The sequence below is a fragment of the Nocardia vulneris genome (assembly GCF_001613425.1).
In the GTDB taxonomy this organism is placed as follows: Bacteria; Actinomycetota; Actinomycetes; order Mycobacteriales; family Mycobacteriaceae; genus Nocardia; species Nocardia vulneris.
In genome coordinates this window covers 1-226,799 of record NZ_BDCI01000035.1, presented here as the reverse complement: position 1 = coordinate 226,799, position 226,799 = coordinate 1, and the positions used below count along the sequence as shown (strand labels likewise).

Sequence of the window (226,799 nt, the reverse complement as noted above, 5' to 3'; positions counted from 1 at the left end):
GCTGATGCTCGATCAGGTCGAGCTGCGCGGCCGGTGCGAGCGCACTCCGCTCGCATCCGGTGTCGTCCGGGAATCGCTGCACCGCACCGGTTTCCGGGTGGTCGACGATATCGTCCACCACCCTGGCGAAGGCGTAGAGCGCGTGGATCGCCGGCCGGCGTTCGGCCGAGAGCAGCCGGGTCGCCAGGAAATAGGTGCGCCCGTACCGCGCCGCGATCTGCCGGCACGCGCGATACGCGAGAGCGAGTTCGGCGGCGGTGTCGCGCCGGGCGCGCTCGAGTGCGGGCGGCGCGAGACCGGTCATGTCCGGGCGGGTGTGGCCGGTTCGGTGCTCGGTGTCGCGGCCCGCAGCCGCAGCGGGTCGACCTTGCGCAGCGACATGGCCGCCACCACGGCGGCGAACGTCGCGGCCGCGACGTGCCCGAACGAGTAGAGCCCGATCGAGCCGTCGGGTTGGAACACCAGCATCAGCCAGGTACACAAGCCGACGAGCACCATCAAGGTCGTGGTGGACAGCGCGAACCCGGCGGCCAGCGCGAGCGGCCACGAGTAGTACCAGGGCAGTGCGGCGGGGGAGAGGATGACGATCGCGACGAAGGCGATCAGGATGCCGAACACCGCCTCGCGCTCGCTGTGCCGGAACCGCCACCAGGTCCAGGCGAGCAGCGCGACGAGCGCGAGCATGCACAGCAGCCGGGTCACGTTGAGCACCTTGCCGCTGTCCAGCGTGGTCACCCAGCCCACCATGTGCATCATGATGGTCGGCAGCGAGAGCCAGTTGATGATCTTCTTCGAGCCCGACAGCGCGGTCAGCCAGCCGATGCCGACGCCCGCGATGGCCGAGGCCGCGACGAACACCGCCGCGAACACGCTCAGGCCGAGTCCAGCGATCTTGGCGAACATCAGCGCCGGGTGCGGCATGTCCTCGGTCGGTTCCGCGGCATCGTGCGGCCGTTCGCTCTCCGGTAACTGGTCCGGGTCGCGGCGGGTGCGCTGGGCGGCGCGCTTCTCGCGTTCGTGCAGCATCCAGATCCACACCAGGAACGGCAGCGCGACACCGGCGGTCGCCTTGATCGCCACGCCGATCGCCAGCACCACGATGCCCGCGACGTGGTGGCGCTCCAGTACCAGCGCGATGGCCGCGCACATCAGGCCGACCATCAGCATCTCGTTGTGCACGCCGCCGAAGAGGTGGATCAGCACCAGCGGGTTGAGCACCGCGAGCCACAGCGCGACCGTCGGCTTGCCGCCGAGGTGCTTGGTCAGATACGGCACCGCCCACATCATCAGCGCGAGACCGGGCAGCATCACCAGCCGCATCGCGATGGTGCCCGCGACGACGTTCTCCCCGGTGATGCTGGTGATACCGCGACCGAGCAGCAGGAATATCGGCCCGTAGGGCGCGGTGGTGTTCTTCCAGACGGGACTCACGTTGTCGAGCAGCACGCCGGGGTTCTTCACCGGGCCGTCGACATACGGGTCGAAACCGTCACGCAGCAGTGCGCCCTGCGCCAGGTAGGAGTAGACGTCCTGGCTGAACATCGGCACCGCGAAAAGCAGTGGGGTGATCCAGATTCCGACGATGGCCCGCAACTCGTTCAACGTCACGGGTACATCAGGTCTGTCGCCCTTGCCGATCGTGGCGCGGCCCAGCCGGACCCACGCGGTGATCATCAGCAGCACGCCGATCCAGATCACGATCGTGCAGAGCGCGTACCCGTGGCCGTAACGTAGCCAGGACAGGTGTAGCGCCTCGAGCAGCGGGTCGCGCTTGCGGGTGCTGCCCGCGCCGAACCCGCCGAGGGTGATCATGATCGCGCCGTAGAACCCGAGCAGCGCCGCGTGTCCCTCGGGGGTGCGCAGGAAGACGGCACTGGTACGCATCCAGGACCGCACACCCGACGGGTCGGTGGCGGCCGATTCGCGCTGCGCTGCGGTTTTCGGTGCGTGGCCGTCGATATCTGTCACTGTGGCCTTTGCGGCGCGCGTTTCGGGGGATGCCATCTGGTGTCGGTCCCCCCGAATGGTCAGCGGTCGCAACCGCGAGTGAATAGGTCGGCGCCTAGTTTACGGCGTCGCATCGAACCCTATCCCGCTGGTCCTCGGGGTTTCATCTCGAGCTGGGCCTTATTCACCGGTTATCCGGGTTGCCGCCAGTTTTCCGGACAGCAGTGTCGTCGGCACGCCGACCCCCGGCGTGGTGCCGCAACCTGCGATAACCACGTTGTCGCTGCCCTGCGGAAGATTGCGCGGGCGAAATGGCCCGGTCTGCCGGAACAGGTGTGCCGCGGAGAAGGGAGTTCCGGCGAGCATCCCTTGCTCGTGCCAGGTGCGCGGGGTGTCCACATGGTCGACCGTGAAGTGCTCGGCAATGCCGTGGTAACCGCGCGCTTCCAGTACCCCGAGCAACTCGCGCAGATACGCGGGCCCGATGCGGCGCCAATCCAGCGCGGCCGAGTCCAGATTCGGGCACGGGGCGAGCACGGACAGCGGTTCGTACTCGCCGTCGGCGCGGGTGATGTGCAGTCCGGGGTCGGTGAGCGCGGGCCGGGTCAGCAGCAGCGACGGATCGCTCATCAGCCGCCCGCGGCCGCGCCGTCCGGTGATCTCGGCGAAGGTCTGCCGCCACGCCTGCCCGAACTCGATGATGTGGTGGGCCTGCACCGGCCAGGTCCGCGCGAGCGCCGCGGGCACCGTCCCGTGTGCGACCACGGCCGACGGCGCGGCGCGCAGGCCGCGGCGGCGGCGCACGCCGAACCGGTCGATGCTGCCGAGATCGGCGGTGAGCACGAGGGCGTCGCAGTCGAAGCCGCGGCCGTCCGCGGTGCGGACCCGGGTGGCGCGCCGCCGCGTGTAGTCCACGCCGGTGACCTCGGTGCCGAGTTCGAGCGTGCCGCCCGCCGCGGTGAACGCCTCGGCCATGGCCGCCGCGATCGCGCGCATGCCGCCTTCCGGGAAGTAGACGCCGAGCGAGGTGTCCATGTGCGGGATCGCGCCGTATACCGAGAGCGCCGCGGTGGGCGGCAGGCCCGCGTACAGCGCCTGGAAGGTGAACAGCCGGGCCAGTCGTGGATCGCGCAGGAAGCGCCCGACCCGCGGCCCGAGCCTGCCGAACCCGCCGAGCCGCACCAAAGTGGCCAGGGCGCGGCGCTTTTCGGGCAGCCGCACCAGGTCCAGCGGCGAATCGAAGTTGGTGTCCATGAATTCGGCGTACTCGGCGGCGTAGATCCGGGCCAGCCAGTCCCGTAGCCGCCGATACCGGCGGGCTTCGGCGGGGCCGCAGACCGCCGCGACCTCCGCCGCCATCGCGTCGGCGTCGGCGAACACCCGCAGTTCGGTGCGGTCGGCGAAGCGGGCGTGGTAGCTCGGCGCGAGCTGGTGGATGCGCAGCGCGGGCTTGCAGGTCTCGGGTGTGCGGCCGACCGCGGCGAGCGCATCGGCGACCAGCTCGGGCAGCGTCAAAATGGTGGCGCCGGAGTCGATCTCGTAATCCGCCCCCTGGTAGCGCCCGACCCGGCCGCCCGGGTGATCGGCCCGTTCGAGCAGGGTGACCTGCCGTCCCGCGCCGGTCAGATACAGCGCCGCGGAAAGTCCGGACAGTCCCGCCCCGACGACGACCACGCGATCCGTCGGTCCGGCAACGGTTTTCACGTCAGGCATGTAATTCTCCTCGGTGCCGGGCAGCGATCTGTGCCGACCAGGTGTACCCGATCGGCCGGTGCCGCAGCTACTTTCACGCGGTGCGCTTGGTCGCGGCCAAGGCCATGGCGCGCAATTGTTCCTTCGCGGCGGGCGTCGCGGTGCTGGTCTCGATGGCCGCCAGGCCCGCGTCGGTCAGCTCGGTGATCCGGCGCTCCACCTCGTCGGCGGCGCCGAGCTCGGTGAGCACCGTGCGCAGGTGGGCCACCTCATCCGCGTCGAGATCGGTGCCGACGCTGGTGCGCAAGAGTTTCGCGGCCGCCGGGTCGGACTCGTCGGCGCGGCGCAGGGCCTCCGCCAGCAGCACCGTGTGCTTGCCCTCGCGCAGATCGTCGCCGGAGGGTTTGCCGGTGATCGCGGGGTCGCCGAAGACGCCGAGCAGATCGTCGCGCAGCTGGAACGCGATGCCGATATCGGTGCCGAAGGTGCGGTAGGCCGCGACCAGATCGGCGTCGGCGTCGGCGATGGTCGCGCCGAGGTGCAGCGGGCGCTCGACGGTATAGGCGGCGGTCTTGTACCGGTTGATGCGCAGCGCCGCCTCGACCGACTCGTCGCCGCCCGCCTCGCCGTTGATGTCGAGCAGCTGGCCGCCGAGCACCTCGGTGCGCATGCCTGCCCACACCGGGGCGAACCGGGCGATGGCCGTCGGCTCCAGACCGGAGGCGTGCACCATGTCGTCGGCCCAGGCCAGGGCCAGGTCGCCGACCAGGATGGCCACGCTGGCGCCGAAGTGCGCGGAATCACCCGCCCAGCCGCGGTCGCGGTGCCGGGTTTCGAAGTCGACGTGCACCGTCGGGAAGCGGCGGCGGGTGCGCGAGGAATCGATGATGTCGTCGTGGATCAGCGCGCACGCCTGGACCAGTTCCAGGGCCGCGCACGCGGTCAGCACGGCGGCGGCGTCCGGCCCCGCGGCGTCGCCGCCCGCGCCGAGCCAGCCGGTCCACGCGAACGCGGGCCTGGTGCGTTTGCCGCCGCGCAGCACGAACAGTTCCAGCGCGTCCGCGGCCTCGACGAAGATCGGGCCCAGCTCCTCGACCGTCCCGCGACGGTCGGCGAAGAACCTGGTCAACGCGCCTTCCACGGCCGCGACGAAGGCCGGCGTGCCCGGGATCGGCGCGATCAGCTCGGCCGCCGAGGTACGGTGCGGCGTCTGGGTACCGGTTCCGGCGGACAGCGTGGCCTCCAAGGTCGGGTTGCCGGGCGCTCGCTCACACCCTCTTCGCAGCGAGAATACGCGGCGGTCGGCGGCCGACCCGTCGGGGCTACCGCAGGTCACCTCTACACTGGATCAGTGACTTTCGACAATGCGCGGGGCAGCTCGACCCCTGGCGGTCCGCCCCGGACGCAGCCGAACGTCTCTGCGACACCCTCGGTGGTACAGAGTTTGCGGACGCACTCCGGTACCGCTGTGCCGTTCTCCGTCGAGTTCAATCCGCCCCGTGATGCGCCCGCCGAGGCGCGGCTGTGGCGCGCGGTGCGCCAGTTCGAGCGGATGCATCCGGCGTTCGTGTCGATGACCTACGGCGCGGGCGGGTCCACCCGCGACCGCACCGTACGGGTCACCGGTGCGCTGGCGCAGGAGACCACGCTGCTGCCGGTGGCGCACCTGACCGCCGTCGAGCACAGCGTGGCCGAGTTGCGTTCGCTGGTCGGTTCCTACGCCGATTCCGGGATCCGCAACATCCTGGTGCTGCGCGGCGATCCGCCGGGCGATCCGCTCGGCGCCTGGCAGCGCCATCCCGATGGTGTCGAGTACGCCGAGGAATTGGTGCGCATCGTGCGCGACCTCGGCGACTTCCACGTCGGCGTCGCCTCGTTCCCGCAGGGCCATCACCGCTCGCCCGACCTCGACTCCGACACCGCCTTTCTGGCCGCGAAACTGCGTGCGGGCGCGGAGTATTCGATCACGCAGATGTTCTTCGACGTCGAGCACTACCTGCGGCTGCGCGATCGCGTGCAGAAGTTCGACCCGATCGAGGGCGCCAAGCCGATCATCCCCGAGCTGATGCCGATCACCTCGCTGCGCACGGTCGCCAGGGCCGAGGAACTCTGCGGTCGCACGCTGCCGCCCGCGGTGCTGGCGCGCTTGCACAAGGCCGCGGGCGATGCCCCCGACGGCAACCCGGCCGCGGTCCGCGAGGCCGGCATCGAGATCGCCACCGAGATGGCCCAGCGGCTCATCGACGAGGGCGCGCCCTGCCTGCACTTCATCACCTTGAATTTCGCCAAGGCGACCACCGAGGTGCTCACCAACCTCGGCTACGGCGTCACCGCCGCGCCGATCAGCGCCTGACCCGCCGCGCGCCGGTGGGTGCGCGGCGGGAGTGCGGTCACCAGCCGGTGGTGCCGCTCAGCGGGACGTTCACATAGCTCGGTTCCGCCGGATCCAGTTGCAGGTGTTGCGGTTTGAGGCCGGTGCCGTCGAGCATCGGCCGGATCGGCAGCCCCTTCGGGTAGTTGCCCGCGAAGATGTCGAGCCGGAGCCGGTGTCCCGGTTGGAGGATCGCGTCGGTGGGCGCGAGTCCGAGGTCGAGTTGCGTAGCCTGGCCGGGCACGACGTCCTGCCGGGCGGCCAGCGACATGACCGGGAACGGATCGGTGTAGGCGCCGTCGGCGGACCGGCGGCTCCTGGCGTCGTCGACGGCGCGCATCGACGCCATCAGCTGGCCGGTGCTGAGGGTCACCGAACGTCCGTCCGGCGCAACGTCGTTCAGCGTCGCGGTCCAGTAGCCGTCGGTGGCGTCGTGCACGGTGTTCAGATGCACCGCGATCGGGCCGGACAGCGTCGTCGGCGCGGTCACCGGGGGACTGGTGAAGGTCAGCCCGGAAATCTCCTGGATCCGGGCGTCCTTGCCGCAGCCGGTGAAGACGAGAATGCCCGCGGTGCCCTGGGTTCCGTCGGCCGAGCACAAGCTCGCCAGGCCGGGCGCGACGGTCAGGCGGGCGGTGTCCGCGGTCGCCGCGGTCACGAGCGAGCCGTCGTGCGCGCTGAGCGCCGAGGTGCCGCTCGGCGCCGCGGACAGATACATCCGCCGGTGCTCGGCTTCCGGGCGCGGGAACTGCTCGGCCGTGGTCCAGCCGCCGCCCTGCTGCCACATCGTCACCGGGCCCCACCGATCGATCCCGTTGTCGATGCCCTTGAGCCACTTGTCGAACCAGGCGCGCTGCAGCACGTCGATGCGGGGCGGCTCGCCCGGCTTGCCGCGCATGTCGAAGCCGGTGCTCACGTGATAGCCGTTGCCCATCACCAACTGCTTCTGCCCGGGCGGCAACGGAATGTCTTGGTAGATGCGGGGTTCGCCGTTGACGAAGTTGTCGTGCCAGCCGCCGATCACCATGGTCGGCACCTGGATCCGCTCGGGATGGCCGAGCCAGGCCTGCCGGATCGGACTGTCCGGGTCGAGCACGTTGCTCAGTTGCGGCGGAATGCTGTCGAAGGAATCGGCGGTCAGCGTCTGCAGCCCGACGTCGAGGAAGGACAGGGGGTCGGCGAGGCGATCGGCCAGCCATTGCGTGTCGAATCTGCCCTGTAGCAACGACATCAGGTCCGGCATGAGTTTGGCCGCGTTCACGACCAGCAGGTAGGGCAGCAGGATGCCGATGGCCGCGCCACCCGGCGCGATCATGTCGCGGACCAGATCGTTGCCCGGCACCACCGGGACGATGGCTTTCAGTGCGGGCGGCTGCTTTTCGGCTGCCTGCACCTGGTTGATGCCCGAGTAGGACACGCCGTTCATCCCGATATTGCCGTCCGACCACGGTTGGGCCGCGGCCCAGGCGATGACCTCCGGGGTGTCCGACTGGTCTTTCGGGCCCCAGGGTTCCCAGTTGCCTTGCGAGAAGCCGGTACCGCGCACGTCCACCACGATCTGGGTGTAGCCGCTGCGAATCAGGTTGGGGTCCACCGAGAACACCCGGCCGAACCCGCCGCCCGCGACCCGGGTCGCGTCGGTGAGGCCCTCCAGCGGCGTCCCCGGCAATTCGAAGTCGCGCAGCAATCCGACCACCGCGTCGGACAGAACCGGCACCGACAGCGCGGTCTGCAGGACCATCGACCCGAGTTTCGTGTACGGCGTCATGTTCACGATGGTCGGGAACGGCGTATCGATCGGGCCGTGCGCGTCGGCGGGCCGGTACACGTTCGCCTTCAGGACGGTCCCGTCGCTCATCGTGATGGGCACGTCCCAGTCGATATGGATGGACGGAAACCGTTGTGGCCCATCGTGCAGCGCCGTCCACGCCGCGGCCCCTTCCGGCCTCGCGGCACCGGGCGCGGCCACGACCACCTGCGAAACCGTCAGCAGCGCAACCGCTCCGACGAACCATCGGGCCCAGCGGCGGCCAAGAGCAATCCTCATCGATACCCTCCTCCATCAACCGGCAGAAATATACATGCACGCTTGTATGTTTCAAGAGGGTTTCCGCTTGCGCTCCCATTTACCGTCGGGCGCACCGATTCGGTGCACGGTTCTTGTGCAGCGCGACGGAACTGCGGGCACGGCGGCACCTACTCGGTAGCGCCGCCGTGCCCGCGATGCGCGTCGGTTCAGGCGGCGCGGGCGGTGCGCAGGCCCCAGGCGTCGGCGAGGAGGCGGTGCGACTCCAGCCGGTCCGCGTGGTGATGGGTGACGCTGGTGACGAGCAGTTCGTCGGCGCCGGTGTGCTGCTGCAGTGCCGCCAGGCGGCCCGTGACGGTGCTCGGCGAGCCGACGAACTGGGTGGCCAGGCGATCGTCCACCAGCCGGTGCTGTTCCGGGGTCAGCGGCGCCGTGGTGTCCGGATCCAGGTAGTCGGCCGCGCCCGCGCCGCTGCGGATGCTGTGCACCCAGTGGCCGTAGGTGGCGGCATGGTGCTGGGCGGTGGCGTCGTCCGCGGCCACCACGACGTCGGCCGAGACCACCACATACGGCTCGGCCAGCTGCGCGGACGGGCGGAACGCGTCCCGATAGGCCGCGACCGCGTCCAGCGCGGTGCCCGGCGAGACGTGATACGCCGCCGCGAACGGCAGCCCGAGCCGCCCGGCCAGCTCGGCGCTCTCCCCGGCCGAGCTGCCGAAGACCCACACCTGCACCTGTGCGCCCTCGCCCGGAACGGCGTGCAGGGCAACACCTTCGGGGCTGACGAAGCTGCCGTCCAGCAGCGCCCGCACCTCGTCGACCTGCTCGTCGAACGGCGGCGCCTGCGCGCCGCGCTGTTGCAGCGCACCGATCGAGGCGAGGAATTTCGAGCGGTCGGTGATCCGGCCGGGGTCGAACGGAGGCGGCACCACGACACCGTCCTTGATCTCGGTCCGGCCGGTCGCGGTGTCGACGCGGGGATGACCGCCCTTGGGATGCGCGGGCTCCGAACCGTATTGGCTGCGGCGGTGGCCGGAGCGGCCGAGCCCGAGATCGAGCCGACCCGGGTAGAGCGCATCGATCGTGCCGAACGCCTCGACGATCGAGGCCGAGGTGTGGTGGCCGACCTGCACCGCCGCCGAGCCCACTCGAATCCGCGAGGTGACCGCCGCGACCAAGCCGATCAGGGTGATCGAGGAGGAACTGGCCACCGCGACGAAATGATGTTCGGCCAGCCAATACCGGTGGTAGCCCCACTGTTCCGCGCGCTGCGCGAGATCGACGGTGTTGCGCAGCGCCTGCTGCGCGGTGGACCCGGCGCTGATCGGCGCCAGGTCGAGGATCGACAGCGGGACCGTCATGCCGTCCTCCGCTGCGATAGCTCGCCGTGCTGCAACCCCGGGTGCTGTTCGCCCGCCTCGATGGCCACCCGCAGCCGATTCTGCTCGGGCGCCAGCGGGCAGGTCGCGAAATCGGTGAAGGCGCAGGGCAGATTCGCCGCCCGGTTGAAGTCGAGGCGCACCGTGCCGTCCGCGTCCGGCGCGCCGACCGCCAGCGAGCGCGCCGCCGGGTAGGTGGTGACGCCGCTGGTGGCGTCGGTGAACAGCAGTCGCAGATCGGTCGGGTCACCGAACGCGAGCACCCGCTCGGTGGCCTCGCCGAGCGTGAATTCGATGGTGCCGGAAGCCGTGTGGTGGTGTTCGAGCCCGTCCACCACGGCGCCCGTGGTCACCGTCTGCGGCTCGTCGAACGGCGTGAACTTGCCGCTCAGCACCCAGCGCGGGTCCGGCGCGTAGCTCGGGATGCCGGTGAAGCTCAGCAGCGTGGGCGCGGCCGGGTCGTGCACGCGCACCGCGTACCGACCGGTGCGGCGGATCACCTCGAGCACCCGATCCTCGTGCCGCACAATGAGTCCCGTCGCGCCCTCGGCGGGCGTGATGATCTGCACGCCGGCGATCCGCTCGCCGTCGTAGTCCAGCCGGTCGGCCGGTTGCGCGGTGATGAACACCTTGTCGTCGGTGACCCACCAGGTGCCCGGCACGTCCGGCAGCCGCTCGGGCTGATCGGTGAGCCAGTGCAGCGCGGTCAGGCTCAGGAAGCCGAGCGGGTCGCGCAGCTGGTCCTCACGCGCGTGCTGCCAGTGTGCCCACTCGGTTTCGAAAACGGTGCTGATGCTGGTCGTCATGACGCTCGTGCTCCTTCGTGGGCGGTGGTGCGGTGGTGGGGATGACGCAGACCGAGGTGGTCGCGCAGGGTGGTGCCGGTGTATTCGGTGCGGAAACTGCCGCGCTCCTGCAGTTCCGGGACGACCTTGTCGACGAACTCGTCCAGTCCGCCCGGGGTGAGATGCGGGACGAGGATGAAACCGTCGCTGGCGTCGGCCTGCACGTAGGTGTCGATCTGCTCGGCGACCGCGGCGGGCGTGCCGACGAACTGCTGGCGCGCGGTCACCTCGATGATCAGCTCACGGATGCTGAGGTTTTCGGCCGCGGCCCGGGCCCGCCACGCCTCGGCGACCGCGCGCGGATCCTTCGCGTGGCGCACCCGGCCGCGGGTGATGTCCGCGTTGTCGGCCGGGTCCACGTCGGGCAGTGGACCGTCCGGGTCGTAGCCGGAAAGGTCACGGCCCCATACCTGTTCGAGGAAGGCGAGCGCCGTCTGCGGTCCGACCTGTTGCTGCCGGATGTGGCGGGCGCGCTCCTCGGCGTCCTGTGCGGAATCGCCGAGCACGAACGTCGCGGCGGGCAGGATCTTCAGTTCGTCCGGTGTCCGGCCGTATTTCGCGAGACGGTTCTTGACATCGGTATAGAAGCGCTGCCCGGCCTCCAATGTGCCGTGCACGGTGAAGATCGCGTCCGCGGCCGCCGCGCCGAACTCGCGGCCGTCGTCGGAATCGCCCGCCTGCAACAGCACCGGGTGCCCCTGCGGGCTCGGCGGCAGCACGAAGCGGCCCGCGATATCGAATTGCGAACCGCGATGGCGAGTTTCGGGGACTTCCCGGGCGAAGACGCCGGCCGCCCGGTCGACGACGAGCGTGTCCGCGGCCCAGCTGTCCCACAGTTTGCGGGCGACCTCGACCACCTCGGCCGCGCGCTGATAGCGCTTGCTGTGCTCCAGATAGCCGCCGCGACGGAAGTTCTCGCCGGTGAACGCGTCGGAGGAGGTGACGACGTTCCAGGCGGCGCGCCCGCCGGAGAGGTGGTCCAGCGAAGCGAATTGCTTGGCCAGCTCGAAGGGTTCGTTGTAGGTGCTGTTGATCGTGCCCGCGAGGCCGAGCTTGTCGGTCACCCCGGCCAGCGCGTCGAGCACCGTGAAGGTGTCCGGCCTGCCCACCACGTCCAGGTCGTGGATGCGCCCGAGATGTTCGCGCAGGCGCAGCCCCTCGGCCAGGAAGAAGAAGTCGAACAGCCCGCGCTCGGCGGTCTGGGCCAGGTGCACGAACGAGGCGAAGTCGACCTGGCTCTTCGACGCCGGATCGGCCCACACCGTGGTGTTGTTGACGCCGGGGAAGTGCGCCGCCAGGTGGATGGGCTTGCGCGGTTTGCCGGTCACGACGCCATCCCCTCGTGCGACTCCGTGACGCGCGCGGCTGATCGCCGTACCCGCGGGCACGGGTGCGGTGATCGGGCCGCGGATCCAGTAGAGCTCATGCGGAAGCCCCTTCCTTCTCGGTGTAACGGCTGACGGGACGGGACAGTCCGAGGCGGGTTCGTAATGTGGTGGAGGACACAGCGGTACGGCCCAGCGCGGGCAGGTGCCGCAGGGTGGCGGGGGCCGCCAGCGGACGCAGCACCACGCCGTCGGCCGCCGCCGAGCGGTGCACGGTGGCGAGCAGCTCGCGCAGCGTGGCCGCGGTGCCGAGATGGCGGACGCCGATCTCGGCGGGCGGGGCGGCCCACCCATCCAGTTCGGCCACCTCCGCGCGTGCCGCGTCGGTCGACTCGGCCAGGTGCACGTCGAGGTCGAGCAGCACCCGCACCGCGTCGGGGTCGCGATCGGCCGCCCGCAGCGCCGTGCGCAGCGCGGTGCGGTGGCTGCGCGCGGCGTCCAGATCGGCCGCGGCGATGCGGATCAGATCGGCCCGCCGCACGGCGACACCCGTGCTCGGGTCGTCGTGTGCGCGCACCGCGACGATCGACTGCCCCTGCGGCGAGCGCGGCGTGATCGAGGGCCCCTTCACCGCAAAGTTGTCGCCATCGAAGTCGATGTAGTGCAGCTTGTTCCGGTCGATGAAGCGGCCGGTGGGCACATCGCGGATCTCCGCGTCGTCCTCCCAGCTGTCCCACAGCCGGGTGACCACCTCGATCGCCTCGTCCGCCTCGTGCCACAGCGACGCCGCGTCCTGAGCCTGCTTGCGGCCGAAAGCCTTGGCCTGCTCCTCTCCTTCGGAGACGGTGACCTCCCAGCCCGCCCGGCCGAGCGTGGCGAAATCCAGGCTCTGGATGGCCTTGGCCAGATGGAACGGCTCGGTGTGCGTCACGGGGGCCTGCGGGAGCAGGCCGACGCGCCGGGTGCGTGCGGCGACCCGCGCCGCGATCGCCACAGCATCGAGTCTGCCCCGGGTGACGCCGGGGCCACCCGGCTGCAAGCCGAACGAGTCGGGCAGGAAAACCGCGTCGGCGCCGGCCTTTTCGACCGCTGCCACCGCGTCGACCCAGTATCCGCCGGTGAACAGCTCCTCGGCCCGCGAGTCCGGCCGGCGCCAGGACGCCGGGTGCGCGCCGGTGCCCGCGAGTTCCACCGCGAGAAAGAAGTCGGATTCGGCCATCAGCAGGGTGCCTTCCAGTCGATGCACTGCCGCGCCGCGGGATGGGTTCCGGCGCAGCCGATGTCGGGGGCGAAGAGGTACGCGTGCTGCCACAGGGCGGTGGCGCGTTCCGGAGCCCGGAACCGCGTGCGCCACCAGCGTTTCACCGGTCCGGGCGGCGGCTGGGTGGGCTCCGGTTGGCTGCGGCAGTGCGGCCGGTGCCCGGTGCGGACGAGTATCCGGCTGTGGCGGTAGGTCGGACCTGGCATCAGGCTTGTCCTTTCGCTGGCGCGGGGGTGGGAATGGCGGACAGCAGTTCCCGGGTGTATTCGTGTTGCGGGTCGTCGAAAATCGCCGCGGTGGGGCCGGATTCGACGATGCGCCCGTGCCGCATCACCGCGACGTGGTCGCTGATCCGGCGGACCACCGCCAGATCGTGCGAGATGAACAGGTAGCTCAGCGCCAGCTCGGCCTGCAGCCGGTCCAGCAGGTCCAAGATCTGCGCCTGTACCGAGGCGTCCAGGGCGGAGACGGGCTCGTCGAGCACCAGCAGGTCCGGCTGCAGTGCGAGCGCGCGGGCGATCGCGACGCGCTGGCGTTGGCCGCCGGACAGTTCCGCGGGGCGGCGCTGGGCGAAACTGTCCGGCAGCGCCACCTGCCCGAGCAACTCGGTGACCCGCGCCTGCCGGGCTGCCCGGTCGCCGACGCCGTAGGCGCGCAACGGTTCCTCGATGATCGTGCCGACCCGCCAGCGCGGATCCAACGACGAGTACGGGTTCTGGTACACCACCTGGAAGCGCTTGCGCAGGGTGCGCAGCCGGGTGCCGCGCACCCGGGTGAGCTCGTGGCCGTCGAAGGTGACCCGGCCGCTGTCGGGATCGGTGAGGCGCAGCGCGATTCGCGCCGTGGTCGACTTGCCCGAGCCGGATTCGCCCACAAGCGCCAGGGTTTCGCCGCGGCCCAGCTCGAACCCCACCCCGGCCACCGCGGTCACCGAGCCGCCGGCCTGCGCGCGAAAACGCTTGTGCACCTCGCGCAATGCGAGCAGCGGAGCGCCCTCGCGCGGCTTGGGCGGCCGGTACGCGCGCGGCGGAGCCAGGCTCGGTGCCGCGGCGAGCAGCCGTTTCGTGTACGGATGCCGGGGTGCGGCGAGCACCGTCGCGGTCGGGCCGCTCTCCACGATCTCGCCACCGCTCAGCACCACGAGCCGATCCGCGCGTTCCGCGGCGACGGCGAGGTCGTGCGTGATCAGCAGCACCGCGGTGCCCCGGGCGCTGATCTGCGCGGCCAGCTGATCGAGCACCCGGCGCGCCACGGTGGCGTCCAGCGCACTGGTCGGCTCGTCCGCGATCACCAGTTCCGGTGCGCAGGCGAGCGCGGACGCGATGAGCACCCGCTGGCGCTGCCCGCCGGACAGCTCGTGCGGATACTGCACCTCGCGCAGCTCCGGGCGGTCCAATCCGGCATCGGCCAGCAGTTCGACCGCGCGGACCCGGGCCGAACGCCGGTCGGCCAGCCGGTGCACCACGAGCGCCTCGGCCACCTGATCGCCGACCCGGCGCACCGGGTTCAGTGACAAACCGGGATCCTGTGGCACGAAACCGATCCGCGCGCCGCGCAGGCGGCGCAGCGCCTGCTCCGATCCGAGATCGACGACCTCGCCGCCGAAGGTCACCGTGCCGCCGCTGATCTCGGCATTGCCTCCGAGCAACCCGATCACCGCCTGCGCGAGAGTGGACTTGCCCGAACCGGATTCACCGACCAGGGCCACCACCTCGCCGCGCGCCACACTCAGCGAGACGCCGGCCAGCGCGGTCACCGGGCCGGTGTCCGTGCGGTACCGGACCCGGAGATTGCGCACCTGCAACAGCGGATCTGCTTCCCGCCCCGCGGGTTCGGCACACGAGGCAGCGCCCGGCCGGTCCTCGACGGTTGCGGTGCGGGGCGAAGAAGCGGTGGTCATGAGTTATTCGTTCCTTCCTGCCGCGCGTCCCAGGCGCTGCGCGGCGAGCACGACCGCGATGATGACCAGGCCGGGCAGCGTGGTCATCCACCACGCGGTGGCGAGATAGTTGCGGCCCTCCGAGATCAGCGAGCCCCATTCGGGGGTGGGCGGTTTCGCGCCGTAGCCGAGGAAGCTCAGCGCCGAGACCGCGAGCACCGCCATGCCGAACTCGACCGCGGCCAGCGCGAGCACCGGCTGGTAGGAGTTCGGCAGCACGTGCCGCAGCAGCACCGTGTGCCAGCGGACCCCGCCCGCCCGCGCGGCCTCGACGAACGCCGCCTGCCGCACCCGCAGCACCTCCGAGCGCAGCACCCTGGCGAAGTTGGCGACCAGCGAAACACCCACCGCGATCGCCACGTTGCGGGTACCGAAGCCGAGCGCGGTGACCAGCGCCAGCGACAGCAGCAGCGCCGGAATCGACAGCAGCACATCGACGACGCGCATGACGACGGTGTCGACGAGGCCACCGGCCGCGCCGGCCAGCAGGCCGAGCAGTGACCCGGCGACCAGCGCGATACCCACCGCGGCCAGCGTCGCGGTGAGCGAGAGTCCGGCGCCGTGCACCATTCGCGTGTACAGGTCGCGACCGAGATTGTCGGTGCCGAACCAGTGCTGGGCGCTGGGGCTCTGGAATTTCTGCGCGGGCACGCCGGTCAGCGGATCGCCGCTCGCGAACAACGAAGGGAACAACGCCCAGCCGACCGCGAGCAGCGCGACCACGCCGGACAGCAGCAGTACCGCGTTGTCGCGTAACCATTTCCAGCGCAGCGCCGGTCGGCGCAGCCGGGGGAGGGCGGCGCGGCGGCCCTCCTCGAGGACATCAACCATGGTTCGCGACCACCTCCGCGGTCTCGGTGCTGCGGCGCGGTGTCTCGTCCGTGGCGGCCGCACGCCGGGAACGGGCGGCAATCCGCGGGTCGAGCAGCGGATACAGCAGGTCCACCGCGAGATTCACGGTGACGAACACCGTCGAGGTGAGCAGCACGATGCCCTGCACCACCGGGATGTCCTGTGCCAGTACGGCGGTCTGGGTGAGTCGTCCCACGCCCTGCCGGGCGAACACGGTCTCCACCACCACCGAGCCCGCGAGCATGTTGCCGACCAGCACGCCCGCGATGGTGAAGGTGGGCACGCTGGCGGGGCGCAGCACGTGTTTGCGCTGTACCCACCAGCGCGAGCCGCCTTTGGCCAGTGCCACGTCGACGAACGGCTGCCGCCAGGTCGATTCGAGCCCGGCGGTGAGCACCTGGGCGATCACCGCGCCGATCGGCAGGCCGAGGGTGAGGGCGGGCAGGATGGTGCCCGCGATCCCGTGGCTGCCGAACGCCGGAACCCAGCGCAGCTGGAACGAGAACAGTTGCAACAGCAGCAATCCGGTCCAGAAGGTGGGTACCGACACACCGAGCGACGGCAGCGCGTCGAGCGTGCTGCGCAGCCACGGCCGCCGGGTGTAGCCGGCCACCAGCGCCAGTGCCACCCCGCCGACCGTCGCGAACAGCAAGGCGAGCCCGGCCAATTCGAGCGTCGCGGGCAAGGCGTCACCGATCGCGCCGGTGACCGGCTGGCCGGTCACGATGGAATGGCCCAGATCGCCACGCACCGCATGCCCGAGCGCGGTCCAATACTGTTCCCACAGCGGACGATCCAGCCCGTAGCGGGCCTGCAGCTCGGCGATGGCGGCCTTGTCCACCGGGGTGCCCGCACCGGCGCCGTCGGCCGCGATCGAGATCGGGTCGGCGGGCAGCAGATACAGCACCACGAACGAGATGGTGAACGCCGCCCACAGCACCCAGATCGCCTGCAGGACCCGCGAAGCCAGATAGCGCGCCATCGCTACCGCCCGCTCAGCCAGGTGTCGAAGAACTGTAGCCGGGCCGAGGCCTCGAACTTCAGATCCTGCGTGGTGCTGCTCGCACCGATCGCCTGGGACAGCTCCACCGTCGGAATCAGCAGGCCGGCGTCGAGCACCTGCTGCTGGGCGGTGCCGATGAGGGTGTGGCGAGTAGCGGTGTCGGCGGTGCTCAGCTGCCCGTTCAACGCGTCGTCGAGCGCCGGAACGGCCTCGCGCGCATTGAGGTTGCGGCCGTCCAGGCCGAACGAGGTGCGCAGGATGTCACCGTCGGCGCGGGTGGTGTTGCCATAGCTGGTGTCGAAGTCCTTGGTGCCCTGGCGCGCCGTGGTCTCGGCGATCGACACCAGGTCCAGCTTCAGCTCCACCCCGATCTGCCGCAGCTGCTGCTGCACCAGTTCGATGATCGCCTGATTGCCCGCGAACACCTGACTGAACAGCACCGAGAAGGACAGGCGCACACCGTCCTTGACGCGGATACCGTCGCCGCCGGGCACCCAGCCCGCTTGATCGAGAATGCTCTTGGCCTTGGTCGGGTCGTAGGCCAGTCGTGCCGAGAAATCCCGGTAGCCGGGTGTGCTGCTGGCCAGCACACTGGTCGCGGGCTTGAACTGCGGCCCGAGCACGGTGTCCACCAACTGCTGCCGGTCGATCGCGGGCAGCAGGGCTTGGCGCACCGCGGGGTCACGCAGCGGACCGCGCGTCACGTTGGTCTGGAAGCCGAACGGCACACCGGGATTCGCGGTGCTCAGGATGCGGCCACCCGTCGCCTCGAGCTGCGGTGCGTCCTGCGGCAGCGCATCGCTGATCGCGTCCAGCTGTCCCGAGGCGAGACTGCCGGTGCGCACGCCGGATTCGGGCACCACCGTGAACTCGATCTTGTCCAGATAGGCCTCGCCGCGATGCGCGAAGACGGCCGAGCCCCACTGGTAGCCGATGCGCTTCGCCAGTGTCGCGGAGGCGTCCTGCCGGTAGTTGGCGTAGGTGAACGGCCCGCTGCCGATGTTGTCGCCGAGGCAGCGCTGTTCGGCCGGCTTCGCCGTGGTGGCCGCGGCGAGGATGCCCAGCTGGGTGGTCGAGGACGCCTGCAGGAACTGCGCGTTCGGCTTGCTGAACTCGATCCGCGCGGTCAGTTTGTCCACGGCCGTGGTGCCCACGTAGTTGGTGAGATAACTGCCCGCCAGCGGCGCCTTGGCAGACCCGAGCCGGAGCACCGAATCGAAGGTCTGCTTGACCGAATCCGCGGTGAGCGGGGTGCCGTCACTGAAGGTGACGCCGTCGGTCAGACGGAAGGTGAACACCTTCGCGTCCGGGCTCACCTCCCAGCTCTGTGCCAGCCACGGCTTCAGCTCGCCGGTCTTCGGGTCCTGATCGGTCAGTGAATCGACGATCTGCCTTGTCACGTACAGGGTTTGGTTGGTGCCCGCCTGCGCGGGGTCCGAGCAGGTCGGCGCCTGGGACAGGCCGTAGCGCAGGGTGCCGCCCGGCTGCGGCGGACCGGCGTCGCCGCCGGGTGCGGCCGCATCGGCGCCGCAGGCGGCCAGCGTGGACGCCGCGGCCAATGCGCCTGCCAGCGCGACGATGCGGGGGCGGGATCGGATCACGGGGTAACTCCAGAGGTATCGGCGCGGACGAGCACGTCCCGCGGGTCGAAATCGGCGGTGTCGGCGCCGGTGGCCAAGGGGCGGCTGGGAATTCGACGGCGCAGTTCCGGCGCCACCTCGGTCTGGAACAGGGCGAGGCCGTCCAGATAGTCGATCTCGGGGCGGCCGTCGCGTTCGGCGGACAGGTGGATCACCTCGTGCCCGAACTGCTCGTGCTGCCGGCCCACCTTGTCGATCACCTGCTCCGGACTGCCGACGAGAGCCGAACTGCGGGTGACGAAGTCGTCGAGCGTCTCGAACACGATCGGCAGGCCGTGCTTGCGCGCCAACGCCAGTCGCGCCTCGAAGACCGGCCGGTAGCCGTCCCTGGCCTGCTGCGAGGTGCGCGCCACATGGAAGCCTGCGGTGCCCGCACCGACCAGCGCCGCGGCCGGCTCGTGCCCGTGGAACGCCCAGCGCTCCCGGTAATACCGGACCAGTTCGGCGTACGGTTCGATCGAATAGGTGACGTTGGCCGAGAACAGCGGATCGCCGTTGCGCGCGGCTAGTTCCACCGAATCCCGGCTCGTCGCGCTGCCGTGCCAGATCCGGACCCGCGGCTGCCAGGGTCGTGGTAAAGCCTTGGCGTCCTTCAGTTCCGGCCGGAACCGGCCCGACCAGGTGACGTTGTCGCTGTCCCACAGCGCCCGGAACAGTTCGTAGCCTTCGCGATTGCGGTCCCACTGGTCGTCGGTGGTGACGTGGAACAGCTCGGCTTGTGCGGCCCCGTTGCCCTTGCCGATGATCAACTCCAGTCGCCCGCCGGACAGGTTGTCCAGCGTCGAGTAGTCCTCGAACGCGCGCACCGGATCGAGCAGGCTCAACGTGGTGACCGCGGTGAACAGCGTGATGCGTGAGGTGACCGCGGCGAGGTGGCTGAGGATCACCGGCGGTGCGGCCGAGAGGAACGGATCCTCGTGCCGCTCACCGACGGCGAACCCGTCGTAGCCGAGATCCTCGGCCAGCTTTGCCTGTTCGACGACATTCAACAGGCGTTCCCTGGTGCCGGGCAGCCGTCCGGTCGTCGGGTCGGGGACGCGAGTGACCAGGGTGAACAAGAGGAACTTCATGCGATCACCGCTGTTTCGGCAGGCCGGGCGGATTGATCCGGGACTCGGTGACCTGCTCGGACTTCAGGCCCCACCGATCGATCACCTGCTGATAGGTGCCGTGCTCGATGGCGTAGTTCAGCGCGTGCTGGATCGCGGTGACCAGCCCGGTGTTCTTCTTGGTGAGCACCGCGATCTCGCCCTGCAGCGCCTCACCCGCCCCGGAGAAGGTGGCCAGGATCTTGGTCTGGTTCGCCGTGCTGGAGTGATAGATCGCCGTCGGATTCGGTCCGATGTAGCCGTCCAGCCGTTGCGAGGCGAGCGCCAGATAGTAGTCGCTGACCTGCTGGAAATACGCGATGTCGATGGGCGCCAGGCCGTCCGCGCGGTTCTGCTCGTTCCACTTCACCAGCAGCTGTTCCTGATTGGTGCCGGTGCCGACACCGATCCGTTTGCCCGCCAAGCTCTTACGGTCCTGGTAGTCGAGCGTGCTCTGCTTGGGCACCTCCAGCGCGACCGTGTCGTTGCGGTAGGTGGCGAAGTCGTACTTCTCCTTGCGCTCCTCGGTCACCGTGACGTTGGAGATGAACGCGTCCACCTCGCCGGAATCGATGCGGACGAAGTTCTGCGACCAATCCGCCACCTGCGCATCGAGTTTCAGCCCGAGGATATCGGCGATCAAGGAGGCGAAATCGACCTCCGAGCCGACGACGGTCTTGTCGTCGTCGGCGTAGAAACGCAGCGGCGGCGCGGTGCCGGACGCACCGGTCACCACCAGCGTGCCGCGGTCCCGGATCGCCTGCGGCACTTCGGCCGCGATGCTGTCCACCTTTTGTGCGCGGACGCGGCCGGTCTGGGCGGCCGAAAGATCGAACGAGATCGCACCGGCGGGCTGGGTCTGCGACTCGGCCTCGGGATCGGTGCAGCCGGTGGCCAGCAGCACGACGGCGGTCGCGGCGGCGGTGGCCAGGGCGGAAAGCTTCATCGGATACCTGTTCATCAGCGGACTCTGGAGAGGAACGCGCGGGTGCGCGGATGTTCGGGATGGTCGAGCACGGCCGCGGGCGGGCCCTGCTCCACGACGGCGCCCGCGTCGAGAAACACGACGGTGTCGGCGATCTCGCGCGCGAAGCCGATCTCGTGGGTGACGATCACCAGCGCGGTGCCGCCCTGCGCGAGATCGCGGATCACGTCGAGCACCTCGCCGACCAGCTCCGGGTCCAGCGCGGAGGTCGGCTCGTCGAACAGGATCACGCGGGGCCGCAACGCGAGTGCGCGCGCGATCGCCACCCGCTGCTGCTGACCGCCCGACAACGTGCGCGGGTAGGCGTCGGCCAGCGCGCCGATGCCGACCCGGTCCAGCAGCACCCGCGCCTCGGCCTCGACCTCCTTGCGGTCGCGGCGCTGCGCGGAAAGCGGTGCGAGCGTGACGTTGTCGAGCACCGTCAGATGCGGGAACAGATTGAACTGCTGGAAGACGAAACCGATGCGGGAGCGCTGCTTTCGCACTTCCCGATCGGGCAGCGCGTGCAAGGTGTTGCGGCGCAGGCGATAGCCGATCAGCTCGCCGTCGATGTGCACGGTGCCCGCGTCCAGCGACTCCAGGTGATTGATCACCCGCAGCAGCGTCGACTTGCCCGAACCGGACGGGCCGATCACGGTCACCACCTCGCCGGAGCGGACGGTCAGATCGATACCGCGCAGCACCTCGTGCGCGCCGAAAGACTTGTGGACGCCGCGGACCTCGACGGCGGTGGCGGCGGTCATCGAGTCGCTCCTCGTGGTGCGGCGGAACCGGATTCGGCGATCTCGCGCAGCTTGAGCCGGACGCGCTGCAGCGGAGAAGGCGGCGGCGTGCGCTGCGCGCCCTTGGCGTAGTGCCGTTCGATGTAGAACTGCGCCACCGACAGCACGGTGGTCAGCACGATGTACCAGGCGGTGGCGACCATGAGCAGCGGCACCACCCGGCCGTTGCGGCCGTAGATCACCTGCACCTGATAGAACAGTTCGGCGATCGCCATCACCGACACGATCGAAGTGCCCTTGAACAGGCTGATCACCTCGTTGGTCGCGTTCGGCAGGATGGACCGCATCGCCTGCGGGACCACGATCGTGCGGAACTGCCGCACCCGCGGAATACCCAGCGCCGCAGCGGCTTCCAGTTGACCCGCGTCCACCGAGATGATGCCCGCCCGGATGATCTCGGCCGAATACGCGGCCTGATGCAGCGCGAGCCCGATCACCGCCGCGGTGAAGCCGCTGATCACGCCGTTCACCTCGAACGTGAAAAACGCGGGGCCGAACGGGATCCCGACCGACAGCGTGTTGTAGAGGTAAGCGATGTTGAACCAGAACAGCAGCTGCACGATCAACGGGATCGAGCGGAACGCCCAGATGTAGCACCACGAGATCACCCGCAGCACCGGATTGTTCGACAGGCGCGCGATGGCCAGCGCGGTGCCGAGCAGGAAGCCGAGCGCGGTACCCCACGCGGTGAGCTCCAACGTCACCCGCAGCGCCGACAGCACCGACTTCGCGGTGATGTACTTCGCGAACGTCGGCCAATCCCAGCCGGGGTTGGTCACCAGGCCGTGCACGAACTGGGCGAGCAGGATCAACGCGATCGCGCTGATCACCCACCGCCAGGGGTGCCAGGGCTTGGCCACGGTCGGGGCCGTTGTGTGCGACGGGGTTTCGTGTTCGGCACGGGGTGCTTTCGCGTCCGTGACGGTGTCGCCGGCCAGGGCATCGGGGGCGGTGGACGCACTCATGACGCCACCCCGCCGAGGTCCGGCGGCGGCTCGACGGCCATGGCAGCTGGTCGCTCGCTGCGCTCACTCATGGTCGGGGTCCTTCGGAAGAACGAACGTGACCGCGCCGCGTCGGGCGCCGGTCGCATCACCCGGCCAGCGACGGGTGCACACTCTGGCTGCGGGTCAGCCTCGACAGCTCTGGGCGGTCACCTTGCACTGGTCGATATGTCGGCGACCCCACCGGGTACTGCGGACAGCAGAGCTGATCACTTCGGTTCCTCCATCGGTCCCGGCGGAAGCACCCGCACCCGGTGAACCGGGGGGTTGCTGCGACGTCGACGAGCCAGGTCTCTCGGTCGCTCTGGATGGTTGACCCCGATCCGGACATCGGGCGATGCCAGGGTCGAGCCGAATTATCATGCCCAGCACGCAAACCCCGGCACAAGGAAACCGATCACCGTGAGCGTAGACCTTGCCGCCCCTCCCACCCCCCGCTATAACCAATAGCCGAACATGCGCTGAGTGTTCGCAGCGCAGCTGCCCCACCATCCCACTACCGCGAGAACAACCCGCCGCGGCGCCACTACACCGCGCCGCCGCCTTCCACGACTGGTACACCCGCCGCGCACTTGTCGCCGCGCCGCGCCACCGCGCACTGCCGCGTCGCCGCACCGGCCTCACCGCCGATGATCGCCTTTCTGCGCGACGTGGGGAAGCCAACACAGGGGGAGTGCAGGTGGAATGCGCTGGGGCAGGCACTGGGTGGGGAAGTGTGGGCGACACGCCCGAAGGTAGCGATGTCGGATTTCTCGTGGTGCCGACGTTTGCCGGAGTACCGTTCACTTCCCGGTCGTGTCGACGATGAGAAGAGGTCCCCGTGGCCGCAGCACTCCGCCTGACCATGCTCACGACAGCCGCGGCCTGCGCCCTCACCCTCGCGGCCACCGCCCCCGCAGCCGCCACCCCGGGATCCGACACGGTCACGGCTCAGCCCGCCGCCACGGCGACTGCGCCCGGTGGCCGTGTCGGTCGATCCGGGGCGACGGCGCCGGATTTGTTCGGGACTTATCAGGCGGCGGTGGATGGGTTGCGGGCGTTCGGGATGCAGCCGTTTCTTTATCCGACGGCGGCGGCGTTCTGCCTGGAGGGGACGACGTTGGGGCTGGCTCCGGCGGTGGCGGGTGCCGTGCCGGGCCCGTGGCCGAAGACGGCGATCACGTTGCCCGGGATCGATATGTCCGCCGTCAAGGCGGGGCAGACGATGTTCACGTTCATGCCGTACGGGCTCGGTCGCGACAGCGTGGACACCAGCGGGATGCGGGTCGCCTGGATGAACGTGACCACCGGGCGCGCAGGCATGGCGTCGATGGGTTCGCTCTCCGACGTCTTCCGCGCGATGGTGCCCCCTGAGGTTCCGCCCGCCCTACGCCCGCTCGCCGAACGCGCCGTCCAGGACTTCTTCGCCGCCGCCCTGCCCGTCGGCGGCATCCGCGCCGTCCCGGTCGACACCGGATCCGGCACCGTCCTCGCCGCCGTCTTCGGCACCGTCGAAAACGGCACCAACACCTGCCTCTTCCTCCCCACCGTAGGCATCACCGAGGTCCCCTGAACTCCCGCACCCCTTCCGTGTTCCCGCACCCACTCCGCCATGGCACAGCGGGTGCGGGAACGCGGAAAGGGTGCGGCGGATCAGAAAACGCTCCGTGGCCACCGTGGCGAGTCGAGTTCGAAGGCATCGCTGCGCATCGGAAGCTGCGCGCCCATGGCCGGGCGCAGCTCGTCCACCCACGGCTCGGTCCTGTAGGGCTCATCGCGGTGCGCTGAGTTCCCGCGCTCCTTCCTTGGTCTGCCGATCAGGAGGAAATGGTGGCGGCATCGGCCAAGAGCCCTCCGCCACCAATTCCTCCTGATCGACTGACCAGACGTGTCGACTCGCCGGAAGGCGGCGGCGGTTCGAGGCCCTGGATTTCCGGGCGTGAGTTACGGCCTGCCACAACCGTTTCGACCTGGCTCACCCGGCTCTGGCTTGCTGCACTGCTTCCGGCTCGCACCTGCGCTGTCATGGCATAGCGGTTGCGGGGACCCCACGCGGAGGGTGGGGACCAGACGGAGGGGGTGATCAGGCGGTGTGCGGAGTCGAGTCGGAGTGTGGAGATCAGATGGGGTGCGGGATCAGGTGGGGAGGGGGCGGCCTTTCCACTCGAGGCGGCCGCGGCGGTGGGTGTGGTGGGAGCGAACCCAGAGGCGGAGGTAGGTGGCGATGGCGAGGGGGTGGCTTGCGGCGGTGGCGAGGTCGGCGGGGGTGGGGGGTGCGCCGCGTTCGAGGGAGCGGGCGAGGAGTCGGGCGGTTACGGCGGCGGTGGAGCCGAGGAGGCCGGCGCGGCGGGTGCGGCCGCGGGCGCAGAGGGCGGCCAACGGTGGGATCCAAAAAGCTAGGGCGGCAAGGGTTCCGATGAGAGAGCCGCCGGTTACTGTGCCGCCGTAAGCGGACCACAGCCAGCGGGTGTACCCGGCTTCCAGTTCGCTTGCGTCCCGGTACATTCGGGTGGTGGCCAGCGGGCCCGCCGCGACGAGGGCGGTGGGGTGGCCGGCGCGGCGCAGGGTGCGGGCGAGGTCGAGATCCTCGGTGGGGCTGGCGGCTACTGCGCCGTGTCCGCCGATGGCGCGGTAAGCGGCGGTGTCGAAGACGAGGAACTGTCCGCAGGCCACCGCGGTGGACGGGCGCAAACTCCGGTTCGCCACGGTGATCGGCAGCGACGCGGCCCACGACCAGCACAGCAGCGGCTGCACCAGCGCTTCGGCGAAGGATTCGGCCCGCTGGAACGGCCACGGCGAGAGCAGTGCGACGCGGCGGCGGCGCAGTTCGGTGACCGCGGCTGCGATGGCGTCGGGCGCGAGCCGCACATCCGCGTCGAGGAACACCAGCACCGGCGTCTGCACATCCTGGGCCAGCCGCGCGCACGCCGCCGCCTTGCCGGTCCACCCGTCCGCTGGCTCGGTGTCATTGCGCAGCACAGTGATCCGCGGATCGCCCGCTGCCGCCTCGAGCGCCACGCCATAGGTGTCGTCGGCCGACGCGTCGTCGAGCACCAGCACCCGCAGCCGCGCGACCCCACGCTGCGCTCGCAGGTCCGCGAGCAACCCCGCTAGCCGCGTCGCCTCGTCGCGCGCCGGAACACACACGGTCACCGGCTCGATCACACTGTCCGCCTGAGCAGTCAACCGCCGCACAGTAACCCAGTTGTACGCCGCGATCCCGGCACCAAACAACGCCACCCCACTCCCCACCGAAGTCAGCAACGCCCCCACGTCGGCCGCGCGTACCGTCAACCGCCGCAAGGCAACCCAGCTTTCCGCAGCACCGCCGTGCCGACTGCTTCTGCAGGGTCTCCGCTGGTAGCAGCGATACCGGCATGCCAGGCGTGCGTGTTGTCAACCGGCGCATGGTGAGCCAGCGGTCTCCAGCACAGTCGCACTCCTGTGCGGACGGGCACTTCCAGGCCTACCAGCGGTTCTGTTTGACGGTGCGCCACCAGCGGCTCCAGGAGAATCCGGTCGGGGCGCCGGGGGCCGCGGGGTTGCGGTCCATGTAGGCCATGGCGGCGATGATCGCGGCTACCGCGAGGGTGATGCCGCCGACGATGCCTGCCCAGCCCGCGAAAGAGCGGGTGTTGGGGTCGGCGTAGCTGACTTCGGCGCGCAGGGTGGAGACGTCGCCGGGCGGCAGTTTCCAGGACACGATGTTGTCGCCCTCGCGGTTGCCGTTGGTCTTGGCGACCCGGGCCGGGAACGCGACGGTGAACTGGACGTCGGAGCCGTGCGGCGGCACGGATTTCAGGTCGACCCGGCCGCTGAGGCTGACCAGGTCGCCGGTGCGCTGGAACTGCAACTGGAACATGCCCTGGGTCTGTTCGGACAGCTGGCCCAGTTGGGCGACTTCACCGAAGGACATGTCTTCGAAGAACACCTGACTGCCCAGATAGCCGTCCTGGCTGTAGGGCTCCACGCGCACCTTCGCGGCGAGCGAATCGGGGGCCTTCAACTGCGGGCCCTTGTCCTTGGGGTCGGTCGGCACGACCGCGGCGACGATCCGTCCGGAGACCCGATCGTTGGACGAGACACCCATCGACACCTGCACGCGCAGGCAGCCCGCGAGGACCGGAACCAGCAATGCCGTGAGCAAGACGGCCGCGGCGATACGCCTGGCGAGGCGGGGCGTCCGCGGCGACGGTAGGACCGGGGCATCGGGGATCGTGGTGACGGGACTCGGCTGCACGCAGACATCGTGCCAGGCCGTTCGTCCAGATGCCCACGCGACGGGCGGAACGAGGTTCATCGGGCTGTGCGGGCAGCGCGTAGGCCTCGGTTTTCGTGCCGTCGGCGGTACCGCAGGAGCAGCGGAACACCGAGCAGACCGAGCCCGATGCCGCCGTAGCAGGCGGAGTAGGGCAGTCCGAGGAACACCGCGTGCGCGAGCACGGACCCGAGCCATGTCCACAGAAACACCGCGACGGGCACCAGCACGTCGATTTCGGAGTCCGATCCGGGTGCTGTCCTGTCGAGCCCTGCTGACAAAGTGTCGAGCCCCGCAGACGCCGCCGTGTAGCGGGCCCAGACGGTGAGCAGCGCGCCCATCATCAGCGCCACGCCGAACCAGCCGAGGTAGTTGGTGTACGGGATGTGCGCCAGTCCGGGCAGTCCGGCGTCGGTGGCGCACCAGGTCCACTGTTCGTCGGCGACCATCTGCGGATCGAGGAAAAGATCCCAGCCGACCGCGCCGATCGCGGTGAGCGCGATCCGCCGCGCCGGGCCGCGCGCCAGCAGCCCGGCCACCACCCACACCGGGTAGAGCCCACCGGTCCAGGCCAGCGCGACCACCAGCGGCACCCCGCTCAGCGCGGGCCCGAGCCGGTCCGCCGCGTACGCATAACACCCGAATGGCAAACCCGTTGCCGTGCCGACGATCTCGGCGAGCAACCCGAGCCCCGACACGATCACCGCGAACCCGAGCGCGAACCGGAGCCCCCGGGTCGCCGTCGCATGCGCCAACGCCGTTCCCGCCGAAAGCAGGACGACAATCACGGTGACCCGATCGCGGCCGGTACCCGAGGTCAGCGGATAACCGATCTGCGCGAGCACCAGCAGCACAGCGCACGCGGCGGGCACGAGGAACCGTGCCGTGCGCCGGACCTCGGTGCCGAGTGCCTCGGTCTGTGCTGCCGATGGCGCGCCGGGATCCGGTGGCACGGCGGCGAGTGGGGCAACCGGAACCTGTGTCGGCTGCCCCGTCGTCGCCTCGGCCGGCCCGTTCATCGCCTGCGCGGCAACGCGAATCGGCTGCGCCGCTGATCGCGCAGCAGCAAAGCGGCCGCACTGCGACCGCTCGCGCCCGAGACCCCGCCGCCCGGGTGGGTGGACGCGCCGGTGAGATACAGGCCGGGCGCACCGGGCACCCGCTGTCCGGACAGCTCCGGCAGCGGCCGCCACAGCATCATCTGATCCAGCGACATCTCCACGTGCATCACATTGCCGCCGAGCAGACCCATCTCCCGCTCCAGATCGACCGGCGTCTGCACGTGGCGGCGCAGCACCGAGCCGGTGAAACCCGGTGCGTAGGAGTCGACTTCGGCGATGATCCGATCCGCTTCGCGTTCCGCGTGCGCGGCCCAGGCGCTGCCGTCGGCCAGCCGGTAGGGATGCCATTGCGCCCACAGCGAGAGCTGATGTTCGCCGGGCGGCGCGATACTCGGGTCCAGCGCGCTGAAGCTCATCGCCAGCACCACCGGGCGCGGCGGCAGGTCACCGGCGGTGGCCGCGCCGTGCGCGAGCCGCAGCTGCCTGCGATCGGAGACGAGAAATTGCAGGCCCCTGGCTGATTCGTCGGGGGAGCTGCCGGGGTAGTGCGGCAACCCGCTGGTGGCCGCCCGCACCACCATGCCGATGCCGGGGCCGACCCGGATACGCCGCCGCCAATCCTCGAGCACCGCCGCGTCGAATCCGCCGTCACGCAACAGGTCCAGCGTGGTCAGCACATGGGTGCCCGCGATCACCTTGTCGGCGTGCAGGTCTCGGCCCGCGGCGGTGCGCACCCGCCAGCCGTCGCCTGCGCGGCGCAGGCTGGTCACCGCGTCGCCGGCCGTCACCACGCCGCCGTCCGAGCGCAGCCGCGCGATCAGCGCCGCGGCCAGTGCGCCACTGCCGCCGACCGCACGCCCGGGCGGCAGGGTGTGCATCAGCGCGGCGAATCCGACCATCGGCGCGGTGCCGGGTTCCGACATCGGCGGCCCGGACTGCGCGCCGAACCAGGCCAGCGACGCCTTGAGTCGTTCGTCTTCGAAGTAGCTGTCCAGCAGGGCATCACCGGACTGCAGGAATTCGCGGGAGAGCGCGCTGCCGCCGTTCTTCGCGTCCAGCCCCCAGAACGAGCGCACCAGCCGGCCCGGTGTCGGTCCGCCGCGGAACGCGCGCATCACCCGGGCGCTGCGCGGACCCCACACCTCGACGAAGCGCCGGTATGCCGCGGCCGCACGGTCGTCGCAGGCCGCGGCGATGGACGCGCAGGTGGCGTCGAGATCGCGGTGGAAGACCAGGGGCGGGCGATCGCCGACCGCCGGGGTGAAACCCCATGGGTCACAGTCGATGTAGCGCAGCCCGAAGTCGGCCAGTTCGAGTTCTTCGATGATCCCGGTGTGCCGGATCATGATGTGGGCGGAGGACCCCCGGTCGACCAGATGGCCGGGAAACCGCTCGACCGTCGACACCGCGCCGCCGAGCACGTCGTCGCGTTCGAGCACTTCGACCGCGTGCCCGGCGCGTGCCAGGTAGCATGCGGCGACCAGCGCGTTGTGGCCGGAACCTACGACGATGACCGTCACGTGACCCTCACGGCTGCTCGGTCGTCCCGTAGAGCGGCAACCGCCGGCCGAGGATGGCGAAGGGCCGGTTGTCGCCCGCGAACACGAAATTCCGCACCACGTCGCCGAATCCCTGGCGCCGGTACAGCCGCCAGGCCCGGTTGTCCTCCCGGTCCACCTCGGGTGTGGACAGCAGCACCGCCTGTTCGGTGCGGTCGCGCAGCAGCCGTTCGAGCAGCGTGGCGCCGATGCCGCGACCCTGCGCGGTGGGGTGCACGTGCAGTTCGGTCAGCTCGAAGTAGTCCGAAAGGAGCTCGCGCGCAGAGTGTTCCGGCCAGCCGGAGCGCCGCATGCCGCTGTGCACCTGCTGGTGCCACCACTGGTGCGCGGCGCCCCGGTAGCCGTAGGCGATCGCCACGATGGGCGCCGTGCGTAGGTCGACCGCGCCCGAATCCTCGGGGACCACCGCGGCGACCGCCTGCCACCCGGCGCGGGTGGTGTGCTCGGTCCACATGGGCGCGCGATGGTGTTCGGTACCGCGCGGATAGTCCATCGCCGCGACGTACACCGCCAGCGCATCGTGCAGCCGGGAGCGCAGGGTCGCGACGGAGAGGTCGACGACGACGGGTGCGGGAGTGTGATTGGGCTTGACGGCGGTCATAACTCTCGTCGGTCCACAGCGCAGGCGCGGAAGTTTGTCGGTGGGCGTCTCTATATTCAATCTCAATTCAAACGTTCGAATACCTGTTCGGTCACACCAAGGTTGTGTTGGCTCCAGGTGCTCAGGTCGTGAAGGGACTCCGGAGATGTCTGGTCGGATCGAACATCCGGGGCAGCCCGGTCGTGCGGGCAAGCTCCTGAAGCGAGCGGATGGCCTGCTCATGCAGGCCGCGGGGGAGCGAGACCCGCGGGAACGATTCCGCACCGCCTATCTCGCCGCGCTACGGGGCGCGGGCGCGGTGATCGCGCTCACCGGAGCGGACAACGCGCCGCGGGCGCGTTCGCGCAACGCGTGGGTGCTCATGCAGGGCGCCGCGCCCGAGTTCACGATGTGGGCCGATTACTTCAGCTCGCGCTCGGAGTTGCGCGCCGCGCTGGAGGCCGGACTCGATCGTGCGGTCGACGACGACGAGGCCGACGAGTTCTCTTCGCGGGTAGGCGCATTCCTGCACGACGTGGAAGATCTGCTGTCCGCATCAGCCCGTTTGCGACCCGCGCCGGGCTGGACGGGCGGCTTGACCGGATAGTGACAGGCGGCACGACCGCATAGTTATGGTCGACTAGGTGGTACGCCCCTGATCGAACTCGTATCATTGGTGGGAGATAGCCGCCAAGGTCGGCTATCTGTCGCCTACCCGGAGGCGACAGCCACGCCTAGTGCCGGGGGAGGTACCGTGCCACTCTCCGAGCACGAGCAGCGCATGCTCGAACAGATCGAGAGCGCGCTCTATGCTGAGGATCCGAAGTTCGCGTCGTCCGTCCGCGGCGGACGCCTTCGCTCGACCTCGAGTCGTCGCAGACTCCAGGCCGCGGCCCTGTTCGTCCTTGGTCTGTTTCTACTCGTCGCCGGCATCGCTGCTCCAGTGAAGCCGGGCGGCTTTCCGATCATCAGTCTGGTCGGATTCATCGTGATGTTCGCCGCGGGCGTGCTCCTGCTGCTCGGCGGATCCAAGGGCATCACCAAGGGCGATCGGTCCGGCGGCGATGCCGCTCCCGGTGGTCCAGGCAGCGGACCGAGTGGGCGTAGCCGCCAACGAAAGTCGGGCGGCTTCTCCGAGCGCATGGAAGATCGCTTCCGGCGCCGGTTCGAGCAGGAGTAGCGCTCGCCGGCGGGTTCGGTGCGGGTCCGGCGATTCGCACCCACCGCGACGAACGGCTTGCTCGTAGCCTGACAACTTCAGCACAGACGGCGACGCCGCACCGACGAGGTGCGGCGTCGCCGTCTCGCGTCCGTGGTGGGTCCACCAAGATCTCCCACCTCGCCCCACCAAGATTCCCCACACCGCCCCACGCGGTTCCCCCACATCGCCCCATCATCGGCCGAGCCGGACGGTACCTGGGGTGTTTGCTGGGTGTTTCCGGGCGTTTGTCCAGGCGTACCGTGCGTGTCGGCAGAACACGCAAAAAGTTCTCCACCTGGGTGATAGCTGGGATGACCTGCGGAATCATCTGAGCGGGGAGCCAGATCACCGGCGGTTTCGATTGAAAGTGGGGGAAAGTGGGGTAATGTGGAGCGCGCACCACAGGAAAGGCCGACCATCGAGGTGATCGACTAGGGAGGTATCGAGTTGTTTCTCGGTACCTACACACCTCGCTTGGACGACAAGGGGCGACTCACGTTGCCTGCGAAATTTCGAGACGATCTGGCGGGAGGGTTGATGGTCACGAAGGGTCAGGACCACAGCCTTGCCGTGTACCCCAGAGAAGAGTTCACCGCGCTCGCCCGGCGAGCCGCGGCGGCGTCTCGGAGTAACCCGCAGGCCCGCGCGTTCGTCCGGGCACTCGCGGCCGGTACGGACGAACAGCGTCCGGACGCGCAGGGCCGGATCGTGTTGTCGGCCGAACATCGTCGCTACGCGAACCTGCAACGGGATTGCGTGGTGATCGGCTCGGTCGATTTCCTCGAAATATGGGACAAGCAGGCGTGGGACTCCTACCTCGCCGAGCACGAGGAGGACTTCTCGCAAGCGAGAGACGAGTCGCTGGGCGGAATCTTCTAGCCCCGAGCGAACGAGTGCCGCGCGGCCTCTGCCCGGACGCGGACCCTGACGTACTTCCCCGACGCCAGGTGCCGCGGCTCGGTCAGAGACCACGGGGCATTCGTCTCCGGCAACGGTTTCTTATGCAAAAGCATTGCGGAACAAGGCGACCCGTGCGCGGTGCGCGACGAAGCGAGGCAGATCCCGGGAGGTCGAGGTGAACCATGGACAGCACCTGGACGACCCGCGTGAGCCCCGCCATATTCCGGTGTTGCTCGGCCGCGCCGACGCGCTGCTCGGCCCCGCACTCACCGAGCCGGGTGCGGTCTACCTCGATGCGACCCTCGGATTAGGCGGGCACGCCGAACATTTCCTGCGCACCTACCCGGGCCTGCGGTTGGTGGGCCTGGATCGCGACACCACGGCGCTGAAACTGGCCGGTGACCGGCTCGCGCCGTTCGCCGACCGAATCACGTTGGTGCACACCCGATATGACGGCATCGCCGATGCGCTGAGCGAGGCGGGGCTGAGCGCCGCCGGCTCGGTATCCGGCATCCTGATGGACCTCGGTGTGTCGTCCATGCAGCTCGACGAGGCCGACCGCGGTTTCGCGTATTCGATCGACGCGCCGCTGGATATGCGGATGGACCCGACCACCGGCCCGACCGCCGCCGATGTGCTCAACACCTACAGCCACGGCGACCTGGCCCGGGTGCTGAAAACCTATGGGGAGGAACGCTTCGCGGGCAAGATCGCCTTCGAGGTGCTGCGCCGTCGCCAGCAGAAGCCGTTCACCACCAGCGCCGAGCTGGTCGAACTGCTTTACGCGACGATCCCCGCGGCGACCCGGCGGACCGGCGGGCATCCGGCCAAACGCACCTTTCAGGCGTTGCGGGTGGAGGTGAACAGCGAACTCGATTCGCTGCGCGCCGCCCTGCCCGCCGCCCTGGACGCGCTGCGGGTGGGCGGCCGGATCGTCGTCATGTCGTATCAGTCACTGGAAGACAAGGTGGTCAAGCAGGAGTTCGCGCCGCGCGCGGCCTCCCGGACCCCGGTGGATCTGCCCGTCGAATTGCCGGGCATGGGACCGGAATTCCGGATGCTGACCCGTGGCGCCGAGAAGGCGACCGAGGCGGAGATCGAGGAAAATCCGCGCGCCGCTCCGGTTCGGATGCGCGCCGCAGAGCGAATCCAGGAGCGGGGATGAGACCCGTACCCGTGGCGCTCGCCCTCGTGGCCGAGCGCGGATGGCCCACATGGACACGTGGCCGATCGAGACACGCCCAGGCGTGCGCTCCTTCGGCTGAGCCGATGCGGGTCCGTCCCGCATCGATCGCAGGAGGCCGGGAGAGACACGCAGCCGCTGTCGTCTTCCGGCGGACCGGGTGCGGGGCCTGGACAAGGGAGGCCGGACGTCCCGCACAGACTCTCGAGGGGACAGAAACATGAGAGAACGAAGTGAGCGAATCATGTGCCGGCGTGCCATGCACATGATGGAGCCGAGCGCCGGCGAGGCGCAGTCATGAGCATTCGGACGCGGACCGTTCAGACGCCCGGGCGCATCGCGCGCCGGGCGCACGAGTCCGAGCGGGTGAAGTCGGGCGCCGCGCAGCGGGCCTACGCACGGCGCCGGACGCGCGCCGAAAGCCGTTCGGACACACCTGATCTGCCACTGCGGCAGGCTTCGGTCATGGCCACGCGGATTCCGTTCGTGGTGGCGATCATCGCGCTGCTGGGCTGCGGCCTGGCCTTGACGCTGCTGCTGACCACCCGGGCCGCCGAGGACAGCTACCAGCTCGGCGACATCCGGGCCACCAACAAGCGCCTGGCCGACGAGCGCGCGGCCCTGCAGCGCGAGGTGGAGGGCGCGGATTCCGCGCCCGAGCTGGCCGCCCGCGCCCGCGAGCTGGGCATGATCCCGGCCAAGGATCCGGCCCGCATCGTGGTCGCTCCGGACGGCACCGTGACCGTGATCGGCAAGCCGACGCCGGCGGAGGGGCCACCGGTGCCGCCGTTGAACGTGTCGCCGTCCGCGCCGGTACCGCCGCCCGCGAACAACGCCCAGGCGCGCGGTGAGCGCGTGATGCCGGTCACGACCACGCCGACCCCCGCCCCACTTCCGGCTCCGGGCACCAACATTCAGGCCAACGCGGTGCCGGTGAGCCCCGTGCCCGCCAGCCCGGTGCCGCCGTCGCCGGTACCGGCCGCGCCGCAGGCCGAGGCCGCGCCGCAGGCCGAAACCCCGCACCAGCCTGTCGATCCGGCTCAGGCGCTGCTGGAAACCCCGCAGCCGCAAACACTTCCGGGTGACGGAGGCCAACGGTGACGCAGACCAGGCCCGCACCGCGTCAGCGTCGCGGGCCTGGTCCGGCTCGGACCGCACGGTCCCGCCGTGCCCGGCCCGGCAAGGGCGGGCCGCTGCGCCGGCGCCTCGGCGCGGGTCGGATCGCGATGTTGCTCGCGCTCGGTGTGGTCGCGTTGCAGTTGTTGCAGATCCAAACCATCAAGGCGCCAGGCCTTTCCGCGCAGGCCTCGAATCAGCGCGTCATGCACGAACTCGATTACGCGGTGCGCGGCCCGATCACCGATCGCAACGGCAAATCGCTCGCCTTCACCGTCGCGGCGAAACAGCTGAGCTTCCGGCCGGTTCCGGTGCGCAAGCAGCTGGCGGACGCGAAAGCCAAGAGCGACAAGGCTCCTGACCCGGACGAGCGCTTGAAGGCGATCGCCAAGACGGTGCACGAGAAGCTCGGCAAGGCCGGTCCGTCGGAGGCGGACCTGCTGGCCAAGCTGCGCAGTGACGAGAATTTCGTCTACCTGGCGCGCGGGGTGGACCCGCGGATCGCCGCGGATATCCGGACCCAGTTCCCGGAGGTCGGCGCGGACGCGCAGTATCCGCGCGAGTACCCCGGTGGGTCGTTGGCGGCCAACGTGATCGGCGCCACCGGCTGGGACGGGCACGGGCAGATCGGTCTCGAATCGTCGCTGGACTCGGTGCTCGCGGGCACCGACGGTTCGCACACCTACGACCGCGGTTCCGACGGCGCGGTCATTCCGGGCAGCTGGCGTGACGAGCAGAATGCCGTGAACGGCAACGGCGTCGAGCTGACCATCGACTCGGATCTGCAGTACTACGTGCAGCAGCAGGTGCAGCAGGCCAGGGACATGTCCGGCGCGCAGGGCGCCTCCGCGGTGGTGCTCGACGCCAAGACGGGTCAGGTGCTGGCCATGGCCAACGACAACACCTTCAATCCGCAACTGCCGGCCTCCACCTGGGATTCGGCCGGGATGAGCAATCCCTCGGTCACCGCGCCGTTCGAGCCCGGCTCGGTGAACAAGATCGTCACCGCGTCCGCCGCGATCGAGTACGGATTGACCACTCCTGATGAGGTGCACCAGGTTCCGGGCAGCATCCGGATGGCCGGTGTCACCGTCAACGACGCGTGGGAGCACGGGGTCGCGCCGTACACCACCACCGGCATCTTCGGCCGCTCGTCCAACGTGGGCACGCTGATGCTGGCCCAGCGGGTCGGCGAGGACCGGTACGCGGACATGCTCAGCCGCTTCGGCCTCGGCCAGCGCACCGGTGTCGGCCTGCCCGGCGAGAGCAGCGGGCGGGTGCCCGCCCGGGATCAGTGGTCCGGCGGCACCTTCGCGAACCTGCCCATCGGGCAGGGACTTTCGATGACCACGCTGCAGATGACCGGCATGTACCAGACCATCGCGAACGACGGCGTGCGGATTCCGCCGCGCATCGTCAAGGCCAAGATCGGGCCGGACGGCAAGCGCAGCGACGAGCCGCAGCCCGACGGCATCCGGGTAGTGAGCCCGCAGACCGCGGCGACGCTGCGCACCATGTTCCAGGCCGTGACCCAGCGTGACCCGATGAACGCCAACCAGAACGGCACCGGCGCGTCGGCGGCGGTCGAGGGCTACCAGATCGCGGGCAAGACCGGCACGGCGCAGAAGACCGACCCGCGCTGCCACTGCTATTCCAGCGACAGCTACTACATCACCTTCGCGGGCATCGCCCCGGCGGACAATCCGCGCTACGTCGTCGGCCTCATGCTCGACGACCCGGTGCGCAGTTCGGACGGCAGCGGCGGGCAGTCGGCGGCGCCGCTGTTCCACAGCATCGCCTCCTGGGCGTTGCAGCGCGACCGCATTCCGCCGTCGCCGGAACCGTCCAAGAAGTTTGTCCTGCAAGCCGGGTAATGCCTCCGGTAAAGACCGTGCTTGTCGCGCTGTGATCGGTCGCCGGTAACCTGACACGTCGATCGTCGCCGCCGAGAGGAGCCTGATTTCTGTGCAGTCCGGTGAACCGCGTACGTTGCGGCCCGCCCAGCCCCCTGTGACGCCGCTGGCCACGTTGGCATCCGCCGCCGGGGCACAGCCGAGCGGCGCGCGGCCGGTGGACGCGGTGTCTGTGACCGGCATCGAACAGCGCTCGGGGGCGGTCCTGCCCGGTGACCTGTTCGTCGCGTTACCGGGAGCACGGGCGCACGGCGCCCGGTTCGCCCGCGACGCGGTCGAGCGGGGCGCGGTGGCGGTGTTCACCGACGCGGCGGGCGCCGAGCTGGCCGGGGCGCTGGAGGTGCCCGTGCTGGTGCGGGAGAACCCGCGCGCAGTGCTCGGCGAGCTGTCCGCGGCCGTCTACGGCAATCCGTGCGAGCGGCTGCGCATCGTCGGCATCACCGGCACCTCGGGCAAGACGACCACCTCGTATCTGGTGGAGGCGGGCCTGGCCGCCGCGGGCTGGTCCACCGCGCTGATCGGCACCATCGAGACCCGGATCGGCGGCCGACGGGTGCCGAGCGCGTTGACCACGCCCGAGGCGCCGCAGCTGCACGCGATGTTCGCGCTGATGGTGGAGCAGGGCGTGGACGCGGTGGTGATGGAGGTGTCCAGCCACGCGCTCGCGCTGGGCCGGGTGGACGGCGTGCGGTTTGCCGTGGGCGCGTTCACCAATCTGTCCCAGGATCATCTGGACTTCCACGCCGATTTCGAGGACTACTTCGCGGCCAAGCGCAGGCTGTTCGAGCCGAGTTCGCCGATCGCCGCGCGCACCGCGGTGGTCTGCGTCGACGACCAGTGGGGGCGGCGGCTCGCGGACGGACTCGACGCGCCGATCACGGTGTCCACCATCGAGCAGCGCGCGTCCGGTCCGGACGCGCCCGCCGAGCCGGAGCACGTCGCGGCCAGCGATTGGTCGCTCGACGGTGCGATCAGCGCGCACGGCGGCGAGCAGGAGTTCACCGCGGCCGGGCCGGACGGCACCGTCGATGTGCGGCTGCGTCTGCCCGGCCGCTACAACGTGGCCAACGGCCTGCTCGCGGTGGCGATCTGCGCGGCGGCCGGCGTCGACGCCGCGGTGGCCGCGCCCGCGCTGGCGACCGTCGATGTGCCGGGCCGGATGCAGCGGGTGGAGCGCGGGCAGGACTTCCTCGCGATCGTCGACTACGCGCACAAGCCCGCCGCGCTGGAATCGGTGATCGCCACGCTGCGTGGCTATCTCGCGGACGACGCACCCGACGCGCCGGGGCGGCTCGCCGTGGTGGTCGGCGCCGGCGGCGACCGCGACGCGGGCAAGCGCGCGATGATGGGCGCGGTGGGCGCACACGCCGACCTGCTGATCATCACCGACGACAACCCGCGCAGCGAAGACCCGGCGAGCATCCGCGCGGCGCTGCGGGCGGGTGCGCTGGAACTGCCCGAAGCCGCGCGCGGTACCGTGCTCGAGCTCGGTGATCGCGCCGAAGCCATTGCGGCGGCAGTGAATTGGGCACAGCCCGGCGACGTGGTGCTGGTCGCGGGCAAGGGCCACGAGACAGGGCAGGAGATCCAGGGCGTGAAGTACCCCTTCGACGATCGCGACGTGCTCGCGGCCGCACTGGACAGGCGAAGTCCGCAGCGCGCGGACGCGGAGGACTTGACGGTTTCATGATCGAGATGACACTGCGGGAGATCGCGGACGTCGTGGGCGGCACGCTGCACGACGTACCCGACCCGGAGGTGCGGGTGACCGGTTCGGTCGAATTCGATTCGCGCCGAATCGGTTCCGGCGATCTGTTCCTGGCCCTGCCGGGGGAGCACGTGGACGGCCACGACTACGCGGACGCGGCGATCGCCGCGGGCGCGACCGCCGTGCTCGCCGCGCGCCCGGTGGGGGTGCCCGCCATCGTGGTCGCGCCGAACCCCGGCTCGGTGCCGTCGAGTTCGGTTGCGCTGAGCGGTGATTCGGACGGATCGGGCGCCGCGGTGCTGGCCGCGCTGGCCGACCTGGCGCGCGCGAGCGTGCAACGTCTCACCGCGGCAGGCAGTCTCACGGTGATCGGGGTGACCGGCTCGTCCGGCAAGACCTCCACCAAGGATCTGCTCGCAGCGGTGCTCGCGCCGCTCGGCCCCGTGGTCGCCCCGCCCGGTTCGTTCAACAACGAGCTGGGTCATCCGTGGACGGCGTTGCGCGCCAATGCCGAGACTCGGTTCCTGGTGCTCGAGCTGTCGGCCCGCGGCCCGGGGCATATCGCCGCGCTCGCCGAGGTCGCGCCGCCGGCGATCGGCGTCGTGCTCAACGTCGGCACCGCGCATCTCGGGGAATTCGGCAGCCGTGAGGCCATCGCCAAGACCAAAGGCGAACTGGTGCAGGCGCTTCCGCCGACCGGCCTGGCCGTGCTCAACGCCGACGACCCGCAGGTCGCCGCCATGGCTGCGCGTACCACCGCGCGCGTGGTGACCGTCGGTCTCTCCGAAGGCGCCGATATCCGGGCTACCGACGTTCGCCTCGACGACGAAGCGCGCGCCGGTTTCACCCTGCACACCGCCGCGGGCAGCGCGGCGGTGCGGCTGGCGGTGCACGGCGAACATCAGGTCGGCAACGCGCTTTCCGCGACCGCGGTCGCGCTGGAATGCGGTGCCGAGCTGGACGCGATCGCCGCCGCCCTGTCCGGCGCGCACGCCGCGTCGGCCCGGCGCATGGACGTGCGCACCACCACCGACGGGGTCACCGTCGTCAACGACTCCTACAACGCCAACCCCGACTCGGTGCGTGCCGCGCTCAAGGCGCTGGTCACCATGTCGCGGTCCGGCGAGACCCCGCGGCGCAGCTGGGCGGTGCTCGGCGAAATGGGTGAGCTGGGCGAGGAATCCGTGCTCGAGCACGACCGGATCGGGCGGCTCGCGGTGCGCCTGGATGTGGACCGGCTCGTCGTCGTCGGGTCCGGAAGGCCGTCCCGCGCGATGCACCAGGGAGCGGTGATGGAAGGCTCATGGGGTGAGGAGTCGATCCTGGTGCCCGACATCGGTGCCGCCATCGCGTTGCTCGACGACGAAATCGAGTCCGGCGACGTGGTGCTCGTGAAAGCGTCGAAGTCGGTGGGCCTCTGGGAGGTCGCCGAACACCTGATCAACACCGAGCGCGACCACACTAAGGCGGAGGCGTTGGAGTGAGACAGATTCTGTTCGCGGCGGCGATCGCGCTCGCCGTCTCGATTCTGCTGACCCCACTGCTGATCAAGATGTTCGCCAAGCAGGGTTTCGGCCAGGAGATCCGGGTCGACGGCCCGGCCAGCCATCAGGCGAAGCGGGGCACGCCCACGATGGGCGGTGTCGCGATCATCATCGGCATGTGGGCCGGTTACCTGGGCTCGCACCTGATCGGTATCGGCTACAACGCCGACGGCCCGTCGGCGTCCGGTCTGCTGGTGCTCGGCCTGGCTACCGCGCTGGGCGGCGTCGGCTTCGTCGACGATTTCATCAAGATCCGTAAGCAGCGCAATCTCGGTCTCACCGCCGCGGGCAAGTACCTCGGTCAGTTGACCTCGGCCGTCGTCTTCGGCGTGCTCGCGTTGCAGTTCCGCGGGGCGAGCGGGCTCACCCCGGCCAGCAGGCACCTGTCCTATGTGCGCGACATCAGCACGGTGACCATGGGTGTCGTCGTGTTCCTGGTGTTCGTCTGCCTGGTCGTGGTCGCCTGGTCCAACGCGGTGAACCTCACCGACGGACTGGACGGGCTCGCGGCCGGCTCGATGAGCCTGGTGCTCGGCGGCTACGTGGTGATCACGTTCTGGCAGTACTACCACGCGTGCGAGACCAAGCCCGAGACCGGTTGCTACAACGTGCGCGACCCGCTCGACCTGGCGCTGGTGTGTGCCGCGGGCGCCGCGGCCTGCGTCGGCTTCCTGTGGTGGAATGCCGCGCCCGCGAAGATCTTCATGGGCGACACCGGTTCGCTGGCGCTCGGCGGTCTGCTGGCCGGCCTGTCCATCACCACCCGCACCGAACTGCTGATGATCGTGATCGGCGCGCTGTTCGTAGCCGAGACGTTGTCGGTGGTGCTGCAGGTGGCGGTGTACCGCACCACACGCAACCGGTTGTTCAAGATGGCGCCGTTCCATCATCACTTCGAACTCAGTAAATGGGCCGAGACTACGGTGATCATCAGGTTCTGGCTATTGGCCGCGATAGCTTCCGCGGTCGGACTCGGTTTGTTCTACAGCGAATATCTCTCTGCGGTCGGGTGAACTAGCGATGGTCGAACATTCTCCTCGGGCCCTGCGTACACCAGGGCCCATGCTCGAATTCCTGCGCGGCCGTGACGTTCTCGTCGCGGGCTGGGGTGTGTCGGGGCGCTCGCTGGTCGAGCCGCTGCGCGATATCGGGGCGCGCCCGGTGGTCACCGACGGCGGCGCCGCGGCGCTGGCCGAGGCGGCCGGGCTCGGCCTGGACATCGCCACCTGCGTCGAACTCGAATCCACCGACTGGAGCCGGTTCGCGCTGGTGATCACCAGTCCGGGCTGGCGGCCCGATTCGCCGGTGCTGGCCGCGGCGGTTGCCGAGGGCACACCGGTCTGGGGTGACGTCGAATTCGCCTGGTGGGTGGATCAAGCCAGGATCTACGGGCCGGTGCGCAAGTGGCTGGTGATCACCGGGACCAACGGCAAGACCACCACCACGCAGATGACGCACGCCATCCTGCGCGCCGCGGGTATCCCCAGCGTCGCGTGCGGCAATATCGGCCTGCCGATCCTGGATGCCTTGCGGCGCAACCCCGGTCCGCAGGTGCTCTCCGTCGAGCTGTCCTCGTTCCAGCTGCACTGGGCGCCCTCGGTGCGCCCGGAGGCGGGCGTGGTGCTCAATGTGGCCGAGGATCATCTGGATTGGCACGGCGGCCTCGACGCCTACGCCGCGGCCAAGGCGCGCGCGCTGTTCGGCCGGGTCGGCGTGGTCGGGCTCGACGATCCGGTGGCGGCCTCGCTGGCGCGGCGCAGCAAGGCGCGCCGGACCGTCGGCTTCCGCATCGGCGTCCCCGCCGACGGTGAGCTCGGCGTGGTCGACGGCAAGCTGCTGGACCGCGCGTTCACCAAGGCCGCGATCCTGGCCGAGGTCGGCGACATCAGCCCGCCGGGACCGGCGGGCGTCGCGGACGCGCTCGCTGCCGCCGCGCTCACCCGCGCCATCGATGTTGCCCCGCAGTTCATCCGGGAAGGCCTGATCGAGCACAAGGTCGGTCCGCACCGTTCGGCGTTCGTCGCCGAGGTGGGCGGCGTCGATTTCATCGATGACTCCAAGGCCACCAACCCGCATGCGGCGCGCACCGCGATCCTGGCGCACCCGCAGGTGGTCTGGCTCGCGGGCGGGCAGCTCAAGGGCGCTCAGATCGAGGATCTCGTGGAAGAGGTCGCCGATCGGCTGGTCGCCGTGGTGCTGATCGGGGCCGACGCGCCGGTTTTCGCCGCCGCATTGGCGCGACACGCGCCCGAGGTCCCGGTCGTCGAGCTGATCGCGGGAGACGATGCAGGGATGGGTGCGGACGCGTCGAGAACCGATAAGGCCGACGCCGTGATGGCGCGGGCGGTACGGGCCGCGGCCGGGTATGCCCGTCGCGGGGACACCGTGCTGCTGGCCCCCGCCGCGGCGTCGTTGGACATGTTCACCGACTACACGCATCGGGGCCGCAGTTTCGCGGCGTCGGTGCACGCACTGGAAGACGGTGACGTCGGGCGGCAACTATGACCTCGCGCCGTGCGCTCCGGCCCCGGAGACGGCAGGGCGGCGAAACCGTGGAGGGCTCGTGAGCGGCGCAGATCAGACGCACACCGCACGGCGGGTGGACCCGCGGGCCGGTGCCCGGTTCGTGGCCTGGCTCGCGCGGCCGCTCGCGTCCTTCCATCTGGTGGTCACCATCGCCACGCTGCTCACGGTGCTGGGCCTGGTGATGGTGCTCTCGGCGTCGAGCGTCGAGGCGTATGTCGATGGGGGCTCGGCGTATTCGCTGTTCATCCAGCAGGCGATGTTCGCGGCGATCGGTGCCGTGCTGTTCTATCTGGCGCTGCGGATTCCGTTGCGCAGGCTGCGCCAGTGGTCGTTCCCGCTGTTCGTGGTGTCGGTGCTCGGGCTGGTGCTGGTCCTGGTGCCCGGCATCGGTTCCAAGGTGCAGGGCGCCCGGCGCTGGATCGACCTCGGCTTCTTCTCGGTGCAGCCGTCGGAGATCGTGAAGGTCACGCTGGTCGTCTGGGGTGCGCACCTGCTGGCGTCGCGGCGTTCGGAGCACGCGTCGCTCAAGGACATCCTGATGCCGCTGGTGCCCGCGGGCCTGCTGGTGTGCCTGCTCGTGGTGGTGGAACCGAACCTGTCCACCACGATCGCGCTCGGCATCGTGCTGGCGGCGCTGCTCTGGTTCGGCGGGTTGCCGCTGCGCCTGTTCGTCACGATCGCGGTGTCCGGCATGATCGCCGCCGCGGTGCTCGCGCTCTCGGCCGGCTACCGCTCCGATCGGATGCGCGCGTTCTTCAACCCCGGTGACGACCCGCAGGGCATCAATTACCAAGCGCGCCAAGCGCTGTACTCGCTGGCCGACGGCGGTATCTGGGGTCGCGGCCTCGGGCAGAGCCGGGCCAAGTGGAGCTATCTGCCCAACTCGCACAACGACTTCATCTTCGCCATCATCGGCGAGGAACTCGGCTTCTTCGGCTGCGCCCTGGTGCTCGGGCTCTTCGCGCTGTTCGTCTATACCGGGCTGCGCATCGCGAGCCGCTCGGTGGATCCGTTCCTGCGGCTGCTCACCGCGACCGCGACGACCTGGATCACCGGCCAGGCCCTGATCAACATCGGCTATGTGGTCGGGCTGCTGCCGGTGACCGGTCTGCAGCTGCCGCTGGTGTCGGCGGGCGGTTCGTCGCTGGCGATCACCCTGTTCATGTTCGGCATCATCGCCAACGCCGCCCGGCACGAGCCCGAGGCGGTTTCGGCGTTGCACGCCGGGCAGGACGGTAGATTCAGCAGGCTGCTACGCCTGCCCAAACCCGAGGTGTACTCGCCGGCCCGGGCCAGTGCCGCCAGAGCGAAGTCCGCACAGCGGGGCAAGGCGCCGCGGTCGGGCCGACAGGCGGCGTTGCCGCCCGGCCGTCGCGGCCAGAGCGAACCGGGCAGGCGCCGCTCGCCGGAGAGCCGCGGCACCAGCTCGCTGCGGGCCACCAGGGCATGGGAACCCAGCTATCCGGTCAACCACGCAAGAGAACGGGGAAGATCTAGGTGATCTCGGTAATCGTCGCCGGCGGCGGCACGGCGGGCCACATCGAGCCGGCGCTGGCGGTGGCGGACGCGCTGCGACGGCTCGACGATTCGATCCGGGTGACGGCGCTCGGTACCGAACGCGGCCTGGAAACCCGCCTGATCCCCGAACGCGGTTATCCGCTCGAGCTGATCCCGCCGGTTCCGTTGCCCCGCAAGCCCACCGCCGATCTGCTGCGGTTGCCCGGCCGGGTGCGCGCCTCGGTGGCACAGGCCCGCGCGGTGATCGATCGGGTCGAGGCGGATGTGATCGTCGGGTTCGGCGGCTACGTCGCGTTGCCGGCGTACCTGGCCGCCGGGCCGGGACTGCTGCGCCGCCGGCGCGCGGTGCCGGTGGTGGTGCACGAGGCCAACGCCAAGGCCGGTATCGCGAACAAGGTCGGCGCCCGGCGCGCGCGCCGTGTGCTCGCGGCCGTGCCGGATTCCGGGCTGGCCGGGGCGCAGGTCGTCGGCATTCCGGTGCGCGCGGCCATCACCACGCTGGATCGTGCCGCGTTGCGCGCCGAGGCCCGGGCGCATTTCGGGCTGCCCGCCGAGGGGCCGGTGCTGCTGGTGTTCGGCGGCTCGCAGGGCGCGGTGAGCCTGAACGACGCGGTGTCCGGCGCGGCGACGCAACTGGCCGCGGCCGGCATCTCGGTGCTGCACGCGCACGGCCCCAAGAACACCCTCGAGGTCGCGGTCGGCGACGGTGCGGCGCGCTATGTCGCGGTGCCGTATCTTTCCCGGATGGACCTCGCCTACGCCGCCGCCGACGCGGTGGTCTGCCGGTCGGGCGCGATGACCGTCGCCGAGGTGTCGGCGGTCGGGCTGCCCGCGTTCTACGTGCCACTGCCGCACGGCAACGGTGAGCAGGAGCTCAATGCCGGACCGGTGGTCCGGCAGGGCGGTGGCAGCATTGTCCCCGATTCGGAGCTGACGCCGAAATACGTGATCGACGAGGTGATTCCGCTGCTCATGGACTCCGCACGGCTGATCGAGATGGGCCGCGCCGCCGCCGGTGCCGGGCACCGTGACGCCGCCGACGCGGTGGCGCGCATCGTGCTGGAGGTCGCCGGATGACCGACGAGGACCTTTCGGCTTTGCCGCCCGCGCTCGAACGGGTGCACATGGTCGGCATCGGCGGTGCCGGAATGTCCGGTATCGCGCGGATCCTGTTGTCCCGCGGCGGCGCCGTGTCCGGGTCGGACGCGAAGGAGAGCCGCGGGGTGCTCGCGCTGCGGGCGCGCGGCGCGCAGGTGCGCATCGGGCACGACGCCAGCGCGCTGGACCTGCTGCCCGGCGGCCCGACCGTGGTGGTCACCACCTACGCGGCCATCCCGAAGACCAATCCCGAACTGGTGGAAGCGAATCGGCGCGAGATCCCGGTGCTGCTGCGCCCGGCCGTGCTCGCCTCGCTGATGCAGGGCCATCGCACGCTGCTGGTGTCGGGTACCCACGGCAAGACCTCCACCACCTCGATGCTCATCGTGTCGCTGCAGCACTGCGGTCTCGATCCGTCCTTCGCGGTGGGCGGGGAGTTGAACGAGGCGGGCACCAACGCCCACCACGGCACCGGGGACATCTTCGTCGCCGAGGCCGACGAGAGCGACGGGTCGCTGCTGCAATACGAGCCGGACGTCGCGGTGGTCACCAACATCGAATCCGATCACCTGGATTTCTTCGGCACCGACGAGGCCTACGTGCAGGTCTTCGACGATTTCGCCGACCGGCTGAGCGCGGGTGGGCTGCTGGTCGTCTGCCTGGACGATCCCGGTTCGCTCGCGCTGGCCGAGCGGGTCGGCGCGCGCCTGGCCGAGAAGAACGTGCAGGTACTCGGTTACGGCTCCGGCGAACTCGCCGACGCGCCGGTGCCGGTCGGGGTGCGGCTGCACAGCTGGGAGCCGCGCGATGTCGGCGGTATCGCCCAGTTCCAGCTCGCCGACGAGGCTACGCCGCGCACTCTGCGGTTGTCGGTGCCGGGCAGGCACATGGCCTTGAACGCGCTCGCCGCGCTGCTCGCGGCCCGCGCCGCCGGAGCCGACGTGGACGAGATCGTGCAGGGCCTGGAGGGTTTCGGCGGTGTGCACCGGCGTTTCCAGTTCGCGGGCCGGGAGAACGGCGTGCGCGTCTTCGACGATTACGCCCATCACCCGACCGAGGTGCGCGCGGTGCTCGGCGCCGCCGCGGAACTGGTGCAGCAGGAGGCCCGCGACGGCGCCCGCTCCCGGCAGGGGCGCGTCATCGTGGTGTTCCAGCCGCATCTGTACAGCCGCACCGCGACGTTCGCCGCGGAGTTCGGCACCGCGCTCAGCCTCGCCGACGAGGTGGTCGTGCTCGATGTGTACGGCGCGCGCGAGAAACCGCTGCCCGGGGTGAACGGCGCACTGGTGGCCCAGTCGGTCACCAAACCCGTGCACTACCAACCCGATATGTCGCGGGTGGGCAGGCAGGTCGCCCGGCTCGCGCTGCCCGGCGATGTGGTGATCACCATGGGCGCGGGCGATGTGACGATGCTCGGCAGCCAGATCCTGGACGGTTTACGGGCGCGGCCCCAGTACGGGCGATGAGCGCCGAGACGAAGCGGCCGCGCACGCACCGGCGGCCCGGCGGAGCGGAGTCGTGATGGCGAGGCGGGGCAGCAGGCGCGACGTCGAGGGGCGCCGCGGATTCGCCGCGGCGCGTGCGGCCGGTGCGCTGTTCGGCGCGGACGGGATCCGGCGCTTCTGGTGGTGGGGATTGCTGGGCGTGTGCGTCCTTGCGATCGTCGCGGCCGTCGCGTGGTTCTCGCCGGTGCTCTCGGTGCGCACCGTCAAGATCGACGGCGCGGTCGCGGTGCCCGAACAACAGGTGCGCGAACTGCTCGAAATTCCGTCGGGGCGCTCGATGTTGCGCATCGATACCACCGAGATCGCGCGGCGGGTGGCCAGTATTCCCAAGGTGCGCACGGCCCGGGTGCAGCGGGTTTTTCCGTCGACGGTGAAAGTGACCGTCGTCGAGCGGGTTCCGGTGTTGTTTTTCGAGAGTCCGCAGGGCGCGCACCTGTTGGACGCGGAGAGCGTGGAATTCGCGATCGAACCGGCGCCGATCGGGGTGCCGAAGTTGATCACCGATCATCCCGCGAGCGACGCCCCGGTCACCAAGGCCGCGGTCGCGGTGCTCACCGTGCTGCCGCCTGCGCTGGGCATTCAGGTGGACGAGGTTGTGGCACGGTCCATTTCAGATATTTCCCTGAATCTGAAGGATGGGCGCACGGTACTCTGGGGCGGGATGAACGACGCCGAGCGCAAGTCGGCGGTCGTACTGCCGCTGCTGACCCGCCCCGGAACGGTGTTCGATGTTTCGAGTCCTAATCTGGTCACGGTAAAGTGATCGATACCCATTGCGCCCGCGTCGAATTGCCGTATTCGACGGGCGGCGCTCGCGGTCCCCTCGTGGATCTGCGAGCCGCTGCCTCCGGGCCGGGCGCTCTCGCCGCCGCGCTTGTACAGGCCGGCGGGCGGGGCGCCGGGGGGCAACCGTTCACCATACTTCGTGTGGGTCGGCGAAACGAGAGGGATCACACAAGATTCTGTGTCTCGTTTCGGCGCGCCTGCGCGCGGTTTGCGGCGGCGGCGAATAGCGTTCCGCAGCAGTCGGATACTTGACATAACGCTAACCCTATGGTTCAGCTTTAGGGTTTGCCCGAGCGGCGGTTCGCTGAGTACAGCCGCTCAGGCGAAACCGGCGGAGTGTCTCGAATCCGAAAACGACAGGCTTTAGATCGAAGGAAGGCGAGAGCCCATGACGCCCCCGCACAACTACCTTGCCGTGATCAAGGTCGTCGGTATCGGCGGCGGCGGTGTGAATGCCGTCAACCGGATGATCGAACAGGGTCTCAAAGGTGTCGAGTTCATCGCGGTCAATACCGACGCGCAGGCTCTGCTGATGAGTGATGCCGACGTCAAGCTCGACGTCGGCCGGGAACTCACCCGTGGTCTCGGGGCGGGCGCCGACCCCGAGGTCGGCCGCAAAGCGGCCGAGGACCACAAGGACGAGATCGAAGAGGTGCTCAAGGGCGCCGACATGGTCTTCGTGACGGCGGGTGAGGGCGGCGGCACCGGCACCGGTGGTGCGCCGGTCGTCGCCCAGATCGCCCGCAAGCTCGGCGCGCTGACCATCGGCGTGGTCACCCGCCCGTTCTCGTTCGAGGGCAAGCGGCGCGGCAACCAGGCCGAGGTCGGCATCAACCAGCTGCGCGAATCCTGCGACACGCTCATCGTGATCCCGAACGACCGGCTGCTCCAGCTCGGCGACGCCGCGGTCAGCCTGATGGACGCGTTCCGCTCGGCCGACGAGGTGCTGCTCAACGGTGTGCAGGGCATCACCGACCTGATCACCACGCCGGGTCTGATCAACGTCGACTTCGCCGACGTCAAGAGCGTGATGTCGGGTGCGGGCAGCGCTCTGATGGGCATCGGCTCCGCCCGCGGTGAGGGCCGTTCGGTGAAAGCGGCCGAGTCCGCGATCAATTCGCCGCTGCTCGAGGCGTCGATGGACGGCGCGCACGGCGTGCTGCTGTCGATCGCGGGCGGCTCGGACCTCGGCCTGTTCGAGATCAACGAGGCGGCTTCGCTGGTGCAGGAGGCTGCGCACATCGAGGCCAACATCATCTTCGGCACGGTGATCGACGATTCGCTCGGCGACGAGGTGCGCGTCACCGTGATCGCCGCGGGCTTCGACGGCGGCGGGCCGGCCCGGCGGACCTTCGACACCACCGGACGCAGCACCATCGGCTCGGCCCGCTCCGGCGAGATCGGCCAGAGCCGCAGCGCCGAGGTCGCCGCCCGCAGTACCGATACCGCGGCCGCCGGCGCGAGCGCCTCGACCCGCGGCGCCGTGCCGAGCTACCGCGACTCCGAACGCGCCCGGCTGGCCGAACCCACGGTCGCCAACAACCCGCGCGCACATATCGAACCGCCGGACGATGACGACGACGATGTCGACGTCCCGTCCTTCATGCGCCGCTAGCCCAACCCTCACGCCACCGCGCGGCACAGAGCGTCCGCACGTCGCACAACAGAGACCCTGTGCGATGTGCGGACGCTCTGTGGTTCGCGCGACCGCAGCCTGATGGGGCGCGCGCCTTTCGCGGGATGCGCGCGTGTTCGCGCGATGCGCGCCTTTTCGCGGGCCGCGCGCCTTTTCGCGGGCCGCGCACCTTTTCGCGCGCCGCGCGCGTGTTCGTCGGCGATTTCGCGCGCGGCGCGACGATCCGCGCGCGGCGTGACGATCCGCGCGCGGCGTGCGGGTTCGGGTGTGGCAGTGGGTTGCTCCCTTAGAAAGCGTTCGGGAGTCGTTAAGGGGTGACGACTAGGCTCGAGTGCATGACTTCTGCGCCGACACTGACTGTTCGACGGGTGACCACGACTCGGGCCGGTGGCTTTTCCGCGCCGCCGTACGAGTCGTTCAATCTCGGCGACCACGTCGGGGACGATCCGGCGACGGTGCGGCGGAACCGGGACCGGCTGGCCGCGGGCATCGGGCTCACGCCGGATCGGCTGGTCTGGATGGAACAGATCCACAGCCGCAATGTCGAAATCATCGATGGCCCACGGGCCGAGCCGGTGCCCGCGACCGACGCCCTCGTGACGAACGTGCCCGGGCTCGCGCTGGTGGTGCTCACCGCCGACTGCGTGCCCATCCTGCTGTCCGACGACGAGGCCGGTGTGCTCGCGGCCGTGCACGCAGGCCGGATCGGCGCGCGGATCGGCATTGTGCCGCGGGTGCTCGACGCGATGCTGTCGCTGGGTGCGCAGGTGGAACGGATCGGCGCGTTCCTGGGGCCGGCGGCCTCGGGGCGGCAGTACGAGGTGCCCGCCGCGATGCGCGCCGATGTCGAGGCGCATCTGCCCGGCAGCGCCACCACCACGGTGCGCGGCACGCCGGCGCTCGACCTGCGCGCCGGAATCCGCAGGCAGCTCACCGAGGCCGGGGTCGGCGCGGTCGCGGTCGACCCGCGCTGCACCATCGAGGACCACACTCTGTTCAGTCACCGCCGCGGCGCCCCCACCGGGCGGCTGGGCAGCGTGATCTGGTCGGAGGTGCGCTGATGTCCGCGGAATCCGTTGCGGCGCAAGTGGACGAGCGCACCGCGGAACTGGCGACGAATCTGGCCGGGCTGCTCCAGCGCATCGACGCCGCCTGTCTCGCGACGGGGCGCGCGCCGGATTCGGTGCGTCTACTCCCCGTGACGAAATTCTTTCCCGTCGCCGATGTCGCGATCCTGCACCGGCTCGGCCGCCGCGAGTTCGGCGAGTCGCGCGAACAGGAGGCCACCGCCAAGGTTTCGGCACTCCGCGAGCACATAGGTGACGAAGACCTCTCGGATGTGCAGTGGCACATGATAGGACGCCTGCAACGCAATAAGGCGCGGGTCGTGGCGCGGTGGGCGCACACTGTGCACTCGGTGGACAGCGAACGCCTGGCAACCGCTCTGGACACCGGCGCGCAGGCCGCGCTGGACGCGGGGGAGCGCAGTGCGCCGGTGCGGGTCCTACTGCAGGTGAGCCTGGATGCGGACCCGTCGCGCGGTGGTGTCGCGCCGGCGGAATTGACCCGCCTGGCCGCACACATCGCGACCTCGCCCGGATTACGACTGTCCGGTCTGATGGCCATTCCGCCATTGGGGGCTGAGTCTGATGCGGCATTTGCACGCCTTGCGACTTTGCACACCCTGCTACTCGCCGAGCATCCCGGCGCGACAGAACTTTCCGCCGGAATGTCCGGCGATCTGGAATCCGCCATCGAACACGGCTCGACGGTTGTGCGTGTCGGTACCGCCTTGATGGGCGCTCGACCGATAACCTCGGCGTAGCAAAGAAACCTCATCAGTCACATTCGACACATATGCTGGGACAGACGAGGGCTGAGCAAGACTTCAACACCCGGCCGCCACCGGGGCCGAAGGAAGGTCGACCAAAATGAGCGAGCGCAGCGAGCGAGTAATCGACGCAGCCATCGTGGTCATGACGCCGCCGCGCGTGCGCGGGGACGTCCTGCGGGAGCGCAGCGAGCGCTCGATGACCGCAGCCACGAGCGTGCTCGTGACCGAGCCGAGCGTCAGCGAGGCGCAGTCATGAGCACGCTGCACAAGTTCAAGGCTTACTTCGGCATGGTTCCACTCGAGGATTACGAAGACGACTATGTCGACGATCGTGCTCCCCGGGTCGCCGACGACCGCGGTGCGCGCAGGCCTCGGCCCCGTGACTACGCCGACCGCGGCGCCTACGGCGCTGATCGCTATGCCGAAGACCGTTACGGCGCAGAGCATTACGGTGCCGACGGATTCGATCGGGACGAGCCCGGCTATCCGGAGCCCGCCTACAAGTCGCCGTACAAGGCCGGATACCCGGTATCCCGGCGCGACGACTACGCCGACGAGCCCTACGGCGAGGACCGTTACGAGGCGCCACGGCGTCCCACCCGGATCGAGACCGCGCCGTCGTCCGGCCGGTTCCGCGCGGGCGGCAGCGCGCCGTCGCTGCGTGGCGCCACCCGTGGTGCGCTCGCCGTCGATCCCGAGGCCGAAGAGCGGCGGCTGGAGGAGCGCGTGCGCCCCGAGCCGGCTCCCGCGCGCAGGCCGGGGATCTTCGAGGACGGAGGTCCCTTGTCCAAGATCACGACGCTGCGCCCGCGCGACTACAGCGAGGCCCGCATCATCGGTGAGCGCTTCCGCGAGGGCAACCCGGTGATCATGGACCTGGTGGACCTGAGCAACGCCGACGCCAAGCGGCTGGTGGACTTCGCCGCCGGACTCGCGTTCGCGCTGCGTGGCTCATTCGACAAGGTCGCGACCAAGGTGTTCCTCCTCTCACCGGCGGACGTGGACGTATCAGCCGAAGAACGCCGTCGCATCGCCGAAACCGGCTTCTACAACCAGAAATAAGGTCGTGATCTGGGGGGTGATGCAGACCGGTCGCATGCGGTGCGGCGCGGTCATTTTGCGCAAAGCGGATTTTGCGGCAGAGTGAAGTCGTGGCCTTGTTCGCGGTGCTGTACTTCGTACTGTTCATCTTCTGGCTGTTGCTGATCAGCCGGGTGATCGTGGAGTTCATCCGTAGCTTCGCTCGGGACTGGCGTCCGACCGGTGTCGTGGTCATCATCCTCGAGGTGATCTTCACGATCACCGACCCTCCGGTGAAACTCCTGAGGCGGTTGATACCACCGGTGTCACTGGGAGGAATTCGCCTGGATCTGTCGATTATGGTCCTGCTTTTCATCGTCTTCATCTTGATGTCGATCGTGGGCAGGCTCGGGCAACCGGTAGCCCCGGTGTGACAGAATGGGCCGTGAAGTAGCTTGCTAGATCTGCTAGATCTCCAAAAGACGCGTGAAGGGATCCTTCCATGCCGCTGACTCCAGCCGATGTGCACAACGTCGCGTTCAGCAAACCGCCGATCGGGAAGCGCGGCTACAACGAGGATGAGGTCGACGCCTTCCTGGATCTCGTCGAGCAGGAACTCTCGCGTCTGATCGAGGAGAACGCCGATCTGCGCCAGCGGGTCGCCGAACTCGACGCAGAACTGGCTGATGCCAAGAAGAATCGCGGTCCCGCGGTTCCGGCCAACGTGAAAGCGCCTGTGCAGCAGGCTCCGCCGCCGCCGCCCGAGCCGATCAAGCCGCCGGTGCAGGTGGCTCCGCCCGCGCCGATGCCCGCGCCCGCCCCGCCGAAGGACGCGCCCGGTGCGGACGCGAACCTGCAGGCCGCCAAGGTGCTCAGCCTCGCGCAGGAAATGGCCGACCGGCTCACCAGCGACGCCAAGGTGGAGGCGGAGAACCTCCTGTCGAACGCCCGGGCAAACTCCGAGCGTCTCGTCGGTGACGCCCGCACCCGCTCCGAGGGCATGATCGCGGATGCCCGCCAGAAGGCCGACGCGATGCTGTCGGACGCGCAGTCGCGCTCGGACAACCAGCTGCGCCAGGCCAAGGAGAAGGCCGACGCCCTGCAGGCCGACGCCGAGCGTAAGCACACCGAGATCATGGCGACCATCACCCAGCAGCGCAGCGTGCTGGAGAGCCGGATCGAGCAGCTCAAGACCTTCGAGCGGGAGTACCGGGTGCGGCTGAAGTCCTACCTGGAATCGCAGCTCGAGGAGCTGGAGAACCGCGGTTCGGCGGTGCCGGTCGACGGTGGTGAGGCGTTCGCGGACGCCAACACCGCCAACAACCTGCAGCCGGCCACGTTTGCCAAGGGTGGCAAGTAAGCCGCTCATACTGAGCACGCGCCACCCGGCATGCCTTGGGGGTCACCATGCTCGTCTTGACGCTTGTCCTTGCCGCTGTCGGATTCGCACTACTGGTCACCGCGCTGACCACCGGATCGGTGATCTGGGCGTGGGGCTGCATCCTGGTGTGCGTACTCGGTGCGGTGCTGCTGCTGGTCAGTGCCCTGTCTATGCGGCGGCCGGACGGAGATTCGCCTCCGCCTCCCGGGCGCCACGCCAAACGGTGAGGGAGCGCCGTCCAAGGGTTTGACCGTACTGGCTAGAATCAAACATGAATATGGTGTGGATCCGGTCATCACCGGGGAGCCTTCGGAAGAACAGCGCACGCCGCCGCGGCAGCCGCGCTCAGTAGAACCGAACGGGTGAGCCCGTCACAGCTCACAACGAGAGGTCCGGCAGTTCGGCGCCGGGCAAGCGGGGTGGTACCGCGGTATCGACGCACCTGGCGTCGGCATCGTCCCCGTGCCAACGACAAGGCACGAGGAGACGTATCCGCGATGGCGGACCAAACTTCCAGCAACAGTGCGTACCCCCGCGTCGACCTCGGCGTCGCCGGGTCTTCGTTCCCGGAGATGGAACGCCGCGTGCTAGACGCATGGGCGGCCGCCGACACCTTCCGTGCGAGCATCGAAAACCGTTCCGGGGCAGCAGTTTCGGGTTCCGCGCCGGCCGCGGAGTTCGTCTTCTACGACGGCCCGCCCTTTGCCAACGGTCTGCCGCATTACGGGCATTTGCTCACCGGATACGTCAAAGACTTGATCCCGCGTTTCCAGACGATGCGCGGCAAGCGCGTCGATCGCCGTTTCGGCTGGGACTGTCACGGATTGCCCGCGGAAATCGAGGCGGAAAAGCAGCTCGGTATCACGGACAAATCACAGATCGACGCAATGGGTCTGGCCGAATTCAACGCCGCCTGCAAATCGTCGGTGCTGCGCTACACCGGTGAATGGCGCGACTACGTCACCCGCCAGGCGCGCTGGGTCGACTTCGACAACGACTACAAGACCCTCGATCTCGACTTCATGGAGTCGGTCATGTGGGCGTTCCGGTCGTTGCACGAGAAGGGCCTGATCTACCAGGGCTTCCGGGTGTTGCCCTACAGCTGGTACGAGCAGACGCCGCTGTCGAATCAGGAGACCCGCCTCGACGACGCGTACAAGATGCGCCAGGATCCGGCGGTCACCGTCGACATGGTGCTGCGCGTGCCCGCCGACCACCCGCTGCACGCGCTCGACGGTGTGAACGCGTTGATCTGGACCACGACGCCGTGGACGCTGCCGTCGAACCTCGCGATCGCGGTGCACCCCGACGTCCGCTATGTGCACTTGAGTGCCGCCGACGGCAAGCGCTATCTGCTGGCGGCCGAACGCGTGTCGCACTACAGCCGCGAATTCGGCGAGGCGCCCGAGGTACTCGGCGAGTACGACGGCGCCGCGCTGGTCGGCCTGTCCTACGCACCGCCGTTCGACTTCTTCCTCGGCCACCCGCACGCGCACCGGGTACTCAGCGCGGACTACGTGACCACCGACTCCGGCACCGGAATTGTGCACCTCGCACCGGCTTTCGGTGAGGAGGACATGGATGTCGCCACCGCCAACGGCATCGAGATCGTGCAACCGCTCGATCCGGGCGGCAAGTTCACCTCGATGGTGCCGCCGTACGAGGGCCTGATGGTGTTCGACGCCAACCCGGTGATCATCAAGGACCTCAAGGCCGCCGGAAAGCTGTTGCGGCACGAGACGATCGAGCACTCCTACCCGCACAGCTGGCGCTCCGGGCAGCCGCTGATCTATATGGCGGTGCCGTCGTGGTTCGTCGCCGTCACCAAGTTCCGTGACCGGATGGTCGAGCTGAACAAGCAGATCACCTGGGTGCCCGAGCACATCAGGGACGGCCAGTTCGGTAAGTGGCTCGAGGGCGCGCGGGACTGGAACATCAGCCGCAATCGCTACTGGGGCAGCCCGATTCCGGTCTGGATGTCCGACGACCCGGCCTACCCGCGGATGGACGTCTACGGCTCGCTGGACGAGCTGGAGCGCGACTTCGGTGTGCGCCCGGCCGACCTGCACCGGCCGATGATCGATGAGCTCACCCGGCCCAATCCCGATGACCCGACCGGCAAGTCGACCATGCGCCGGGTGCCGGAGGTGCTCGACTGCTGGTTCGAGTCGGGCTCGATGCCGTTCGCCCAGGTGCACTATCCGTTCGAGAACAAGGAGTGGTTCGACAGCCACTTCCCGGGTGACTTCATCGTCGAGTACAACGGGCAGACCCGCGGCTGGTTCTACACGCTGCACGTGCTCGCCACCGCGCTCTTCGACAGCCACGCCTTCAAAACCGTTGCCGCGCACGGCATCGTGCTCGGTGACGACGGCTTGAAGATGAGCAAGTCGAAGGGCAACTACCCGAACGTCAACGAGGTGTTCGACCGCGACGGCTCGGACGCGATGCGCTGGTTCCTGATGAGCTCGCCGATCCTGCGCGGCGGCAACCTCATCGTCACCGAACGCGGCATCCGCGAGGGCGTCAGCCATGCGCTGCGGCCGCTGTGGAACGCGTGGACCTTCCTGCAGCTCTACGCCTCGAAGCCGGGCACATGGCGCACCGATTCCCCGCATGTGCTGGATCGCTACATCCTGGCGAAGCTGGCACAGACCCGCGACGTGATGACCGAGGCGCTCGAGGCCTACGACATCGCGGGCGCCTGCGAGGAGTTGCGCGGCTTTGCCGACGCGCTCACCAATTGGTATGTGCGCCGGTCGCGTTCGCGGTTCTGGAGCGAGGACGCGGATGCGGTGGACACCCTGCACACGGTGCTGGAGGTGGTCACCCGGCTGGCCGCGCCGCTGCTGCCGCTGATCAGCGAGGTGATCTGGCGTGGGCTCACCGGCGGCGAGTCGGTGCACCTGGCGGACTGGCCGAAGGAAGGCGAGCTGGCGAGCGACCCCGAGCTGGTCGCCGCGATGGACGAGGTGCGGGTGGTGTGCTCCACCGTGCTGAGTCTGCGCAAGGCGCAGAACCTGCGGGTGCGGCTGCCGCTGGCCGAGGTGACCATCGCGGCCGCCGACGCCGAGCGGCTGACGCCGTACGCGGACATCATCGCCGACGAGGTCAACGTGAAGAAGGTGGACCTGACCACCGACGTCGCCGTGCACGGTCGCTTCGAACTGGTCGTGAACGCCCGGGCCGCGGGCCCGCGGCTGGGCAAGGACGTGCAGACGGTGATCAAGGCGGTGAAGGCGGGCGAATGGTCCGAGTCCGCCGACGGTGTCGTCACCGCCGCCGGAATCGCGCTGCTCCCGGAGGAATACACGCAACGACTGGTCGCCGCCGAGCCCGAGTCCACCGCCGCGCTGCCCGGCAACGCGGGCCTGGTGGTGCTGAACTCGGTGGTCACCGAGGAGCTGGAGGCCGAGGGCTGGGCCCGCGACCTCATCCGCGACCTGCAGGAGACCAGGAAGTCGGCCGGCCTGGACGTGTCCGACCGGATCACGGTGGTGCTCGAGGTCCCGGCCGAGCGCAAGGCCTGGGCGCAAACCCATCGCGACCTGATCGCCGGTGAAATCCTTGCCACCACACTGGCTTTCGGTGACGCGGGCGCCACGGCCGCCGACCTCGTCGGCGGCGTACGCGCTCAGGTCGCCAAGGCCTGAGCCGGTCATCGCGGCAGGACAGGACCGGCACCGTCCTGTCCTGCCGTGCCGTCAGCTCGTCCGGTGCTGTCCGGCGCGGCCCTTCGCGCCGCGGCCCGGGCGGCGCAGTGGCACGGGGGCGTGGTTGTCCAGCGGGGAGACCGGGAAGGTCTGCTCGTCGTGGCGCTCGTCGCGACGTTCGTAGTGGGTCGTGACCGCCTTGTACGCGCCCATCAGGCGGGCGCCATCAACTGCTGCATGATCGCGGCCGTGTCCAGCCAGACGTTCTCCCGGCTGATCTTGTCGCCGCGGATCTCGCAGACGTGCAGGATCCGGAAATCGATGGCCCGGTTGCCGCCGGGGATGCCCATGAACTCACCGGTGGCCCTGCCGTACCAATGGGATTCGTCGACGAAGAAGTCCTCGCCGTAGTAGCGGTGGACGCTTTCCATCTTGTCTTCCTTGATCGCGGCGAACAGCGCCCGGTAGCGCTCGGCGATCGCCGCCGGTTCGCGCAGGATGCCCTGCGGATCGCCGACCGCGTCGTGCTCGACGTCCGCGGCGAGCGTGTCCATGATCGCGTCGACGTCGTTGGCGGCCTCGGCCGCGCAATGCCGCTCGAACAGCTCATCCATCTCTTCACGTGTCATGCCCGTGCCCTCCAGAAAGTGAGAATCTGCTATCGTGGTGAGATGACTTTCTCACGGCGAGATGAGATTCTCAAGAGTGACCGCGCGAAGAATCAGAAGATGCGCACCCGCGAGGCGCTGCTCGAGGCCGCGCTGGAACTCGCGCGCAACGGCCACTCGCCCTCCATCGCCGAGGTCGCCGAGGCGGCGAAGGTATCGACCGCGACCGCGTATCGGTACTTTCCGAACCCGCAGTCGCTGTGGTCGGACATGGCCACCCGGCAGGCCGGCTTCCTCGGGCGCTACCCGGACTTCTTCGAGGAGCTGCCCGAGGATGCCGAGGCTCGCATCGAGCGGGTGGTGCGCGAGGTCAGCGGGTTCCAGTTCGAGAACGAGGTGGTGTGGCGCGGGGTGCTGCGCGCGACCCTGGATCGCTGGTTCAATCAGGTGGATGTGCCTGAGGCGGAACGGGTTCCGGTCCGCGGCGTGACCCGGCTGGAGATGGCGCGCACGGCGTTGGCCCCGCTGTCGGACCGGCTCTCACCCGAGCGGCTGGAGCGGCTGGTGCACGCGGTGACGCTGGTGTTCGGTGTCGAGGCGCTCGTCTCCACTCGCGACACCTGTGGCCTGGATCCGGCAGCGGCCACCGAGACGATGTGCTGGGCGGCGAAGGGGTTGGTGCGGGCCGCCCTGGCCGAGTCGCAAGACCGGTGAGGGCGTGTCGCTCTCGCGTGATGTAGATCACATGCTGTAGATTTGCTGAACTGTCATCGCAGGTCCAGGCCTCGCGGCAGAATCGATGATGGTGCTGCTGTTGCGGAGGGGTACTTCTGGGACGGCAGTGAGTTCGTGGATTGTCCTACCTGAAACGCGCTGCGCCGGAGGTCCGGTGCGGCGGCTGCGGCTCCTGCTGGATGGCGCTGCTCGACCTGGCGTCGACCGGGACCGCCGGATGGTGGCCCGCCCGCCGGGTCGCCGGAAGGGACGAGCACGTGAACAGAAAACCCTTGCGCCGCATCGCTGTCGGATTTCTCCTGGCGACCGCCGCGACCCTGATCCTGGCCGGTCCCGGCTGGTCGGACACCGGTAGTGCCACCGGTAGCGCCGAATCCCTCTCGGCTTCCGGCTCCGCGGCGATCCCGCTGCCCAGCTCGCACGGGGTAGGTGCGCTGGCCGCCGCGGTCTCGCAGACCGGGAAGCCCTATGAATGGGGCGGCACCGGCCCGTTCACCTGGGACTGCTCCGGCCTCGTGCAATGGGCGTTCCGCCAGGTCGGCGTCACCATTCCCCGGACCACCTGGGAGCAGGCCCGAGCCGGCGCACCCGTCCCGTTCTTCGCCCTCTCCCCGGGCGACGTGGTCGTCCTCAACACCGACGGCTCCCACGTCGGCATCTACGCCGGCTTCGGTCAGATCTTCAACGCCTATGACTGGGGCGTGCCCGTAGGCCTCAGCCCGCTGCGCCAATTCGACATCTACGCCATCCGCCGCTTCTGACCCGGCTCGGCGCTGCCGGTGCGCGCATCCGCGAACCGCGGATGCGCACGGCTGTGTGTGAGGGGACTAGCTCGCGGTGTCCTCGGCGAGGGTGCGCAGTAGGGGTCCGTACTGGGGGTTGGCCAGTGCGGAGGCGAACTGGGCGACGAGGTAGTCGGCCGGGTTGCCGGTGTCGTACCAGCGGCCGCGGATGACCTGGCCGTAGACGGGGTTGTCGGCCGCGTGCACGTTGATCGCGTCGGTGAGATAGACCTCGCCGGTGCGGTGTTCGTACCAGGCGCGGGTCTGGGTGCGCAGTTCCTCGATGACGCCGGGGGTCACCACGTAGCCGCCGATCGCGGCGTAGTTGGAGGGCGCGTCCTCGGGCTTGGGCTTCTCGCGCAGGCCGGTGATGCGCAGCAACCCGTGACCCTGATCGTCGGCGACCACCGGGACGCCGTAGCGCTGCGATTCGGTCGGGTCCATCGGCATCAGGGCGAGCACCGGCGCGCCGGTCTGCTCGTAGGCGTTGATCAGCTGCTGGGCGCGCGGCACATCGGCGACGAACACGTCGTCCGGCCACAGCACCAGCATCGGCTCGTCGCCCAGATTGCGCGCCGCGTTGAGCACCGGGGTGCCGTTGCCGTATGGACCGTGCTGATCCAGGTAGGTGATATGGCCGAGCCGGGACAGCTCGCCGACCTCTTCGACCGCGTCCGCGTAGGCGGTCTTGCCGTCCGCGCGTAACTGCGCCACCAGGGCCGGGTTCGGCCGGAAGTGGTCCTGGATCAGCGACTTTCCGCTGCTGACCACGATGGTGATGTCGGTGATGCCGGAGGAGACCAACTCGCGGACCGTGTGCTCGATGACCGGCTTGTCGCCGACCGGCAGCATCTCCTTCGGGATGGCCTTGGTCAGCGGGAGGAGCCGGGAACCGATACCGGCGGCCGGGATGACGGCCTTGCGGATCTTCATGGGTCCGATCATCACACATCACGCGGTGCGGCAACGGCGGTCCCCGCGCTTCGCCGAATGTTCACCGAGACCGTGTAGTACCCCGGATTCGGCGGCATATACGCAGGTCACGGCCTTGTAGACCGGTTGCCGCGCGTACGGGTGCGGTCCGGGTCCGGGCGCGGATCTCTACAGGAAACCAATGGCTAGCGCACAGTGACCTGACAGCGTCGGCGCCTGCCCGGAGTTGTCGGTGGGCGGGCGTAGATTTCGAGCCGTGAGTACGGACAAGGCGACGGCCACGCAGATTCCCGGGCAACTCGAGCCGCTGGCCCTGCGCGCCAGGGCGATGTGCGCGGCGGTGCTGGCCGCCGGGATACCCGAGGCGAGGAAACCTTCGGCGAAACCCCGGTGAGCGCACAGCATCCGGCCGAGCGCGCCGATGCGCTCAGTACCGCTCGGCGGTGGGTGCTGCACATCGATATGGACGCGTTCTTCGCGTCGGTCGAGCAGCTGACCCGTCCCACGTTGCGCGGCAGGCCGGTGCTCGTCGGCGGCACGGGCGGGCGCGGCGTGGTCGCGGGCGCCAGCTACGAGGCACGGGTCTACGGCGCGCGGTCCGCGATGCCGATGCATCAGGCGCGCAGGCTGGTCGGCGTCACCGCGGTGGTGGTGCCGCCGCGCGGCGCGGTGTACGGCGTGCTGAGCGGGCAGGTGTTCGACACCCTGCGCAGTCGCATCCCGGTGCTGGAGACGCTGTCGTTCGACGAGGCCTTCGGCGAGCCCGCCGAACTGGCCGGCGCCACGGTGGCGCAGGTGCACGAGTTCTGCGAGCAGTTGCGCGCGGCGGTGCGCGAACGCACCGGGCTCACCGCGTCGGTGGGTGCGGGCACCGGCAAACAGCTCGCCAAGATCGCCTCCGGTCTCGCCAAACCCGATGGGATCCGGGTGGTGTCGCCGGACGAACAGCAGCAGATGCTGGCCGCGCTGCCGGTCCGCAAACTGTGGGGGATCGGCCCGGTCGCCGAGCACAAGCTGCGCTCACTCGGTATCGAGACGGTCGGCGCGTTCGCCGCGCTGCCGGAATCGGAGGCGGTGTCGATTCTCGGCGGCAGCGTCGGTGCGGCGCTGCACCGGCTGGCCCGCGGGGTCGACGATCGCCCGGTCGCGGAGCGGGCCGAGGCCAAACAGATCAGTGCCGAGACCACCTACGAGACCGATATCGTCACGCTTGCGCAGTTGCGTCCCGCGATCGAGGCGATGGCGGCGGCCGCGCACCGCAGGCTGGGCAAAGACGGTCGAGCGGCCCGCACCGTGGTGCTCAAGCTGAAGAAGTCCGATATGAGCATCGTGACCCGCTCGTTCACCCTGCCGTATGCCACCGAGGACCTCACCACGCTGTCCACCGCGGCGCAGCGCTCGGCGATCGATCCGGCCGAACTCGGCCCGATCCGGCTGGTCGGGGTGGGCTACGGCGGGCTGTCCACGGTGCGGCAGGAATCGTTGTTCCCCGAACTGGACCAGGCGCCCATCGCCGAGCACAGCACGGCCGCCGAGGACGAGGGCTGGACCGCGGACGGGTCGGCGCCCGCGGCGACCGGACTCGTCCCGGCGCAGCTGCTGCCCGATATCGCGACCGCCGAGCCCACGCCGTCGGTCCCGATCTGGCATCGCGGCATGGACGTCGAGCATCCCGAGTACGGCCACGGCTGGGTGCAGGGCGGCGGCTACGGCGTGGTGACCGTGCGATTCGAGACCCGCTCCACCGGTCCCGGCCCGGCCCGCACCTTCGCCGCGGATGACGCGGATCTGACCAGAGCCGATCCGTTGCGCAGTCTGCAGTGAGATCGGTGGTGAACGGCTCGACATCGCCGAGCGCGACGCGTACGTTCGCTGCCGACGACATCAGTCCGTCCCGTGTGGATCCACGCGGTGCTCCGCTGTGCCGGTAGCCTGGGAGCTCGTGCAGCGCCGCCGGTTCGGGTGGAGGCTGCCATCGGTGGAACATGACACGGACCTACTCGAACGCAAAGGACGAGCAGTTGAAGCTTCGTAAGACTGGACGCATCGCGATCGCCGGTTTGGCTGTCGTCGCGGCGCTCGGCATGACCGCGTGCAGCGACGACAAGGACAGCAAGCCGGCCGCCAAGACCTCGACCAGCGCCAAGGCGTCGGCGACGGCGAGCGCGAACCTGCCGCCGGTCCCGACTCCGGTCGAGTTGAACGCCCAGTTGCAGCGGGCGCTCGACCCGTCGGTGCCGAACGCGGAGAAGCTGGACGGCGTGCAGGGTGCGGAGGCCGACCCGGAACTGCCGAACCGTCTCGCCGAGGCGGCCAAGGGCGCCAATGTCAATGTCGAGGTAACCGATGTGACAGCCTTCGGCGACAGCGTCAACGCCAAGGCCAAAGTCGTCCTCAATGGCCAGGAGAATATTGTCGACGTGCCATTTGTCGCGGAGAACGGCAAGTGGAAGATCCAGAAGGCGTGGGCCTGCGCCATGCTGACCAACCTCGGTCAGCAGTCCGTGGCCTGCAGCTAGTACCGCGGCCGTCGCGGTCGGCTCCGCATGGCCGGCCGCGGCGCGGTGGGATGCCAACCACCGCGTGCGCGATTCGGACGCATGTACCTGGCACTCTGTGTCGTCCGATGTTTTCGCGCTAGCATGCACCGTCGTGACTGTCTCTGACGCTGTGCGCGAATCTCCTCGACCCTCGGCACAGCATGGAGACCAGCAAGAACCGCGCGGCACGAATGGCGCCCGGCGCCTGCGATTGCTCGCGATCGTCAGCGGTCTCATCGCGGTGCTCGCCGCGGTGTCGCTGCCTTTCCTTCCGGTGCAACAGGATCAGGCGAGTGTGTCGTGGCCGCAGGCCGCGGCGGTGACCTCGGTGACCGCGCCGCTGATCACCTACGCGCCGATGGACCTGTCCGCCGAGATCCCGTGCGCCGCGTTCGACGCGCTCGCCGACACGGGTGGCGTTGTGCTGTCGACGATTCCGCGGCAGTCCCCGGATCTGGAACGCTACGGCTTCGTCGTCAAGGTCGTGGCCGACACCGCGGACCGGCCGGGCCGGGTGGACGTGGTCTCGCGCAACACGCTGCTGTGGTCGTCGTCGCTGAGCGCGGTCCGCACCGGGTCCTGTGCGCTCGCGATCGAGATGAACACGCAGCGGACCACCGTGTCGGTGCAGGGCCTCGCCGATCCGGGCAAGGAGTTCGGCGGCGATATCCGCCCGCAGGTGGTGGGCGTGTTCAGCGAGCTGACCGGTGCGGCGCCCGCCGGCCTGCACGTGAATGTCCAAGTGGATTCCCGGTTTTCGTCCTCGCCGACGGTCCTGAAGCGCATCGCGATCGGGCTGGCGGCGTTGGCCACGGTGGTGGCCCTGGTCGCGCTGTATCGCTTGGACAGCACCGACGGCCGCGCGTCGCGACGCTTCCTGCCCACCCGGTGGTGGCGGCTGCGGCCGCCGGACTACCTGGTGTTCGCCACGCTGCTGGTGTGGCACTTCATCGGCGCCAACACCTCTGACGACGGTTACATCCTCGGGATGGCCCGCGCCTCGCAGAGTTCGGGCTTCATGTCGAACTATTACCGCTGGTTCAGCGTCGACGAGGGGCCGTTCTACACGCCCTACACCGACATGATCTCGCTGCTCGCCCGGGTGTCGTCGGTGAGTCCCTGGGTTCGACTGCCCACCTTGCTCGTCGGCGTCCTCACCTGGTGGGTGATCAGCCGCGAGATCCTGCCGCGCCTGGGCGTCGCGCTGCGCGCCGACCGGATCGTGGTCTGGACCAGCGCGCTGGTGTTCCTCGCGTTCTGGATGCCCTACAACAACGGCCTGCGCGCGGAACCCTTTGTGGCGCTTGGCGTGATCCTCACCTGGGCCTCGGTCGAGCGGGCCGTCGCGACCCGCAGGCTGCTGCCGTACGCCCTGGCGATCATCGTCGCGGCGTTCACCCTGACCGCCGCGCCGTCCGGATTGATCTGCCTCGGCGCGCTCGCGGCCGGCGCGCGCACGATGACCGCGGTGCTCGTGCAGCGGGCGAAGAAGTCCGGTTATCTCGCGCTGCTGCTGCCCGGGCTGGCGGCCGGCGCGGTGGTGCTGACGGTCGTCTTCGCGGACCGGACGCTGGCCGGTGCCCGCGAGATGTTCTACGTGCACGGCCGGATCGGCCCCGGCGAATCCTGGTTCTTCGAGTTCCTGCGCTACCAGTACCTGCTGCAGATCAATGCCGACGGCTGGCTGACCAGGCGGTTCGGCATGTTCGTGCTGCTGCTCGGTTTGGTGGCGTGTGTCGTCACGATGCTGCGCCGGGGCGGGCACATCCCGGGCACCGCGGTCGGTCCGTCGCGCAGGCTCATCGGCATCACCTTCGCGGCGATGGTGTTCCTGATGTTCTCGCCGACCAAGTGGACCCACCAGTTCGGCGTCTTCGCCGGCCTGGCCGCCTGTGTCGCGGCGCTCACCGCGGTCGCGATCAGCCCGCGGGTCATGCGTCCGCTGCGGAACCGGGCGCTGTTCGCCGCCGCGATCTTCTTCGCGCTGGCGCTGACTTTCGTTGGTGCGAACGGCTATTGGTATGTGTCGGCATGGGGCATTCCGTGGTGGGACAAGCCGCCGACCTTCGCGGGCTTCGGCCTGTCGAGCTTTGCCGCGGGGCTTTCGGTGCTCGCCCTGGTGCTCGCGGCGTGGTTCCACATTCGCCCGGAAACCGGGCCGCGGCCGGACTCGTTGCCCGGCCGGATCGCGCGCGTGCCCGTACTCGCCGTGGTCGCGGCGGCCATGGTGCTGTTCGAGGTGCTGTCGTTCGCGAAAGCGGCTGTGGCGCAATATCCGTCGTATTCGCTCGCGCAGTCGAACCTGTCCTCGGCGGTTTCCGGCGGCTGCGGCCTGGCCGATCAGGTGCTGATCGAGACCGATCCGAACGCGTCGGTGCTCAGCCCGCTGACCGGTTCGGCCGCGACGGCGCTGGCCGGCCCGGCGACCACCGGTTTCACCCCGAACGGGGTGGCGACCGACCTCACCTCCGACGAGGTCGAATCCACCACGGGCAAAGCGAATTCCGTCACCAGCGCCGATTCCGGCGATACCGCCGATCCGAAGGCGGGGGCGAAATCGCCGGGCTCGGAGACCGGCACCTCGGGCGCCGGGATCAACGGCAGCAATGTCCCGCTGCCGTTCGGTCTGGATCCGGCGGCCATTCCGGTGCTGGGCAGCTACCGCGACGGCGCGCAGGTGCCCGCCGAGCTGACCAGCGGCTGGTATCGACTTCCGCGGGACAGCAACGGAAGTCGCGGCCCGATCATCGCGCTCTCGGTGGCGGGCCGGATCCGGCATGTGGACAGCGACGGCATCGTGCACCCCGGCCAGGAGCTGCGCGTCGAGTACGGGCGGTCTGCGGCCGACGGCACGGCGGTCACCCTGGGCAGTGTCGATCCGATCGATATCGGGCCGTCGCCGTCGTGGCGCAATGTGCGGGTGCCGTTCGACCGGCTGCCCGCGGACGCCGACGTCGTCCGGATCGTCGCCAGTGACAAGGATCTCGGCAAGGACCAGTGGCTGGCGGTGACCCCGCCGCGGGTGCCGCAGCTGAAAACCATGACGGCCGTGGTGGGTTCGCAGACGCCGGTCCTGCTGGACTGGGAGGTCGGCATGAACTTCCCCTGTCAGAACCTGGCGCCCACCTATGCGGGCGTCGCCGAGCTCCCGGTCTATCGCATCCTGCCGGACCGCAACGGCGCCACCATCACCAACCTCTGGCAGGCGCACGACGGTGGCGGCCCGCTCGGCTGGACCCAACTCCTCTTCACCGCCCGCGCGCTGCCCACCTACCTGAACAACGACTGGGATCGCGACTGGGGCTCGATCGAGCAGTACCTCCCCTTGGACGCCAACGCCCAGCCCGCGAAGGTGACGATCGATGAGACCCGGCGCTGGGGCACCTGGACCCCAGGCCACATCAACACCGCCTGGTAACCGGCGATCAGGACGTCTTCGTCACCCACCGGGACGTGGATTCACGCCTCAGGCTTCGGAGTCGGCCTTGCTGCTGGGGGCAGGGTCGTCTCGGCGGGCGGCGTGCCGGGTGCGGCGGGCGCGCAGGAGGGCGTGCGTGGTGAAGACGGCCAGTGCGGTCCAGATGAGGGCGAAACCGGCCCAGCGGGAGGCGGGCATCGGCTCGTGCGCGACGGCGACGCCCCAGGCCATCTGCAGGGCGGGCGTGAGGTATTGGAGCAGGCCCATGGTGGACAGCGGAACACGCTGCGCGGCAACCGAAAACAGCAGTAGCGGCACCAGGGTGACCGGTCCGGTGGCCAGCATGAGTGCGGTATGCCCGGGGCCGGAGGCGAATTCGCTGCGGCCGAGCACCGCGAGCACGATCACGAAGGCCAGCGCGAACGGCGCGGCCACCACCCCCTCGGCGGCGATCCCACGCAGCGCGTCCAACGGGATCACCTTCTTGACCAGACCGTACGTCGCGAACGAACAGGCCAGGATGAGCGCGATCACCGGCGGCCTGCCGTAGTCGACGGTCAGCACGGCCACCGCCGTGGCCCCGAGCCCGAGCGCGACCCACTGCGCGGGCGCGAGCCGCTCGCGGAAGATCACCACGCCGAACGCGACGGTGACCAGGGGGTTGATGAAGTACCCCAGCGCGCACTCCACGACATGCCCGGAGATCACCCCGTAGACGTACACGCCCCAGTTGACCGCGATCGCCGCCGAGGCCAGCGCAGCCAGCCGCCAGGTCCGCCCGTCGATCCCGCGCAGCTGCCCCAGCCGCCCGGTCGCCGCCAGCACCGCCAGCACTACCACCAGCGTCCACAGAATGCGCTGCGCGACCACCTCCGCGGCACCGGCGAACGCCAGCAACCCGAAGAACGCGGGGAACAGACCCCAGAGGAAGAAGGCGCTCGTACCGAACGCAACACCAGGGATAGACCGGTTCCGCTGCACGCTTGCGACGCTACTTCTCACGTAGCCTTGCGGTCATGTCGACTACCGTGCAGGCATCGCGTGCCACCGGACTGACCGCGGCGGAGGTCGAGCAACGTCGCCGCGACGGGCTCACCAACGACGTGCCCGATCGGGCCAGTCGTTCGGTGCGCGACATCATCCGGGCCAATGTCTTCACCCGGATCAACGCCATCCTCGGCGTGCTGTTCATTCTGGTGCTGTCCACCGGCTCGATCATCGACGGCATGTTCGGCCTGCTGATCGTCGCGAACAGCGCGGTCGGCATCATCCAGGAGGTCCGCGCCAAACGCACCCTGGACCAGTTGGCCATCGTCAGCCAGGCCAAGCCGACCGTGCGCCGCGACGGCAAGGCGGTCGAGGTGGCTCCGCGCGAGGTGGTGCTCGACGATCTGATCGAGCTGGGTCCCGGCGACCAGATCGTGGTGGACGGCGAGGTGGCCGAGACCTCGCTGCTGGAGGTCGACGAATCGCTGCTCACCGGTGAGGCGGACCCGATCGACAAGCAGATCGGCGACCAGGTGATGTCCGGCAGCTACGTGGTGTCCGGCTCCGGCTGCTACCGCGCAACGAAGGTCGGCAAGGACGCCTACGCGGCGAAGCTGGCCGACGAGGCCAGCAAGTTCACCCTGGTGAAGTCGGAGCTGCGCAGCGGTATCGACACGATCCTCAAGGTGATCACCTACCTGCTGATCCCGGCGGGCGCGCTCAGCATCTACAACCAGCTGGTCTCCAGCGAGGAACCGTGGCGGCCCGCGGTGACCGGCATGGTCGCGGCACTGGTGCCGATGGTGCCCGAGGGTCTGGTGCTGATGACCTCGGTCGCGTTCGCGGTGGGCGTGGTGCGGCTGGGCCGGCGCAAGTGCCTGGTGCAGGAGCTGCCCGCGATCGAGGGCCTGGCCCGGGTGGACGTGGTGTGTGCGGACAAGACCGGCACGCTGACCGAGAACGGCATGCGCCTGTCGGAGATCAAAACGCTGGACTCGTTCGCGGACAACGACGTTCGGCAGGCGCTGGCCGCGCTGGCGGCCGACGATCCGCGCCCGAACGCGAGCGTGCAGGCCATCGCGGAGGCACTGCCGGACGGGCCGGGTTGGCAGCGCACCGCCGTCGCCCCGTTCTCCTCGGCCAAGAAGTGGAGCGGCTGCTCCTACGGTGAACACGGGGACTGGCTGCTCGGCGCGCCCGACGTGCTGCTCGACCCGGCCTCCGAAGACGCCAGGGTGGCAGAGCAACTCGGGTCCTCGGGGTTGCGCATCCTGCTGCTCGCGCGCAGCGACCGTCCGGTGGACGCCCCGGACGCGCCGGGCACCGTGCGACCCGCGGCGCTGGTCGTGCTGGAGCAGCGGGTCCGGCCCGACGCCAAGGAAACGCTCGAGTATTTCGCCGACCAGAACGTGTCGATCAAGGTGATCTCCGGCGACAACGCCGTGTCGGTCGGCGCGGTCGCCTCCTCGCTCGATCTGCCCGGCGGCGATCACGCCGTGGACGCACGCGAATTGCCCGAGGACCGTGACCAACTCGCCGACGTGCTGGAGCATAAGACCACCTTCGGCCGGGTCCGCCCGGACCAGAAGCGCGCCATGGTGGCCGCGTTGCAGTCGCGCGGGCACACCGTCGCGATGACCGGTGACGGCGTGAACGACGTGCTCGCGCTGAAGGATTCCGATATCGGCGTGGCGATGGGCGCGGGCAGTCCGGCCACCCGCGCGGTGGCGCAGATCGTCCTGCTGGACAACAAGTTCGCGACCCTGCCGTACGTGGTGGGCGAGGGCCGCCGGGTGATCGGCAATATCGAGCGGGTCTCGAACCTGTTCCTCACCAAGACCGTCTACTCGGTGCTGCTCGCGTTCCTGATCGGCGTCGCGGGCGTCGGCTCGCAGATCTTCGGCTACGACCCGATCGACTATCCGTTCCTGCCGCGCCACGTCACGATCGCGGCCTGGTTCACCATCGGCATCCCGGCCTTCATCCTCTCGCTGGCGCCGAACAACGAGCGCGCCCGCAGCGGATTCGTCCGGCGCGTCATGCGATTGGCCATCCCGTCGGGCGTGGTGATCGGTGTGGCCACCTTCGTGGCCTACCTGATCGCCTACGCGGGCCGGGCGGCCACCGAACAGCAGAAGGAGCAGGCCGGTACCACCGCGCTGATCACGCTGATCATGATCGCGGTGTGGGTGCTGGCCATCGTGGCCCGGCCGTACGTGTGGTGGAAGGTGGTGCTGATCGGCGCCTCGATCGCGGCGTATGTGTTCTTGTTCACGGTGCCGTTCACCCGGGAGTTCTTCAAGCTCGACCCGTCGAACGTCGCGCTCACCACGGCCGCATTCATTTGTGGCGCTGTCGGAATCGTGCTCGTCGAGGTCGCGTGGTGGGTGAGTGCGGCGATGCTCGGCGACAAACGGGAACTGTTTCCGACCGCAAATAGTGCAGGAGCCTGACAAACTGGACACCTGACCCGGCGCGCCGCGAGAAGCCTTGTGCGAGGCGCGTATTCAGTGTTGGAGTACCTTCTCCCATTATGGAGGTACTGCTGCACCAGATCGACGCGTTCGCGGACGCACCGTTCTCGGGCAACCCAGCCGCGGTGATGCCGCTCCCGTCGTGGCTCCCGGACACGTTGCTGCAACACCTGGCCGAGGAGAACAACCTCGCCGAAACCGCCTTCTACACCGCGGAATTACCGCCCGACGCGGGCGGCCCGCCGGGGGAGTGGCCCGCGTTCCACCTGCGCTGGTTCACCCCGGCGGTGGAGGTGGACATGTGCGGGCACGCCACGGTGGCCAGTGCCGCACAGATTTTGGAGGATATGCATCCGGGCGCCGATCGGGTGAGCTTCTTCACCCGCAGCGGCTGGCTGCACGTCGACCGCACCGACGACGACGAATTCGTGCTCGATCTGCCCGCCGTGCCCGCGGCCGAGGTGCAACCCGACGTCGTGCTCGTCGCCGCGCTCGGCGTGCGCCCGGTGCGCGCGTTCACCGGCGCCGACGAGGTGATCGTGGTGGCCACCGAGCAGGAAGTCCGCGACGCCGAACCGATTTTCACCGCGTTCCCGAAGTTGGCGCGCGGCGCGATCGTCACCGCGCGCGGTGACGAAACCGACTTCGTCTCGCGTTTCTTCGCGCCCGGCGTCGGCGTGCCCGAGGACCCGGTCACCGGATCGGCGCACGCGCAACTGGTTCCGCTGTGGGCGGCCGAACTCGGCCGGACCGAGCTCACCGCCCGCCAGCTGTCCCGGCGCGGCGGTAGCCTGCGCTGCGAGCTCGTCGGCGACCGCGTGCTGCTGACCGGCCGCTGCCGCCGCTACCTGGACGGCGTTGTGCGCCTACCGGACTGACCGAACCCGCGCGATTCCGGCCCGCGCCGGAGTCGCACCGAGCCACCGCGGTGCCCCATGGCCGCACCGCGGTGAAATCAGGCCTCTGCCGGGATGACACGGGGTTGACTCATCCCGGCAGAGGCCTGCCCGAGTACCGGTGGTACGCGCCGATCGGGTCACTCCCGCGGCGGCTCCTCGACGGGGAAGAGGATGGGGCTCAAGAGATATCGCGCACGCTGCGGGGCGGGCTCGTTGCCCAGGACCGGCACGATGGCGGCGCGCAGCGCACCGATGAGGTCTCGGACCTCCTTGTCGCTCAACCAGATCGCGTGCTGGCGGTAGCCGACGAGGTCGGCGGCGGGATCGGCGTCGTCGCGGTCGAGATAGGCGTTGAACTCGGCGAGCAGGGTGGTCATGGCGATCGCGAAGACCCGGCGGTGGTCCGCGGTGGACAGCGCCGCGGCGGCGTCTTCGTCGATCACCGCACGATCACCGCGCAACCGGTAGTGCCGCTCGAGCACGCCCCGAATCCGTTGCGTCTCGGCGACTTCCAGGATTCCGCCACCGGCGAGTAGATCGACGTGCCGGTACACCGTCGCCTTGGAGACATCGGGCAGTCGCTCGCACAACTGTGCGGTCGTCAATATCCGCGCGCCGCGCAGGGCGTGCACGATACGCAGACGGACGGGGTGGGCCAGTAGTTCGGCGGAATCCATGGACTCAATGTTCTCACATCTGATAACGTTCTCAAACATGAGAACGGAAGAGGAAGTCGTCTGGTCCGCACCCGAATACGCCGACCCCGGCCTGTTCGATGAGCACGACCTCACGGTCGGCGCGGGTGCGTACGCGGTGCCCGGCACGATGACCGTGCCCTCGGGTCCAGGACCGTGCGCCGCGGTCGTGCTGCTCGGCGGTGGTGGTCCGTTCGATCGTGACTGCACCTTCGGGCCGAACAAGCCGCTCAAGGATCTCGCCTGGGGGTTGGCGAGCCGCGGCGTCGCGGTGGCGCGGTTCGACAAGGTCACCCACACCCACCCGGAGGTGACCGCGGACCCCGGTTTCACCGCGACCGACGAGTACGTGCCACACGCCGTGGCCGCGGTGGATCTGTTGCGTGCGACGGCGAAGGTCGACCCCGCTCGGGTTTTCGTGGTCGGGCACAGCATGGGCGGCAAGCTCGCACCGCGCGTCGCGGTCGCCGCGCCCGCCGTCGCGGGTCTGGTGCTACTCGCGGCCGATGCCGAGCCGATGCATCGTGCGTCGGTTCGAGTGGTTCGCTATCTGGCCGCCACAGCGCCGAGTGCGGAGGCCGATGCGCTGGTCGAAACCTTCACGCGCGCTGCCGCAGTGGTGGACGGACCCGATCTGTCCCCGCAGACACCTGCCGCCACACTTCCGTTCGGCATGGGCGGGGCCTACTGGCTGGATATGCGAGAGTACGACCAGGTCGGCGCGGCGGCCGCGGTGCCGCAGCCGATGCTCCTCTTGCAGGGGGAACGCGACTACCAGGTCACGATCGAGGACGATCTGGCCCGCTGGCGAGCAGGTCTCGGTTCGCGTGCCGACGTCACGATTCGTACCTATCCCGCCGACAATCACATGTTCTTCCCCGGTGCCGGACCTTCGACGGCCGCCGACTACGAACCGCCCCAGCATGTCGACCCCGCCGTCATCGCGGATATCGCCGACTGGCTCTCCCGGCACTGAGCGCAGTCCGACTAGCGATCCGGCACCGCGCCGTCGTCGGGCCCGGGGAGGGCGGTGTCGAGTTGGTCGGGGAGCAGGGGGACGACGGCGAAGCGGCCGGCCACGGCGTCGGCGGGAAGGGCCTGCACGGCACGGACGCCGTTCTGGGCGGCCAGGTTTCGCAGGCCGTCGAGCGGGCCGCGGAGTACCAGGCCCACCGTGCAGGGGCAGCCGGCGCGGAGGCGGGCGGCCGAGAGGGCGATGATCCGGGTGGATCGTTCGTCGGGTCCGGGGCGCGGGAGCAGCCAGGCGGCGGCTTCGGCGGAGGCGACCGCGGCCGCGTCGCCCGCGGGCACCGGGACGGCCACGAGCGGGGTCTGCACGCGTGGGATCTGCACCTGGTACAGCACCTGGGCGACGCGCAGACCGCCGCTGTGCGACGGGATCTGCGCGGGGGCAATGGCTTCGGTGAACGACAGCAGGGCCCAATGTTCGCTCTCGTCCGTGCCGTGCAGCGAATCCTGCGCCCGGGCAAGGTAATCGGCGACCTGTTCGCCACGTTCCGGCCCGAGCCGATCGGTGAAGACACCCGCCTTGCGTGGCGGGTTCAGCACACCCAGCAGCACGACGAGACCGACTACGAGCACGACCACGGCACCGAAGAGCAGACCCCGGCGCAGCGAGCCGGGCCGCATTCCGGCTTGCGCTGCTGGAGCGGAATCGGCTTGCGCCGCAGGGGAGTCCGACGGCTGTGAGTCCGGCGACCGCCGGTCAGGCATTGCGCAGGACGTCCACGGCGTTCTTCAGATCGTCGGGGTACTCGCTGGTGATCTCCAGCCAGCGGCCGTCGGCCGGATGGTGGAAGCCGAGCGAACGGGCATGCAGCCATTGCCGTTCCAGGCCGAGCCGTTCGGCCAGGCGCGGGTCCGCCCCGTAGGTGAGGTCACCGCAGCAGGGGTGCCGGATCGCCGAGAAATGCACCCGGATCTGATGGGTGCGACCGGTTTCCAGATGGATGTCGAGCAGGCTGGCGGCCTGGAAGGCCTCGATGGTGTCGTAGTGCGTGATGCTGGGGCGGCCGTCGGCGGTGACCGCGAACTTCCAGTCGTTGCCCCGGGCCCGGCCGATCGGCGCGTCGATGGTGCCGCTGCTCGGGTCCGGATGCCCTTGCACCAGTGCGTGATACCGCTTCTCGATGGTGCGCTGCTTGAACGCCCGCTTGAGCACCGTGTACGCGTGCTCGGACTGCGCGACCACCATCACCCCGGAGGTGCCGACGTCGAGCCGGTGCACGATGCCCTGCCGCTCGTGCGCGCCGGAGGTGGAGATGCGATAGCCCGCCGCGGCGAGCCCGCCGATCACGGTCGGCCCGGTCCAGCCGACGCCGGTGTGCGCCGCGACGCCGACCGGCTTGTCCACCGCGACGATATCGTCGTCCGCGTAGAGGATGCGCATGCCCTCGACCGGTGCGGCCTCGATCTTCAGTTCCCGCTTGGGTTCCGGGAACACCACCTCGAGCCAGGCGCCCGCGGCGAGCCGATCGGATTTGCCCGCCGCGATGCCGTCGAGCTGCACGCTGCCTTCTTCGGCGAGCGCGGCGACCGCGGTGCGGGACAGGCCGAGCAGCCGGGACAGTCCCGCGTCGACCCGCATGCCGTCGAGCCCGTCGGGCACGGGCATGGTGCGTGTCTCCCTCATGCCGTGTTCCCTTCGGTGCCGGTCTTGTTCGGCGCGACGGCACTGTCCGCGGTGGTGTCGCGTCCGGTCCGCGTGCCGTTCGGCTCGAACCCGAACACGGTCAGCACCACCAGCAGGATCGCGCCGCACACGATCGAGGAGTCCGCCACATTGAACACCGGCCACCAGCCGATCGCGATGAAGTCGACCACGTGGCCCTGCAACGGCCCGGGCGCGCGGAACAGCCGGTCCACCAGGTTGCCGAGCGCGCCGCCCAGCACCATGCCGAGACCGATGGCCCACCACAGCGAGCGCAGCGTGCGCCCGATCCGGATCACGCCGATCACCACGGCCGTCGCGACCAGGGTGAGCAGCCAGGTCATGCCGGTCGCCATGGAGAACGCCGCGCCGGGATTGCGGACCAGGCTGAACCTGGCGAAATCGCCGATGATCGAGACCGGCTCGCCCGGCTTCAGGTTCGCCACCACGATGCTCTTGGTGAGCAGGTCGAGGGCGAGCAGTACCGCGGCGATGATCAGCAGGGTGCGTAACCGCTGCGGTGGGCGCGCCGGCGTGTCCGGTGGTGTGCCGCCCGGGCCCGGGGGCGTCGCCGACGGTGCGGATGGCGTGGCAGCCGCCGCTCCCTCAGCGGTCGGTGCGGGGTTCTCCTCGGGCGGCCGGTCATCACTCACACCCACCATCATCGCTCGAGCGACGCGACACCTTGTGCGGTGGTCACCCGCAAGTCCCAGCTGACACTCAGGAACCGGTCGTACCCTGATGCTCGTGACGGTGTTGTCTTCCCCCCACATTCCCCGGCGTGCGCGCTCGGGTGTGCTGCTCATAGTGCTCGCGGTCGGCCTGACCACGTTCGGAACCGGCTGCAGCGACGGGGCTCAGTCGCGCTCGGAGGCCGACAGCACCGAGCCGCTCGGTTACGGAAAAGAAGTGACCGTGCCCATTCCGGCCGCGATCACCACCGTCGTGTCGCCCGGCGAGGAGCCGCGCTCGCTGCTGCGCCCCGACTATCCGGCCGGCACCGTGCAGCAGGTGACGCTGCATACCTCGCACCGGATCGAGCAGCAGATCAACGATCAGGACGCGCGGGACTTCTCCACGCCCGCGCTGTCGATCCCGATGACCGCGAAAACCGACGCGGACGGCATCGATCTCACGCTCGGCGCCGTCACCACCCCCGATCCGACGCTGGCCAAGGCGTTGACGAAGACCGACGGTTCGCATGCCGGTTTCGATCTGAGCGATCTGGGCGCGATCACCGCGCTGCGGCTCGAGCCCGCGCCGGAAACCTCGAACCCGGCCAGGGCCGCGCTGGAACAGGCCTTCTATCAAGCGGTCTACCGCTCGATCGCGTTCCCCGATCAGCCGGTCGGCGAGGGCGCGGTGTGGACGGTGCGCCAGGAGGTGACCGGCGGGGTCATCCTCGAACAGATCACCACGGCGACGCTGACCAAACGCGAAGGCGACCGGCTGACCATCGAATTGGATGTCACCCAGCAGCCGAAGTCGAAGGTGTGGAACCTGCCCAACGACGCGGGCAAGCTCGACATCCAGGATTACGTCATGCAGGGCACCGGCACCATCACCGTCGATCTCGGCCTGCCGCTGCCGGTGGCCGGGTCGATCACGGTCGGCGGGCATCAGGCCTATCACGATCCGCGCAGCGAAAGCGTGCTGCAACAGACGATCGACACGCAGGTGTCGTGGACGGAATGACCCGTGGCCGCGGCCTGATGCTGGCCGCGGCAACCACCGCGTTCGTCTCCGCGTGCGGTTCGTCGTCCCCGTCCGCGCCGCCCGCGGGACCGGATCTGCCGCCGCTCGGCCCGGCCGCAACCGCCGCGCCGGTGCAGAGTCCACCGGCCACCGACGCCGATCGGCTCTATCGGCAACTGCTCACCGGCACCGATCTGCCCCGCGATTTCACCGCGTTGCCCCCGCGGGCCGACACGCCGACCGGCGCGCAGACCACCCCGACCGATCCGGCCGACTGCGCGAAAGTGCTCACACCCTTGGGAGAGCAGCGTCCGGGCGCGTTGGCGCAGGCCGCGATCCAGTACGCCGGGCCGAATTTCTCCAGCATCGATATCGACGCGGCCAGCTATCGGAACGACGCGGTCGCACCCGCGTTCGCGCAGGTGCAGGCGACGCTGCGACAGTGCGTCCACTACTCCGGCGCCGACGCCACCGATATCCCGATCGACTACCGCGTCGGCGGTCTCACCCCGCCGCGCGCCGGCGACGCCGCCACCGCCTTCCAGGTGCGGACCAGCAGCGAAGGGCTCACCTTGCATTCCGCGGTGGCGATCGTGCAGGTCGGTGCCACGTTGGCGCAGATCGCGGTGACCGCGCCGGAAGCGGTGGACGAACGGGTGCTCAGCGAACTCACCGCGGCGCAGGTGCGCAAACTCCACGGTGTCCCCGGCCCTTGATTCGACGGGATCGGCCCTGCTCGCGCGGTATCCGGGCATAGGCTCGGGGGATCAGCCAGTTCGCCTCAGCCGGAGGTTTCCATGTCCGAGGTCAAACCCGTTCCCGAGGGGTACCCGGTGGTCTCGCCGGGGCTCGCGATCGACGGCGCGGCCGCCGCGATCGATTTCTACAAGCACGTTTTCGGCGCATCGGAGCGGATGCGCATGCCGGGGCCGGACGGCAAGGTCGCACACTGCGAGCTGATGTTCGGCAATTCGCTGGTGATGGTCGGTGACCCGGCCGAGGACCTCGACTTCCTGGATCCGAAACGGGTCGGCGGCACGCCCGTGAACCTCTACGTCTATGTCGAGGACGCGGACGCCGCCTTCGCCGCGGCCATCGGTGCGGGCGCGCGCGAGCTGACGCCGATGACCACGCAGTTCTACGGCGACCGCAGCGGGGCCTTCGAGGACCCGTGGGGTCACCGGTGGACGGTGGCCACGCATGTCGAGGACGTTTCACCGGAGGAGATGGACCGCCGGATGGCCGAGCAGTTCGGCTAGCCCGGCACCACCGAATCACCCACCACCCGAATAGTTTTCGCGGCCAACGGTCGCGGGGCCGGGCCGCCGGCCACCGTGCCGTCCAGCGCGTACCTGCTGCCGTGGCAAGCGCAATTGATGGTGCCGCCGGAGACGGTCGCGACCTTGCAGCCCGCGTGCGTGCACACCGCGGACAGGCCGACGAACGATCCCGCGCTCGGCTGGGTGATCACGGTGTCGCCGACGATCACCCCGCCGCCGACCGGGATGTCGGCCGTCTTGGCGATCGCCTCGACGGCCGCGTTGCCGGGCGGCTCGGCCTGCACCGGTTTCGGCGCGGGCGCCGCGTCTTCCTTGCCGTAGGTGGTGCACGCGGTGAGTGCCGCGGCGGCGACCACGGTGCTCGCCGCGACCACGGTGCGGCGGGTGAGCAGCGGTTCGTCGTGCGTCATGGGGTCGATCTCCGATCAGAAGGTGAGGCCGTTGTGCTGGAAGAACCACAGCGACGAGGTGAGCCAGAGTCCGGTGAGCCCGGTCAGCACCAGCCCACCCGCCACCGGAACCACCCAGCCGGGCAACCCCTTTCGGGTGAGCAGCAGCATCTTGGCGACGAACGCGCCGTAGAAGAAACAGCCTAGCAGCGAATGCCAGAGCACCCGGGCGTCGTAGTGCTGAAAACCCAAGGCGTACAGACAGTGCACCGCGACCGGCACACTCACCAGCACGGCCAGCCTGCCCGACCACACGTGCACGGTCCCGACCCACGACGGCGTGCGCCCACGCACCTTGCCGTACATCGCCAGCGCCGAAACGAACTGACCGAGTGCGAGCACGAAAGCGAAAGTGGCCAGCCAAGTCTTCACCGCCTGCGGACCGGAGAAGCCGGCGACATTGACCGAGAAAGCCGCCGGTTCATGCGTTTTCCCGTACACGCCGAGCAACACCGCCACCGCGGCGCCGATCAGCAGTGCGACGGCGAGGGCCGCCGTACCGGATTGCGACCGTCCGAGGGGTGCGGTCTCGCGCTCAGCCGACACGGTCACCACCGCTCACCTTGTTCGCAATGATCTTCTTGCCGTTGACGATCGCGGTCGCGTCCGGAGCCAGGGCCGGCGCGGGCGCGGTGCTGCCATCGGCGGCCCGCTGGACGCCGGTGACCGCGCCGTTGCCGTCGACGATCCAGCTCTGCCGCACGCCGCCCTCGGTGTAGACGTAGAGTCCGGCGGGCGATTGCACTGCCGCAGTGCTGAATTCCCACTTCTTCGCGCCGAGCGCGAGCGTGCCGGTGACGTTCTTGCCGTCATAACGCCCGTCCAGCCTGGCCTCGTTCTTGCCGGTCAGCTTCAGCGTTCCGTCCACGGCACTGCCCTGTAGCCAGGACTCGACCGCAGCCCCGTCACAGGCATAGGCGATCGCCGCACCCCCTTCGACGGTGATCGACAACGTGATCGGCGCACCCGGTGCAACGCTGCCCACATAGTCCGCTTTCGCCGGAAACTGCACCGGCACAGTCGCATCGGCCGGCGGCGCTACCGGGGCAACCGTGCTTGTCGCCCCCACCGCCGTATTCTTTTCCGCCGCAGCGGGTTCGCTTTCTTTCGACATATTCACGACAACCAGCGCGATGCCGAGCACCGCCACCGCCGCCAAGGTGAGCCAAGGCCCGAGACGTCTCATAAGATCTCCTCGAAACACGGCCGCCACATCCCGCGCACCGCTCCCCCTATCTACGGCCCACCCACCCCACCGGTTCAACCGCGCATACCTGCCGCCGTTGGACAGATGATCACCAGGTAATGGTGGCGGCAGCTACTCGAACGATGCCGCCACCATTACCTGGTGATCGTCTGTCCAGCACTGCATCTGGATGGTGTGGGGGTCAGGGGATGAAGGGGGTGGTGGTGCGGGCGGTGCGGAGGGCGGCGGCCCACCAGAGGAGTTGGTCGACGGCGGCGGTGGTGGCGGCTTCGAGGTCGGGGTCGCGGCGGGGCCAGGAACCGTTGGGGGCGAAGCGTTGCCAGGCCTTGGTGATGGTGAGGGTGCGGCGGATAGGGACGGCGTTGAGTTCGCCGAAGATCTGGCGGAGCTGGGTGGCGGCGTGCCCGCCGTCGCAGTCGGTGCCGTAGCCGACGACGGTGACCGGTTTGGCCGCCCATTCGGTGTCGAACCAGTCGATCGCGTTTTTCAGGGCGGCGGGGAAGCTGCGGTTGTATTCGGGGGTGACCACGACGAACGCGTCGGCGGCGGCCAGCCGATCGCCGAACTGCCGCACCGCGATCGGTGCCGGTTCGTCGTGGCCGGCCAGCTGGTCGGGCAGCCCGGCGGTCGCGAGGTCGAGCCGATCCACCTGCAGGTCGCGGCGGCGCAGCTGCCGGGCGAACCAGTCGGCCACGGTCGGCCCGAACCGCCCGGTGCGGGTGCTGCTCTGGATCAGCACCACCCGCAACCGGTCCGGCTCGCCCGCCACCCGGCTCGCGGTGCGCGCCGGGTCGCTCCCGCGCTGCTGTGTCACAGCGTGTCCTTGACAGGGGCGTCGAGGAAGGCCGGGATCATCGGCAGCAGCAGGTCGGGCCGGTGCACCAGCGTGACGTGCGTGGTGCCGGGCAGGATGGCCAGCTGTGCGTTCGGCAGCCCGGCCGGGGTGTCGCCCATGATGCCGCCGCCGAAGAGCCGGAACATCTCGACCGCGTGCTCGGGCCGGACGATGTCGGAGTCGCCGATCACGGTCAGCGTCGGCGCCTTGATCTTGCGGGCGTCGTCGGGCGCGACCTCCGGGATGCCGTTCATGTCCTGCTCGCGCACCCGCTCGACCAGTTTCGGGAAGTCCTCCGGGCGCGGCGCGTTCTTCAGGTAGTCCTCGTGGAACGGTGACCCGTGCAGCATCTCGGGCTTCAGCTCGGCGAGCCCTTCGAGCAGCCCGGGATGCATGCCGCCCGCGCCCAGCGAGCCCGCCGCCAAGATCTGCTTGCGCACCAACTCCGGATTCTTCAGCGTGATCTCCAGTGCCACACCGGCACCCATGCTGTAGCCGAGGATGTCGGCCCGCTGCACGCCGATCTGCTTCAGTAACGCCACGGTGTCGGCCGCCATCTGCGGGGTCCGCAGCAGTCGATCGACGTCGGCGGTGCGGCCGTGCGCCTGCTGTTCCACCGCGATGACCTGGCGGGTCTTGGACAGCTCGGGGATCAGCTGGCCGAAGTCGGTGTCGATGCCGGACAGCGCGCCGTGCAGCAGCACCAGCGGCGGCTGATCGGTCGGGGCGCCGTGCACCTCGTAGTACATGTGCAGGCCGTTGACGTCGGCGTAGGCGCCGGGCGTGGACTTCGCGGGCTGGTCCGCGGTCGCGCAACCGGTCAGCAGCGCGGTGGCGGCGAGGGCAGCGGCGGCGAAGACGGTGGTGAGTTTCATCGGAGGCTCTTTTCTGTGGGGAGTTCGTCCTGCGTTGTCACCAACTCTGCGCGGCCCACCTTCCGGTTTGTTTACGGTGTGATTCCGCCGCTCGAGGGCATGGTTAAGCTGCCCGTATGCGGTTTGGTGTGCTCGGTCCGTTGACGGTCTGGACGGACGGCGGCACAGTCGTGCCGATTCCCGGGACAAAGGTGCGGGCGTTGCTGGCCGACCTGCTGGTGCAGCCGGGGCAACCGGTATCGAGTGATCGCCTGATCGACGACATCTGGGCCGACGATCCGCCCGGCAATCCGGCGGGCACCCTCGCCGCGAAGGCCTCGCAATTGCGGCGGGCGCTGGAGGACGCCGAGTCCGGCGCCCGTGAGCTGGTGGTCTCGCCGCCGCCCGGCTACCGGCTCGCCACGACCGCGGTGGACGCGTTGCGGTTTCGTGAGTTGGTGGCGACCGCGCGGGCGTCCACCGAGCTGCGCGAGCGGGCGCGCACCCTCACCGAGGCGCTCGCGCTGTGGCGCGGTCCAGCGTTCGCCGACTTCCGAGACGCCACGTTCGCCCAGCCCGCCATCGCGCAGTTGACCGAACAGCGCCTGGTCGCGGTGGAGGAACTGGCCGAGGCGCGCCTGGCTCTCGGCGAATACCGGGACGTCGCAGGGGAACTCGCCGCGATCGTCGCCGAATACCCACTGCGGGAACGTCTTCGCGCCGCCCAGCTGAAGGCACTCTACGGTGCGGGCCGGCAGGCCGAGGCGCTGGACAGCTACGCGGATCTACGCAGGCAGCTCGCCGACGAATTGGGTCTGGACCCCAGCCCGGAGCTGGTCGCGCTGCACGGCTCGATCCTGGGCCAGGATCTGGTGCTCACCGCCGCGCCGTCGGCGCCGGTGCTGCGGCGGCGCACCTCGAACATCCCCGCCCAGCGCACCGAACTCATCGGGCGGGCACACGATCTCGCCGAGGTGCGGCGCGCGGTGGACGAGGCCAGGCTGGTCACGCTGACCGGGCCGGGCGGCGTCGGCAAGACCCGGCTGGCCCTGGCCGCGGCCGCCGCGTCGACCGACCGTTTCGCGCAGGGCACCTGGCTGGTCGAATTGGCGCCGCTGCAACCCACCGCCGCCGACGGGCCCTGCTTCCTCGTCGATGCGGTCGCGCAGGTGCTCGACATCCGTACCGACGACGGCGGCGATCCCGTCGAACTGGTCCGCGCCGCACTGGCCGAGCAGGAACTGCTGCTCGTTCTCGACAACTGTGAACATGTCGTGGACTACGCCGCCGATCTGGCGGAACTGCTGCTCGGCGCCGCGCCGAACCTGCACATCCTGGCGACCAGTCAAGAGCAGCTGCGCCTGCCCGGCGAAGAGGTCGTCACGGTCGAACCGCTCGCCGTGCCGAGTTCCGATACCGATCTGACTGCCCTCGAAAATGCCGGTGCGGTCCAGCTTTTCGTGACCCGTGCGCGGGCGAGCGATCGTACTTTCGTGCTGGACGCGGACACCGCGGCCGCGGTCGCCACCCTCTGCCGCCGACTCGACGGCATCCCGCTCGCCCTGGAACTGGCGGCGACCCGGGTCCGCGCGCTCGGCGTGCACGAGATGGTCGCCCGGCTCGACGACCGCTTCCGGTTGCTGGCCACCGGTCACCGTGGCGCGCCGCCCCGCCAGCAGACGCTGACCGCGATGATCGACTGGAGCTGGGGGCTGCTGGACGAGACGGAACAGACGGTGCTGCGCCGCCTGGCCGTGCACGCGGGCGGCTGCACCCTGGAGGCGGCCGAGATCGTTTGCGCCACAAGGGGATCGCTCGGCGACCCGCCCGCCGGACCGATATCCGGCAACAGTGCGACCGCGCCCGGCCCCGGTATCGCGCTCGATCCGTCGACGGTCGCCGATGTGGTCGGGCGACTGGTGGATCGATCGCTGGTGCAGGCCGTCGGTCGGCGGTACCGACTGCTCGAGTCGGTGGCCGCGTTCAGCATGGATCGCCTGGCCGAAGCGGGGGAGTTCGAGACGGCCTTCGAGGCGCACCACCGGTACTACCTGGAACTGGCCGAGCGGGCGGCCCCCGAGTTGACCGGCGCCGACCAACGCCGGTGGCTGCTGCGGTTGGACGCCGAGGTCGCGAATCTGCGAGTGGCACTGGATGGTTATCTGCGCGCCGGTGCGGCCGAGCACGCGCTGCGGCTGGTGAACGCGCTCGCCTGGTACTGGTTCCTGCGCGGTCGGCTGGCCGAGGCGCGGCGCTGGTTCGAGGCCGCCCTGGCGCTGGGCGGCGCACCCGAACAGCGCGCGCCCGCACTGGCCTGGCGGGCCGGATTCGCCTTTCAGCAGGCGGAATTCACCGGCGGCGCGGCCAAGCGGGCCGAGGTGTTCGCGGTATTCGACACCATCGACGACCCGGCGGGGCGGGCCAGGGCCGAATTGTTCCTCGCCGTCTCCGCCCTCGATTCGGGCGACCTGCCCGAGCTGGAAGGCCTGGTGCACCGGGCACTTCCGGTCTGCGAGCGGCTCGGCGACCGCTGGGGCGTGGCCACCGGCCATGTGGCGCTGGCGCAGGCCGCGCACAGCCGGGCGGATCTGACGGCGCTGGCGCACCACGCGCGCTCGGCCGCACGCCTGTTCGCCGAGATCGACGATCGCTGGGGCAGGCTCCAGGCCGCCGAATGGCTGGGCGGTCTGGCCGAATTGACCGGCGACCTGGCCGGAGCCGCCGACATCCACACCGAGGCTTTGGGATTGGCGCAGGAGCTGGAGCTGTGGGGCCAGGTGTGCACCCATCTGTGCTGGCTCGGCTGGATCGCCATGCAGCACACCGAATTCGAGCGCGCTCGCGGCATGGGGGAGCAGGCATTGCGGCTGGCCGCCGAGCACGGTTACGGCCCGAGCCGGGTGTTCGCCTCGATCGTGCTGGCGTTCACCGCGCGCCGGGTCGGGGAATCCGAAGCGGCCGAACGCATGCTGCGCGAGCTGCTGGCCATGACGCCGACGGAGGGCGACGAGACGCCACTGTTCCTGCCCATGTTGCAGGTCGAACTCGGCTATCTGCACGAGGAACGCGGCGAGTTCGCCGCGGCCCTCGCCATGCACCTAGAGGCCCTCGACGGCGCCCAGCGCATCGAAGCGCCGCGCGACACCGCCTTCGCGCTGGCCGGTCTCGCGGCCGCCGCCGGGGCGCTCGGCGCATTCGATACCGCGGCGCAGCTTTTCGGGGCCGCCGAAACCGTCCGCGAGGCGAACGGCATGCCACTGCTCCCGGCCGAACGCCCGGACATCGAGCGGCCCGCCGCGACCGTGCGCGCGGCCCTCGGCGAGTCCGCGTTCACCGAGGCGCACACGGCGGGCGCGAAACTGACCGTGGCAGAGGCCCGGCAGCTGGCCGCGGCGTGCACACCAGGGCCGGCAACCCCGAGCTGAGCGGCACACGCAGGGGCGGACCCGGTCCCCCTCATCGATGGGTAACCGGGTCCGCCGTCAGCGGGTTACCCCGCAGCGATCCGGTCGAAAACCTCGGCTGCCGGTCGCGAGGGACCCGGCCCGCCCCTCGTCAGTCGGCCGGGTCCGTCGCGGTGCGGGTTCACCCGCGGGCGATGGCCTCGAAGACCTTGGGGTCGACCAGGGTCGAGGTGTCGCCGAGTTCGCGGCCTTCGGCCACGTCACGCAGCAGCCGGCGCATGATCTTGCCGCTGCGGGTCTTCGGGAGTTCCGGCACGAGGTGGATCTCGCGGGGCCGGGCGATCGGGCTGATGTCGTGCGAGACCGCCGCTTTCAGCTCTGTGACGAGGGTCTCGCCGGTGTTCGCCGCGCCCGCGGCGAGGATGACGAAGGCGACGATGGCCTGTCCGGTGGTCTCGTCGCTGGCCCCGACCACGGCGGCCTCGGCGACGCCGGAGTGCCCGACCAGCGCCGATTCCACTTCCGCGGTGGAGATCCGGTGCCCGGACACGTTCATCACGTCGTCCACCCGGCCGAGCACCCAGAGATCGCCGTCGTCGTCGAGCTTCGCGCCGTCACCGGCGAAATACCAACCGGCGGTGGCGAATCGGGCCCAGTAGGTGTCACGGAACCGGTCCATGTCGCCCCAGATGCCGCGCAGCATCGACGGCCAGGGCTGGTCCAGCACGAGCAATCCGGCTGCGCCGCGGCCGAGTTCGACACCGTCGTCGTCGACGACCTTGGCCGAGATGCCCGGCAGCGGTGTCATTGCCGCGCCGGGCTTGGCGGCGGTCACGCCGGGCAGCGGCGAGATCATGATCGAACCGGTCTCGGTCTGCCACCAGGTGTCCACGATCGGCGTGCGATTGCCGCCGATCACCTCGCGATACCAGCGCCACGCCTCCGGGTTGATCGGCTCACCGACGCTGCCGAGCAGCCGCAGCGAGGACAGGTCGTGCGCGTCGGGGATCTCACGACCCCATTTCATGAACGTGCGCACCAGCGTCGGCGCCGTGTAATAGATGCTGACGCCGTACTTTTCGATGATCCGGAAATGCCGGTGCTCGTCGGGCGAGTTCGGGGTGCCCTCGTAGACCACTTGGGTGGCGCGGTTGGACAGTGGTCCGTAGACGATGTAGCTGTGGCCGGTGACCCAGCCGATGTCGGCGGTGCACCAGTAGACGTCTTGTCCGGCTTTGTGATCGAAGACGTTGTGGTGGGTGTAGGCGGTCTGGGTGAGGTAGCCGCCGCTGGTGTGCAGGATGCCCTTGGGTTTTCCGGTGGTGCCGGAGGTGTAGAGGATGAACAGCGGGTGCTCGGCGTCGAAGGCCTGCGCCTCGTGTTCGGGCGAGGCATCGGTGACGGTGTCGTGCCACCACAGGTCACGGCCTTCGGTCCACGGCGTCTCGATTCCGGTGCGCCGCACCACCAATACGTGCTCCACGGTGGACGGCGCCCCGCCGAGCGCCTCGTCGACCGCCGCCTTCAGCGGCGCCGCCGTCCCACGCCGCCACTGCCCGTCGGTGGTGACGACCAATCTGGCCTCGGCGTCGTCGACGCGCTGGCGCAGCGCGGTGGGGGAGAAACCCGCGAACACCACCGAGTGGGTGAGGCCGAGCCGGGCGCAGGCCAGCATCGAGACGATGGCCTCGGGCACCATCGGCATATAGATGGCGACCCGATCACCCGCCCGCAGCCCCAGCTCGGTGAAATAGTTTGCGGCCCTGCACACTTCGTCGCGCAGTTCCCCGTAGGTGATATCGCGGGAGTCGCCGGGCTCGCCCTCCCAGTGGATGGCGACCTGGTCGCCGTACCCGGCGAGCACGTGCCGGTCGACACAGTTGTGGGCGACGTTCAGCTTGCCGCCGACGAACCACTTGGCGACCGGCGCGTCACTCCAGTCCAGCACCTGCGACCACGGTTGCGCCCAGTCGAGCTTGCGCGCCTGCTCGGCCCAGAACGCCTGCCGATCCTCGGCGGCCCAGCTGTACAGGGACGCATCGGCATTCGCCAGGGCGGCGAACTCGGTGCCGGGCGGGTAGCCGGTGGTGTCGCGGGAATCAGTGGTGGCGCTGGACAACGCGATATCTCCTAACGGGAAAGCACGGGGGACAACGAGGATCGAGCAGCGATCAGTGCGCGACCGCCTTCTCCGCGCCGACCCCGGTCAGCGAGCGGACCTCCATCTCCGCCGCCTTGGCCGGGTCCTCGTCGGGCTTGCCGATCAGGGTGCCGACGATGCCGAGCACGAAAGCCAAGGGGATGGAGACGATTCCGGGATTGGACAGCGGGAACCAGTCGAAATCGGACCCGGGCAGCATCGCGGTCTTGTTGCCGGATACGGCGGGGGAGAAGACGATCAGCACGATGGTCGAGATCAGACCGCCGTACATGCTGAACAGCGCGCCGGTGGTGTTGAACCGCCTCCAGAACAGCGAGTACAGGATGGTCGGCAGGTTCGCCGCGGCCGCCACCGCGAACGCCAGCGCCACCAGGAAGGCGATGTTCTGCCCGTTCGCCAGGATGCCGAGACCGATCGCGATCACGCCGATCACCACCGCGGTGATCCGGGATACCTTGACCTGCTTGGCATCGTCGACCTTGCCGCGCTTGACGACGCCGGCGTAGATATCGTGCGCGAACGAGGTGGCCGCCGTGATGGTGAGGCCCGCGACCACCGCGAGGATGGTGGCGAACGCGACCGCGGAGATGATGCCGAGCAGGATCACGCCGCCGAGTTCGAACGCGAGCAGCGGGGCCGCCGAGTTCTGTCCGCCCGCGGCGGCCAGGATCCGGTCCGGGCCGACGATGGCGGCGGCGCCGTAGCCGAGCACCAGGGTGAACAGGTAGAACGCGCCGATCAGCCCGATCGCCCACACGACTGATCGGCGCGCCTCCTTCGCGGTCGGCACGGTGTAGAAGCGCATCAGCACATGCGGCAGACCCGCGGTGCCGAGCACCAGCGCCAAACCGAGAGACAGGAAGTTCAGTTTCGAGGTGGCGCTGCCGCCGTACTGCGCGCCGGGCGCGAGCACGTCCCGGGCGGCCACGGCCTTGTTCGTCGAATCGGAGACGTGCTCCTGTGCCGAGCCGAGGATGTCGGACAGGTTGAAGCCGAACTTGGCGAACACCATGATCGTCATCAGCGCCGCGCCGGTGATCAGCAGCACGGCCTTGATGATCTGCACCCATGTGGTGCCCTTCATGCCGCCGACCAGCACGTACACGATCATCAGCACGCCGACCACGGCGATCACGACCGATTGCCCGGTCTTGTCGGAGATGTCGAGCAGCAGCGCGACCAGACCGCCGGCGCCGGCCATCTGGGCCAGCAGATAGAACAGCGAGACCGCCAGCGTGGTCAACGCCGCGGCGGTGCGCACGGGGCCCTGCTTCAACCGGAAGCTGAGCACATCGGCCATGGTGAATTTGCCGGTGTTCCGCAGCATTTCGGCGACCAGCAGCAGCGCGACCAACCAGGCGACCAGGAAGCCGATGGAGTACAGGAAGCCGTCGTAGCCGTACACCGCGATGGCGCCGGCGATGCCGAGAAAGCTTGCGGCGGAAAGATAGTCACCGGCGATGGCGATGCCGTTCTGCGGGCCGGAGAAGCCGCGGCCACCGGTGAAGAAGTCGGCGGCGGTGGCATTGCTACGGCTGGCACGGATCACCACGACCATGGTGATCGCGACGAACACGCCGAAGATGGCGATGTTCGCCACGGGCTCGCCGACGGTGGCCGCGGCGGCGTAGGTGCTGAGGTGGTTCACGCCCGGTCCCCTTCGAGGTGGTTACGGATGGCCTCGGCGCGCGGATCCAGTTCCCGGTTGGCGAACCGGACGTACAGCGCGGTGATGACGAAGGTGGACACGAACTGCCCGAGCCCGAGCAGCAATCCGACATTGATGTTGCCGAAGAGCTTGTGCGCCATGAAGTCGTGCGCGTACGCGCCGAGCAACACGTAGCTGAGGTACCACAGCAGAAACAGTGCGGTCATCGGAAACACGAAGCGGCGTAAGCGCATTCGTAGCTCTTGGAACTGCGGGCTGGCCTGCACTGCGATGAACTCGGCTGCACTCGGGGTGCGCCGGGCGGCGTCGCCGTCGAGTTCGGTACTGGTCATGATGGTCCTAGCGTGTGACATGGCTTACTTGCTCTGCACCGTAGCCAGGCCCGCGTGAAGAATTGGTGATGTGGTGTGGGTCACTCCGGGAAGGCGGCCGATTGTGCGGTGAGCGGTCGCTGTGCCGCGACGAGCGGTCGGCGGTTCAGTCCGAGCGCAGGCTGCGTTCGCGGTCGGCGCCCATGCCCAATCGTTCGGGCGCGTGCATGCGCACGAAGATCCGCCCCACCCGGCGCGTGCCCGGTCCCCGAGTCACCTTGCTGACCAACATCATCGTCGCGAACGCCAGCGGGACGCTGATCGCCGCGGGATAGCCGAGCAGGGCCGCGGGCCAGCCGTTGCCGAAGTCGTCGGACAGCCCGCCGGTCACCGAAACCACGGTCGCGCCACCGGATACCAGCCCGCCCGCGATCAGCCCGGCCGCGGCGCCGCGCGCGGTCAGCCGCCGCCACCAGATGCCGAGCACCAGCAGCGGGCACAGCGTCGAGGCGGCCACCGAGAAGGCCAGCCCGACCGTGCGAGACAGGTCCAGCGACGCCACGGTCAGCGAAAGGGCAAGCGGGACAACGCCGGCCACCAGCGCGGCGGCGCGGAAGTCGCGGATCCGGCCGCGCAGCATATCGGTGCTGAGCACGCCCGCGATGCTGACCAGCAGTCCGGAGGAGGTGGACAGGAACGCCGCGATGGCACCGGCGGCCACCAGCGCGGCGAGCAATTGGCCGGGCAGCCCGGCGACCACCGAACTCGGCATCAGCACCACCGCGGCATCGGAGGTGCCGGTGATCAGCAGTTGCGGCACATACAGTCGCGCGAAAACCCCGAGCAGGATCGGGAACAGGTAGAACAGGCCGACCAGGCCGATCACCGCGAGCGCCGTGGCACGCGCGGCCCGGCCGTCCGGGTTGGTGTAGAACCGCACCAGTACGTGCGGTAACCCCATGGTGCCGAGGAAGGTCGCGATGATCAGCGAATAGACCTGGTAGGTCGGGTGTTTGCCGCCGAAGCCGCCGCCGGGTTCCAGCCAGGCCGCGCCGTCGGCGGGTGCACCGGCCACCACGGGCACCTCGGTGCCCGCGGCCAGCACGAGTTCGGTGCCCGCCGCCAGTTCGTGGGTGCCCGGCGCGAGCGCCACCTCGCCGTCCACCGTCCGGTCGTCGAGCCGTCCGGTGATCGAAACCTGTTGTGTCGCATCGACCTGTACCACCACGTCGGTGCGCACGTCGACCACGGTCCGCTCGGTCACCACCGGAGGAGCGGGCGCGCCGAGCGGCCGATCCTCGCCGAGGAAATGGCCGAGCAGCACCAGGGCCGGGATCGCCACCGCGGTCAGCTTGAGCCAGTACTGGAAGGCCTGCACCAGGGTGATCGACCGCATGCCGCCGCCCGCCACATTGGCGATCACGATGGCGCCCACCGCGGCCGCGCCCACCCAGTCGGGCAGGCCGAGCAGCGTGTGCAGGGTCAACCCGGCGCCCTGGAACTGCGGGATCAGATACACCCCGCACACCAGCACCACGACCAGCGCGGCCAGCCTGCGCAATCGCAGGGAACCCAACCGGAATTCGGCGAAATCCGGCACCGTGTACGCGCCCGAGCGGCGCAGCGGCGCGGCGACGAACAGCAACAGGGCCAGATATCCGGCGGTGAAACCCACGGGGTACCACAGCGCGTCGGCGCCGTACTTCGCGATGAGCCCGGCCACGCCGAGAAACGAAGCGGCCGAGAGATACTCACCGGAGATCGCGGCGGCGTTCCAGCCGGATCGCACGCTGCGGGACGCGACCAGGAAGTCGGAGGTGGTGCGCGCCAGGCGAACTCCGTAGGCGCCGATCGCGACCGTCGCCAGCGCCGCGAACAGCAGCGCGAGCACGGTGAGCACCGGCACCGAGCCCGCGTTCACGGGCGGACTCCGATCCCCGCACCCTTCTCGCGCTCCCGCACCCGCTGTGGCAGTCCGCAGCGGGTGCGCGAGGTCGGAAGGGGTGCGGCGGGGTGCATCAGTCCTCGGCCAGGTCCAGGAAGTCCTGCTCGTTGTGTTCGGCGAGGCGGACGTACAGGCGGCCGATCAGATACAGCAGCGGGTAGACCGCGACGCCGAGCAGCAACCAGGGCAACCGGATCCCCAGCACCACCACCGAACCCACCTGGCCGATCCCGAAAAGCACCGGCAGCGCGCACAATACGACGACGGTGACCAGTCCGAGCCGCAACGCCAGGCCGAGCTGGGCGCGGATCAGCCCGCCGATCAGCGCCTCGCCGATCTCGGTCTGCTCGGCCACTTCCACCCGGGTGCGCACCCGGCGTGCGCCGCGCCGTTCCGACAGCACGACGCGCTGCCGGACCGGGCGCTGCGGCCCGGTCACTGGCCGGTCCATTGCTGCCGGGGCCGGCGCACCAGACGTTGTTTCAGCTCGCGGACCTGCCTGCGGCTGACCGGTAGTTCCACCGCCCCGGCGCTGCCGTCGGCGCGTAGGCACACCACGGTGCCGGTGCCGACCGTGCGCAGGCCGGTGACCAGACGCAAGGCCACCAGGTAGGAGCGGTGCACCCGCAGGAATCCGGCGTCCTGCCAGCGGGATTCCAATGCGGACAACGGGATTCGCACCAGGTGGGAGCCTCCGCTGGTGTGCAGCCTGGCGTAGTCGCCGTCCGCCTCCACCCAGCTCACGCTGGACCGCGGCACCAGCGTGGTCACGCCGCCGAGCTCGACCGGGATCACCTCGCTCGGGTCGGCCCGCGGCGCGTCGGCGATCGGCGCCGCGCTCGCGCGGGCGCTGACGATCCGGCGCACCGCCTCGGCGAGCCGCTCCTCCCGCAGTGGTTTCAGCAGATAGTCCACCGCCCCCAGATCGAACGCGGCCACCGCGCGATCGTCGTGTGCGGTCACGAAGACCACCGCGGGCGGGTTCGCGAACTCCGAGAGGATGCCCGCCAGCTCCATCCCGTCCAGCCCGGGCATATTGATATCGAGGAACACGGCGTCCACCGGATGCGCCCGCAACACGCGCAACGCGGTGGTCGCGTCGGCGGCGGCGTGGATCTCGCCGACGCCCGGCTGGGCGCGCAGCAAATAGACCAGCTCGTCGAGAGCCGGTTTCTCGTCGTCGACGGCGAGTACGCGGACTACGCCGCCGCTCCCCTCAGCGCTCCTGGCCACAATCGCTCCATCGTAAAGGCAGTGCCGGGTCGCACCGCGCGGAACGCTGCAGCAGCACCGAGGTGCTCGGCTCGTAGCCGGTCTTCCACAGGTCGACCAGGACGAGCAGCAGCCGGACCAGCCGGGCGTGGTCGAGCGTGCCCGCGTGCTTGCGGACCAGATACTGGACCAGTTCGTCGCGCATGCCGTTGCTGTGCCGGAACGACATCGAGTCCGCGTGGCGCCGATAGAGCTGGCCGACGATCGGCAGTACATCGGAGTCGTAGCCGGCCAGCGCCAGGCGCAACTGGAGTTCCCAGTCCTCGAAGGCGGGCAGCTGTTCGTCGTAGCCGCCGACCCGGTCCACCGCGGTCTTGCGATAGAGGACCATCGACTTCAAGTGGGTGTGCAGCACGAGATTGAGGTCGGTGGGCATGCCCGCGGGGACGTACACCAGCTCGAGCAGTTCGAAGTAGCGCACATAGCCGCCGACGAACCCCAGGGTGTCGTCGCGGCGCATGGCCGCGACGGCGGCGGGCAGGAAGCCCGGCCGGAGGCGATCGTCGGCGTCCAGGACCAGGACCAGCTCGCCCTCGGCGTGCCGCAGGCCCGCGTTGCGCGCGGCCGAGAGGCCGCGGTGGGGCTGCCGGACGAGCGTGACGTCGGTCAACGTGTCCAGGAGGGCGACGGTCCCGGGATCGGTCGAGCCGTCGTCCACGATCACGATATCCAGGTCGGGAAGTCCGCAGCGACGCACGGAGTCCAGTGCGCCGGGCAGGAACCGACCGTAGTCGTGCACCGGGATCACGATCGAAACCAGTTCTGCCGCCCGAGGTTCGGTGGGCGGCGGCGACGGCACCGATGCGTAGACGGCCGCGAGTCTCGCGGCCACCTGCTCGGGCGTATGGCCGACCGCGGTGGGCAGCCGCGACTTGCCGTTCGGCGCAGTGAGACCGGCGACCAGTGCGGCCGCCATCGCCGCCGCACCGGGCGCGACGGTGCCGCCGTCGCCGACGATGTCGGCTCCGACGCTGCCCGCAGGCGCGAGCACCAGGCACCCGGAGGCGATGGCCCACAACGTTTCCGTGGGTGTGCCCGCGGTGCCCGCGGCCACCACACACAGGGCCCCAGGGGGCGGACCGTCGGTGTCGAGCGGCCCCTCGTAGGTCACCAGCTCGCGCAGTTCTTCGGAAAGCCCTTGGCGGACATACTGCCAATACGATCGGCCGACCGGGTCGGTCGCGGTGTCCTCGCCGCGGACGACCACTCGGATCGCCGGTTGTGCCGCGTGGGCGAGTTCGACGGCGCGCAGCACGGTGTCGAGTCCTGCTGCGGGACAGAGGGTACCCAGCCACCACACGGTCTTCGGCAGTATTCCGCCGGGCGGTACCGGGTCCGGCCGATGCAGCCCGGGAAGGTAACGGCGCGTGGGGAACTCGACTGTGCGCGCCACGGCGTCGCCGCAGGCCAGCACGGCGTCCGCATGGCGTCGCGCGTACTGCTCGGCGAAGGCGGTGAGTTCGTGGGCGAAGGTGGCGGGCCGATCCCGCTGCGGTCCTTCGGTCGCGGTCGCCCAGGGATGCAGCGACACCACCAGGCGGGTATCGGCGAAATCGCCGAGCAGCCGCCGGGCGCGCAGCAGAGTCAGGGCGGCCCCGCCCGCGTCCACCAGATCTATGACGTCGAGCTGTGCCCGTGCGTGCACGAGGCGCAATGTGTCGTACACCCGGTCGGCGTAGCACTGCTCGTCGGTGAAATAGCGATGCCGGGGCCGCGCGGGCAGGGTCGGCTGCCAGCGCAGCCGATCGGTCGCGGACACCGCGTGCCGCGCTGGGGCCGAAAGTTTTTCGCTGATCAGGTGGATCTCGTGGCCGTGTGCCGCCAACGCCGTCGCGGCGGCCAGTACCAGTGCGCCGCTCCCGGTTGTCGAGTCCGTTCCCAGATCGCGGCACACGTAGGCAATGCGCACTTCAGGCCCCCTTCGCGACCGCCTCGTCCAGGATCGGACGCAACCAGGCCGGATAGAAGCCCGGCCCGGCTCGGTCGATCAACTGCTCGGCGCGGGACCGGACCTCCGGCCAGCCGCCCGGCCGATCCGGCCGCAAGGTGACCAACCAGCGCCGCGTGCACAACAACCAGGGCTGATCATCGAGTTCGGCGAAAAGCTCGTCGGCCGTGGTGAATCCGGTCAGGGCGGTCGCCGGGTCGCCGGAGCGCAGGTGGGTCAGTGCGGTGCCGTAGTGCAGTTTGGCCTTCATCCGGTCCTCGCCGGTCGCGTCGTACACCGCTGCGGCGCGGGCATATTCGCGCAGCGCGCCGGGATAGTCGCCGAGCGCGCGGCGGGCCGCGCCGAACGTGCGCCACACCTGCGCGCGGCCCAGATCGTCGTCGCTGTCGTCGAAATTCCGTTCGCACGCGGGCAATGCGGCGAGCAGCTCGGCCCAGCGGCCGTACCGGCCGAGCAGGCGTGCGCGGAACAGATCGACGATCCCGGTCCAGCGCGCGTCGCCCGCCTGCACGCACAGCGGCCGGGCGGTGGCGAGGTCGGCGTCGGCGTCGGCGAAGCGACCGAGGTAGAGGTGCAGCACCGCGCGGCTGTGCAAGCCGCGTCCGCAGGCCGAATTGTCCCCGTGCGCAAGGAAAACCGGCAGGCAGCGGTCGAGATCGGCCGCGGCCTCGGCCAGATAGCCTTGGTCGCGTCGCACCACGGCGTAGTTCTGGCGGGTGGAGGCGAGGATCAGTTCATCCTCGCCCGCGCTGAACAACTGGATGCACTGTTCGAGCAGCGGACCGGAGACGGCGAGCCGCCCGCGGTCGCGCTCGACCACGGCCAGGCTCAGCATGGTGCGTGCCCAGCGGTCGGCCATACCCAGTGCGCGATAACGCTCGATCACCTCGTGCAGCCCCGCGACCGCCTCGGCGTAGGCACCCTTGCCCATGAAATATCCGGTGTAGGAATACAACACGCCCGCCTCGGCCACCGGATCGGCGGCGGTACGACTCGCCGCGAGTGCGAGATCCTTGAGCTCGCGGGACTCCGCGCCGTGCCGCTGCGCGACGAACAGCCCGTTCAACACGTCGACGATGCCCCATACGTAAGGCCACAGGCCGTCGTCGTAGGCCTGCCGCGCGGCGGCCACCAAACCGGGCCGATCGTCCGCGAACCACTGGGCCGTCCCGGCTGCCCTTGCGGCGGCGACGATTTCGGCGGGCGGCTGCCATCCGATCGGCACCGACTCGGCGAGGAACAGATCCTTGCCCGGCCCGAGCGCCGCCATCGCGTCGAGCAACAGCACGAGGTAGCCGCTGAAGAGGCGGCCGCGCCCCTGCGCTCGCTCGGTGTTCGAAAAGCGTTCGGCCGCTTTCTCCGCCGCGTACACGCGCAGCAGGTCGTGGCAGCGAAACCGGTGACCGCCGGTGATGTCCCGGCGGGCGAAGGCGACCAGCTGGGCGTCGACCAGCGCGTCGAGCAGGTCTTCGGCCTCGTACAGCGGAATGTCCAGCAGGGCGGCCAGGGTCCAGGCCGGAAAGTCCGGACCGCGCAGCGCGCCGAGCGCCGCGAAGGCGGTGGCCAGTTCCGGCGCGAGCGCGAGATAGCTGCTGTCGAAGCTGGTGCGCACCGCGAGATCGTCCACCGTGAGCACCGAGAGTCTGCGGCGTTCGTCGGACAGCCGCCCGGCCAGGTGCGCCATCGTCCAGTGCGGGCGAGAACGTAACTGGGCGGCCGCGATTCGAATGGCCAGCGGTAGATAGCCGCACAACCGGGCGACCGCGGCGAGCGCGTCCCGGTCGGTGGCCCGTGCGTCGTCGTCGAGCACCGCCGTGAGCAGGGCCGCCGATTCGTCCGCGGTGAGCGCGTCCAGCGCGACGGTGAGCGCGTGGTCGAGCGCGGCCATCGGGCGGCGTGCGGTCACCAGCACGGCGCACCCCGGCGCGTCCGGCAGCAGGTCCCGGACCTGCGCGGCCGAACTCGCGTTGTCGAGCACGATCAGGGCGCGCAGCCCGGCGAGCAACCGCCGGTACTGAGCGGACCGTTCCTCGGGGGTCGCGGCCAGTGCGTCGGCGGGCAGACCGAGCGCGATCAGCAGGCGTTCCAGTGCGTCCGCGACCGAGACGGGGCGCTGGTCCGCGCCGCGCAGATCGATGTGCAGGCGCGCGTCGGGGAAGGCGGCGCTCACCCGATGCGCGACGTGCACGGCGAGCGCGGACTTGCCGACGCCGGGTTGTCCGTGAATGGCCACGATCGGGCGGCTGCCCGCGGAAGTCAATGCGGCGACGAGCTTTTCGGTCGCCTCCGCGCGTCCGGTGAACTCGGCGCGATCGGGCGGCAGCGTCGCCTGACCGCCCGCGGCCGTCGCGCCCACCGCGAGGCCGGGCACCGCGACCTGGCTGGTGTCCATGGTCGGCAGCACCCCGACCCGGTCCAGCAGGGCGGTGATCGCGGCGGCGGGGCAGGCGAAGACGATGCCGCCGATGCCACGATCCGGCGCGTCGGGATCGGGCGGGTTGTAGCGGATCAGCCCGACGACTCCCGGTGCGCTGCCGGCGAATACCGGCGCGCCGGAGAAACCGCCGAGCGCCAGCCCGCCCACCGCCTGCTCGGCGTAGAGCTGCACCGCGGGCACGCCGCGCAATTGGCCGTCCACCGCGGTGATCGTCCCGGAGATCGACATCCGTCCCAGCTCGGCCAGGCTGGCCGGAAACCCGGTGGCCCGCCAGAACCGCGCGGTGATCCGGGTGGCGAGCGGAAGTGGGCTCAGCACATCGGGTCTGGGCTCGTCCAGGCGCAGCACGGCGCAGTCGGCGACCGGATCGCCTGCGGCATAACGCACCCGCACCTGGGTGCCCGCGAAATCGACGGCCGCCTCGGGGAATCGGACCGCGCCGGTGTGCCGATCGCCGACACAGTGGAACGCCGTCACCACGGTCGCGCCGTCCACCGCGAAGGCGGTGCCGAGCAGCCGGGCGCGGACACCCGCGGTGATCAGCCGTCCGATCGACGCGTCGGTCATGTCGTGAGCCCCGCGAGTGCCCGGAAGTGTTGCGCGGGATCGAATCTGGCCAGCCCTACCGCCTGTACCGCCGCGGCGTCCAGCGTGGCGGCGGCCTCGATCGCGGTGGCCAGTGCCGCCGCGGCGCACGCGTCGGACGCGTCCGGTTCGACCCGGGCGATCCGGCCGGACGCGGCGCACAGGGCCGCTTCGGCGCAGGTGCCCGCACGCCAGGCCAGCGCGGCGACCGGCGTGCCCGCCCGCAGTGCCTCACCGAACACCGCGGCGCCCGCTTCGACGTAGTCCCTGGCACAGGTGTAGACGAAGACTTCGCCCTCGTGGAAGGCCGCGGTCTTCGCGGGACCGCCGAGTTCACCGGCGAACCGAACGTGGTCCGCGCCGAACAGATCTCGGTGCGCGCGCAGATAGGCGTCGTCGAATACCGGGCCCACCAAGGTGATTCGGCGACCCAGCAGCCGGGCCGCCAGCACCGCGAGATGGGGCGCCTTGTCGGCGACGATGCGGCCCACCCACACCAGGCCGGTGCCGTCGACGGCGGGCGGCTCGTCCTCGCCGAGGCCCAGATGCACCGCAAGTTCCGCGCGCGGCCGGTGTGCGGTGTAGCGCGTCATCATTTCCGTCGAGTAGCAGTACAACCGGGAGCGCTCGCCGTCGAAGATGCCCGCGGGCTGCATCCGGTTCGTGCCGTGCTGGAAACTGGCCACCGCGCAGTCCAGGGCCTGCCAGGCCTGCCGCCACGCGGGCCGCGCGGGATATTCGTGCCACGCCACGAGCAAGTCGTAGCGGGCAGCGCGGAATTCGGCCAGCTCCGTTGCGGTCAGCGTTTCCAGCCGCTGCGGCCGCACGGTCCACTCGCCGGCCAGCTCGCCGCGCCACTGGGGTCCGAGCAGATGCACGCGGGCCCCCGCGCGGCGCGCGCCGACGGCCACCGCCCACAGCCAGCGCTCGATCCCCGCGTAACCGGTCGGTGGGAAGGCGTATCTGCCCGGAAAGTCGCAGACGCCGACCAGCATGGCTCAACAGTAGGGCAGCGCGCCGGGTAGCCGCCTGGTTTCCCTCATCACGCCTGGATGCCCGCGCGGAACTTCGGCACGCGCAGCGAGACCTTGGTGCCCGCGCCGGGCGCGGTCTCGACGGTCAGGCCGTAGTCGTTGCCGAAGGCGGCGCGCAGCCGGTCGTCCACATTGGCCAGGCCGACATGCGCGGACTCACCGGAACCGGCCGGGCCCTTACCGGTTTCGACGGCGTCGAGCGCGCCCGAGCGGAGCAGTTCCGGATCCATGCCGACGCCGTCGTCCTCGACACTGATCAGGCAATCGGTGCCCGCGTCGGCCGCGGTGATGTGCACCGTGCCGCCGCGCGCCGCGCCCGCCAGGCCGTGCCGGACCGCGTTCTCCACCAGTGGCTGCAGCGCGAGGAAGGGCAGCACCACGCCGAGCACCTCCGGCGCGATCTGCAACCGGACGTCGAGCGCGTCGCCGAAGCGGGCGCGTTCGAGCGCGAGATAGCGCTCGATATTGCGCAGTTCGTCGGCCAGCACGGTGAATTCGCCCGCGGCGCGGAACGAATAGCGGGTGAAGTCGGCGAATTCCAGGATCAGTTCGCGGGCCCGATCCGGGTCGGTGCGCACGAACGAGGCGATCGTGTTCAGCGCGTTGTAGATGAAATGCGGGCTGATCTGGGCGCGCAGCGCGCGCACCTCGGCGCGATCGAGCCGGGCCCGGGAGGCGTCCAGCTCGGCCAATTCCAGTTGGCCGCAAGCGTATCGAGCGACCTCGGCCACCGCGCCGAGCCAGCCCGGCCCGGGGCGGCCGGTGGTGACGACGCCGATCGCCCCCGCCACCCCGGTGCTCTCGATCAGCAGCGGCTGCGCGAGCAGCGTGCGACCGGCGTGCTCGCTGCTACCCGGCCCGGCGACGAGCACCGGCCGTTCGCCGGTGACCGCCCGCTTGGCCGCCTCGGTGAAATGCTCGGCGAGTTCGGCGTGCGGTCCGTCCCAGGCGAGCAGCGTGCCGTCCGGGTCGGCGATGCCGAGCGCCTCGGCGCCGGTGAGCACCCGCAGGTGCGGCGCGGATTCGCGTGCCGACTGCTCGGTGAGCCCGCGGCGCAGCGGAATCGCCGCCAGCGACGCGGTGTGCAGCGCGGTGTGCACCGCGCGCTCGGCCGGCGTGGTGACCACCCGGCGGGTGCGCGGCCAGATCACCAGCGCCCCCGCGATCATGGCGGCCGAGACCACGAGGGCGACGATGGTCGCCGTCACCGCGCGGCCGATAGCGCCGGAACTTCGTTCATCCGCCGATTATCGCGCCCGGGCACCGCTCGTATACCGGTGCCGCGCATGTGCTGTCCTCGTACCCGGGCGTGCGGACGCGACTTTGTGCGCCGCGTCAGCCCTGGTACTTGTCGACCCGGAACTCGACCTCGCCGGGTTCCGGGATATGCGCGGCCCCGACCGTCAACGTCGCGGTGAACTTGCCCAGGCCCGGATGGAACAGCGCCGAACGGCCGCTGTTGCTCCAATATCCGGGGCCCTGCGCGGTCACCGTGAACGTGCCGGTCTCGCCGGTGTCCACGTTGCGCCAGTTGAGCGTGAGCGGCAGAGTGCAGCCGCCTACGCCGTACATCGTGGTCGCCACGTAGAACCCGGCGTGTTCCGGATAGGCGTTGCCGGTGACGCCGGAACTGACCGACGCGACGCACAACCCCTGGCTGAACGAGTAGACGGTCGCGAACGAGTCGTGCAGCTGGGCGGCGGCCGGGGCGGCGGTCGCGACCAGGGTCGCGACGGCGACGGCGGGAACGGCGAACAGTGCTTTGAGCGAAATCATCAATACCTCGGCAGGATTGGGAACACCCGTGTCTGTCTGTAGTGACTATGCCCCCGATGCCGCGGTGTCATCCCCGATTTGCTGCCCTCGATTCCGGGGGCAGCACCGTGTGGTCCGGCGGTGACCGACGCGGCCGTTCGCGTCGAGTAGGGTCGGGCGGTCCGCGCTGGACGTCGCTCGCGGAAATCGGACTCTCTGCGGGGGTCTTGCCGGACGCGCCGGTGATCTTCGACACCGACACGCCGGGGGCTCCTGGGATGTCTCGATGCGCCGCGCGCGCCTCGAAAAAAATGTCGTACCGACGTGCCTAGAATCGCTAGGCCAACCCCCGTCGAGACCTTGGGAGGAAGGACCGTCTTGGCCGCCTCGTCCGGATCGTTCGTTCACCTGCACAACCACACCGAGTACTCCATGCTCGATGGTGCGGCAAAGATTTCGCCCCTGTTCGCGGAGGCGAAACGGCTGGGAATGAACGCGGTCGGGATGACCGACCACGGCAACATGTACGGCGCCTCCGAGTTCTACAACTCGGCGAAGAAAGCCGACATCAAGCCGATCATCGGCATCGAGGCCTACATCGCGCCCGCCTCCCGCTTCGACACCAAACGCGTGCAGTGGGGCGATCCGAGCCAGAAGGGCGACGACGTCTCGGGCTCCGGCGCCTACACCCACATGACCATGGTCGCCGAGACCGCGACCGGTCTGCGCAACCTGTTCAAGCTCTCGTCGCTGGCCTCGCTCGAGGGCCAGCTCGGCAAGTGGGCGCGGATGGACGAGGAGATCATCGCCCAGTACGCCGAGGGCATCATCGCGACCACCGGCTGCCCCTCGGGTGAGGTGCAGACCAGGCTGCGCCTGGGCCACGACCGGGAGGCCCTGGAGGCCGCGGCCAAGTGGCAGGAGATCTTCGGTAAGGACAATTTCTTCCTCGAGATCATGGACCACGGGCTGTCCATCGAACGCCGGGTCCGCGAGGGTCTGCTCGAGGTCGGCCGCAAGCTCGGCATCCCGCCGCTGGCCACCAACGACTGCCACTACGTCACCAAGGACCAGTCCACCAACCACGAAGCGCTGCTGTGCATTCAGACCGGCAAGACGCTCTCCGACCCGACCAGGTTCAAATTCGACGGTGACGGCTACTTCCTGAAGTCCGCCGAGGAGATGCGCGCGCTGTGGGACGCGGAGGTGCCCGGCGCCTGCGACAACACCGTGCTCATCGGTGAGCGGGTGCAGTCCTACGACGACGTGTGGGCCTTCAAGGACCGGATGCCGGTGTTCCCGGTGCCCGAGGGGGAGGACCAGGATTCGTGGCTGCGCAAAGAGGTCGACCGCGGCCTCGAGCGCCGGTTCCCCGGCGGTGTGCCCGAGGAGTACTACAGCCGCGCCTACTTCGAGCTCGACGTCATCAAGCAGAAGGGCTTCCCGGCCTACTTCCTCGTCGTCGGTGACCTCGTCTCGCACGCGAAAGAGGTCGGCATCCGGGTCGGTCCCGGCCGTGGTTCGGCGGCCGGGTCGCTGGTCGCCTACGCGCTGGGCATCACCAATATCGACCCGATCCCGCACGGCCTGCTGTTCGAGCGGTTCCTGAACCCGGAACGCCCGTCCGCGCCCGATATCGATATCGACTTCGACGATCGCCGCCGCGGTGAGATGGTCCGCTACGCCACCGAGAAGTGGGGCAGCGACCGGGTCGCCCAGGTGATCACCTTCGGCACCATCAAGACCAAGGCCGCGATCAAGGACTCCGCGCGAGTCCTGTTCGGCCAGCCCGGTTTCGCCATCGCCGACCAGATCTCCAAGGCGCTGCCGCCGCCGATCATGGCCAAGGACATCTCGGTGGCCGGCATCACCGATCCCGATCACGAGCGGTACAAGGAAGCCGCCGAGGTCCGCGAGCTGATCAGCACCAACCCCGATGTCGCGAAGATCTACGAGACCGCTCGCGGCCTCGAGGGCCTGATCCGCAACGCCGGCGTGCACGCCTGCGCGGTCATCATGTCCTCCGAGCCGCTGACCGACGCGATCCCGGTGTGGAAGCGGGCCCAGGACGGCGCCATCATCACCGGCTGGGACTACCCGTCCTGCGAGGCCATCGGCCTGCTGAAGATGGACTTCCTCGGCCTGCGCAACCTCACCGTCATCGGTGACGCGCTGGACAACATCAAGGCCAACCGCGGCGTCGACCTCGACATGGACAACCTGCCGCTGGACGATCCCGCGACCTACGAATTGCTGTCCCGCGGTGACACGCTCGGCGTCTTCCAGCTCGACGGTGGCCCGATGCGCGACCTGCTGCGGCGCATGCAGCCGACCGGCTTCAACGACATCGTCGCGGTGCTCGCGCTGTACCGCCCCGGCCCGATGGGCATGAACGCGCACAACGACTACGCCGACCGCAAGAACGGGCGGCAGGAGATCAAACCGATCCATCCGGAGCTCGAAGAGCCGCTGAAGGACATTCTCGCCGAGACCTACGGCCTGATCGTCTACCAAGAGCAGATCATGTTCATCGCCCAGAAGGTCGCCAGCTACACCATGGGCAAGGCCGACGCACTGCGTAAGGCCATGGGCAAGAAGAAGCTCGAGGTGCTCGAAGCCGAGTACAAGGGCTTCCACGAGGGCATGACGAACAACGGGTTCTCCGAGGCCGCGGTGAAGGCCCTGTGGGACACCATCCTTCCGTTCGCCGGCTACGCGTTCAACAAGTCGCACGCCGCGGGCTACGGCCTGGTCTCCTTCTGGACCGCCTACCTCAAGGCCAACTACCCGGCCGAATACATGGCCGGGCTGCTCACCTCCGTCGGTGACGACAAGGACAAGGCCGCGGTCTACCTGTCGGACTGCCGCCGCCTGGGCATCACCGTGCTGCCGCCGGACGTCAACGAGTCCGAGCTGAACTTCGCCTCGGTCGGCAAGGACATCCGGTTCGGCCTCGGCGCGGTGCGCAACGTCGGCGCCAACGTGGTGTCCTCGATCATCGCCGCGCGTAAGGAGAAGTCGAAGTTCACCGACTTCTCCGACTACCTGAACAAGATCGACGCGATCGCCTGTACCAAGAAGGTCACCGAATCCCTCATCAAGGCAGGCGGATTCGACTCGCTCGGGCACCCGCGCAAGGGTCTGCTGCTGGTGCACTCCGATGCCATCGACGCGGTGATGTCCACCAAGAAGGCCGAGGCGATCGGGCAGTTCGACCTGTTCGGCGGCGTCGACGCGGACGAGTCGGTGGCCTCGGTGTTCAACGTGAAGGTGCCCGACGACGAGTGGGAGTCCAAGCACAAGCTGGCCCTCGAGCGCGAGATGCTCGGCCTGTACGTGTCCGGGCATCCGCTCAACGGCGTCGAGCATGTGCTCGCGGCGCAGGCGGATACGCAGATCCCCGCCATCCTCGAAGGCGATATCAAGGACGGCGCGCAGGTGACCCTCGGCGGCATCCTCGCCTCGGTCAACCGGCGCATCAACAAGAACGGTCTCGCCTGGGCGTCCGCGCAGCTCGAAGACCTCTCCGGTGGTATCGAGGTGCTGTTCTTCCCGCAGGCCTACTCGGTCTACGGCATGGACGTGGTCGAGGACGCGGTGGTGCTGGTGAAGGCGCGGGTCTCGGTCCGCGACGATCGCATCTCGCTCATCGCCAACGACCTCGCCGTCCCCGACCTGTCCTCCATCGGCGTGGCCAAACCGCTCGCCGTCACCCTCTCCACCCGCCTGTGCACCCCCGACAAGATCGGCGAACTCAAGCGCGTCCTGTCCCGCCACCCCGGCACCGCCGACGTGCACATCCGCCACGTAGGCGCCCGCGACAAAACCACCCTCCTGAAACTCGACGACAGCCTGCGCGTCTCCCCCTCCTCGGCATTGATGGGCGATTTGAAAGCGCTGCTCGGCCCGGGCTGCCTGGCAGTCTGAGCCCAACCCTCCGCCCTCCGCCGGGAGGGGTGTGCCCCGAACCGCCGCACCAGTTTTGACGTACCGCACGGGTTTTGACGCCTCGCACCCGCTGTGGCAGGCCACAGCGGGTGCGGGAGGACAGAAAGGGTGCGGGTAGGTCACTGTGTGGCGACCGATGGCCCACGGGCCCGTTGCCTCCGTTCCGCGGTAGCTCGGATGGGGCTAGCGGTCAGCGTGTCGCGCGGTGTGTCGAGTTGGGCGGTTGATCAGGAGGAAATGGTGGCGGCATCGGCCGAGAGGGTTCCGCCACCAGGTCCTGGTGATCGTCTGACCAGGTGTGCCAACTCGCCAAGTGCGGGATCGCTGCGTGAACTTACCCGGCTGTGGCAGGCCACAGCGGGTGCGACACGTCAGAAGGGGTGCGGGTGGGGGCTCGCTGCCGCCCGCATCTCTTCCGGGTCAGTGGGTGAGGGCAGGGGTCGGGTGGTCGGTGACGGTGGAGGCCTCGATCGGCTTGGGGAGTAGCTGTTCGCAGGTGATGGTGGCCAGTGCGGCCAGGCCTATGGCGGCGCCGATCCAGGCGACGCTGGCGTAGCCGAGTCCGGCGCCGATGGCGAGTCCGCCGAGCCAGGGGCCGACGGTGATGCCGATGTTGAAGGATGAGACGTTGAAGGCGGGGGCCAGGGTGGGGCCGTCGGCGGCGAGGTTGAAGACGCGGCTGTTGAGGGTGGGGTTGGTGCCGAAACCGAAGGCGCCCAACAGGAATGCGAGCACCACGACGGGCGCCGGGTATTCGGCGGCGAGGGCCAGCAGAACCGAGGTGATGATCAGGCCGGTGACGCCGATGTAGAGGGTGCGCACGGGATGCGCGTCGGCGGTGCGCCCACCGATGACGATGCCGAGGAAGCTGCCGACGCCGTACACGGCGAGCACGATCGGGATCCAGAACCCGTGCAGGCCGGTGGTTTCGGCGAGCAGCGCGCCGAGGTAGGCGAAGCTGGCCAGGAGGGCGGCGGTGGCGAGGGCGGTGGTGGCGTAGGCGAGCCAGAGCCGTGGATTCACCATGCTGCGCAGTTCTTTGCGCAGATCCGGTGTGGTCTCGGCGCGTCCGGCGGGGATCTTGGTGAGCACGCCGAGCATCGCCAGGGCGGACATGATCGCGACGGTCCAGAACGCGGCGCGCCAGCCGAGGTGCTGGCCGATCACGGTGCCCGCGGGCAGTCCGACGACGGTGGCGATGGTGAGCCCGCCCGCGACGACGCTCATTGCTTTCCCGCGGGCGTCGGCGGGCACCAATCCGATGGCGGTGGTCGCCGCGACCGACCAGAAGCCGGCGTAGACGAAGGCGCCGACGGCCCTGGTCGCGAACAGGATCCAGTAGTCCGAGGTCAGTGCCGCGACCACATGGGTGGCGACGAAGACGGCGAGAAAAGCGAGCAGCGCGGTGCGGCGCGGCAGGCGCAGCGTCGCCACCGCCAGCACCGGCGCGCCGACCAGCATGCCGAGCGCGAAGGCCGAAATGAGCAGTCCCGCTTGCGGAATGGTCACTCCGAGGTCGGCGGAGAGCTCGGTGAGTAGTCCCGAGAGCATCAGCTCCGAGGTGCCCTGGGCGAAAATGGACAGCCCGAGGATGTAGACGGCTAGGGGCATCGGAGACCTCTCCTGTTTTAGATCGTTCGGTTCAAAATTGGGGCAGAGAGTAAGGGGCCGACCGGTTTCGGTCGATCAGAAGGCGTCGAGTGCGGTGCCGGCGATGGCCGCCAAGGCGTCGCGGCTCGCCCCGCCGCGGGCGGCGACGCGCATGCCCGCGATGGTCGCGTTCATGAAGTGCGCGAGTTCGTCGGCGCTCTTGCTGTTGTCGATTTCGCCTGCGCGCCTGCCGCTTTCGAGCGCGTCACGGAGCGCGGCGAGGCGTCGGCGCTGGTCCTCGCGCAGCGTGGCCGCCACCTCGGGGTCGTGCGGTGCGAGTTCGACCATCGAGTTGACGACGAGGCAGCCGAGCGGATCGGCCTCCGGTGCGTCGACCACCTGCCACAGCAGCGCGCGCATCTTCGCCTTCGCGTCCAGGTCGCCGTCCAGGAGGTCGAAGGTGGTGGCGTTCTTGGCGGTCATGTACCGCCGCAGGGCCCGTTCGAACAGGTCGTGCTTGCTGGTGAAGGTGTTGTAGATGCTGCTGCGGCCCAGGCCGGTCGCCTCGCACAGCGCCTGTGTCGAGGTGGCTTCGTAGCCCGCGATCCAGAACGCCCGCATCGCGGCATCCACCGCGCGCTCCTCGTCGAACTGTCTCGGTCGTGCCATGCGGGTCACGCTAGCACATTTTGAACCGATCATTTCAAAATGGGAGTCGAGTGGCCGTTGAACTGCGCTTTCGATAAGCGGCTAGGCGGCGACCGCCACGCCGAGCGACTGCGCGGCGAGAAACCGAGGGGCGTCTTCGCCGTAGAACACATCGATATCGCGGATCTCGAACCCGGCGTCGGTGAGCAGGCCGCGGATATCGCGGTTCAGGTTGCACCCGCCGGCGAAGGTCTTCTGGATCGGATTGAGCCGGTGCTGCCACACCTGCACGCGCTGGTCCGGCGCGAGGCCGTGCTCGACGAAGTGCAGGGTGCCGCCCGGCGCGAGCACCCGGCGCACCTCCGCCAGCGCGGTCGCGACATCGGGGATGGTGCACAACGTCCAAGTGGACAGGGCGCTGTCGAAACTGTTGTCGCCGAACGGCAGCGACTGCCCGTCCAGCCCGGACCGCTCGATCGGCACCCGCGCCGCCGCGACCCGCTCGCTCGCGAGCCGCCAGCCGAGGTCGGCGGGCTCGACCGCACTGACCAGCTCGACGGTCTCCGGATAGAACGGCACGTTCAGCCCCGACCCGAACCCGATCTCCACCACTCGGCCGCTGAGGCCCGCGCACACCCGCTCGCGCAGCGGTTCGTTGAACCGCATCCCGCAGGCCGCGTCCACGATCCGCGGCACCACTCGATCTCGATAGAAACCCACACGCCCACTCTTCCAGCACCCGGGCGATACCGCCACGTCTGTTTCTGAGACGGCGGCTACCGGCCTGCAATCGCGGCGTGGTTCGAACCCGCTGGTCCGTGACTTTTCGGGCGCCGCCGCGGACCTCGACAAGCGTCGCCAACGGGCTGTCCAGCGCCTGCGGGCCGCAGCCGCACACCCGTTCGCGCGCCACTTGCAGGAAGGTCACGAATGGCAACTGTCCGAGACAGACCCATTGCCCGGTGTGACCGTCGCCATTACCGTGGAAAGATGAGCAACGATGCTGCGGGGGGTCTAGCGCCGATCCCCGATGGGACGAGTGGCCGCGCCACCGCCGAATTCGCCCCCCTGGTGCGCGCTTTCGCCAGGACCTTCGGACGCCGTCGCGGGGCGGGCGGCGCGCTGTCGGTGCACCTGCACGGCGAACCCCTGCTCGACATCTGGACCGGCTCCGCGGGCGGCACGTCCCCCTGGACTCAGGACACCGGGTCGATCATCTTCTCCGCCACCAAAGGTGTCACCGCCACCGTCATCCACCGGCTCGCCGACCGCGGACTGATCGATTACGCCGCACCGGTCGCCGAGTACTGGCCGGAGTTCGGCGCGAACGGCAAGGACAAGATCACGGTGCGGCAGACGATGACGCACAGTGCGGGTCTGTCCGCGCTCGCGCCGATCGCCACCGGCCTGGCCGACGTGCTCGATCACGAACTGATGGAGCAGCGTCTCGCGGCCGCGAAACCCGATCGGCTGCTGGGTGTTCCGGCTTATCACGCGCTCACCTACGGCTGGCTGATGGCCGGTCTCGCCCGCGCGGTCACCGGCCGCAGTATGGGCGAGCTGTTCCGCTCCGAGGTGGCCGAGCCGCTCGGCCTCGAGGGCATTCACCTCGGCCTGCCGCCCGAACACGCGCAAACCACGTACGCGCCGCTGGCGGGAACGCACCTGAAGGCGATCGGAAACCCGCTCGGCGCACTGGTATTGGGCCGCAGCCACCGGATCCCCGGCGCGCTCGGGGCAGCGACGCGCTGTCTGTTCCTGCCGGGACTCGAATCCATCCTGGAGGGTGACGCGCCGCCGATCCTGCGCACCGAACTCGGCGCGGGCAACGGCGTGTGCACCGCGTCCGCCCTCGCCGGGATGTACGGCGTGCTGGCCAATGACGGTGTCGCGGACGGGAAGCAGTACCTCGGTGCGCGAACCATCAAGGCGATCCGGCGAATTCAGACCTACCGGCTCGACAACGCGCTGTTCTACGCCCCGATGCTCTGGCGGCTCGGCTACCATTCGCTGCCGATGCCGGGCGCGCGGGCCGGGTTCGGGCACATCGGGCTCGGTGGATCGTTCGGCTGGGCCGAACCGCGCCTGGGACTTTCGGTCGGCTTCGTGCACAACCGGTTGTCGGCGGCGCAGCTGTCCTACGATCAGTCCGCGGCCTTCTGGCTGCTGCCGCTCGTGCTCAACTGCCTGCGGGCCACCCGTCGTATTCCGGTCGAGGTGCCGCAGGAGAAGGCCGCTTGAGCACTACGGCCGCCCCGCGGAAAGCGGTGCGGCCGTAGTCTTTTCGGTCAGGTCAGGTCAGGTCAGGTAGCGGTACGCGGGCGAGCCGGGTTCCAGTCGTTCGCACTGGATCGGCGACTCGTCCATGCGTTCCAGCAGCGGTCCCAGCCCTTCCGGCGTGCCGAGCTCGATGCCGACCAGCGCCGAGCCCGTCTCGCGGTTGTTCCGCTTGACGTACTCGAACGTGGTGATGTCGTCGTCGGGCCCGAGCACCTCGTCGAGGAAGCGCCGCAACGCGCCCGGTTCCTGTGGAAAGTCCACCAGGAAATAGTGTTTCAGGCCGCGGTGCACCAGCGAACGCTCGATGATCTCGCCGTAGCGCGACACGTCGTTGTTGCCGCCGGAGACCAGGCACACCACCGTCGACCCCGGCTGCATGGTCAGCTCGGCCAGCGCGGAAACCGCCAGTGCCCCTGCGGGTTCGGCGATGATGCCCTCGTTCTGATAGAGGTCGAGCATGGCGGTGCAGATCGCGCCCTCGTCGACCTGCATCATCCGGAACGAACTGGTCCCGGTGGGGGATTCGGTGGTGGTCAGTAACGGCAGCGAGGCATGCGAGACCACCCGCCCGCCGAAGCCGGAGACGGCCGCGAACGGCACCGCGCCGATCCGGCGTACCGCCGCACCGTCCACGAACGGGTCGATCTCCGGCAGCGTCACCGGGCCGCCCGCGACCAGTGCCGCGGTCATCGAGGCCGCACCGGCGGGCTCGACGCCGAGGATCGCGGTGCTCGGCGCGCGGTCGCGCAGGTAGGTGCCGATGCCGGCCAGGCAGCCACCGCCGCCCACCGGCACCACGACCAGGTCCGGTGCGGTGCCGAGTTGCTCCAGGATCTCCGGCGCGATGGTGCCCTGCCCGGCGGCGGTGCGGGGGTCGTCGAACGGCGGCACCATGGTCGCGCCGGTGCGGGCCACGTCGTCGGCGGCGGCCGCGGCGGCCGCGTCGTAGGTCTCGCCGATGGCGATCAGCTCCACGAATTCGCCGCCGTGCACGCGGATGCGGTCGCGTTTCTGCTTGGGCGTGGTGGTCGGCACGTAGATGCGGCCCCTGATGCCCATCGAGTGGCAGGCGAACGCCACGCCCTGGGCGTGATTACCCGCGCTCGCGGCGACCACGCCGGCCGCGCGCTCGGTCTCGGTGAGCTGCATGACCAGGTTGTACGCACCGCGCAGCTTGTAGGAGCGGACCGCGGAGAGGTCTTCGCGCTTGAGGTAGACGTTGGCGCCGGTGAGACGGGAAAGCCGCTCGCTGCGTTGCAGCGGAGTCGGCTCGATGATCTCGGCAATGCGCTTGGCGGCAGCGTCGATCTCGTCCGCGCTCAGCGCGGGACGAGAACTGGACAGTGCATCGATGACATCAAGCGGATTGGACACCCGAAATATGCTGCCACCCGCCGCGACAGGCGGGTGCGGCGGGTGGCAGTGCCGTGGCCGATTGCCGCGGGTTCGCGACTACCGCGGGGTCAGCACGAAGACCGGAATCACGCGGTCGGTCTTCTTCGTGTACTCGATGTAGTCCGGCCATACTTCGGTGGCCCGGTCCCACCACAGCTGCCGCTCTTCGCCGAACACCTCGCGGGCGGTGTAGTCCTTGTTCACCTCGCCGTCGCGCAGTTCGACGTGCGGCTCGGCCTTGATGTTGTAGTACCAGACGGGGTTCTTCGGCGCGCCGCCCAGCGAGGCCACGACCGCGTATTCGCCGTCGTGCTCGACCCGCATCAGCGGTGTCTTGCGCAGCTTTCCGGTCTTCGCGCCTTTGGTGGTGAGCAGGATGACCGGCCGGCCTTGCAGGGTGGTGGCTGTGGTGCCGCCGGAGTTCTCGTACTTCTCGGCCTGCTCGCGGGCCCAATCTGAGGTACTCGGTGCGTAATCTCCAGTCAGAGGCATATCGGGGACAACACGGGGCGGGCCGGCGGTGTTCCCCGAGCCTGCTCGCTGTGTCCCCGGCAACATGAAGTTCGGTGGACCGAACTTCGCTGTGCGTATATCCTTACTGGATGGCAGTTGTTCACCCCTCGGCCCGCTCCGCGACGGTTGACATCGCGGGCAGCGCGTGGCCTGTCTACAAGCTCGAGGCGCTCGCCCTCGGGCTGGTGACCTGCTTGATCCTGGCCCTGATCACCGGTTCGCCGCAGGTGGCCGTGCTGGTCGCGGCCGCGGTCGGCGCGGCCCGCTGGATCGCCGGACAGGTCGTGACTCGGCGCGCGGCCGAGCGGGAGCTAGGCCGCGTCGAGCGGTAACTGCGCGAGTTCGCCGCGCGACAGCACGCCCAATTTCGGGTACGCCTTGTAGAGGTGATGCCCGACCGTGCGCGGGCTGAGAAACAACTGCGCCGCGATGTCCCGATTCGACATGCCCTGCGCGGCCAGCCGCACGATCTGTAGTTCTTGCGGAGTCAGCCGCCCGAGCACCCCGCCCGCGGGCTTCGCGGCCGTGCCGACGCCGAGCGCGCCGAGTTCGGTCCGCGCCCGCTCCGCCCACGGTCCGGCGGCCAGCCGCTCGAATGTCTCCAGCGCGGGTTGCAACTGGACCCGCGCGTCGGCTTTGCGGCGTTGGCGGCGCAGCCATTCGCCGTACAGCAGTCGGGTTCGGGCCCGCTCGAACGGGCGCCCGCCCAGCTCGAGCGCGGCGCGATAGTGCTGCTCGGCGTGCGCGTCGTCGACCAGCGCCCGGCAGCGGTGGGCGAGGGCCTCGACCCAATCCTGTTGTGCGCGTGCGGCCCAGGTCTCCAGCCGGACGAGGGCGTCACCGGCCCGTGCCGGCGCGCCGAGCCGCACGGCCGATTCGATCAGATCCGGTATGGCGCGCAGCCCGATGACGTGGTGCCGGCCAGGATCGCGATTCAGCGGTTCCAGCCTGGAAAGCGCGCTGTCGACCTGGCCGAGACCGAGTTCGAGCAGTCCGAGCGCCCAGTACGTCCACTGTGTGCCCGCCGCCGCGGACCCGCCGAATTCCTCCGATCGGGCCCGCTCGACCAGGTCCCGGCAGTCCTGCGCGCGCCCCTCGAGCGCGGCGAGGCAGGCGAGGAAGCTCGACAGCTGGCTGATCCATTGGCCCTGCCCGATGTCCTCGGCGATCCGCAGCCCTTCGGTCGCCGCCACCCGGGCCTCCTGTGGCCTGCCGAGGAACAGCTCGGCTTCGGACCGGAAGAACAGCAGGGTGGGCAGCGCTGCGATGCGGCCCTGATCACGGCATTCGGCGATGAGCAGCTGCGCCAGTTCGGTGACCTGCTCGTCCTGACCGACCACGAGGCCGATGCCGCACATCTGAACCAGGTCGCGCGGGGAGTCGGCGCCCTGGGCGCGGGCCGTCGCCGCGGCCGCGCGCAGGTCGACGGTGAATCGGCCGTGGATGCCCGCGACCGCGTACTCGATGATCGGCGCCAGCGGCTCCGCGGGCGGCAGCGCGAGCGCGGTCAACGTGTCGGCGACCTGCGTGAGTTCCGCGGTCCCGAGGTACCAGGCGGTGTGGATCGCCTGACCGAGGATGCGCGCCGCCCGTACCGGCTCGCTCGCCCGGACCAGGTCCGCGGCGGCCAGCAGCAGTTCGTGGGCGGTGCGAGGTGTGCCCGCGCCGAACTCCGCGGTGGCCAGCACCAGGCGCAGCCGGGCGGTGTAGCCGGGGTCGGAAGTCTGGCCCGTCGCCCGCTCTGCCAGTGCCCGAGCGCGCTCCAATTGTCCTGCCTCGCCCGCGGTTTCGGCGGCGAGGACGAGGCGCCGGAGCCGAGCGGCGGTGTCCACGCTCAACCCGGCGGCCCGCTCGTACGCGGCGACCGCACCGGAATAACCGGAGCGGCCCCGGGCGCGGTCGGCGGTGTCCTCGAGCGCCGCGGCGGTGGCTTCGTCGGGCCCGGTCGCGGCCGAGGCCAGGTGCCACGCGCGCAGGTCGGCGTGTTCGGGTGCGGTCGACACCTCCGCGAGGGCGCGATGCGCGGCCAGCCGCTGGGTCAGCGGCGCGCCCTGGTACACCGCCGAGCGCAGCAGCGGATGCCGGAAGGTGAAGGTCTGTCCGTCGCTGTGCAGCAGTCCCGCGTCCTCGGCGGGTTGCAGGTCGGCCAGCTGTGCGCCCAGTACCCCGGCGGCCGCCAGGACCGGTTCGAGTGCGGTGCTGCCCGCCGCGGCCGCGACGAGCAGCAGGGTCCTGGTCGGCAGCGGGAGCCTGTGCACCCGGCCGTGGAAGGCGACCTGCAGGCGCTGCGTCAGCGGCAACGGATTGAACCCCGCGCCGGGCGCCTCGGCTGCCAGCACCTCCGGAAGTTCCAGCAGCGCAAGCGGATTGCCTGCCGCCTCGGCGAGCAGGCGGTAGCGCACCGCCGGGCTCAGCGCGGTGCCGAGACCGTCCACCAGTGCCGCCGCCGCATCCTGTGCGAGACCGGACACCCGCAGGTCGGGTAGCCCCGGCGCGAGGAATTCGGCGTCCCCGGTGCGCGCGGCGAAGATCATCACGACGCCCTCGGCATCGAGGCGGCGGGCCGCGAACAGCAGCGTCTCCGCGGTCGCCTGATCGAGCCAGTGCGCGTCATCGATCAGGCAGAGCAGCGGGGCGTCGGCGGCCTCCTCGGCCAGCAGCGACAGCACCGCCAAGCCGATGAGCATCCGGTCGGCCGGATCCTGGGCGGCCAGCCCGAACGCGCCGCGCAGCGCGTCGCGCTGCCGGTCGGGCAGCGTGTCCACCAGCGCCATACCCGGACGGACCAGCAGATGCAGTCCGGCGAAAGGCAATTCGGCCTCGGACTCGATGCCCGCGCTGCGCACGGTCGGGAGTCCCTGGGCGGCGGCGTAGTCCAGCAACGCCGTCTTGCCGATGCCGGGCTCGCCGCGGATCACCAGGGCGCCGCTGCGGCCGTCCCGGGCCGCCGCGAGCAACTGATCGATCCGTGCTTGTTCGGCCTGGCGTCCCCGGAGCATGCGCACACCGTATCCGTCTGCTGGACGCTCGATCAGTCATCATCTGACCTCGGGAATTCGCGCGCGGTTCGGTCGTGTCATACGCATGGGAAATAGCGAACGGCTACTACAGTGCGGGACTATGGCGTCGAACGTGAAAAGTGCTGTCCGGGCCGTGGCCGGAACGGTCATGGCCTGTGCGTCCGTGGCGACCTTCGCGCCATCGGCGGGCGCCGAAGTGTTGAGCATGCCGCCGCACGAGAAGACCTACGTCGCGCCCGGTGATTCGGCGATGAAGTTCACCGTGGGCAGCAGGGAAGAGAAGATCCACCGGATTCCGCCGCTGAACTTCATGGGCACCACCCGTGAGGCGCTGGTGAGCACCATCGCCTACGGCAAGCTCGACGGCGCGACCGCCGGCAAACTCCGGATGGGCTACCACGTGGGCTGCGCGGTGACCATCGGCGCGGGCACGCTCGGCGCGACGCCGGACGTGATCATCGCCCAGAACCCCGCGTTCAACCCGAACCCCGTCGCCACGCTGAACATCAGCCCGGGAGAGGTCGGCGAGATCGCGATCGCGGAAAAGGAGATGATCCCCGGCAAGCTGATCCAGCTCAGCGTCCGGGACTTCCACATCAAGGTGAACTCCTGCACCGGGCCGGTCACTCTGCGCCAGTACGCCTACGTGGATTCCAAGTCGCCCGAGGTCGATGATTCCGGGGCCGTCTTCGGCGATCCCACCTGGCTCTGACCGGGCAGTTCCGCCGGACGGCGTTGGAAACACGCGTCTTTCATTAACATCCCCGCAGTGTCACTCGATGATTCGAGTAGTCGAGTACGCAGGTTTCCAATGGATCCCAGCGGGAGGATGAGTCCATGAAACGCCTGGTCGTATGTTGTGACGGCACCTGGAAAGCCGAATCGAGCAGCACGGTATCGAACATCATCAAGATCGCGCAGACGATCCGGTTCGACGCGCCCGGCCCGACGGGGGAGAAGATCCAGCAGTGGGTCACCTATGTGTCCGGGCCCGGTGCCCGGGGCTTCCTCGCCGACCGGCTGATGGGGGGCGCGTTCGGTCTCGGTCTCGAGGCGAACCTGTCGTCCGCGTACTGGCACCTGGCCCTGAACTGGGAGCCGGGCGATGAGATCTACATCTTCGGTTTCAGCCGCGGCGCGTTCACCGCGCGCAGTCTGTCCGGATTGATCGATCGGATCGGCATCCTCACGCCCGAGGCGATGATCAGCGGCAAATATCCGAAGGCGCTCGAGATCCACCAGCAGGTGCCGCCCAAGGACGGCAGCATTCCGGCGGCGTGGACGAAATTCCGCAAGGACAATTGCCATGTCGAACAGCCCAAGGTGAACTTCCTCGGCGTCTTCGACACCGTCGGCGCGCTCGGGGTGCCCGGGCTCACCTCGCTGCGGTATCGGTTCCACAACGTCAAACTCGCGCCGAGCGTGCACTGCGCGCGGCAGGCGCTGGCCATCGATGAGCGCCGGCGCAACTTCGAGCCGTGCCTCTGGGAGGTGCCGGTCGAGCCGAATATCAAGTACCGCAGGGGTTTCCAGCGGGTGAAGCAGGTGTGGTTCGAGGGCGCGCACAGTGATGTCGGGGGCGGCCACAAGGAATGCGGGCTGTCCGATATCACGCTGCGCTGGATGGTGCGCGAGGCCGAATCCGTTGGGCTCGCTTTCGATCACGATCGGCTGGCGGCGCTGTCCAGAGGATGCCTGGCCTCGGGTGGAAACCACATGAAGTTGCATCCCTCGCTCGGCGTCGGCTACCGCGTGCTGAATGTGCTGCGCACGCTCCGGCATCCGCGCAGCCCGCGCTTCTACCTGGATTCCTGGCGTCGCCTCGCCAACGGCCACGAGCAGGGCATCCGGCTGGCCTCACTGGTCAACGAGGCCGACGACTACCTGCCGCCCAACCTGCGCCGCTGGCGCGCCCGCTTCGGCGGCATGTTCCCCGAAGAACTGCTGGAAAAGGTCACCCCGGTCTCGGTGCACCTGCTCGACGAAACCGCCGAGCCGGACCCGGCTCTGGCTCCCGTCTAGCCCGCAATATGGTTGCGCCGCAACCAGACCGCGGTATCGGGCGGTAGTTCGAAAGTCGGGCCGGTCGTACCGACCGGCCCGCTGGCGACCAGCACGGTGTAGTCCGTGGGTGCGATGGCGCTGACCACGGAGTGTGCGCTGACGTTCAGCACGCAGCGAAAGCCGTTATCGCGCGCGAACATCAGGAGGCCGTCGCGGTCGGGTACCCAATGCAGTTCTCCGCGTAAATTTTTGCGGTGCCGCAGCGCCGCAAGGTAACACCGCAGAGTCGAGTTCGGCTGCTGTGCTTGCCTTTCCACGGTGTAATCGGCCCAGTACGCGGGCTGTGGCAGCCACGGGGTGCTGCCCTCGGGGCCGAACCCATAGGGCGGGGCCGACCCGGCCCAGCCGATCGGCACCCGGCAGCCGTCGCGGCCTTCCTTGCGTTGCCCGCGGGCGCGGGCGCGCAGGAAGATCGGGTCCGCGCGGACCTCGTCGGGCAGCTCGACCTCGGGTAGCCCGAGTTCCTGCCCCTGGTACAGATAGACGGCACCGGGTAAGGCGAGTAGCAGCAGCGCGGCGGTCTCGGCCCGGCGCTTACCGAGTGACCCACCACCGAGCCGGGTGACGAGGCGGGGTACGTCGTGGTTCTCCAGCACCCAAGTGGCGGTAGCGTTTTCCTTGGCGGTCGCGGCCAGCCAGTCGTCGACGGCGCGGCGCAATCCCGCCGTATCCGGCCACTGCTCGGCCGTGAAGCGGTGCAGGAATCCGTCGAAGTTGAATACCTGGTGTAGGCGCCGGTCGTGTATGTAGGCGGACAATGCGGTGACGTTCGGGGCCCACGCTTCGCCGATCAGCAGCCGATCGGGATAGCGATCGGCCACCCGCCGCCAGCTCGCCCACAGGTCGAAGACCTCGGGCCGCCCCCAGTAGGGGGAGTCCTCGGTGGCCTCGAGCATCCCGGCCGCCGCGGATTCCGGGTCCACGTCCGGCAGCATCGGATCCTTGAAAAGCCCATGGGCGACATCGATCCGGAATCCGTCGATACCTCGGTCGAACCAGAAGACCAGGACGTCTTCGAATTCCGCGCGCACCGCCGGGTCGGTCCAATTCAGGTCCGGCTGTTCCGGCGCGAACATGTGCAGATACCACTGTCCGGTGCCGGTGCCCGAGTCGTCGCGGATCTGGGTCCACGCCGAACCGCCGAACAGTGACCGCCAATTGTTCGGCGGCGCTTGGCCGTCGGCGCGACCGGCCCTGACGATGTATCGCCCCGGCTCCGGTGCCCCCGCCTGGATTGCCGCCAGGGTCGCACGGAACCAAGGATGACGGTCGGAGGTGTGGTTGGGCACGATATCGAGCAGAACTTTGATCCCGAGAGCGTGCGCGTCCTCGATCAGGGCCGCCATATCCGCCATGTCGCCGCAGTCCGGTCGGATGCCGCGGTAGTCCGACACGTCATAGCCGCCGTCGGCCATCGGGGACGGATAGCACGGCGAGAGCCATATCGCGGACACGCCCAGCTCGCACAAATAGGGCAGTTTCGCGCGGACGCCGGCCAAGTCGCCGCGGCCATCGCCGTCGGTGTCCAGAAAGCTCGGTAGATACACCTGATAGCAGACGACATTCGCATGCCATGACCCGATCTCGGTCGCCTCGGGTTTTCGCGCGGACCGCCGCTGCATCCGGCCAGTCTAGGTGCGTTCCCGGCGCGTCGCAGGCGGCTTCGCCGCCGATCGACCCTGTGCTGACCGGCAATTCACTAAACTGGTGCGTCATCCGATCAGGTACGCGATCGTCGTGCCTGCGGGACAGAGGTGCACAGATCGATGCAGTGGGGCGACTTTCCGACCTGGATCAGTTCGATCGCGACAAGTCTCGCGCTGGTCGGTGCCGCAGTCGCTGCCCGCGTCGCGTACAAGGTGCACGGAATCGAATCCAACCGGGACAAGAATCACGAAGAATTCACGCGGCGCGCTCAGGCTGCCGTGATCTCTGCCTGGTGGGGGCGCGACCCCACCGGGACGCCAGACCGTTGGGGCATTTTCGTGCGCAACGCCTCGAATGCGCCGGTCTACCAAGCACATCTGGAGGTACACGGCGGCGGTGCCCGGCTCAGCTGTCCTACGCTCGGGCTGCCTGTGGTGCCGCCGGGGGAGACCGAGGTCTTTCATGCGATCGACACGGTGCTGCCGAATCCGGCGGATCGCTATGCGCGCCATGCCCTGGCGGACTGTCAGGTGGCGCTGACTTTCACCGATGCGGTGGGCACTCGGTGGCAGCGGGACCGGTACGGCAGGCTCGCGCTGGAGCCGCGGCGCGAGCTGCGAATCTGGGGACCACCGGAAGCAGGGGACATTCTCGACGGTTTCGCGGCGGATTCGCTGGCCCGCTACAACGTCCAGATCGACTGCGATACCGGCACCATCGGCGCCGAGTTGCAGAGCAAGTTCCTGCGGGCCGCGCCGCCGCCGGATATCTTGATCGCGCCGCACGATTGGCTCGGTGAGCTGGTCGAGCGCCGCTGCCTCGACCCGGTGACGCTGCCTGACGTCTATCGAGACGTCTTCGCCCCGGCGACGATCGAGGCGATCACCTATGCGGGGCGCCCGTATTCGCTGCCTGCGTCGCTCGATACTGTCGCGCTGGTCCGCAATACGCGGTTGGTCCGCACTGCGCCCGAAACAATGGACGAACTGCTCGAAATCGGCGACCTGTTGCGGCGGCGGCGTACCGGCGTGGACGAGATACTCGCGGTCCCGGTGGGTGCGGCAGGCGACCCGTTTCATATCTGGCCGTTGCTCAGTAGCGCGGGCGCCTGGCTGTTCGGGTACGCGGACGACCGCTGGGATCCACGCGTCAACGGCATCGGCACGCCGGAGACGACGGCCGCGTTCGAACGGCTGCGCGGACTCGGTCTCGACGGCGTGATCCGGCCCGATATCGAGCACGGGAAGGCGTTCGAATTGTTCGTCTCCGGGCGGACGGCGTTCCTGCTGACCACCTTCGGCCCGGTGGCCAAGGCGATGCGACTGGGCATCGATCTGGCCGTCAGCGCGGTGCCACGTTTCCGCGATGGCGCGGACGCGCTGCCCTTCGTGGCCGTCAACGGCTTCCAGATCGCCGGCGGCGGGACGAACAGAAGCGTTGCGACCGAGTTCGTTTCGGACTATTTCACGCGGGCGGCGGTGGTGCGGGCGATGGATTCGCTCGGCACGCTGCTGCCGCCCGGTGCCGAGGGGGTCGCCGAAACTCAGCGCATCTTCCTGGAGCTGTGCAAACAAGGACGGCCCATGCCGTCTTTCCCGCGGATGCGGCAGGTCTGGCGCGAGCTGGCCAAGGCCGAGCTCGACCTGCTGAGCGGCGCGGACGCGGCGACCGTCGCGCGGATCACCGCGCGCGAAATCGACCGCTACCTGGACTGATCCCGGTCAACGGACGAGCAGGGCGACTGGGAGGCGGGCGAAGAGGCGCTCGATGCGGATGCGGCCCTGGAAGGTGTGGCCGGTGAGGCGATCGATCCAGGTGCCCTCGGGGAGTTCGAGAGCGGTGTCGCCCCAGCCGGTTTCGGCGAGGCCGACGCTGTGCCGGGTGGCCGCGACGATGATCTCGGGCGCTTCGGCGGGCCGGCCGCGGGTGTAGGCGATCAACCGCTGGGCCTCGCCGCCGGTGCCGAAGAGCGGAGCGTAGGTGCCGCCGACGAAACAGTCGGGGCGTTCCCGCCGCAGCCACAGCGCGTAGGCCACGATCCACATCTTGACCGCGCCGGTGACATCGAGTTCCGGTGTGCCGGTGAGCGATTGCAGCATGCCCGCGCGCAGGGCGAAATCGACCGGTCGCCGGTTGTCCGGGTCGACCAGCGAGTCCTCCCAGAGTTCGCAGCCCTGATACAGATCGGGGATGCCCGGGCCGCACAGCTGCAACAGCTTCTGCGCCAGCGCGTCCGACCACGCGTGCGGTGCGAGCCGATGCACGAGATCGCCGAGTTCGGTGCCCACCGGCCCGTCGATCACCGCGTCCACCCAGGTGTGCACCTCGTCCTCGAAGGCAGCGTCCGGTTCCTCCCAGGAGGTCTTGGTGCCCGCCTCGCGAATCGCCTTCTCCGCGAACTGGTGCAGACGCTCCCGGAAGCCGGGGATCGCCGCCGCGGGCCTGCCGTCCGGCGGCCACACGCCGAACATGTTCTGCAGCAGGAACAAGGTGGTGGCGCCGTCGGGACCGGGCGCGGTCTCCTGCCACGCGGTGACGCTGCGCGCCCAGTCCTTCGCCGCCTGGGAGAGCACGCCGATCCGCGCGCGCACGTCCTCGCCGCGCTTGGTGTCGTGGGTGGACAACGTGGTCATGGTGGCGGGCCAGCGTTGCGCGCGTTCGATATTGGCGAGATGGAACTCGATCAGCGAGCGCCCGAAGCGGGCCGGGTTACCGCCCATCTCCTGTAGCGACACCAGCCGGGCCGCCTGATAGAACATGGTGTCCTCGACCGCCTTGGCCAGGATCGCGCCGCCGACCTGATGGAAGCGGGTCACCGCCTCACCGCCGATGGCCAGCGCCGCCGTCAGCACCGCGAGCGGGTTGGTCAGCTCGCTGTTGCGCCGTTCCACCTCGGTGATCACGGCGGCGGTCATCCCGGCCAGCGGCGCGTAATCGGTGCGGTAGACCGGCATGAACGCCAGTACCTCGATGGTCGCGTTGGTCAGCGCCATCGTGTCCACCGACTCGGCGCGTGCGTCGCGTTTGATCGCCGCGACCAAACGCCGGACATCGGCGGTGAGCACGGTTTCGGCGACGGCCCGCTTGATCCGGTGCTCGGTTTCGGAGATCCAGGCGCGGTCGCTGCCGTGTCCGGCGAAGCGACAGGACAATTCGGTGAGCGCGGGCTCGCCCTCCGGATCGATCAGCACCCCGCCCACGTCGGCGAGCGCGTCGTAACCGGTGGTGCCGTCGATCGGCAGGGTCGCGTCCAGCGGCTCCCGATTGGACAGCACCTTCTCCACGAGCAACAGCCGGTTCGGCCCGATGATCTGGCGCAGGCGGATGAGATACGCACCGGGATCGGCCAATCCGTCCGGGTGATCGATCCGCACGCCGTCGATGATGTCGTGCGCGCACCACGCCGCGAGCTCGCGATGGGTGATCTCGAAGACCTCCGGGTCCTCCTGCCGGATGGCGGCGAGCCCGCCGACGGTGAAGTACCGGCGGTAGGTGCACACCCCGGCTTTCCAGCTGACCAGGCGATAGTGCTGCTTGTCGTGGATGCGCAGGGCGTTGTCGCCGTCGGTGCCCGGCGCGATCGGGAAACGCAGATCATGCAGTGCCAGCATGGGTTCGGCACCCGAACGGTCGACAGTGAGTGCGGCAGGGTCGTTCTCGCTCTGCAGCACGGGCAGGGCGAGGCGCCCGCCTGCGCCGTTGCCCGCGCTCCAATCGATGTCGAAATAGTGCGCGAAGGGTGACTCGCGGCCGTTGCGCAGCACATCCCACCACCACGGGTTCTGCCGCGGGTCGGCCACCCCGACGTGGTTGGGCACCAGGTCGACGAGCAAACCCATACCGCGACTGCGTACTTCGTCCGAGAGCGCCTTCAGTCCGGCGGGGCCGCCGAGCGCCGCGGACACCGTGGTCGGGTCGGTGACGTCGTAGCCGTGCGTCGAACCCTTCGTCGCGGTGAGGATCGGCGACAGGTACAGGTGCGAGATGCCCAGCTGCTGTAGGTATTCCGCGATCGCGCGAGCGTCGGCGAAAGTCAGTGCGTCAGGGCGTAGTTGCAGCCGGTAGGTGCTGCGGATCGTGGTCGGGCGGGCCTGGGTCCGGCGCAGCGAAAGTGGGTCGGTCACGTGGGTCTCTGTCGCATCCGAGGGGGTCATGGGCGGTGGGGTCATCCCGCGTGCCGCAGCACGAGCAGACAGCGGGATTCGACGGCGACCGTGGCCGCCGCCGGGTAGTGCGCGTCGGCGATACCGGTCGGCGTCGCGCAGTCCAGCGCGACCGTCCAGGACATGCCGTAGTCGGAGTTCGGCAAGGTGAAATCCATCGCTTCGTCGTGGGCGTTGAAGCACAGCAGGAACGAGTCGTCGGTGATGCGTTCCCCGCGCGGATCCGGTTCGTGGATGCCCATGCCGTTGAGGAACACGGTCAGCGATTTGCCGAAACCGCTGTCCCAGTCCGCGGTGGTCATCTCCGAACCCTCCGGGGTGAACCAGGCGACGTCGCGCGCGTGATCGCGCGAACGCACCGGCCTGCCGTCGAGGAAGCGGCGCCGCCGGAAGATGGGGTGCTCGGTGCGCAACGCGATCACGTTGCGGGTGAAATCGAGCAGGTCCGAATTCTGCTGCAGCAGTGACCAATCCATCCAGGCGAGCGGGGAGTCCTGGCAGTACACGTTGTTGTTGCCGTGCTGGGTGCGGCCCATCTCGTCACCGTGCGCGAGCATCGGCACGCCCTGGCTGAGTACCAGTGTGGCCAGCAGATTGCGGCTCTGCCTGGCGCGCAACGCGAGGATGTCCGGGTCGTCGGTGGGGCCTTCGACACCGCAGTTCCAGGACCGGTTCCAGCTCTCGCCGTCGCGGTTGTCCTCGCCGTTCGCCTCGTTGTGTTTCTCGTTGTAGGACACCAGGTCTCGCAGCGTGAAACCGTCGTGCGCGGTGACGAAGTTGATGCTCGCGCTGGGCCTGCGCCCGGTGGCCTCGTACAGGTCGGAGGAGCCGGTGAGCCGGGAAGCGAACTCGCCCAACGTGGCCGGCTCGCCGCGCCAGTAGTCGCGCACCGTGTCGCGGTACTTGCCGTTCCATTCGGTCCACAGCCCGGGAAAATTGCCGACCTGGTATCCGCCCTCGCCGACGTCCCACGGTTCGGCGATCAGTTTCACCTGGCTCACCACCGGATCCTGTTGCACCAGATCGAAGAACGTGGACAGCCGGTCGACATCGTGCAGTTCGCGCGCCAGGGTGGCGGCCAGGTCGAAGCGGAAGCCGTCGACGTGCATATCCAGGATCCAGTAGCGCAGCGAGTCCATGATCAGCTGCAAGGTGTGCGGGTGGCGCACGTTCAGGCTGTTGCCGGTGCCGGTGTAATCCATGTAGAGCGCGGGGTCGTCGTCGACGAGCCGGTAGTACGCCGCGTTGTCGATGCCGCGGAAGCCGATGGTCGGGCCGAGGTGGTTGCCCTCGGCGGTGTGGTTGTAGACCACGTCGAGGATCACCTCGATGCCCTCGGCGTGCAGCGCGCGCACCATCGCCTTGAACTCGGTCACCGCCGAGTCGGCACGTTTGATCGCGGCGTACTCGTTGTGCGGGGCCAGGTAGCCGAAACTGTTGTAGCCCCAGTAGTTTCGCAGGCCCTGGTGCAGCAGCACCCGGTCCTGCAGGAACTGGTGCACCGGCATCAGCTCGATCGCGGTGACGCCCAAGCCTTTCAGGTGCTCGATGATCGCCGGGTGCGCGATGCCGGAGTAGGTGCCGCGCAACTCTTCCGGGACGTCGGGGTGCGTCGCGGTCATGCCCTTGACGTGTGCCTCGTAGATCACCGTCTCGTGGTACGGCCGGTTCGGCGCGCGGTCGGTGCCCCAGTCGAAGTACGGGTTGATCACCACGCCCGCCATGGTGTGGCCGAGCGAATCCAGCCCGTGCGTGTACAGCGACGGGTGGTCGTCGAACGCGCCGTCGAACGCCTTGCCGTACGGGTCGAGCAGCAGTTTGCTCGGATCGCAGCGCAGGCCGTTCTCCGGGTCGTAGGGGCCGTGCACCCGGAATCCGTAGCGCTGACCCGGCCCGACGGCCGGCAGGTAGGCGTGCCACACATAGCCGTCGACCTCGTCGAGCGGTACCCGCGACTCGGTGCCGTCGCGGGCGATCAAGCTCAACTCGACGGCGTCGGCAACCTCCGAGAACACCGAGAAGTTGGTGCCCGCGCCGTCATAGGTCGCGCCCAGTGGGTAGGCGGTGCCGGGCCACACACCGAGTGGTGTCGCGTCACCGGACGCTGCGTCGGGCTGAGCCATAGGAACGACACTAGCGGCAGCGGTGATTCGGGTGCTGCGGGTGGTTGGGACCTGGCGCTCAGCGGGCGTCGGCGGGGGTGGGCAGCCAGCGCCGCCGATAGCCGAATCGAACCGCCAGTCGAGCCAGTCCGCCCAGCACCGCGCGTTGCGCCCACGCGGGGAGACCGGCCAGGTAGCCGTCTTGGTAATCCCACAGCAATGCCAGCGCGAGCGGGTCACGCGGCACCCGGCCGCCGGTTGTTCTGCCCGCGATGTCCAGGTTGTGCCAGAGCTGGAACATCTCCCAGTGCCGCAGGGGCGGCCGGATCTCGTGGTCGAACACGGTGTCGGCGGTCTCGCTCCAGAACTCGTGCACGGTGCCGGCTGGTGCTGTCACCGTGTCGCCGGGATTGGCGATCACCTCGACCCCGTCGATGCGGTACCGGTTGCGGCCTTGCCGGATGGTCCACTGCTCGGTGAGGACCGGGTGCCAATGCGGACCGGCCTGGCGCCCGGCCTGCGGCAGTGTGTGGCGCAGCCGCAGGTAGGGACCCTGTTCGTCGGTTCCCTCCGCGACAAACGTGACGCGGTGCCCGTTGCGGACGCCACCCTGCTGAAACTGCTGAGTCAAGCCACCACCGCCTACGAGCGCGCACTCAATCGGGAGCTGCGTGCGCGCCTCGACGACCGGCTCCGGCCCGCGCACTATGTGGTGTTCCGCCACCTCGACCCGGCGGGGTCCCGGATCACGACCCTGGCCGAGGCGGCCGGGATGACGCAGCAGTCGATGGGGGAGTTGGTGATTCATCTCGAGCGCTGCGGGCTGGTCGAGCGGCGGGTCGATCCGGTTGATCGGCGCGCCCGGCTCGTGGTGCTCACCGCGGCCGGCGAGACGGCGCTCGGCATTGCGGCACAGCAGATTCGGCGGATCGAACACGCGCTTGCCGACCGGCTCGGCGCGCGCCGGTCGGCGGAGTTGCGTCGGGCGCTGGCTGCGGCGCGGGATGCGCTGGACGCCGAATTCGCCTATCCTGCCGAATGATTCGTGCGGGGCTTCAGCGTGCGGGACCGAGTGATCGGCGCCAGGTTTGGCCGATCAAGTCGGCGCCCCAGCTGTGATGCGGGCTCTCCTCGGCGAGTTCGAAACCCGCGCGCTGATAGATGTGCCGGGCCGCGGTGAGCACGTCGTTGGTCCACAGCACGATCTCGCGGTAGCCGGCCGCGGTCGCGAAGCGCAGGCATTCCTCGACCAGTGCCGAACCGACGCCGAGGCCGCGGGCGGTGGGCTCGACGAGCAGCAGGCGCAAGCGCGCGGTGGTCTCGTTCTCGGCGACACAGAAGATGCTGCCCACCGGCGCGCCACCGGATTCGGCGATCCAGGCGCGCTCGCGCTGCTCGTCGTGTGCGTGCAGGTAGTCGGCGACGATGCGGACGATCAGCTCCTCATACGTTCCGTCCCAACCGTATTCGTCGGTGTAGAGCCGGGCGTGCCGCTCGATGACCCAGCCGAAATCGCCCGGCGCGGGCGGGCGGAGAGTGAACGGGGGTGCGGCGGCGGCGTTGGCCGGATGATCGAGGATCTGCTGGATGGTCCGCATCGCGGTGACCAGCCGGGCGCGGGTGGCGGGCGGTTTGGCGTTGAGCAGATAGCCGATCTCGTCGCTGGAGCGTTGATCGAGCACGGCGAAGATCTCCTTGCCCTTGGCGGTCAGCCGCACCTCCTGGCGGCGGCCGTCGCTGTCGGAGCGGTTGCGCAGCACCAGGCCCTCGCGTTCGAACCGGGTCAGGATGCGGCTGAGGTATCCGGCGTCGAGATCCAGTGTCTGCCGCAGGGTTACCACCTCGGTGATCCCGGAGTTGGCCAGCTCGAACAGGATTCGCACCTCGGTCAGCGAATATTCGCTGTCCAGCAGCCCTTCCCGGAGCACGCCGATGACTCGGGTGTAGCGGCGGTTGAACTCCCGGACTGCGGCGATATCGGTGGCGGCGACGGTGGTCACGACGGCTCCGTTCCTCGGTGACGTCAAAGTAGATCGTTGACTGAGTCAAAGAATACGCCGCGCGGGCTGGTGGCGTCGGAAAATGCCGCCGTCGCCATTCCGGCGCAGCTCGGGTGGTAACTTGAACGCTGTTCAAGCCCGTGCGTGCGGCCGGGCAGTCGCGACCGCGAGGATTCCTGTGGCACTGACACCTGACGAGATCACCGCCATCGACGCCAAACATGTCTGGCACCCCTACGGCGGATTTCCGGCCACCACCGAACCGCTGGTGGTGGCCGAAGCGGCCGGCGCCCGGCTGACGCTGGCCGACGGCCGGGTACTGGTCGACGGGATGAGTTCGTGGTGGGCCGTCATCCACGGCTACCGGCACCCCGTGCTCGACGCCGCGCTCGTCGCCCAGTCGCAGCGGATGAGTCACGTCATGTTCGGCGGGCTCACCCACGAACCGGCCGCGCGCCTGGCCGAACTGCTCGTCGAGATCACCCCCGCCGGACTGGACAAGGTGTTCCTCTGCGATTCCGGCTCGGTGTCGGTCGAGGTCGCGGTCAAGATGTGCCTGCAATATTGGCGCAGTCAAGATATGCCCGCGAAGCGGCGGCTGCTGACCTGGCGCGGCGGGTACCACGGGGACACCTTCACCCCGATGAGCGTGTGCGACCCGGCGGGCGGCATGCACGCGCTGTGGACCGACGTGCTGGTCGATCAGCTCTTCGCGCCGCTGCCGCCCCGCGACTACGAACCCGGCTACGTGGCGGAGTTGGCGCGGATGATCAGCGAGCACGCCGACGAACTCGCCGCGGTCATCGTGGAACCGATCGTGCAGGGCGCGGGCGGTATGCGCTGGCATCATCCGCGCTATCTGACCGAGCTGCGCAGGCTGTGCGACGAACACGGGGTGCTGCTCGTCTTCGACGAGATCGCGACCGGATTCGGCCGTACCGGAACGCTTTTCGCGGCCGATCAGGTCGGCGTGCGCCCGGATGTGCTGTGCGTCGGCAAATCGCTGACCGGTGGGTACCTCACGCTCGCCGCCGCGCTGTGCACCTCGCAGATCGCCGAGACGATCAGTGCCGGGCACGGCGGACTGATGCACGGCCCCACCTTCATGGGTAATCCGCTGGCGTGCGCCGTCGCGGTCGCCTCGATCGAACTACTGCGCGCGCGGGACTGGCGCGGGGAGGTGGCGCGGATCGCGGCCGAACTCGAAACCGGTCTCGCCCCGGTACGCGCACTGCCCGGTGTCGTGGACGTGCGCGTGCTCGGTGCGATCGGCGTGATCGAACTCGACCGTCCCGTGGACATGCGCACCGCGACCGACGCCGCGGTCGCGGCCGGCGCCTGGCTGCGGCCCTTCCGCAACCTGATCTACACGATGCCGCCGTTCGTCAGCACGACCGAAGAGGTCGCGACGATCACCGCGGGAATGCGGGCCGCGGTCGAGGCGCAGGGAAGCTGAAGGTGCTACTTGAACGGTGTTCAAGTATGCTGCGGAGCTGTGACTATCGATCCGTTGAGCTGGTTGGACGAGCGTGCTGCGGCCCGGGTGGCCGCGGGGTTGCGCCGGGAGTTGCGGCCGCGGGCGGCGCAGACGCCGTCGATCGACCTCGCCTCGAACGACTACCTGGGGTTGGTGCGCCATCCCGAGGTGATCGAGGGGGCGATCGATGCGGTGCGGCGCTGGGGTGCCGGGGCCACCGGCTCCCGGCTCGTCACCGGTACCACCGCCGCGCACGCGGAACTGGAAGCCGACTTGGCCGAATTCGTCGGCGCCGAAGCGGGACTCGTGTTCGCCTCCGGGTACGCCGCCAACCTCGGTGTGGTCACCGCGCTGGCAGGCCGTGGGGCCCTCGTGGTTTCGGACGCGGGCAGCCACGCTTCCCTGGTGGACGCGTGCCGGTTGTCGCGGGCACGAGTGGCGGTCGCCGAACACCGCGATGTCGAAGCCGTCGACCGGCTGCTGGCCGAGCGCACCGAGGAGCGGGCGCTGGTGCTCACCGACTCGGTGTTCAGCGCCGACGGTGACCTCGCGCCGCTGGTCGAGTTGCACCGGGTCACCCGGGCGCGTGGTGCGGTGCTGGTCGTGGACGAGGCGCACGGGCTCGGGGTGCGCGGCGCCGGTGGGCGCGGTCTGGTGCACGAACTGGGGCTGGCCGGTCAGCCGGATCTGGTGATCACCGCGACCCTGTCGAAAGCCCTTGCCGCGCAAGGCGGTGTCGTCCTCGCCGCGGAACGGGTCCGCGCCCATCTCGTCGACGCGGCCCGCACCTTCATCTTCGACACCGGGCTCGCCCCCGCCGCCGTCGGCGCGGCCCACGCCGCCCTCCGCGTGCTGCGCCGCGACCCGGACCTGGCGGCCCGCGTGCTCGACCGCGCCGCGGACATCGCCCGCATCGCGGGGGTGCCCACCCCCGAATCGGCGGTCGTGTCAGTGGTACTCGGCAAGGCACAAGTCGCCTTCGACGCGGCCCAGCAATGCCGAGCCCGCGGCCTCGACGTCGGCTGCTTCCGCCCGCCCTCGGTCCCGGAGGGCACCTCCCGCCTCCGCCTCACCGCCCGCGCCAACCTCACCCCCGCCGAGATCACCACCATCGCAACAATTCTCGGCCCGGTCCTCACCGAAGCCCGCGCCCCGGAAATGGTGCACACCTGAACCCGGGCAGTGCCCGAAAGCCCCTGGCGTGCGGCAGGCACAATTCCCGCACCCCTTCCGTCTTCCTGCACCCCCTCTGCCCCACGAAAGCGAGTGCGGGAGAACAGAAGGAGTGCGCGAGCGGCGGCGAGTCCTCGGGGCGGACAGCATGCGGGGCGCGAGCAAGCTTGGGGCGGAACGGGTTGCGGGCGAGCTCGCTCGTGTACCGGAGGTGTGCCGGGTGTGGTGCATTTTCCGCACCCCTTCTGTGTTGCCGCACTCGCTTTGGCATGTGGGAACGGGTGCGCGAACACGGAAGGGGTGCGGGGAGTCGGGGAGGGCGTGGGGGGAGCAGGATCGTCTATTCGAGAGTGAGGTGTGGGTGTGGGTGTTTTGTTGATCACCGGGACGTCTACGGATGTGGGTAAGACGGTGGCGACGGCGGCGGTTGCGGCGGTGGCGCTGGCACAAGCAAAGTCGGTGGCGGTGTGTAAGCCGGGGCAGACCGGGGTGGCGCCGGGCGAACCCGGCGATCTCGCTGCGGTCGAGCGGCTCACCGGGGTCACGCGGACTGTGGAGTTCGCGCGATACCCCGATCCGCTGGCGCCGGATACCGCGGCCCGGCGGGCCGGACTGCCGGAGCTGACGCTGGCCGAAACCGTCGCGGGCATAGCCGAACTCGGTGACGCGGACCTGGTGCTGGTGGAGGGTGCGGGTGGGCTGCTGGTGCGGCTCGGTGATTTCACCCTGCTCGACCTGGCCGAAAAGCTCGCCGCCCCGGTACTGGTGGTGTCCGCGGCCGGGCTCGGCACCCTCAACCACACCGAATTGACCACCCGCGCACTGCAAGCCGCGGGCGTGCGCTGCGCGGGCGTCGTGGTCGGCTCCTGGCCCACCGAACCCGACCTCGCCATGCAGTGCAACCGGGTCGACCTGCCGCGGCTCACCGGTGTGGGCCTGGTCGGCTCGATCCCCGCGGGCGCAGGCTCCTGGCCGCGCGTGAGCTTCACCAGCGCGGCCCCATCCTGGTTCGACCCGGCCTGGTCGCCGTTCGCCTGAACTCGCGCACCCCTTCTGCGCTCACGCACCCGCTGTGCCGTGCCACAGCGGGTGCGAAGACCCAGAACGGGTGCGATGACTCGGCAGGGGTGCGGGAGCAAGGTGCTCAGCGGAGGGCGTCGTCGGCGCGGGGTTCGATGGTGGAGGCGGGGACGAGGTTCCAGCGTTCGAGTTGTTTGCGGATCTGTTCGGCGGCGTCGATGTTGAGCGGCCCGCTGGTCCACATGGCGTAGGGGAGGTTGAGGAAGCGGCCCTCGGTGACGGCGCGGAGCTGATTGATCCCGGGCTTGCTGCGCAACGCGTCCAGTTTCTGCGCGAAGGTCTGCGGCGGATAGTCGACGAACATGATGGCGTCGGGGTCGGCGGCGGCGAGCCGTTCCCAGGACACCCGCGTCCAGGTGTCGGGCACGTCGCTGAGCGCGTTGCGTCCGCCCGCGGCGTCCAGGATCGCTTGGGGCGCACCGAAACTGCCGCTCGACATGAGCGAGTCGGTGGCGCTGTCGAACAGGAAGATGGTCGGTTTGCGTTCCGCCTGCGGCGCGGCATGCAACGCGGCGAGGCGCTGGTCCAAGTCCGCGGTGACCTCGGCGGCGCGCTCGGTGCGTCCGGTGATCGCACCGAGGTTGGTGAGATCGGTGCGCAGCGCCGTCCACGGCTCGACGATGCCGCGCGGCTTCTCGCCGTTGCGCTGGCGGCAGCTCTCGGTGAGCGTGTAGGCCGCGATACCGGCCTTCTGCAACGAATCCGGGGTGAGGTTCTTCGCCTCGTCGTACCCGTAGCTCCAGCCGGCCACCATCACGTCGGGGCCCTGCGCCAGCACCGTTTCCCGGGACGGATACTCCGGCGCAACGGATTTCAGCTGATCGACAACAGGGCCGTAGTGCCTGCGCAGCGTATCGGCATCGCGCTGCACACTCGACACCGCGACGGTCTGGTCTTGCGCGCCCAGCGCCAGCACCATCGAGATCAGGTTGCCGTCGTTGACGAACAACCGCTGGGCCGGCGTCGGAAAGCGCACGTCCACATCGCAATTCCGCACGGTCAGATCCCCACCCGCCGATTTCTCGGCACTACATCCGGCTACCGCCGCGGCCAAGGCCACCGCCATCAGCACCCGCAACCCGTGTCTCATCCCTCTACCTCTCGTCGATATTTCGAAAGCACTGCCGAACCGCCTGATCTCGCGCGATCAGACCTGATGCGTTGCAGGCGGGCTGGATAGGCCGTCTCCGCACTGCTCGACCACCGATCGGAGCCGCGTACTCCACTCATGGCAGGCGCGGGGTGATGAGCAGGTGCGGGTGACCGGTCGTCGGGTGCGGCACCCGCAGGGCTTGCACCGCGAAGACGGCCTCGACGATGTCGGGGGCCAGCGCGGTCGCCGGTGGCGCGAGCGGATGCGCGGTGCCGTTGTGCAGCACCAGGATCCGGTCGCAGTAGCGATCGGCCAGCGTGAGGTCGTGCAGCGCCATGACGACGGTGCGGTGCAGGGTGCGAGCCAGCGCCAAGAGCTCCAGCCGGTGGGTGATGTCGAGGTGGTTGGTGGGTTCGTCCAGCAGCAGCACCGGGGTGTCCTGCACCAGTGCCCGCGCCAGTAGCACCCGCTGGCGTTCGCCGCCGGAGAGGTGATGCACCGGACGGTCGGCGAACCCGGCCAGATCGACGGTGGCCAAAGCCTGTTCGATCGCCTGCTGTTCGCGCGGTGATCCGGCGCCCCACGGCGGCAGATACGGGGTGCGGCCGAGCGCGACCACCTCACCGGCGCGCAGGTCGGCGGGCGGCCGCTCGTCCTGCGCCACCGACGCCACGGTCCGCGCGCGCCGCCGGGCCGACAACTCGTGCAGCGCCAGGCCGTCCACGAGCACCCGTCCACGCACGGGCTTGCGTACTCCCGCGAGCACTTGCAGCAGGGTCGTCTTCCCGGTCCCGTTCGGCCCGACGATCCCGATCGTCTCCCCGGCCCGCACCGTGAAGCTCACGTCGGACACCACCGTCCGCCGCCCCGCCGCACAAGCCAAGCCTTCGGCCACCAGGACGCCGCCTTGTTCGCGCTCGGCTCGTTGCGCGAAGCCGCCTGTGTGCGCGCCGATATCGTCGCGACGGACCGAGTCGGCCGCTCTGCTACGCCGGTTCATATCCTGCGGCCGTTCGCGCCGAGGCCACCGCAGCGCAGCAGATCGGCCGCACCGTCGCAGTGGACCGACAGCTCCGCTCGGCTCGTGCGCTCCGCGTCGGCCGTGGTCGCTCGCATGACCCTCGTGATGCGGGCGCCGCGGCGCGGAGACCAACCCGTACCGGTGAATCCGTTGCGCCGGTTCATATCCCGCTGTCGTTCGCGGCGGATCAGATCGCCCAGCGCCGGCCCGGCACCGTCGTGGCGCGGCGCGGGCGAGTGCGCGGTGTTCGGCAGTTCGGCGGCACCGGCGGGCCGAAGCGAATCCCCTTCGGCGGGGCTGTTGCGCCGGTTCATGATTCACCGAAGCGGTAGCGGCGGCGGCCCATGAGGATGAGGAAGGCGGGGGCGCCGATCAGTCCGGTGAGGACGCCGACGGGGATCTCGGTGGGGCGCACGACGATGCGGGTGAAAGCGTCGGCGACAACGAGGAACAGGGCGCCGCAGAGGGCGCACGCGGGCAGCAGGCTGCGGTGGCGCGGACCGACCAGCAGGCGGGTGGCGTGCGGCACGACCAGGCCGACGAAGCCGATGCCGCCGGAGACCGCGACGAGCACGCCGACGAGCACCGCGAGCAACACGAACAATCCGATGCGAAGTTCCTTCACCGGAACACCCAGTGACGCGGCGGTATCGGCGCCGACGGTCAGCGCGTCCAGCCAGCCGCCGGTGGCCAGCAGCACGACGCCCGCCAGGGCGACCACACTGAGCGGCAGCGCGATTCGCGTCCAGTCGGCTCCGGCGAGACTGCCGAGCAACCAGAACAGCACGGATTGGGCGGCGGCCGGATCGGGCCGCCGGAAGATCAGGTAGCTGCTCAGCGCGGCGAAGGCGGAGCCGAGGACGGTGCCGGTGAGCACCAGGCGCAGCGGCGTGAGCCCGCCCTGCGCCACGGCGATCAGGAACACCAGCGCCGCTGCGATGAACGCGCCGACCAGCGCACCGCCGGAGAGCGCCCACACGCCCGCGCCGGCGAACAGCCCCGAGGTGATGACCGCGGCCGCGCCGACTCCCGCTCCCGAGGACACGCCGAGCAGGTACGGGTCGGCGAGCGGATTGCGCACCAGCGTCTGCATCGCGGTCCCGGCCAGCGCGAGCCCGGCCCCGACGATCGCGGCGAGCACGGTGCGCGGCACGCGCAGTTGCCACACGATGGTGTCCAACCCGAAATCGGTGGGCGGCTGCCCGGTGAGCCGGTGTCGCAGCACCTCGACCACCGCGGAAACCGGCAGGTTCTCCGCCCCGAAACCGGTGGCGACGAGCATGGCGCAGCCGAGTAGCGCCCCGAGTACGGGCAGCACGATCGCCGTGCGGGCACGGATCATCGGCGTTGCTCCACAGGCAAGTCGCGGCCTCTCCAGAGTTGCGCGGCAGGGGAGGTCTGACTCTCGCCGTGGTGGCGATCACAGTGGCGCGACCGTACCGGATTCGCACCGGTTTCCCGCACCTGCCAGGTAGGACGGGGGAACTCTACCGGTCGGTCGGGTTAACACTCGCGCGGGGCCGCGTGGGACATGGCGACGGCCCGGTTCCGTTACCTACAGTGGGGAAGATGTCGCCGTTCGAAGATCGGCACCCGTCCACTGTCGCGGACTGGGACGACGCGCGACGCAGAGCCCGGCTACGGGAAACGAACCTGTGGCACGAGTGGAAGTCGTTGCGCCGGACCAAGTCGGCCATGGTGCGGGTGCTCGTACTGCTCGTCGCCGTACTCATCTGCTACGCGCAATATCTGACCTTCGATGTGCAGCCGGAAGCGGCGCGCCTGGCGCGCACCGACCCGGCGATCCTGCCCGTCGCGGCACCGGCCGACCCACGCGACTGGGACACCGTGGTGGTGGACATGGTCGGTCTGGGCAACGTGGACGCCAGCGCGACCGCCGCGGCCCTGCCCTCGCTGCGCCGGATGGGCATGGTGTGGGCGATCCGCTACGACAACGAAGGTATCGACACCAAGGTCATCGCCGAGCTGATCGTGCGCGCCGCCGAGCTGTCCGGGTTGAAGAACGTCGTACTGGTCGGGCACAGCATGGGCGGGGTGATCGCGCTGGAGGTGGCCAAGCACATCCATCTCGACAGCGATCGCAGTCTGGTGGGGGTGATCCTGGACTGCACGCCGGTAGACCTGAACGCGGTCCGCCCGGAGAGCCGCGGTCGCGGCGAGGACATGGTGCGCTGGATGCGCTGGCTGCCCGGCGCGCGGGAGAGCAGGCTGCTGCGCCTGGCGGTGGAAACCTATGCGCGGCGGGACCGTTTCGTCTCGCACGGCGGGGGCGGCACGCCGCCCGGCATCCGCTTCGCTCAGTTGCGTGACGTGCTGGACGAGGTGCTGCGGGAGAAGATCTTCTCCCGCAACGCGGCGAGCAACGGTTTGATCGAGTCGCAGTTCACCGCGATCGTCGCGGGCGGCGCGACGAACGATCTGCGCGCTCTGGCCACGCCGGTGGACGGAAAGGCCCGTCCCGCTGTCGTTTTCATCCGGCCCCGGGACGCGAGCCGGGACCGGGTGGTCGATGTCGAGTACTCGCACCGGGTGCTGATCGAACAGGCCGGCGGAGTCGACGGCACCCTCTCGGTGGTGCAGGCGCGAAACACCGGGCACGCCAACCCGATGCAGCGTCCGGTGGAGTACAACACGGTGATCGAGCAGCAGATCGTGCCCTTCATCCAGCGCTACCAGCAGCAGGTCCGCACGACGATCAGCTCGGCCGCACCGCGCTGAGGCAGTTCGAACCAGCCTGAGACAAACGGTGTTCGGGCCGGTTTTGTCTTGTTTGAATCCGAGTATGTACCGACCACGCACGTCCCTGTTCGGCCGCCATGGCCGCACCACCGCCGCATTGCTCGCCGTGGCAACCGTTGCGACCCTCGGACTCACCGGCTGCGCGAACAACGACAAGCCGGTCGGTCCCGTCGCCGATACGCCGCTACCCGTAGAGGTTCCGGCCGGAACCAAAATCGTTGTCGCCGACCAGCAGGAGCGATTGCAGACCGCGCTGCGGGTGTCCGGCGAGCTGGACAAGTTGCCGTTCGAGGTGGAGTTCGCCAACTTCATCGGCGGCCCCGCGATTTTGGAGGCTTTCCGCGCCGAAGCGGCAGATATCGCGCCGGTCGGCGACGTCCCGCCGATCCACGCGTTGGCCGCAGGCCAGGACGTGCCGATCGTGGCCGCCTACCAAACCAGCAGTACCGCACTGAAACTCGCGGTGGCACCGGGCAAGCAGATCAGCAAGCTGGCCGATCTCGAAGGCAAGAAGATCGCCTACGCCGAAGGCACCGCCCAGCAGGCCGCGGTGCTGCGGGCACTGGACAAGGCCGGGTTGAAACCCGCTGACGTGCAACTGGTCCGGCTGCAATTGGCCGAGTTCCTCGACGCGGTGCGGACCGGTCAGGTGGACGTCGCCCCGTTGATCGAGCCCAATGTCACTCGGCTGCTGCGCACTCCGGGTGCGAGCCTCATCCCGGACAGCGAGACCGAAGGCATCTACGGCGGCCTCGCCTACCTCTACGCGCGCCGCGCGGTGGTGCAGGATCCGGCGAAGGCGGCCGCGACGCGTGCCCTGGTGGGCGCCTACATCCGCGCCTACCAGTGGACCAACACGCACCAGGACGAATGGGCGCGCAAGTACTACATCGACAACCAGAAGGTGAGCGCGGACGACGCGAAGCGCATCGTCGATTCGCTCGGCATTCTCACCTTCCCGCACCTGAACCAGCAGCTCGTGGACCGGCAGCAGGCCACCATCGACGCCATCGACAAGGCGGGCGAGCTGCCGAAGAAGGTGCAGGCGGCCAAGAGCTTCGACCTGCGCTTCGACGCCGCGATCACCGAGGCGGTCAACGCCAGCGGCGCCGCCCACGCACCGAAGGAACGCTGATGGCGACACTGGACGCAGGAGTACTCGGCAGGCTCGGGCGCGGCCGTGCACGGGCCACGGCCCTGGCCGAACGTAAACCGGCCCGGCGCAGGCTCGGTCCGGGACGGCCGATTCCGTTCGGCGTCGCTCTCGGCCCTGCGCTGCTGATCGTGGCCTGGGTGCTCGGATCCGCCTCCGGCGCACTGGATCCGGAGACGTTGCCCGCGCCGTGGGTGGTCGCCCAGACCGCGGGCGACCTGGCCGCGGACGGTCGCCTGCAATCGAATCTGCTGACCTCGGTACAGCGTGCCGGGATCGGCCTGGTCATCGGCGTGCTCGCCGGCCTGATCCTGGCCTTGATCGCCGGGCTGAGCCGGATCGGGGAAGCCGTGGTGGACGGCCCCATTCAGATCAAGCGGGCGATCCCGACCTTGGCGCTGATTCCGCTGTTCATCGTCTGGTTCGGTATCGGCGAGGAGATGAAGCTGGTCGTCATCACGACCAGCGTGGCCATCCCGATCTACCTCAACACCCACGCCTACCTGCGCAGCGTCGACGCCAGATACGTGGAACTCGCGCAGACCGTGGGACTTTCGCGCTGGGGGTTCATCCGCCGCGTCGCGTTGCCCGGATCGCTGCCCGGCTTCTTCATCGGGCTGCGGCTCGCGGTCACCATCGCGTGGCTGGCCCTGGTGGTGGTGGAACAGGTCAACGCGACCAGTGGCATCGGCTACCTGATGACCCAGGCCCGCACCTACGGGCAGATCGACGTGATCGTGGTCGGTCTCGTGATCTACGGCCTGCTCGGACTTTTCGGCGATCTCGCCGTCCGCGCGGTGGAAAGGAAGGCGCTGTCATGGCGATCGACACTGGGCGACTGAGCGTGGTGCGCACCCGGGAGTTGCGCCGCGGCTTCGGCGATCGCGTCGTGCTGCGCGACCTCGACATCGATATCGCGCGTGGCGAATTCGTCGCCCTGCTCGGGCGCAGCGGTTCCGGCAAGAGCACTCTGCTGCGGGCGCTCGCCGAATTGGACTACGACGTGCCGGGCTCGGGCGGGCTGATCGTGCCCGCCGAACGGGCTGTGGTGTTCCAGGATTCGCGGCTGCTGCCGTGGGCGCGGGTGCTCGACAACGTGATTCTCGGCTTGACCGGCGGCGACGCGGCCGAACGCGGTCGTGCGGCACTCGCCGAGGTCGGCCTGGCCGGTCGCGAAAAGGCCTGGCCCCGGGAGCTTTCCGGGGGCGAGCAGCAGCGCGTCGCGTTGGCCCGGTCGCTGGTCCGGGAACCGGAGTTGCTGCTCGCCGACGAACCGTTCGGCGCGCTCGACGCGCTCACCCGGATCAAGATGCACGCGCTGCTGCAGGACCTGTGCGCCCGGCACAAGCCCGCCGTGCTGCTGGTCACCCACGATGTCGACGAGGCCGTGCTGCTCGCGGACCGGGTGCTGGTGCTCGACGACGGCAGTATCGCGGTGGACCAGCGCATCGACCTGGAACGTCCCCGCCACCACAGTGATCCGGCCTTCAACCACTACCGGTCCCTGCTGCTGGCCAGCCTGGGCGTCGGTCCCGCCGGTCAACCGGCCCTTCGTGCGGAAGAGAAACAAGCCTCATGAGTACTCCCCGTCAGCTCAGCCTGAACGCGTTCATCTACCCGTCCGGCCATCATGAGGCGGCGTGGCGGCATCCCGACAGTCAGCCGCACCGGATCTACGACGCCGCCTACTACCAGGAGATCGGCCGCACAGCCGAGGCCGCGAAGCTGGACGCGGTGTTCTTCGCCGACGGCCCGGCGCTGCGCACCAACGTCGAGCACAATGCGGGCTCCGGCCTGGAGCCGATCACGCTGCTCACCGCGATCGCCACGGCGACAACACATCTCGGGTTGATCGCGACCGCCTCGACGACCTACTACGAGCCGTACAACCTGGCCAGGCTGTTCTCCACGCTCGACCACCTCTCCGGTGGCCGCGCGGGCTGGAACATCGTCACCACCGGGACCGATCTCGCCGCCGCCAACTTCGGTTTGGCCAAACACCCCGACCATGCCGAACGTTACGCGCGGGCAAGGGAATTCGTGGACGCGGTGGTCGCGCTGTGGGACAGCTGGGAAGACGACGCCATCGTGCTGGACCAGGCCGGCGGGCGGTACGCCGATCCCGCCAAGATCCACCCGATCGACTTCGCCGGCGAATACCTGCGGGTGCGTGGGCCGTTCAACGCACCGCGCACGCCGCAGGGTTACCCGGTACTCGTCCAGGCCGGGGCCTCCAACGAAGGGCGTTCGTTCGCGGGCAAATACGCGGAGGCGATCTTCACCGCCCATCAGCGGCTCGAGGACGCGCAAGCCTTCTACGCCGATATCAAGGCCCAGGCGGCAGGTTTCGGACGTGCTCCGGAACACGTCAAGATCCTGCCCGGGATCAGTCCGTTCATCGGCGACACCGAGGCGGCGGCCAAGCGGCTCGAACGCGAGTTCAATGAGCTGACCGTGCCGGAATACGGTCTGACCCAGCTGGAGAACATCGTCGGCAAGAGCCTGCGGCACCTGCCGCTGGACGGCGATATTCCGGTCGACCTGTTCGACGACGCGGGCGATGTCACCGACAACGGCCGCAGCAGGCTGCAGGTCGTCGCGGGCATCGTGCAGCGCGAGCGGCCGACCGTGCGCGGTCTGCTGCACCGGCTTGCCGGTGCGCGCGGGCACCGGGTGTTCGCGGGCACACCGGAACAGGTCGCCGACACCATCGAGGAGTGGTTCCGCAGCGGTGCCGCAGACGGTTTCAACGTGATGCCGCCGTACTACCCGGGTGGCCTCGAGGTGTTCGCCGCGACCGTCGTCCCGATCCTGCAGGAACGCGGCCTCTTCCGCACCGAGTACAGCGGCACCACGCTGCGCGACCATTTCGGCCTGCCCCGCCCCGAAAGCCGTTTCGCCCGCCGTCCCGCGCTCGCCCAGTGAACGCGCCGGTCCGACGCGTGCCCGAACCGGCAGTCGTGCAGCGGGATTCCGCGGGATCTCGAGTAGGGGTACAGCGGCGCAGGGAGTTTCGGCCGCGGTCCCTCGGCCGCGCCCAGCCGGCGCGGTCGTGATGAGCGCGGTCGCGCACCGAAGAGCGGAGTGCGCGGCAACCGGGATGTACGGTGTATCAGCTTCGGGCACCGGGCATCCGGCGCGGACGCGGTGAGCGCCGCGGTCGCCACCGAGCCGGTTCGCCTGCGTGCGCTCACCTGGACGGTCTTCGTGCCGATGGTGCTCTACGGCACCGGAGCCGGTGCGGCCTCGCCGATGTACGCGTTGCGCGCCCTGGACCTGGGGGCCTCGATCGGGCTGGCGGGGGTGCTGGTCGCGTTGAGCGGGCTGGGCATGGTGCTGGCCGATCTGCCCGCAGGGCGGATCGTCGCGCGGATCGGGGAGCGGGGCGCGATCGGGGTGGGCTCCTCCCTCGGTGTCCTCGGAGTACTGCTGGCGATCGGCGCGCCGAATCTGGCGGTGCTCGCGGTCGGCCTGCTGCTCAACGGCGCGGCCGGGGCGGTGTGGGGCCTGGCGCGCCAGACCTACATCGTGGCCGTGGTACCCGCTGCGGACCGGGGCCGGGCGATGTCCACCTTGGCCGGATCGCACCGGCTCGGCTTCTTCTGCGGGCCGTTCCTGGGTGCGGTGCTGGTACATGCGATGGGCCCGAGCGGAGCGCTGTGGCTGCAACTCGCCACCATGGTGGCCTCGGGTGCGGCCATGGTCGCGATCCCGTCGCCTGACGGTGCGGACAGTGGTACCGAGACGCACACGTTGCGCTCGGTGGTCGTCGAGAACATCGGCGTACTCGGCACTTTGGGGTCGGCGGCGCTGCTGATGGGGGCGGTGCGGGCGGCCAGGATCGCGGTGCTCCCGCTGTGGGCGGCGCATATCGGACTGAGCGCCTCGGCGACCAGCGTCGTGTCCGGCCTCGCGGGCGCGGTGGACGTGCTGATGTCCTACCCGGCGGGCATCTGGCTCGACCGGCGCGGTAGCCGCGCCGTCGGCGTTCCGGCAATGGTGTTGTTCGCCTTGGGTTTCGGCGTGTTGCCGTACACCTCGTCGCTCATCGGACTAGGCGTGGTCGCCGTGCTGCTCGGGCTCGCCAACGGGGTCAGCAACGGCGTGATCATGACCGTCGGCGCCGACGCGGCACCCGACGGCAGGCGGGCCGAATTCCTCGGCGCCTGGCGGCTGACCCATGACGTCGGCATGTTCGCCGGTCCGCTCGTCGCGGGCGCGATCAGTGCCGTGACGCTGCTGAGTGTGTCGGCGTTCGCGCTGGCGGGCGCCGCCGTGCTCGGCGCGGCCGCGATGTACCGCTGGTTTCCCGGCCGCAACGTTGTTCGCGCGCAACCACTTCCGGTCGATCCCTGACCCGTCGTGCTGCGGTGCTCAGGCTCAGCGCACGCGGGTGCCGAGCAGGTGCCGTACGCCCGCGACGAACAGTTGCAGGCCGAAGTCGAAACGCGCCGTGGGATCCGGGATCTCGTCGAGCGGGGTGTCGTCCTCGGGGAGTGCGCCCGCGGAATCCATCTGCATCCTGGACTGTTCGTCGACGGTCTGGCCGAGCACGTAGTACAGCAGCGTGAAGGAGCTGAGCTCGGCCTCGGAGCGGGGCATGCCCGCCCGAATGGCGGCGCTCACCATGCGTTCGCGGCCTTTGCTCGTGGTGAGCCGGGAAGCGTAAGTGGCCGAGACCAATTCGGCGCCGTCCCGGTAGGCGAGCAGGCAGTCGCGCAGCCGGTGCGCCAATTCGATGACCTGGCCGGACCATTCGGTCGCGACGATCGGATCGTCCATCGGCGCGAGGATCTTGTCCGCGACCGCGCCGAGCAGCGCCTGCTTGTTCGGGAAGTGCCAGTACAGCGCGCCCGGCTGTACCTGGAGCGAGCCGGCCAGCCTGCGCATGGTCAGATCGGCGAGGCCGTACTGGTCGAGAATCGCGATGGCGCCGTCGACCACGTCCGCTCTGTGCAGCTGCACCCGATTTCCTCCGTCTATCCATGGCAGTACCTGTCTGTGCACGCACGCTACCGCCTCGGGACGCTCGCTTGTGCCGCCGCGTCCGAGTCACGCCTCGGGTGCCGCAGTGTTTTGACTCACTGCCCCCGCTACCCTAACCTGAACGCCGTTCAAGTTGCACGGCCACCTCGGCCGGACGAAGGGATTCGTGCAGTGACCCAGGCCCCCGTTGATACCTATTCGCCCACCCCGCCGGCTGCCGCCGCGATCCTGTCCGTCGCCCGAGCGCAGGTACTCGAGCGCGGTGTCGGGCTCACTCAGGAGCAGACCCTCGAGGTGCTGCGCCTCGGCGACGATCAGCTCGAGGAGCTGCTCGCCCTGGCCCACGACGTGCGGATGAAGTGGTGCGGCCCGGAGGTCGAGGTCGAGGGCATCATCAGCCTCAAGACCGGCGGCTGCCCCGAGGACTGCCACTTCTGCTCCCAGTCCGGCCTGTTCCAGTCGCCGGTGCGGGCCGCCTGGCTCGACATCCCGAGCCTGGTCGAGGCCGCCAAGCAGACCGCCAAGACCGGCGCCACCGAATTCTGCATCGTGGCCGCGGTGCGCGGCCCGGACGCGCGCCTGATGGCGCAGGTCGCCGCGGGCGTCGAAGCGATCCGCAACGAGGTCGACATCCAGGTCGCCTGCTCGCTGGGCATGCTCACCCAGGAACAGGTCGACCAGCTCGCCGCGATGGGCGTGCACCGCTACAACCACAACCTGGAGACCTCACGCTCCTACTTCCCGAACGTGGTCACCACGCACACCTGGGAAGAACGCTGGGACACCCTGCGCATGGTGCGCGCGGCGGGCATGGAGGTGTGCTGCGGCGGCATCCTCGGCATGGGCGAAACCCTGGAGCAGCGTGCGGAATTCGCGGCGAACCTGGCCGAGCTGGAACCGGACGAGGTCCCGCTGAACTTCCTCAACCCGCGCCCCGGCACCCCGTTCGGCGATCTCGAGGTGCTGCCCGCCGCGGACGCGCTGCGCGCGGTCGCCGCGTTCCGGCTCGCCTTGCCGCGCACCATCCTTCGTTTCGCGGGCGGTCGCGAGATCACCCTCGGCGACCTCGGCGCGAAGCAGGGCATCCTCGGCGGCATCAACGCCGTCATCGTCGGCAACTACCTGACCACGCTCGGCAGGCCCGCCGAGGCGGATCTGGATCTGCTGGGTGAGTTGAAGATGCCGATCAAGGCGCTCAACGAAACCCTCTGACCCGGCCCATGAGTAGTGTCATGCCCATGGACGAGCGCTACAACCCGTTCACCGGCAAACGGATCGTGCCCGGTCTCGACGACGCCGTACCCGCGGCCGCCGCACTGGGTCTGGAACCGCCACGATTCTGCGAGCAGTGCGGTCGCCGGATGATCGTGCAGGTGAGTCCGGACGGCTGGTGGGCAAAATGCTCCCGGCACGGTGTGATCGACGCCGCCAGTCTGGAACTGCGCTAGTGCCGGGGACGCCGACCGCCGCGCCGCACGAGGTGCGCGGCGCCGCCGTGCTCACGCTGCTCGTGGTGCTGGCCAGTGCGCTCGTCGGGGTGCTGTGGGGCGTGGTCGCGCCGACCGAGCAGCTGTTCGTGGTGGAGCAGGGCCGCGGCGCCGTGCTGACCGGGGAGAGCGCGCATCAGTTCGACGCGGTCGCGATGTTCGTGTGCTTCGGCGCGGTCACCGGTCTGCTCACCGCGATCGCGGCGTGGCGCCGGCGGGCGCTGCGCGGGCCGCTGCTGCAGCTCGGCTTGCTGGTCGGCTCGCTCATCGGGGCCGTCGTGATGGCGCAGCTCGGCGAGCAGGTCGCCGCATGGGCGCATCCGCGGCCGCATGATCCGCCGATCGGGCAGATCGTCGAGCTGCCCAGCGAAATGGGCAGCTGGCTGGCGCTGATCGTGCAGCCGCTGGTCGCCTCGCTCATCGTGCTGTTCTGTGCGGCACTGAGTCCGTCGGAAGATCTGGGCACCGGTACCGGTCCCGTCCAGCCGATAGCGCCGTTCGGGTCGCTCGGCGCCCCGGCCTATCCCGCGGGCGACGCGTCGTACCCCGCGGGTGGACCGGCCGTGCCCTACGGTGGTTACGAGCCCGCCGGGGAGACCGGCTCCGGATCGCCGCCGCAGACCCGGCCCAGCCACTGACGGCGTTGTCCGAACCGTTGCCCGGCCGACAGCTCAGCTGTACCGCAGGCCCCTAGAATTGGGGGACACGCTGTGCGTTCGGAGAGGAACGGATTGTGGCGTTCGTCGGTAGCGGGCTGGTCGTCGAGGAGCTCGACGCGAAGTTCTGGCGGGTGGTCGAACCGCTCGTATATCAAGGTGATTCCCAGGAATTCGTGATTCCGGCCGGGTTCCGCACCGACTTCGCATCGGTGCCGCGCGCGCTGGTGTGGCTGGTGCCGCGCTACGGCGCCTACACCCGCGCCGCCATCCTGCACGACTTCCTGCGCAGTACCGGGGCAGTGAGCGTCGCCGACGCGGACGGTCTGTTCCGTCGCTGCCTGCGTGAGATGAATGTGGCGGTGCCGCGCCGCTGGATGATGTGGGCGGCAGTGCGTTTGGCCAGCGGCCTGCGCGGCGCGAGTCTCGGCGCCGTCGCGATCTGGGTGCTGATCGCCGTCCCGTCCGTGCTGTTCCTGGCGGTTCCGGTCATTGTCGTGCAGCTTTTTCTAGTGCTGTTCTGGTTCGTGGAGTTGTTCTGCTGGGCCGTCTCCCGCCTCTTCACCCGTACCGCCGCGCCACCGCCCGAACCGCAGATGAAGACGGCTTGACCGCGCGCATGAGCCTGCCCACACTGGTGGTGGTCAGTGGAGCGCCGGGCGTCGGCAAGACCACCCTCGCGCACGGTCTGGCGCGGCGGCTCGGCTGCCCCGCCGTGTGCCGCGACGAGATCAAAGAGGGGATGGTGCATGCCACCCCGGGATTCGTTGCCGGGGTGGACAATTCACTCGACCTGCGGACGTTGTCGGTGTTCTTCGAGACGCTGGAGCTGTTCCTGCGCGCGGGGGTCACGACGGTGGCGGAGGCGGCGTTCCAAGACCGGCTGTGGCGGCCGGGCTTGACCCCGCTGCTGGGGCTGGCGCAGCTGCGCGTCGTGCACTGTGTGGCCGCGCCCGAGGTCGCAGCCGAGCGAATCCGGCAGCGCCGCAACGAGAATCGGCTCCGTCGCGCGCATTCCGCACCCGGGTCCGCGGTGCCGGTCGGCAGGCCGTTCGAGCGGGTCGCCCTGGACGTGCCCAGCCTCGAAGTCGACACCGCCGCCGGCTACAACCCGTCGCTCGACGAGGTGCTCGCCTTCGTCAACCGGTAGTGCCGGTCGGCGGAAACGGGTGGACGCACGATGCGTCGCGCGCGGAAAATAGGTGGAGGGGTGTCGTGGGCGCGCGTAGGGTCGCGGAGCGGAAAGGAGGTCCGGTGATGAATGGAAAGAGTGGGGCGGTGGCGGAACCGGCCTCTGCGCCGAGCCGCGAGCGAGCGGACCTGGTGGCCTGGCGGCGTCGGGATGCGTTGCGGCGCAGTAGCGCCGCGCAGCCGTTGCCGAACAAGCGGCGGTACCGGCGGGGCGTCAAGCATCGCAAGGTAGTAGCCGACTAGGCCCGCTCGACGGGAGAAGAGGTCGCGCCGATCGATAAGCGCGCCATCATGTCTCGTCGATCAACGCCGCGGCGGCGGGTAACCGGGCAGACCCACCGGGACCTGCCCGCCGACCCGCTCGAGCACGGCTGCCGCCCAGTCCGGCCCGATGCCGCCGTACAGTTCGATCAGGTGTAAGCCCTCCGGTTCCGCTGCCAGTGCCGCGGCGATATCGGCCGCCTCCGCAGCGGAGCGGGCGGCCGCGAACACGGTGGTCAGCATCCCGTCGCGGCGCGTGACGCGATCGGTTGCCGGATCTGCCTCGGGGGATAGATAGATGAAAGCGCCACGCAAAGTCAGGCCGTGCTCATAGCGTTGCTTGAACTCGTTGGCGGCAGTAAGCGATTCGATTCCGTACAGTACGGCGGACACCGGCGTACCGGCACCGACGGCGGCCAGCGCCGCGGCATGCCCCGGCAGCCCGAACCCGCCGCACAGCTCGATCAGCCCGACCCCGTCCTTCGCCAGCGACACCGCCAACTCGATCCCGACCTCCGGGCCGGGCACCGCGAGGAACATGATCTCCCCGCCCGCCCACCGGGTCACCACGCGGTCGGTGGCCTCCGCGGCCTCGTAGATGACCGCCGTCGTCTTACCGCTCATCGTTGCCCCCGAGATCATTCCGTCCGGCTGTGTCCCCACTGAATCACCACCGCCCGACCACCTCAAGCCCCCAATGCGATCGTCAGGAGCGGGGGCGCAGAGCGGCGAACTCGTCGGTGACGCGGATGCCGGAGTCGGTGTAGCGGTAGACGGCGGCGGGACGGCCGCCGGCCCGGCCGGGCGCCCTGGTCTGCCCGGTGGGGGTGATCACCTTGCGGCGGGCGAGGACCCGTTGCAGGTTCGTCGTGTCGACCTCGTAACCTAGTGCGGCGCAGTAGATTTCGCGGAGCGTGGACATGGTGAAATCGGCGGGGGCGAGGGCGAACGCGATATTGGTGTAGGAGAGTTTGGCGGCCAGCCGGGTACGCGCGTGATCGACGACCGTGCCGTGGTCGAAGGACATCGGCGGCAGCGCGGAGACGGGGTGCCACGCCGTGTCCGAGGGCAGCTGGGGGTCGGCGGTGAGCGGGACCAGTCCCAGATAGGCCGACGCGATCCGGCGCGGCGCGGGCACCCGGTCGGGCGCGCTGAACACCGACAGCTGCTCGAGGTGGGCCAGCTCGCGCACGTCGACCTTCTCGGCGAGCTGCCTGCCCGCCGAGGTGTCGAGGTCCTCGTCGTCGCGTAGCCGCCCGCCGGGCAGCGACCAGGTGCCCTTCTGCGGGTCGAGCGCGCGCTCCCAGAGCAACACGGCCAATTCGGTCCGCTGTCCAGGTGGGCAGCGCCCGATGATCCCCTTTCCGGCTTCTGCAGGGCCGGGACCTGCGGCGATGTTGGCGGGGAAGCGGCGAACCTGGAACACCGCGGTGAGCGTTTCGTGGATGGTGCTACTATGGGCCACGTTTTCGATTATAAGTCGAAAACCTGGTTAGGTGCGAATCGGTGGTGTAACTGGTCGCACGACGAAGGGAGCCATCATGGCGACGATGGGTGCGAAACTGGCGCCTCCGCTGATGGAGCAGGTGTTCGACGGGCCGTCGGGCTTCACCGGTGTCGAGGCGACGCCGCAGTGGGCCCAGGAAGTCAAGCGGCTGGCCCGCGAGCGAAACGCGACGATTCTCGCGCACAACTATCAGCTGCCGGAGATCCAGGACGTGGCCGATCACGTCGGTGATTCGCTGGCCCTGTCGCGGATCGCCGCGGAAGCGCCCGAGGACACGATCGTGTTCTGCGGAGTGCACTTCATGGCGGAGACCGCGAAGATCCTGTCTCCGGAGAAAACCGTCCTGATCCCGGATCAGCGGGCGGGCTGTTCGCTGGCCGACTCCATCACCGCGGACGAATTGCGGGCCTGGAAGGCCGAATTCCCGGACGCGCTGGTGGTGTCGTATGTGAACACCACCGCGGAGGTGAAGGCGCTCACCGATATCTGCTGCACCTCGTCGAACGCGGTCGACGTGGTCGCCTCGATCGACCCGGACCGGGAAGTGCTGTTCCTGCCGGACCAGTTCCTCGGCGCGCACGTCAAGCGGGTCACCGGCCGGGCGAACATGCACATCTGGGCGGGTGAATGCCACGTGCACGCGGGCATCAACGGCGACGAGCTGACCGAGCAGGCGCGCACCCACCCCGAGGCGGAGCTGTTCGTGCATCCCGAATGTGGTTGCGCCACTTCGGCGTTGTACCTGGCGGGCGAGGGGGCGTTCCCGTCCGAGCGGGTGCACATCCTGTCCACCGGCGGCATGATCGACGCCGCCCGCGAGGTGCGTGAGCGGCGCGGGTCCGCCGGTCAGCCGACGCAGGTGCTGGTCGCCACCGAGGTCGGCATGCTGCATCAGCTGCGAAAGGCCGCGCCCGGCATCGACTTCCAGGCCGTGAACGACCGGGCCTCGTGCAAGTACATGAAGATGATCACCCCCGCCGCGCTGCTGCGCTGCCTGGTGGAGAACCGCGACGAGGTGCACGTCGACCTGGAAACCGCGGCCCGCGGCCGTAGTTCGGTGCAGCGGATGATCGAGATCGGCAATCCGGGCGGTGGTGAATGACGCCGACCCCTGCCCGCGCGGCAGTGGTCGGGCAGTCGTTCGAGTGGGAGGCCGAGGCCGACCTCGTGGTGATCGGCGGCGGCGTCGCCGGCCTGACGGCGGCGCGCACCGCGTCGCTGCGCGGGCTGCGGGTGCTCACGCTCAGCAAGGGCGGAGCGACGGACACGTCCACGCAATACGCCCAGGGCGGCATCGCTGTCGTTGCGCCGGAAGGTGATTCGGTCGAATCCCACGTGCAGGACACGGTGGAGGCCGGTGCCGGGCTGTGCCGGGTCGAGGCGGTGCGTTCGATCGTCGAGGGCGGTCAGGACGCGGTCGCGGCACTGACCGACCTCGGCGCGGTGTTCGATCTCGGCCGGGACGGGCAGATCTCGCGTACCCGGGAGGGTGGGCACAGCACGCGGCGCATCATCCACGCCGGCGGGGACGCGACCGGGGCGGAGGTGCAGCGGGCGCTGAACGCGGCCGGACTGCCGGTGCTGTTCGGCGCGGCCGCCGGGGACATCGTCACCGGGCCGAACGGCGTGCAGGGCGTGGTCGTGGTGTCGGACAAGGGTTTCGGTGTCGTGCACACCCCCGCGGTGCTGCTCGCCACCGGCGGACTGGGGCAGCTCTATGCGCTGAGCACCAACCCGCCGGGTGCGACCGCTGACGGCGTCGCGCTGGCGCTGTGGGCCGGTGCGGCCGTCGCCGACCTCGAGTTCGTGCAGTTCCATCCGACCGTGCTCTACACCCCGGGCGGGCTCGGCCGTCGCCCGCTGATCAGCGAGGCGGTGCGCGGCGAGGGCGGGATTCTGGTGGATTCCGCGGGTGATTCGGTGACCGCCGGGCTACATCCGCGCGGCGACCTGGCACCGCGTGATGTGGTCTCGCGCGCGATCGCGGCCCGGATGCGCGCGCTCGGCACCGATCACGTCTACCTCGACGCCCGCGCCATCGAGGGCTTCGCGCAACGGTTTCCGACGATCACCGCCTCCTGTCACGCCGCGGGTCTCGATCCCGCGAGCGACCTGATCCCGGTCGCTCCGGCCGCGCACTACCAGTGCGGCGGCGTGGTCACCGACCCGCACGGGCGCACCGCGGTGCCCGGTCTCTACGCCGCGGGGGAGGTCGCGCGCACCGGGCTGCACGGCGCGAATCGCTTGGCCTCCAACAGCTTGCTGGAAGGTCTCGTGGTCGGCGAACGGGTCGGTGTGGCCGCCGCCGAACGCCGCGGCGTGCCCGCCACCGTGGCAGAGATCCCGGTCCGGTTCGCCGAGACGGCCGATCGCCGGGTGCTCCAGCAGCTGATGACCGAGCACGCCTCGGTGGTCCGCGACCGGGCCGGGCTGGACGAGGCGATCAAACGGATGGAAGACGCTGTGACACAGCGCCGCACGCTCAGCGCCGACGGCACGTTCGACGAACGGGTCGCCGGTCTCGAGGACGCGGCGCTGACCCTGGCGGCGCGCACGCTGCTGCTCACCGCCGCGACCCGCACCGAAAGCCGGGGCTGTCACACCCGATCCGATCATCCGCACCCCGACGACCGGTTGCGCCTGAGCTTCTCGGTCCGACTCGACGGCGCCGGCCGGCCGCAACTGGGCCCACCCGCCTGACCCGAACGTCGTGCGGCACATCCGGCACCTCGGCCGTGGTGTGCCACACGGCGAAACACCGACAACTGGAGGAGTGCGTCGATGGCTCTGGATACCGCGTTGGACCGCGATGAGGTGCTCGCCCTCATCCGGACCGCGCTCGATGAGGACCTGCGCTACGGACCCGATATCACCACCGCCGCAACGGTTCCGGCCGACGCGGTGGTGAAAGCGTCGGTGGTGCCGCGGCAACCCGGCACGGTCGCCGGACTCGACGTCGGGCTGCTGGTGCTCGACGAGGTGCTCGGCGCGGGCAGCTACGAGATCACCGGCCGCGTCGCCGACGGCACCCGGGTGACCCCGGGACAATCCGTGCTCACCGTCGTCGCGCCGACCCGCGGGCTGCTCACCGCCGAACGCACCATGCTCAACCTGGTGTGCCACCTGTCCGGCATCGCGACCGCGACCGCCGCCTGGGCCGACGCCGTCGCGGGCACCGACTGCAAGATCCGCGACAGCCGCAAGACCCTGCCCGGCCTGCGCGCCTTACAGAAATACGCGGTCCGCGTCGGCGGCGGGGTGAATCACCGGATGGGACTCGGCGACGCCGCGCTCATCAAGGACAACCACGTGGTCGCCGCGGGCTCGGTGGTCGAAGCACTGCGCGCCGTGCGCGCCCTCGCTCCCGATATCGCCTGCGAGGTCGAGGTCGACAGTCTCGAACAGCTCGACGCGGTGCTCGCCGAGAACGTGGCACTGGTGCTGCTCGACAACTTCCCGCTCTGGCAGACCCAAGCCGCCGTGCAGCGCCGCAACGCCACCGCACCGGGCACGAAGCTGGAGTCCTCCGGCGGGCTCGCCCTCGAAGTGGCCGCGGACTATGCCCGGACCGGCGTCGACTACCTGGCCGTCGGCGCGCTCACCCATTCGGTCCGGGTGCTCGACCTCGGGCTCGATATGTAGCGGAACGATCTCGTTCGCCGATCTAAGGACGTGTTGTCTCGACCCGATCGGTACCTTGATTCACCGCGCGCCTGCTCGCCCCTGTGTCACCCTCCGAGTATGAAGCCGACGACGGCGCTGCTGCTCTCGGTCGTCTGCGCGCTGGCCGCGCTGTGGTTCGGTGTTCCGGCCGCGGCCGCGGCACCGGACTGCGCCCCGGACAACGTTGCGCGACAACCGATCACGATCGCGGTCGACGGGGAGGAGGCGAGTGGCTGGGCCTACGAGCCCTACGCCTGTAGTCCCGGTGACCTGCCCGCGCGTCAGTTGATCGTGGCGGTACACGGCTTCAACGAGAAGTCGGCCGATTACCCCGACGTGATGTCGGGGCTCGCGCAGCGCAGTGGCGCGACACTGCTGACGCTCGATCAGCGCGGCGGGAACAGCCGGTGGAAGACGGGGGAGTGGAACCCGTGGGCGGGCTGGCACGATGTGGTCGCCGCCGCCCAGTGGTACAAGGACGAGCATCCGTCGGTCAGCAGGACCGTGCTGTGGGGGTGGAGCCAGGGCGGCATGACCAGCGGGCTGGCGCTGGCGCACGGCCCCGCCGGGTTGTTCGACTACTGGGTGAACACCGCCGGGCCGTCGAACGCGGTCGACTACTGGAACCTGGGCAACAGCCTCGGACTACCGCAGCTGACTCAGATCGAGCGGGACGCGGGGGACTGTTCACCCGTGGAGTGTCCGCAGGCGTACCGGGACCGTTCCACCGCGGCGCTCGCCGCACAGTTGCACGCGCGGCGGAGCTTCCTGGTGCACGGCACCGCCGATCCGATTGTCCCGTATCAGCATTCGCTCGACCTGAAGGCGGGACTCGCGGCGGCGGGCCGGCCCTATTCGATGTACACGATCGTCACCGGCCGGGGTCCCGACGGGGCCGTCCTGCCTGGAACACACTGGATCGGACCGGTCTGGTTCCAGGGGGCGTGCGTGGTCGAGCGGATCCTCACCGATCGGGAGCCGATGGACCGGACCGCGCTCGAATACACCACCGACGTGCTCGCCGGCGTCGACACCGCGCCGCCGTCGCCGCCCGGAGCGACCTGCGCGGGGTGAGCCGCGCTAGGCGGTCAGTTCCCGCTCCAGCGGGGTCCTGAAGCGGGGGATCGCGCGAACCTCGCCGAACCACCCGCCGGTGCGCTCGGCCTCGGCCTCGATCATGGCTTCGGCCTCCGCGCCGACGTCTTCCAATAGACGCCAGACGATTTCGCCGTCCTTGCGCTGGGCCCAGCCGCCGACGATGCGGCCGTCCCACCAGATCGTCGGGCCGATATTGCCGTTGCGGTCGAACAGCGCCGGAGCGTGCGGGCCCAGATACCACTGCCTGGACTGCCAGCCCATCGGCGTCGGATCGAGCGCGGGCAGCAGCGCGGCCCAAGGTGCCGGTGCCGCAACGGGTTCCACATCGTCGGCGAGCAACAGGCCGGTGCCGCCGTCGAGTTCGACCTCGACGGTATCGAGAGCGGTGAGCGCCTTGCGGACTTCGCCGACACCCCAGCCGGTCCACCACTTGAGATCGGTGAGCGGCGCGGGACCGAACGCCCGCAACCACTGCCGGAGCAACTCGGTGCGTGCGTGCTCGGCGGAGCGAGCCGGAATGCCTTCGGGGAGCCAGGATTCGATCGGCGACCAGGTGTACTGACTGCTGGTCCAGCTGCCGTTCGGGCGGCCGCGGACGATGCGGCCCTCGCAGCCGAGGGTCACCAGCACCCAGGTGGTGATGTTGGTCGGCTTCGAATACGCCTTCTCCGGTGCGGTGTTCACCTGGGTGCGCAGCCGGGGCACGTCCTTGCTGAGCTGTGCGCCGGTGGCCGCGCCGCGGGCCAGCAGGGCCGCGTGCGTTTCGGCTTCGACCTCGGCGAGCCACGGGGACACTGCGCCGTCGACGACCCCGGCGACCTCGAGATACTTGCCGTAGGTACGACGCTGCTTGTGCGCCAGCGCATCCGCGCACGAGGACTGCAACACCGGCAGCAACTCGACCGGAACGACGAACATGGTGCGGCGCATCGCGAGCATGCGCAGCAGCGTCCGGTCATCGTAGAGCGCCTTTTCGACGTGGGCGGGGGTGAGTGTGTTGCTGCGCGCCCCGACGGACAGATACACCGTCGCCGGGTCGGTCGCGTGCAAGGCGACCAGCGAGCGCGCTATCTCGGTGACCTGATCGGACCGGTTCGCCGTCGCGAGCCGGTGCCGTACCGCCAGCCGAGCGCGTCGCTCGGCCACATCAATCGAACGCATAGGCGAAAGCCTAGCGTTCGCCGGTGACCGATCAGAGTCCGAAGTCGCGCGGGTTCAACTGCAGCGTCTGACAGGCGTCGCGGACGGCGGCGAGCTCGGCCTGATCGAAGCTGCCGTCGGCGTTGCCGACCATGATGCCGATCTGGATCACGGCGCTCGCCTCGGCCGGTTTACCCGCCGCCTTGCCGATCTGCTGCAGCACGTACGCGCGACCGAACGCGGGATCGCTGGTCAGGCGGTTGCAGTTGTCCTCGAACCGGGCGCGCAGGTCGTCGATGGGGAAGTTCTTCAGCACCTGATCGGCGGCGATGAAGTCGGCCACCTTCCGCCGCTCGGTCTGGTCGATGGTGCCGTCGGCGGCGGCCACCAGTGCGCAGATGCCCATGCTCGCGTCGCGGAAGGAGCCGCCGCGCAGGTCGTTCTTCTTGGCCAGCAACTGCGCCTGCCATCGCGGCGCATTGTCCATCAGCTTGCTGATCAAGGTCGCATTCGACACGAGGCGATTCAAGAAGGACACTGCCGACTCCCCGGAACAGGTTCGGGCAGGTCGACGCATACGGCGCCCGAACTCGGAACGAATACCCGGACGGTAGCAGACCGCGGCCGAACAGTCGCTGGGGCAAGGGGTTCGGTCAGTCCACGGGTGTCCAGGCGCGGACCAGATCGAGCAGGCCGGGAAAGCGGGCGTCGAGATCCGCGATGCGTACCTTGCTGCGCCGTTCCAGGCCGTACCGCTGTCGCTGGGTCCGTCCCTGCTCGCCGACCTGCTCGGTGCGGCGAGCGGAGTGGTCGCGGGCGGACTGGCCTTCGCGATGTTCCTGGGCGCCACCGGTATTCAGCTCGCCGCCCGGCGATTGCGGGTACGCACGATGCTGCTCGGCGGCGCACTGGCCACCACCGCGAGCATGCTGTGCCTGGTTCTCGCGGTAGTGCTGTCGTCGCTGCCGTTGTTCGCCGCAGCGGCGGTGCTGGCCGGATCAGGTCAGGGGCTCGGACAATTCGGCGGCCTTACCGCAATCAGCGCCTGCGTCCCCGCGGGTCGTCTCGCCGAAGCGAACGCCGCCCAGAACGTCGGCGGCTATCTCCCGGCGGCCGTTCTCCCCCTCATCACCGGATACCTCAGTGACGCAATTGGTTTGACTGCCGGAACAACTGCCTTCGCGATCGTCGTGAGCGGCGCGGCGATCACGGGCGGAGTGTTCGTCGCTCTACGCGCGGGGGAGGTCGCGACGGTGTGAGGAGCGTGCCGGGCTTCGTCGGGCAAAGCCGGTGTCCACCTTCGAATGTTGTTGCGAGCGCGCCGATCTAGCGGCGGATGGTGGCGACCGCATCCTCGAAGAGGTGTTCGGGGTCGTCGGCCCCGCCGGAGCGGTACCACGCGTCGACGGCGGCATCGAGGCAGGCCAGCGCGGCGGCGACGAACGCGAGTGCCCGAGGGTCGGGGGCCGGGGAGGCAGGCAGGCCGAGGCGGCGCTGCACCTCGGGGGCGAGCAGTTCCTGCCAGCGCAGCTGCTTCTCCAGGTGCCGGGCGCGCAAGGAGGGCGCCTCGTGGTGGATGCGGGCGAGGGTGAGCTGCTCCTCCTGGGTGCCCTCCGACTGCTGGAGCACCAGGAAGGCTTTTCGGATGGCGGTCCAGGCCGACTCGTCGCCCGGGCGGGCTGCCAGCGCCGCCCGCACCGACTCTCCCAGCGCGTCGGTGTCGCCCAGGACGACGTCCTCCTTGCTGCCGAAGTAGTGGAAGAAGGACCGGCGGGAGATGCCGACCGCGGTGGTGATCTGGTCGATCGTCGTCGCCTCGAAGCCGTTCTCCGCGAAGAGCCGTACTGCTGTGGCGGTGATTTCGGCTCGAGCCGCGCGGCGCGCGCGTTCGCGGAGCGTAGGGGAGTCGGCCATGCACCCAGTCTACTTATCTTCGTCGAGTGCAGTGTATTGCACTGAGTGCAAATAATGCATATGGTGCAGCTATGACTCCGATCAACTTTTCCGGCCAGACCACGGTCGTCACCGGCGCCAGTTCCGGCATCGGTGCTGCTTTCGCCCGCGAACTCGCCCGCCGCGGCTCCGACGTCGTCCTCGTCGCGCGGCGGCAGGACCGTCTGGAGGTACTCGCCGCAGAACTGCGGACGCAGCGCGGCGTGCGCGCCACTGCGGTCGCCCTCGACCTGAGCGAGCCGGGCGCGGGCCGGCGGCTGGCCGCTGACCTGGCCCGACGGAACATCGCCGTCGACGGCCTGGTGAACAGCGCCGGTTTCGGTACCGACGGCGCCTTCCACGAAGAGGACCCGGACCGCCTCACGGACGAAATCAACGTCGACGTCGCCAACCTCGTCGACCTCACCCGCGCGTTCATCGAACCGCTCCGCGCCTCCGGCCGGGGTGTTCTCGTGAACGTCGCGAGCATGACGGCCTACACGCCGATGCCCGCGATGGCGGTCTACGCCGCCTGCAAAGCCTTCGTCCTCAGCTTCACCGAGGCGCTGTGGTACGAGTCGCGCGGCACCGGCCTGCGGGTGCTGTCACTCGCCCCGGGCCTGACCCGCACCGAGTTCTTCGATGACCTGCGCAGCGGAGAACACCGGGGCACCTACCAGACCCCCGAACAAGTCGTCGCGACAGCGATGCGCACCCTCGACCGCGGCCGGCGACCGAGCATCCAGTCGGGCCGCCTGAACGTGCTCGTGGCGCAACTGCCCCGTTTCACCACCCGGAAAACTGCCGTCCTGCTGAGTGGAATGATCTCGGCGCGGTCTTCCGGGGCCGTGGTCGCGGCGTCATAGTGCACTGATTGTCTTGGCCCGCCTCGGTTCAGGCCACGGCTTTGCTCAGCCGATGGCGGGCGTGGGGATCGAGCCGCCTGCCGATGGGTCCGGTCTCGAGCGGCTTTGGGTCCGGTCTCGAGCGGCTTGGGGGAGAGGGCGGGGCGGGTGGTCTGTACCAAGCGACAGATAGGTGGGGGTTCACAGGGTTTCGATACGGTTCACAGGGGTTGTAGCTGCTGTGAACCGTAGGGAAGCTCTGTGGAGCACCCGGACGGACCGGCGCGCGCAGCCGACCATGTCGGAAACCCCAGTTTGCCGTGGACCAAGCGACAGCTTGGTGCGTGTCGACACGCGGAAACCGCACAGCTGCACCACTTCTCGGGATCAACACCCTTTCTGGCCGCCCAAAACCAGTGCAAGTCCCGAGAACTGGTGCAGATCCCAAAGCGCCCGCACACCATTCACCCGCCCCCGAAAGGAAGCGCTCGAGAACGGCACCACAGGCAGATGACCACGCCGGGACGAGACACCGCGCGACTGACGTGCGCCTACAGCCGGGTACGGCACCCGACGTGCTCAGCACTATCCATGTAACGCCAGCGGCAGGCACACCGAACTGAGCTGGCAAACTTCGGAAGCCAGCCAACAAGCCCAAACGCAACGACCCGGATCAACGATGCCTCGGATCAACCGCCCTCGGCCGACGATGTCCGGGCCTGGCCGATGCTTCGGGTTGGTGATGTCTTGAACCGACAATGCCTCGGGCCAGCGGTGTTTCGGCCGATGACGCCCCGGACCGACAATGTGCCGGACCCCGGGGTTCGCGTCACTGAGAAGCGAAACCGTGCGTTGGACGTGGGCGGACGTGTTCCGGAGCAGAAAGGTTGCGCCACGTGTCGGCGGTCAGGGGCGGGCGGGCGCCGTGCCATCATTCGAGGATGAGGCGCGGGAAAGTACTGGTGGCGGTGGGTGTGCTGTGGGGTGCGTTGGTGGCGGGTGCGCCGGTGGGGGTGGCGGAGCCGGAGTGTGTGGCGCAGGTGGGGGTGCGGGCGGTGACGTTGACCGTGGATGGGGAGGAGGCGACGGGGCGGGTGTACGAGCCGTCGGGGTGCGGGACGGCGGCGCCGGCGAAACTTGTTGTCGCGGTGCATGGTCACGACGGGTCGTCGGCTGACTATGCCGGGTATCTGATGTCGATTTCGCGGCGGACCGGGACGCCGGTGCTGTCGATGGATCTGCGGTCGGCGGACAGTGTGTGGCGGACCGGCGAATGGAATCTGTGGGCGGGACAGCACGATATCGTGGCGGCGACGCAGTGGTATCGCAGCGAGCATCCGACCATCGAGCGCACCGTGCTGTGGGGCTGGAGCCAGGGTGGCATCATGAGCGGCCTCGCGGCGATGCACGGGCCGCGCGGGCTGTTCGATTACTGGGTCGACAATTACGGTCCCGCAGACGATTTCACGATGTGGCTGGCCGCGGGCAAGGTCGACCCAGCACTGCCCGGACAGATCGAACGCGACGCGGGCGGTTGCACACCGCTCGTCTGCCCGCAGGCCTACATCGAGCGTTCCCCCGCGCTGCTGGCCGACCGGTTGGACGTGCGCCGCACCTTCCTGGTCCACGGCACCGCCGACGATGTGGTGCCCTACCCGACCTCTCTGGAAATGCGCGCCGGACTGCTCGCCGCAGGCAAACCCGTCTCGATGTACACCGTCGTCACCGGCCGCGACCTGAACGGCACCGTCGTCCCCGGCGATCACAGCGTCGGCCCCGCCTTCTTCGAGGGCGGCTGCGTAGTAGAACGCCTCCTCCTCGGCACCGAACCGTCCGACGGCCCCGACCGCGACTACCTCATCGACGTCGCCCACAACATGGTCACCGCCCCCGCCCCACCCCCGAATGCCAAGTGCGCCGCATGATTTCGGCGCGAGCATGGAGCGGAGCCCACCCCATCGGCGGATCTCGATCCGTCTCGCGGGTTCCCGATCTGAGCACAGAATGCTGCGAGTATCCGCTCCGTCATATATCGAACACGCATATTGCACCGGGCACCGGGCACTAAGCACCAAGATCCGTGCCTCCGCGCATCGCGTGCCAGGGACATTGACGGCACCCCCTCGGACGTCAGTGCGCCGACCACGCGCCACGCGCCGCGTGCCGCGTGCCGCGTGCCGCGTGCCGAGCGACACCGACGCCACCGCCCGGCCGGACGTCAGTGCTCTGCACAAGCGCTGAGTGCCATGTGTGACTGCCCGGGGGTGTGGTCGTACGTCTGCCCGTCCGTGTAGCTGTAAACGCTGCCGGCTGCGAGCTGATCGAACTCCTGAAGGCGGGCGCTGAGGCGCATGACTATCGGAATTATAACGATCGTATCTGCTACGTTAGTTATGTGAATCGATCGTATGGCACGTCGTCGGCTCCGGAGAAGCGGGCCCGACGGTGGTGGCGTCGCACGTTGATCGCGGCCGGGTGCGTGGTGGCGCTGGTGGTGGGTGCGGGGGCGTGGGTGATCTATGCGAACGACTTCGACATTCGGCAGGAGGAATTGACGATTCCGGGGTCGACGCAGCCTTTACGCGCGACCTTGGCGATGCCCGGGCGCGGGAAAGGGCCTTTCGGCCTTGTCGTGTTCGTGCACGGGGACGGGCCCGCCGATGCCAGCCGTGACTCGTTCTACGAACCGATCTGGGAGTCGTTCGCCAAGGCCGGATACGCGTCGCTGTCCTGGAACAAACCGGGCATCGATGGGGCGCAGGGGAATTGGCTCGACCAGAGCATGCACGACCGCGCTGCCGAGGCCGAAGCGGCGATCGCGTGGGCGCGCCGGCGTGGTGATATCGATCCCCGCAGGATCGGCATGTGGGGGATCAGTCAGGGTGGGTGGGTCGTACCCGAGGTGGCGGCGCGGCATTCCGAGCTACAGTTCGTGATTCTCGTTGGCGCAGCGGTGAATTGGTTGCGGCAGGGCGAATACAACCTGGTCGCCGAGCTGCGGTATCGGGGCGCTTCCCAGGCCGAGATCGATGCCGCTCTCGATCGTCGCAACGTCGGAGTGCGGTTGCTCCGCGAGCACGCTACCTATCAGGAATATCTTGCAGTCCAGACCGACTCGGAGCCGATGTCCGAGGACCGCTGGAACTTCGTGCTGCGGAACTATCGGGCCGATGTGACCGCGGTCCTGGCAGACGTCGAGGTCCCGGTGCTGCTGATACTGGGTGCGGACGATCTCAACGTCGACGTCGACGAGACCGAACGTGTTTACCGCGAAATCATTCCGCCGCAACAGCTCACGGTGCAGCGCTACTCGAACGCTTCGCACAGCATCGTCGAGTCCCGCTTCGGCAACGACCCGGACTGGCGTGCGACCGTGGTGGCGCTGTTCGCACCACGTTCGCTCTACGCACCCGGCTACCTGGATGCATTGCGCGAGTACGCGGAACGGCAACCGGTCCGCTGAGTGCCTTCGTCGAGCGGCGGGTCCGCTACCTGCCACTTCGCATCTATTCGATCGGTTCTCGCTGACCAGATAGATCGGTGCGCATGCCTTGCGCCAACGCGACATCCAGCATCTCGAAGAACCGTCCGGTGTCACCTGCGCCATATTGCCGAGAATGCGCGGGCCGGATCATCCGGAGGGATTCAGGTGCGCCACGGCGGTGTCGCCGCATCGAACGTGGCGCCGAGGTCCGTGGCGCCGGGTCGGGACTACGACAGGTCGGCGGCCGCGCCGGTGATATTCGTGTACCAGCGGAACAGTCGAACTGGTTGCGCGGGATCGGATTTGCGAAGCTCCGCCCAGCACGCGGCTACCGCCGCACGCGCGGCGGCGCCGATCCACGGCTGGGGGAGTAGTTGCGGTGGCAGCAGCGGATCCGGCTCCATCGCGTGCGTGAATTCCGCAGCCAGCGCGACTGCGATCGTCAGATGCCGAATGCGGGAGGCGGTTCGCAGTTCGCCCAGGTAGTGTTCCGCGGCGTCGAGTAGCCGCCGGTGGCCGGCGGCGATGCGGTCGAGCGGCCACAGCTGCTCGGCGATGTCGCGCGGGGCGAGGTGACGACCGAGCGTCAGATCGCTACTGGTGAAAGTGGTGATCTGGTCGAGGACACCCAGCTGCGCTGCCGCGGAACGGATTCGGTCCTCCCAAGGGTTCGCCGAGACGTACAGGCCACCCTGAATCGGTGCGCCACCGAGTCGGACGATGGTGTCGCGCATGGCATCTCGTGCGTGCCGTGCGGATTCGGGAACACCGAACGCGACGAGACGCCAGCGGCCGTCCCAGGACGCCTCGCCACGATCTTGGGCATACATGTAGCGCATGAACTCGAGGTCGGGTTCGAGGCTGTTGCGGGTCAGGTCGGTTGCGCGCAGTACGGCTTTGCGGCCGCGACCTTCCTGGACGAAGCGGCCCTCGGCTACGAGTCGTTTGAGGCAGAGCCGGACCTGTTGATCGCTCATTTCCAGCGCGTTGGCGACGTCGTAGAGTTCGCCGGCGTCGATGGTCGCGTCCTCGCGGACCAGGCTCTCCACCAGCATTCGGGTCGAGATCTCAGCATCGAGGAACTGCTGCTGGCCCACGCTCACCTCGCTCCACCTCTGCCACGAGCTTCAGCTATCGAATCTCATACGTTCGGTCGTGTTTCGATCGATCACTATACGTTCTCTCCGGCGGCCGATGTCGGTCCCACTGGGTTCGACGCAGGGAGGCGACCATGGCCACGTTGCGGGTCGGTTGTCAGCGTGTCCGGAACTTCACCGCGGTAGGGCATCCATCTGTAGCCGGGTTGGAAGACGGCGTAATCGTCACCTAGGCCCAGTTCGGCGTGGAGGGCGTCGCAGAGTACGAGACCGCTGATCGCGCCGTCGCGTAATTCGTCCAGCCAATCGGCTTCGAGTTCGACAGGGTCGACTGTGTCTTCAGGATCCCAGCCGACCCGTGCGGCCACGTATCCATCGAAGGCAGTGAGTAGCTCGTACATTCCGTGGCCGAGTTCGGTCAGCTCCGCCGCGGTGAGCGTGAATCCGGGGAGCGAACCGTCCAGGGCGACGCCGAACCCGACACCTACCGGCAGTAGCGACAATTCGAGGTATGGACCATCGGAGCGCAGTATCGGCCCGTGGATCGGTATGCGCCGATCGCCCGCAGTGAGCAGGCTCGTCCGGCCGGAAGCGCAGGTGAGCAGTGCTGAACGCGCCGCGTGCATGTTGTCGCCGAAGTTGATTACCAGCTCGAAACAGTACGCCACGACCCCACTCCATCTTTCGTGCCGATCGACTCTAGCTGTTGCTGATCGATACTCCCTGCGGAGACGGGTGGCTGGGGTGGAAAGTTGGGATCGGTAGGTGGTGGGGGCGGCATGTACTTGGTTCATGACATCTTCTCAATCTCCTGCTAACCGACCGCAGTCCACCGGGTTGGACAAGAAGACCAGTGCGATCCTGTCGTACGCGCTGGGCTGGGTCACCGGGCTCATCTTCCTCTTCGTGGGAAAGAATGATCCGGATGTGAAATTCCATGCGGCGCAATCGATTGTCTTCTTCGGGGCGGTCTCGGTGGTCAATATCGGGTTGAGCATCGTCGGCTCGCTTCTGGGGGCACTGGGGATCATCTTCAGCCTGGCCGGACTCGTGCTCGCGGTGTTCTCGTTCGTCGTCTGGATCATGGCGATGGTCAAGGCGAACGGTGCCGGCGGTGTCCGGGCGGAACTGCCGTTCGTGGGACGGTTCACTGCCCCGTACGCCGATCGCCTGGCCGACTCGATCAACTGACTGCGCTCCGCGTCCCCCCGCGCTGCACCGCATCCCGAAGCCCAACGGCCCGAGGCTATCTCGGGCCGTTGGCGGCTCTGCCGCGACTGTCTGGATTGCTGGATCGCTTCGAGGCCCGTGAGTGGATCGCGCGCCGGATCGACCCGGGCGACGGCCGCTACACCCTGGCCACGCTGACCGAGGCGGGGCCGCAAGCAGGTGATCGACAGCGCGCCGGGGCACGTCGCGCAGGTGCGCTGCCTCGTCTTCGATCCGTTGACGACCGCGCAACGTCGCCGTCTCGGCACCGCGCTGTCTCGCGTCGCCGAGACGGTACGGCGGGAGATAGCCGGTCCGGCCCATATTCCGCCCGTCACCATGGCGGATCCCACAGGACGGGCACCGGGACGTGGGAACATGATCATGACCACCCGGGGTTGACGTGAGTACACCGACGACGAAGTGAGGGTGCGATGACGAAGCCGACCGATCCGGCCTACCACTGGAACAACGCCGAGCTGGATCTCGACGGGTATCTGGCCCGGATCGGCTTCGACGGTGAGCGCGCACCGACGTTGCGGACCTTGCGGGAGCTGGTGCGGTTGCACACCACCACGATTCCGTTCGAGAACCTGGAGATCATTCTCGGCAGGCCGGTGCTGCTCGATCTGGAGTCCTTGCAGGAGAAGCTGATTCGGCAACGTCGCGGCGGCTACTGCTATGAGCACGTCACCTTGTTCGCGGCGGTGCTGGAACGCCTCGGATACGACATCATCGCCTTCAACGGCCGGGTGACGATGGGTGCCGAGCAGGGACTGCGTCCGGCCACGCACGCGCTGCTGCGCGTGAGGACCGCGGACGACGACCGGGTCTGGCTGGTCGACGTCGGATTCGGCTCCGGCCCGCTGGAGCCCTACGAATTATCCACCGACACCGGCGAATTCAGTGCCGGCGCATGGCGGTTCCGGTTGGAACACACGCTCGGTGAACTGGACAGTGACCGTTGGGTGCTGCACCAGTTCGGCAAGGACGGCTGGATCGACCGCTACACGTTCGCGACCACGCCGCAGTACCGGATCGACTTCGCGGTCGGCAACCATTTCGTCTCCACCTCGCCGCGTTCGCCGTTCACCACCCGGCCGTACGCGCACCGCTTCCTGCCCGACGCCGACCACATGATCGACGGCACCACCGTGGTCACCACGCGTCCGGACGGCAGCAGCGACACCCGGGAGATCGAGGTGTCCGAGGTGCCGAAGGTCCTGTCCGAGCTGTTCGACATCGACCTCACCGAGGCCGACGCCGCGAAGCTGGTCGAGGGGGACTGGCAGCGGCGGTGACCGGGCGTCGCAGCTGCCATCCGGAACTACCTGCCGTTACAGTCGGCGGGGTGCGTACCCACCGGAAGTGCCTCGTCCTGTTCGCCGCACCCGCGCTCGTGCTCGCCGCCTGCTCGTCCGGACCGGACCAGCCCGACACGGTCGCGGGCCAGTTCGCCGACGCGCTGACCCGCGACGATATCGCCGCGGCGGCCGACCTCACCGACGATCCGGCGAAGGCCACCGACACCCTGGGCAAGCTCTACGACGGCCTGGGCAAGGAGGTGAAGTTCGATGTCCGTACGATCGACAAGAACACCTTCACCCTGGCCGCCACCTGGAAGCTCGGCAACGACGGCAAGTCCGAGTGGACCTACACCACGACCGGTGCCGCGAACGACCGCGGCGACGGCTGGAAGATCGCCTGGAACCCGGACACGGTCGCGCCCGGTCTCGCGGCAGGGCCACTGACCTACAGCCCGGTCTACCCGCAGCCTGCCCGGGTGCTCGATGCCAGCGGCGGGGACCTGATGACCCAGCAGGTGGTCACGCTGGTCAATGTGAGCCCCGGCGCCGACACCGGCGCGCTGGCCGGACTGCTCGGCCCGATCTCGCCCGGTATCACCGCCGCCTCGTTGCAATCGGAACTCGCTGCGGCGCAGGGCAAGCCGATCACCGCGATCAGTTTGCGGGACGCGGATATCGCGCCGATCCAGGCACAGCTGGCCGCGCTGCCCGGCGTCACGCTCGCCCCGCAGACCCGGCTGCTCACCACGGACAAGGCCCTGTCCTCCCCGGTGCTGTCCGGTCTCACCGAACTCTGGCAGCAGACCGCCGAGGAGAACGCGGGCTGGGCGGTGCGCGCGCAGACCGCGCAGGGCACGCAACGGGTCGGCGGCCAGGACGCGAAGCCGACCACCGATATCGCGACCACGCTGGACATCGACCTGCAGCACGCGGCGGAGGCGGCGCTGGCACCGATCACCCAACCCGCCGCGATCGTCGCCCTGCAGCCCTCCACCGGCAACGTCGTCGCGGTCGCACAGAACGATGCCGCCGACGCGCAGGGCCCGATCGCGCTCACCGGCCTGTACCCGCCGGGTTCGACCTTCAAGACGGTGACCGTCTCCGCCGCGCTCGAGGCGGGCACGGTGACCCCGGACACGGTGCTGCCCTGCCCGGGCGTCGCGACCATCGAGGGCCGCCGCATCCCGAACGACAACAACTTCGATCTCGGCTCGGTGCCGCTGCACACCGCGTTCGCGCGTTCCTGCAACACCACCATGGGCGCGCTCGCGGTGAAGCTGCCCGCCGCCGCGCTGACCGACGCCGCCGCGCAGCTCGGGCTCGGCATCGACTACGTCACACCGGGTTTGACCACGGTCACCGGCAAGGTCCCGCCGGCCGACACCCCGACCCTGCGCGTCGAATCCGCCATCGGCCAAGGACAAGTCACCGCAACGCCGTTCGGTATGGCGCTGGTCGCCGCGTCGATCGCGCACGGCTCGGCGCCCGCGCCGGCGATCGTCAAGGGCAAACCCGGCACCGCGGACAAGACGCCCGCGCCGTTGCCCGCCACGGTGGTCGAGCAGGTGAAGACGATGATGCGGGAGACCGTGACCGCGGGCACCGCCACACAGTTGCGCAATATCCCCGGTTTGCTCGGCAAGACCGGCACCGCGGAGTTCATCGACGACAAACACGCGCACGGCTGGTTCGTCGGGATCGCGGATGACCTGGCATTTGCCGTGTTCATCAATGATGCCAACAGTTCTGGCCCCGCCGTCGACGCCGCGGGCCGGATGCTGCGCGCGGTGCGCTAGGCCCCGCACCGCGATGTGGGCGCAGAATTCGCCCATGCTGAGGAGCGCGGAAGTTCCACGGCCCGCTACACTCGTCCCCGGACCGCGTCAGTAAGCAATAAGCGGGATGTCACGATTTCGAGAAGGTTCGGAGTAGGCGCCATCGATACCGGTCAGTTGATCGCGGAGCATTACCGCCTGGTCGAGCGGATTGGTAGCGGCGGCACAGGCGTGGTTTGGCGTGCCATCGATGAGCGCCTGCAACGCTCGGTGGCCGTCAAGCAGATCCACATCAAGCCGAGCCTGCCCGAGGCCGAGCGTGACGTGGTCCGGCAGCGTGCGATCCGGGAGGCCCGCAACGCCGCCCGCTTCCAGCATCCCAATGCGATCGTCGTGTTCGACATCACCGAACATCAGGGCGACCCGTGCCTGGTGATGGAGTACCTGAAATCCAACAGCCTGGCCGCGGTGCTCTCCACCCAGGGGCCGCTGCCGCTGACGCATGTCGCCCGTATCGGTGAGCAGGTCGCTTCGGCGCTGATCGCCGCACATCAGGCCGGCATCGTGCACCGGGACGTCAAGCCGGGCAACATCTTGCTCGACGATCACGGCACCGTGAAGATCACCGACTTCGGCATCTCCCGGGCCGCGGGCGATGTCACGCTCACCGAGACCGGCCTGATCTGCGGTACCGCCGCCTATCTCGCGCCAGAGATGGCCCGCGGCGCCGACCCGACCCCTGCTTCGGACGTGTTCGCTTTGGGCGCAACGCTTTTCCACGCGCTGGAGGGCGAGCCGCCGTACGGCGCGAACGCGAACCCGCTCGCGGTGCTGTACGCCGCCGCCAACGGTCAGGTCAGCGAACCGCGTAATGCCGGCCCGGCCACGGATTTCCTGCTCGACCTGCTCAGCCCGGACCCGCAGGACCGGCCGACCATGCGCGCGGCGCTCGATCACCTCGCCGCCTTCGCCGACTCCGGCCCGGCGCCGGTGGCCGCCGGATTCGTGCCCGCCAGTGAGGCTTTCGTGCGCCGCCGCAACGGCGCGCCGGAATCGGCGACGCGGGCGCTGCGTCCGTCGGCGGTCTCGGGCGCGACGCACCATCCGGCCGAGCGGCAACTCCCGCCCGACCGGCAGCACGCGCCCGACCGCCAAGCCAGGCAGCGCCCCGCGCCTCGTCCGCCGCAGCACAACACCGCCGCGCACCCGCGCACTGCGACCCAGCCGCGCCCGGTGCCGCGCAAGTCCGGCAGCAAGCGCAAGGCCGTCCTGGTCGGCGCGCTGATCGGCGGGATCATCGCCGCGGTGGCGGTGAGCATCGCCGCGATGTCTCGCGAGGACACGAATCAGCCCGTGGTGCAGGCGAATCCGCCGAGCTCGAGTGTGTCGAGCGGCGGCACCAGTTCCGCCCCGGCCGCTGCCGCGGTGGGCAAGACCAAGAGCGTGGGCAAGGTCGACCAGCGGGCGGCGATCGACCAGGTCGTCGACTTCTACACCAACCTGTCCGATCTGGACCTCCCGGCGGCGTGGAAGCGGTTGACCCCCGCGGCCCAGCAGGTCTACGGCAGCCAGCAGGCCTTCGAGAGCTACTGGACGAAGAACCGGCTCACCGGCTTCAACACCGTCGACACCGCGGACAGCGGCAGCGGTAGCGGCGACGGCTCGGTGGCAGTCAATGTGGCGAGTGTGACCTACGGCGGTCAGAACAAGTCGGTGACGCTGCGGATGATCAACTCCGGCAACGGATCCGCCTTGATCGACACCGATACGCGCTGAGCCTGCGGATCGACGGTTCCGACGGGTGGCGGATTGCGCGACCGCCCTCGTGCCGGACCGCATGGTAGCCGACGTTTTCGACGGATGATGGCCTGTGGCCGCCCTCGTGCCGGAGCGCATGCTGGCCGACACTTCGACGGGTGGCGGGCTGCACGACCGCCCTCCTGCCGGATCGCATGGCGGCCGACATTTTCGACGTGGTTGCGTCCGGTGTGGCCGACCCTGCGCCCCGTCGGCCGCTCGTCCTCGATCCGGGGACTCATCGGTCTCGGAAACTTCTGGTCAGCTGATCACCAGGTAATGGTGGCGGCATCGGCCGAGAGCCCACCGCCAGGATTACCTGGTGATCAGGTGACCAGCGCGGAATCGTGCGAGGATCGCGACGGCCTCCACCTCGACGAGGTGTTCGGGGATGTCGAGGGCGGCGACGCCGATCAGCGTGCCGGGAGGTGCGGGGGTGACAGCCGAGTGGACCGGGCGGATAACGGGTGGCGTCGGCCCACTAGGCTGGTAGCTGCAACTTTCCTGTTGCGGATCAGCTGAGGACAAGGATCGACACCACATGACAACCCGCATCGAGCTCGCCCGCGTCGATTTGCGCGGTCGCACTCCCTCCGTTGCCGAGCTGCGCGCCGCGCTGCCGCGCGGGGGAGTCGACGTGGACTCGGTGCTGCATCAGGTGCGGCCGGTGGTGGAGGCGATCCGGGACCATGGCGTTTCGGCGGCGCAGGAGTACAGCGAGAAGTTCGACGGTGTGATCCCGGCCACGGTCCGGGTCCCCGCGGCCGAGCTGGAAAAGGCGCTGGCAGACCTGGACCCGGCGGTGCGCGCGGCGCTGGAGGAGTCCATCGCCCGGGCCAGGAAGGTGCACGCCGATCAGCGTCGCACCGACAAGACCACCGAGGTGGTGCCCGGTGGCACCGTGACCGAGCGCTGGGTGCCGGTCGAGCGGGTCGGGCTGTATGTGCCCGGCGGTAACGCGGTCTACCCGTCGAGCGTGGTGATGAACGTGGTGCCCGCGCAGACCGCGGGCGTCGGTTCGCTGGTGGTCGCCTCGCCGCCGCAGGCGCAGTTCGGCGGCCTGCCGCATCCCACCATCCTGGCCGCCGCGCAGTTGCTCGGCGTCGACGAGGTGTGGGCGGTCGGCGGCGCGCAGGGCGTGGCGCTGCTGTCCTACGGCGGCGTCGACACCGACGGCGCGCAGCTGGAGCCGGTCGACCTGATCACCGGACCGGGCAACATCTACGTGACCGCGGCGAAGCGGCTGTGCCGCGGCCTGGTCGGCATCGACGCCGAAGCCGGCCCGACCGAGATCGCGATCCTGGCCGACGCCACCGCCGATCCCGTGCACGTGGCCGCCGACCTGATCAGCCAGGCCGAGCACGACGTGCTCGCCGCCAGCGTGCTCGTCACCGACAGTGCGGCGCTGGCCGACGCGGTCGATGCCGCGCTGAGCCGGCAGCTGAGCGTGGTGAAGCACGCGCACCGGGTCACCGAGGCGTTGCGCGGCAAGCAATCCGGCACGGTGCTGGTCGACGATATCGAGCAGGGGCTGCGGGTGGTCAACGCCTACGCCGCCGAACACCTGGAGATCCAGACCGCCGACGCCGCCGCGGTGGCGGGCCGGGTGCGCAGTGCCGGTGCGGTTTTCGTCGGCGCGTACGCCCCGGTGAGCCTCGGCGACTACTGCGCCGGATCCAACCACGTGCTGCCGACCGCCGGATGCGCAAGGCACTCTTCGGGTTTGAGTGTGCAGACGTTCCTGCGCGGGATCCACGTGGTGGAGTACACCGAGGCGGCGCTGAAGGATGTCGCCGGGCATGTGGTGGCGCTGGCGAATGCCGAGGATCTGCCCGCGCACGGCCAGGCCGTGCAGGCACGTTTCGAGGCGCTGTCATGAGCCGTCCCGTGACCGTGCCGGGGTCGGGGATCGGCCTCGGCGATCTGCCGCTGCGGGAGAACCTGCGCGGCAAGAAGCCCTACGGCGCACCGCAATTGACGGTGCCGGTGCAGTTGAACACCAACGAGAACCCGCACCCGCCCAGCCGGGCGCTGATCGACGACGTCGCCGAGTCCATCCGGATCGCGGCCGCAGACCTGCACCGCTATCCGGACCGGGACGCAGTGGCGTTGCGCGCCGGGCTCGCCGAATACCTCACCCGGCAGACGGGTGTCGCGGTGACCGGCGACAACGTCTGGGCCGCCAACGGTTCCAACGAGATCCTGCAGCAGCTGTTGCAGGCGTTCGGCGGGCCGGGCCGCAGCGCACTGGGTTTCGTGCCGTCCTATTCGATGCACCCGATCATCTCCGAGGGCATCGACACCGAATGGGTCGAAGCCCAACGGGGCGCGGACTTTTCCCTCGACGTCGACTACGCGGTGGCCGTTATCGCCGAGCGTTCGCCGGACGTGGTGTTCGTGACCAGCCCGAACAACCCCACCGGACACAGCATTCCGGTGGCCGAGCTGGCCCGGATCATCGAGGCCGCGCCGGGCATCGTGGTGGTGGACGAGGCCTACGGCGAGTTCTCCGCGCAGCCGAGCGCGCTCGCCTTGATCGACCGGTTCCCGGCCAAGCTGGTGGTGACCCGGACGATGAGCAAGGCCTTCGCCTTCGCCGGTGGCCGCCTCGGCTACCTGGTCGCCGCGCCCGCGGTGATCGACGCGATGCTGCTGGTCCGGCTGCCCTACCACCTGTCGGTGGTCACCCAGGCGGCCGCGCGCGCCGCACTGCGGCACGCGGACGAAACGCTCGGCAGCGTAGCCGAACTCGCCGCACAGCGAGACCGGGTGGCCGCGGCGCTGCGCGAGCTCGGTTTCGACGTGGTGCCCAGCGACGCGAACTTTCTGCTGTTCGGCCGGTTCAGTGACGCGCCGCGCACCTGGCAGCGCTACCTGGACCACGGCGTGCTGATCCGCGATGTCGGCATTCCCGGCTATCTGCGCACCACGATCGGCCTGGCCGCGGAGAACGACGAATTCCTGAAGGTCAGCCGCATCCTGGTCGACACCGACCTGACGCCCCGATGAATCCGCCTGTGGAGGAAGCAATGACGAACCGAACCGCGCGGGTGGAGCGCATCACCAAGGAATCCAGCATCGTGGTGGAGCTGGACCTCGACGGGACCGGCAAGACCGAGATCGCCACCGGCGTCCCGTTCTACGACCACATGCTGACCGCGCTCGGCGCGCACGCCAGCTTCGACCTGACCGTGCGGGCCGAGGGGGATATCGAGATCGAGGCGCACCACACGGTCGAGGACACCGCGATCGTATTCGGTCAGGCGCTGGGCAAGGCCCTGGGCGACAAGGCCGGTATCCGCCGCTTCGGCGACGCCTACATCCCGATGGACGAGACCTTGGCGCACGCCGCGGTGGACGTGTCCGGGCGGCCGTACTGTGTGCACACCGGCGAGCCGGAACACCTGCTGCACGCGGTCATTCCGGGCTCCGGCCCCGGCGCGCCGTATTCGACGGTGCTGAACCGGCACGTCTTCGAATCGATCGCGTTGAACGCGCGGATCGCCTTGCACGTGCGCGTGCTCTACGGCCGCGATCAGCACCACGTCACCGAGGCCGAATTCAAGGCGGTGGCACGGGCTTTGCGCGCCGCGGTCGAACTCGACCCGCGGGTGCAGGGCGTGCCGTCCACCAAGGGGACGCTGTGAGCCTGAAATCTGTTGCGCTGCTGGACTACGGCTCCGGCAATCTGCACTCGGCCGAGCGGGCGCTGGCGCGGGCCGGGGCCAAGGTGGAAGTGACCGCGGACCCCGAGATCGCCTTGGCCGCAGATGGTCTCGTGGTCCCCGGCGTCGGCGCGTATGCCGCCTGCATGGCCGGACTGCGCGCGGTGCGCGGGGAGCGGATGATCGGTCAGCGGCTCGCCGGCGGCAGGCCGGTGCTGGGCATCTGCGTCGGCATGCAGATCCTGTTCGAACGCGGGGTCGAGTTCGGCGTGCAGACCGAGGGCTGCGCGGAATGGCCGGGCACGGTGGAACGTCTGGCCGCGCCGGTGCTGCCGCACATGGGCTGGAACACCGTCGCCGCGCCGGCCGACAGCATGCTGTTCGCGGGCATGGACGCCGAGACCCGCTTCTACTTCGTGCACTCCTACGCCGCGCAGACCTGGGAGCTGCCGCCCGGCCAGCATTTCGCCGCGCCCAAGCTCACCTGGGCCGAGCACGGCGTGCCGTTCCTCGCCGCGGTGGAGAACGGGGCGCTCTCGGCGACCCAGTTCCACCCGGAGAAGTCCGGCGACGCCGGCGCCCAGCTGCTGCGCAACTGGGTGCAGTCGCTCTAGGGTCAGTTGGTCTCGGCCCGGTTGACCAGCCACCGGCCGTCCACGTTCACGACGGTGACCAGCAGCGACATCTTGTTGGTCTTGGGCATGCCCTCGGTGGCGTCGCCGGTCGTGGTCTGCACCACGGTGAGCGTGACGTCGGCCTGGTTCGCGTCGCCGGACACCACGCGGCAGTCCACCGAATTGACCTCCGCCCTGGTGTGATTGGCGGTGAGCCCGTCCAGGATCGTCGGCTTGGCCCGCTCGAACTCGTCGCGGAACCCGCCGGTGGTGACGTCGAGCATGCGCCCGGCATGCTCGCCGAAGTTCGCGTAGTCGTAGGTGCCCGCGACCCGGCCGAATTCGCACCCGGCCAGCCGGGCCTCCTCGGGCGGTGCGGCCGCGGCGGTCGGCGCGGTGGCGATACCCACGGCGCAGCAGGCTGCCGAAAGGGCGGACAGGGCAGCAAGAGTCGAACGTGACATACGGGAACCCCAGGGAGAGTAGGGAATAAGCGATCGGAGTGAGCGCCGAGGCGAGACACTACCGGCCCGCGGCCCGGTCCGGAGCCCGTTGCCCGCGATCACGGTCTCCGGGTAGACCCTGAGTGCCCTGCGCCGAATATCGGGGACCACACCGGATCCGCGCGCGCCCGCCCGCGGCTACGGTCGATCCGAGGAGGGCGCCATGCGACGCGGCACCATTGCCTCGGTCGTGCTGACGGGTTACGCGGTGCTCGCGTGCTTCGCCTTCGCGACGACCGCGGCGGAAACAATCTTTCTGTACCCCAACATCTTTCGGGATGTCCCCGACTCACTGGCGCTGACCGAGCAATTCATGAGCGTGGTCGCCGTCGGCGATGTGATGCGCCCGCTCGGCGCGGCGTTGACAGTGTGCGCGCTACTCGCCGGTGCGGCGGCGCTGTGGGCGCGGCTGGGCAGGCGATGGCTGGCGTTGTCGCTGGCATCGTTGGTGAGCGGCCAGTTCCTGCTCTCGATCCGGTACCAGTGGCCGCGGGCCTCGATCCTGTTCGACGATCGGGCCGAGCACACACTCGACGAGATCCAGCGTGCCGCAACCGAGTTCCAGTTCGGGCAGGGGTGGCGCATCCTGGCGGCGGCACTCACCGCGCTGTTCGCCGTGGCGGCCGCGCTGGTCTGCTATCGCGCACGGATCCGCGCAACTGTCTCGGCCAGCTCCGTCGATCATGTGGTGGGTGTTCCCGGCACGGGCTAGATTGGCCGTCATGGCGATCGCGCGCGACGGGGCGCCGGACAGGCTCGGTGCTATGCCGACGCGACTGGTGGACCAGGTCGCGCTGCTCGCCAACCGGGCGGCCGAGCGGGCGCTGGACAGCACCGGTTCGCGGCGGCATCACTACGCGCTGCTCGCGGTGCTGGGTGAGACGGGCGCGGCCGGGCAGGCCGAGATCGGCAAGCGCACCCGGATCGACCGCAGCGATATCGTCACCGCGGTCAACGAACTGGCGGCCCGCGGCTTCGTGGTACGCGGGCCTGACCCGGGTGATCGCCGCCGCAAGATCGTCACGCTGACCGAGACAGGCGCGGCGCATCTCGCCGAACTGGACCGGCGACTCGCCGGGGCACAGGAGGAATTGCTCACCGGGCTCGCGCCCGCCGAACGCGCCGAACTCGTCCGGCTGCTCACCCACATCCTCGATCGGCACCACCCGCCGCGGTGACCTGTGCGGCCATTCCCGCAGGCCGGAGGCAGGGCGCGAAGACGGAACGACTAGGCTGTTCAAAGTGAGTCTTGTGCTGCTGCCCGCCGTCGATGTCGCCAATGGAGAGGCCGTGCGCCTCGTGCAGGGGGAGGCCGGTAGCGAAACCAGCTACGGCTCGCCCCGCGAGGCGGCGCTGGCGTGGCAAGAGGCGGGCGCGGAGTGGGTCCATCTGGTCGACCTGGACGCCGCCTTCGGACGCGGCTCGAACCGGGAACTGCTCGCGGAGGTGGTCGGCGAGCTCGACGTGAAAGTGGAGCTGTCCGGCGGTATCCGCGACGACGATTCCCTGGCCGCGGCGCTGGCCACCGGCTGCCACCGGGTGAACCTCGGCACCGCCGCGCTGGAGGACCCGATCTGGTGCGCCAAGGCCCTCGCCCAGCACGGTGAGCGGATCGCGGTGGGGCTGGACGTGCGGATCATCGACGGCGAACACCGGCTGCGCGGGCGCGGCTGGGTCAGCGACGGCGGCGATCTGTGGGAGGTGCTCGAGCGCCTGGAACGGGACGGCTGCACCCGCTACGTGGTCACCGACGTCACCAAGGACGGCACCCTCACCGGCCCGAACCTGGACCTGCTGCGCGAGGTGTGCGCCGCGACCGACGCGCCGGTCATCGCCTCGGGTGGCGTGTCCACCATCGACGATCTGATCGCGATCGCCGAACTGGTGCCGGACGGCGTCGAGGGGTCGATCGTCGGCAAGGCGCTCTACGCGGGCCGGTTCACCCTGCCCGAGGCGCTGGCCGCGGTGAGATGAGCCAGGATTCCCCGGCGCTGCCCGACCTTTCGGCGCTGCTCGGTATCGCGCGCGAAATCCTGGACTCGGTCACCTCGCGGTTCGTCGAGGGCGTCGGCGCGCCGAGCGCGGTGACCAAGGGCCGCAACGACTTCGCCACCGAACTCGACCTGGAGCTGGAGCGCACCATCTCGGCACAGCTGGAGCAGCGCACCGGGATCGGCGTGCACGGTGAGGAATTCGGCGGGCCGGACCTGGTGTCGGGCACCTCGTGGGTGCTCGATCCGATCGACGGCACCTTCAATTACTCCTCCGGGCACCCGCTTTCGGGCATGCTGCTCGCTCTGGTGCACGAGGGCGAGCCGGTGCTCGGTCTCACCTGGCTGCCGCTGCTCGGGCAGCGCTATGCCGCCCAGGCCGGCGGGCCGGTGCTGCTGAACGGTCAGCCGTTGCCGCCGTTGCCGCACGGCAAGCTCGCCGAGGCGATGATCGGCTTCGGCGCGTTCAATGTCGATGCGCGCGGCCGGATTCCGGGCCAATTCCGGTTCGATCTGCTCGGCCCGCTGAGCAGGCTCTCCTCGCGGGTGCGGATGCACGGCTCGACCGGAATCGACCTGGCGTTCACCGCCTCCGGGGTGCTCGGCGGCGCGATCGTGTTCGGGCATCATCCCTGGGACAACGCCGCGGGCGTGGCGCTGATCCGGGCGGCGGGCGGTGTCGTCACCGACCTGGCAGGGGAGCCGTGGACCATCACCTCGGGTTCGGTGCTCGCCGCGGCGCCCGGCGTGCACGAGGAACTGCTCGAGATGATCTGCACGGTCGCCGATCCGGCGACCGCGGAGGAAGGGTGAGGCAATGACGTTGGCGGTACGCGTGATTCCGTGTCTGGATGTCGACGCGGGCCGGGTGGTCAAGGGCGTGAACTTCGAAAACCTGCGCGACGCGGGCGATCCCGTCGAGCTGGCCGCGACCTATGACGCGCAGGGTGCCGACGAACTCACCTTCCTCGACGTCACCGCCTCGACCGGCGACCGCGGCACCATGATCGATGTGGTGACCCGCACCGCCGAGCAGATCTTCATCCCGCTCACCGTCGGCGGCGGCGTGCGCACCGTCGACGACGTGGACCGGCTGCTGCGCGCGGGCGCGGACAAAGTGTCGGTGAACACCGCCGCCATCGCGCGTCCCGAGGTGCTGCGCGAAATGTCGGAGCGGTTCGGCTCGCAGTGCATCGTGCTGTCCGTCGACGCGCGCACGGTGCCCGCGGGGCAGCCCGCGACGGCGTCCGGCTGGGAGGTCACCACCCACGGCGGTAAACGCGGCACCGGCATCGACGCGGTCGAATGGGCTACCCGCGGCGCCGAATTGGGTGTCGGGGAGATCCTGCTGAACTCGATGGACGCCGACGGCACCAAGGCCGGCTTCGACCTCGCGATGATCCGCGCGGTGCGCGCCGCCGTCACCGTGCCGGTGATCGCCTCCGGCGGCGCGGGTGCCGTCGAGCATTTCGCCCCCGCGGTCCAGGCCGGCGCCGATGCCGTCCTGGCAGCCAGCGTCTTCCACTTCGGCGAACTCACCATCGGCCAGGTAAAGGACTCGATGCGCGCCGAGGACATCGTCGTCCGTTAGTCCGTGGAACCAGGGCTGCCGAGATGCGGCAGGTCACCCGTCGATCTGCCGAACTCGCCGGATCTTTTACCCGCCAACGACTTTCGCTGAACAATCCCGCTGATCGGCCGCGACTGCCGCGGCTGCGACTCGCTGTAGTCGCGCTGACTGTTGCCGGTGGATCGCGGCGGGGCGGAAGGGGCGCAACGGGTCTCGTTGGAACGAGCACGACCCGCTCAGCCCTTTGGGCCGAGCGGGTCATCGGGTGCGTTCAGGCGCCTGCGGCCACTTTGAGCAGGACCGCGCCGGCGATGATCGCGGCGAAGGACACGATCTTGGGCAGGGTGATCTTCTCGTGGTAGACGAGCGCGCCGAGGATGACGGTGCCGAGGGCGCCGACGCCGGTCCAGATGGTGTATCCCACACCGACATCCAGGGTGCGCAGCGCGAGGCTCAGCGTGAAGATGCCGCCCGCCGCGGCGACCAGGGTGAAGACCGAGGGCCACAGTTTGGTGAAGCCGTTGGTCGCGTTGGTGCCGAGCGCGAACGCGATCTCGAAAACGATGGCGATGCCGAGAAATAACCAGGCCATGACGAAAACTCCTGTGCTGGTGGTGAAGTGGGGGATCAGACGGTGACGGGCTGGGCGGCGCGAGCGGCGAGGGTGTCGGCGAGTTTCAGGCCGAGTACGCCGCCGATGATCAGCACGAAGGCGAGCACCTTCCAGACGTTCAGCGTCTCGTGGAAGATCACCGTGCCGAGGGTGACGGTGCCGACCGAGCCGATGCCGGTCCACACGGTGTAACCCACTCCGACGTCGAGGGTGCGCAGCGCGAGGCTGAGGAAGAAGATGCCGCCCGCCGCGGCGGCCGCGGTGAGCAGGGACGGGCCGAGCACGGTGAATCCGTGCGTGGCGTTGGTCGCCAGCGCGAAGACCACTTCGAACACGGCGGCGATCAGCAGGTAGATCCAGGCCATCGGAACAGCTCCTTATTTGTATGTATATGCAACTAAGTTGCGCGAGGAGAAGTATGCATGTACAAATAACTTGTGTCAAACACGGTGCGGGACGAGGAGATGTGGAGTCGGCTGTCCGCCTTGTATGTCCAGGTGGAAAGCCGATTGGCGACGGCGGTGCAGCGGGGGCACGGGCTCGGGTTGTCGGAGTTCCGTGCCCTCGGGTTCCTGCGCGAGGCCGAGGACGGCGAACTGCGCATGCAGGATCTGGCGAACCGGCTCGGGCTGAATCAGAGCTCGGTGACCCGGCTCGTCGGACGGCTCGACGCCGCGGGCCTGGCCTACCGCGATCTCTGTCCGGACGATCGGCGCGGGGTCTACACGGTGATCACCGACGAGGGACGGGCCCGGTACGAGGCGGCCCGCGGCACCTATCGTGACACGCTCGCCGCGGCCCTGGACGAATCCGACGACGACACCGTGGCCGCCCTGCGCCGGGCCCGGGTCTGAACTTTGCTATAAACGGTCACATGAGTCTCGATCCCGCCATCGCCGCCCGGCTCAAGCGCAACGACGCAGGCCTGGTGTCCGCCGTCGCGCAGGAGCGCGGCACCGGCGACGTGTTGATGGTCGCGTGGATGGACGACGAGGCGCTGGCCCGCACGCTGGAAACCCGCAAGGCGACCTACTTTTCGCGCTCGCGGCAGCAGTACTGGGTCAAGGGGGAGACCTCCGGCCACACGCAGTACGTGCACGAGGTCCGGCTCGACTGCGACGGGGACACCGTGCTGCTGGTCGTCGATCAGGAAGGCGCGGCGTGTCACACCGGGACGCACACCTGCTTCGATACGGACGTGCTGCTCGCCGATCCGGCCTAGGCGGGCTTAGGTGCCGCGTTCCGCGGCGCCGCCGGTGTCGGGGCGGCTGAGCGCATCGGTCAGATGATCCGCGAGCAGCTCGCTGAGTTCGGCGAGCTGCGCCGTCTGCTCCGGCTCCAAACCGTCGAAAACCATGTGCCGCACGGCATCCAGGTAACCGGGGGCCGCCTCGACCACCTTGTGGTAGCCGTCGTCTGTGAGTACGGCCTGCACGCCACGGCGCCCGGCGGTAGCCGAGCGTTGCGCCCAGCCCATCCGCTCCAGCTTCGACACCACATGCGAAAGCCGTGATAGCGATGCATTTGCCTTGTGTGCGAGGTCACTCATCTGCAGCCGATGCCCCGGTTCCTCGGACAGCAGGGTCAAAACCCAGTACTCGAAATGGGTAACCCCGGATTCTCGTTGCAGCTGCGTGTCCAAAGCGCCTGGTAGACGTGTCATCAGCGCAACGACCGCGCGCCAAGCTCGTTGTTCTACGGGGTCTAACCACTTCGTCACTGGTGTGCCTTCTTTCAAGCCAAGTGACGTGGTTTTGTTAGTAAGACTAGCGATTATTGAAAAGCGTGTTCACAGTCACCCGTGACTCTGAGTTTGCCACGACTTCGCTCGACCGTCATGGAGTTGGCAGGTGAGGTGAGTTCACTCACAGACCGCCGGGCCCGGTCATGGGTTTTGCCGCATCGGCGGGCGGGGTCGCTTGTGCATGTGCACGCTTCGGATGCCGCCTGCGCCACCACCGTGAGACGGTCAGCGCCAGCACGGCCAGCCAGATCACCGCCGCGACGATCGCGCCGACCAGCGTCGCGCCCCGGAAGGCGGGCGCGTCGACGTCCAGAATCCGTTGTCCGGCATGGGCGGCGTTGCTGCCGCCGAGCACGATGGTCAGCGTCATCAGATTGGGAATCGCGACCAGCGCGGCGATCACCACGGCCGCGCCCGCCAGGAACCGGCCGGCCCGGCGGCGCCACACCCGCCCCGCGAAGAGCAGCAGAAGCAGCGGGACGAGGGTGCATACGCCGCCGTAGACCAGTCCCCAGCCGATGCCCTTGGCGAAGCTGCCGTTGACCATCTCCGCGATCCGCTGCGCCCACCAGCGCGGAATGAACGCCGAGAGGATGAAATAGGCGACGAACAAGAGGACGAGCAAAGCCAGCCCGCCGGCGAGCCAGGTCCGCCACGCGGGACCGGTCGATTTCTGCTCCAGCTGTCCGTCGGTCGCAGTCATGACCCCAGGGTAAGCCGGGTGCGCGGCGGAAACGGGCTGATCTTCCCGGCGTTTCGGTACGTCCGTGCCGGGATTTGCGGCGCGCTTGCCTACTTCGCGCGCTCGCGCAGGAACTTCAGCGCTTCGTCGGCGTGCACGTTGGCCCGCAATTCGCCGGTGATGATCTTGCCGACGGTGCGGTCCTGGTCGATGACGAAGGTCTGGCGCTTGACCGGGGCCAGCTTGCCGAGCAGCCCGCGCTTCACGCCGAACTGCGCGGCGACCACGCCGTCCGGATCGGAGAGCAGGGGATAGCCGAGGCGCTGCTTGTCGGCGAAACCGGCCTGGGTCGCCACCGCGTCGGCGCTGATGCCCGCACAGGACGCGCCGAGCGCGGCGAAATCGGCGGCCACATCACGGAAGTGGCAGGCCTCCGCCGTGCAGACCGGCGTGTTGGCGGCGGGATAGAAGAAGAGCACCAGCGGACCGTTCGCGAGCAAGGCGTCGAGCGAACGGAGCGTGCCGGACTGATCGGGGAGCTCGAACTGGGGAGCGAGCTGGCCTGTCTGCATGAAAGAGACAGTACTGCGCCCGTGCCCCGCGGGCGTGGCCTGTGTCTCGCGTCCCGGCTGTCGAGACTTGCGCCTGCGGGCGCGTGCGCTTCGACAGCCGGGACGCGAGACGGGCCGCGAACGGCGCTCGCCGGACTCGCGTCCGGGCGCGGTCCGACCGGAATCACACTCCGATGAGAGCCGCTACTTCCGGGTTCTTGACCTGCATGACGTCGAGGATGCCGTGGGCACGCAGGAACGGCTTGAGTTCCTTGAGCCGGTCGGCATGCATGGCGTACTCGTCCGGAAAGTGGTTCCGGTCCAGCGATTCGAGCGCCTTCGCGTAGGTGACGAAGGTGGCTAGCGCGCTCTGCGCGCCCGCCGCCTGCGCGGCCTTGTTCGACTGCAGTCCGACCATCCGTGGGGGCTGGTTCGGCGCACCGCCCGGTGCGGCGTGCCTGCCCTCCGGTTGCGAGGGGTACATCAGTTGACTCCTCTCGATATGGATACCGCGTGCGAGATGGAACGGAGCGAGTGTAGAGACGTCGATCACAGCGCCGCGCGCGGCATCGGAACCGGGCGGTTGCTTTTGTGAGGGAAGTGAACGGAGTCAGGGTGCGCGCGAAAAAGCGCTGGGGGTACCTGGGATGATGGCCCCATGCACGGCGCGTCGACTCCCACCACCACGACCCGCGAACAGTTCCATCAGCTGGCCGCGGCCCATCGAGTGGTACCGGTGACCCGAAAGGTGTTGGCGGACTCCGAAACTCCGCTCTCCGCGTACCGCAAGCTGGCCGGCGACCGGGCGGGAACCTTCCTGTTCGAGTCCGCCGAGAACGGGCGCTCGTGGTCGCGCTGGTCGTTCATCGGCGCGGGCAGCCCCTCGGCGCTGACCGTGGTGGACGGCGAAGCGGCGTGGCTCGGCAACATCCCGGTCGACGCCCCCGCGGGCGGCGATCCCCTGGTGGCCCTGCGGGAGACGCTGCAACTGCTGCGCACCGAGCGGCTGCCCGGCCTGCCGCCGCTGACCAGCGGCATGGTCGGCTATCTCGGCTACGACGCGGTCCGGCGCATCGAACGCCTGCCCAACCTGGCCCTCGACGATCTGCAACTGCCCGAGATGGTGCTGCTGCTGGCCACCGATCTGGCCGCGTTCGACCACCACGAGGGCGCCATCACCCTGATCACCAACGCGGTCAACTGGAACGGCACCGCCGAACGGGTCGACGAGGCCTACGACGAGGCGCTGGCCCGCCTGGACCGGATGACCGAGGCCCTCGCGGCTCCCGCGCCCTCGACGGTCTCGGTGTTCGACCAGCCCGACCCGGAGTACCGGCGCAAACGCACCACCGAGGAATTCGGCGCCGGTGTGCGCCGCCTGGTCAAGGAGATCGAGGCGGGCGAGGCGTTCCAGGTGGTGCTCTCGCAGCGCTTCGAGATGGACTACGACGGCGCCCCGCTGGACCTGTACCGCATGCTGCGCGCCTCGAACCCGAGCCCGTACATGTACCTGCTGCACATCCCGGACGGCGACGGCGGCACCGCGTTCTCCATCGTCGGCTCCAGCCCCGAATCGCTGGTGACCGTGAAGGAGGGCGTCGCGACCACCCATCCGATCGCGGGCACCCGCTGGCGCGGTGCCACCGAAGAAGACGACATCCTGCTGGAGAAGGGCCTGCTCGCCGACGAGAAGGAGAACGCCGAGCACCTGATGCTCGTCGACCTCGGTCGCAACGATCTCGGGCGGGTCTGCCAGCCGGGCACCGTGCGCGTCACCGAGTACCGGCACATCGAGCGCTACAGCCATGTGATGCACCTGGTTTCGACGGTGTCGGGCCGGCTCGCGCCCGGCAAGAACGCGCTCGACGCGGTGCGTGCCTGCTTCCCCGCGGGCACGCTGTCCGGCGCGCCGAAGGTGCGCGCGATGGAACTCATCGAGGAACTCGAGCCCACCCGGCGCGGCGTCTACGGCGGCGTGGTCGGCTACCTCGACTTCGCCGGCGACGCGGACACCGCGATCGCCATTCGCACCGCGCTGCTGAAGGACGGGACCGCGTACGTGCAAGCGGGCGCGGGGGTGGTCGCCGACTCCGATCCCGAGTACGAAGACGTCGAGGCCCGCAACAAGGCCATGGCGGTGTTGCGCGCGATCGCCTCGGCGAAGACGGTCCGCGCGTTCGGTGCGGAACCGGACGCGACGATCGGCGACACCGCATGAGCGAAGCCGAGCCGAGCCGAGGCGCCGCGGATTCGAACCGGGCTGCCGCGGATTCGGGCCGGGCTGCCGCGGACTCGAACCGGGGTGCCGCGGATTCGAACCGGGGTGCCGCGGACTCGGGCCGGGCTGCCGCGGACTCGGGCCGGGCTGCCGCGGACTCGGGCCGGGCCTCGACGGATTCGAGCCGAGCCACTGGGGATTCGAGTCAGGCCGCAGGGGATTCGAGCCCGATCGCCGACGTCCAGGACACGACCGGCGCACCCGGCACGCGACGCAAGTACCCGATCGGTCCGCTGGTCCTGCTGGCTTTCGCCGCCGCGGCACTGTGGGGCGCCTCGCGACTGACCTGGGTGACGGTCACCTCCTCGGACGGCCTCACCGAGCCGCGCACCGATCGCCTCAACGGCGGCGTCTGGTTCGGCGCGCTCACGCCGCTGGCGCTGGTGCTGCTCGCGTCCGTCGCGGCGGTGCTGGCCACTCGCGGCTGGCTGCGCCGCGTGCTCGGGGTGCTCATCGCGCTGGTCGCCGCGGTTGCCGCGGTGCCCGCCTTCGCGCTGCTCACCAGCTCCGGCAAGATCGCCGAACGCGCCGCGACGCTGGCCGAACTGCCGGCCAGGGCGCAGGTGGAGCAGGCGACGACCGCGTCACTGCCCGCCGTGCTCGCACTGCTCGGCGCGCTTGCGGCGTTCGTGGCGGGCGCGCTGCTCACCCGGATGCCGCAGGACACCGCGCGCCTGTCCGGCAAGTACGACAACCCGGTGTTCCGGCGCGCGGCGGCCACCGAACAGGTCACTCAGCGCCGCGACGCGCAGGCGGGCACGGAACCGAACTCCGGTCAGCTGTCCGAGCGGGTGCTGTGGGACGCGCTGGACGCGGGCACCGACCCGACCGAAGACGCCGTGACCTCGGACCGGCGACCGGACGAGGCGGACACGGGCGAGGCGGGCGGTCGTGCCCGCTGAGATATCCGCGCGCGGCGACTGTGGTGGGCCCCACCTTGCGCGCGGATTGGTTGCCTGGTCCACAACAAGACCCGCCGAAAACGCGGCCGGTACGTCCATTTATTCTTGGTCAGCATCGGTGAGACAGCGCCTGGGGGGATTCTCAGGTAGCAAGTCCGTCTCCCCAGAAAGGATTCGAGCCAGATGACGGTACTCGACTCGATTCTCGACGGGGTCCGCGCGGATGTGGCCGCTCGGGAAGCCCTCCTCGATTTTCAGGCGATCAAGGCGGCCGCAGCGGCGGCGTCCAGCCCGCTCGACGCGCGCGCGGCACTCCTCGAAGACGGTATCGGCGTCATCGCCGAGGTGAAGCGGGCCAGCCCCTCCAAGGGCGAACTGGCCGACATCCCGGACCCGGCCAGCCTGGCCAAGGCGTACGAGGACGGCGGCGCGCGGATCATCAGCGTGCTCACCGAGGGCCGCCGCTTCCACGGGTCGCTCGACGACCTCGACGCGGTCCGCGCCACGGTGAACATCCCGATCCTGCGCAAGGACTTCGTCGTCGGCCCGTACCAGATCCACGAGGCCAGGGCGCACGGCGCCGACGTGATCCTGCTGATCGTCGCGGCGCTGGAGCAGGACGTGCTGTCCTCGCTGATCGACCGCACCGAATCGCTCGGCATGACCGCGCTCGTCGAGGTGCACACCGAGGAAGAGGCCGACCGCGCGCTGGAGGCGGGCGCGTCGGTGATCGGGGTGAACGCGCGCAACCTGAAGACGCTCGAGGTCGACCGCGACGTGTTCGCGCGGATCGCGCCCGGCCTGCCCACCGAGGTCATCCGGATCGCCGAGTCCGGCATCCGCGGCACCGCCGACCTGCTGGCCTACGCCGGCGCGGGCGCCGACGCGGTGCTCGTCGGCGAGGGCCTGGTGACCAGCGGCGACCCGCGTGCCGCGGTCTCCGAGCTGGTGACCGCCGGTACCCACCCGTCCTGCCCGAAGCCCGCGCGGCGGGGCCGGTGACGACGGTGAGCGGTCTACCCGCGGCCAGCGAGGGCGTCGCGCACCGCAGCGCGCACGAGCCCGACACCGGCGGCCACTTCGGCGTCTACGGCGGCCGGCATGTGCCCGAGGCGCTGATGGCGGTCATCGAAGAGGTCACCGCGACCTATGAGAAGTCCCGGCTGGACCCGGACTTCCTGAACGAACTCGATCGGTTGCAGCGGGACTACACCGGGCGGCCGTCGCCGGTGTTCGAGTGCACCCGGCTCGCCGAGCACGCGGGCGGCGCCCGCATCCTGCTCAAGCGGGAAGACCTGAACCACACCGGTTCGCACAAGATCAACAACGTGCTCGGTCAGGCGCTGCTCGCCAAGCGGATGGGCAAGACCCGCGTGATCGCGGAGACCGGCGCCGGCCAGCACGGCGTCGCCACCGCCACCGCGTGCGCGCTGCTCGGCCTCGACTGCGTGATCTACATGGGCGCCGTCGACACCGCGCGGCAGGCGCTGAACGTGGCGCGCATGCGCCTGCTCGGCGCCGAGGTGATCTCGGTGACCACCGGTTCGCAGACGCTCAAGGACGCCATCAACGAGGCGCTGCGCGACTGGGTAAGCAACGCCGACGACACCTACTACTGCTTCGGCACGGCCGCGGGCCCGCATCCGTTCCCGATGCTGGTGCGCGACTTCCAGCGCGTCATCGGGCTGGAGGCTCGGGTGCAGGTGCAGGAGTCGACCGGGCAGTTGCCCGACGCCGTCGTCGCCTGCGTCGGCGGCGGCTCCAACGCCATCGGCATCTTCCACGCCTTCATCGACGACGCCGAGGTCCGGTTGATCGGATACGAGGCGGCCGGTGACGGTGTCGAAACCGGAAGGCACGCAGCCACGTTCACCGGCGGCACGCCGGGCGCGTTCCAGGGCGCGTACTCGTACCTGCTGCAGGACGAGGACGGCCAGACCATCGAGTCGCATTCCATCTCGGCCGGTCTGGACTACCCGGGCGTCGGCCCCGAGCACGCCTACCTCAAGGACATCGGCCGCGCCGAATACCGCCCGGTCACCGACACCGAGGCGATGGACGCGCTGCTGCTGCTCAGCCGCACCGAGGGCATCATCCCGGCGATCGAGTCCGCGCACGCGGTCGCGGGCGCCCTGCAACTGGGCAAGGAACTCGGCCCCGGCTCGATCATCCTGGTCAACCTCTCCGGGCGCGGTGACAAAGACATGGACACCGCGGCGCGCTGGTTCGGGCTGTTGGATGAAGGGGCTAGTCAGTCATGAGCGAGCGAAGTGAGCGAATCATGGGCACAGCGTCCGTGACGTCGACGGAGCCGAGCGTCAGCGAGGCGCAGTCGTGAGTCAGCAGTCTCGCCTTGCTAATACCTTTGCCGCAGCGCGCGGTGAAGGGCGGGCCGCGCTCATCGGTTACCTGCCCGCGGGCTACCCCGATCTGGCCGGTTCCATCGAGGTCTGCCGCACCATGGTCGAATCCGGTTGCGACATCGTCGAAGTCGGCGTCGCCTACTCCGACCCGGTGATGGACGGCCCGACCATCCAGGCCGCCGCCGATCAGGCGCTGCGCGGCGGGGTGCGGGTGCGCGACGTGTTCTCCGTCGTCGAGGCGATCACCGGGGCCGGCGGCCAGGCGGTCGTCATGAGCTACTGGAATCCGGTGCTGAAGTACGGCGTCGACCGTTTCGCGCGCGATCTCGCCGCCGCGGGTGGCGCCGGAATCATCACGCCCAACCTGATTCCCGACGAAGCCGACGACTGGTTCGTCGCCTCGTCCACGCACAACCTGGACCGCATCTTCCTGGTCGCGCCGTCCTCCACCGAGGAGCGCCTGGTGAAGACGTTGGAGGCGTCACGCGGGTTCGTCTACGCGGCGTCGACGATGGGTGTCACCGGTGCGCGCGACGTGGTCTCCTCGGCGGCGCCCGCGCTGTGCGCTCGGATCCGGGCACACTCCGATATCCCGATCGGCGTCGGTCTCGGCGTGCGCTCGGGGGCGCAGGCAGCCGAAATCGCTTCCTACGCAGACGGAGTCATCGTCGGCTCGGCCCTGGTGAGCGCCGCGGGCGAGAGCCTGGACGCGGTGCGCGCGCTGACCGCCGAGCTGGCCGAGGGCGTGCGTTCGGCGACTGTCGCGTCGTAGTCCCGAGGGGTTCCGCAGCAGAGTTCCGCGGGGCGTGACGGCTCCCCAGTAGGCCGCCACGGTGCGGTGGTTCCAGCGCGCTGCGCGATCTCCGCTACGGTGGCCCCGTGACCTTACGAGTCCTGGCGTACATTCCCAGCCCCCCGCAGGGCGTGTGGCACATCGGTCCCTTCCCGCTGCGGGCCTACGCGCTGTGCATCATCCTCGGCATCATCGTCGCCATCTGGTGGGGCGAGCGGCGGTGGCGCGCTCGCGGCGGGCAGCCCGGCACCATCCTGGACGTCGCGATGTTCGCGGTGCCGTTCGGTCTGGTCGGTGGCCGGCTGTATCACGTCGCCACCGACTGGCAGAAGTACTTCGGCGCCGACGGCGACCCCAAAGCCGCGCTGGAGATCTGGAACGGCGGCCTCGGCATCTGGGGCGCGGTGCTGCTCGGCGGCGTCGGCGCCTGGATCGGCTGCCGGGTGTATCGAATCCCGTTGCCCGCCTTGGGCGACGCGATCGCGCCGCCGATCCTGCTGGCCCAGGCGATCGGCCGGCTCGGCAACTATTTCAACCAGGAGTTGTACGGCCGCACCACCGAATTGCCGTGGGGCCTAGAGATCTACTTCCGCTACGACGACAACCTGAAGCCGGACGCGATGAACGGCGTCTCCAACGGCGTCGTCGACAAGGTCGTGCATCCGACCTTCCTGTACGAACTGCTCTGGAACGTGCTGATCGTCGTGCTGCTCGTGCAGCTGGACAAGCGCTACCGGATCGGGCACGGCCGGCTCTTCGCGCTCTACGTCGCGGGTTACAGCTTCGGCCGCTTCTTCGTCGAGCTGATGCGCGACGACGAGGCCACCAAGATCGCGGGCATCCGCATCAACTCGTTCACCTCCGCGCTCGTATTCCTCGCGGCCATCGCCTATTTCGTGTTCGCGACCAAGGGCCGGGAGACGGCCGAGCAATTGCAGCCCGCAGCCGAGCAGCGACCGTGGCCGTGGCAGCTCGGCGCGTTGCGCGCGGCGGCGGCGTCCGGCGCGGGTGCGGGTGCCGTTGCGCTGAGCAAGGATTCGGCCGACGAGACGGCGGCGGACGCGTCCACCGAGTCCGCGGACGAAGCTGCCGCGGATGAGCCGGAGGAGGTTGCCGCGGGCGGCGATGCGGCAGGGGACACCGCCGAGGCCGAGTCGGGTGCGACCGAAGCCGCTTCGACGTCCACCGGCAAGGCGGACAAGGCGACCACCGCAGACGCCGCGGCTGAGACGAGCGGGACCGACGCCGCGCCGGTGTCCACGGGCAAGGTAGCCGAGTCGACCACCGCAGACGCCGCGGCTGAGACGAGCGGGACCGACGCCGCGCCGGCGTCCACCGGTAAGGCAGCCGAGTCGGCCACCACGGATACCGCGGCTGAGACGAGCGGGTCGACCGCCACCGACGCCGCCTCGGAGTCCACCGGCAAGGCCGGCGAGACCACTGCCGAGGGCGCTTCGGATGATTCCGCCGAAGCCGCGTCCGCCGACACCTCCTTGTCGAAGGACACAGCAAAGGACACCACGGATACCGGCAAATCCTGACCGTCGCGCTGCCGCTGTGCGTACGGCGGCACCGTTCACGTCGGCGTGCACCGGCGTCGCCGACGGATCCTGGCAAGTCCTGCGCGGCGCGGTGCCGCTGTGCGTGCGGCGGCACCGTTCACGTCGGGGTGTACCCGGCGTCGCCGACGGATCCTGGCAAGTCCTGCGCGGCGCGGTGCCGCTGTGCGTGCGGCGGCACAGTTTCTGTCGGGGTGCACCCGGTGTCCTCGACGGATCCCGGCGAGTCCTGCGCGGCGCGGTGCCGCTGTGCGATGGGTCGGCACCGTTCACGTCGGGATGTACCCGGCGTCGCCGACGGGTCCCGGCAAGTCCTGCGCTGCGCGGTACCGCTGTAGCTGCGGCGGCCCGCGCACCGGTTTGCTCCGAATTTTCCGTGGCGGATAACGGAACCGCGGCACCGGCGATAATTCGGGAGAATGCCCCGAACGGTAAGGGGGCGACAAAACACGTCGGCCCGGCCAGAATGTCTCGTGATCGCCGCGAGCAGCTTCCCGCTCGGCGGATGGATCCATGCCGGGGGCCGATGAGGGAGCGCCCCGGCCGACTGAGGAGGACATGTCAGTGACCGACCCCTACCAGCAGAACCCCGGTGCAGGCGGCCCGCAGTACGGCCCGCCCGGTACGGGTCCGGACCTGAACAAGCCGCAGGACACCGCAGGCCAGCCGCAGTACGGCCAGCCCGCCGACGCTTACGCGCAGCCCGCTGATCCGTACGCGCAGCCGCAGTACGGTCAGCCCAACCCGTACGGCCAGCAGCCGGGCGGCTACCCGCCCGCCGCCTACGGCCAGCCGCAGGGCTACAACCCGAACGATCCGGAAGCCCCCTTCGGCCGCGACCAGTTCGGTGTGCCCTTCTCCGAGAAGCAGAAGCTGATCGCCGGCCTGTTGCAGATCTTCCTCGGCAGTTTCGGCGTCGGCCGTTTTTACACCGGCTACACCGGCATCGCCATCGCTCAGATCGCAGTCACCTGGCTGACCTGTGGTGTCGGCTTCATCTGGCCGCTGGTCGACGGCATCCTGATGCTGGTCGGCAAGGTGCCCGACAGCGACGGTCGCCCGCTGCGCGACTGAGCCATCCGATCGAGACGGCGGGCACTTCCGGGTGCCCGCCGTCTTTGTGGCATCGGGTCAGGTCGCCCCTGCCTGGGAGAGCTCTTGCCGAGGACGAAGAACCCGGCGCGACGGCAGCAATAGACACGGAAGCAATAGCCGCCGATCCAGTCCAACTGATCGACGCGCAGACCCGGTTGGACCGTACAACCGTTTTGCGCACCATGATCGATATAGGGTTCTTCGCAGAAATACCGGCGTAGCCTTGGCCGGATTTGCGTGTTGTGTGTGGAGCTCCATACACCGAAGAGAGGGAACCCGTGCGTCGCAAGCTGTTCGCCGCCGCCATGCTCGCCATCGTCGCCGCCACCGGGCTCACCGCCTGCGGCAGCAGCAGCGATCCGAATGTGTTGAAGGTCGGCACCGAGGGCACGTACTCGCCGTTCAGCTTCCAGGGCGCGGACGGCAAGATCACCGGTTACGACGTCGAGGTGATCCAGGCGGTCGGCGAGAAGCTCGGCAAGAAGGTCGAATTCGTGCAGACGCCGTGGGACGCCATCTTCGCGGGCCTCGAATCCAAGCGGTTCGACCTCGTGGCCAATCAGGTGACGATCAACGACGAGCGCAAGAACAAGTACGCGCTGTCGAGCCCGTACACCACCTCCGACGGCGTGATCGTCACCCGGTCGGACAACAACGGCATCACCACGCTGGCCGACCTGAAGGACAAGACCTGCGCCCAGTCGGCGACCAGTAACTGGGGCAAGGTCGCGGCGGGCGCGGGCGCGAAGGTCGAAGCGGTGGAGGGTTTCGTGCAGGCCATCCAGCTGCTGAAGAACGGCCGGGTCGACGCCACCGTCAACGACTCCCTCGCCGTCGCCGAGTACACCAAGAAGACCGGTGACAACGGCGTGAAGATCGCGGGCAAGACGGGCGAGACCAGCCAGCAGGCGTTCGCCGCCCGCAAGGGTGACGGGCTGATCACCGATGTCGACAAGGCGCTCACCGAGCTGCGCGCCGACGGCACGCTGGCCAAGATTTCGGACAAGTACTTCGGCACCGACGTCAGCAAGTAGCCGACGCCGTTCATGGATGCCGCCACTCGGGAACTGATCTGGCACAACCTGTGGCCGATGCTGCAGGCCACGGTCAACAAGACGATTCCACTCACCGCGATCAGCTTCGTCATCGGTTTGGTGATCGCGTTGTTCGTGGCGCTGGCCCGGATGTCGCCGGTGTGGCCGCTCTCGGCGGCCGCCCGGTTCTACATCTCGATCATCCGGGGCACGCCGCTGCTCGTGCAGCTGTTCATCGTGTTCTACGCGCTGCCACAGTTCGACATCGTGATCGATCCGTTCCCCGCGGCGGTGATCGCGTTCAGCCTCAACGTCGGTGGTTACGCGGCCGAGATCGTCCGCGCGGCGATCCTGAGCGTGGCGAAAGGGCAGTGGGAGGCCTCGCAGGCGCTCGGCCTGCGCTATCCGCAGATGATGCGGTTGGTCATCCTGCCGCAGGCCTCGCGGATCGCGGTGCCGCCGCTGTCGAACACCTTGATCTCGCTGGTCAAGGACACCTCGCTGGCCTCGACGATCCTGGTCACCGAGCTGTTGCGGGTCGCGCAGCTGGCCGCGGCCCCGACGTTCGACTTCTTCGCCCTCTACGGCGTGGCCGCGGTCTACTACTGGGTGATCTGCCTGATCCTCGGTTTCGGCCAGACCCGCCTGGAGACCCGGCTGGCCCGGCACGTCGCCACCTGAGCCACCCTTCCTTTCCCGGCTTGGCTGCCCGCGTGCCGAAAGCTACTTTGGCCGGGATCGGAAGGAGGCGGCGGTGGACGGCTGGTACGTGCTCGAAGCCAGTGCGCCGCATCGTTATCGGGTGCCATGGGACGACGAGCTGCCGATAGCAGTGCCGGTCGGCGTGCCGCTGGACAAGCATTACTTTCGCGGCTTCCTGATCTACCGGGCGTGGCGCGGACAGTGGTTTCTGCGGCTCCGGTGGGCGGCACGGCCGCCAGGGAAAGCAGATCGGCCGACGGCGTGTGACGACTGCCTGCTCGCGGTAGGACCGATGAACGAAGTCGTCGTCGAGGTGCGGCGCACGGTCGACGGCCGGCCGCGCCGATATCGCGTCGCGCGGCGCGGGGCGGCCGATTCCTCGTCGCGCACAGTGCGATTCGATCTCGGCCGTGCGGTCACCGCCCGGGCCGATGAGATATTCGACGTCGAGCAAGCGGGTGCGTTGTTCCTCGCCTACTACCGCGCCGGGACCGTTCCGGACGCGGAATACACACTGCGCGAACTGGATTCCGCCGAAGGGCGGACCGAATTCGGTGCGCAGACCCACGTCCTGACCGTGGACCACGGGTGCTATCGGCCGGTGCTCGCGACGGTTGCCGAGGGTGAATTCGCGGCGCTGCTGCCCGAAGCCGAGGAGGATCCCGAACTCGGCGACGAATCCGCGGTGCTGGTCCTCGCCACCCTCCCACCGGGCCGGGCCTGGGCGGACCTCGATGACGAGGAGGTCGCTGAAGGTGCTGAGTTTCTGCAGGTCGCCGGGTCAGGCGGTCGCTACCTGGTCGAGTGGCGGCTGTGGGACGGTACGGAGTACCGGCAGTTCGCGATCGGCCGGCATGCCACCTCGCCCGTCGAGGTCATGCGAGAGTCATTGCGGCAGTCCGGCGAATGGTTGGAGCAGATTCAGAACGATATGGACGAGCTGTCGGTGGCGATGGATCGGATCGAGTTCGATGCGGTCGAATGGGTAACAATCGAGGTGGCGTCCGCTGTGCTCGTATCGGAGGACGGGACACCGCTTCTTGTGCCCGAGTCGGCGGCGGACAACGCGACAGTGCCGGCCGATGAGCCGCTGGCGCCTGTCATCCCGCTACGCGCACAGGAACCGGGTGGGGTCGCGGTGGCTGCCGACGACTCGGGCACGGACGCGGAGGACCCGGCGGTGGACGACTGCGTCCCGCAGATCTCCGTACCGACCGCCGACGTCCCGATCCACTTCGACAATTGCGTGGAGTACGTCTACCCGAACGAGGTCTTCGCCCCCGCCGAGGTGGACGTGCTCCTCGTGCACTACACCCGCACCGGGAGACTCCCGGAACTCGGCTTCAGCTACCGCGAGGTCTCTCTCGAACGGTGACGCGGGACCGTTCGCGGACGCCTCGATTTCACCCGGTTCCGCCCCGCGGATTTCTACCAGCGAGTAACATTTTCCGGCGTCGTTTCAAATATGTACCGCTGGCCTGCGGTGTTGCGCCATTCGTAACAGTTGTAGGTTTCACCAAGTCGCGATCGTTTTTTTCACCCAGCTTTCACCTGGGGCACAGCAGGCTATGGCTACCCCGCGGGACTAGGCTCTACCCGTGATGCGACGGACGAAGATTGTGTGCACGCTCGGCCCGGCTACTGCCACCGAGGACCGTATCCGCGAACTCGTCGAGAGCGGCATGGACGTGGCTCGGCTGAATTTCAGTCACGGCGAACACGCGGATCACGCCGAAAACTACAAGAAGGTGCGGCAGGCTTCCGATCACCTCGGCAGAGCGGTCGGCATTCTGGCCGACCTGCAGGGGCCGAAGATCAGGCTGGGCCGCTTCATCGAGGGCAAGACCGTCTGGGCGACGGGCGAAGAGGTCAGGATCACCGTCGACGACATCGACGGCACGCACGACAGGGTCTCCACCACCTACAAGGAACTCGCCAAGGACGCCAAGCCCGGTGACCGCCTGCTCGTCGACGACGGCAAGGTCGGCCTCACCGTGATCGAGGTCGTCGGCAACGACGTGGTCTGCCGGGTGACCGAGGGCGGCCCCGTCTCGAACAACAAGGGCGTCTCGCTGCCCGGCATGGACGTCTCGGTGCCCGCGCTGTCCGAAAAGGACATCGAGGACCTGGAATTCGCGCTGAAGCTCGGGGTCGACTTCATCGCGCTGTCGTTCGTGCGGTCCCCGTCCGACGTCGAGCTGGTGCACGACGTGATGGACCGGGTCGGCCGCCGGGTGCCGGTGATCGGCAAGCTGGAGAAGCCCGAAGCCATCGACAACCTGGAAGCGATCGTGCTCGCGTTCGACGCGGTCATGGTCGCCCGCGGTGACCTCGGCGTCGAGCTGCCGCTGGAGCAGGTGCCGATCGTGCAGAAGCGGGCCATCCAGATGGCGCGCGAGAACGCGAAGCCGGTGATCGTGGCCACCCAGATGCTGGAGTCGATGATCGAGAACTCGCGCCCCACCCGGGCCGAGGCCTCCGACGTGGCCAACGCGGTGCTCGACGGCGCCGACGCGGTGATGCTCTCCGGCGAGACCTCGGTCGGCGCCTACCCGATCGAGACGGTGCGCACCATGGCGCGCATCGTGCACGCGGTGGAGACCGAGTCGACCCGGGTGCCCCCGCTGACCCACGTGCCGCGCACCAAGCGCGGTGTCATCTCCTACGCCGCCCGCGACATCGGCGAACGGCTCAACGCCAAGGCGCTGGTCGCGTTCACCCAGTCCGGCGACACCGTGCGCCGCCTGGCCCGGCTGCACACCCCGCTGCCACTGCTGGCGTTCACGCCGCTGCCGGAGGTGCGCAGTCAGCTCGCGCTGACCTGGGGCACGGAAACGTTCATCGTGCCGACGGTGGACAGCACCGACGCTATGATCCACCAGGTCGATGTAGCACTTCTCTCAATGGAGCGATACCAAAAAGGTGATCTGGTGGTAATCGTCGCGGGCTCCCCGCCCGGTACTGTCGGTTCCACTAACCTGATCCACGTACATCGCATCGGCGAGGAGGATCACTAGTCTATGAGCAGGTCTCTCGGTGGCACGGTGGTCGACGCGTCGACCGCCGGACGGTCTGATCTCGACGTTTTACTCGGTCTGCTCGATCTGGAGCAGATGGACGAGGACGTGTTCGTCGGTCAGCACCCGGAGAAGGTGTGGAGCCGCACGTTCGGCGGTCAGCTGGTCGCGCAGGCGATCATCGCGGCTGGCCGCACGGTCGGCGACCGGCCCGTGCACGCGATCAACGCGCATTTCGTGCGCGGTGGCGACACGAAGAAGCCGATCGAGTACCGGGTGGACCGGCACCGGGACGGTCGCGCGTTCGCCAACCGCACCGTCACCGCCTACCAGGACGACCAAGAGCTCTTCGTGATGCTGGCGGCGTTCCAGGACTGGAACAAGGGGCTCGAGCACGGGCACCCGCTGCCGGAGGTGCCCGACCCGGAGACGCTGCCCCGGGTGGAGGAGAGCTTCCAAGGCTTGGAAGACAAGCTGGAGATGTTCATCAAGGCGCCGCATCCGATCGATATGCGCTACACCAACGACCCGGCCTGGATCCTGAAGGGCACGGGGGAGCGGCTCAATCACAACCGGGTGTGGATGCGCACGGACGGGCAGCTGCCCGACGATCCGCTGTTGCACGTGGCGGCGCTGGGCTATTCCTCGGACACCACCGTGCTGGATTCGATCATCACCACGCACGGCCTTTCCTGGGGCCTGGACCGGATCGTCGCCGCGACGGTGAACCATTCGATCTGGTTCCACCGGCCGTTCCGGTTCGACGATTGGGCGCTCTACGCCACCGAATCCCCGGTGGCCTCCGGTTCGCGCGGGTTGGCCACCGGCCGATTCTTTTCCCGCAGTGGCGAGTTGCTCGCCACCACCGTGCAGGAGGGCCTGATCCGGCACTTCCCGGCGCGTTCGACCACCACCGCGGGCTGAACCCACCGCTGTCCCGGCGACCCGAGTCGCCGGGCACAGCGGACGGTGGGAGTTGCCGGGTAGCAGTCAGATTCGTTCGCGCTCGGTGTCGAGATCGACATCGGCGCGTTCCATGGCGCGAATCGTGAACGGAATCCTGGCACCGGGTTCGGTGCGCGCGACGCCGGAGATCCCGTGCCGCAGTTGCTGTTCCAAGCGCGCCATCGCGGCGTCGGTGAGTTCGGCGCGGGCGCCGACCAGGCTGAGCGCGATCTCATAGGTGCCGCGGTCGCCCGGATCCTGCTCGGGATGCGCCGTCCGCCACTGGGTTTCGAGGGCGTCGTGGGCCGGGTCGTCGGTGTCCACCGGCAGGGTGAAGCGCCACGCGAACACCTCTCGATCCTGGAGATGCTCGTCGACCACCTCGCGGACGGTCTGGACGACGCGTTCGAGGGTTTCCGATGTCACATACACATGGAGCGAAACATCCGAAATGCGTTTCGGCATGTCTGATTCCTGTCGTGTGTCGAACCAGCAACGGCGGAAGTTGTTGTCCGCGGGAGTGTAATCCCTCGCGCCCGGAAATGGACGTAGCAGCCCTGCATTGCTGTGTCGAACTGCGCAATTGCCGCGGCGTGCGCGCTTATCGGCGGTGTGCGGCGAGGAAAGAAGCCAGCGGCGCGGATTCCAGGCGCGGCTCGATGATCAGGCCGGACAGCTCGGCGCCGGCCGGACGCGGCTGCTCGTGCGGGGCCAGGGCGAGGACGAGCGGTACCAGCGCTTCGGCGATCCGGTCGCCCACCTCGCAGTAGGCCTGTTCGGACAGGCCGATCGGGTCGGCGATGTTCTCCCGGCCGACCAGCGCGAGATCGTTGCGCGCACGGTGCAGTTCGGCGATCGAGCGCGCGCCGGTCACGTGTGCGATGCGGTGTGCCTCCAGCAGCGTGAAGGTGCGCGCGGCCACCCCGAAGCCCATCTCGCTCACCTGGTCGCGGATCTGCTGGGTCATCGTGAGGACCAGATCGGCGTTGTCCACCATTTCCGGCTTCAGCCGGCGGGCCTTGAACTCGCTCGCGTCCGCGCCCAGGCCCTCGATCGCCTGCGCGGCCAGCGGTTCGACCGGAAAGCCCACCAGCGCACGGGTTCCCGCGCTCTCGGCGGTCACATTCGGCAGCGCGTGTTCGACGGCGAGAGCGCGGGTGACGCGCTCGGCAATTACCGAACGGCAAACATTGCCGTTGCAGACGAACAGGACGTGCATAGGGATACGGTAAACGTTCGAATACGCCGTGGATGTCCGAGAACCGCCGAATTCGGTTACCTGGACGAGTGTTCATCTGCAGGTCGGGCGCCGTACACGAACTGCGCCGCACAAAGTCTCGGATCGAGATGTGCGCCGCATTCATCGGATGATCATGGGCAACTGTGTTCCCCTGCACTTACCCCACCCGCAGTGTATCGAAACACATCGTTGTGATTGCCTCGTGATCGGCGTGACCGTTAGTCGAATTCGTTGCCGTAGAGCGTCTTCTCGTCCACCACGGGCGCGACCTTGGCGGGCTTGTCGTACACCCGGCCGCGGGTGCTGAACATCCGGCCGCGCGAGTCGACCACCGGCGCGAACCGTGCCATCCCGGTCGGGCGCGCCATATCGTCGTACATCGCGTCGATGCCGCCCCGCATGAAGTACGCCTCGTGCCAGAACCCCGCGCCGCCGGAGTCGCGCAGGAATCGGTGCCACCACTCGCGGTGCGGGTCGGACCGGGTCCAGCGCTCCAGGCTGTCCAGATCGCGCCAGTACTGGCGCGCGCCCCAGTGCGGCGGGAACAGCGACCAGATCACGTCTTCGTGCAGCAGCAGCCCGTCGGGCCGATCCTGGTGCGAGCGATACAGTTTCGGGCCGAGCCCGAGCAGCCGCAGCAGCCCGCGTGGCTTGTGCACCCGCATCCCCAGGTAGATGACCACCAGATCCGGATAATCCCGCAGATCGACCGTCGTCCTGTGCACCCGCATCGCAACCTCCGCTGACTCGGGCCTCCTATCACCCTATGCGTTGAATACGAGACGCAAGAGCGATCAGTTCAGATCGGTCCGCGGCGTCCACGGAAAGCCCTGGCGGCCCGGCGTGGCGCGTCGGCGGTTACCCGGTCCTGTCGGTGCGCACCGCTAATCTGCGGAGATGGCCACACCGGACGCGGCACTGCGCCGCCTGCTGCGCGATATCGGAAAGCTCTTGCAGCCGTACGGGTTCGAGGGCTCCGAGCCCAGCTGGGTGCGGGTCGAGGAGGGCGGTGTGGCGGTGGTCGGCCGCACCAGGGCGTTGCGGTCCTGGACCGACGGACAGCAGGTGCTGCGCTTCGGTTTGAGCCTGCGGGTCACGCCGACCGCATGGTGGGAATTCGGCAATTGGCGCGCCGCGCAAGTGGGCCGCGCACCCAGTCCGCTCGAGGCGGCCACCGGTCCCGACCTGATCGCCGACGGCCTGCCCGAATCCATGACCGAGTTGTGGTCGCTGCGCACGGAACCCGACCAGCCGGGCCAGGTGCACAGCGGTGATGTCGAGGCCATCCGCGCCGAGCTACCCCGTCGCGTGCACGCCTACGCCCGCCGCGCCCGCCAACTCCTGGAGCCCGACCGCTACCTGGACGAACTACTGGCCCAGCCCGACCGGCAGGTCGCGACCTGGGAGGCGATCACCGTCTTGCTCGCCGAGCGCGGACCCACCCCGGAACTCGACGACGCCCTCGACCAGTTGCGCGCCCTCGCCCCCTCGAACCACGCCGACGAAGTCCTGGCCTACGCCCGCTCCCGAGCCGCGGTCGCCTGAGCTGTCGCGGTGTGCTCGAACAATGCCTCGTTCGGCGCGGGGTGCCCGCGCAACGCCTCGAAAGTCGCGGTGTGCTCGAACAACGTTTCGTCCGGGCGCGGTGTTCGAGCGCTTCGCCTGTGATGCGGTGTTCGGGGCGACCCGTCGGGCGCAACTGCCCGTGCTTCGATTGTTGTTGCCTCGTGCGGTCGGCGCTCGGTAGCCGCCGTCCGATCACCAAGCTGATTCGATAGGTGGGAGTCGCCTGTGGCCGCGCGGTGTTCGGGCGCTTCGCCTGTGAACCAGTGTTAGAGGCAACTGTCAGCCGATCTGTCCGCGAGCCATCGCATCGCGTGCGCTCTCGCCGCTGTTGCGGGGTTGGCCGCGAGATTGCTGCCCCGGCTTCCGGGCGGGACTCGGGCGAGAACTATCATGGAAGAGCTGCGGCATCGCTCGTCGAGGGGTGTCGCGCGGCGGTGGGGCCCGCCGTACCCGAACCGCGGCGATGTTGCCGACAACGGTCCCTGCTTGTGATGGCACGCGCCCGCTGCGGGCGCTACACGAGTGGGAGCCACGGCATGACGACAACGGGTACCGGCTGCACGCAGACCGATATCGATCCCGATCTCTTCGACCCCGCACCGCTACGCGCCAGAGTGGGCGCGCAGGCACCGATCTTGGCGGTTATCGCGCTCGGCGGTGCGCTCGGCGCTGCGCTGCGCTACGGCGCGGCCCTGATCTGGCCGACCGCCCCGGGCGCATTCCCGGTCACCACGATGATCGTCAACATCACCGGGTGCGCGGCCATGGGGATCTTCATGGTGCTGATCACCGAGGCCTGGACCGCGCCCCCGCTGCTGCGTCCCTTCGTCGGGACCGGCCTCCTCGGCGGCTACACCACGTTCTCCACCTACGCCGCCGACAGCGACCACCTCATCCAAACCGGTAGTCCGGCAGTCGGTTTGGCGGTGTTGGTGGCCACGCCGGTGGCGGCCCTCGTCGCGATCTGGACCGCCGCCGGGCTCGCCAGGCGGTTCATCGCCCTCGGTGCGCGGCGTGTCACGCTCGATGTGCAGGTCAGCGAGCCGGAGGACGCGCAATGAACTGGGTCCTCGTCGTCGGCGCCGCGATGGTCGGGGCACCGGTGCGCTATCTCGCCGACCGGTTCGTGCAGCGCCGGCACGACAGCCTCTTCCCGTGGGGCACGCTCGCGGTCAACACCCTCGGCTGCCTGATCCTCGGCTTCCTCACCGCGACGGCGCGGGCGGACTCGCATCTGCAACTGCTGGTCGGCACCGGTTTCTGTGGTGCGCTGACCACCTACTCGACCTTCTCGTTCGAGTCGGTCCAGCTGGCCCGCAATCACGCCCGTTTCTTGGCCGTCGCCAACATCGTCGGCAGCATCATCACCGGGTTGGGTGCGATCTTCCTCGGATCGGCACTCGCCCAAGCCATTTGGGGCTGAGCTGGCTCAGGCCCCGGGCTTGTGCTCGGCGATCTGGATGAGGTTGCCGCAGGTGTCGTCGAGGACGGCGGTGGTGACGGTGCCGTGGTCCAGCGGCGCCTGGGTGAACCGCACGCCGAGCCCGCGCAGCCGCTCGTACTCGGCGTGGATGTCGTCGACGGCGAAGGAGGTGAACGGGATACCGTCCTCGACCAGCGCGTTCTTGAACGGGCGCGCCGCCGGATGGGCGTCGGGCTCCAACAGCAGTTCGACACCGTCGGGGGCCTGCGGGGAGACGACGGTCAGCCAGCTGTACTCGCCGACCGGCACGTCCTGCTTCTTCACGAAGCCGAGTTTCTCGGTATAGAAGCGCAGTGCCTTGGCCTGATCGTCGACCCACACACTGGTGACGTTGATGCGCATGTCCTACTCCTTCGTCCAGCGATCGGTGAGATTTCGCAGCGGTTCTCGGTTCAGATAGTGGAACTTGTACCGGCCCTCCCGGCTCGCGGTCACCAGCCCCGCGACCGCGAGCACCTCCAGATGCTGGGAAATCGCCTGCCTGCTCGACGACATCCCGTGTCGCATCGTCAGCCGCCCGCAGAGCTCGAACAACGTCTGACCGTCGCGCTCGGCGAGCTCGTCGAGGATCACTCGGCGCGTGGGGTCGGCCAGCGCCTTGAACACCTCGGCGGAGTCGGTACCTTCGCTCACACCCTCACTATAGGCAAGTAAACGCTTGCATGTCACGTCACTCGGCGAATCGTGTCGGGCGGGGGAGTCGCGTCGAGCGGGCGGGCGCGCTGCCGCCGCTCAGCTCGTCACCAGGTCCATGCGGAGGAATTCGGTGATGCGGAGCAGCTTCGGCGGGCGACTCACCTCCTTCGAAAGCGCTTGGAACGCTTCGGCTTCCCCGATCAGGCGGGGACTCCCGAGTTGCAGGTCCCGGCCATCGATCCGCAGCCCGGCGCGCCCGGACTTCAGGATGTTCTGTACCCAATCCGCGCCTGATCCGTAGACCAGGATGAACAGGTAGCCGCCCGCGACCGGATGGGCGTCCAGCGGTGTGCGGTAGGTCGTGCCCGAGGTGCGTCCGACGTGGGTCAGCACCGGCCACTTCCCGCCCGCGAGGGCGCGCGGATTGAACACCCGCTTGTTCACGTGTCCCCACCATTTCGGCATCGGCATCGGAGTCTCCTTCACTTGCTGCCTTACGCTCGTAAGACTGGCTTACGGTTGTAAGGTAGGCTTACGTACGTAAGGCTGTCAACCATCTGTTTCGAGGAGCCGCCATGTCCCGACCGCCGCTACCGCTCAGCAGAGACCGCGTCCTCGAGGCCGCGGTCCAGGTGGCCGATCGCGGTGGGGCGGAAGCCATCACCATGCGCCGAGTGGCGCAGGAACTGGGCGTCGAGGCGATGTCGCTCTACCATCACGTGCCCAACAAGGACGCCATCCTCGACGGCGTGGTCGACACCGTGTTCGCCGCGATCGACCTGCCGGATACCGCGCAGCCGGACTGGCGCGACGCCCTGCGCACGCGCGCATACTCCGCCCGCCGGGTCCTGTCGCAACACCGCTGGGCCCTAGGCCTCCTGGACTCCCGCCGCAACCCCGGCCCCGCCACCTTGCGCCACCACGACGCCGTCCTCGGCGTACTGCGCAACGCCGGATTCACCCTCCCGACCGCCGCACACGCGGTCTCCCTGATCGACAGCTACATCGGCGGCTATGTCCTCCAGGAGGCAAACCTCCCCGCAGCGACCCCTGGCGATGTCGAAACCGTCGCAGGCGGCATCCTCGACCACCTACCCGACGACCTGCCGCACCTGCGCGAGATGATCGTCGACCACGCCCTGCGCCCCGGCTACGACCACACCGCCGAATTCACCTACGGCCTCGACCTCATCCTCGACGCCCTGGAAGCCAAGCGCGAGTAGACCTTTCGGCCTCGGCTCCGCATGCTGCTTGTCACGTGCTGTGCGCCACTGTCGTCAGCAGGCCTGGTGCCTGGCCTGACTTCGGTCGGGCGACGATTCGGGACTGGACAAATGATCACCAGGTAATGGTGGCGGGAGCCTCTCGGCCGATGCCGCCATCATCACCTGGTGATCAGTTGACCAGCTCGATGTGAGGACTTCGAGGCACTCCGGACCCCGCCACTCGGTTGCGTTTGCACTTCGAGGCGAGCCGTTGTCCGATGCCGCATGCGAGCCCAGCGGTGGAGGTAGGTGTCTACCGGTGCGTCTTGTTGATCGCGACTCGATGCCGCCAGGGGAGCTCGGCTGTCGGGAGGGGTGGGCCGGCCTCGGTGCGGTAGGTGTCCAGCGGTGCGTCTTGCTCGTCGTCGATCGCGAGTCGATGCCGCCAGGCGAGTTCAGCTGTCGGAGGTGAGTTGGCCTTCGGCGAGGTAGGTGTCCACCGGTTCGCCTTGTTCGTCATCGATCGTTACCAGGTACCAGGGGCTGGACCGCACATCCGGGTTGAGAGTGAGCCCGTTGTCGTCGTGCGCGGGCGTGTATTGCAGGTCGACCTCGACGACGACGCCGTGCCTGCCGAGGGAGACGTGCCGAACCCGATCCCCGACACCGAACTTGGCTTCCGACATGCTGCACGCTCCTTCGTTCCCGCAATCGCCACTGTATCCGGTGTGCCCCCAACGAGATTGCCCAATCCACCCCACTCGACGCGTCCACGTGGAAGCAGGGCCGACCCCCACCGCAGGCCTGCAGCCTAACCGCCCACCCCCGGCAACCGAGCCCCCACACGCCCCCGCCCCACCAAGATCAAAAATCATCCCCGGCGACCCCCTAGCCACCCCTGTATATAAAGGACCCGCCACAGGGCCGGTCCGCCACAGGGCCGAGCCCACCATCAGGCGGCCCCACTACCTCGCCGAGCGCACCGACCGCCTGAGCCCGACGGCAGGCCAAGCCGACCCCAAGCGAGCTGACCGTCAGGCCACGGCGATCGAGCCACCGCCGCACTGGGCGAAGCCGCTGCCTGGCAACCCCGTAGTCAGGCAGCGCCACCCAAGCGAGTCCGCCGCCCGGACGCAGTAGAACCCCCGTACTCATTGCACCCTGCTTGACCGGCGGCAACGGTGCTCACGGGCTTAGCCGCAACACCGCACGGCCTCGCCCACTTCGAGCCGGGTGCCCTACTCGACGCAACAGCAATCAAATGCCCACCACAGAGCTCGGAGTTTGCATGCCGGGCGCAATGACGAGGAACCCCCGCCTGAACCTCCCCACCCAACGCGCCCACGGCAAAGGGGCGCGGGGCCGAAGCCCCGCCGAGCGGGCCCGAGGGTGCAACCTGGGGTAATAACGAGAACCCCGCCCGCGCACGACACCCCAACGCGCCCACGGCAAGGGGGGTTCGGGGGCGAAGTTCCGCCGAGCGGGCCCGAGGGGTGTAACCCGGGGTAATAACGAGAACCCCGCCCGCGCACGACACCCCAACGCGCCCACGGCAAGGGGATTCGGGGGCGAAGTTCCGCCGAGCGGGCCCGAGGGGGGTGCACCCCAGGGTAATAACGAGAACCCCCGCCCGCGCCCTACACCCCAACGCGCCCACGGCAAGGGGGGTTCGGGGGGCGAAGCCCCGCCGAGCGGGGCCCGGGGGTTGCACCCCCGGTGAAATGACGAGCGACCCCGGCCCGCGCCTTCCGCGGACAGGGGTCGCCCAGAGCGAGTGCCGAGTGTGGGACTCGAACCCACACGTCCTTTCGGACAACGGTTTTTGAGACCGTCGCGTCTGCCAGTTCCGCCAACCCGGCGCACCGGGACGAAATGATAGCGGGTGGAGGGGGCTGGTACCTAACTGGTTGGTGGCGGGGCTGCGGTCGGGCGGTTTGCCCTGGGTATATGCGTTCTATGCCGAAGTGAAAGGTACTCTTTACATCACTCGACGACCGGTGGTGAGGTCGATGGTCGGCAAGTTGGACCAGCGTCCACTCTGCGGCGTGTCGGGGACAGGCATCGAAACCACGAGGGGTCTTACCTATGAGCACAGCAGCAGGGGGCGCAGGCACTAAGCGCGACGCGGGGGCGAAGCGGGTCGTCGTCGCGGAGGATGAGGCGCTCATCCGCATGGACCTGGTCGAGATGCTGACCGAAGAGGGCTATCTGGTGGTCGGTGAGGCGGGTGACGGGCAGCAGGCGGTGGATCTGGCGGTGGAGCACCGGCCGGATCTGGTGATCATGGATGTGAAGATGCCGCGCCGGGACGGTATCGATGCGGCGGCCGAGATCGCGTCGAAACGTGTTGCGCCGGTGGTGATTTTGACGGCGTTCAGTCAGCGGGATCTGGTCGAGCGGGCACGTGACGCGGGGGCGATGGCGTATCTGGTGAAGCCGTTCACGAAGTCGGATCTGGTGCCGGCGATCGAGTTGGCGGCGAGCCGGTTCCATGAGATCACCGCGCTGGAGGGCGAGGTCGCGAATCTGTCGGACCGGTTGGAGACGCGCAAGCTGGTGGAGCGGGCGAAGGGCGTGCTGATGCAGACGCAGGGGCTGTCCGAGCCGCAGGCGTTCAAGTGGATTCAGCGGACCGCGATGGATCGCCGGACGACGATGAAGGCCGTCGCGGAGGTCGTGCTGGAGAACCTGGCGCCGAAGTGACAGGGGTGGTCCGGTGAGCGGACCGCTGACCTATGCACGCCGTGCTGACGGACTGTGCCCGCCTGCGCTGATTAGAAGGAAATTTTACTCACGTGAAACAGGATCGTGAACAAGAATTCGACACGATGTCGGATTCATGATCCGAATGTGATGCAGAACTAACGCACCAACGCTATGTTCTGACCGGGCTGACGTGGTCGGCCCCCTCGGTGATCCCGAGGGAGCACAGGACTTAGAGGTGAAACGTGCTTAGTTCGACATGGCACAGTCGTACGACGCGAGGTGTTTTGGCAATCGGTGCAGCTGCCGCGCTGGTGCTGACCGGTTGTAGTGACAAATCGACCAGCACCGGTACGGATGCGTCCGGTACCAGTGGGGCGTCCAGCCTGAAGATCACGCCGGTCGTTCAGGTGGACACCAACGGCAAAGAGGTCGCGAAGGTCGATCCGGCGAAGGCCGCCGATCCGGCCGGTGACGGCAAGGCGACGTGCGCGCCGACCAACATCGCCTTTGCCGGCGCGTTGACGGGTCCGAACGCTGCTCTCGGGATCAACATCGATATGGGTGCGAAGTTGGCGCTCGATCAGCACAACAAGGCCAACCCCGGCTGCCAGATCACGTTGAAGTCGTTCGACACCGAGGGTGACCCGCAGAAGGCCACCCAGGTGATCCCGCAGATCGTCAACGACAAGTCGATCGTGGCGCTGCTGGGTCCGACGTTCTCCGGTGAGACGAAGGCGACCGGCAAGATCCTCAGCGATGCCGGCCTGGCGTCGCTGACCTCGTCGGCGACCAACGCGACGCTCACGGCGAACGGCTGGACCAGCTTCTTCCGTGGCCTGGCCAATGACGATGTGCAGGGTCCGTCGGTGGCGAAGTACCTGACCGGCACCGCGGGCTACAAGAAGATCTGCGTGGTCCAGGACAACAGCGACTACGGCACCGGTCTGGCCAAGAGCATCACCGAGGGTCTCGGTGCCGCCGCCGACGCGAGCTGCGCGTCCAGCATCAAGACCGGTGACAAGGACTTCTCCGCGACGGTCACCAAGATCGCGGGCGCGAACGCGGACGCGGTCTTCTACGCCGGTTACTACGCCGAGGGTGCGCCGCTGGCCCAGCAGCTGAAGTCGGGTGGCTTCAAGGGTGTCTTCGTGGCGCCGGACGGCACCAACGATCCGCAGTTCCTGTCCCAGGCGGGCAGCGCGGCCAAGGGCGCGACGCTGACCTGCCCGTGTGGTCCGGCTCCGGAGAAGTTCGAGAAGGACTACCAGGCGTTCAACAAGCAGCCCTCGGGTGTCTACTCTGTCGAGGCCTATGACCTGGCCACGATCCTGACCAAGGCGATCGGCGCGGGCAAGGTGACCCGCCCCGACATCCTGGAGTACGTGCGTTCCTATGACGGCGCCGGCCTGGCCCGTCAGTACAAGTGGAGCGCCAACGGCGAGCTGAGCAACGCGCTCATCTGGATCTACACGGTCAAGTAACCCGACCCACGAGTCGCGCAGCACGTAACGGGGTTCGCGCGAATCCCGTTACGTGCTGCTGTTTCGTGAAGGGCGAATGAATGAGGGCGAATTACGAATGACTTCCACTGCATTAGCCGACGCAGTACAACTCGTCGGCGGCTCGATCGACTTCAACTATGAGGGAGTGATCGACGATTTCTGGCGACTGACCGTCGACGGATTGTCCTACGGTGCTATCTATGCACTGGTTGCTGTGGGCTACACCCTGGTCTACGGCGTACTGCGGCTGATCAATTTTGCCCATTCGGAAATATTCATGCTCGGCTTGTTCGGCCAGTACATCGGGCTGATGTTGCTGGGCTTCTCGCCGAGTGGTGATGTCTATTCGCAGGGCATCATCCTCACCATCACCTATCTGGCGCTTGCGATGATCTTCGGCATGGCGGTGTCCGGCGCCGCCGCAGTCGGGCTCGAGCGCATCGCCTATCGGCCGTTGCGCCGGCGCGGGGCCAAACCCCTGATCTTCCTCATCACCGCTATCGGCGCGTCTTTCGTGCTCCAGGAGATCGTGCACTTCGTGCTGCCGAAGATCTGGCCGAGCCTGGGCGGTTCCAACGCACAGAAGCCGATCATGCTGGTGGAGCCGACGAAGCAGTTCAGTTTCGGCGGCGCGGACATCACCAACGTGACGATCGTGATCATCGTCGCCGCGGTGATCCTGGCGATCGCCACCGAACTGCTGATCAATCAGACCAAGTTCGGCCGTGGCATTCGGGCCGTGGCGCAGGATCCGGATACCGCAACGCTGATGGGTGTTTCGCGGGAACGGATCATCATGCTCACCTTCCTCATCGGCGGTGTGCTCGCCGGTGCGGCGGCGCTGTTGTACGCACTCAAGATTCCGAACGGCATCATCTATTCGGGCGGTTTCATCCTCGGCATCAAGGCGTTCAGCGCCGCGGTGCTCGGCGGCATCGGCAATCTGCGGGGCGCGTTGCTCGGTGGTTTGCTGCTCGGTCTGGCCGAGAACTATGGCCAGATCCTGTTCGGCACGGAATGGCGTGACGTGGTCGCGTTCGTGGTGCTGATCGCGGTGTTGATGATTCGACCGACCGGCATTCTCGGTGAGAGCCTCGGGAAGGCACGCGCATGAGTGAGGTAACCACGAAACCTGTTGTCCCTCCGGCCAAGCCGGAACAGCCACGGCACGGTGTCGGTGATGCCCTGCGCGGCTGGTGGAGCGGGCTGTCCCGACCTGCCCAGTGGGCGGTCGGGGTGCCCGCGATCATCGCGCTGGCGCTGCTTCCGCTGTTCCCGCCGCCGTTCATCGATACGCCGGGCACCAGTTTCGGCGGTGTGATGGCGCAGTTCGCGATGTACGCGCTGATCGCGATCGGGCTGAATGTCGTTGTCGGCCAAGCCGGTTTGCTCGACCTGGGGTATGTCGGCTTCTATGCGGTCGGTGCGTACACCGTCGGTCTGCTCACGAGTCCGAACAGTCCGTGGAATCAGACCGACGGCGGCTGGCTCGGCAGCAAATGGGCCTGGCTGGCCTGTGTACCGCTGGCCGTGGCCGTCACCGCGGTGTCCGGGTTGATTCTGGGCACGCCGACGTTGCGGTTGCGCGGTGACTATCTCGCGATCGTCACGCTGGGCTTCGGCGAGATCGTCCGGCTGCTCGCCGACAATCTCGGCGATCTGACCAACGGCAGCCTGGGCCTCTCCGGTATCGCCTACCCGTCCGTCGGGGTGTCCGAGGACAAACCCAACGGCTACTTCTCGGCGGGCAACGTCGGTGATTCGGAGTCCTCGAACCTGTTGGATCGGGCCAATGCCGGCGTCTGGTGGTTCTGGGTCGGCATGGTGCTGGTGATCATGATTCTGCTGATCGTCGGCAACCTCGAGCGCAGCCGGGTCGGCCGCGCCTGGGTCGCGATCCGGGAGGACGAGGACGCGGCCGAGATCATGGGCGTGCCCACGTTCAAGTTCAAGCTGTGGGCTTTCATGATCGGTGCCGCGGTGGGCGGGTTGTCCGGTGCGTTGTACGCGGGGCAGGTGCAATTCATCAACCCGACCGGGTTCAACATCATCAACTCCGTGCTGTTCCTGTGCGCGGTTGTCATCGGCGGGCAGGGCAACAAGCTCGGCGTGATCGTGGGCGCGTTCGTCATCGTGTATCTGCCGAACCGGCTGCTCTCGGTGCAGGCGGTCGGTCAGTCCGCCCTCGGCTGGGTGGCGCTGATCTTCACCATCGCGCTGGTGGTCGGTTTGATCATCATGTGGCGCAGGTGGGCTCGGGATCAGGAGCGGCCGATCCGGTTGGGCTATCTGGCCGGTGGTGCGGTCGCGGTGATCGTGATGTTCGTCGTGCTCAACAACGTGCTGGTCTTCCAGAAGCCGGGCGCGCAGTCGCTCGGTGACTACAAGTACCTGTTCTTCGGTATCACGCTGATGGTGGTCATGATCTTCAAACCGCAGGGCCTGTTCCCGGTCCGGCAAAAGCTGCTCGCCTACGGGCGGCAGGTGTATCAGGCGGTGCGCAGGCCGTTCGGCGACGAGGCGATCGGAGGGACCCGATGACCGGGCCGAGCGCAGGCGGCGCACTGTTCGACAACGAGGACATGGCCGCGGGGTACGCGGCCGAGCCCGAGACCGAACCCAGTGCCGGCGTGGTCGATCTGACCGCGGTGAACCCGGACCTGGCCGACGCGGAGGCGGTCGCGGAGGCCGTCGCCTCGCATCGCGAGATCGAGACGGCCGTCGGTGCGCCGCTGTTGCGCACCGAGGACCTGACCGTGAAGTTCGGCGGCCTGACCGCGCTGGACGCGGTGAGCTTCGAGATCCGCCGCGGCGAGATCCTCGGGCTCATCGGGCCGAACGGCGCGGGCAAGACCACCTGCTTCAACGCGATCACCGGCGTCTATCGGCCGGCGTCGGGCACCGTCTACTTCGACGGCGCGCCGCTGACCAAGACCAAGCGCAACGCCATCACCCGGCTCGGTATCGCGCGCACCTTCCAGAACATCCGGCTCTTCGGCGAGATGACGGCGCTGGAGAACGTGGTGGTCGGCACCGACGCCAGGCACAAGACCTCGGTGCCCGGCGCCATCTTCCGCACCGCCCGGCATCGCCGGGAGGAGCACGACGCGATCGAGCGGGGCATGGCGCTGCTCGAATTCGTCGGCATCGCACCGCGGGCGGTGGAGAAGGCGCGCAACCTCTCCTACGGCGACCAGCGTCGGCTGGAGATCGCCAGGGCGCTGGCCACCGAGCCGAAACTGCTCTGCCTGGACGAGCCCGCCGCCGGGTTCAATCCGAGCGAGAAGTCGGCACTGATGGATCTGATCCGCAAGATCCGCGACGACGGGTTCACCGTGTTGCTGATCGAGCACGACATGCGCCTGGTGATGGGCGTGACCGACCGGATCGTGGTGCTGGAGTTCGGCCGCAAGATCGCCGACGGACTGCCCGCCACCATCCGGGAGGATCCCGCGGTGATCGCCGCCTACCTCGGGGTGCCCGACGACGGCACCGACGCGGAGGCGGCAAGCGCACACGGGACGAACGGGTAGGAGCAGCGATGACATCGCAGACAGAACCGGTGCGGCGCAACGGCTCCGACGCCTTGCTCGAGGTCGACGACATGGTCGTCAACTACGGCAGAATCCAGGCGCTGCACGGGATTTCGCTGAAGGTGGCGCCGGGCGAGCTGGTGACGTTGCTCGGCGCGAACGGTGCGGGCAAGACCACCACCATGCGGGCGCTGTCCGGACTGCTGCCCCTGACCAAGGGGCGGGTCCTGTTCGAGGGCCGCGACATCACCCATATGAAAGCGCACGAGCGGGTGGGTCTCGGGTTGATTCAGGCACCGGAGGGCCGGGGCGTGTTCCCCGGCATGACGGTGCAGGAGAACCTCGACATGGGTTGCTACGGAAGGCCGTTCAAGCAGAAGGCGGAATACGACAAGACGCTCGAGTGGGTGTTCGAGTTGTTCCCGCGCATGCTGGAGCGGCGCAAGCAGGTCGGCGGCACGCTCTCCGGCGGCGAGCAGCAGATGCTGGCCATCGGCCGTTCGCTGATGGCCCGGCCACGGCTGCTGCTGCTGGATGAACCGTCGATGGGCTTGGCGCCCATGATCATTCAGCAGATCTTCCGGATCATCTCCGAGATCAACAAGCAGGGCACCACGGTGCTGCTGGTCGAGCAGAACGCGCAGCAGGCGCTCTCGCGCAGCGATCGCGCCTACATCATGGAGACCGGTGAGGTCACCAAGACCGGATCGGGCAGCGAACTGCTGACCGACCCGGCGGTGAAGTCGGCCTACCTCGGTGTCGGCTAGCCGATGAAGTGAACCCCGGTGCCGCGCGGCCGCACTCGAGGCATGATCATGCTCATGACTGAGCGCGATCAGCTGAGGGATCTGGCCGAGCGGTACTGGGACTCCTTCCTGGCGGCCCGGCCGAGCGACGCGACGTTGCTCGGCGACCGGCGATTCGACGACAAGATCGAAGATCTGTCCGCCGCCGCCGACGAGCGGTTGCTGTCGACCTGGCAAGAGCTGCTCGGCCAGGTCGACGCGCTCGACCCCGCGGGACTCGACGCGACCGACCGGGTCACGCACAGCCTGCTGCGCACCGAATTGTCCGGCGCGATAGACCGTTTGGCGTGGCGGCCGACGGAGCTGGCCTCCGATCAGATGGAGGGCGTGCACGCCTGGGTGCTCACCATCGCACCGCAGATGAACGCCCCGCAACCGGAGCACGCGCTCGCGCTCGTGCAGCGGTTCCGGCAGTTCGGCGATCTGCTCGGGCAGGCGGTCGTGCGGTTCCGGGACGGTCTGGCCGCGGGCCGCACGCCCCCGCGAATCACGCTGGAGCGCTCGCTGAATCAGCTCGACGGCTACCTTTCCTCGGACCTGTCCGAGGATCTGTTCGTCACCTTCCCCGGCCCCGAGGGCTGGGCCGGCGAGGCGGCGTGGCGGGCCGAATTGGCCGACGTGGCAAGGGATGTCATCCGTCCCGCGTTCCAGAGCTACCGGGACATGCTGTTCGAGGAACTGGTGCCGGTGAGCCGCCCGGACGACAAGCCCGGCCTGTGCTGGCTCGGCGCCGACGGCGAGGACATCTACCGGCGCCAGCTGCGCTTCCACACCACCCTGCCCGAACTCGGCGCCGAGGAGATCCACGAACTCGGCATGACCGAATTGGCCGGGCTGCGTGAGGAATACGCGACCATCGGCGAGCGGCTGTTCGGCACCGCCGAACTCGGTGAGATCTTCGCCAGGCTGCGCGAGGACCCGGAACTGCGCTACGCCGACGGCGAACAGATCATGTTCGACGCGCGGCGCGCCCTCGCCGCGGCGAGCGCCGAGATGGGCAACTGGTTCGGCAGGCTGCCCAAGGAATCGTGCGATATCGTCGCGATGCCGGAGTTCCTCGCCGCGGATGCGCCTGCGGCGTACTATTTTCCGCCCGCCGCCGACGGATCGCGGCCCGGCGCCTACTTCGTCAACCAATACCACCCGACCGGTCGCGGCCGGTTCGAAACCGCCTCGGTCGCCTTCCACGAAGCGATCCCGGGCCATCACCTGCAACTCACCATCGCCAACGAACTCGACCACCTGCCGCGCTTCCAGCGCCAGTCCTACGCGAACACCGCGTTCGTCGAAGGCTGGGCGCTCTACACCGAACGGCTCGCCGACGAAATGGGCTTGTACGAGGACGATCTCGGCCGGCTCGGCATGCTGTCGGGCGACTCGTGGCGTTCCTGCCGCCTGGTCGTCGACACCGGCCTGCACGCGAAAGGCTGGAGCAGGCAGCAGGCCATCGACTTCATGGTCGCCAACGTGCCGGTCGGGCTCGCCGAGATCACCGCCGAGGTGGACCGCTACATCGGCATGCCCGGCCAAGCGGTCGGCTACAAGGTCGGCCAGCTGGAAATCCGCAAACAGCGCCTCGCCGCCACCGAACGCCTCGGCTCCGCCTTCGACATCAAGGCGTTCCACGATGTGGTGCTCGGCTCCGGTTCGGTGAGTTTGCCGGTGCTGCGGGAGCTTGTCGCCACGCTGTGAGGTTGTGTGCCGGGGTGTAGGCATGTGTGCCCGGGACGCGTGCCGGGCGTGGTGAGGTTGTGCGCCGGGCGTGGTGAGGTTGTGTGCCGGGCGTGCTGGGGTCCCTTGTGGGAGCGGCGTTGTGGTGCTGATCCGGTTCAGCAGTGCTCTTCGAGCATGACCATCACACGGTGGTCGGCGTCGCGGTACTCGGTGAGGTGGAAGTCGGCCATGGGGTGGGCCCGGCCTGCCCAGAATTCCTCGACCTGGTGCACGAGGTCGGCGCGTTCCTGTCCGACCACCTCGTGTGCCGCACCGATGTAATCGTGGAACACGACCGTATCGGGATGCTGCAGCAATCGACGCGCCCGCGACGGAACGAGCAGATCCCGGCCGCGCCGTCGCCAGGTCGTGCCGTTCTGGTCCGTCCAGAATCGCTTGGTGGGTCGTGGAGTCTCGTAGCTCGCAGCCGCGTTGTCGAGCGGGTCGGCGCTGAGGCGTCGACGACGATTGGTCGACATAAAGTGAGTGTGCCAGCGGACGCAGCATCGCTCGACCCATTTTCCGGGCACGGCTCCGAGCTGTGGTGCACGGCTGCGGCGTCGTCTGGCTGTGTGCGGGGATTGTGCCGCGTGGCTCGCCCCTGTCTCGAGGGCACGGCTCTGAGCTGTGGTGCGCGGGCGCGGCGTCGTTTGGCTGTGTGCGGGGATTGTACCGCGTGGCTCGACTCTGTCTCGGGGGCACGGTGTGGTGCGCGGGGGTTTCGGGTGCGGCGTCGTTCGGCTGATTTCCGGGCACGGGCTCCGAGCTGTGGTGCACGGGAACAGGTTTCCTGGCAAGCGCCGTCATCACGCCCGAGTCCGACGCCGAGAAGGGCCGCGCGCACTGGTTCCGAGTTCTCGCACGGGTTTTGGGTTCTCGCACTCGCTGCGGCGTGGCATAGGGGGTGCGGGGGCGCAGAAGGGGTGCGGGAGTCGAGGGTGGGCGTGTTGCTTTTGGGCGTGGCGTCGTGAGTGCTCGGGTTGCAGGAGTGTGGCGCTGGAGCGGGGGCGTCGGGCGCGAGGGACTTCGGACTTCGCGTGCATGGGCCGTGTTGTTGTGACTGGGTGCTTGTGTTGTCGGTGGCTCCGAACCCGGTGTCTGCGGTGGTTACTCAGGTGTCGGGCGAGGGGTTGAGGTGCGCCTGGATCGGGTAGCGGGGGCGGTGGTGTGCGTCACAACGAGGGGGTGTCGAGACTCGATGCGACGTGCATGGGTGTCGGCGTAACACCTTGTCGGTGGCGGTCCCTAGACTCGGGGGCGTGAGTTCACCCACGACTGCTCAGCGTCCCGCCACCGCGTCCGCCACCAGCGAAGTCGCGCCGGGAGACCGGCCGACTCTGATGTTGCTGGACGGGCATTCGATCGCCTATCGCGCGTTCTTCGCGCTACCGGCGGAGAACTTCAAAACGGTGACGGGCCAGACCACCAACGCGGTGTACGGCTTCACCGCGATGCTGATCAACCTGCTGCGCGACGAGAAGCCCACGCATATCGCGACGGCGTTCGACGTGTCGCGCAAGACCTTCCGCACCGAGGCGTACCCGGAGTACAAGGCGAACCGGTCGCAGACGCCGGACGAGTTCCGCGGGCAGGTCGAACTCACCAAGGACGTGCTCGGCGCGATGGGCATCCCGGTGATGGCCATCGAGGGTTTCGAGGCCGACGACATCATCGCCACGCTCACCACCCAGGCGGTGTCGGAGGGTTTCCGGGTGCTGATCGTCTCCGGTGACCGCGACGCGATCCAGCTGGTCAACGACAACGTGACGGTGCTCTACCCGCGCAAGGGCGTCTCCGATCTCACCCGGTTCACCCCCGACGAGGTGTTCGCGAAATACCAGCTCACCCCGGCCCAGTATCCGGACTACGCGGCCCTGCGCGGCGACCCGAGCGACAACCTGCCCGGCATTCCCGGCGTGGGGGAGAAGACCGCCGCCAAGTGGATTCGTGAATACGGCGACCTGAACACCCTGGTCGACAAGGTGGACGAGGTGAAGGGCAAGGTGGGCGACGCGCTGCGGGCGAACCTGAGCAGCGTGGTGCTCAACCGCCAGCTCACCGAGATGGTGCGCGACGTGCCCCTGCCTTACACACCCGACCAGCTGGCGCAGCAGCCCTGGGACCGCAACAAGATCCACCAGCTCTTCGACGACCTGGAGTTCCGCGTACTGCGGGACCGGCTGTTCGAGACGCTGGCCCCGAAGGAACCCGAGGCCGAGGCGGGCTTCGAGATCAGCGGCGGCGCGCTCGAGGTCGGCGCGGTCGCGGACTGGCTCGCCGAGCACGCGAAGGCCGGTGTGCGGCAGGGCGTTTCGATCGTCGGCAGCGGCACCCCGGGCAGCGGTGACGTGCGCGCGCTCGCCATCGCGGCGGGCGACGGCGAGAGCGGCTACATCGATGTCGCCATTCTGACCCCGGAAGACGAAGCGGCACTCGGCGCCTGGCTCGCCGACCCGGCCGTGCCGAAGGCGCTGCACGAGGCCAAGGCGGCGATGCACGCGCTGCGCGGCCGCGGCTGGACCCTCGGCGGACTCACCAGCGATACCGCGCTCGCCGCGTACCTGGTCCGTCCCGGGCAGCGCAGCTTCAACCTCGACGACCTGTCCCTGCGGTATCTGCGGCGCGAACTGCGGGCCGAGACCGACGAGACCCCGCAGCTGTCCCTGCTCGACGACGAAGACGCCGTCGACGCCGAACTCGCGCAGACCGAGATGCTGCGTGCCCGGGCGGTCGCCGATCTGGCCGACGCGCTCGATACCGAACTCCAGCAGATCGAATCGGTGCCGCTGCTCGCGGACATGGAGTTGCCGCTGCTGAGTGTGCTTGCCACGCTGGAGGATTCGGGCATCGCGGTGGACACCGACCAGCTGGAGACGTTGCAGCGGCAGTTCGCCGACAAGGTGAACGAGGCCGCCAACGCCGCCTATGAGGTGATCGGCAAACAGATCAACCTCGGCTCCCCGAAGCAGCTGCAGGTGGTGCTGTTCGACGAGCTCGACATGCCGAAGACCAAGCGCACCAAGACCGGCTACACCACCGACGCCGACGCGCTGGAATCGCTGTTCGAGAAGACCGAGCATCCGTTCCTGCAGCACCTGCTCGAGCACCGGGACGCGACCCGGCTCAAGGTGACCGTCGACGGCCTGCTCAAGTGCGTCGCCGACGACGGCCGCATCCACACCACCTTCAACCAGACCATCGCCGCCACCGGGCGGCTCTCCTCCACCGAGCCGAACCTGCAGAACATCCCGATCCGCACCGATACCGGCAGGCAGATCCGCGACACGTTCGTCGTCGGCGCCGGCTATCAGTCGTTGATGACCGCCGATTACAGCCAGATCGAGATGCGCATCATGGCGCACCTGTCCGGCGACGAGGGCCTCATCGAAGCCTTCAACTCGGGTGAGGATCTGCACACGTTCGTCGCCTCCAAGGCGTTCGACATCCCGCTCGCCGAGGTGACACCCGAACTGCGTCGCCGGATCAAGGCCATGTCGTACGGTCTCGCCTACGGTCTCAGCTCCTACGGCCTCGCCGCCCAGCTGAAGATCAGCACCACCGAGGCCAAAGAACAGATGGACGTGTACTTCGACCGGTTCGGCGGTATCCGCGACTACCTGTACGAGGTGGTCGAGCAGGCCCGCAAGGTCGGCTACACCTCCACCCTCTTCGGCCGCCGCCGCTACCTGCCCGATCTCGACTCGAGCAACCGGCAACGCCGCGAGGCCGCCGAGCGCATGGCCCTCAACGCCCCCATCCAGGGCACCGCCGCCGACATCATCAAGGTGGCGATGATCAACGTGCACAAGGCGATCCAGGAAGCCGGCCTGCGTTCCCGCATGCTCCTCCAAATCCACGACGAACTGCTCTTCGAAGTCGCCGAAGGCGAAAAGGAAACCCTCGAAGCCCTCGCCAAAGCCCAAATGTCAGCCGCCATCCACCTCTCCGTCCCCCTGGACGTCTCGGTAGGCACCGGCCGCAGCTGGGACTCCGCCGCCCACTGATTCCCGCCCCCGCGTCCACCTCGGGTGCGCGGGGTGCTGGTCGTTCGCGTCGCCCGCGGGCCAGGTCCTCGCCAAACCGCGCAGGTCGCGGATACGGGGCATCAGCCGCGGGTCGCTGGGCGTGAGCCGTCGGGCGTGGCATCGCGCCGGCACTGAGGCCGTGCATTGCGCGGTAGCGTCCGAAGGTCGCGGGCCGGGGACACGCTGCCGATGCGTGGCGCCAGATCCGCGGGTCACAGTGTCACGCGGCTGTGCGTCGCACGGGTCGCTGGCTTGCGCCGGGGTCGTGGGTTGTGTCGAGGATGCGGGCGCGGATGCGCGGGGCAGGTCTGCGGGTTATAGGTCGTACGGATGGGTGTCGCGCGGCGTGCGGATTGTTCACGTCGCGTCTGGGCCAGACCCTCAGTCAACCGCGTGGGCCGCGGGCGCGGGCGTGGGCCACGGGGCTGTGGCGCGCTGCGGGTGCGGATGTGGGTGCGGGTGCGCGGGGCAGGTCCGCGGGTTATAGGTCGTGCGGATGGGTGTCGTGCGGGTTGTTCATGTCGCGTCTGGGCCAGACCCTCACTCAACCGCGCAGGTCGCGGGCGCGGGCGTGGGTCGCGGGGTTGTGGCGCGCTGCGGGAGGCGCCGAACCCGGGTGTGGGTGTTGGTCGGTTGATCACGAGGAACTGGTGGCGGCATCGGTCGAGAGGCTCCCGCCACCAGTTCCTCGTGATCGTGCGTCCAGGAGTCGGCACCCGGCGTTCAGCGCTGGTCGGTGCGGGGGCGCAGGGCGTAGGCGGGGACCAGTTGTCCTTGGACTACCAGGTCAGGGCGGCCGTCGGCGTATTGCACGCTGAATGTCACCCGCCCCATCCAGTCCCCGGCGACCGTCGGCACCCAGTGGGTGAGCAACCCTGCTCGCTCCCCGGTCATGATCACTCCGGCACCGTTCGTGTGCTTGGGCGTGCCCGGATCACGAATCACGATCGCATCCAACCGAACCCACACCGGCCGCGGCCGCACGGTGACCGCGGCCGCATAATGCCCCACCCCATCCGGTTCGATCAGCTCCGGCTCCGTACCCTCCGTGCGCGGCACCCCAGACTCTGATGTCGAACTCATGTTCGAATAGTAGCGCCTCTCCTGCGTCATCATGAGTAGCAGGATCCGCAGGTTCAGGTCCGGCCGCTCACGCCCGGCGCGCGAGCGCCATGTCGCGGGCGGCGGATTGTTCGTCCGGTGCCCGGGTGTGTTTGCGTGCCTCAGACCTGGGCGAAGCCGCCGTCCACGGCGAGTTCGGAGCCGTTGATGTAGCTGGAAGCGTCGGAGGCGAGGAAGACTGCCGCTGCGGCGATTTCCTCTGGTTCGGCCAATCGGCCCAATGGGACCGATGTCGCGGCGGCGGCGAGCTCGTCGGGTGAGACGAGCTCTTGCAAACCCTGCGTGCGGGTGCCGCCGGGCGAGAGCAGGTTGATTCGGTATCGACGTGTGCCGGCGTCGTGGGCGAACCCGCGGACCAGGTTGCGGATCGCGGCCTTGGTCGCGCCGTACACGGGCAGGTAGGGCTGGGGGCGCGAGACCGCCGTCGACCCGGTGAGAATGATCGAGGCTCCCGGCGACAGCAGGGGCAACGCCTTCTGCACAGTGAACAGCGAGCCCTTGACGTTGGTGGTGAACATGGCGTCGAACTGCTCCTCGGTGATCTCGCCCAGCGGGGCAGCTATCCCGATCCCCGCATTGGCCACCAGCACGTCGATCCGGCCCGCCCGCTCCGCGACGGTCGCGTAGAGCCGGTCGAGGTCTTCGAGCCGGCCCACGTCGCAGCGAATCCCGGTGACCTCGGGGCCGAGTTCCGCCTCGACCTCGTCGAGCTGCGCTTGGCGACGGCCGGCGACGAACACTCGTGCCCCCTCGGCGCGGAAAGCTCGCGCGATCGCCAGGCCGATGCCCGTGTTCGCCCCCGTCACGACTGCGACCTTGCCCTGCAGCATCTCCATGTCAGCTCCTATCCACATTCTTGACCGTGTGGTCCATAACCTTCCCTATATGGACTGAACGGTCAAGAACCTGGGTGGCGCTGTGCTGTGCGTCACTGTGGCAGGCGTGCTCAGTCCTTGGGTAGCAGGCCGTCGAGCAGAGCCTCGGCCAAGGTCGACAACGCGGCCGGATCCGGACTAACTCGACCGAGCACGATCAGCCCGAGCTGGCCGGCCAGCACCGCGCGGGCGGTGAGTTCCGGGTCGAGCCGGGCGGCGACGTCGCCCTCGCGCTGCGCTCGGCGTATCGCGTCGGTCAGCACGGCAGTGGTCGAGGCGTAGCTGCGCCGGGCCTCTGCGGCCACCTCGGCAGCACTAGCCGAAAGTTCCATCGCGGTGTTGGCGAGCAGGCAACCTCGACGGGCTTGCTCGCCACTGGGATCAGCGGCGGGTCCGGTCACGAAACTCCGGACGACATCGATACCGCGCTCGGCTTGTTCGAGCCAGTCGCGCAGCATTTGATCATTGGCCTCGTCATACATGCGCAGCACGCGCAAGAACAGGCTCTTCTTGTCTCCGAACGCCCCGTACAAGCTCCCCTTGCCGAGCCCGCTGGCCGCCAGGAGATCTTCGAGCGATGTGCCCGCATATCCGTTGTCCCAAAATGCCGCCTGCACGGCCGACAGCACGCGCTCTTCATCGAACTGTCGGGGACGTGGCACAAGCCCGATACTACCCATAATGGACCGATCGGTCCGGCATGGTCGCGGAAGCCTGCCATTCTCTGACAGCGAAGATGGACGCGTTTTCGGTCAACCACCCGACGGAAGCCGACACCATCCGAGCCGCCGACCGCGCATGCAAGGGTCGAGGCATCATCGACTGCCGGATGATGGTGACGTTCGCGAACGGCTGGGGTGCAGTCGTCACGAGCCCGCTCTCGATCGTCGCAGGGTGGGGTCGATCATCGGAAAGCCACCGGCTCTGTGCAGAAGCGGTGTTGCCGGGTGTAGGAAACCTGCCCGTGGGTCGCGATCTCGACGCCGTTCACCGTGCGGAGTCCCAGCGCTGGCGGGTATGGCTCCGGCACGACGCCGAGGCAGAAGACAATGCCCGCCGGGGCGGACGGAAGTCCGGGTGGACCGTCGTCGAAGCCGCCCCCGAAAGGGTGGTAGGCGGTCAACGGGCGGGGGATCCGGATGGTTCGTGATTCTGTGCTGCCGGGGTGAACGCGCAGTATGCCCACGGACGGCGGCACCGCCAATTCCTGAACTTCGTCGGGCCAGTCGAAGAGTCGCTGGGCGATTTCGATGGTGTTGCCGGCCGGGACGATATAGGCGTCCCCCTGCGGCACCTTGCCTTCGTGCGAAACGAGCGTCGGGACTATCAGCTCCTGGCTGCTCCGATTGTCGACACGCCAGGTAACCGCGAGGTCCGCGCCGGTGACCGTCACCTCGGCGTCGAACGTCACCCCAACCGGAATCACGGCGCCACCGGCCACATGGTCGGGCTCGCCTCCTCCGCCGGTATTCGTCGTCGTTCGGCAAGCGATGAGAAGCATTGCGCAGAAAGCGATCGAAGCGCAGGCCCGCAGGCCGGCCCCGAATCTTTCGACCCGGCTGTTATCTGTAATGGTCACGGTTCGGCGCACCCAGCTCCCTGCGCAACCCGTTCTCGGTCAGCTCGATCCGATGGTCGGGGTCGATGATTTCCGGGGTGTTCGGATCGTGGTCGTGATCGACCGGTAGGCCGACGGCAACTCGTTCTCCTTGCCTTTGCTGGTGATCGAGCGAGTCCGCTCCGGTGTACGGGGTCTCATCGAAGTTGCCGGTCATGTAGTCGTAGACGTGGGCCATCTCGTGGTAGAGGATCGCTACGGGCGGGCCGTCGTTGATGGAGTCCATCCGTGGTGAGTATTCGATTTTGTTGTTGCCGAGGTGGGGAATGGGCGCGGTGCTGTTGTCGCTGTCCGGGTACTCGGTGATCGTCAGGTTTTCCCTGCCGATGCCGAGGAATCCCGAGTTGTCGTGCGCGCGTTGCATTTCGGTCAGCATCTGCTGACCGGCCGGCGAGGACCGCAGCATTTCCAGATCGGCCTCGGCCCTGGTCACGAACTCCGGCGACCCTTCGATCGCGATGAACCGGGCCTCGTTGGAGAGCTGCACCGTCACGATGTTCTCGGTGCCTGCGTCCGAGCGATCGCCGGACTCCTGGTACGTCGTGTCGATGCCGGTGCCGCCGTGGGTAGAGTCCAGTCCTGCTCCGGCATAGGACGTATCGTTTCCGGCTCCGCCGAACAGGGCATCGTTGTCGCGTCCACCCGACATGATGTCGTTGCCGTCGCCCCCGACGACGGTGTCGTCGCCGGTCCCGCCTTCGAGATAGTCCTGGCCACGCCCGCCCAGGAGCCGATCGTTGCCGCCGAGCCCGTACACGGTGTCGTTGCCCGCGCCGCCGCTGAGCAGGTCGTCATCGCCCTGTCCGTCGACGTAATCGCGCCCGAGCCCGGCGAGGACGGCGTCGCGGCCGGCGCCCGTTTCGATCTCGTCGTCGTCGCGGCCGCCGAGCACGCGGTCGGCTCCGGCGCCGGTCTTGATCCGGTCGGCACCGCTGCCGCCCAGGACCGTGAAGTTCACCTGGGTTCCCGCGGGCACGTTGACGCGGTCGTCACCCGCGCCGGTCCGAACAACGATCTCCTGGCCCTTGGGGACGACATATGATTTTCCGTTGATGGTGACCAGGGTTCCGTCGCTGAACGGGTCATCGCCGATCGTGATTTCGTCGTTGCCCGCCCCGGTGTTGATATAGGTTTTGTTGCCCACCGTGATGACCCCGACGGTATCGATGTCCTCGGGCAGCGTGAACGGGTCGGCGCCATTCTGGGTGATCGGCTCGAAGGCGGCGCTGATCGCCTGCCATTGCGCGGTGGCGTCGATCAGCGTCTGTCGGTCTCCGCCCAGACTGCTGTCGAGGCCCGCGCGGATCTCCGTGGCGCGGATGCCCGCGGCACGGACCAGTTCGGCCTCGGTGTCGTCGCGCGGCTCGAACCTGACTGCACCTGACGGACTACCCGAATGCGGAATGTGCGAGACGGTGGCCCAGGACTGGTCGAGCTGGCCCTGCGCAATGCGCACGGATGCGGCGATGAACTGCACTCCTGCGGACACTTTCACCGCAATGTCATAGGCGGCGTCGAACTCGGCGACTACTCGACCGCGGTGCGCTTGGTACGACTCGGCGGACTGACCTTGCCATTCGGCGACGACGTTTTTGGATTCGGCGATCAGCCGATCCGCGGTCGCCTGAACTCGATCGGCGAGCGTCGTCCACTTCCGTGCCGCATCGTCGAGCGATGCGGCATCGTGCCATAACTGCCAACGCCCCTCTGCCATTCGAATCCCTTCTCGTCATCGCGGCGCGGGCGGTGGTGGTGGCGGCCGCCGCGGGCCGGTCGGCGCCGAGGAACTGGCCAACATGGCTTGTGCCGAGGTCTCGTCCGCGTCGGAGATGGCGAAGGCGAACAGCATCAAGCCCTCGGCATCGGCTTCGAGCACGGCCGCGAGCGACTCGATCGCGTCGTGCGCGGCCTCGACACAAGGTGCGTGCGCCGCCGTGGTCTTGTAGCCGCCGTCGGTATCTCCCGCGTCTCTCGGCGCGACGGTCAGACCGCCCGCCGAATCGCTGATCGCTGAGGTCAGGCCGATGGCAAGGTCGATACACCGATCGGCGAGCGTCGCCAAGTCCTCCGGACGGACCCGTACCGTCGAACCCTGAGCCATCGGATCACCCCCCGTTTGAGCTCCCCTGGCGTCGAGGGTACCTAAATCAGCGCATCCGGTAAATGGCTATCAAAAAACCGTACCTATTGGTCTCGGTGATGCTTGCTCGGCGTTCTCGAGCCGGGCTTGATTGCCCTGTGCCGCAATAGGTTCGGGCGGGGCCAGTCAGCCTCGGCGGTCGCGGCCGGGCGCAGGCGACGAAGACGAGGACTGCCGGCGGCGGCGCAGGAGGCGGAATCTGGCGACGACGGCGAGGACTGCCGGTGGAGGCGGGATCCGGCGCTACGTGCACGCCCGGGTCACCGACGGCGGCGAATGGTGATGACGATTGGTTTGCGAGCGGGACCGCCTGTGAGCAGTCCCGCTCGCCGCGTTGTGCACAGAGGCCGCGTCGTTACCGCGCGCGGTGGCTACCTCTGCACCTTGCCGGACTACTTGCCGTTGCTACGTCCGGACTTGGGCCCACCCTTCGTCGGGGGGATCCGCTCGTACGTGCAGGCTCCTCCCGCATTCGGGGGGCAGTTCACGCATCGGTACCCGGGGATTTCCCGGCCGGCGCACGAGGCGGCGAAGAACATCGATCCGCTTTGCGCTACATCGGTAACCGGGGCTGCCGATGCCTCGCTCATCCCGAGACCGAGTCCGGCGGCACAGACCGCGATCGCAGCGCTGACGGCAATACGTTTGAACACAGTTCTTTCCCTCCCAAGGCGACTCCCCGTCGCCAATCGTGAATTGGCCCGGCAACAAACTCTGTTGTCGCCGAACGGTTTACAAGCTAACAGCACAATCGCTCGGCGCGGCTCCTCCTCGCAACCATGGCAGTGCCATGTTCACAATGGCAGGCGCAGTAGCGACTGACTCCGTGCACGGTGGACTACGCTGCCCGCCTCGTGGGCGGCTAGGGCGTGTGCCCGCTGGTCTCCCGCGGGTGCCGCAGATCGGCCTGATAGCGGCCCCGGGGTCTGGCCGATGATTGCGGTGAAGGCCTCGATGAAGCTGGTGGGATTGGACCAGCCGCAGCGGACGGCGATCTCGGTGACCGAATGGCCGTGCACGAGATGCACCAGGGCGTACTGTACGCGCAGCAGCGTGCGCCACTGGTGGAAGCTCATGCCCAGCTCGGCTCGGAACAGGCGGCTGAGGGTGCGCTCGCTCGCGCCGACGGCTCGTCCAGTTCTTCGAGCGTGGCGGGGGAGGCCGGATCGGCGTGCAGCCGGTCGGTCACCGCGCGCAGTCGGTCGTCGACCGGTTCGGGCAAATGCAGTGCCTGTTCGGGGCGTTCGGTCAACTCGTCGACGATCACGCGCAGCAGCCGGTCCGCGACCGCCGGCCGCAGTGTGCTGCCGCCGGTGAGCTTCAACATCGCCTCGCGCAGCAGCCCGGACACCGCGAACACGCTCGGATGCGGGGGGAGCGCGGCACACAGCGCTGCGGGCACCTCGAGGATGCTGATCTCGGTGTCGCCGTAGGCGCGGTGATAGTGCTCGAAATGCGGTGGGGTCCAGGAGATCCGGTTCGTGGGGGAGACCCAGGTGCCGCCTGCGGTGGTGGTGGCCAGCACCCCGCTGGCCGCGTACAGCAGCTGACCCTGCGCATGCGAATGCGCTGCGATGCCCTCGCCGTGCACCAGTGCCCAGCGACCCTGGATGTCGTCGTAGCCGAACCACGGGATCTGGCGGTGTCGGGGCACACCCCATGGTGCCGCCGATCTTGGCGGGAATCCGGAATCCGCTGTCCGGATGGCGGTGGCAGGCCACGCCCTTCGAGGGCGACATTGGTTTCGAGGGCGACATTGGTTAGGCCACTGAAAGGAGATTTCGGACATGATCGAAGATCGCGTCGCCGACCGTCTGGCGATCGGTGAGCTGATGTCGGGCTGGATCCATCGCGACCGGGAGCAATGGGCGGAACTGGCCGGGCTGTTCCACGTGGACGCGACCCTGACCATCCTGTGGTTCTCCGGCAGCGCCCGCGATTTCATCGACGGCTCTCGTCGTCTCAGCGGCGGCCCGTTGCGCAACAAGCACTTCATCGGTTCCCCGGCCATCGAATTCGCGGGCGATCGCGCGTTCGTCGAGACCAACGCGATCCTGCTGGCCGACCACCGCGAGTGCGGTCTCGGCGCGACGATCCACAACCGCTTCCTCGATCGCGTGCGCCGCGACGACGGCGTCTGGCGCATCGCACATCGCGACTCCGTCTACGACCTGGGCGGATTCACCTATCCCTTCGGTGTCGACGGCGCGGAGCACATCGATGCCGAGGCCCTCGCCCGTCGCCACCCCCGCGAATACGCGGCGCTGGCCTATCTGCTCGAACGCAGCGGAGTCCCGGTGACCGGCACATACCCGACCCGCTTCAGCGACCGGGAGCGCACCCTCCGCGCAGCGGGCCACGCCTGGTTGGCCGGGGAGTGACCATGCCGTATCGTGGCGCGGACTTCCTGTTGCTTCTGTAGTGGATTCGAGGTGGTGACTTATATCCCAGGCCATGTAGCCGTCCGTGGTCCCGCACGTCCTTATTTGTGAACGTGTGCGGGCGGATGCGCGCTGGCCTGAGTTGTGTCACCCCATCCCTGTTTTCCGGGTGCAGCTCTGCCGACTGCTCCGGGTTTCGTATGGTCCGGTCCTAATCGACGGCGAGCTCCCCGATTCCTGAACCAGGAGAGTTCCGCCATGAATTCCGCCGCGCTCGACGACGAGCCCGAACACACCCCTGAACCTGCGGCCCATGCCGCATCCGGCCCGGGGCCGACGATGACGACGGCCGCCAGGATCGCCCTCGCGGTCGTGCTGACCGGCGAACTGATGAGCATCCTCGACGATTCGGTCGTCCTGACGGTCATGCCCACGCTGCAACGCTCGCTCGGCACCGGACCGGCCGTGGTGCAGTGGCTGACCGCGGGCTACGCGCTGACCTTCGCGCTCGGCCTGATCACCGGTGGCAGGCTCGGTGATCTCTACGGCCGGCGCAGGGTCTTCCTGCTCGGCACCGCCGGGTTCACCCTGGCCTCGCTGCTGTGCGGCCTCGCGGCCGGGCCCGGCATGCTGATCGCCGCCCGCTTACTCCAGGGCGGTGCTGCGGCCGTGATGATCCCGCAGGTCCTGGCGACTCTGCACGTCACCTTCGACGGTGCGAACCGCAGCCGGGCGTTCGGTCTCTACGGGGCCATCCTGTCGATGGGCAGCGTCGTGGGTCCGGTGCTGGGCGGCGTGCTCACCGAGGCCGACCTGTTCGGGTTGTCCTGGCGACCGATCTTCTTGATCAACGTGCCCGTCGGCCTCGCCGTGCTCGTTCTCGGACGGAAGTTCGTCATCGAGTCGACCGCGGCGAAGGCCGACCGCCTCGACCTCGCCGGGGTGCTGCTGTCGGCGATCGCGATGGTGCTGATCGTCTTCCCGCTCACCGAGGGGCACACCCACGGCTGGCCGCTGTGGTGTTTCGCCATGCTCGCCGGCGGCGGGCTGATGCTCGGCGTCTTCCTCCGGCACCAGCAGCGCCGACGGTACGATTCGCCGCTGGTTGCGCTGTCGCTGTTCGAGGACAGGCAGTTCTCCGGTGGTCTGTCCGCGCAGTTGACGATGGCCTTGCTGTGCGGGCTGCTGTTCCTGACCTGGAGCCTGTACCTGCAGCACGGCCTGGGCATGAGCCCGCTGACGGCAGCCCTGGCCTTCACGGTGCTCGCCCTCGGCGAGCTGGCCGGTGCGATGACCGCGACGAAGACCGCCGGACGCTTCGCGCGCCGCCTGCCGCAAGCCGGGGCACTGATCGCCCTCGCCGCGATCGCGGCCTACGGGATCCAGATCAGTAGCGGGCAAGCCGAGGTGACCGTTCTCGCGATGGCGGTCCCCGTGGTGCTGCTCGGGTTCGGCTTCGGACTGCTCGGTGGACCGATCGCGGACCTGAGCCTGGCGCAGGTTCCGCACGCACGCGCCGGTTCGGCCTCGGGGCTGTTCAACACCGCGCTCCAGCTGGGCTACGCCGTGGGTATCGCGCTGTCCGGTCCGGTGTTCTTCGCCGTTACCGGCGGCGCACCCACGGGCGCGCTCAACCGCGACGCGTTCACCGGCGTGCTGTGGTGGGTCGGCGGGGCCTTGATTGTGCTGTGGGCCTTGATGTTCTGCCTGCCCCGGCGCGCACACGGTGCCGCCGAACGATGACATCGCCCATGCCTCAGCGCAGTACCTGGGCGACGAGCCGGTCGGTGAACTCCCGTGGGACGGGCTCGCCGGTGACCAACGCGCGGTAGTAGATCGGGCCGACCAACTGATCGACCAGGAAGTCGATGTCGGTCTCCGGTGGCAGCTCGCCGCGCTCGAGGGCGCGCTGCAGGGGCAGGCGCTCGCGCGCACGCTGGTGACCGAGCGGGTCCGTGCGTAGCTTGGTCGCGACCTGCGGATCGTGTTGCGCCTGTCCGGTGAGGGCGCGGAAGACGGCTCCGGCGTCCGACGTGGTCAGGAATTCGGCGAGGTTGTGCAGGTGGATCCGCAGGTCTTCGCGGAGGTCGCCGCTGTCGGGTGGGGTGAGGTGCTGGGCGGCGTCGTCGGCGAGGGCGTCCAGCAGAATCTCGGTCTTGGACGGCCACCAGCGGTAGATGGTCTGCTTGGCGACGCCGGCTCTGGCGGCGATCCCTTCGATCGTGAGCCCCGCGAACCCGCGCTCGACCAGCAGGTCATCGGCCGCCTCGAGCACCGCGCGGCGGGCTTGCTCGCTGCGCTGATAACGGTTTCCGTGGTGGGCGGGGCGGTCGGCGTCGCCTGCCATGCGCGTTCTCCTCTGCGTCGGAGCGCGGCGTCCCGAGTAGACGCCACGCAACGTTGCGTCTACTCTAGCAGGACGGCCGGGAATCGACTGTCCCCGTGGGACTTATGAAGCGGCTGTCGCCCGGGTTCCGTTGTCCGACCGGTGAATTCCGGTCCCTGGAGAGAAAGCACACGCATGTGCAACGCCTGCGGGGACGTCGCGCACGTCCTCGAATCGAAGCCCGCCCCGGTTCGCAAATTCGCGGCCCTGCGCAACCGCGACTGCCGGCCGTACCTGTTCGGTGCCGCGCTGTCGATGATGGCCGACAACATCGAGCACGTCATCACCTACTGGGTGCTCTGGCAGAAGTTCCACTCACCGGCGCTGGCCGGGTTCGAGGTGATCAGCCACTGGGTGCCGTTTCTGCTGTTCTCCGTCTACTTCGGCTCGCTCGCCGATCGCTACGACTGCCGTCGGCTCATCCAAGCGGCGCAGCTCCTGTTCATGGCCGTCTCCGCGGCCTGGGGGGTGCTGTTCCTCACCGGCTCGTTGCGCGTGTGGGAAGCGTGCGTGCTGCTGGTGCTGCACGGTTGCGCCGGGGCACTGTGGAGTCCGGGGGAGCAGTTGATGCTGCACGATTTCGTCGGGCGCGCCGAGCTGCCCAGCGCGGTGCGGCTCAATGCCACCTTCCGCAGCCTCGGCATCCTGTTCGGCCCGGTGGTCGGCTCGGCGCTGCTGCTCGGGCTGGGCCCGACCGCGGGCATCTTCGCCAATATCGTGTTCTACCTGCCGCTTACGCTGTTCCTGTTTCGGACCGAGTTCACCGGTCACACGCGCGACGGCCACGTGCCGCGGCCGCGGGTCGGCGTGCTCGATTCGGTGCGTGTGTTCCGCGAGGTCCGGTCGAATCGCACGATGGTCAGCATGATCGTGCTCGCCGGGCTCGGTTCGTTCTTCGTCGGTGCGTCGATGCAGTCGTCCATGCCGATCTTCGCGCACGACCTCGGTGCGGGCGATGCCGGACTGACCTACGGTGTCCTGCTGTTCGCCAATGGGGTCGGCGGCGTTCTCGGCGGGATCCTGCTCGAAGCCACCGGACGGATCAAACCGACGGTCACCGCCGCCGTCGTCAGCACCGCGGTCTACGGACTGACGAGCCTCTGTTTCGCCGCCACCGCCAGCTATCCGTTCGCGGTCGTGCTACTCGTGGTCGGCGGGGTGGCGAACCTGGCATCGATGTCGATCGGGCAGACCGTCGTGCAACTGCTCGCCCCGGCCGCCGACCGGGGCCGGGTGATCGGGCTCTACGGTGTGTCCTCCAGTGGCCTGCGCGCGGGTAGCGGTTTCACCGTCGGATTGATCGGGGCGGCCATCGGCGTGCACTGGTCGCTCGGGCTCAGCGCCCTCGCCCTGTGCCTGGGCACCGCGGCCACCGCGCTCTACGTGTGGCGGGGCCGCGCAGCGACCCCGGCCGCTACTTCATGAGCCGGAGCAAGCCCAGTTCGGGTTCGAGCGCACCGTCCTGGCCGAGCGCCAGGAAGTCCGCTTCGACCGCCGAGCGAGCGAGTTGTCCGGCCCGGACCGCCCGGTAGCGGACGAACGACCAGAGGAAGACGTCGAGGTTGTCGAATCGGGTGCCGCCCTCGACCACCTCCTCTTCGTGAAACCACACGGCCACTTGACCATTGGTGAGGACCACGTACAGGTTGCCGCCGCCGTCGGCGCCGATCGAGTACACGTCGTCGTCGGTGAGTTCGGTCGTATAGTCCGAATCGAGGATGCCGCAATCGTTTCCGGCGAAATCGAAGCCGTAGGACCAGTCGAAGATGTCCAGGAACTGCGGCAGCAGGCCGGCGCGCACCCGACGGTCGAACGCGCTCAGTGCCGCGGCATCGGACGGTGCGAGACGACCGAGAAACGTTGCCACCGAACGCGTTTCGTCCGGCACCTGAACTCGCGGCGCGGTGCGGAACCAGCGCGCCAGGTCGGCGTCGAGGTCGCGTTCGGTGTAACCGACGAGGTCGGCGGTGCAGACAGACATGCCGAGCATCCTAGAAGGTGCAGCGACGGTCTGGTTTGCGTAGACCGTTGCCCCGCAACGTGAACGCCGCGGGGCCGGTCCTGTGGAGCATGTCCTGGAGCGGAGCGCGCTGCTCAGTGGGAGCGGCCGGGGGAGCGCTGCCGGGTGACTTCGGCGACGCTCGCCCAGTCGAGTTCCGCGCCGATCTGCTCGACCGCGCTGGTGAACACGTCGTGCAGAACCGGTCCGGTGGGGAGGTGGGTGCCGATTTCGTCGGCGGTGCTCAGTGCGAGGTTCAGGTCTTTCAAGCCCAGCGTGGTGGTGAAGCCCGGCGGTGTGTACGTGCCGGTGGTGATGGCGTTGCCGTAGCCGCCGTACACCGGGCCCGGGAAGATCGAATCGTTGATCATTTCGACGAACCGCCCCGCGTCCAGTTCGGCGTGCTGCAGCAGGGTGATCGATTCGGACAAGGCCTGTAGCGCGTGCAGGATCAAGTAGTTGACCGCGATCTTCACCGTCGGTGCGGCGTCCACGGCGGCACCGAAGTCCCACACCCGCCGGCCGAGCGCGGCGAGCATCGGTGCCGCCGCGGCCCGGACGTCCTCGTCGCCGGAGACCAGCACGGCGAGCTTGCCTGCCACCACCGCCTCGGGACGGCCGATCACCGGGGCACTGAGGTAACCGCCACCGGCCGCGGCGAACTCGCGCGCCGCGGCCGGACTGATGGTCGCGTGGTTGATGTGCACGAAACCCGCTGGCGCGGAGCGGATCCGGTCCGCGGTGAAGACCTGCCGCACCGCCTCTTCGTTGCTCAGCATCGAGAAGACCGTCCCGGTGGCGATCGCGTCCTCGGGGCGGTCGGCGAGCGTCGCGCCGCGCGCCAGCAGGTCGTCGGCCTTGCCGGCGGTCCGGGTCCACACGGTGACGCCGTACCCGGCATCGAGCAGTCGGCCGGCGAGGGCGGCGCCCATCTTCCCGAGGCCGATGAAGCCCACCTGGTGAGTTGCCATGATTGTTTCTCCGTTCTTCTAGAGGACTGCGGTCATGAGTTGCCGTCGAGGGCGCGGGCCATGTCCGCACCGATCTTGCGCAGTAGTTCCCGGTTCGGGCCGAGCGTGGTGTCGAGGTCGCGCAGCTGCCAGTTCTCGTCCACGTCCTGATCGGTGATGACGGCTTCGACATGCGTCTCGAGCAGTCGCATGTGCAGGCCGTGCAGGACGCCGATGAGCTGTTCGGCGCCCCGGCCGCCGCCGTGGGTGCCGTAGGTCAGCAGGCTCGCGGGCCGGTCGCGCCATTCCCAGTAGAGGTAGTCCAGCGCGTTCTTCAGCACGCCCGGGTAACCCCAGTTGTATTGCGGGAAGACGAAAAAGAAGCCGTGGTAGCTCTGCACGAGCCGGCTCCAAGCCCGGGTGTGTTCGTGCTCGTACTGTCGCAGCGCGGCCTTGCGGGGTTCGTCCAGGAACGGCAGCCCGATCTCGGCGAGATCGAGCAGGTCGTAGTGAAGATCGCTCTGCTCCTGCAGGGCGTCGCGGGCCCAGGCGGCTATCCCGGCGCAGATGCGGGTGGGGCGGGTGCTGCCGATGACGACGGCGACGCGCTTCTGGTCCGTCATAGGTCTGCTTCTTCCCTGTCCGGGTCGTGCCGAGCCTTGGCCACCGTCGGCGGCCGACCCCGCGTACCCACGCTATTGTTCGTGACAAATACTGTTTGTGTCACGAACCAAAATAGTTGGTATCGCGAACTGAATCAAGCTAATCTGGCCTACTGTGACCACAGACGCACCCGACCCGGAGCCGGACCTCGTCGACGGGCTCATCCAGCTGTCGTTCATCCTGCAAGCCGTGCTCGGCCGCCTCGCCGGTCAGCAAGGGTTGTCGGTCACCCAGTTGCGCATGCTCGCCGTGCTCGACGATCGCGAGATCGGCATGCAGCAGCTGGCCGGCATCCTGGAACTGGAGAAGTCCAGCGTCACCGGCTTGGTCGATCGAGCCGAGCGGCGCGGCCTGGTGCGGCGGATCGCCGTCCCCGGAAACCGGCGCGCTGTCCATGTCACCGTCACCGCCGAGGGCCGCGCCGTCGTGCACCTGGTGCGCGACGCGGTCCGAGCCGAAATCGGCAATCTGGCAAACACTTTGAGCGAGCGGCAGCAGGGCTCCTTCCGGCGCTCGATCGAAACGCTGATCGCGCATTACGTCACCCAGCACGGCATTCCGGTGTGAGCGCCCGCGCTGCGTGGGTGGTGTCGAGTCGTGGGTCCAGTGACGCGGTGACCTGCGTCACGCACTGTCACGGGCGGCGGCTCAGTGGTGTCTTCAGGTCGAACATCGAAACGAGGAGACCTGATGAACATCGCACTGTGGATCGTCACCGGATTGCTGGCCGCCGTCGCATCGGCCGGCGGCACCATCAAAATGTTCACGCCCAAGGCGAAACTGGCCCAGGCGCCCGGTGGGCGCTGGACCGCCACCGCTGGCGCGGGAGTCATCAAAACCCTTGGCGGCGTGGAGGTTCTGGCCGCGATCGGCTTGATTCTGCCCGCTGTGCTCGGGATCGCGCCGGTGCTCGTCCCGGTCACCGCGGTGTGCTGGGCGCTGCTGATGGTCGGCGCGATGATCACCCATGCCCGCGACGGCGAATACAAGGTCATCACCGCCAATGTGGTCTACCTCGCGATGGCGGTCTTCATAGCGTGGGGCCGGTTCGGGCTCGAACCGTTCACTGCCTGACCCGGTAGCCTTGCCGAGCATTTCCCGGCCAGGCACGAGGAGCAGAGTTCGCGATGACGACCACAGCCGACCCGGCGATCGACCCGTTCGTCGCGCACCGCAACCTCCTGTTCACCGTCGCCTACGAAATGCTCGGCTCCGCCGCCGATGCCGAAGACGTCCTACAGGAAACCTGGCTGCGGTGGGCCCGGGTCGAGGTGGCTCGGATCGATGATCCGCGTGCCTATTTGGTCCGTATCACCAGCCGTCAGGCCCTGAACCGGATGCGCACGCTGAAACGCCGAAAGGAAGCGTATGTCGGGCCGTGGCTGCCCGAACCGTTGATCACTGCGCCGGATGTGGCCGAGGATGTCGAACTCGCCGAAAGCATGTCGATGGCGTTGATGCTCGTCCTCGAGGCGCTGTCGCCCACCGAGCGGGTGGTCTTCGTGCTGCGCGAGGTCTTCGACGTCGGCTATGACGAGATCGCTGCCGCTGTCGACAAGACTCCGGTCGCCGTGCGTCAGATCGCCCTGCGGGCCCGCCGCCATGTCGAGGCGCGCCGGCCACGGTCGGTGGTTTCCCCGGCGCAGGCCAGGGCGGCGCTGGAGTCTTTCCAGCAGGCGTTGGAAACGGGTGATCCGCAAGGGCTTCTCAACGTGCTGGCCCCGGATGTCGTGCTGCTCACCGACGGTGGCGGCATCAAGACCGCGGCCCGGGTACCGCTCGTCGGCATCGAAAAGGTGCTCAGGAACCTGCTGGTCGGCTTCGGCAAGATCAACCCCACGCTCCGTACCGAAACCACCGTGGTCAACGGCGGCCCGGCCCTGATCATGCGCTGGGACAACGAAATCGGCATCATGAGCTTCCGCCTCGACAACGGTCGCATCACCGGCCTCTACTTCGTCCGAAACCCGGAGAAACTCACCCGCCTCGACTCCCGCACGGGCTTCAGCTTGCGCTGAGACCTACTGGACCGCAGTCGTTCTCGTGGTCTTCGATCCCGGCCCGGATTTGCTCGTCTCCATCCATTCCGGAGAGGCCGAATTGTTCGGCCGGTCACGGTGGTGGGCAGCCCGCGTACGCCGGTCTCGACGAGTGGGGGCTAGGCGGCGGATGACCGCCGGAGTCCTTCCGGACAACCGCATCAGCGGGTGCGGTCGTATGGTGATGCCTCGGCTGTGATTGGCTTAACCGAACGCATTGGGCCGCAGTAGATCTCGGCGTCGACCCGCGCTATCGGAGTGCTGGGCGCGGCTTGCTGTTCGGCGTCCGCGGTGATGCCCGGTCGCGGGAGGTGCGCGGGCTCGGCGTCAGCTTGCGGCTGCCAGCACCCGCCACACCTTCTTGGAACGGGAGCGGGCCTGCGGAGCCGCGGTCTCGATTCGGCGGCGCGCTTCGTGGGCGGTGATGCGCAGCAGATCGGTCAACAGCTCGACGGTGTCCCGGTAGCCGGTGTCTGCGGCGAGGCCGCGTCGCTCGGCTTCGGCGACGGCCGCGCGCATGGCGGCATCCAGTCGCCTTCTACGGCGTTCGGTTTCGACTAGGGTGCGCAGCAGATCGACATCGGCCAGTTCCGGCCATCCTGGTGTTCGGGCATCCGGCGCCAGCGCGGTCGAATGTATGGTCACGCGAGGGAGCTTACCGCAAAGATAGAACATATGTTCGACAATTCGGCATGCTGGTGCGTCGCGAGGGCTCTCGAACCGCGCCGGAGCGGTCCGAGCGCGCGCGCTCGGCGGTAGAAGCGGATGTTCGACCACAGCGGTTGCTGCCAAACTGGTCGAATGATCGTCAGACTTGCGCAGGAGCAGGATCTTTCGGCGTTCCTGAGGTTGGCTTCTCAGGTCGAGCACTGGTTCGGTCCCATGGTGAACGATGCCGGCTTCCATGCGGCCGTGAGCAGACACATTCACCGCTCCGCGGCATTGGTCGCCCATTCGGGGTCCGACATCGTGGGCGGATTGCTGTTCGGGGGCAGTGCTCCGCGCTATCAGGTGCACTGGCTCGTTGTTTCGGAGCGAGAACGCGGAAACAACATCGGGACGACATTGCTGGCCGAGGCCACGCGGAGGTTCGTCCGGTTGCCGGGCTGCATCGAAGTGATCACCTTCGGTGCCGATCACCCCGGCGCGGTCGCCAGCGGAGCACGAGTCTTCTACGAGAGACACGGCTTCCTCCCTGGCGAGGAAGCCCCAGCGGGGCCGGAGGGCGGTTCACGACAGGTTTATCGCCTGGCCATCAGCTGATCCTGCATTCGGCGTGCGGGCGGTGGCGGTTCGGAAAACGCTCCGGAAGCGGCAGCAGAGGACGTTCGCGAAGTCGCGGTCGGC

Annotated in this window: 213 protein-coding genes, 1 tRNA gene, 1 pseudogene and 1 riboswitch (1 of these 216 running past the window's edge); of the genes and pseudogenes, 116 read left to right on the top strand and 99 right to left on the bottom strand. The window is 69.0% G+C overall.

Translation table 11 applies throughout. From position 1 onward, the window contains the following. The 4 genes from NVU01S_RS30820 to NVU01S_RS30805 form a co-directional block, all read right to left on the bottom strand. A protein-coding gene (locus NVU01S_RS30820) for a phytoene/squalene synthase family protein (RefSeq protein ID WP_043668032.1) crosses the window boundary here: on the bottom strand, positions 1-304 show its beginning. It extends 719 nt beyond the left edge of the window; 304 of the gene's 1,023 nt are visible here — the first part of the coding sequence; it begins with the start codon at positions 302-304; its stop codon lies beyond the left edge, outside the window. After that, a complete protein-coding gene (locus tag NVU01S_RS30815) occupies positions 301-2,004 on the bottom strand; it encodes an alpha-(1->6)-mannopyranosyltransferase A (protein ID WP_373864225.1) in 1,704 nt (567 codons plus the stop codon). The genes NVU01S_RS30820 and NVU01S_RS30815 overlap by 4 nt, the downstream gene beginning before the upstream one ends. 123 nt (positions 2,005-2,127) lie before the next feature. Beyond that, a complete protein-coding gene (gene crtI / locus NVU01S_RS30810) occupies positions 2,128-3,660 on the bottom strand; it encodes a phytoene desaturase family protein (protein ID WP_043668029.1) in 1,533 nt (510 codons plus the stop codon). Positions 3,661-3,733: 73 nt separating this feature from the next. After that, entirely contained in the window at positions 3,734-4,885 is a 1,152-nt protein-coding gene (locus tag NVU01S_RS30805; RefSeq protein ID WP_043668026.1) for a polyprenyl synthetase family protein, read from the bottom strand. Between the two features lie 105 nt (positions 4,886-4,990). On the opposite strand from NVU01S_RS30805, the gene NVU01S_RS30800 reads away from it, so the two are divergent. Then, entirely contained in the window at positions 4,991-5,992 is a 1,002-nt protein-coding gene (locus tag NVU01S_RS30800; protein ID WP_082031969.1) for a methylenetetrahydrofolate reductase, read from the top strand. A 37-nt stretch (positions 5,993-6,029) separates the two neighbouring features. Here NVU01S_RS30800 and NVU01S_RS30795 read toward each other — a convergent pair whose 3' ends face one another. The 14 genes from NVU01S_RS30795 to NVU01S_RS30730 all read right to left on the bottom strand — a co-directional run bounded on the left by NVU01S_RS30795 (position 6,030) and on the right by NVU01S_RS30730 (position 22,100). Beyond that, the gene (locus tag NVU01S_RS30795; protein ID WP_043668024.1) at positions 6,030-8,057 is read right to left on the bottom strand and encodes a CocE/NonD family hydrolase; all 2,028 of its coding nucleotides are present in this window, start codon (positions 8,055-8,057) and stop codon (positions 6,030-6,032) included. A 188-nt stretch (positions 8,058-8,245) separates the two neighbouring features. Beyond that, positions 8,246-9,397 (bottom strand): LLM class flavin-dependent oxidoreductase, encoded by a 1,152-nt coding sequence (locus NVU01S_RS30790; protein ID WP_043668021.1) that lies wholly within the window; start codon positions 9,395-9,397, stop codon positions 8,246-8,248. Then, positions 9,394-10,221: a DUF1684 domain-containing protein gene (locus NVU01S_RS30785; RefSeq protein ID WP_043668018.1), complete on the bottom strand. Its 828-nt coding sequence runs from the start codon at positions 10,219-10,221 to the stop codon at positions 9,394-9,396. Before NVU01S_RS30785 ends, NVU01S_RS30790 begins: the two co-directional genes overlap by 4 nt. Next, on the bottom strand, positions 10,218-11,588 hold the full coding sequence (locus NVU01S_RS30780; RefSeq protein ID WP_043668015.1) for an NtaA/DmoA family FMN-dependent monooxygenase: 1,371 nt from the start codon (positions 11,586-11,588) through the stop codon (positions 10,218-10,220). The genes NVU01S_RS30785 and NVU01S_RS30780 overlap by 4 nt, the downstream gene beginning before the upstream one ends. A 94-nt stretch (positions 11,589-11,682) precedes the next feature. Next, positions 11,683-12,804: an LLM class flavin-dependent oxidoreductase gene (locus NVU01S_RS30775; RefSeq protein ID WP_043668013.1), complete on the bottom strand. Its 1,122-nt coding sequence runs from the start codon at positions 12,802-12,804 to the stop codon at positions 11,683-11,685. Next, positions 12,804-13,052, bottom strand: a complete 249-nt coding sequence (locus NVU01S_RS30770) for a hypothetical protein (RefSeq protein WP_063048195.1) — start codon at positions 13,050-13,052, stop codon at positions 12,804-12,806. Before NVU01S_RS30770 ends, NVU01S_RS30775 begins: the two co-directional genes overlap by 1 nt. Then, on the bottom strand, positions 13,052-14,746 hold the full coding sequence (locus tag NVU01S_RS30765; RefSeq protein WP_244467193.1) for a dipeptide ABC transporter ATP-binding protein: 1,695 nt from the start codon (positions 14,744-14,746) through the stop codon (positions 13,052-13,054). Before NVU01S_RS30765 ends, NVU01S_RS30770 begins: the two co-directional genes overlap by 1 nt. A 3-nt stretch (positions 14,747-14,749) precedes the next feature. Further along, positions 14,750-15,616, bottom strand: a complete 867-nt coding sequence (locus NVU01S_RS30760; RefSeq protein ID WP_175068927.1) for an ABC transporter permease — start codon at positions 15,614-15,616, stop codon at positions 14,750-14,752. Next, on the bottom strand, positions 15,609-16,619 hold the full coding sequence (locus NVU01S_RS30755) for an ABC transporter permease (protein ID WP_043668010.1): 1,011 nt from the start codon (positions 16,617-16,619) through the stop codon (positions 15,609-15,611). Before NVU01S_RS30755 ends, NVU01S_RS30760 begins: the two co-directional genes overlap by 8 nt. Positions 16,620-16,621: 2 nt before the next feature. Further along, positions 16,622-18,241, bottom strand: coding sequence for an ABC transporter substrate-binding protein (locus tag NVU01S_RS30750; RefSeq protein WP_043668007.1), 1,620 nt, complete (start codon positions 18,239-18,241; stop codon positions 16,622-16,624). Then, the gene (locus NVU01S_RS30745; RefSeq protein WP_043668005.1) at positions 18,238-19,350 is read right to left on the bottom strand and encodes an LLM class flavin-dependent oxidoreductase; all 1,113 of its coding nucleotides are present in this window, start codon (positions 19,348-19,350) and stop codon (positions 18,238-18,240) included. The genes NVU01S_RS30750 and NVU01S_RS30745 overlap by 4 nt, the downstream gene beginning before the upstream one ends. A gap of 4 nt (positions 19,351-19,354) precedes the next feature. Next, positions 19,355-20,329 (bottom strand): ABC transporter substrate-binding protein, encoded by a 975-nt coding sequence (locus tag NVU01S_RS30740; protein WP_043668002.1) that lies wholly within the window; start codon positions 20,327-20,329, stop codon positions 19,355-19,357. Then, positions 20,329-21,096 carry an amino acid ABC transporter ATP-binding protein gene (locus NVU01S_RS30735; RefSeq protein ID WP_043667999.1) on the bottom strand — a complete coding sequence of 256 codons (768 nt, stop codon included), beginning with the start codon at positions 21,094-21,096 and terminating at the stop codon, positions 20,329-20,331. The genes NVU01S_RS30740 and NVU01S_RS30735 overlap by 1 nt, the downstream gene beginning before the upstream one ends. Continuing rightward, the gene (locus NVU01S_RS30730; protein WP_244467192.1) at positions 21,093-22,100 is read right to left on the bottom strand and encodes an amino acid ABC transporter permease; all 1,008 of its coding nucleotides are present in this window, start codon (positions 22,098-22,100) and stop codon (positions 21,093-21,095) included. Before NVU01S_RS30730 ends, NVU01S_RS30735 begins: the two co-directional genes overlap by 4 nt. Before the next feature lie 259 nt (positions 22,101-22,359). Beyond that, positions 22,360-22,454, bottom strand: a riboswitch (SAM riboswitch). A 505-nt stretch (positions 22,455-22,959) separates the two neighbouring features. Between NVU01S_RS30730 and NVU01S_RS30725 the strand changes: the two genes are divergently transcribed. Continuing rightward, positions 22,960-23,691: a hypothetical protein gene (locus NVU01S_RS30725; protein WP_052280424.1), complete on the top strand. Its 732-nt coding sequence runs from the start codon at positions 22,960-22,962 to the stop codon at positions 23,689-23,691. Between the two features lie 563 nt (positions 23,692-24,254). Here the strand turns inward: NVU01S_RS30725 and NVU01S_RS30720 are convergent. The 5 genes from NVU01S_RS30720 to NVU01S_RS30700 all read right to left on the bottom strand — a co-directional run bounded on the left by NVU01S_RS30720 (position 24,255) and on the right by NVU01S_RS30700 (position 29,597). Then, a complete protein-coding gene (locus NVU01S_RS30720; protein ID WP_043668150.1) occupies positions 24,255-25,391 on the bottom strand; it encodes a glycosyltransferase family 2 protein in 1,137 nt (378 codons plus the stop codon). Positions 25,392-25,584: 193 nt separating this feature from the next. Then, positions 25,585-26,358 (bottom strand): LppM family (lipo)protein, encoded by a 774-nt coding sequence (locus NVU01S_RS30715; protein WP_014983146.1) that lies wholly within the window; start codon positions 26,356-26,358, stop codon positions 25,585-25,587. Positions 26,359-26,414: 56 nt separating this feature from the next. Continuing rightward, a complete protein-coding gene (locus NVU01S_RS30710; RefSeq protein WP_244467191.1) occupies positions 26,415-27,395 on the bottom strand; it encodes a carotenoid biosynthesis protein in 981 nt (326 codons plus the stop codon). Further along, positions 27,392-28,957 (bottom strand): phytoene desaturase family protein, encoded by a 1,566-nt coding sequence (locus NVU01S_RS30705; RefSeq protein WP_043667996.1) that lies wholly within the window; start codon positions 28,955-28,957, stop codon positions 27,392-27,394. Before NVU01S_RS30705 ends, NVU01S_RS30710 begins: the two co-directional genes overlap by 4 nt. A gap of 7 nt (positions 28,958-28,964) precedes the next feature. After that, a complete protein-coding gene (locus NVU01S_RS30700) occupies positions 28,965-29,597 on the bottom strand; it encodes a GNAT family N-acetyltransferase (RefSeq protein ID WP_043667993.1) in 633 nt (210 codons plus the stop codon). 145 nt (positions 29,598-29,742) lie between these two features. Between NVU01S_RS30700 and NVU01S_RS30695 the strand changes: the two genes are divergently transcribed. From NVU01S_RS30695 to ileS, 23 genes are all read left to right on the top strand, one after another. Beyond that, entirely contained in the window at positions 29,743-30,183 is a 441-nt protein-coding gene (locus NVU01S_RS30695; protein WP_043667991.1) for an SAV_6107 family HEPN domain-containing protein, read from the top strand. Positions 30,184-30,330: 147 nt separating this feature from the next. Further along, positions 30,331-30,756 carry an SCO2097 family morphological protein gene (locus NVU01S_RS30690; protein WP_014983151.1) on the top strand — a complete coding sequence of 142 codons (426 nt, stop codon included), beginning with the start codon at positions 30,331-30,333 and terminating at the stop codon, positions 30,754-30,756. 468 nt (positions 30,757-31,224) lie between these two features. Further along, positions 31,225-31,656, top strand: a complete 432-nt coding sequence (gene mraZ / locus NVU01S_RS30685) for a division/cell wall cluster transcriptional repressor MraZ (protein ID WP_014983152.1) — start codon at positions 31,225-31,227, stop codon at positions 31,654-31,656. 196 nt (positions 31,657-31,852) lie between these two features. Beyond that, positions 31,853-32,842 carry a 16S rRNA (cytosine(1402)-N(4))-methyltransferase RsmH gene (gene rsmH, locus NVU01S_RS30680; protein ID WP_052280423.1) on the top strand — a complete coding sequence of 330 codons (990 nt, stop codon included), beginning with the start codon at positions 31,853-31,855 and terminating at the stop codon, positions 32,840-32,842. 315 nt (positions 32,843-33,157) lie between these two features. Next, on the top strand, positions 33,158-33,961 hold the full coding sequence (ftsL, locus tag NVU01S_RS30675; protein WP_043667988.1) for a cell division protein FtsL: 804 nt from the start codon (positions 33,158-33,160) through the stop codon (positions 33,959-33,961). Positions 33,962-34,086: 125 nt separating this feature from the next. Then, positions 34,087-35,850: a peptidoglycan D,D-transpeptidase FtsI family protein gene (locus tag NVU01S_RS30670; RefSeq protein ID WP_043667985.1), complete on the top strand. Its 1,764-nt coding sequence runs from the start codon at positions 34,087-34,089 to the stop codon at positions 35,848-35,850. 85 nt (positions 35,851-35,935) lie between these two features. Next, positions 35,936-37,579, top strand: coding sequence for a UDP-N-acetylmuramoyl-L-alanyl-D-glutamate--2,6-diaminopimelate ligase (locus tag NVU01S_RS30665; RefSeq protein ID WP_373864227.1), 1,644 nt, complete (start codon positions 35,936-35,938; stop codon positions 37,577-37,579). Further along, positions 37,576-39,081, top strand: a complete 1,506-nt coding sequence (locus NVU01S_RS30660) for a UDP-N-acetylmuramoyl-tripeptide--D-alanyl-D-alanine ligase (protein ID WP_043667979.1) — start codon at positions 37,576-37,578, stop codon at positions 39,079-39,081. Before NVU01S_RS30665 ends, NVU01S_RS30660 begins: the two co-directional genes overlap by 4 nt. Next, on the top strand, positions 39,078-40,154 hold the full coding sequence (gene mraY, locus NVU01S_RS30655; RefSeq protein WP_014983158.1) for a phospho-N-acetylmuramoyl-pentapeptide-transferase: 1,077 nt from the start codon (positions 39,078-39,080) through the stop codon (positions 40,152-40,154). Before NVU01S_RS30660 ends, mraY begins: the two co-directional genes overlap by 4 nt. 49 nt (positions 40,155-40,203) lie before the next feature. Continuing rightward, positions 40,204-41,646 (top strand): UDP-N-acetylmuramoyl-L-alanine--D-glutamate ligase, encoded by a 1,443-nt coding sequence (murD, locus tag NVU01S_RS30650; protein WP_043667976.1) that lies wholly within the window; start codon positions 40,204-40,206, stop codon positions 41,644-41,646. A gap of 58 nt (positions 41,647-41,704) precedes the next feature. Continuing rightward, on the top strand, positions 41,705-43,168 hold the full coding sequence (gene ftsW, locus NVU01S_RS30645) for a putative lipid II flippase FtsW (RefSeq protein ID WP_373864224.1): 1,464 nt from the start codon (positions 41,705-41,707) through the stop codon (positions 43,166-43,168). Beyond that, a complete protein-coding gene (murG, locus tag NVU01S_RS30640; protein ID WP_043667972.1) occupies positions 43,165-44,262 on the top strand; it encodes an undecaprenyldiphospho-muramoylpentapeptide beta-N-acetylglucosaminyltransferase in 1,098 nt (365 codons plus the stop codon). The genes ftsW and murG overlap by 4 nt, the downstream gene beginning before the upstream one ends. Further along, entirely contained in the window at positions 44,259-45,749 is a 1,491-nt protein-coding gene (gene murC / locus NVU01S_RS30635) for a UDP-N-acetylmuramate--L-alanine ligase (protein WP_043667968.1), read from the top strand. Before murG ends, murC begins: the two co-directional genes overlap by 4 nt. A 55-nt stretch (positions 45,750-45,804) precedes the next feature. Then, positions 45,805-46,551 (top strand): cell division protein FtsQ/DivIB, encoded by a 747-nt coding sequence (locus NVU01S_RS30630; RefSeq protein WP_082031967.1) that lies wholly within the window; start codon positions 45,805-45,807, stop codon positions 46,549-46,551. 411 nt (positions 46,552-46,962) lie between these two features. Further along, positions 46,963-48,189 carry a cell division protein FtsZ gene (ftsZ, locus tag NVU01S_RS30625; protein WP_043667965.1) on the top strand — a complete coding sequence of 409 codons (1,227 nt, stop codon included), beginning with the start codon at positions 46,963-46,965 and terminating at the stop codon, positions 48,187-48,189. Between the two features lie 356 nt (positions 48,190-48,545). Further along, positions 48,546-49,271, top strand: a complete 726-nt coding sequence (pgeF, locus tag NVU01S_RS30620; protein WP_043667961.1) for a peptidoglycan editing factor PgeF — start codon at positions 48,546-48,548, stop codon at positions 49,269-49,271. Next, on the top strand, positions 49,271-50,035 hold the full coding sequence (locus NVU01S_RS30615) for a YggS family pyridoxal phosphate-dependent enzyme (protein WP_052280421.1): 765 nt from the start codon (positions 49,271-49,273) through the stop codon (positions 50,033-50,035). The genes pgeF and NVU01S_RS30615 overlap by 1 nt, the downstream gene beginning before the upstream one ends. Positions 50,036-50,141: 106 nt before the next feature. Continuing rightward, on the top strand, positions 50,142-50,300 hold the full coding sequence (locus NVU01S_RS43660) for a hypothetical protein (protein ID WP_156161515.1): 159 nt from the start codon (positions 50,142-50,144) through the stop codon (positions 50,298-50,300). Beyond that, the gene (locus tag NVU01S_RS30610) at positions 50,297-51,106 is read left to right on the top strand and encodes a cell division protein SepF (protein ID WP_014983167.1); all 810 of its coding nucleotides are present in this window, start codon (positions 50,297-50,299) and stop codon (positions 51,104-51,106) included. Before NVU01S_RS43660 ends, NVU01S_RS30610 begins: the two co-directional genes overlap by 4 nt. A gap of 89 nt (positions 51,107-51,195) precedes the next feature. Continuing rightward, entirely contained in the window at positions 51,196-51,498 is a 303-nt protein-coding gene (locus NVU01S_RS30605; protein ID WP_014983168.1) for a YggT family protein, read from the top strand. 68 nt (positions 51,499-51,566) lie between these two features. Continuing rightward, entirely contained in the window at positions 51,567-52,424 is an 858-nt protein-coding gene (wag31, locus tag NVU01S_RS30600; RefSeq protein ID WP_043667956.1) for a DivIVA-like cell division protein Wag31, read from the top strand. Between the two features lie 47 nt (positions 52,425-52,471). Continuing rightward, the gene (locus NVU01S_RS30595; protein ID WP_014983170.1) at positions 52,472-52,672 is read left to right on the top strand and encodes a hypothetical protein; all 201 of its coding nucleotides are present in this window, start codon (positions 52,472-52,474) and stop codon (positions 52,670-52,672) included. Positions 52,673-52,942: 270 nt separating this feature from the next. Continuing rightward, a complete protein-coding gene (gene ileS, locus NVU01S_RS30590) occupies positions 52,943-56,098 on the top strand; it encodes an isoleucine--tRNA ligase (protein ID WP_043667952.1) in 3,156 nt (1,051 codons plus the stop codon). A 51-nt stretch (positions 56,099-56,149) separates the two neighbouring features. On the opposite strand, the gene NVU01S_RS43655 is transcribed toward ileS, so the two are convergent. Continuing rightward, positions 56,150-56,311 (bottom strand): hypothetical protein, encoded by a 162-nt coding sequence (locus NVU01S_RS43655; protein ID WP_156161514.1) that lies wholly within the window; start codon positions 56,309-56,311, stop codon positions 56,150-56,152. Then, positions 56,311-56,727, bottom strand: a complete 417-nt coding sequence (locus tag NVU01S_RS30585) for an ester cyclase (protein ID WP_043667949.1) — start codon at positions 56,725-56,727, stop codon at positions 56,311-56,313. The genes NVU01S_RS43655 and NVU01S_RS30585 overlap by 1 nt, the downstream gene beginning before the upstream one ends. Before the next feature lie 42 nt (positions 56,728-56,769). Here NVU01S_RS30585 and NVU01S_RS30580 point away from each other — a divergent pair, with 42 nt between their 5' ends. Together NVU01S_RS30580 and NVU01S_RS30575 are read left to right on the top strand one after the other, a co-directional pair. Continuing rightward, positions 56,770-57,420: a TetR/AcrR family transcriptional regulator gene (locus tag NVU01S_RS30580; protein WP_052280420.1), complete on the top strand. Its 651-nt coding sequence runs from the start codon at positions 56,770-56,772 to the stop codon at positions 57,418-57,420. 278 nt (positions 57,421-57,698) lie between these two features. After that, the gene (locus tag NVU01S_RS30575; RefSeq protein ID WP_373864223.1) at positions 57,699-58,202 is read left to right on the top strand and encodes an NlpC/P60 family protein; all 504 of its coding nucleotides are present in this window, start codon (positions 57,699-57,701) and stop codon (positions 58,200-58,202) included. 66 nt (positions 58,203-58,268) lie between these two features. Here NVU01S_RS30575 and NVU01S_RS30570 read toward each other — a convergent pair whose 3' ends face one another. Beyond that, complete coding sequence (locus NVU01S_RS30570; protein ID WP_081593965.1) at positions 58,269-59,156, bottom strand: UTP--glucose-1-phosphate uridylyltransferase; 888 nt, start codon at positions 59,154-59,156, stop codon at positions 58,269-58,271. Between the two features lie 256 nt (positions 59,157-59,412). Here NVU01S_RS30570 and NVU01S_RS43650 point away from each other — a divergent pair, with 256 nt between their 5' ends. The 4 genes from NVU01S_RS43650 (at position 59,413) to NVU01S_RS30555 (ending at position 65,114) form a co-directional block, all read left to right on the top strand. Next, positions 59,413-59,550 carry a hypothetical protein gene (locus NVU01S_RS43650; protein WP_156161513.1) on the top strand — a complete coding sequence of 46 codons (138 nt, stop codon included), beginning with the start codon at positions 59,413-59,415 and terminating at the stop codon, positions 59,548-59,550. Then, a complete protein-coding gene (locus NVU01S_RS30565; RefSeq protein WP_043667946.1) occupies positions 59,547-60,980 on the top strand; it encodes a DNA polymerase IV in 1,434 nt (477 codons plus the stop codon). The genes NVU01S_RS43650 and NVU01S_RS30565 overlap by 4 nt, the downstream gene beginning before the upstream one ends. 197 nt (positions 60,981-61,177) lie before the next feature. After that, on the top strand, positions 61,178-61,675 hold the full coding sequence (locus NVU01S_RS30560) for a WKL family lipoprotein (protein WP_042256190.1): 498 nt from the start codon (positions 61,178-61,180) through the stop codon (positions 61,673-61,675). 133 nt (positions 61,676-61,808) lie between these two features. Further along, the gene (locus NVU01S_RS30555) at positions 61,809-65,114 is read left to right on the top strand and encodes an arabinosyltransferase domain-containing protein (RefSeq protein WP_244467189.1); all 3,306 of its coding nucleotides are present in this window, start codon (positions 61,809-61,811) and stop codon (positions 65,112-65,114) included. Between the two features lie 48 nt (positions 65,115-65,162). On the opposite strand, the gene rarD is transcribed toward NVU01S_RS30555, so the two are convergent. Further along, complete coding sequence (gene rarD, locus NVU01S_RS30550) at positions 65,163-66,095, bottom strand: EamA family transporter RarD (protein ID WP_043667941.1); 933 nt, start codon at positions 66,093-66,095, stop codon at positions 65,163-65,165. Positions 66,096-66,130: 35 nt separating this feature from the next. Here rarD and NVU01S_RS30545 point away from each other — a divergent pair, with 35 nt between their 5' ends. Together NVU01S_RS30545 and NVU01S_RS30540 are read left to right on the top strand one after the other, a co-directional pair. Continuing rightward, positions 66,131-68,554, top strand: coding sequence for an HAD-IC family P-type ATPase (locus NVU01S_RS30545; protein ID WP_043667938.1), 2,424 nt, complete (start codon positions 66,131-66,133; stop codon positions 68,552-68,554). Positions 68,555-68,634: 80 nt separating this feature from the next. Further along, entirely contained in the window at positions 68,635-69,453 is an 819-nt protein-coding gene (locus NVU01S_RS30540; protein WP_043667935.1) for a PhzF family phenazine biosynthesis protein, read from the top strand. Positions 69,454-69,611: 158 nt separating this feature from the next. On the opposite strand, the gene NVU01S_RS30535 is transcribed toward NVU01S_RS30540, so the two are convergent. After that, positions 69,612-70,151 (bottom strand): helix-turn-helix domain-containing protein, encoded by a 540-nt coding sequence (locus tag NVU01S_RS30535; protein ID WP_043667933.1) that lies wholly within the window; start codon positions 70,149-70,151, stop codon positions 69,612-69,614. 37 nt (positions 70,152-70,188) lie between these two features. On the opposite strand from NVU01S_RS30535, the gene NVU01S_RS30530 reads away from it, so the two are divergent. Then, the gene (locus NVU01S_RS30530; protein WP_052280418.1) at positions 70,189-71,145 is read left to right on the top strand and encodes an alpha/beta hydrolase family protein; all 957 of its coding nucleotides are present in this window, start codon (positions 70,189-70,191) and stop codon (positions 71,143-71,145) included. Between the two features lie 11 nt (positions 71,146-71,156). Here NVU01S_RS30530 and NVU01S_RS30525 read toward each other — a convergent pair whose 3' ends face one another. The 3 genes from NVU01S_RS30525 to lspA form a co-directional block, all read right to left on the bottom strand. Continuing rightward, positions 71,157-71,819 (bottom strand): hypothetical protein, encoded by a 663-nt coding sequence (locus tag NVU01S_RS30525; protein WP_052280417.1) that lies wholly within the window; start codon positions 71,817-71,819, stop codon positions 71,157-71,159. A gap of 76 nt (positions 71,820-71,895) precedes the next feature. Beyond that, positions 71,896-72,822 carry an RluA family pseudouridine synthase gene (locus tag NVU01S_RS30520; protein ID WP_029903332.1) on the bottom strand — a complete coding sequence of 309 codons (927 nt, stop codon included), beginning with the start codon at positions 72,820-72,822 and terminating at the stop codon, positions 71,896-71,898. Beyond that, positions 72,819-73,502 (bottom strand): signal peptidase II, encoded by a 684-nt coding sequence (lspA, locus tag NVU01S_RS30515; RefSeq protein WP_373864226.1) that lies wholly within the window; start codon positions 73,500-73,502, stop codon positions 72,819-72,821. The genes NVU01S_RS30520 and lspA overlap by 4 nt, the downstream gene beginning before the upstream one ends. Before the next feature lie 79 nt (positions 73,503-73,581). On the opposite strand from lspA, the gene NVU01S_RS30510 reads away from it, so the two are divergent. The 3 genes from NVU01S_RS30510 to NVU01S_RS30500 all read left to right on the top strand — a co-directional run bounded on the left by NVU01S_RS30510 (position 73,582) and on the right by NVU01S_RS30500 (position 75,794). Continuing rightward, positions 73,582-74,535 (top strand): hypothetical protein, encoded by a 954-nt coding sequence (locus NVU01S_RS30510; protein WP_082031965.1) that lies wholly within the window; start codon positions 73,582-73,584, stop codon positions 74,533-74,535. Beyond that, positions 74,532-75,251 (top strand): hypothetical protein, encoded by a 720-nt coding sequence (locus tag NVU01S_RS30505; protein ID WP_052280416.1) that lies wholly within the window; start codon positions 74,532-74,534, stop codon positions 75,249-75,251. The genes NVU01S_RS30510 and NVU01S_RS30505 overlap by 4 nt, the downstream gene beginning before the upstream one ends. An 81-nt stretch (positions 75,252-75,332) precedes the next feature. Then, positions 75,333-75,794, top strand: a complete 462-nt coding sequence (locus NVU01S_RS30500; protein WP_043667929.1) for a VOC family protein — start codon at positions 75,333-75,335, stop codon at positions 75,792-75,794. Here the strand turns inward: NVU01S_RS30500 and NVU01S_RS30495 are convergent. The 5 genes from NVU01S_RS30495 to NVU01S_RS30475 form a co-directional block, all read right to left on the bottom strand. Next, on the bottom strand, positions 75,791-76,225 hold the full coding sequence (locus NVU01S_RS30495) for a QcrA and Rieske domain-containing protein (RefSeq protein WP_043667927.1): 435 nt from the start codon (positions 76,223-76,225) through the stop codon (positions 75,791-75,793). The two genes, NVU01S_RS30500 and NVU01S_RS30495, sit on opposite strands and share 4 nt — an antisense overlap. A 15-nt stretch (positions 76,226-76,240) precedes the next feature. Continuing rightward, positions 76,241-76,810 carry a DUF6529 family protein gene (locus tag NVU01S_RS30490; RefSeq protein ID WP_043668111.1) on the bottom strand — a complete coding sequence of 190 codons (570 nt, stop codon included), beginning with the start codon at positions 76,808-76,810 and terminating at the stop codon, positions 76,241-76,243. After that, entirely contained in the window at positions 76,800-77,414 is a 615-nt protein-coding gene (locus NVU01S_RS30485) for a hypothetical protein (protein WP_307683895.1), read from the bottom strand. Before NVU01S_RS30485 ends, NVU01S_RS30490 begins: the two co-directional genes overlap by 11 nt. A gap of 238 nt (positions 77,415-77,652) precedes the next feature. Further along, positions 77,653-78,285, bottom strand: coding sequence for an NADPH-dependent FMN reductase (locus tag NVU01S_RS30480; protein ID WP_082031964.1), 633 nt, complete (start codon positions 78,283-78,285; stop codon positions 77,653-77,655). Then, positions 78,282-79,181, bottom strand: coding sequence for an alpha/beta fold hydrolase (locus NVU01S_RS30475; protein ID WP_043667923.1), 900 nt, complete (start codon positions 79,179-79,181; stop codon positions 78,282-78,284). Before NVU01S_RS30475 ends, NVU01S_RS30480 begins: the two co-directional genes overlap by 4 nt. Positions 79,182-79,297: 116 nt before the next feature. On the opposite strand from NVU01S_RS30475, the gene NVU01S_RS30470 reads away from it, so the two are divergent. Further along, the gene (locus NVU01S_RS30470; protein ID WP_043667922.1) at positions 79,298-82,585 is read left to right on the top strand and encodes an AfsR/SARP family transcriptional regulator; all 3,288 of its coding nucleotides are present in this window, start codon (positions 79,298-79,300) and stop codon (positions 82,583-82,585) included. A 160-nt stretch (positions 82,586-82,745) separates the two neighbouring features. On the opposite strand, the gene acs is transcribed toward NVU01S_RS30470, so the two are convergent. The 11 genes from acs to NVU01S_RS30415 form a co-directional block, all read right to left on the bottom strand. Then, on the bottom strand, positions 82,746-84,683 hold the full coding sequence (gene acs, locus NVU01S_RS30465) for an acetate--CoA ligase (RefSeq protein WP_043667919.1): 1,938 nt from the start codon (positions 84,681-84,683) through the stop codon (positions 82,746-82,748). Between the two features lie 52 nt (positions 84,684-84,735). Then, a complete protein-coding gene (locus tag NVU01S_RS30460) occupies positions 84,736-86,373 on the bottom strand; it encodes a monocarboxylic acid transporter (protein WP_043667916.1) in 1,638 nt (545 codons plus the stop codon). Beyond that, positions 86,370-86,726, bottom strand: a complete 357-nt coding sequence (locus NVU01S_RS30455) for a DUF485 domain-containing protein (RefSeq protein WP_029892250.1) — start codon at positions 86,724-86,726, stop codon at positions 86,370-86,372. Before NVU01S_RS30455 ends, NVU01S_RS30460 begins: the two co-directional genes overlap by 4 nt. A 145-nt stretch (positions 86,727-86,871) precedes the next feature. Next, positions 86,872-88,626 carry a sodium/solute symporter gene (locus NVU01S_RS30450; protein ID WP_043667912.1) on the bottom strand — a complete coding sequence of 585 codons (1,755 nt, stop codon included), beginning with the start codon at positions 88,624-88,626 and terminating at the stop codon, positions 86,872-86,874. Positions 88,627-88,723: 97 nt separating this feature from the next. Continuing rightward, entirely contained in the window at positions 88,724-89,101 is a 378-nt protein-coding gene (locus NVU01S_RS30445) for a hypothetical protein (RefSeq protein WP_029892252.1), read from the bottom strand. After that, entirely contained in the window at positions 89,086-89,883 is a 798-nt protein-coding gene (locus NVU01S_RS30440) for a LytR/AlgR family response regulator transcription factor (protein WP_043667910.1), read from the bottom strand. Before NVU01S_RS30440 ends, NVU01S_RS30445 begins: the two co-directional genes overlap by 16 nt. Further along, positions 89,867-91,831 carry a glycosyltransferase gene (locus NVU01S_RS30435; RefSeq protein ID WP_043667907.1) on the bottom strand — a complete coding sequence of 655 codons (1,965 nt, stop codon included), beginning with the start codon at positions 91,829-91,831 and terminating at the stop codon, positions 89,867-89,869. Before NVU01S_RS30435 ends, NVU01S_RS30440 begins: the two co-directional genes overlap by 17 nt. Position 91,832: 1 nt before the next feature. Then, positions 91,833-94,874, bottom strand: a complete 3,042-nt coding sequence (locus NVU01S_RS30430; protein ID WP_052280415.1) for a trypsin-like peptidase domain-containing protein — start codon at positions 94,872-94,874, stop codon at positions 91,833-91,835. Further along, a complete protein-coding gene (locus NVU01S_RS30425) occupies positions 94,871-95,887 on the bottom strand; it encodes a glycosyltransferase family protein (protein WP_043667904.1) in 1,017 nt (338 codons plus the stop codon). Before NVU01S_RS30425 ends, NVU01S_RS30430 begins: the two co-directional genes overlap by 4 nt. 47 nt (positions 95,888-95,934) lie before the next feature. Further along, on the bottom strand, positions 95,935-97,134 hold the full coding sequence (locus NVU01S_RS30420) for a sensor histidine kinase (protein WP_043667901.1): 1,200 nt from the start codon (positions 97,132-97,134) through the stop codon (positions 95,935-95,937). A 127-nt stretch (positions 97,135-97,261) separates the two neighbouring features. Further along, on the bottom strand, positions 97,262-97,702 hold the full coding sequence (locus NVU01S_RS30415; protein WP_043667899.1) for a hypothetical protein: 441 nt from the start codon (positions 97,700-97,702) through the stop codon (positions 97,262-97,264). Positions 97,703-98,059: 357 nt separating this feature from the next. On the opposite strand from NVU01S_RS30415, the gene dnaE reads away from it, so the two are divergent. After that, complete coding sequence (dnaE, locus tag NVU01S_RS30410) at positions 98,060-101,608, top strand: DNA polymerase III subunit alpha (protein WP_043667896.1); 3,549 nt, start codon at positions 98,060-98,062, stop codon at positions 101,606-101,608. 441 nt (positions 101,609-102,049) lie between these two features. Here dnaE and NVU01S_RS30405 read toward each other — a convergent pair whose 3' ends face one another. The 3 genes from NVU01S_RS30405 to NVU01S_RS30395 all read right to left on the bottom strand — a co-directional run bounded on the left by NVU01S_RS30405 (position 102,050) and on the right by NVU01S_RS30395 (position 104,587). Next, positions 102,050-103,240 carry a Cmx/CmrA family chloramphenicol efflux MFS transporter gene (locus tag NVU01S_RS30405; protein WP_043667894.1) on the bottom strand — a complete coding sequence of 397 codons (1,191 nt, stop codon included), beginning with the start codon at positions 103,238-103,240 and terminating at the stop codon, positions 102,050-102,052. A 75-nt stretch (positions 103,241-103,315) separates the two neighbouring features. Next, on the bottom strand, positions 103,316-103,888 hold the full coding sequence (locus NVU01S_RS30400; protein WP_043667893.1) for a TetR/AcrR family transcriptional regulator: 573 nt from the start codon (positions 103,886-103,888) through the stop codon (positions 103,316-103,318). A gap of 81 nt (positions 103,889-103,969) precedes the next feature. Continuing rightward, on the bottom strand, positions 103,970-104,587 hold the full coding sequence (locus NVU01S_RS30395) for a class I SAM-dependent methyltransferase (protein ID WP_043667891.1): 618 nt from the start codon (positions 104,585-104,587) through the stop codon (positions 103,970-103,972). Positions 104,588-104,857: 270 nt separating this feature from the next. On the opposite strand from NVU01S_RS30395, the gene NVU01S_RS30390 reads away from it, so the two are divergent. After that, positions 104,858-106,108 (top strand): serine hydrolase domain-containing protein, encoded by a 1,251-nt coding sequence (locus tag NVU01S_RS30390; protein ID WP_043667889.1) that lies wholly within the window; start codon positions 104,858-104,860, stop codon positions 106,106-106,108. A 57-nt stretch (positions 106,109-106,165) separates the two neighbouring features. Here the strand turns inward: NVU01S_RS30390 and ilvA are convergent, their stop codons facing one another. Next, complete coding sequence (ilvA, locus tag NVU01S_RS30385; protein ID WP_043667887.1) at positions 106,166-107,521, bottom strand: threonine ammonia-lyase IlvA; 1,356 nt, start codon at positions 107,519-107,521, stop codon at positions 106,166-106,168. A 78-nt stretch (positions 107,522-107,599) separates the two neighbouring features. Next, positions 107,600-108,034 (bottom strand): nitroreductase family deazaflavin-dependent oxidoreductase, encoded by a 435-nt coding sequence (locus NVU01S_RS30380; RefSeq protein WP_043667886.1) that lies wholly within the window; start codon positions 108,032-108,034, stop codon positions 107,600-107,602. Between the two features lie 110 nt (positions 108,035-108,144). On the opposite strand from NVU01S_RS30380, the gene NVU01S_RS30375 reads away from it, so the two are divergent. Further along, complete coding sequence (locus NVU01S_RS30375) at positions 108,145-108,387, top strand: hypothetical protein (RefSeq protein ID WP_043667884.1); 243 nt, start codon at positions 108,145-108,147, stop codon at positions 108,385-108,387. Here NVU01S_RS30375 and NVU01S_RS30370 read toward each other — a convergent pair. After that, positions 108,367-111,054, bottom strand: a complete 2,688-nt coding sequence (locus NVU01S_RS30370; protein ID WP_043667882.1) for a helix-turn-helix transcriptional regulator — start codon at positions 111,052-111,054, stop codon at positions 108,367-108,369. The two genes, NVU01S_RS30375 and NVU01S_RS30370, sit on opposite strands and share 21 nt — an antisense overlap. 121 nt (positions 111,055-111,175) lie before the next feature. Here NVU01S_RS30370 and NVU01S_RS30365 point away from each other — a divergent pair, with 121 nt between their 5' ends. Both NVU01S_RS30365 and NVU01S_RS30360 read left to right on the top strand, forming a co-directional pair. Further along, positions 111,176-111,787 (top strand): MspA family porin, encoded by a 612-nt coding sequence (locus NVU01S_RS30365; protein ID WP_226887434.1) that lies wholly within the window; start codon positions 111,176-111,178, stop codon positions 111,785-111,787. A 125-nt stretch (positions 111,788-111,912) separates the two neighbouring features. After that, complete coding sequence (locus NVU01S_RS30360; protein ID WP_043667881.1) at positions 111,913-113,097, top strand: T6SS phospholipase effector Tle1-like catalytic domain-containing protein; 1,185 nt, start codon at positions 111,913-111,915, stop codon at positions 113,095-113,097. Here the strand turns inward: NVU01S_RS30360 and NVU01S_RS30355 are convergent. Next, positions 113,094-114,761: an alpha-amylase family glycosyl hydrolase gene (locus NVU01S_RS30355; RefSeq protein ID WP_082031962.1), complete on the bottom strand. Its 1,668-nt coding sequence runs from the start codon at positions 114,759-114,761 to the stop codon at positions 113,094-113,096. The two genes, NVU01S_RS30360 and NVU01S_RS30355, sit on opposite strands and share 4 nt — an antisense overlap. 144 nt (positions 114,762-114,905) lie before the next feature. Between NVU01S_RS30355 and NVU01S_RS30350 the strand changes: the two genes are divergently transcribed. After that, on the top strand, positions 114,906-116,501 hold the full coding sequence (locus NVU01S_RS30350) for a sugar ABC transporter substrate-binding protein (protein ID WP_043667879.1): 1,596 nt from the start codon (positions 114,906-114,908) through the stop codon (positions 116,499-116,501). 6 nt (positions 116,502-116,507) lie between these two features. On the opposite strand, the gene treY is transcribed toward NVU01S_RS30350, so the two are convergent. Genes treY through NVU01S_RS30335 form a run of 3 tightly spaced genes read right to left on the bottom strand, consistent with a single transcriptional unit; the run spans position 116,508 to position 121,682 of the window. Further along, positions 116,508-118,940: a malto-oligosyltrehalose synthase gene (gene treY, locus NVU01S_RS30345; RefSeq protein ID WP_244467188.1), complete on the bottom strand. Its 2,433-nt coding sequence runs from the start codon at positions 118,938-118,940 to the stop codon at positions 116,508-116,510. A gap of 11 nt (positions 118,941-118,951) precedes the next feature. Further along, positions 118,952-121,072 (bottom strand): glycogen debranching protein GlgX, encoded by a 2,121-nt coding sequence (gene glgX, locus NVU01S_RS30340; protein ID WP_043667877.1) that lies wholly within the window; start codon positions 121,070-121,072, stop codon positions 118,952-118,954. 58 nt (positions 121,073-121,130) lie between these two features. Further along, positions 121,131-121,682: a cupin domain-containing protein gene (locus tag NVU01S_RS30335; protein WP_043667873.1), complete on the bottom strand. Its 552-nt coding sequence runs from the start codon at positions 121,680-121,682 to the stop codon at positions 121,131-121,133. Between NVU01S_RS30335 and NVU01S_RS30330 the strand changes: the two genes are divergently transcribed. After that, positions 121,641-122,093 (top strand): MarR family winged helix-turn-helix transcriptional regulator, encoded by a 453-nt coding sequence (locus NVU01S_RS30330; protein ID WP_043667870.1) that lies wholly within the window; start codon positions 121,641-121,643, stop codon positions 122,091-122,093. The two genes, NVU01S_RS30335 and NVU01S_RS30330, sit on opposite strands and share 42 nt — an antisense overlap. A gap of 13 nt (positions 122,094-122,106) precedes the next feature. On the opposite strand, the gene NVU01S_RS30325 is transcribed toward NVU01S_RS30330, so the two are convergent. After that, the gene (locus tag NVU01S_RS30325; protein WP_043667867.1) at positions 122,107-123,051 is read right to left on the bottom strand and encodes a bifunctional helix-turn-helix transcriptional regulator/GNAT family N-acetyltransferase; all 945 of its coding nucleotides are present in this window, start codon (positions 123,049-123,051) and stop codon (positions 122,107-122,109) included. Between the two features lie 178 nt (positions 123,052-123,229). On the opposite strand from NVU01S_RS30325, the gene NVU01S_RS30320 reads away from it, so the two are divergent. The 3 genes from NVU01S_RS30320 (at position 123,230) to bioD (ending at position 126,739) form a co-directional block, all read left to right on the top strand. Next, entirely contained in the window at positions 123,230-124,507 is a 1,278-nt protein-coding gene (locus tag NVU01S_RS30320; protein WP_043667864.1) for an adenosylmethionine--8-amino-7-oxononanoate transaminase, read from the top strand. Between the two features lie 39 nt (positions 124,508-124,546). Next, entirely contained in the window at positions 124,547-125,701 is a 1,155-nt protein-coding gene (locus NVU01S_RS30315; protein ID WP_043667861.1) for an 8-amino-7-oxononanoate synthase, read from the top strand. Between the two features lie 363 nt (positions 125,702-126,064). After that, positions 126,065-126,739 carry a dethiobiotin synthase gene (bioD, locus tag NVU01S_RS30310; RefSeq protein WP_043667858.1) on the top strand — a complete coding sequence of 225 codons (675 nt, stop codon included), beginning with the start codon at positions 126,065-126,067 and terminating at the stop codon, positions 126,737-126,739. Positions 126,740-126,845: 106 nt separating this feature from the next. Here the strand turns inward: bioD and NVU01S_RS30305 are convergent, their stop codons facing one another. The 4 genes from NVU01S_RS30305 to NVU01S_RS30290 form a co-directional block, all read right to left on the bottom strand. Beyond that, positions 126,846-127,871 (bottom strand): ABC transporter substrate-binding protein, encoded by a 1,026-nt coding sequence (locus NVU01S_RS30305; protein WP_052280414.1) that lies wholly within the window; start codon positions 127,869-127,871, stop codon positions 126,846-126,848. Between the two features lie 136 nt (positions 127,872-128,007). Then, positions 128,008-128,874: an ABC transporter ATP-binding protein gene (locus NVU01S_RS30300; protein WP_209444782.1), complete on the bottom strand. Its 867-nt coding sequence runs from the start codon at positions 128,872-128,874 to the stop codon at positions 128,008-128,010. Beyond that, positions 128,871-129,209, bottom strand: coding sequence for a hypothetical protein (locus NVU01S_RS30295; protein WP_043667855.1), 339 nt, complete (start codon positions 129,207-129,209; stop codon positions 128,871-128,873). The genes NVU01S_RS30300 and NVU01S_RS30295 overlap by 4 nt, the downstream gene beginning before the upstream one ends. Next, positions 129,206-130,237, bottom strand: coding sequence for a FecCD family ABC transporter permease (locus tag NVU01S_RS30290; RefSeq protein ID WP_082031961.1), 1,032 nt, complete (start codon positions 130,235-130,237; stop codon positions 129,206-129,208). Before NVU01S_RS30290 ends, NVU01S_RS30295 begins: the two co-directional genes overlap by 4 nt. A 227-nt stretch (positions 130,238-130,464) precedes the next feature. Between NVU01S_RS30290 and NVU01S_RS30285 the strand changes: the two genes are divergently transcribed. From NVU01S_RS30285 to NVU01S_RS30260, 6 genes are all read left to right on the top strand, one after another. Then, positions 130,465-131,634 (top strand): alpha/beta fold hydrolase, encoded by a 1,170-nt coding sequence (locus NVU01S_RS30285; protein WP_043667853.1) that lies wholly within the window; start codon positions 130,465-130,467, stop codon positions 131,632-131,634. A 64-nt stretch (positions 131,635-131,698) separates the two neighbouring features. Beyond that, complete coding sequence (locus NVU01S_RS30280) at positions 131,699-132,790, top strand: ABC transporter substrate-binding protein (protein ID WP_043667851.1); 1,092 nt, start codon at positions 131,699-131,701, stop codon at positions 132,788-132,790. Further along, positions 132,790-133,650, top strand: a complete 861-nt coding sequence (locus NVU01S_RS30275) for an ABC transporter permease (RefSeq protein ID WP_043667849.1) — start codon at positions 132,790-132,792, stop codon at positions 133,648-133,650. The genes NVU01S_RS30280 and NVU01S_RS30275 overlap by 1 nt, the downstream gene beginning before the upstream one ends. Beyond that, positions 133,626-134,387, top strand: a complete 762-nt coding sequence (locus NVU01S_RS30270) for an ABC transporter ATP-binding protein (protein WP_175068926.1) — start codon at positions 133,626-133,628, stop codon at positions 134,385-134,387. The genes NVU01S_RS30275 and NVU01S_RS30270 overlap by 25 nt, the downstream gene beginning before the upstream one ends. Further along, complete coding sequence (locus NVU01S_RS30265) at positions 134,384-135,733, top strand: LLM class flavin-dependent oxidoreductase (RefSeq protein ID WP_043667846.1); 1,350 nt, start codon at positions 134,384-134,386, stop codon at positions 135,731-135,733. The genes NVU01S_RS30270 and NVU01S_RS30265 overlap by 4 nt, the downstream gene beginning before the upstream one ends. Positions 135,734-135,955: 222 nt before the next feature. Further along, a complete protein-coding gene (locus tag NVU01S_RS30260; protein ID WP_052280431.1) occupies positions 135,956-137,164 on the top strand; it encodes an MFS transporter in 1,209 nt (402 codons plus the stop codon). A gap of 24 nt (positions 137,165-137,188) precedes the next feature. Here NVU01S_RS30260 and NVU01S_RS30255 read toward each other — a convergent pair whose 3' ends face one another. Then, the gene (locus NVU01S_RS30255; RefSeq protein WP_014983236.1) at positions 137,189-137,773 is read right to left on the bottom strand and encodes a TetR/AcrR family transcriptional regulator C-terminal domain-containing protein; all 585 of its coding nucleotides are present in this window, start codon (positions 137,771-137,773) and stop codon (positions 137,189-137,191) included. Between the two features lie 192 nt (positions 137,774-137,965). On the opposite strand from NVU01S_RS30255, the gene bioB reads away from it, so the two are divergent. The 6 genes from bioB to NVU01S_RS44340 all read left to right on the top strand — a co-directional run bounded on the left by bioB (position 137,966) and on the right by NVU01S_RS44340 (position 141,371). Then, a complete protein-coding gene (bioB, locus tag NVU01S_RS30250; RefSeq protein ID WP_081868835.1) occupies positions 137,966-139,006 on the top strand; it encodes a biotin synthase BioB in 1,041 nt (346 codons plus the stop codon). 26 nt (positions 139,007-139,032) lie between these two features. Continuing rightward, entirely contained in the window at positions 139,033-139,242 is a 210-nt protein-coding gene (gene bsaP, locus NVU01S_RS30245) for a biotin synthase auxiliary protein BsaP (RefSeq protein WP_148311124.1), read from the top strand. Further along, positions 139,242-139,919, top strand: coding sequence for a DUF2567 domain-containing protein (locus NVU01S_RS30240; RefSeq protein WP_043667841.1), 678 nt, complete (start codon positions 139,242-139,244; stop codon positions 139,917-139,919). Before bsaP ends, NVU01S_RS30240 begins: the two co-directional genes overlap by 1 nt. Positions 139,920-140,014: 95 nt before the next feature. Then, entirely contained in the window at positions 140,015-140,548 is a 534-nt protein-coding gene (locus NVU01S_RS30235) for a DUF1353 domain-containing protein (protein WP_043667837.1), read from the top strand. A gap of 8 nt (positions 140,549-140,556) precedes the next feature. Further along, positions 140,557-141,087 (top strand): P-loop nucleotide/nucleoside kinase family protein, encoded by a 531-nt coding sequence (locus tag NVU01S_RS30230; RefSeq protein ID WP_043667834.1) that lies wholly within the window; start codon positions 140,557-140,559, stop codon positions 141,085-141,087. 107 nt (positions 141,088-141,194) lie between these two features. Beyond that, positions 141,195-141,371, top strand: a complete 177-nt coding sequence (locus NVU01S_RS44340) for a hypothetical protein (RefSeq protein ID WP_167829359.1) — start codon at positions 141,195-141,197, stop codon at positions 141,369-141,371. A 60-nt stretch (positions 141,372-141,431) separates the two neighbouring features. Here NVU01S_RS44340 and NVU01S_RS42710 read toward each other — a convergent pair whose 3' ends face one another. Then, positions 141,432-142,052, bottom strand: coding sequence for a DUF6506 family protein (locus NVU01S_RS42710; protein WP_156161512.1), 621 nt, complete (start codon positions 142,050-142,052; stop codon positions 141,432-141,434). 43 nt (positions 142,053-142,095) lie between these two features. Beyond that, positions 142,096-142,854, bottom strand: coding sequence for an NUDIX hydrolase (locus NVU01S_RS30220; protein ID WP_063048194.1), 759 nt, complete (start codon positions 142,852-142,854; stop codon positions 142,096-142,098). A 76-nt stretch (positions 142,855-142,930) separates the two neighbouring features. Here NVU01S_RS30220 and nadA point away from each other — a divergent pair, with 76 nt between their 5' ends. From nadA to NVU01S_RS30200, 4 genes are all read left to right on the top strand, one after another. Next, complete coding sequence (nadA, locus tag NVU01S_RS30215) at positions 142,931-143,998, top strand: quinolinate synthase NadA (protein ID WP_052280411.1); 1,068 nt, start codon at positions 142,931-142,933, stop codon at positions 143,996-143,998. Then, positions 143,995-145,596, top strand: coding sequence for an L-aspartate oxidase (locus tag NVU01S_RS44660; RefSeq protein ID WP_052280410.1), 1,602 nt, complete (start codon positions 143,995-143,997; stop codon positions 145,594-145,596). Before nadA ends, NVU01S_RS44660 begins: the two co-directional genes overlap by 4 nt. 81 nt (positions 145,597-145,677) lie before the next feature. Continuing rightward, positions 145,678-146,538 (top strand): carboxylating nicotinate-nucleotide diphosphorylase, encoded by an 861-nt coding sequence (gene nadC / locus NVU01S_RS44655; protein WP_043667829.1) that lies wholly within the window; start codon positions 145,678-145,680, stop codon positions 146,536-146,538. A gap of 99 nt (positions 146,539-146,637) precedes the next feature. Next, a complete protein-coding gene (locus tag NVU01S_RS30200) occupies positions 146,638-147,633 on the top strand; it encodes an alpha/beta hydrolase family protein (RefSeq protein ID WP_043667826.1) in 996 nt (331 codons plus the stop codon). Positions 147,634-147,639: 6 nt separating this feature from the next. Here the strand turns inward: NVU01S_RS30200 and NVU01S_RS30195 are convergent, their stop codons facing one another. Continuing rightward, positions 147,640-148,818, bottom strand: coding sequence for a winged helix DNA-binding domain-containing protein (locus NVU01S_RS30195; protein WP_043667823.1), 1,179 nt, complete (start codon positions 148,816-148,818; stop codon positions 147,640-147,642). Positions 148,819-148,849: 31 nt separating this feature from the next. Next, entirely contained in the window at positions 148,850-149,314 is a 465-nt protein-coding gene (locus tag NVU01S_RS30190) for a tellurite resistance TerB family protein (protein WP_244467187.1), read from the bottom strand. A gap of 289 nt (positions 149,315-149,603) precedes the next feature. On the opposite strand from NVU01S_RS30190, the gene NVU01S_RS30185 reads away from it, so the two are divergent. Beyond that, the gene (locus tag NVU01S_RS30185; protein ID WP_052280409.1) at positions 149,604-150,056 is read left to right on the top strand and encodes a hypothetical protein; all 453 of its coding nucleotides are present in this window, start codon (positions 149,604-149,606) and stop codon (positions 150,054-150,056) included. A 67-nt stretch (positions 150,057-150,123) separates the two neighbouring features. On the opposite strand, the gene NVU01S_RS30180 is transcribed toward NVU01S_RS30185, so the two are convergent. Then, positions 150,124-150,711: a TetR/AcrR family transcriptional regulator gene (locus tag NVU01S_RS30180; RefSeq protein ID WP_043667819.1), complete on the bottom strand. Its 588-nt coding sequence runs from the start codon at positions 150,709-150,711 to the stop codon at positions 150,124-150,126. 71 nt (positions 150,712-150,782) lie between these two features. Here NVU01S_RS30180 and NVU01S_RS30175 point away from each other — a divergent pair, with 71 nt between their 5' ends. The 3 genes from NVU01S_RS30175 to NVU01S_RS30165 all read left to right on the top strand — a co-directional run bounded on the left by NVU01S_RS30175 (position 150,783) and on the right by NVU01S_RS30165 (position 155,037). Further along, entirely contained in the window at positions 150,783-151,595 is an 813-nt protein-coding gene (locus NVU01S_RS30175; RefSeq protein WP_043667817.1) for an SDR family NAD(P)-dependent oxidoreductase, read from the top strand. Between the two features lie 920 nt (positions 151,596-152,515). Beyond that, entirely contained in the window at positions 152,516-153,499 is a 984-nt protein-coding gene (locus tag NVU01S_RS30170; RefSeq protein ID WP_244467186.1) for an alpha/beta hydrolase family protein, read from the top strand. Positions 153,500-154,035: 536 nt separating this feature from the next. Then, positions 154,036-155,037, top strand: coding sequence for an alpha/beta hydrolase family protein (locus tag NVU01S_RS30165; RefSeq protein WP_043667812.1), 1,002 nt, complete (start codon positions 154,036-154,038; stop codon positions 155,035-155,037). Positions 155,038-155,285: 248 nt separating this feature from the next. On the opposite strand, the gene NVU01S_RS30160 is transcribed toward NVU01S_RS30165, so the two are convergent. Continuing rightward, entirely contained in the window at positions 155,286-156,155 is an 870-nt protein-coding gene (locus NVU01S_RS30160; protein ID WP_043668068.1) for a PaaX family transcriptional regulator C-terminal domain-containing protein, read from the bottom strand. A gap of 74 nt (positions 156,156-156,229) precedes the next feature. Further along, positions 156,230-156,823, bottom strand: coding sequence for a hypothetical protein (locus NVU01S_RS30155; RefSeq protein ID WP_043667809.1), 594 nt, complete (start codon positions 156,821-156,823; stop codon positions 156,230-156,232). Between the two features lie 169 nt (positions 156,824-156,992). On the opposite strand from NVU01S_RS30155, the gene NVU01S_RS30150 reads away from it, so the two are divergent. The 9 genes from NVU01S_RS30150 to hisH all read left to right on the top strand — a co-directional run bounded on the left by NVU01S_RS30150 (position 156,993) and on the right by hisH (position 166,522). Continuing rightward, entirely contained in the window at positions 156,993-157,346 is a 354-nt protein-coding gene (locus tag NVU01S_RS30150) for a DUF4870 domain-containing protein (protein WP_082031959.1), read from the top strand. Between the two features lie 198 nt (positions 157,347-157,544). Then, positions 157,545-157,766 (top strand): hypothetical protein, encoded by a 222-nt coding sequence (locus NVU01S_RS44480; protein WP_175068925.1) that lies wholly within the window; start codon positions 157,545-157,547, stop codon positions 157,764-157,766. A 32-nt stretch (positions 157,767-157,798) separates the two neighbouring features. Then, positions 157,799-158,665, top strand: coding sequence for an arylamine N-acetyltransferase family protein (locus tag NVU01S_RS30140; RefSeq protein WP_043667803.1), 867 nt, complete (start codon positions 157,799-157,801; stop codon positions 158,663-158,665). A 50-nt stretch (positions 158,666-158,715) separates the two neighbouring features. Next, entirely contained in the window at positions 158,716-160,467 is a 1,752-nt protein-coding gene (locus NVU01S_RS30135; protein WP_043667800.1) for a penicillin-binding transpeptidase domain-containing protein, read from the top strand. Positions 160,468-160,623: 156 nt separating this feature from the next. Next, positions 160,624-162,222, top strand: a complete 1,599-nt coding sequence (locus tag NVU01S_RS30130; RefSeq protein WP_043667797.1) for a serine/threonine-protein kinase — start codon at positions 160,624-160,626, stop codon at positions 162,220-162,222. 562 nt (positions 162,223-162,784) lie between these two features. Continuing rightward, positions 162,785-164,122, top strand: coding sequence for a histidinol dehydrogenase (hisD, locus tag NVU01S_RS30120; RefSeq protein ID WP_043667791.1), 1,338 nt, complete (start codon positions 162,785-162,787; stop codon positions 164,120-164,122). Further along, positions 164,119-165,252 (top strand): histidinol-phosphate transaminase, encoded by a 1,134-nt coding sequence (locus NVU01S_RS30115; RefSeq protein WP_043667788.1) that lies wholly within the window; start codon positions 164,119-164,121, stop codon positions 165,250-165,252. The genes hisD and NVU01S_RS30115 overlap by 4 nt, the downstream gene beginning before the upstream one ends. A 20-nt stretch (positions 165,253-165,272) precedes the next feature. Next, positions 165,273-165,890 (top strand): imidazoleglycerol-phosphate dehydratase HisB, encoded by a 618-nt coding sequence (gene hisB / locus NVU01S_RS30110; RefSeq protein WP_029902504.1) that lies wholly within the window; start codon positions 165,273-165,275, stop codon positions 165,888-165,890. Beyond that, positions 165,887-166,522 carry an imidazole glycerol phosphate synthase subunit HisH gene (gene hisH / locus NVU01S_RS30105; RefSeq protein WP_042256063.1) on the top strand — a complete coding sequence of 212 codons (636 nt, stop codon included), beginning with the start codon at positions 165,887-165,889 and terminating at the stop codon, positions 166,520-166,522. Before hisB ends, hisH begins: the two co-directional genes overlap by 4 nt. A 2-nt stretch (positions 166,523-166,524) precedes the next feature. On the opposite strand, the gene NVU01S_RS30100 is transcribed toward hisH, so the two are convergent. Then, complete coding sequence (locus tag NVU01S_RS30100; RefSeq protein ID WP_043667785.1) at positions 166,525-166,932, bottom strand: hypothetical protein; 408 nt, start codon at positions 166,930-166,932, stop codon at positions 166,525-166,527. A 256-nt stretch (positions 166,933-167,188) separates the two neighbouring features. On the opposite strand from NVU01S_RS30100, the gene NVU01S_RS30095 reads away from it, so the two are divergent. The 5 genes from NVU01S_RS30095 (at position 167,189) to hisF (ending at position 170,607) form a co-directional block, all read left to right on the top strand. Next, complete coding sequence (locus NVU01S_RS30095) at positions 167,189-167,737, top strand: hypothetical protein (RefSeq protein WP_052280408.1); 549 nt, start codon at positions 167,189-167,191, stop codon at positions 167,735-167,737. A gap of 10 nt (positions 167,738-167,747) precedes the next feature. Beyond that, the gene (locus tag NVU01S_RS30090) at positions 167,748-168,203 is read left to right on the top strand and encodes a MarR family winged helix-turn-helix transcriptional regulator (RefSeq protein ID WP_043668065.1); all 456 of its coding nucleotides are present in this window, start codon (positions 167,748-167,750) and stop codon (positions 168,201-168,203) included. 64 nt (positions 168,204-168,267) lie between these two features. Beyond that, positions 168,268-168,999, top strand: a complete 732-nt coding sequence (priA, locus tag NVU01S_RS30085; protein ID WP_014983285.1) for a bifunctional 1-(5-phosphoribosyl)-5-((5-phosphoribosylamino)methylideneamino)imidazole-4-carboxamide isomerase/phosphoribosylanthranilate isomerase PriA — start codon at positions 168,268-168,270, stop codon at positions 168,997-168,999. Beyond that, positions 168,996-169,829: an inositol monophosphatase family protein gene (locus NVU01S_RS30080; RefSeq protein ID WP_043667782.1), complete on the top strand. Its 834-nt coding sequence runs from the start codon at positions 168,996-168,998 to the stop codon at positions 169,827-169,829. Before priA ends, NVU01S_RS30080 begins: the two co-directional genes overlap by 4 nt. 4 nt (positions 169,830-169,833) lie before the next feature. Further along, the gene (hisF, locus tag NVU01S_RS30075; RefSeq protein ID WP_014983287.1) at positions 169,834-170,607 is read left to right on the top strand and encodes an imidazole glycerol phosphate synthase subunit HisF; all 774 of its coding nucleotides are present in this window, start codon (positions 169,834-169,836) and stop codon (positions 170,605-170,607) included. A gap of 250 nt (positions 170,608-170,857) precedes the next feature. Here hisF and NVU01S_RS30070 read toward each other — a convergent pair whose 3' ends face one another. Together NVU01S_RS30070 and NVU01S_RS30065 are read right to left on the bottom strand one after the other, a co-directional pair. Next, positions 170,858-171,178 carry a DMT family transporter gene (locus NVU01S_RS30070; protein ID WP_042256058.1) on the bottom strand — a complete coding sequence of 107 codons (321 nt, stop codon included), beginning with the start codon at positions 171,176-171,178 and terminating at the stop codon, positions 170,858-170,860. Between the two features lie 35 nt (positions 171,179-171,213). Further along, on the bottom strand, positions 171,214-171,564 hold the full coding sequence (locus tag NVU01S_RS30065; protein ID WP_063048193.1) for a DMT family transporter: 351 nt from the start codon (positions 171,562-171,564) through the stop codon (positions 171,214-171,216). Between the two features lie 72 nt (positions 171,565-171,636). On the opposite strand from NVU01S_RS30065, the gene NVU01S_RS30060 reads away from it, so the two are divergent. Further along, entirely contained in the window at positions 171,637-172,053 is a 417-nt protein-coding gene (locus tag NVU01S_RS30060) for a MarR family winged helix-turn-helix transcriptional regulator (RefSeq protein ID WP_043683434.1), read from the top strand. A gap of 20 nt (positions 172,054-172,073) precedes the next feature. Further along, on the top strand, positions 172,074-172,421 hold the full coding sequence (gene hisI, locus NVU01S_RS30055) for a phosphoribosyl-AMP cyclohydrolase (protein ID WP_042256056.1): 348 nt from the start codon (positions 172,074-172,076) through the stop codon (positions 172,419-172,421). A 6-nt stretch (positions 172,422-172,427) separates the two neighbouring features. Here the strand turns inward: hisI and NVU01S_RS30050 are convergent, their stop codons facing one another. The 4 genes from NVU01S_RS30050 to NVU01S_RS30035 all read right to left on the bottom strand — a co-directional run bounded on the left by NVU01S_RS30050 (position 172,428) and on the right by NVU01S_RS30035 (position 174,660). Next, positions 172,428-172,862 (bottom strand): MarR family winged helix-turn-helix transcriptional regulator, encoded by a 435-nt coding sequence (locus NVU01S_RS30050; RefSeq protein WP_226887431.1) that lies wholly within the window; start codon positions 172,860-172,862, stop codon positions 172,428-172,430. 202 nt (positions 172,863-173,064) lie between these two features. After that, positions 173,065-173,646 carry a hypothetical protein gene (locus tag NVU01S_RS30045; RefSeq protein WP_042256055.1) on the bottom strand — a complete coding sequence of 194 codons (582 nt, stop codon included), beginning with the start codon at positions 173,644-173,646 and terminating at the stop codon, positions 173,065-173,067. An 89-nt stretch (positions 173,647-173,735) separates the two neighbouring features. Beyond that, complete coding sequence (locus tag NVU01S_RS30040; RefSeq protein ID WP_029902482.1) at positions 173,736-174,197, bottom strand: peroxiredoxin; 462 nt, start codon at positions 174,195-174,197, stop codon at positions 173,736-173,738. A 163-nt stretch (positions 174,198-174,360) separates the two neighbouring features. After that, complete coding sequence (locus NVU01S_RS30035; RefSeq protein ID WP_014983295.1) at positions 174,361-174,660, bottom strand: hypothetical protein; 300 nt, start codon at positions 174,658-174,660, stop codon at positions 174,361-174,363. 174 nt (positions 174,661-174,834) lie between these two features. Here NVU01S_RS30035 and NVU01S_RS30030 point away from each other — a divergent pair, with 174 nt between their 5' ends. From NVU01S_RS30030 to NVU01S_RS29975, 12 genes are all read left to right on the top strand, one after another. Further along, complete coding sequence (locus NVU01S_RS30030; protein WP_043682623.1) at positions 174,835-176,394, top strand: anthranilate synthase component I; 1,560 nt, start codon at positions 174,835-174,837, stop codon at positions 176,392-176,394. A gap of 230 nt (positions 176,395-176,624) precedes the next feature. Next, on the top strand, positions 176,625-177,356 hold the full coding sequence (locus tag NVU01S_RS30025; protein ID WP_082032482.1) for a TIGR02234 family membrane protein: 732 nt from the start codon (positions 176,625-176,627) through the stop codon (positions 177,354-177,356). A gap of 183 nt (positions 177,357-177,539) precedes the next feature. Beyond that, on the top strand, positions 177,540-178,358 hold the full coding sequence (gene trpC, locus NVU01S_RS30020) for an indole-3-glycerol phosphate synthase TrpC (RefSeq protein WP_042256053.1): 819 nt from the start codon (positions 177,540-177,542) through the stop codon (positions 178,356-178,358). Beyond that, a complete protein-coding gene (trpB, locus tag NVU01S_RS30015) occupies positions 178,355-179,617 on the top strand; it encodes a tryptophan synthase subunit beta (RefSeq protein WP_042256051.1) in 1,263 nt (420 codons plus the stop codon). The genes trpC and trpB overlap by 4 nt, the downstream gene beginning before the upstream one ends. Positions 179,618-179,690: 73 nt before the next feature. After that, positions 179,691-180,491 (top strand): tryptophan synthase subunit alpha, encoded by an 801-nt coding sequence (gene trpA / locus NVU01S_RS30010; protein ID WP_014983300.1) that lies wholly within the window; start codon positions 179,691-179,693, stop codon positions 180,489-180,491. Positions 180,492-180,598: 107 nt separating this feature from the next. Next, positions 180,599-182,053 carry a prolipoprotein diacylglyceryl transferase gene (gene lgt, locus NVU01S_RS30005; RefSeq protein ID WP_043682626.1) on the top strand — a complete coding sequence of 485 codons (1,455 nt, stop codon included), beginning with the start codon at positions 180,599-180,601 and terminating at the stop codon, positions 182,051-182,053. 576 nt (positions 182,054-182,629) lie between these two features. Then, positions 182,630-183,145: a TM2 domain-containing protein gene (locus NVU01S_RS30000; protein WP_226887430.1), complete on the top strand. Its 516-nt coding sequence runs from the start codon at positions 182,630-182,632 to the stop codon at positions 183,143-183,145. A 326-nt stretch (positions 183,146-183,471) separates the two neighbouring features. Beyond that, positions 183,472-184,200 carry an amino acid ABC transporter substrate-binding protein gene (locus tag NVU01S_RS45040; RefSeq protein WP_029902465.1) on the top strand — a complete coding sequence of 243 codons (729 nt, stop codon included), beginning with the start codon at positions 183,472-183,474 and terminating at the stop codon, positions 184,198-184,200. 12 nt (positions 184,201-184,212) lie between these two features. Next, positions 184,213-184,881: an amino acid ABC transporter permease gene (locus NVU01S_RS45035; RefSeq protein ID WP_042256045.1), complete on the top strand. Its 669-nt coding sequence runs from the start codon at positions 184,213-184,215 to the stop codon at positions 184,879-184,881. 73 nt (positions 184,882-184,954) lie between these two features. Then, a complete protein-coding gene (locus tag NVU01S_RS29985) occupies positions 184,955-186,277 on the top strand; it encodes a hypothetical protein (protein WP_043682629.1) in 1,323 nt (440 codons plus the stop codon). Positions 186,278-186,500: 223 nt separating this feature from the next. After that, positions 186,501-187,919, top strand: coding sequence for a pyruvate kinase (gene pyk / locus NVU01S_RS29980; RefSeq protein ID WP_029902459.1), 1,419 nt, complete (start codon positions 186,501-186,503; stop codon positions 187,917-187,919). Between the two features lie 3 nt (positions 187,920-187,922). Further along, entirely contained in the window at positions 187,923-188,843 is a 921-nt protein-coding gene (locus tag NVU01S_RS29975) for an acyl-CoA thioesterase (protein WP_052281429.1), read from the top strand. A gap of 66 nt (positions 188,844-188,909) precedes the next feature. Here the strand turns inward: NVU01S_RS29975 and NVU01S_RS29970 are convergent, their stop codons facing one another. The 3 genes from NVU01S_RS29970 to NVU01S_RS29960 all read right to left on the bottom strand — a co-directional run bounded on the left by NVU01S_RS29970 (position 188,910) and on the right by NVU01S_RS29960 (position 190,835). Continuing rightward, positions 188,910-189,329: a hypothetical protein gene (locus tag NVU01S_RS29970; protein WP_043682635.1), complete on the bottom strand. Its 420-nt coding sequence runs from the start codon at positions 189,327-189,329 to the stop codon at positions 188,910-188,912. A 136-nt stretch (positions 189,330-189,465) separates the two neighbouring features. Next, positions 189,466-190,083, bottom strand: coding sequence for an arsenate reductase/protein-tyrosine-phosphatase family protein (locus NVU01S_RS29965; RefSeq protein ID WP_043682638.1), 618 nt, complete (start codon positions 190,081-190,083; stop codon positions 189,466-189,468). 239 nt (positions 190,084-190,322) lie between these two features. Further along, entirely contained in the window at positions 190,323-190,835 is a 513-nt protein-coding gene (locus NVU01S_RS29960; protein ID WP_014983310.1) for a phenylacetaldoxime dehydratase family protein, read from the bottom strand. Positions 190,836-191,001: 166 nt separating this feature from the next. Here NVU01S_RS29960 and NVU01S_RS29955 point away from each other — a divergent pair, with 166 nt between their 5' ends. The 3 genes from NVU01S_RS29955 to crcB all read left to right on the top strand — a co-directional run bounded on the left by NVU01S_RS29955 (position 191,002) and on the right by crcB (position 193,093). Further along, entirely contained in the window at positions 191,002-191,649 is a 648-nt protein-coding gene (locus NVU01S_RS29955) for a hypothetical protein (protein WP_043682641.1), read from the top strand. A 557-nt stretch (positions 191,650-192,206) separates the two neighbouring features. Further along, a complete protein-coding gene (locus NVU01S_RS29950; RefSeq protein WP_043682643.1) occupies positions 192,207-192,731 on the top strand; it encodes a fluoride efflux transporter FluC in 525 nt (174 codons plus the stop codon). After that, on the top strand, positions 192,728-193,093 hold the full coding sequence (crcB, locus tag NVU01S_RS29945) for a fluoride efflux transporter CrcB (protein ID WP_043682646.1): 366 nt from the start codon (positions 192,728-192,730) through the stop codon (positions 193,091-193,093). The genes NVU01S_RS29950 and crcB overlap by 4 nt, the downstream gene beginning before the upstream one ends. Positions 193,094-193,099: 6 nt before the next feature. Here crcB and NVU01S_RS29940 read toward each other — a convergent pair whose 3' ends face one another. The 3 genes from NVU01S_RS29940 to NVU01S_RS29930 form a co-directional block, all read right to left on the bottom strand. Beyond that, entirely contained in the window at positions 193,100-193,495 is a 396-nt protein-coding gene (locus NVU01S_RS29940; RefSeq protein WP_029902444.1) for a VOC family protein, read from the bottom strand. A gap of 3 nt (positions 193,496-193,498) precedes the next feature. Beyond that, positions 193,499-193,786 carry an ArsR/SmtB family transcription factor gene (locus NVU01S_RS29935; RefSeq protein WP_014983315.1) on the bottom strand — a complete coding sequence of 96 codons (288 nt, stop codon included), beginning with the start codon at positions 193,784-193,786 and terminating at the stop codon, positions 193,499-193,501. Positions 193,787-193,885: 99 nt separating this feature from the next. After that, complete coding sequence (locus NVU01S_RS29930; protein ID WP_043682650.1) at positions 193,886-194,260, bottom strand: PNPOx family protein; 375 nt, start codon at positions 194,258-194,260, stop codon at positions 193,886-193,888. 104 nt (positions 194,261-194,364) lie between these two features. On the opposite strand from NVU01S_RS29930, the gene NVU01S_RS29925 reads away from it, so the two are divergent. Next, a complete protein-coding gene (locus tag NVU01S_RS29925; RefSeq protein ID WP_043682653.1) occupies positions 194,365-195,012 on the top strand; it encodes a TetR/AcrR family transcriptional regulator in 648 nt (215 codons plus the stop codon). Between the two features lie 437 nt (positions 195,013-195,449). On the opposite strand, the gene hspQ is transcribed toward NVU01S_RS29925, so the two are convergent. Together hspQ and NVU01S_RS29915 are read right to left on the bottom strand one after the other, a co-directional pair. Then, entirely contained in the window at positions 195,450-195,680 is a 231-nt protein-coding gene (gene hspQ, locus NVU01S_RS29920; protein ID WP_042256032.1) for a heat shock protein HspQ, read from the bottom strand. Positions 195,681-196,769: 1,089 nt separating this feature from the next. Further along, a tRNA-Leu gene (locus tag NVU01S_RS29915) sits at positions 196,770-196,853 on the bottom strand. Positions 196,854-197,079: 226 nt separating this feature from the next. Here NVU01S_RS29915 and NVU01S_RS29910 point away from each other — a divergent pair. The 7 genes from NVU01S_RS29910 (at position 197,080) to NVU01S_RS29880 (ending at position 205,233) form a co-directional block, all read left to right on the top strand. Continuing rightward, positions 197,080-197,697, top strand: coding sequence for an ANTAR domain-containing response regulator (locus tag NVU01S_RS29910; RefSeq protein WP_014983319.1), 618 nt, complete (start codon positions 197,080-197,082; stop codon positions 197,695-197,697). Between the two features lie 287 nt (positions 197,698-197,984). Continuing rightward, positions 197,985-199,181 carry a branched-chain amino acid ABC transporter substrate-binding protein gene (locus tag NVU01S_RS29905; protein ID WP_043681988.1) on the top strand — a complete coding sequence of 399 codons (1,197 nt, stop codon included), beginning with the start codon at positions 197,985-197,987 and terminating at the stop codon, positions 199,179-199,181. 97 nt (positions 199,182-199,278) lie between these two features. Further along, positions 199,279-200,316, top strand: a complete 1,038-nt coding sequence (locus NVU01S_RS29900; RefSeq protein ID WP_014983321.1) for a branched-chain amino acid ABC transporter permease — start codon at positions 199,279-199,281, stop codon at positions 200,314-200,316. After that, a complete protein-coding gene (locus tag NVU01S_RS29895; RefSeq protein ID WP_043681985.1) occupies positions 200,313-201,743 on the top strand; it encodes a branched-chain amino acid ABC transporter permease in 1,431 nt (476 codons plus the stop codon). Before NVU01S_RS29900 ends, NVU01S_RS29895 begins: the two co-directional genes overlap by 4 nt. Beyond that, positions 201,740-202,735, top strand: coding sequence for an ABC transporter ATP-binding protein (locus NVU01S_RS29890; RefSeq protein ID WP_043681982.1), 996 nt, complete (start codon positions 201,740-201,742; stop codon positions 202,733-202,735). The genes NVU01S_RS29895 and NVU01S_RS29890 overlap by 4 nt, the downstream gene beginning before the upstream one ends. A gap of 8 nt (positions 202,736-202,743) precedes the next feature. Beyond that, on the top strand, positions 202,744-203,502 hold the full coding sequence (locus NVU01S_RS29885; protein WP_041562585.1) for an ABC transporter ATP-binding protein: 759 nt from the start codon (positions 202,744-202,746) through the stop codon (positions 203,500-203,502). A 54-nt stretch (positions 203,503-203,556) separates the two neighbouring features. Further along, positions 203,557-205,233, top strand: coding sequence for a DUF885 domain-containing protein (locus NVU01S_RS29880; RefSeq protein WP_244467546.1), 1,677 nt, complete (start codon positions 203,557-203,559; stop codon positions 205,231-205,233). A 137-nt stretch (positions 205,234-205,370) separates the two neighbouring features. Here NVU01S_RS29880 and NVU01S_RS29875 read toward each other — a convergent pair whose 3' ends face one another. After that, positions 205,371-205,733, bottom strand: a complete 363-nt coding sequence (locus NVU01S_RS29875) for a hypothetical protein (RefSeq protein ID WP_043681975.1) — start codon at positions 205,731-205,733, stop codon at positions 205,371-205,373. A gap of 780 nt (positions 205,734-206,513) precedes the next feature. On the opposite strand from NVU01S_RS29875, the gene polA reads away from it, so the two are divergent. Then, positions 206,514-209,258 carry a DNA polymerase I gene (gene polA, locus NVU01S_RS29870; RefSeq protein WP_082032457.1) on the top strand — a complete coding sequence of 915 codons (2,745 nt, stop codon included), beginning with the start codon at positions 206,514-206,516 and terminating at the stop codon, positions 209,256-209,258. A 744-nt stretch (positions 209,259-210,002) separates the two neighbouring features. Here the strand turns inward: polA and NVU01S_RS29865 are convergent. The 3 genes from NVU01S_RS29865 to NVU01S_RS29855 form a co-directional block, all read right to left on the bottom strand. Next, entirely contained in the window at positions 210,003-210,362 is a 360-nt protein-coding gene (locus tag NVU01S_RS29865) for a hypothetical protein (protein ID WP_141692287.1), read from the bottom strand. Between the two features lie 140 nt (positions 210,363-210,502). Further along, the gene (locus NVU01S_RS29860) at positions 210,503-211,237 is read right to left on the bottom strand and encodes an SDR family NAD(P)-dependent oxidoreductase (protein ID WP_043681969.1); all 735 of its coding nucleotides are present in this window, start codon (positions 211,235-211,237) and stop codon (positions 210,503-210,505) included. Between the two features lie 110 nt (positions 211,238-211,347). Further along, positions 211,348-211,938, bottom strand: coding sequence for a TetR/AcrR family transcriptional regulator (locus NVU01S_RS29855; protein ID WP_043681966.1), 591 nt, complete (start codon positions 211,936-211,938; stop codon positions 211,348-211,350). A 38-nt stretch (positions 211,939-211,976) separates the two neighbouring features. On the opposite strand from NVU01S_RS29855, the pseudogene NVU01S_RS43645 reads away from it, so the two are divergent. Then, positions 211,977-212,135, top strand: a pseudogene (locus NVU01S_RS43645) (DUF4189 domain-containing protein); the annotation flags it as partial. Positions 212,136-212,180: 45 nt separating this feature from the next. On the opposite strand, the gene NVU01S_RS44330 reads toward NVU01S_RS43645, so the two are convergent. From NVU01S_RS44330 to NVU01S_RS29830, 5 genes are all read right to left on the bottom strand, one after another. Beyond that, complete coding sequence (locus NVU01S_RS44330) at positions 212,181-212,855, bottom strand: hypothetical protein (protein ID WP_167829468.1); 675 nt, start codon at positions 212,853-212,855, stop codon at positions 212,181-212,183. Further along, a complete protein-coding gene (locus tag NVU01S_RS29840) occupies positions 212,839-214,608 on the bottom strand; it encodes a M91 family zinc metallopeptidase (protein WP_043681959.1) in 1,770 nt (589 codons plus the stop codon). The genes NVU01S_RS44330 and NVU01S_RS29840 overlap by 17 nt, the downstream gene beginning before the upstream one ends. Positions 214,609-214,623: 15 nt before the next feature. Beyond that, positions 214,624-214,995: a hypothetical protein gene (locus tag NVU01S_RS29835; protein ID WP_244467545.1), complete on the bottom strand. Its 372-nt coding sequence runs from the start codon at positions 214,993-214,995 to the stop codon at positions 214,624-214,626. An 833-nt stretch (positions 214,996-215,828) separates the two neighbouring features. Continuing rightward, entirely contained in the window at positions 215,829-216,110 is a 282-nt protein-coding gene (locus tag NVU01S_RS45030; RefSeq protein ID WP_244467544.1) for a helix-turn-helix domain-containing protein, read from the bottom strand. Next, positions 216,107-216,688 carry an AraC family ligand binding domain-containing protein gene (locus NVU01S_RS29830; RefSeq protein WP_244467543.1) on the bottom strand — a complete coding sequence of 194 codons (582 nt, stop codon included), beginning with the start codon at positions 216,686-216,688 and terminating at the stop codon, positions 216,107-216,109. The genes NVU01S_RS45030 and NVU01S_RS29830 overlap by 4 nt, the downstream gene beginning before the upstream one ends. A 133-nt stretch (positions 216,689-216,821) precedes the next feature. Between NVU01S_RS29830 and NVU01S_RS29825 the strand changes: the two genes are divergently transcribed. Then, positions 216,822-217,415: a nuclear transport factor 2 family protein gene (locus tag NVU01S_RS29825; RefSeq protein WP_052281392.1), complete on the top strand. Its 594-nt coding sequence runs from the start codon at positions 216,822-216,824 to the stop codon at positions 217,413-217,415. 258 nt (positions 217,416-217,673) lie between these two features. Beyond that, a complete protein-coding gene (locus NVU01S_RS29820) occupies positions 217,674-219,158 on the top strand; it encodes an MFS transporter (protein ID WP_043681953.1) in 1,485 nt (494 codons plus the stop codon). A gap of 13 nt (positions 219,159-219,171) precedes the next feature. Here NVU01S_RS29820 and NVU01S_RS29815 read toward each other — a convergent pair whose 3' ends face one another. Next, positions 219,172-219,762 (bottom strand): TetR/AcrR family transcriptional regulator, encoded by a 591-nt coding sequence (locus tag NVU01S_RS29815; protein WP_043681951.1) that lies wholly within the window; start codon positions 219,760-219,762, stop codon positions 219,172-219,174. A gap of 174 nt (positions 219,763-219,936) precedes the next feature. Here NVU01S_RS29815 and NVU01S_RS29810 point away from each other — a divergent pair, with 174 nt between their 5' ends. Continuing rightward, positions 219,937-221,226 carry an MFS transporter gene (locus NVU01S_RS29810; RefSeq protein WP_043681949.1) on the top strand — a complete coding sequence of 430 codons (1,290 nt, stop codon included), beginning with the start codon at positions 219,937-219,939 and terminating at the stop codon, positions 221,224-221,226. Here NVU01S_RS29810 and NVU01S_RS29805 read toward each other — a convergent pair. The 3 genes from NVU01S_RS29805 to NVU01S_RS29795 all read right to left on the bottom strand — a co-directional run bounded on the left by NVU01S_RS29805 (position 221,216) and on the right by NVU01S_RS29795 (position 223,373). Continuing rightward, positions 221,216-221,782, bottom strand: coding sequence for a hypothetical protein (locus NVU01S_RS29805; protein WP_043681991.1), 567 nt, complete (start codon positions 221,780-221,782; stop codon positions 221,216-221,218). The genes NVU01S_RS29810 and NVU01S_RS29805 overlap by 11 nt on opposite strands. Before the next feature lie 113 nt (positions 221,783-221,895). Then, on the bottom strand, positions 221,896-222,771 hold the full coding sequence (locus NVU01S_RS29800) for an NAD(P)-dependent oxidoreductase (protein WP_043681945.1): 876 nt from the start codon (positions 222,769-222,771) through the stop codon (positions 221,896-221,898). Positions 222,772-222,803: 32 nt separating this feature from the next. Beyond that, entirely contained in the window at positions 222,804-223,373 is a 570-nt protein-coding gene (locus NVU01S_RS29795) for an NADPH-dependent FMN reductase (RefSeq protein WP_043681942.1), read from the bottom strand. A gap of 154 nt (positions 223,374-223,527) precedes the next feature. Between NVU01S_RS29795 and NVU01S_RS29790 the strand changes: the two genes are divergently transcribed. From NVU01S_RS29790 to NVU01S_RS29780, 3 genes are all read left to right on the top strand, one after another. Beyond that, positions 223,528-223,980, top strand: a complete 453-nt coding sequence (locus tag NVU01S_RS29790; protein ID WP_043681939.1) for a MarR family winged helix-turn-helix transcriptional regulator — start codon at positions 223,528-223,530, stop codon at positions 223,978-223,980. 123 nt (positions 223,981-224,103) lie between these two features. Then, a complete protein-coding gene (locus tag NVU01S_RS29785; RefSeq protein ID WP_043681935.1) occupies positions 224,104-224,487 on the top strand; it encodes a DoxX family protein in 384 nt (127 codons plus the stop codon). A gap of 53 nt (positions 224,488-224,540) precedes the next feature. Beyond that, entirely contained in the window at positions 224,541-225,431 is an 891-nt protein-coding gene (locus NVU01S_RS29780) for an RNA polymerase sigma-70 factor (protein WP_043681932.1), read from the top strand. A 348-nt stretch (positions 225,432-225,779) separates the two neighbouring features. Here NVU01S_RS29780 and NVU01S_RS29775 read toward each other — a convergent pair whose 3' ends face one another. After that, positions 225,780-226,097 carry a DUF222 domain-containing protein gene (locus NVU01S_RS29775; RefSeq protein WP_226887425.1) on the bottom strand — a complete coding sequence of 106 codons (318 nt, stop codon included), beginning with the start codon at positions 226,095-226,097 and terminating at the stop codon, positions 225,780-225,782. A 156-nt stretch (positions 226,098-226,253) separates the two neighbouring features. On the opposite strand from NVU01S_RS29775, the gene NVU01S_RS29770 reads away from it, so the two are divergent. Then, a complete protein-coding gene (locus NVU01S_RS29770) occupies positions 226,254-226,715 on the top strand; it encodes a GNAT family N-acetyltransferase (protein WP_043681930.1) in 462 nt (153 codons plus the stop codon). Positions 226,716-226,799 lie beyond the last annotated feature (84 nt).

Excerpts from the sequence above, each read along its gene's own strand:
- NVU01S_RS30815 (WP_373864225.1), bottom strand. The coding sequence starts at position 2,004 with ATGGCATCCCCCGAAACGCGCGCCGCAAAGGCCACAGTGACAGATATC.
- crtI (WP_043668029.1), bottom strand. The coding sequence starts at position 3,660 with ATGCCTGACGTGAAAACCGTTGCCGGACCGACGGATCGCGTGGTCGTC.
- NVU01S_RS30795 (WP_043668024.1), bottom strand. The coding sequence starts at position 8,057 with ATGAGGATTGCTCTTGGCCGCCGCTGGGCCCGATGGTTCGTCGGAGCG.
- NVU01S_RS30790 (WP_043668021.1), bottom strand. The coding sequence starts at position 9,397 with ATGACGGTCCCGCTGTCGATCCTCGACCTGGCGCCGATCAGCGCCGGG.
- NVU01S_RS30785 (WP_043668018.1), bottom strand. The coding sequence starts at position 10,221 with ATGACGACCAGCATCAGCACCGTTTTCGAAACCGAGTGGGCACACTGG.
- NVU01S_RS30775 (WP_043668013.1), bottom strand. The coding sequence starts at position 12,804 with ATGGCCGAATCCGACTTCTTTCTCGCGGTGGAACTCGCGGGCACCGGC.
- NVU01S_RS30770 (WP_063048195.1), bottom strand. The coding sequence starts at position 13,052 with ATGCCAGGTCCGACCTACCGCCACAGCCGGATACTCGTCCGCACCGGG.
- NVU01S_RS30765 (WP_244467193.1), bottom strand. The coding sequence starts at position 14,746 with ATGACCACCGCTTCTTCGCCCCGCACCGCAACCGTCGAGGACCGGCCG.
- NVU01S_RS30760 (WP_175068927.1), bottom strand. The coding sequence starts at position 15,616 with ATGGTTGATGTCCTCGAGGAGGGCCGCCGCGCCGCCCTCCCCCGGCTG.
- NVU01S_RS30755 (WP_043668010.1), bottom strand. The coding sequence starts at position 16,619 with ATGGCGCGCTATCTGGCTTCGCGGGTCCTGCAGGCGATCTGGGTGCTG.
- NVU01S_RS30745 (WP_043668005.1), bottom strand. The coding sequence starts at position 19,350 with ATGAAGTTCCTCTTGTTCACCCTGGTCACTCGCGTCCCCGACCCGACG.
- NVU01S_RS30740 (WP_043668002.1), bottom strand. The coding sequence starts at position 20,329 with ATGAACAGGTATCCGATGAAGCTTTCCGCCCTGGCCACCGCCGCCGCG.
- NVU01S_RS30735 (WP_043667999.1), bottom strand. The coding sequence starts at position 21,096 with ATGACCGCCGCCACCGCCGTCGAGGTCCGCGGCGTCCACAAGTCTTTC.
- NVU01S_RS30730 (WP_244467192.1), bottom strand. The coding sequence starts at position 22,100 with ATGAGTGCGTCCACCGCCCCCGATGCCCTGGCCGGCGACACCGTCACG.
- NVU01S_RS30710 (WP_244467191.1), bottom strand. The coding sequence starts at position 27,395 with ATGAACGGGCCGGCCGAGGCGACGACGGGGCAGCCGACACAGGTTCCG.
- NVU01S_RS30700 (WP_043667993.1), bottom strand. The coding sequence starts at position 29,597 with ATGACCGCCGTCAAGCCCAATCACACTCCCGCACCCGTCGTCGTCGAC.
- NVU01S_RS30695 (WP_043667991.1), top strand. The coding sequence starts at position 29,743 with ATGTCTGGTCGGATCGAACATCCGGGGCAGCCCGGTCGTGCGGGCAAG.
- ftsL (WP_043667988.1), top strand. The coding sequence starts at position 33,158 with ATGAGCATTCGGACGCGGACCGTTCAGACGCCCGGGCGCATCGCGCGC.
- NVU01S_RS30670 (WP_043667985.1), top strand. The coding sequence starts at position 34,087 with ATGTTGCTCGCGCTCGGTGTGGTCGCGTTGCAGTTGTTGCAGATCCAA.
- NVU01S_RS30660 (WP_043667979.1), top strand. The coding sequence starts at position 37,576 with ATGATCGAGATGACACTGCGGGAGATCGCGGACGTCGTGGGCGGCACG.
- murD (WP_043667976.1), top strand. The coding sequence starts at position 40,204 with ATGCTCGAATTCCTGCGCGGCCGTGACGTTCTCGTCGCGGGCTGGGGT.
- murC (WP_043667968.1), top strand. The coding sequence starts at position 44,259 with ATGACCGACGAGGACCTTTCGGCTTTGCCGCCCGCGCTCGAACGGGTG.
- NVU01S_RS30630 (WP_082031967.1), top strand. The coding sequence starts at position 45,805 with ATGGCGAGGCGGGGCAGCAGGCGCGACGTCGAGGGGCGCCGCGGATTC.
- ftsZ (WP_043667965.1), top strand. The coding sequence starts at position 46,963 with ATGACGCCCCCGCACAACTACCTTGCCGTGATCAAGGTCGTCGGTATC.
- pgeF (WP_043667961.1), top strand. The coding sequence starts at position 48,546 with ATGACTTCTGCGCCGACACTGACTGTTCGACGGGTGACCACGACTCGG.
- NVU01S_RS30615 (WP_052280421.1), top strand. The coding sequence starts at position 49,271 with ATGTCCGCGGAATCCGTTGCGGCGCAAGTGGACGAGCGCACCGCGGAA.
- NVU01S_RS43660 (WP_156161515.1), top strand. The coding sequence starts at position 50,142 with ATGAGCGAGCGCAGCGAGCGAGTAATCGACGCAGCCATCGTGGTCATG.
- NVU01S_RS30610 (WP_014983167.1), top strand. The coding sequence starts at position 50,297 with ATGAGCACGCTGCACAAGTTCAAGGCTTACTTCGGCATGGTTCCACTC.
- wag31 (WP_043667956.1), top strand. The coding sequence starts at position 51,567 with ATGCCGCTGACTCCAGCCGATGTGCACAACGTCGCGTTCAGCAAACCG.
- NVU01S_RS30595 (WP_014983170.1), top strand. The coding sequence starts at position 52,472 with ATGCTCGTCTTGACGCTTGTCCTTGCCGCTGTCGGATTCGCACTACTG.
- ileS (WP_043667952.1), top strand. The coding sequence starts at position 52,943 with ATGGCGGACCAAACTTCCAGCAACAGTGCGTACCCCCGCGTCGACCTC.
- NVU01S_RS43655 (WP_156161514.1), bottom strand. The coding sequence starts at position 56,311 with ATGGGCGCGTACAAGGCGGTCACGACCCACTACGAACGTCGCGACGAG.
- NVU01S_RS30585 (WP_043667949.1), bottom strand. The coding sequence starts at position 56,727 with ATGACACGTGAAGAGATGGATGAGCTGTTCGAGCGGCATTGCGCGGCC.
- NVU01S_RS30580 (WP_052280420.1), top strand. The coding sequence starts at position 56,770 with ATGACTTTCTCACGGCGAGATGAGATTCTCAAGAGTGACCGCGCGAAG.
- NVU01S_RS30570 (WP_081593965.1), bottom strand. The coding sequence starts at position 59,156 with ATGAAGATCCGCAAGGCCGTCATCCCGGCCGCCGGTATCGGTTCCCGG.
- NVU01S_RS30545 (WP_043667938.1), top strand. The coding sequence starts at position 66,131 with ATGTCGACTACCGTGCAGGCATCGCGTGCCACCGGACTGACCGCGGCG.
- NVU01S_RS30540 (WP_043667935.1), top strand. The coding sequence starts at position 68,635 with ATGGAGGTACTGCTGCACCAGATCGACGCGTTCGCGGACGCACCGTTC.
- NVU01S_RS30535 (WP_043667933.1), bottom strand. The coding sequence starts at position 70,151 with ATGGATTCCGCCGAACTACTGGCCCACCCCGTCCGTCTGCGTATCGTG.
- NVU01S_RS30530 (WP_052280418.1), top strand. The coding sequence starts at position 70,189 with ATGAGAACGGAAGAGGAAGTCGTCTGGTCCGCACCCGAATACGCCGAC.
- NVU01S_RS30525 (WP_052280417.1), bottom strand. The coding sequence starts at position 71,819 with ATGCGGCCCGGCTCGCTGCGCCGGGGTCTGCTCTTCGGTGCCGTGGTC.
- NVU01S_RS30520 (WP_029903332.1), bottom strand. The coding sequence starts at position 72,822 with ATGAGGGAGACACGCACCATGCCCGTGCCCGACGGGCTCGACGGCATG.
- lspA (WP_373864226.1), bottom strand. The coding sequence starts at position 73,502 with ATGGTGGGTGTGAGTGATGACCGGCCGCCCGAGGAGAACCCCGCACCG.
- NVU01S_RS30510 (WP_082031965.1), top strand. The coding sequence starts at position 73,582 with ATGCTCGTGACGGTGTTGTCTTCCCCCCACATTCCCCGGCGTGCGCGC.
- NVU01S_RS30505 (WP_052280416.1), top strand. The coding sequence starts at position 74,532 with ATGACCCGTGGCCGCGGCCTGATGCTGGCCGCGGCAACCACCGCGTTC.
- NVU01S_RS30500 (WP_043667929.1), top strand. The coding sequence starts at position 75,333 with ATGTCCGAGGTCAAACCCGTTCCCGAGGGGTACCCGGTGGTCTCGCCG.
- NVU01S_RS30495 (WP_043667927.1), bottom strand. The coding sequence starts at position 76,225 with ATGACGCACGACGAACCGCTGCTCACCCGCCGCACCGTGGTCGCGGCG.
- NVU01S_RS30475 (WP_043667923.1), bottom strand. The coding sequence starts at position 79,181 with ATGAAACTCACCACCGTCTTCGCCGCCGCTGCCCTCGCCGCCACCGCG.
- NVU01S_RS30470 (WP_043667922.1), top strand. The coding sequence starts at position 79,298 with ATGCGGTTTGGTGTGCTCGGTCCGTTGACGGTCTGGACGGACGGCGGC.
- NVU01S_RS30455 (WP_029892250.1), bottom strand. The coding sequence starts at position 86,726 with ATGACCAGTACCGAACTCGACGGCGACGCCGCCCGGCGCACCCCGAGT.
- NVU01S_RS30445 (WP_029892252.1), bottom strand. The coding sequence starts at position 89,101 with ATGGACCGGCCAGTGACCGGGCCGCAGCGCCCGGTCCGGCAGCGCGTC.
- NVU01S_RS30430 (WP_052280415.1), bottom strand. The coding sequence starts at position 94,874 with ATGACCGACGCGTCGATCGGACGGCTGATCACCGCGGGTGTCCGCGCC.
- NVU01S_RS30425 (WP_043667904.1), bottom strand. The coding sequence starts at position 95,887 with ATGCTGGTCGGCGTCTGCGACTTTCCGGGCAGATACGCCTTCCCACCG.
- NVU01S_RS30415 (WP_043667899.1), bottom strand. The coding sequence starts at position 97,702 with ATGATTTCGCTCAAAGCACTGTTCGCCGTTCCCGCCGTCGCCGTCGCG.
- NVU01S_RS30405 (WP_043667894.1), bottom strand. The coding sequence starts at position 103,240 with ATGCCCCTAGCCGTCTACATCCTCGGGCTGTCCATTTTCGCCCAGGGC.
- NVU01S_RS30400 (WP_043667893.1), bottom strand. The coding sequence starts at position 103,888 with ATGGCACGACCGAGACAGTTCGACGAGGAGCGCGCGGTGGATGCCGCG.
- NVU01S_RS30390 (WP_043667889.1), top strand. The coding sequence starts at position 104,858 with ATGAGCAACGATGCTGCGGGGGGTCTAGCGCCGATCCCCGATGGGACG.
- NVU01S_RS30380 (WP_043667886.1), bottom strand. The coding sequence starts at position 108,034 with ATGCCTCTGACTGGAGATTACGCACCGAGTACCTCAGATTGGGCCCGC.
- NVU01S_RS30375 (WP_043667884.1), top strand. The coding sequence starts at position 108,145 with ATGGCAGTTGTTCACCCCTCGGCCCGCTCCGCGACGGTTGACATCGCG.
- NVU01S_RS30370 (WP_043667882.1), bottom strand. The coding sequence starts at position 111,054 with ATGCTCCGGGGACGCCAGGCCGAACAAGCACGGATCGATCAGTTGCTC.
- NVU01S_RS30365 (WP_226887434.1), top strand. The coding sequence starts at position 111,176 with ATGGCGTCGAACGTGAAAAGTGCTGTCCGGGCCGTGGCCGGAACGGTC.
- NVU01S_RS30360 (WP_043667881.1), top strand. The coding sequence starts at position 111,913 with ATGAAACGCCTGGTCGTATGTTGTGACGGCACCTGGAAAGCCGAATCG.
- NVU01S_RS30355 (WP_082031962.1), bottom strand. The coding sequence starts at position 114,761 with ATGCAGCGGCGGTCCGCGCGAAAACCCGAGGCGACCGAGATCGGGTCA.
- NVU01S_RS30350 (WP_043667879.1), top strand. The coding sequence starts at position 114,906 with ATGCAGTGGGGCGACTTTCCGACCTGGATCAGTTCGATCGCGACAAGT.
- treY (WP_244467188.1), bottom strand. The coding sequence starts at position 118,940 with ATGACCCCCTCGGATGCGACAGAGACCCACGTGACCGACCCACTTTCG.
- glgX (WP_043667877.1), bottom strand. The coding sequence starts at position 121,072 with ATGGCTCAGCCCGACGCAGCGTCCGGTGACGCGACACCACTCGGTGTG.
- NVU01S_RS30305 (WP_052280414.1), bottom strand. The coding sequence starts at position 127,871 with ATGAGACACGGGTTGCGGGTGCTGATGGCGGTGGCCTTGGCCGCGGCG.
- NVU01S_RS30300 (WP_209444782.1), bottom strand. The coding sequence starts at position 128,874 with ATGAACCGGCGTAGCAGAGCGGCCGACTCGGTCCGTCGCGACGATATC.
- NVU01S_RS30295 (WP_043667855.1), bottom strand. The coding sequence starts at position 129,209 with ATGAACCGGCGCAACAGCCCCGCCGAAGGGGATTCGCTTCGGCCCGCC.
- NVU01S_RS30290 (WP_082031961.1), bottom strand. The coding sequence starts at position 130,237 with ATGATCCGTGCCCGCACGGCGATCGTGCTGCCCGTACTCGGGGCGCTA.
- NVU01S_RS30285 (WP_043667853.1), top strand. The coding sequence starts at position 130,465 with ATGTCGCCGTTCGAAGATCGGCACCCGTCCACTGTCGCGGACTGGGAC.
- NVU01S_RS30280 (WP_043667851.1), top strand. The coding sequence starts at position 131,699 with ATGTACCGACCACGCACGTCCCTGTTCGGCCGCCATGGCCGCACCACC.
- NVU01S_RS30275 (WP_043667849.1), top strand. The coding sequence starts at position 132,790 with ATGGCGACACTGGACGCAGGAGTACTCGGCAGGCTCGGGCGCGGCCGT.
- NVU01S_RS30270 (WP_175068926.1), top strand. The coding sequence starts at position 133,626 with ATGGCGATCGACACTGGGCGACTGAGCGTGGTGCGCACCCGGGAGTTG.
- NVU01S_RS30265 (WP_043667846.1), top strand. The coding sequence starts at position 134,384 with ATGAGTACTCCCCGTCAGCTCAGCCTGAACGCGTTCATCTACCCGTCC.
- bsaP (WP_148311124.1), top strand. The coding sequence starts at position 139,033 with ATGGACGAGCGCTACAACCCGTTCACCGGCAAACGGATCGTGCCCGGT.
- NVU01S_RS30230 (WP_043667834.1), top strand. The coding sequence starts at position 140,557 with ATGAGCCTGCCCACACTGGTGGTGGTCAGTGGAGCGCCGGGCGTCGGC.
- NVU01S_RS44340 (WP_167829359.1), top strand. The coding sequence starts at position 141,195 with ATGAATGGAAAGAGTGGGGCGGTGGCGGAACCGGCCTCTGCGCCGAGC.
- nadA (WP_052280411.1), top strand. The coding sequence starts at position 142,931 with ATGGCGACGATGGGTGCGAAACTGGCGCCTCCGCTGATGGAGCAGGTG.
- NVU01S_RS44660 (WP_052280410.1), top strand. The coding sequence starts at position 143,995 with ATGACGCCGACCCCTGCCCGCGCGGCAGTGGTCGGGCAGTCGTTCGAG.
- nadC (WP_043667829.1), top strand. The coding sequence starts at position 145,678 with ATGGCTCTGGATACCGCGTTGGACCGCGATGAGGTGCTCGCCCTCATC.
- NVU01S_RS30200 (WP_043667826.1), top strand. The coding sequence starts at position 146,638 with ATGAAGCCGACGACGGCGCTGCTGCTCTCGGTCGTCTGCGCGCTGGCC.
- NVU01S_RS30195 (WP_043667823.1), bottom strand. The coding sequence starts at position 148,818 with ATGCGTTCGATTGATGTGGCCGAGCGACGCGCTCGGCTGGCGGTACGG.
- NVU01S_RS30180 (WP_043667819.1), bottom strand. The coding sequence starts at position 150,711 with ATGGCCGACTCCCCTACGCTCCGCGAACGCGCGCGCCGCGCGGCTCGA.
- NVU01S_RS30175 (WP_043667817.1), top strand. The coding sequence starts at position 150,783 with ATGACTCCGATCAACTTTTCCGGCCAGACCACGGTCGTCACCGGCGCC.
- NVU01S_RS30170 (WP_244467186.1), top strand. The coding sequence starts at position 152,516 with ATGAGGCGCGGGAAAGTACTGGTGGCGGTGGGTGTGCTGTGGGGTGCG.
- NVU01S_RS30140 (WP_043667803.1), top strand. The coding sequence starts at position 157,799 with ATGACGAAGCCGACCGATCCGGCCTACCACTGGAACAACGCCGAGCTG.
- hisD (WP_043667791.1), top strand. The coding sequence starts at position 162,785 with ATGACAACCCGCATCGAGCTCGCCCGCGTCGATTTGCGCGGTCGCACT.
- NVU01S_RS30115 (WP_043667788.1), top strand. The coding sequence starts at position 164,119 with ATGAGCCGTCCCGTGACCGTGCCGGGGTCGGGGATCGGCCTCGGCGAT.
- hisB (WP_029902504.1), top strand. The coding sequence starts at position 165,273 with ATGACGAACCGAACCGCGCGGGTGGAGCGCATCACCAAGGAATCCAGC.
- NVU01S_RS30095 (WP_052280408.1), top strand. The coding sequence starts at position 167,189 with ATGCGACGCGGCACCATTGCCTCGGTCGTGCTGACGGGTTACGCGGTG.
- NVU01S_RS30090 (WP_043668065.1), top strand. The coding sequence starts at position 167,748 with ATGGCGATCGCGCGCGACGGGGCGCCGGACAGGCTCGGTGCTATGCCG.
- NVU01S_RS30080 (WP_043667782.1), top strand. The coding sequence starts at position 168,996 with ATGAGCCAGGATTCCCCGGCGCTGCCCGACCTTTCGGCGCTGCTCGGT.
- hisF (WP_014983287.1), top strand. The coding sequence starts at position 169,834 with ATGACGTTGGCGGTACGCGTGATTCCGTGTCTGGATGTCGACGCGGGC.
- NVU01S_RS30070 (WP_042256058.1), bottom strand. The coding sequence starts at position 171,178 with ATGGCCTGGTTATTTCTCGGCATCGCCATCGTTTTCGAGATCGCGTTC.
- NVU01S_RS30065 (WP_063048193.1), bottom strand. The coding sequence starts at position 171,564 with ATGGCCTGGATCTACCTGCTGATCGCCGCCGTGTTCGAAGTGGTCTTC.
- hisI (WP_042256056.1), top strand. The coding sequence starts at position 172,074 with ATGAGTCTCGATCCCGCCATCGCCGCCCGGCTCAAGCGCAACGACGCA.
- NVU01S_RS30050 (WP_226887431.1), bottom strand. The coding sequence starts at position 172,862 with ATGACACGTCTACCAGGCGCTTTGGACACGCAGCTGCAACGAGAATCC.
- NVU01S_RS30045 (WP_042256055.1), bottom strand. The coding sequence starts at position 173,646 with ATGACTGCGACCGACGGACAGCTGGAGCAGAAATCGACCGGTCCCGCG.
- NVU01S_RS30040 (WP_029902482.1), bottom strand. The coding sequence starts at position 174,197 with ATGCAGACAGGCCAGCTCGCTCCCCAGTTCGAGCTCCCCGATCAGTCC.
- NVU01S_RS30035 (WP_014983295.1), bottom strand. The coding sequence starts at position 174,660 with ATGTACCCCTCGCAACCGGAGGGCAGGCACGCCGCACCGGGCGGTGCG.
- NVU01S_RS30030 (WP_043682623.1), top strand. The coding sequence starts at position 174,835 with ATGCACGGCGCGTCGACTCCCACCACCACGACCCGCGAACAGTTCCAT.
- trpC (WP_042256053.1), top strand. The coding sequence starts at position 177,540 with ATGACGGTACTCGACTCGATTCTCGACGGGGTCCGCGCGGATGTGGCC.
- NVU01S_RS30000 (WP_226887430.1), top strand. The coding sequence starts at position 182,630 with ATGTCAGTGACCGACCCCTACCAGCAGAACCCCGGTGCAGGCGGCCCG.
- NVU01S_RS45040 (WP_029902465.1), top strand. The coding sequence starts at position 183,472 with ATGCTCGCCATCGTCGCCGCCACCGGGCTCACCGCCTGCGGCAGCAGC.
- NVU01S_RS45035 (WP_042256045.1), top strand. The coding sequence starts at position 184,213 with ATGGATGCCGCCACTCGGGAACTGATCTGGCACAACCTGTGGCCGATG.
- NVU01S_RS29975 (WP_052281429.1), top strand. The coding sequence starts at position 187,923 with ATGAGCAGGTCTCTCGGTGGCACGGTGGTCGACGCGTCGACCGCCGGA.
- NVU01S_RS29970 (WP_043682635.1), bottom strand. The coding sequence starts at position 189,329 with ATGCCGAAACGCATTTCGGATGTTTCGCTCCATGTGTATGTGACATCG.
- NVU01S_RS29965 (WP_043682638.1), bottom strand. The coding sequence starts at position 190,083 with ATGCACGTCCTGTTCGTCTGCAACGGCAATGTTTGCCGTTCGGTAATT.
- NVU01S_RS29960 (WP_014983310.1), bottom strand. The coding sequence starts at position 190,835 with ATGCGGGTGCACAGGACGACGGTCGATCTGCGGGATTATCCGGATCTG.
- NVU01S_RS29955 (WP_043682641.1), top strand. The coding sequence starts at position 191,002 with ATGGCCACACCGGACGCGGCACTGCGCCGCCTGCTGCGCGATATCGGA.
- NVU01S_RS29950 (WP_043682643.1), top strand. The coding sequence starts at position 192,207 with ATGACGACAACGGGTACCGGCTGCACGCAGACCGATATCGATCCCGAT.
- crcB (WP_043682646.1), top strand. The coding sequence starts at position 192,728 with ATGAACTGGGTCCTCGTCGTCGGCGCCGCGATGGTCGGGGCACCGGTG.
- NVU01S_RS29940 (WP_029902444.1), bottom strand. The coding sequence starts at position 193,495 with ATGCGCATCAACGTCACCAGTGTGTGGGTCGACGATCAGGCCAAGGCA.
- NVU01S_RS29930 (WP_043682650.1), bottom strand. The coding sequence starts at position 194,260 with ATGCCGATGCCGAAATGGTGGGGACACGTGAACAAGCGGGTGTTCAAT.
- NVU01S_RS29925 (WP_043682653.1), top strand. The coding sequence starts at position 194,365 with ATGTCCCGACCGCCGCTACCGCTCAGCAGAGACCGCGTCCTCGAGGCC.
- hspQ (WP_042256032.1), bottom strand. The coding sequence starts at position 195,680 with ATGTCGGAAGCCAAGTTCGGTGTCGGGGATCGGGTTCGGCACGTCTCC.
- NVU01S_RS29910 (WP_014983319.1), top strand. The coding sequence starts at position 197,080 with ATGAGCACAGCAGCAGGGGGCGCAGGCACTAAGCGCGACGCGGGGGCG.
- NVU01S_RS29900 (WP_014983321.1), top strand. The coding sequence starts at position 199,279 with ATGACTTCCACTGCATTAGCCGACGCAGTACAACTCGTCGGCGGCTCG.
- NVU01S_RS29895 (WP_043681985.1), top strand. The coding sequence starts at position 200,313 with ATGAGTGAGGTAACCACGAAACCTGTTGTCCCTCCGGCCAAGCCGGAA.
- NVU01S_RS29890 (WP_043681982.1), top strand. The coding sequence starts at position 201,740 with ATGACCGGGCCGAGCGCAGGCGGCGCACTGTTCGACAACGAGGACATG.
- NVU01S_RS29885 (WP_041562585.1), top strand. The coding sequence starts at position 202,744 with ATGACATCGCAGACAGAACCGGTGCGGCGCAACGGCTCCGACGCCTTG.
- NVU01S_RS29880 (WP_244467546.1), top strand. The coding sequence starts at position 203,557 with ATGACTGAGCGCGATCAGCTGAGGGATCTGGCCGAGCGGTACTGGGAC.
- NVU01S_RS29875 (WP_043681975.1), bottom strand. The coding sequence starts at position 205,733 with ATGTCGACCAATCGTCGTCGACGCCTCAGCGCCGACCCGCTCGACAAC.
- NVU01S_RS29865 (WP_141692287.1), bottom strand. The coding sequence starts at position 210,362 with ATGAGTTCGACATCAGAGTCTGGGGTGCCGCGCACGGAGGGTACGGAG.
- NVU01S_RS29860 (WP_043681969.1), bottom strand. The coding sequence starts at position 211,237 with ATGGAGATGCTGCAGGGCAAGGTCGCAGTCGTGACGGGGGCGAACACG.
- NVU01S_RS29840 (WP_043681959.1), bottom strand. The coding sequence starts at position 214,608 with ATGGCAGAGGGGCGTTGGCAGTTATGGCACGATGCCGCATCGCTCGAC.
- NVU01S_RS29835 (WP_244467545.1), bottom strand. The coding sequence starts at position 214,995 with ATGGCTCAGGGTTCGACGGTACGGGTCCGTCCGGAGGACTTGGCGACG.
- NVU01S_RS45030 (WP_244467544.1), bottom strand. The coding sequence starts at position 216,110 with ATGAGCTTCCACCAGTGGCGCACGCTGCTGCGCGTACAGTACGCCCTG.
- NVU01S_RS29825 (WP_052281392.1), top strand. The coding sequence starts at position 216,822 with ATGATCGAAGATCGCGTCGCCGACCGTCTGGCGATCGGTGAGCTGATG.
- NVU01S_RS29820 (WP_043681953.1), top strand. The coding sequence starts at position 217,674 with ATGAATTCCGCCGCGCTCGACGACGAGCCCGAACACACCCCTGAACCT.
- NVU01S_RS29815 (WP_043681951.1), bottom strand. The coding sequence starts at position 219,762 with ATGGCAGGCGACGCCGACCGCCCCGCCCACCACGGAAACCGTTATCAG.
- NVU01S_RS29810 (WP_043681949.1), top strand. The coding sequence starts at position 219,937 with ATGTGCAACGCCTGCGGGGACGTCGCGCACGTCCTCGAATCGAAGCCC.
- NVU01S_RS29805 (WP_043681991.1), bottom strand. The coding sequence starts at position 221,782 with ATGTCTGTCTGCACCGCCGACCTCGTCGGTTACACCGAACGCGACCTC.
- NVU01S_RS29800 (WP_043681945.1), bottom strand. The coding sequence starts at position 222,771 with ATGGCAACTCACCAGGTGGGCTTCATCGGCCTCGGGAAGATGGGCGCC.
- NVU01S_RS29795 (WP_043681942.1), bottom strand. The coding sequence starts at position 223,373 with ATGACGGACCAGAAGCGCGTCGCCGTCGTCATCGGCAGCACCCGCCCC.
- NVU01S_RS29785 (WP_043681935.1), top strand. The coding sequence starts at position 224,104 with ATGAACATCGCACTGTGGATCGTCACCGGATTGCTGGCCGCCGTCGCA.
- NVU01S_RS29780 (WP_043681932.1), top strand. The coding sequence starts at position 224,541 with ATGACGACCACAGCCGACCCGGCGATCGACCCGTTCGTCGCGCACCGC.
- NVU01S_RS29770 (WP_043681930.1), top strand. The coding sequence starts at position 226,254 with ATGATCGTCAGACTTGCGCAGGAGCAGGATCTTTCGGCGTTCCTGAGG.